Below are 202,500 nucleotides of genomic sequence, written 5' to 3'. Positions count from 1 at the left end.
CATCCTAAGGTAGCGAAATTCCTTGTCGGGTAAGTTCCGACCTGCACGAATGGCGTAACGACTTCTCAGCTGTCTCAACCGTAGACTCGGCGAAATTGCATTACGAGTAAAGATGCTCGTTACGCGCGGCAGGACGAAAAGACCCCGGGACCTTCACTACAGCTTGGTATTGGTGTTCGGTTCGGTTTGTGTAGGATAGGTGGGAGACTGTGAAGCGGTGACGCCAGTTACTGTGGAGTCGCTGTTGAAATACCACTCTGATCGAATTGGACCTCTAACCTCGGACCATGATCTGGTTCAGGGACAGTGCCTGGTGGGTAGTTTAACTGGGGCGGTTGCCTCCCAAAATGTAACGGAGGCGCCCAAAGGTTCCCTCAGCCTGGTTGGCAATCAGGTGTCGAGTGCAAGTGCACAAGGGAGCTTGACTGTGAGACTGACAGGTCGAGCAGGGACGAAAGTCGGGACTAGTGATCCGGCACCGGCAAGTGGAAGCGGTGTCGCTCAACGGATAAAAGGTACCCCGGGGATAACAGGCTGATCTTCCCCAAGAGTCCATATCGACGGGATGGTTTGGCACCTCGATGTCGGCTCGTCGCATCCTGGGGCTGGAGTAGGTCCCAAGGGTTGGGCTGTTCGCCCATTAAAGCGGCACGCGAGCTGGGTTTAGAACGTCGTGAGACAGTTCGGTCTCTATCCGCCGCGCGCGTAAGAAACTTGAGGAAGGCTGTCCCTAGTACGAGAGGACCGGGACGGACGAACCTCTGGTGTGCCAGTTGTTCCGCCAGGAGCACTGCTGGTTAGCTACGTTCGGAAGGGATAACCGCTGAAAGCATCTAAGCGGGAAGCCTGTTCCAAGATGAGGTTTCTCACCCCTTGAAGGGGGTAAGGCCCCCGGCAGACCACCGGGTTGATAGGCCAGAACTGGAAGTCCGGTAACGGATGTAGGTGACTGGTACTAATAGGCCGAGGACTTACCACAAAGAAGCTACGCGTCCACTGTGCGGTATCTGAAACAACACACAGATACCTTGATTTCGATCATCCATCATCGATCAGCCCTTGCGGGTTGGTGGGTGTGTGGAGGATCTGGTTCAGGGTTGGTTACTGTGACAGTTTCATAGAGTTACGGCGGTCATAGCGAAGGGGAAACGCCCGGTCCCATTCCGAACCCGGAAGCTAAGCCCTTCAGCGCCGATGGTACTGCACTCGACAGGGTGTGGGAGAGTAGGACACCGCCGAACACAATTTACGATCAAGCCCCCAACCATTCGTGGTTGGGGGTTTTTTCGTGTTCCGGGAACGGTAGTTTGCCGGGGGCTTGTCGGGTGAACGTATCGCTGCCGGGGTTCGACAGTGGTGGTGATACGTTCACGCGATGCGGCGGGTGGGTGAACGTATCACCCGCTCGATGCCAGGGTGGATATGAAATACCGGCCAGGGAAAGATACCCCGGGATTGTCGGCAATCCATGGCATAGTGGACACCTATGGTTGGCTTCCGTGACTCCGGCGCATCGCATCTGCGACTTGTACCGGAAGAACTGAATGTGCAGGAAGGCAATGCAGCCGATCATGGTGACGGTGCGCCGGAATATCCATTCGGCTGCTCGCTTCGAGCAAAGAGGCGTTCGTTATCGGTGAGTTATCGGATCTCACTCCAGCTTGATGGCATATCCACGCAGGTATCGCGTCGCATTATCGTAAATTCCGATGTCACGCTGGACCATCTCCATTCCCTCGTTCAGCGCACCATGGGTTGGCGCGATATGCACGGACATACATGGAGAAAGGCCGGCACACGTTTCCCCGGAGACTTCGAGGAGTACGTGCCCCTTCACCGAGTTTCCGATCGTCGTGGTGCGGGGCAGATCGCTGTCGCTGAAAACGAAATCCGCTTGGACGAAATTCTGGTCTTGCCCGGAGACAAGATTCAGTATCGCTACGGTCGTTTGGGGAGCTGGCGGCATACTTTGATACTGGATGCGGTCGACGACTGCGATATCGACGTTTCTGCGATCTGCGTCGAGGGAGTCGGTGCGTGTCCGCCGGAAGCATGCGTTGGCCCCGAGGAATACGAGCAATTGCTCGGAGTGCTTGTTTCCGAGGAACTGCGATCGCGTGAGTGGACCTTGGAATGGGCCCAGACCGATTTCGACCCCGAGAATTTTGACCTCGACGAGGTCAATGATCGACTATCGCGTTGTGTTGGAACGGCGAAGACCGAGTCAGTTGTAGCTTCGTTCCCTCGCAACTTCGACATTCGTGACCTTTTTGAATTGCTTGCGCCGGCAAGTGTGCCCGAGTTGCACGATGTCTTCGAAATAGCCTGTATCGACGATACGTCCGAGATCTCGAACGAGGTTCGCGTCGAGGCAGGTGCTCGACTTCAGATGCTGTTGACCTTGATCGGCGCCGAGGGAATCGATGTGGCGACTTTCGACTCGACGGTCGACGCTGTGCTGGATCAGCCGGAACTCGGGCCAGTCAATTTGCCCAAGGCCAGGCGGTTGTTCGTCCTTCTCCGCGGTTGGGGTCTGGCGAGAAAGCTCAAGGGCAAGATCGTATTGACCCGTCGGGGACGCTCGGCGTCGGAGGATGCCGAGGTGCTGTGGGATTGCATCGTCACGCGGGTTCCTGTCGCGCCCCACGGAAGTACGCGGGCAGTCGAGCTTCTGATCCTTCTTTCGGTGGCGGCGGGGTTGGACCCGTCGGATCGCCACCATCTTGTTGCGGGCTCTCTGTCACAGATCCGAGCATCGGTTGTTCTGACGTCGGAAGCGGTGGTACCGGTGAAGCGTGCCCACACCACAGTGGAGGTTCTCGATCTGATCGGAGCGATCGGTCAGGATCTCTTGAGAATCGGCTCGACGCAGGATATGCCGTGGGCAGTCGATCTTGCGCGGGCAGTCCTGCAACGTTAGAAAAAATGGGGCCCGGGCCGACTTCGAACTTCGGCCCGAACCCCATTGCTTCTGGATAGATCAGATATTGACGCCGTAATCGCGGGCGATACCGGCGAGACCGGACGCGTATCCTTGGCCGATTGCCCGGAACTTCCATTCGGCGTTGTGGCGGTACAGCTCACCGAAGATCATCGCGGTTTCCGTGGAGGCATCTTCGGAGAGGTCGTAGCGTGCGAGTTCAGATCCGGTGGAAAGGTCGACGACGCGAATGTAGGCATTGGTGACCTGACCGAATGACTGGAGTCGAGCGTCGGCGTCGTGAATCGATACCGGGAAGAAGATGTTGGTGACGTTGGGAGGCACGGCGGAAAGGTCGACGTTGATTACCTCGTCGTCACCGTCACCATCTCCGGTGAGGTTGTCTCCGGTGTGTTCGATGGAACCGTCCGGAGAGCGGAGGTTGTTGTAGAACACGAAGTGAAGGTCCGAAAGTACCTTGCGTTCGGGGCCGGTGACCAAAGCGCTGGCGTCGAGGTCGAAGTCAGCGCCGCTGGTACTTCTTGCGTCCCATCCGAGGCCGACCGAGATCTTGGTCAGGTTGGGTGCTGCCTTCGACAGAGATACGTTGCCGCCCTTGGCAAGTGTGACGCCCATTCAGGTTCCTCTCGTTCGAGTGTGGTGGTTTTCCACATTCGTGAGTTCTGTATTGTCCGTTCCTGATTCACCATACCGCTACCCACGATTGCGGGGTGCTCGGTGTTGAGGTGTTGTGTTGCTTTTCAGTCGAACAGTGCGCGGATGTCGTCGGCTCCGAGTGTGGAGCTGAGCAACTCGTCGGAGTCCATGACGCTCGAGAACAACGCAGACTTCTTGGCTTTGAGTGTCATGACCTTGTCTTCGATCGTGTCTTTGGCGATGAGTCTGTACACCATGACGTTCCGGGTTTGGCCGATTCGATGGGCGCGGTCCACAGCTTGAGCTTCGGTAGCAGGATTCCACCAGGGGTCGAGAATGAAGCAGTAGTCGGCTTCGGTGAGATTGAGACCGAAGCCACCAGCTTTGAGGCTGATCAAAAATACTGGCGCAGTGCCGGTCTTGAAGTCGTCCAATACTTCTCCGCGATTGCGGGTACTGCCGTCGAGGTAGCAGTAGCGAATGTTCTCGGCGTCGAGTCGTGTGCGAACGGACGAGAGAAATCCGGTGAATTGACTGAAAATCAGAGCTCGGTGCCCGCCGGCGATGACGTCGTCCAATTGCTCGACAAGCGCGTCGACCTTTGCCGACGGGATGGCGGTGTGTTTGTCGTCGATCAGCGAAGCGTCCAGGCTGAGCTGACGTAAGAGTGTGAGGGATGCAAGGATCGTGAATCGATTCTTGTCGACGTCGGTCAGTAGTCCCAATATCTTCTGGCGTTCACGTTGGAGGTGGGTGTCGTAGAGCGTGCGGTGTTTGGGGTGGAGTTCGATCTCGAGCACTTGCTCTTGCTTGGCCGGAAGATCGTGAACTACCTGTTCTTTGGTTCGTCGGATCATCAAGGGCTTGACGCGTCGGCGCAATTGTTCCAAACGCTCTGTGTCACCGTCATTTTCAATGGGCCGACGGTATTGTTCGGTGAATTGCGCCGCATTCGGAAAGAGTCCGGGAGCAGTGATCGAGAGTAGTGACCAGAGTTCCGTCAGGTTGTTTTCCATCGGGGTTCCGGTGATTGCGAGCTTGAACGGTGTTTCGAGGTTTCGGGCGCACTGGTGGACTTTGGATTTATGGTTCTTTGCAAACTGGGCCTCGTCGAGGATGAGGCCGGACCAACTGTTTGCGGAATAGGATTCGGCGTCGAGTCGAAGCAACGTGTACGAGGTGAGCACGATGTCGGCGCCGTCAATGACGTCGGTGAGATCGATATTCCGTCGTTTGAGGGTTCCGGCAATTACAGCGGTTGCGAGTTCCGGTGTGAATCTTGCGATTTCGGATTTCCAGTTGGACACAACGCTGGTCGGTGCAACGATCAGAAATGGCGGTGCCGTCGGATCCTTTTGGCGTGCAGCGGCAATCATCGCCAGTGTTTGCAGTGTTTTGCCGAGTCCCATGTCGTCGGCGAGGATTCCGCCGAGGCCGTGCTTTCGCAAGAAGTTGAGCCAGCGGTACCCGTCGACCTGGTAAGGACGGAGTGTGGCGTGCAGGGTATCGGGGACGTCGACTTGCTCGATGGTGGGGTGAGCGAGAAGTCCGCCCACTTGCTCTTTCCATTGCGCTGCTTGATGTTCGATGATTCCCAATGACGTGAGATCGTCCCAGAGTCCGGCCTGGAACTTGCTGATTTTGAGCGGCCCGTTGGGTCGGTCGAGGAGCGAGCGAGCCTCGGCAATGAGGCGCTGGAGTTCACGGAGTTCGGGTTTGTCGAGGCTGAAGTATGCACCGTCGGCGAGTAGGAGTTCGGTGTCGCCGTGACTGAGTGCGGCGAAGATGTCGGCGAAATGCACTTCCTGGCCGTCGGCGTTGACGGTGACGGCGAGGTCGAACCAGTCGGAACTGACGTTGTCCGACGACGAAGAAGTGGATAGTCCGATAACGAGTGAATCGTCGGTAGCTCGGTAGTTTGCCGGCGACCCGATGACGGAGACCTCGGTGTCCGGGTGATCGAGTAGTAGAGGGAGGACGTCGAGAGCGAATCGCATGGTGTCCAGGCCGGTCAACGGTCCGTCGCTCAATTTCTGTGAACTCGGTGGGTTGCCGGTCGGTGTGAGCAGGGGGAGCACCGTATCGAGGATGCTCTGTTCGTTGTTGTGTGAGCGGCAGTCGACGGTGCTGTGGTGTGCCTCCACGCCTACTGAAAAGTACTCGGTGCCCACGGTGTAATGCCACTCCCACTGCAGGTCGACGAGATGATCATCGCTGAAGCGGGCCTGTAGATGCAGAACGGGTCCGGTGACGGCAGGCGCAACATACGAGTTGTCGGAGGAGACGATATCTGCGAGCTCACTGAGGTTGACGGCGTAGCGCGATGTGAATGTGTCGCGGTGCTCCGCGGGTACGTCAATAGTGTTGCGCGCGTTGAAGAATTCCTGGAGCTCCGGCGTGACGGGATCGCTGAGTGGGGCCAGCCGGATAGTGCCGTCGGGATCTGCAGTGAACACCCCGTGCGCAGTGGGACCGATGAGTCCCCAGGTCGATGGCGTCGAATTCGGTGTCTCGGCATCAGTGGCGATGTGGACGCTTGGCGCGATGCTCAGTCCGTCGTCGGGGCCGGTTGTCACGTCGATGGATAGTTGCGCACTGCGCTCGAGCGTGACGAGCCCGAGTCTTGGATCGGAGTGCATCAGGGGAATGCCGGCACTGCGGGCTTCGTCGAGCAATGTCCAGAGTCCGGGGCTGGGGAAGTCTGCCAGATCAAAATCGGTGGCGGTCTGGTGCCGATAGACTGATCCGCCGTTGAACAGCAGGTGGATGTCGTGCAGGATCCGGATTTGTCGAGCCGGATGCTGGTACGCAGTGCCGAGCTTGTTCCAGGCCAGCCCGCCGGATATCCAACCACGGGCTCCGGGCTGGACGGGTTTGATGAGTAGTTGTTGGCGTTCGCCACGTGTTCGAAGTGTGAATTGAAGGCCGAGATCAGTCGCTGCATGTTCGACTGGACCGCTTCGAAGGAGAGCGCGCAGTGAATCTTCCCAGTTCACGGGTGCTGTTGGTTGTGCTGCCTGCGCCGCGCCGGCTACGACGAGTGCGGCCACATGCTTGCAATTCATACGGACCGGACAGGTGCAGACGCCGCGGAGGATGGTGACTACACCCTGCGGTCGGCGCGTGAGAAAGACCGTCGTGACGTAGGTCTTGGTACCCGAAACCTCGCCGACCAGGGTCTCTGATGCTTGGTTCCACTCGAATTCGCGGACCGCGCCTTGCCGGAAATAGGTGAGGCCGCGCTCAAACGTCGTTGTACCGACGACAGCACGGATCTGGTCCAAATCGAGGACTGTCGCTGCTGCCGGTTGCATCGCTCCAGACTAATCCGAGGTGCCGACATCCTCGAGACGTGCGACGTATATCGAAAATTTGAGGCGACTGACCTGTATGTTCCAATGATCGCATTTTACTGTTTGGAGTCCAATTGAAGATCAAGTCGACCACACCCACACGCATCGGCAAGCTGGGGGTGACGGTAATTTCACTGTGCGCGCTGGCTACGCAGGTGGTTGGTGCAACGGCCGCGGGTGCTGAGCCGAGCACCGGGAGCTTGGGGAGCGTTGGGAGCGTCGGAGGGAGCCTGGCGAACTCCGGCAGCCTCGGGAGCGTCGGGGGAAGCCTCGAGACCATGGGGAGCTTTGATTTCGGCTCGGCGATGCCCGAGGTATTCCAGAATGATCCGGGACCGATTCCGACCCTGCGCGACGACATCGTAATCTCCGAGATCAAAGGTGAGAACGTCACTGGCGCGCAATCGCTGCGCCTGACGGTCGCGTCGCCCGCATTGCGACGCGAAGTAGGCGTCGAGATTCTGCTTCCACAAGATGCTTCCGTACCGCGCCCGGCCCTCTACATGCTCGAAGGTGTCGACGCGGGTGAGGATACAAGCGGGTGGATGACAATTGGCGGCGCTCCGGCGTTCTTCGCAGACAAGAACGTGAACGTTGTGATGATCAACGGTGGCGTGGCCGGCCTGTACACGGACTGGGACAACGTGGATCCCAAGGTGGGCCTGCACAAGTGGGAAACCTTCATCACCCAGGAACTGCCGCCGTTGATCAATACGCGATTCAATACCAACGGCATCAATGCCATTGCCGGCAACTCGATGGGCGCACAAGGCGCGATGATGCTTGCACACCGTCACCCGGAGATGTATCGCGGAGTCGCTGTTTTCAGTGGCTGCTATTCGACGATGGACCTGTGGGGCCGGGCGAGTACCCAGGCGACTGTTACTTCGCGCGGTGGGGATCTCAACAATGTATGGGGCGAGCCCGGCGGGCCGGAGTGGAAAGCACACGACTCGCTCCTGAACGCGGAAAACCTGCGCGGCAAAGAGATCTACGTTTCGACGGCCAACGGATTGCCCGGCTTTGCCGAAACGGCGCAGACTCCTGAACTTCTCGAGCGTCTGGTCGTCGGTGGTGGTATCGAAGCGGTGACTAATCAGTGCACGCAGGAGTTCGACCAGCGATTGCAGGATCTCGATATCGCGGCAACTGTCGACTACGAGCCCAACGGCACGCATTCGTGGGCGTACTGGCGTGAGCGTTTCCACAAGGCGTGGCCGACTCTGTCGAAGGCACTCGGCGTCTGAGATCCGGCGAACAACCTTCAAATGTCCCTGCATCGATCAATCGATGCAGGGACATTTTGTGTATCAGGCCCAACGGTTCCGAGTTCCGTCGGGAATCCTGCGATTTCGGATTTACCGCTTGGCCGGTGCCCGAAATGGGTAATTTAACGCGACTGCACGGTATCTTCTAGGGATCGTATTTGACCCTTGGAGTCCAATTGAACGTCACATCGACCGCGCGCGCCCGACTCGGAAACCTTGGCGTAGCGGTGATCGTGTTGTGCGCGCTGTCCGCTCCGGTGGTCGGTGCCACGGCAGCAGGTGCGGCTCCGAGCCCCGGAACCCTCGAGAGTGCCGGCAGTGTCGGAACCATGGAGACCATTGAGTCCCTCGGAGGGCTGGGTTTCGGGACCACTATGCCCGAGGAGTTCCGGGATCCGTCCGAACCGCTACCGGTGCTTCGCGACGATATCGTCACGCCGGAGATCACCGGGGAGAGCGTCACTGGCGCTCAATCGCTGCGACTGACGGTCGCGTCGCCCGCATTGCGACGCGAAGTCGGCGTCGAGATTCTGCTACCACAAGATGCTTCGGTACCGCGCCCGGTCCTGTTCATACTCGACGGCGTCGACGCGGGGGAGAACACCAGTAAGTGGATAACGGATGGCGGCGCACCCGAGTTCTTCACTGACAAGAATGTGTACGTGGTGGTGGTGAACGGCGGCGCGGCTAGCTTGTACACGGACTGGGAGAAGATGGATCCCCAGCTCGGCCTGAACAAGTGGGAAACATACCTCACCCAGGAACTACCACCGCTGATCGATGAGAGGTTCGAGACCACAGGCGTCAAGGCGATTACCGGCCATTCGATGGGTGCGCAGGGCGCGATGATGCTTGCCCACCGGAACCCGACGCTGTACAGCGGAATCGCGGTTTTCAGCGGCTGCTATTCGACGATGGATGTGTGGGGCAGGACGAGTACGCAGATGACGGTCACTTCGCGCAGCGGGGATCTCAACAACATGTGGGGTGAACTCGGTGGACCGGAGTGGAAAGCGCACGACTCATTCTTGAACGCGGAAAGATTGCGCGGCAAAGAGATTTATATTTCGGTGGCCAATGGACTGCCGGGTTCGGACGAAACATTGCAGACTCCGGATCTCGGTGAGCGTCTGCTTGTCGGCGGTGGTCTCGAAGCTGCGGCCGAGGAGTGTACGAAGCAGTTCGACCGACGATTGCAGGATCTCGATATCGCGGCAACGGTCGACTACGAGCCCAACGGCACTCATTCGTGGGCGTACTGGCGTGAGCGTTTCCCCAAGGCGTGGCCGACTCTGTCGAAGGCGCTCGGCCTCTGAGATCTGGCGAACACCCCGAGATGTCCTTCATCCGGGCTATCAAACTGGGCCTCGTCGAGGTTGAGGCGGACCGTGGACACGTCTTGGTGCCCAGAAATCTTGCTGACGAGGGAATCCGATCTTCCGGCCCATTCGAATTCGCGGACCGCGCCTTGACGGAAATAGGTGAGGCCGCGCTGAAACGTTGTTTTTACCGTGCCGACACTCTTGAGCTGCGCGATGCGATATCGAAAAATTTCAGGCGACCGCCCTGTATGTTCTAATGATCGCATTTTACTGTTTGGAGTCCAATTGAAGATCAAGTCGACCGCACCCACCCGAATTGGCAAGCTGGGGGTGACGGTGATTTCACTGTGCGCGCTGGCTACACAGGTGGTCGGTGCAACGGTCGCAGGTGCTGAGCCGAGCACCGGGAGTCTGGGAAGCCTGGGAAGTGTGGAAGGCAGCGTGACGAACACCGGCAGCCTCGGGAGCGTCGGGGGGAGCCTCGAGAGCGTCGGGAGCCTAGGTTTCGGTTCGACAATGCCCAAAGCACTCGAGAATGATCACCCGGTCAGGCCCGTAGTGCGCGACGATATTGTCACGTCAGCCATCACAGCTGAAGCACCGACGCGACCGAACGCCGTGAATCTGACGATTGCTTCACCGGGACTGCGACGCGAAGTCGGTGTCGAGGTCCTGCTTCCTCACGACAATTCGGTACCGCGTCCGACGCTGTACATGCTCGAAGGCGTCGACGGTGGTGACGGCACAAACGGTTGGGTGTCGATGGGTGGCGCGCCCGCGTTCTTTGCCGACAAGAATGTCAACGTCGTCATGATCAACGGGGGCACTTCAAGCTTGTTCTCGGATTGGCAGAACGACGATCCGGTACTTGGATGGCACAAATGGGAAACCTTCATCACTCAGGAACTGCCTCCTCTGCTCCAGGACCGACTGCACTCCAACGGCATCAATGCAATTGCCGGTACGTCGATGGGTGCGCAGGGCGCGATGATGCTTGCCCACCGACATCCGGAGTTGTACAAGGGAGTGGCGGTTTTCAGCGGTTGCTACTCGACGATGGATGTGTGGGGTAGGACGTCCGCACAGATTACGATTTCTTCTCGAGGTGGGGATCCCAAGAACATTTGGGGCGAGCCCGGAGGACCGGAGTGGGAAGCGCACGACTCGCTCCTGAACGCCGAAAACCTGCGCGGCAAAGAGATCTATGTTTCGACGGCCAACGGATTGCCCGGCGGAGCCGAAACGCTGCAGACTCCGGACCTTCTCGAGCGTCTGGTCGTCGGCGGCGGTATCGAAGCGGTGACCAATCAGTGCACGCACGAGTTCGACCAGCGACTGCAGGATCTCGATATCGCGGCAACTGTCGATTACGAGCCCAACGGCACTCATGCGTGGTGGTACTGGCGTGAGCGTTTCCCCAAGGCGTGGCCGACTCTGTCGAAGGCGCTCGGCGTCTGAGATCTGGCGAATAACCTTCAGATGTCCCTGCATTGATCAATCGATGCAGGGACGTTTTGTGTATCAGGACGGGCGCACCGGAGGTTCCTCCAGACCTGGACGATATATTTCACTGGATTTCATTTCACCGTTTGGGAGCCTGATGAAGACGAGCTTGACTTCGCCCACCTCTGTGCGCCGGGCCGGAGTCGTCGCGACAGCCCTGTGTGCTCTGGGGATTCAGGTGTTCAGCACCGCTCTGGCGGGTGCAACGCCGGCTTCCGACAGCGTGGATGGCTTGAAATACGGTTCCAGCGTGCCAGGCTCGATGCAGGGTAACCCGGGGATTCGTCCGGAACTGCGCACCGGGATGGGGTCCGCGACAATCGTCGGTGAAAGTGTCACCGGCCCCCAGGCTGTGCGCCTGACGATTGCTTCACCGGCTCTGCAACGCGAGGTGGGCGTCGAAATCCTGCTTCCGGCGGATAATTCCGCACCTCGGCCTACTCTCTACCTTCTCGACGGTGCGGCAGCAGCCGAGGACTCGAGCGGATGGACGACGATGGGCGGGGCACCGGAATTTTTTGCCGACAAAAACGTCTACGTCGTCATGACCAACGGCGGCAAGGCCGGCATGTACACGGATTGGCAGGATGTCGATCCGAAGCTCGGACTGCACCGGTGGGAAACGTTCATCACGAAGGAATTGCCGCCGCTCATCGACGCACGGTTTGCCACCAACGGAGTCAAGGCGATTGCCGGCACGTCGATGGGCGCGCAGGGCGCGATGATGCTTGCGGGCCGACACCCCGGAATGTACAAGGGAGTTGCGGGTTTCAGCGGTTGCTATTCGACGACAGATTTTTGGGGTCGTGCCAGTATTTTGTCGACCGTGACCTCGCGTGGTGGGAACCCCGGCAATATGTGGGGCGAACTTGGCGGACCGGAGTGGGAAGCCCACGACTCACTCCGCAATGCCGAGCAACTCCGGGGAACGGAAATCTACCTTTCCGCGGCGCCGGGTACGCGTGGTGTGAACGAGACATTGCAGACCCCGGACCTGGCCGATCGTCTGGTCGTCGGCGGGTCTATCGAGGCGGTAGCCAACATGTGTACCCACGCTTTCGACGAACGACTGCGTTCACTCGATATCCCGGCCACCGTGGATTACGAGCCCAACGGCACTCATTCGTGGGGTTACTGGCGTCAGCGTTTCCCCAAGGCGTGGCCGACGCTGTCGAAGGCCCTCGGAATCTGAGCATTAGTCCTGTACACAGCAGCGTCCCCGCACCGAAGCTCAATGGTGCGGGGACGCTGCTGTGTGAAGCAGTGATCAGGCGTCGACAAGCTCCTCGGAGAAGGGATCTCCGTTGCGCGGGGCGTTGAAGCGTGCGGTGTCGAGAATGCCTTCACGCTTGGCGACGATGACCGGGACGAGCGCCTGGCCGGTGACGTTGACTGCGGTACGGCCCATGTCGACGATCGGTTCGACAGCCAGCAGCAGTCCGACGCCGGCGAGCGGGAGGCCCAACGTCGAGAGGGTCAGCGTGAGCATGACCGTTGCACCCGTGGTGCCGGCAGTTGCAGCAGAACCGATGACCGAAACCACGATGATCAGCAGGTAGTCGGTGAAGGAGAGCGGGACGTCGTAGAAACCGGCGACGAAGATCGCTGCGATTGCGGGGTAGATGGCGGCGCAACCGTCCATCTTGGTGGTGGCACCGAGCGGCACGGCGAACGACGCGTATTCGCGGGGAACGCCGAGATTGCGTTCGGTGACGCGTTCGGTCAACGGCAGGGTGCCGATCGACGAGCGGGACACGAAGCCGAGCTGAGTGGCCGGCCACACGCCGGAGAAGAAGTTCCGAACCGAGAGGCCGTGTGCGGCAATGAGGGCCGGGTACACGACGAAGAAGACAATTGCGAGGCCGATGTAGACGGCGGCCGTGAAGACGCCCAGCGAGCCAATGGCGTCCCAGCCGTAGGTTGCGACGGCGTTGGCGATCAGGGCTGCGGTGCCGATCGGTGCCAGGCGGATGATCCACCACAGGATCTTCTGAATGATGGCGAGAAGCGAAGCGTTGAACTCGAGGAACGGTTCGGCCTTCGCGCCGATCTTCAGAGCGGCGATGCCGATAGCCGCGGCAATCACGAGCAACTGCAAAACGTTGAAGCTCAGCGACGTGGTGGCTGCGCCTTCGACAACTGACGTCTTGGCGCCCAGGCCGAGGAAGTTGTTGGGTACCAAACCGGTGACAAACGCCCACCAGGAACCGGAACTCTTCGGTTCCTTGGCCGCTTCGATGGCGACGTCGGTCCGCGATCCCGGATCCGTGATCAAGCCGACGACGATACCGATGATCACAGCGATGAACGCGGTGATCGCGAACCACAGCAAAGTCTGGACTGCCAGGCGGGCGGCATTCGCGACCTCACGGAGGTTGGCGATCGAGCTGACGATGGCGGTGAACACCAGCGGAATCACGGCGACGGTGAGCAGCTTGACATAGCTGTTACCGATGGTCGCCACGGTGCCGATGAGCCAGTTGCTATTGCCGTCTGCTGCGTCGGGCATCGCGCGGGCGACGAGTCCGATGATGACGCCGATGATGAGGCCGGCAACAATCTGTGGTCCGAAAGACGTTGCCCAAGAGGGGAATCGAGTCTTTGAGCTTTCTGGCACGCTGGTTTGGGTGGAGCTGGGCATGACAATGCCTTTCGAAAAATCGAAGAGAGCAAAACACAACTCGCCAGAAAGAGATCAGGCGGGGTTTCGCGAAAAATGTGTCCTGGTACGCGCTAGGTCAGAGCGAGCGCATACAGATGGCGCTCGCCTGCAGGCGAAGGTCGACGTAGCGTCGAGAGGTCAGGAGCAACACTCGGCACACACTACTCGTTGCTTCAACTACCGATTGCCGCGGGCTGCTCGAGGGTGTGCCCGGACAGAACGAAATGGGCGGTGACTAGTGTCGAAGTTCGTAGGTGCACCGGCGCCTGCACGTCGGCTAGCGGAAGCGAGAGACCGATGAGCGTTCGACATGCCGAGTACCCACATCCGAAGCATTTCCTGGTGCACGTGAGTGACACCCACCTCGTTGCCGAAGGGGACCTCTACGGCGCAGTCGATGCAGAAGCACGACTTCGTGAGGTTCTGGCCGGTGTCGAAAATTCCGGGGCGCGCCCGCAGGCATTGATCTTCACCGGTGATCTGACCGATGGCGGGGAACCTGATGCGTACGAGAAACTGAAGGCAATTGTGGAGCCGGTGGCAGCCGGTATCGGTGCCGAGGTCATCTGGGCGATGGGTAACCACGACGATCGTGAACACTTCCGGACGTCGTTGCTCAGCGAGTTGCCGTCACAACAGCCGGTCGATCGTGTGTACGACGTCAACGGACTCCGCATCATCACTCTGGATTCGAGCGTTCCCGGTCATCACTACGGCGAGATCACCGACGCCCAGTTGGATTGGCTCCGAACCGAGTTGGCAAGTCCCGCTCCGGACGGAACGATTCTGGCCCTTCATCATCCGCCGGTTCCGTGTATTCAGGACCTGGCGGTGTCTGTCGAACTGCGAGACCAGTCACGGTTGGCCGATGTGCTTCGCGGTAGTGATGTGAGGTCCATTCTGGCTGGGCACCTGCACTATTCGACTATGGCGACCTTCGCCGGAATTCCGGTATCGGTGGCGTCGTCGACCTGCTATACCCAGGACCTCAATGTCGAAGTGGGTGGCCAGCGTGGTCGAGACGGTGCACAGGGCTGCAATCTGGTTCACGTGTACGCCGACACGATCGTTCATTCGGTGGTTCCGATCGGCGCCTATCCCAGCGTGGGTGAGCCAGTCGACGCTGCCGCAGCGGCGGTCAAACTGGCCGCTGCGGGCATCGTGGTCAGTGAAACATTAAGTACTGCAGGCAGTTAGGTTCAACTGCGCTGCTCCCACGGAGCCGGGATGGGGTAGTAATTCTCGAGGAATTCGGTCACTTTTTGTGTGCGAAGCTCGAGGTCGATCTCCGGTGCACTGCCGTCATTGAGGCAGAAGAAATCCATCGAACGATTCTCGAGTAGTGAATTCATCTGTCGAAGACCGTCTTTGACCGTGGTGTCGACGTACTTGACTGTCGCAGACTTCTGGACGACAGAGCGTCCGCTCATCAGCGTGTAGTAGTGGTAGAGCGAGTTGGTCACCGAAATGTTGGAGCTCGCGCGGAAAGTACTTGCCGCGGTTGCCGCAAAATCAGCCGCGAATTCGACTTCCATTTCCGCCATGACGCTTTTACGCAAGGGCGTTGCAGCGTGTTCGAGATGACGAGTTGTCATCAATCCGAACCGCTCTTGTAGGAGTCGTCGGTTGACCCGAGCCGCATTTTCGAATCCACTGCGGTCGTCATCGTTATGCCCCAGGCCGATTCGGGTGTCAGCTTCGATGAACATACTGATACCGCCGGGGGAGAAGAACATGTCCGGACTGACGGGTCGGCCGAAGAACATGTCGTCATTGGAATAGAGGAAATGCTCGGAAAGGCCCGGTATGTGATGCAATTGGCATTCGACGGCCTGTGAATTGTGCGTCGGCAGCACCGTTGTATCGGCGAAGAATTTTTCACTCGGCATGAATGTGACGCGCGGATCGTCGGCGAGCCAGGCGGGTCGTTCGGAATCGGTAGCAACAAATATCCGTCGGATCCACGGGGCGTACATGTGCACGGATCGCAGTGCATACTTCAATTCGTCGATCTGTCGAAAGCGCGCCGCGGAATCGTCGCCCTCGCCGACAACGTAGTTTTTCATCCGGAGTGCCCGCTGAGCCTGAAACTCCTTGGACGAACCGTCGACCCACGAGAAGACGAGGTCGATGTCGAAATTGATGTCCGACGCGTGGTCGGCGAACATGTTCTCGATCGTCGGCCAGATTCTGCCGAAACGTTCTACCGTGCCGCGGACTGCTTCTTCCGGTCGTACGGTGCGCCGCGTCAGAGAATTCTCCACGGGGAGAACTATTTCTTCTTCGGACATCGACCACAGTTCGATCTGGAGACCGATATTCGCCCCGTAGTTGAGGCCGCTTGTCACATGTACTCGAGGGCGGAACAACCGAAAGATGCGTGCTTTCGGAGTGGTGGAGATACTGCCATCGGCGATCAGGAGTGCCGGACTTTTCTTTGCGTCGAGAGTCTTCGAATAGAACGGTGTGTCCTGGCACCCTTCGATCAAGGCACGCCGCAATTTCTTGCGGTAGATCCAGTCGACAGCGATGACCGCGCGTTCGTCGTTGCCGCGGACGAGAAGGTATTCGATTCCGGCCCCGTCGAGAATGTCGCGGATGAACAGAAGATCCTCGATCATCGCTTCGAGTGGGGTGGTGGTGGTGATCGGGAGTGCGAATCGATTCTTGAATCGCACTGTCTCGGGGCGATCGTTCAATCGGGCGCGCACCGAAGCCGAAACCGGTTTCACGGGTTCGGGGGTGTCCTGCTCCGGGGGTACGAAGTAGATGTCGTGCGGAGCGGGAGATTGCGTGATGACGTGCCTTTCGATTTATCAAGCCGCACATCGGCGGTGAATCTCCAGTCTAGTCTGGGCGTTCCGTCCCAGTTCTCTACCTCGGTTCGGCTCATTTCGAGGGTCAACGGGGAAATTGTCCGACTCGTATGGTGATATATGTTCGTGCAATTTGGGGGGAAGGACACCTGTGTCGTTCGACGCCCCGATGTCGCAAATGTAGCAATGCAGTTCGTATGACCGAAGTATCTCAGTAAGTGCTCTCCGAGTTCTGGTTGCCGTTTCAATTCCCATTGCAAGGAGCGTTCCTTGGTACGTCCGCCTGATCCATTCGACTTCAGCGAATATTCACGTCCGCAGCCGGGAAACAGTGGCGTACCTGACCAGGGAGCCGGCGACTTCACTCGGTCCTCCGGCGGATTTGGCGCTCCGCCGCCGCTGAGCCAGCAGCCGGGCTTTGGGCAACCGCCATCGGGCTTCGGGCAACCGCCGGGCATGGCTGCCGTCGATTCCTTCGGTGCTGTCGGCCCCAGCGCTCCCGTTCAGATGCGTACCGCACCGACGGCATGGTTGACCGCTGCCGGAGCCGCCGCGGTGATCGGGCTGATCGTGGCCGTCGTAGCCTTGGCTGCGCTCGATTCGGGACCACTTGCTGTTGTCGCCTGGGTTCTCAGCGGACCCGTGGCAATCGGATTGCTTGCTGCCTTTACCTACCGAGATACGCAGGCCCGGGCCAGTGCGTTCTATACAGAGCCTCTGTGGGTGCCCTGGGCTACCCGCGTCGTACTCGCTGTTTCATGCATTGCAGTACTGATCAGTGCGTGGAACATTGCTGATTGGATTGGACGGCTGTGAGCAGAATGCGCACCGGCGCGCTTTTCATTTTCGGAATACTGATGCTCAATGCCGTTAGCGGTTTCGGAGTCGTCACGGCGCAAGCAGCCGGAAATACGACTTCGGCGGTCGAGGACTTCGGTTCTTGCCTCGCCTCGCAGCAGACGGGAGACCTACTCCTTCTGGTCGACGAGTCGTCGAGCCTCCAGATATCCGACCCCGACGCGGCGCGAGTATCCGCAGCAAATTTCCTGTTGGACCGCCTTACTGCTTTCGGAGAATCAGCCGCGGTAGACCTCAACGTCGCCATCGCCGGGTTCTCGAGCGATTACACCGTGCACACGGGTTGGACCTCTCTGGATTCCGGAACGTTACCCACGCTCAAGAGTTCGGTCGACGAGTTCCGCAGCCGGACAAACGGAATCGACACCGATTACTGGGGTGCGATGGACGGCGCTCGGAGCGATCTGGGTGATCGCCCACAGAACGCCGACGGATCCCGGAGGTGCCAGGCAATCGCGTGGTTCTCCGACGGCAAACTGGACTTCACCGAACGCGACGGCAGCAAGCCGTATGCGCCGGGAGCAACATTGGGTTCGCCGGACGGAGTCAAGGCAGTAGTTGCAGCAGCAACCGAATCGATCTGTCGACCGGCGGGCATCGCAGACCAGATACGCAGCGCCGGAATCAAGACGTTCGGCATCGGTCTTGCGGCCGGTACTGCCGTCGCCGACGACTTCGATCTGATGCGTGCGATCACCTCCGGAACTTCCGGCGACGGTACCCAGTGCGGCGCTGTGCAATCTCCGCCGCCGGGTGAGTTCTTCCTCGCCCAGAACATCGACGACCTGCTGTTTGCCTTCGACTCCATCAGCACTCCAGGCCAGGCACCATTGGAACGTGAGAGCGGTGTCTGCGTCCGAGACGTGTGCGAGGAAGGCAAGCACAGGTTTGTCCTGGACAGTTCGATCAGCGCCGTCAACGTGCTCGGCTTTGCCGACGCACCAGGCTTGATCCCGACGTTGATTGCTCCGAACGGAGAGCAACTGGCCTTGCCGTTGACCGCTGTGGGAACGGATTCTCGTGGACAACTCGGCGGAGTCGAGATCAACTATCGATGGGAATCGCCGAATTCGGTGTCTTTCTCGATGACCGATGCGGGTTCGCCCCAGTGGCAGGGTGTGTGGGCACTTGCATTCGTCGACCCCACCGGGTCTGCGGCGCAGGCGCGATCCAAGTCCAACATTCATATTTCCGGCAACCTGTTTCCGGCTTGGCTGGGCCAGAAGACGGCCGCAGTTCATACCGGTGAGAAGACCAGTGCCATCGAACTCGGAATCGTCGGTGCCGACCGTGCGCCGATTGATCCGGAGACGTTGCTGGGAACGGCAGAACTGTCGGTCTCGATCGTGGATTCGACGGGCACCGTGCACGACGTGGCAGCGCCGTTGCCGAAGGACCGAATCGGTGAGTCGGTAGAACTCGACCTCACCGACGTCCCACCGGGCGATTCGACGCTACGCCTCACACTCAACGTCACGACGGCGAACGCAACGCGAGCGGACGGTGGCGTCGAGCCGGGAACGGCATTGACGCCTCAGTCGGTCGACATCGCTCTGCCTGTTGCACCGCCGATCGGATTCCCGTCGCTTCCGGCGCGAGTCGACTTCGGCACGCTCGAAGGTAGCGGACGGTTTGATCGAACTCTCGACGTCACCGGCGCAGGATGCGTTCGACTCGACGCGGGAAATCCGGTGTCGATCAAGGGATCACCGGACGGTATCGGATCGGTCGTGCTGACCACCTCGGGTGATGCGCAGTGCCTCGATTCGACTGGCACACTTCCGGTGTCGATCGACATCGAGAACGCCGCCAACGGCACCGTCAGCGGCACGATGTCACTGCTGGTATCGCCGGAGGGGGAGAGTGACCGCGAGGTCTCCGTGCCCGTGGAGTTCACCGCCGACGTCCAGAAGCAGGTCGATACCGGCCGCTTCTGGCTGACGCTGATCGTCGCATTGATCCTCGGTCCGGGTATCCCACTGCTGCTCCTCTACTTGGGCAAGTGGCTGACCGCAAAAATTCCGGCGGGTGGACTCAAAGCGAAGCAGTTCCCGATCGAGATCAGAAACGGTGAAATTCTCCGCGAGGGGCGACCGTTCGAACTGCGTGACCGTGATCTTGTCGAGTCTGTACGTGGAATGCACGAAGCGACTCGCGTGCTCGACGCCGACGGCGTCGAATTGCGTACACACGTCGGTCTGTCACCGGTCGGAGCTGGATATGTCACGGCAAGTCTGCCGGGACTGCTCGGCGCATCGGGTTCGACTCCGGCAACGGACAAGGCCGGCAACGCGCGACTTCCGCTGGCAGTGCACAACTCGTGGGCGGTCTTCCACGATCCGAACGGTCCCGCAGAATTTGCGACGTTGCTGCTGCTGATCAGTGCGGATGCCGACGAGAATCGGGTCGCACGAGTGCTTGACGACGCTCGGAGAAACGCAGCAAATGCGGTGTCCCAGGTGCGTGCAGCATCGGTCGCTACTTCCGGGGCCGGCGGTGTTTCCGGCGGGCCGAATAGTCCGGGCGGACAGCAGGGTTCTTCGGCTGCAGACCCGTTCGGCGGCCCACCGGGTGGAGCCGCATCGGGCGGTTTCCAGCCGGCAAGCGGACATCCGGGCGAGTCGACGTGGGCGCCACCGGCGGCCGGCGGCGGCAACGCGGATCCATTTGCGCCGCCGAGCGGGTTCGATCCGTTCGGACCGCCGGACGGTCGAGGGCGGTAATGACTTTCAGCGCAAGCATCATCATTTCGAGAGGACCGGCATGAGGCGTTTTCTGGTAGTTGGTTGCGGCGGATCGGGCGCGGTCACGTTGTCCTACATGATGGATCAGCTGCGCTCCGATCTGGCAGCTGTCGGCGTCGACAAGATCCCGTCCGGCTGGCAGTTCGTGAGCCTCGATGTTCCGACAGCACCCGAATCGGGACCGGACGGACTCAACAACGTTCGCGATCAGGGTGGTAGTTACTTCGGCAGTGGGCCGCAAGGTGATTCGTATGCTGTGTTGGACAACGCACTCTCCAACCAGTTGACCGCACGTCAGCAGTTGAGCTCGATTGCGACCTGGGCGCCCCGTGATCCGCGGAATGTGCCGGTGCCGATCGGTTCGGGAGCCGGCCAGTTCCGTGCACTCGGTCGCATGATCACGCTGAGTAAGACCACGGGTATCAGTGAAGTGCTGCAACGGGCGTGGGACACCTTGTTCACCGTCTCAACCGAGACCGAGATGCGTTCGCTGAACATTCCCGGTGGCGGTTCCTTCGATCCCGGTGAAGCCCCGATCGTTCTGGTGGTCTCGTCGATGGCCGGCGGTGCCGGTGCGTCGATGGCCCTGGATATCTGCCGATTGCTCACTCTCATACCGCGTTTGGATCCGCGAATGATGGGCGTGTTCATGGTTGCTCCCGACATCTTCGACGGGTTGGGCAAAAGCGCGACTACCGGCGTCAGTGCCAACGCGTTGGCGATGCTCGGCGAGATCGTCGCCAGCCAGATGGGTTCGGCGCGCGACCACGACGTCACTATTCTCAAGGCGCTGGGCCAGCAGAACGGTGAGGGCGCCGAAGTTCCGTTTGCCCGGGTATTCCCAGTCGGGCGTCGCGTCGGAACCGAAGGCGCACCGTTCGGCGACGGTTCCCAGAATGCGATCTACCGCGGTCTCGGACGCGGACTGTCGGGACTGATGATGAGTGGCGCCGCGACTCGCCAGTTCATCCAGTACGACCTCACCAACGGCGGCGGTCTGGCTGGTCTGCGTGAGCACATCGGGTGGGGAGCCGGCGCGTGGGACAGCTTGCCGTGGGGCACTTTCGGATTCTCGAGCCTGAGCATGGGCCGCGACCGGTACGCGGAATACTCGGCTCAACGCCTCGCCCGCAGTAGCGTCGACCGCTTGCTCGACGGGCACCTGCAGCGTGGTAACCCGGCCTCGGACGAGGAGCAGGTCAACGGAATTCTCGACAGTCAATGGCCGTCGATTCTGGCGCGCGTCGGGCTGGCCGATCGAAATTCCGGCGGCGGTGCTTCTCCGGCGAACGTCAGCGGATGGATCACGGGAACTGTTCTGCCGTGGGAAGAGATCGGCCGGATGTCGCGTCAGATCGTCGAGTCGCAACTTCGCCCGTACATTCCGTCCGGCGACGGCATGAATGCCAAGCAGTGGGTTCCGGACGTCCAGATGGCTATCCGTGGGCGTTCGATCGCTTTGCGGGGCGCGTCGGACAATGCCGCACTGCTGCATGCCTTCGGTTGGCAGGATCGCATCGTCTACAACATCGAGTCGATGGTCGGCGAGGCGATTTCCACTCTCGGATTGCCTTACGCGACAGCAATTGTCAATCGTTTGGCGGCGTACCTCCGTGACATCATTCGTCCGGCCGCCGAAGACCTGGCCAAGCTGGCACCGGCAGACATCACCGCACCCACGCCGGGGGTCACCGCAACGTTGGCCAGCCTCAACGGGACGATCCCGATGAGCGCCGCGGTGATCGATTCCGTTGTCGCCGAGTACCAGGGCAACGTCAGTCGTCAGATCTACTCGACGCTGTCGGGCAAGGTTCGAGACATCGCGGCCGCACTGGTTCCGGAGATCATGACGCCGCTATTGGCGGCTCTCAACGAATCTCAGACAGTGCTGCGAATCGCGAGCAAGACGCCGGCTGTCGATGTGGGGCTCGCACGGCTCGAGACCGATCAGTATGCAGCCTGGCCTTCCGATGCGGCCGAGCGTGTTCCGCAGCGCTTCGCCGAGGCCAACAACGAGGTGATGCTGACGCCGTCGGCGGAGTTCCTCTCGCAGTACCGCAGTGACCTGCCGATGGCCGTTGCGGAGGACTCGGCTGTGCCGCCGCCATTCGAGTCGGCCGTGCAGATCGCGTCGCAGCGTGTTGTCACCGGACTGTGGCCCACTACCGACGGTTCGCGTGCTCCGGGTCAGGTTGTGCCACTGATCGAACGGACGGCAACGTGGCGCTCCAAGGCATTCCCGGTAAACCCGTCCACCAATGAAGCGCTCATCCCGTCGGCTGCTCGCTACGACATTCACCTGCGCGGCGCCGAATTGCTGAACCGTGCGCGGGCATACGTCTCGCGGACCGGAGAGTCCTTCGACCGGTTCTGCAAGGTGACCTTGCGTGACTACATCGTGGCTTCGGGAGTCCCGGAATACGAACTGTCGCAGCGTACTTCGCTGTTGCTTTCGAAGTTCGGCGAGGCGCTCTCACTGGCTCGTCCGCTCGCGAGCGTCAACCAGCAGGCCATGGAAGCGCTGCATCCCGGTCAGCAGATTGCGTACCGGTACAAGTTCTCGGCCGTGCCGTTCCTCAACCTTCCGGTGTCGGACCTGTTGGCTCAGGTCATCAGTCACAATCCGAAGATCGACCGTGAAACCGGCGACGGCTTCGGCCGCGTGCTGACGGACGAGGGCGGACTCAAGCGACTCGACATCTTCGGCTCGTATCCCAACTACTCACCGTTGGCTTACGATTCGGTTCTCAAGCCCGCCGCGAAGCAGTGGGCGGATTCGACGCCGTCGCAGCAGGAAGCATTCTGGTCGATGCGTCGGTCGAGGCCGCTGGCCGCGTCGTTGCCCATGCACGAGAACGAGCGCCGCGCGATGACGGCAGGCTGGTTCCTCGGACTTGTGCTGGGGCGCATCCGGATTCCAGCACCGCCGTTCCTGGAGCCGGTGCGGGTCTGGTCGGCAGCGGACAGTGCTTGGCTGGATTTCCCGAACCCGTTGCTCACGCCGCCGGCACGCTTCGGCGCTAATAACGACTGGTTGCCAGCCGTGCTCGAATCGGTACTCCTGGCCATGGCGCAGTCGCATCAGCAACCGGTCATGTCGTCGATGTACCCGTACCGGGCTTTGCGCTCGATTTACGATGCGACGCTGGAAGATCCGGCACGCGGCATCAACGAGATCTCGGCGAAGGCCGCGTTGACGGAATGGCTGCGTACCGGAGAAACCCAAACCGGATGGCCGTCGGCCGTTCCGGAATCGGACGGGGTTTCCACGATCAAGGAGCGCAGTGCGAAGGCCGTCGAGTGGCTCGATCGCCTGAATGCGTTTGCGGGCCATCACTATATGGCTCCCGGTGAAGACGGTGCGGCCGGTGGCGGCACCTTCTCCCTGATCACCTCGAGAGGTCAGGCGTCCAAGACCCCGATCTTCCGTGACCTCGCGCCCGACGTTTTCTGGGCTACTGCCGGGTTGTCGACAATGGTCAAGGAATGTGAGGAAGCTGCGATGCGTCCCGTGCACAGCGGTATCCCCACAATGCCTTCGGCCGGTTTCGGAGACAACGACATCGTGATTCCCGACCTAGGACAGTTCTGACATGAGTGTGTTGACGGTATTCCTCGCGGCCCACGGACCCGCCGACGGTGTTCGTGACGTCCTGACCGACCTTTCGGCCGCCGGGCTGGTCGATCCCTTCCTGTGGATCGACGAGCACGACGCCATGGCGGGTACTGCGGGTGTGACCGCGACCTCCGTCGTCGGGGGAGAATCGTCCACGATTGCCCTCCAGAACGTGTTGGCGTCGACGCGTGTCACGCGGGTTCGGCTCTGTGTTCTGGTTCCGTTCATCGAGGGAGCTCAGGCAGTTCGCGTTGATTCCGAGCGGGCCATCGCGGATATGTTGGTCGCAAATTCCGGTAGCGCACAGTTGGTTCGGCTCCGGATGATCCTGACCCGCGGCGGTGCGAGCGTGCCCGAGTCGGCCGTACCGGCTTTGGCCGGTTGGCACAACCTGTTGATCGCGCCGGAAGATTCCAACGGCCCGGGGATGGGGCACGTGTCTCTCGAGGCAACTACGGATGCGGTCGTGATCGGACGCAACGCCGCTCCGGTTATTGCCGGTATAGCAGGCTTGTGGGCCCACGCGCAGCATGCGCCGTTTGACGATTTGCACGTCGTTCCGGGTGACGCGATTCGGTTGGTGCGGTCGTTCTATCGGCGACTCGAAACGTCCGGGGCAGAGCACGATCTGCGGGAGCAAGTTCTCGACATCGGAGGTCCGCTGCCGTTGCCGCTCGATGCCGGCGGCAGTGTTGTCTACGTCGAAGATGTGCCGCTGGCAACGGGGAGAATGGCCCAGAACCTGTGGACCAAGCATCGCGGAATGCTCGTCGGGTCGCGCGTACCGAAGCCGGTGGACGAAGGTTCGCAGGCGATCGGTCTGTGGCGGGCGCTGGTGATGTTCTTCAGCTTCATCGGTTCCGCTCTGCGAAATGCTCCGATGGCCTTCTACAACCGCGTCTCGCGGGGCGTTTCGGGTGCTGTGGCGGCGACAGTCAATTCGGCCGTCTTCGGATCCGATTCCTCGGCGTACACGATTGTTGTCAACGGGGTAGGACCGGACGGACGCTCGGTGAAGTGGTCCGAGTTCAGCGCCGCGTCACATCAGATGATGACGGCATTGGACCCCGGAACCGAGAATCGACACCACGCAGCATCTGCCGACTTGTCGAGGTTGTGGAGCGACTACGCAGCGGGCGCACTCACTTTGGCCGACGCGGGCGAACGTTCGCAGGGATTGCCGCCAGTTCAGGTCGGCGCCAATCGGGCAGTAATCCGTATTGCCGGGGACATTGTTCCGGGTAAGGCCCAACGGTTCACCGATGTACCGGGAATCATCGCGGCCAGCACCGGCGTATCCGGATTGGATGCGCACGACGTCATGGCGATCTCGGATTTCCGCGCTCAGTTGCGTGAACTCGAACAAGATCAGGTTCTGGGTTTGGAAGCGCGTCGAACCGTCAGTGCGGTGGACGCCTGGGGGCAGAGCATTCGTCGTTCGTACGGCTTCGCTTTCGGCCAGATCCTTGCCGAGGGAATGCATTCGACGAGAACTGAAATCAGCGGTCTCATCATGAAGTTGCGAGCGCACACCGGATTCGAGGATCAATCCGAGGGGATCCGCGGGCGTCAGCGCAGTCTCGCCCGATGGGCTCAGATCATCACGTTCCTGTCCATCGTGATCATGGGTGTAGCGGGATACCTGACGTATCGCGACGTCCTGAAGGGGTGGCACTGCGCGTTGATCGTCGTCGTCGCGATCCTCGTCTGGTTCTCCAGCTTGTTCATCCTGTTCACGCGAAGTCAGCAAGAACTGTTCCAGATGATCAACAGGCAACGAAGGGCCTCCGGCGAATTGGAAGCGGATCAGGCGAATATTCGCACTGCCTTGCGTGATCTGGATCGCCTGACTGCCGCCTACCGCCAGCATGTCTCGTGGAGCGGTGCGCTCGGGGCTTTCCTGGCTGAGCCGCTGGGCAAAGCGCCGAAACGTTCCGGTTCGGCGCGCCAGATCAATTGGGGACTTCCGCGTTCGGCTGCCATCGGATCAGCGCGCCCCGAGGCCGTTCGGATTGTAGAAGTGGCCGAGCGACTGCGCAGTGAGTTGTTCACCGTGGGCTGGATGACGTCGCCTTGGGACGAGTTGGCCCGCGGCGCCGGCGATCACTTGGGAGCGCTGGGGCTGGATGTGCGGCAGAGTCCAGAACTGCTGTACGCCAAGCAAGGTTGGGGTTCGGGTTCTGCGCTCGATGTCTGGTCGGCCAAGTTGGCTGCCGGTGAGATCGAACTCGACGGTGCAGATGTGGTCTGGGAACGCGCTCTGACCGAGCTCGGCGGATCCAAGGCTTCGTTGATCACGGAGTTGGTGTCCTCGGTCGAGGTTCGCGACGAAGGGCAGTCTCGGATACAGACTCTCGACGGTTTCATGGCGGGTGTCGGCGTTCGGGGAGAGTTCGCGGAGAGCGGATTCTTCGATCGGACGTTGCTGACGGACCTCGCGTCAACCAGCGGTCGCGCAGCAGTGCGCGGCGGCCGTGCGGATCAAGCGCGGCTCGGACTGGGCTTGATCGCGGTGACTACCCAGTTCAGTGAAGGGCTCGCGCGGGAGGAACTCCAGTTCGGGAGCGAGGGCAAAGTCGCCGTGGACCAGTACTCCTACGAGATTCCGGTATCGCCGGACTCCGTGGCACTCGGTGGTTTCAGTGGTGCCCCCAGTGCGGCACCCGTCTCCGATCCCTTCCGAGCGCCGTCCATCGACGGCATGAATTTCTGAAAGAGGCTTGAGCGATGAGCGGACAGGTACTCGACGCACTTCTGCAATGGCGATCGGGAGCGATTGCGGCCGATCAACTGCAGATCGGCGTAATCAAGGATGCGCATCTCACGCAGATCGCGCGTTCCAACCGACGGACAAGCACCGAAATTGAATCGATGCTTCCGCGCACAGCCAAGCCCATGGCTGGACACATCGCGAATGTCCTTGCCGGACTCGACAACAACAGCTCCGGCTCTGCCGCACCGAGCAGTGCGCCCACTACCGAACCGGTCACAGTGGCACCAGTCGCGGCGCAGACGCCGGTCGTCGCAAATCTACTCGAACTGAGTTCCGACGATTTCTGTGAATTCGACTACTCCATCGATGTCGACAACGGAATCAAGCTGGCAGCGAAGAAGTCTCAGGGTGGATATCGCTTCGAATGGGAACCGCATCCGGCCGGCAGCGGCCAGGTTGTCATCTACCGGGTTGTCTCCAACGAGGAAAACCGCGCCTACAAGCCGGAAGCCGGTGAACTGCTCGGTGCTACGACGGACGTCTCGCTGACGGATTTGCGTCCGCCGAGTTCGGCAGTGCGGTTCGTTCAGGTGTGGTGCCACGTCGGACGGACAATCGCCGATGCGGCATCGGAACAGCCGACCCTGATCGGCACCGCTCAGATCATCAGTCCCGTCGTGGATCTGGCGATTTCAGAAGACGAAGGTACGGTCATCGGGCGCTGGGACACCTGGCCCGGTGTGAAAGTTGTCCGCGTCATGCGGATGGCACTGGCGGGCGGTCCCGGAACGGGTGGTCAGGTTCGGCTCCATCCCGACGACGACAACCTCGGTGGATTCGTGGACTCGACAGCCGAGCGCGGTCAGCGCTATCTGTATCGAGCTATCTGTGAAGTGCCCGTAGACAGCGGTACCGAACTGTCTCCGCCGGTCGAGGAGGTCGTACAGGTTTCGGTGATTCTTTCGCCGGTACTCGATCTCGCGGTCGAGACCTACGGTGACGCCGAGGAACCTCGCTTCGACTTGCGTTGGAGCAGTCCACCGGTGGGCAAGGTTGTCATCTACCGCACCGAAAGTGGCCCGAAGCCAGGCATCGAAGAATCGGTCTTGGCAGAAGGCGCTCTCGAAGCGTCCGGCGGCCTGCCGACCGATGCGCGTCTGATCCATCCGATCAAGGGTGCTCAGACCGGGAATTGTGTGATGGCCGAAGTGTCCTGGCCACGCGGATGGACGCGCGCCTACTTCACGCCGGTGACAACTCTCGACAACAGTGTTCAGGTCGGGAAGACGGTATCGGCCACGCGACCACTCGGAGCGGTCCGGCATTTGCGTTTGGTGGAGCGCTGCGCCGAGCAACTCTTGACGTTCGCCTGGCCCGAAGGTGCGGCTGCCATCGAGGTGTATGTCAGTACCCGCGATATGGATTCGGAAAGTGCGCTGGCTCAGCCGGCCGGGCACGAGATCTCGCGGAACCGCTACGAGCGGGACGGCGGCCTGCATTTCCCCACGCAGCTGCCCGCGATCGGATGCTCGGTGCATGTGGTTCCCGTGTCGTACACGGCCGGCGCCAAGGTGCTCGGCGCACCGACCGTCGTCGACTATCCCGGACTGTTGCGGGTTCAGTACGACATTGTCGGTCCCAATTCCGGTTCCACCGTCGACATCACGCTCGCTCCGGAACGTGATACGCACGGATCGCCGCCGTTTATGTTGGTGTACAACGCAAATCGATTGCCGTTGAGTTCCATGGACGGTACAGCCGTCGATGTGTGGGCTGCCGGAGCGGACGGCAATGGACGTTCGAAGCAGTTCCAGCCCAACCAGCTCAGTCGTGCTGATCGGGGAGCGACGTGGAGTGCTGACGTGCGCGGCCTCTACGGCTATATCCGGCTGTTCGCAGACCTGCACCCGAGCCATCGGAGTACCTTTGCCCTCATCGACCCGGCCGTCGAGAAGCTCTGGGTCGACGGCAGAGGCGCGTCAGCTGGGCAGGCAGGATGAGTAGTGAAAACCTAGTCGGTGCTGAAGCGTTCGCGCTTGCCGGCACCCCTCGGTACGGGCAGTTGACGTACACATCGTTTGATCGTCCGACAACCGGCCGCGGTCAGGTGCTGGGCGGCTGGCAGGTCAAAGACGTTGCCGGCGAGCTGGACGAGACCGAGCAGGATGCAGTGCGCGCCGGCATCAACACCCGGCTCGAGACAGTTGTTGTGCCCCCGGCCTTTCCGACTCAGGAGCAGATCGAGTCGAGGCCGCGGCGTCTGCATTACGGACCCCTCTACGACGGTGATGTTGCGTACTGGCATTCAGTACCGGCAGGTTCGGACGCATCGGGACGCCCCGGCAACGTGTTCGTCCACGTCCTCGTCGACCGAAATCCGGAACTGCCTCCGCGCCGAAGGCCGATTTCGTTGTGGCACTCCAGTGACTGGTTGATTCCATTCGGTGCCGAACAGGTGCTTCGAGCTGGGCTTGCTGCGGCCGCGGAGTTTCGTTCGGGCACAGTAGTGGATCTACGGGCAGTGGTGGAGTTCATTCTCGACCCTGACGTGTGGCGGATCGGTGTGCTGTGTGTCCTGCTCGATGCAGTGCATCATGCGATGCATAACGGGGGCACAGTCGTTCTCGGGGTTGAGAATCCGGACCGGGGCGCGATGTGGATCGGTGCCCTGAGTGCGCTGATGTCGGCCGCCGCGTCGACGCACTTCTACTTCTCCACCTTCGAGCGGCGGCCGAGTGCCGAAGACCTCGACGAGTTGAACGTGCATGTCGTGTGCGTTCCGGTCGAAGATATCGAAAGCTTGGAACTGCCAGATCGTTTCGTTGTAATCAGCGAAATCGAGAGCTTGTCACCGGGCGAACTGGGCGTCGAGGCGCACCTCACCGCAGCGGGGGTCGCGGTCACAGTCACGGAGTGGTCAGCTTTGGCGCAGGCAGTGCTCCTGGATCCGGACACCGCAGTCGAGGCGTTGGGGGACCTGGATGCGATTGCCGATTCAGACCCGGTGCGTGGTGCCGAAACAGCTTGGCCCTTGGCGACACTCGTGCGGGTCGATGATGATTTCCGTGACGCGCACACCGAAGCGATGAGAGTAATCAATCATGTCCCGCCGCTGTTGCCGGCAGTGCGGTTCCAGGCATCGCCCGCGCCTTTGCCGTCGGCCATACCGGCTCCGCATGCTGCATCGTCATCTACCGCGAAGCCGGTACCGGGTTGGCCGGATGGCTACGCGCCTGCTTCGACGTATGCTCCGGAGTCGGTGCAGCGCCGGGAACCATCCCAGGTAATGCATGACATTCTTGCGCTCCCCAGCGACACTCCCGAGCAGTCCGAAGAACGCTGGCTTCGGTTTCTCGAGTTCGTTCGGCGCGTCCCGGGTTGGTCGAGTGGGCCGTACAACTTTCGTGATGAATTGGGGCGCTTCGAATTTCAGCCATCGCGCGGGCTCTTGGCCATGGTGGAGGCGACGGCAGAGGACTTCTTCAACCGGCTCAGTGTCAAGAATCCGCGTGTGCAGTCTGACAAGCGGTTCCTTATTGAAACGGAAATCCTTCGGTTTGCTGATGTGATCATGTTCGCCGGAGTGACCGATGATGTCATCGTCACTGTCGTGCAGAGTCTGGTCGAGTGGGCAGTGGTGCCCCTGTTGTTCGATGAAGCGGTTGCCTCGTCCTTTATCGAGGGTGTCGGCGCGATCGATGCCCCGCTTCGGGGATTGCTTCGGGGATGCGTCACGGATGGAAAAGGCGCGGGGTACTTCGCAACCCGACCATTGGGCGCTCGCGTACCAGGTGATGTGATCGAGTGGATGCTGCAGTTCGACGATCTGCCCACGGATGGGCGAATCGACGTGCACCCGGAGGTCGTCGCCGAGTCTGCCGTGGCATTGGCGTCGGATTTGGTGCTCCGGAAACTTTCCGGGCCGACTGATCACGGCGCGGACGGTTGGGGAACGTATGTGCCGCAATCCTTGTGGCGCGTTCTGTGGGAGGTCTACAACGGTGGGTTTGTGCCCTCACCGGCGAGCAGATTGCTCAGTTCTCCCCATCTTCTTGCCGAAGATCTCGTGAACTTGGCCGCACAATTTCCCGGAGTGATTGCGCCACGGTTCCTTCAGCGGATCATGGTGTCGCATAATCTGAATCCGAGATCAGGCGAACTCGCGACGGCAGCAGCACATCTGTTGTGTACGGACGTGGAGGCTCAACGACTGGATACGGTCATCACCCCGCCGAATCGGCGGGGCGATGAAACCGCATTGGCCTGGGCGCAGGTGCGATTCATCGATCGATGGGCAGAGCAGGGTTCCGGAGAACTGCAGTATCGGGTAGGGCTGATGCGACCCGCCCTCATCGACTACTGCCACATGAACGCAGCCGAGATTGCCGAACTGTCCAACGATATCCGCGGCAGGCTCGCGGTTCTGCTCTTCACATCCCGATGGGCTCGCGACCGACACGGTGCGCCCTTTGTGCCGTTTGTTGGCGAAGCTCAGATCGCCGGTTTGAGGCCGTCGATTCTGGGTTCGAGCAACTATGTCAGCGACAATATTGCCGAGCTGATTGGGTCACGCATCATCGATCGGGAGTGGCTGCTGGCAACAGTGATGCTCTTGACCGATGGCGCTCCCGAGACGGAACGCCCAACTCCGGATCTCCTGACGAGTCTCGGACTCGGAACCAAGAACGGAAACGGACTCCTGGAGTCCCTGGCACGTGAGTCGCTGGCCGATCTGTATGGATTCGACCGCAACGGACCGTCGCCCATCGTCGATATGTTTCGTGATGAAGCGCGACGTCGGGAGTCTGTCGGCCAGTCGGTGGACGTCGACAGATACCGGCCTCATGCGTGGCAATGGTTCGACTATTTGGTCACGGAGAGGCCGAAACAGGCTCCTTCGCAAGGAATATTTGCTCGTAAGTTCGGAAAGGACCGAGGCTGATGCCCGCATATGTGCTCGATGGATCTGGGAGAGTAGAACTTCCGCGCCGGCCGTTGGCCGTCAGTGCTGATGCGGGTGGAGTGGGCGTCGAACTTTCGGCCACTGCGGAATCCGGCCAATCAACTGGTGCTGTGCATCCTCGACCGGGGCTGATGATTCTTCCTCGCGTGGCCGACGTCATCACAATTTCGGCCCGTCCTGGTAATGGGCTTGTTGCGTTTCCTCAGGGAACTGTCCTGCGGGTGACGATCGGTGTCGACAGCCAGAATGATCACGACCCCGATCGCGCCGAGCTTCGGCCGATGGATGTTTCCGGTTTGCATCGCGCCGATCTGGCCACCGTCACGCTGGGTACTGATTCGCTCGAAATTGCCGCGCGGAGAACTGAAGTCGATGTTGCTCTGGGCGAATTGGCTTCGCTGGCCCGCTCAAGTGCACGCGGAATTCTGCGTACCGACCGGCTGCGCGATGCGGAGCGATATGCGGTGAGTATCGACGTCGACAGTTCCATGTCGATGATGCGTCGTTTCGATGATTCCAGTGTTGCTACCGTCGCAGACCTGCTGGCCGGTGTGTCTACAGTGCTCGGCGATGGGACACCGGTGGTGTCCGTGCTTGGCTCGCAGACGCACCCCATGCCTGAATGCGCCCTGCGCGATCTCCTGCCGGTGCTTCAGGGGCACCTGGATTCGGCGCTGCTCGGTGTCGGCTTCCAGGCCACGCGCGTTCTGCCGCCTGCCGAGCAGTCGCGGCGAATCGTCTACACGATCACCGACGCCGTACCGGCGGACTTTGCTGCGGCAACGGCTGACTCATCGGCGATCCGGCATCTGGTGGTGTTGTCCGATGCGTTACCGGGGACGGTTCCCGCCGGGGCGTACTGCACTGTGATCGCGCCAGGCACGGTTGCGACGCTCATCACTGATCCGGGTGGACTGTCCCGGATCGTTTCCCAGCTATTGTCTCCTGTTATGTCCGATTCGACCACCGGTGGTTTACCGTGAGCAAATGCCCACGCTGCTTCGTCAGCTTGACTGCTGACCATTTTGCCTGGACCCAGGTGTCCGGTACGACAACCGAGGTAGATCCGGTCGCCAGCTCGTATCACGGCGGTCAGGTGCTCTCGCGCAAGATCATCGAGTTGCGTCGGCCGGTAGACGCTCATGCGAGCTGGGCACCGCCGCCGCAATACGCCGAACTCGAGCTCGGCGGACCCGTCCGCGAAGTCTGCCCCACGTGCCACTACGTGCTCGTTGACGGCTGGCGCAACGCACAGGTCACCTGCATCGCCATGGCGGGCGCCCGCGCAACGGGTAAGACCGTCTACATTGCGGTGCTGATCAAGCAGTTGCAATTGCTCGGTGAGAGCTTCAATGCCGTCGTCGAACCATTCGACAGCACTACCGAAGCCACGTATCGCGATCATTACGAGGCGCCGTTGTACGAGGCTCGGGGAATCCTCGAAGCCACCCCGGCCGCGCACACCGGAAATCCGTATCAGCGAGAGCCACTGATTTTCAGTCTCGGCCATTGGAACGCTGTGTCGCAGATTCTCGTGATTCGCGACGTTGCCGGCGAGGACCTCGAGAATCCGGACAACGCACGAGCTCCGTGGCTACAGTTCTTCGCGCACGCGGACGGTGTGCTGTTCATGTTCGATCCGCTGAAGGTCGAATCGGTGACCAACCAACTGCACGATCTGGTGCCCACTCAGGAGCGGGTTGGCGGCGATCCCCGAACCGTATTGCGCACGGTTCTGGGCATCATCGGCTTGGGTACCCCGAACCTGGCCATCATTCTTTCCAAATTTGATGCACTGCAGGCGCTTCAGAGCGTCGAAGGAAGCGACTGGAGCCGGATCATGTCCAATCCGGGAGCGGCGTTCTCGCGGGACTTCAGCTTGCGGTCGGCGCCGTATCATGACGGCGACGGCCAGCTTCTCAATCAAGAAGTGCGCAGCTTGCTCAAGAAGCTGGACGCCACGCCGATGGTGATGTCGGTGGATCAGCCGCACACCGGCCGTCCGTTGACCAACCGCTACTTCGCCGTGTCGGCATTGGGTGAATCTCCCGTCGGAGATCGCTTGCACGCCAGTGGAATCACACCATTCCGTTGCCTCGATCCTGTCCGTTGGGTGCTCGCAACCCGCAGCGTGTGGCACTGGCAGTGACGTCATGACTCAATCGGATCCGAGCCTGAGTGCGGTAACGCGCGCGGAGATCCTCGACTTTCTCCTCGAACCCGGTACGTGGCGAACGGGTGTACTGAGTCTGCTGCTCGACGCGGTCGAGGCGTCGCTGACCGGCGGTCCGGTTGTTGTTCTCGGCGTGCGGGACTTGCCGGTCGGACGGCTGTGGAGTGGCGCCGTATCGATGCTCGGCGCACCCAGTTCCGCGGACGAATTCCGTTGGCAGCACGCCGTGGATCCGGCTCAGGTGGGCACTGACAGACATCTGATCACGGTTCCCGTGTCGAGTCTGGCTCTCTGGGCCGGATCCGGCGCCGTAGTGATCGGGGAGGACGACAACTGCAGCTTGGGTGAGATGTCGGTCGATCCGCATCAAACCGAGCGCGGGACATCCGTGACCGTGACACAGGCTTCACTTCTGGCCGAGGCCGTACTAGTCGATTCGGAGACGGCCCACGCCGCGCTCGACCTTCAGGAATCCATCGACAAGAAATTTGCGAGTGTAAGAGTGCATCGGTTGTGGCCCTTGGCAATGGCCGTAGCGTCATCGCCGGAGATGCATGAGTCGATGGGAAGCGCAGCCGAGGTTATCCGGGCGCACTCACCGTGGGCGTTGGTCGAACAGACCGAGATGCTCAACCTCGCGGTCGGCGCAGTTGCCGGCGGTTTAGGTCGTGACGCAGCGGTTGCGTGGCGGGATCGATTGACCGCCGGGCCTGCTCCCGAGCCGATATTGCACACACCGGAACCATTGATCAGGTTGCCGGAAATGGTTCCAGCACCCCAACCTGCGCCCAATCTGGTTGGGGTGCAACCGGAGCTCCGCACGATTGTCATGGGTGAAGCGGTCGATTTATCGCCGGACTCTCTGCGCTGGGGATGCTCGGTCTCCTGGACACAGCCACCATCGAACTTTTTGGACGTCGACCTCGTTGCTTTTCTCCTCGACGAGAATCGAAAAGTCAACGGCGACCAGGATTTTGTCTTCTACAACACGCCGGTGGGCGGCGGTGGAGCGGTCAAACTTGCCACGCTAGCGCCCGACACTCAACGTGTAGACATCGATTTCGGTGCCCTCGCCCCGCGGTATCACCGCGTGGCACTGGGGGTCGTCATCACCGGTAGCGGTTCGTTCAGTCAATTGAATCCGCTACGAATGGTGCTGACGGACAACGAAGTTCCGATCGTCGACTCGGCGTGCGTGCACGGCACCACGGAACAGGCGATGATCGTCGGTGAGTTCTACATGAGGGCCGGCCGCTGGCGAGTGCGATCGGTGTGGCAGGGCTACGACGGAGGTCTCGCGGAACTCGCGACGTCATATGGCGTTGTCGTGGACGGCCACGGGTGATTGAACTTGCTTCCCGCCGCACCGCCGATCTACGAGGACTGCTGACCGATCCGTACTCTGCGTCGTTGCTGGTGGTGACGATGATGCCTGTGCTCTCGGCGATCGCCCTGGGGTCGATTCTCTGGAGGCCGCTCGGATATGTCGTTGCAGTGATCGCGCCGTTCACTGTGCAAAAACTACACCGCCGGATCCGATCCAGGCTGGGAAGTATCAGTCCGGGTGCGGCACCTGGTCGCCGGTATCAGGTCACTGCGTACGTACTGATAGTCGTTGTTGCAGCACTGCTTTCGGTGCCGGCCGTGCAAGTGTTCTTTCGAGGCGACCTCACGGCGATGGCCGCTCCGTCGGTCATGGCGGAGATGACCGACGGTTGGCAGGGCGCGACAACACCGCAGGCAATTTACGGTTCCACCCCGACGTGGCCGTCATACGGTCCCTGTCAGACCATTCAGTCGTTCACCGGACCGGTAGTCGCCGATTCGTGCTACTCGTTTGTCGGGTACGCGCGGATGTGGCAGATGTCGACGGCCTTGCCGATGTTGTTGTCCCTCACGATGATTTACATTCTTTTTCCCCTCACATTGGCCAGATTCGGTCAGTCGAATACATAGCCCTCGATATCTCTTCTCGTAGACTTGAAATGGATCGATATGAAAAAGTATTTTCTTGCGCGCTTGGCGGGCTCTCGCGTCGACGTCCTGGAGAAACTTCCGGGCTCGGTAGCGAAGCAGACCGCGATGGGTGCGGTGTTGTTGACGACGGCGGGATTTGCCACGATTTCGGCTGCCTATGCGCTGTCGATAACCGGCATTGCGACCGGATGGACTGCTATTGCAGGCGGTTTGGTGTGGGGCCTGGCGATTCTCAACCTCGACAGGTTGTTGGTGATCGGACTCTCCGGCGAAAAGCGTATCGGCCGCAGTCTGATGCTGGCGTTGCCCCGAGTTGTCCTGGCCATCGTCATCGGCTTTGTCATCTCGACGCCGTTGATGCTCAAGGTGTTCGAGAGTGAAATCGAAACTCAGCTCAACCGCAACATCCTTACGTCGCAGGAAGAGTTGCGTACGGGACTCAAGGATTCGACGTTGAGTTCGGATCTGACCGAAGCCGAAGCCGAGCTGGCCCAAATGCGTGCGCTGATCAATGCCGGACCTACCGCGGATCCGGCTGTCAATCCGGAGGTTGGCCTGGTTCAAGCGGAGATCGACAAGCTCGAGGTGACTGCCGCCAAGCAGAAGGCGGATTACGATGCTACGCGCACGCGGGCCCTTCAGGAAGAAGAGGGTTCGGCCGGCACCGGTGTGGCGGGATGTGCAGCGTTGTGTGTCGAAAAGAAGAGGCTTGCAGACGATGCCGAAAAGTTGTGGCAGGGCACTCTCGACCAGATAGCAGTCAAGGAAGGTGAGAAGGCCGCTGTCATCGAGCGCCTCAAGGGAGTACTCCTCGAGGAGAGCAAGAGGGCCGTCGCCGATGCAGAGAACGATCTGCCGATTGTCGAGAAGACCGTCGAGACGCTGCGTTCACAGGTCGACAGTGCGCAGAACGGCTCGTACGCCCTCGAACAGGCCAACACCGGAATCATTGCCAGGCTCAAGGCTCTCAACGATCTGTCGGGTAGCGACGGCACCGCCGGTATGGCACATATGGCGGTCTCGATCCTTTTCATGCTTGTCGAACTTCTGCCCGTTCTGTTCAAGGTGATGTCCAATGCGGGCACGCGAACGGCCTACGACGAATTGGTCGAAGCGTTTGAAGAGGAAGAAAAACGCGACGCGACCGAGGTTATCGATACCCGCAAGCGCGTGAGTGAACTTCGACGAGATGCTGAGTTCGAGGCCGAACAGGATCGGATCAGCAAACAGCAGGAAACAGTCCTCAAGGTCAACGAAACCGTTGTGGCGCATCAGGCCGAAGTTGTCGACGAGGCGCTCGAACAGTGGAGCCGTCACGCCAAGCGGGTGTCTTCGGAGCGTCTTCGTGAATGGGAGCGCGGACTGGTCGGGGCTGGGCAGGTGCGTCCGGCAAGTGACACGCAGCCCGAGCGGTCGAGGCAGCGAGAAGCAGATACGTTTGCTCAGGCGGCGGCGCCGTCGAGCCGTGTGGTGCTCGACAAGCCGGCGGCATCCCCCGAGCGTGAGACGGTAACGGCCGCCTACGTCGGAGGCAGCTACCCGCAGAACCCCGTGGCGGGCACAGCGCATGCAGCCGGGCCGCTGCCGCACTGGATGTCCGAGACGAACTGGGCTGCTGATCAGGCGTCGCATCTGCCGCGGCCGGACACGATGCAGCCGTGACTGCCGGCCTCGAGATTGAACCGATCTTTCGGGTGAGGATCGACATTCGTGTTGCGCTGGGCGGACTCATCAGCCCTTCGGAACTTGAATATATTGTGCCACTGACGAAATGGATGAACGACGAGTTTGCCCGTCGGCCGATTCTGGTGGATCTGCTGGAGGTTGCCGCTACCGGTGGACGGGGCGGCGCTGTGTATTTCGACAGTCGTGCCGACTATCGGCATGGACAGATGTACGACGGAATTCCGGCCACCCGAGTGCTGTCGATTGTGGTCGGTACGGGTGCAGCGATCACGCAGAACCTGGAGAGTCTGGAAGTAGATTCGCAGGCTCCACTGCTGGTGTGGTTGGTGGGGGAGGATGCGCTCGATTCCCTTTTCTCAGTGCACCACAGCCAGGTTTCGCGGACGCGTCGAACAGTGGCCGATCCGTCGTTGTCGCCGGAACTATTTGTCGAGATCTGTCGGGGGCTAGTACGTGCCGCCGTTGGGGGTCCGGCGGAAACGTGTGCGGAATTGATCGAGAGTACAGCCCTGAGTGCGGCAATGAGAGGACTGGGGTATGTGGTCTCCTGAGGTCGTTGAAGGTCTCTGTCGGAAGTTGGCGTCATGAGTATCGAACTGGCCGATCTGTCCATCCTGCGGACCCTTGAAGTGCCGGAGGGCTTCCCGGTTTCCGAGATCAAGGCACCCAAGGGTGTCGGTCGAGGTTTCCGCTGTCTGTACCGCGACTTCGTCCCTGGCCGTTCCGGGTCGGAGGAGAACATCCGGGAGTTGATCAAGTTTCGTCGGCGACTGTCCGACAAGGATCGACGCACCCTCGACTCGATGTTTCTGTGGCCGCTCGAAATTGTTGAATCCCACGGTGCTGCAGTGGGTTACATCACCGGTATTCTCCCCTCGCGATTCGAAGAAAGTCTTCACACTCCACATTCAGGGCAGGCGAAGGTGGCCAGAACTCTGGACTGGCTCAACCGCCCCGCCCACGCGCGCGCCGTCGAGGCTTCGCTTGTTGTCGAACCTGAGGACATCGTCTCGCGAATGACCTACTGTGCTCAGATTGCTCGCGCCGTTCACTTCCTGCATTCTCGTGATGTCGTGTTCGGCGACATCGGCCCACTCCGGGTGGTGTGGAGTAGCGATCCGATTGATGTTGTTCTGCTTGCGTCGGAATGCACGTCGAGCGGCACTTCGAGAAGCAGTGTCCCGGACATTCACGCTCCGGGTATGAGGCCACCCGAATCTGTTCGGGGGCAGTCGGTTCAGGATATCGGCACGGACCGATACAAGTTGGCGGTGATGTTCCGCGATATTCTGGGAGTCGACGGTGACCGGAGCACGGTGCTGGCTGCGCTGTCGGGGCGAATCGATCACGACGGAATTGTGTTGTTCGAGAACGGACTCGGCGGTACCAGTGAACTTCGCCCGAGTGCACTGGACTGGTACGAGTACTTCTACAGCCAGATCATGTCACTGACGACACCACCGTCCATCGGCATGTTCGGCGCAGTTCCCGGACATGGTCTGCGCAATCAGTACATCGAATTCACCTGGCACGCTGCAGGATATCGAGAGCTTGTGCTCGAAACTCCGTGGGGCGAGGTGCACAAGCTCGATATCAGCGAGTCGAAACATCGGCTCATGCTCAAACAGTCGGGACAGTTCCGGTTGACAGCGTCGAATCGCCACGGCACCACCGAGCGGTTGAGTGACGTTGTGTACGCGTTCGATCCGCCGACCGTGCGTTTTGTGGAAGTTCCCGAACTTGGTGGCGTCGAAAAGGCGATGACCGGACTCGATTCGACGATCCTGTCGGACAGAGTTGTGGAGGGCGCGGAATTCAGCTGGCTCGACGGAGGTTTCGACGCTGTAGCGTCGCCGCAGTTGCCACCGTTGCCCGATCTTCCTCAGTTCGCGTCGGCAGGAGTGGCGCTGGAACAGGTGGACTGGCAGGGGTTGACGTCAGTCATCGACGACGTCATGCGTGCCGCGGACACCGAAGTTCGGGGCGGAGTACGCGCCGGGCGCGACCTCCGGACATCCGCGGCGATGCTGGTCAGTCGAGTGCAATCACTGGCGTCAAGAGTCGTAAACGCGCGATCGAGGTGAATAACGCGACTGGCTCCGGGTACTCCGAGAACCTCGGCAAGTGTGGAGGAGCGTCATCATGCGTGTGAAAAGCCTGGTCGGGACAGGAGCGGTGGCAGTAGCGCTGGTTGTCGGCCCCGTAACTCCGGCGTCGGCAGAAGTCTCGGAACCTGAAAATGGGGGAAGCCTACCGAATGCTCTGACCTGCGAAAATGTATTCGACACCCTGGAGGACAACAGCCCGGAGTGGGCTGACGAAGGGATCGATCAGGTCGAAGACTGGTGCGAGATGATCACCGGTGAGGAGGACTGACCGTCAGCCCCGTGCGATGACTCGCTTCGACAGTCGCCAGTGTCCGTCCTCGCGTTCGAACTCGTCGGCGTAACTCCCGACGCCGCTCAGACGAGGTGCAGTAGCGGTATCGATGTAGAACGTCCACACAGCCTCGGCGCGCGCCGTTGTCTCCGAGGTGACATCGACGGCGATAGCGGTGGTGACGTGGCGGGTGAACGTGCCCGGACCCTGAATGCCGGCACTACGACGCTCACGCACGCCGGCGGCTATTTCTTCGCGGCCGCGCCGTACCTGTGTGGGCAATCCGCGGTCCGGGTTGGCGGGCATCGTCCACTCGGCCTGGTGAGTGAACTGTTCGACGTAGTCCTCGACGGTTCCGGTGTCAGCGAGGTGTGCGATCCGCGCGAGGGTGGTTCGGATCTGCTCGGCCGGGCTTTCGGGCTGCATGGTGTCTCCTCGGTATCGACGTCGGGTTTCTCGGACGCTATCGCGATGGTTTGCGGTACCGGCGGTGCTGTCCCGTTGAGCGGTAGGCAGACTCACGAGTTCAGATCACGGTGAGTTCAACTCTGTCCTCGGCATCGGGGGAAATGATTAAGTGTGTCTATCAAGGCAGGTGCCTTGAATCTGACCGGAAGGTTTACCGTGTCCGTCCCTCTGCGATGTCTGCGCTGATTTCTTCAGTGCCACACCGGCTGGTGTAGCCCTCACTTCCCCTTGAGAACCGGGGTGTTCGAGGCCGCCAGGACGATACACATTTCGTTTCGCATGCCCGCACCCTGAGTGCGCTGCTGCGGACCCTCGTACGAAGGACCATAACTGTCGTGAACTCGTCTCTTTCGACGGCCGGCCTCGACCGCCGTGCCTTTTTCCGTGGCAGTGCCATCGCTGCCCTTGCAATCTTCGGTAGTGGTTCACTCGCTGCGTGCTCTTCGGCGGTTGGTGAACAGCGTTCCGGGGCAGGAGAATCCGCGAATCCGGTTCGCGGCGGCACACTGACGCTGGCAATCCCGGACGACATCAGCCCATCGGCATTGCTGACCAGCACCACCGCGGCGGGTGTCACACTTTCAGGCCTCGTGTACGAGACGTTGACTCGGTATCCGCTCGATTCCGTAGTGCCCCAACCTGTTCTGGCCAAGGACTGGAAGCTTTCCGATGACGGTCTTACTCTGACGCTGAATCTACGTGACGACGTCAAGTTCCACAGTGGCCGACCGTTCACCGCGGCCGACGCGGAGTTTTCGCTTCGCACCTACGCCGATCCCAAGTTCTCCGCCCAGCTCAGAAGTACCGCCGCCGCTATCACCGGGTTCGATTCCTCGGACCCACACACCCTGGTGATCACCCTCGCGCATCGAACCGGCAATATCTTCGACTTGCTGGACCTGGCACCCATTTTCGACTCCCAGACGTTTGACAAGGCAATAACCGGTGAATCTTTCATCGGCACAGGACCGTTCGTCTTCGTGTCACGGACTCCGAACAGTGCAATCTCGTTCGAACGCAACCCGAACTACTGGATTGTTGAGCGGCCATACCTCGACCGGGTGGAAGCGCGCATCGTTCCCGATTCGCAAGCGCGTCTGACTTCGCTGAAATCCGGCCAGGTCGCGCTGGTTTCTCCGGCGTCGTTGACCTTCCGGGACTCGCAGACGTTGGCCAAGACCGGTGGCTTCGAAACGACGTCGATCGACGGGGCTGAGTTGCAGATCTATCTCGGTGCCAACGTGACCGCCGACGGGTTGACCGACATCCGGACGCGAAAAGCTTTGGCCTATGCGATCGATCGAGACCGAATCATGACGGAGGTCTATCGCGACACGGGCTACGCCGTAAATCTGCCGTGGCCGAAATCGTCACCGGCGTACGACGCTGCCAAGAACTCGACGTATACCCGTGACGTTGCGAAGGCCCGCGGGTTGGTGAGTGAGGTCGGAGCGCTGCCGACGATTTCATTGACCTATACCGGCGCAAGCCCGGATTTCGAGGCGGCAGCGCAGATCGTTCAGGCCAATCTTGCCGAGGCTGGAATCACCGTCGAGTTGGATCCCGTCGAGGCAACCGTCTTCTTCAAGCAGCTGATCGGTGCCGAGTTCAAGGGTCTGTGGTTGACCAATCACACGTTTGCCCAGTATGTTCCGTCGACATTGACGGTGAGCGCCTATCCTTTCAATGCCGCTCACAATGCGTCCAAGTTCAGTTCGCCGGCGTACTCTGCTGCGGCCGAGGCGGCGTGGCAGGTGCCGGACGGTTCGAGTGACGCAGCAAAGAAGTTGTACGCCGATCTGGGAACGCAACTACTCGACGAGTTGTTCCTGATCGAGATCGGCGTGGTGGTCCCGCAGGTATCAGCGGCGTCCACCGTTCGTGATCTTGCGTGGACAAAGGGCCGTCAGCCGCAGTTCGCCAACACTTTCCTGGCTTAGGGGAGAAGATGATTCGCTATGTTGCCGGCCGAATACCGTCGGCCGTGGTGGTTCTTTTTCTTGCGTCACTTCTGATCTTTTCGGTGATGCGACTCGTTCCTGGTGATCCTGCGCTGGCGCTGGCCGGCCCGGATGCAACGCCCGAAGCAATTACGGCCATTCGTCATTCACTCGGTCTCGACAAGTCGATTCCGGCGCAGTATATTTCGTGGATCGGCGACGTGCTGACCCTCGATCTGGGGCGCTCGTTTGTCCTTGGTGGCCAGATTTCAGATCTGGTGTTGGCAGGTTTGGGCAATACGGCAGTTCTTGCCGGCAGCGCATTGCTGGTGGCTGTGGTGCTCAGTCTGATCCTGAGCGTGGCGGTGGTGGTGTGGCCGAAGAAGTGGCTCACATCGGTGGTGAACGTTCTCAACACTCTGTCGGTGGCATTGCCCAATTTTGTGACCGGTGTTCTGCTGGTCCTCGTCTTTGCCGTAGTGATTCCGGTGCTGCCGTCCGGCGGCGTTCCGCCGGGCGGGTACCTTGCTCATCCCGACATCACGCTCCAATACTTGGTGCTGCCGTCATTGTGCTTGGCACTTCCGGTCGCGGCCGCCCTGACCAGATTTCTCTCGGAAGCCCTGCGTACCGAGATGGCGCAGCAGTACGTGATCACGGCCCAGGCTGCTGGTGTGTCTCGATGGAACCTGGTCACGCGCAGTGCGTTACGTAACGCGCTGCCGACCATGCTTACTGTGCTCGGAATCCAGACCGGCCACCTCCTCGGCGGTGCAGTTCTGGTGGAAGCAATCTTTGCCTGGCCGGGAATCGGTCAGTTGATCGAACAGGGAATTGGCCGACGTGACTACCCGGTTGTGCAGGTGCTTCTCCTGCTGTCGGTCACGATCTTCGTCTTGATTCAGCTTGTGACGGACATCGTCCACGCCTACCTTGACCCACGGATCCGAATCGGAGGCCAATCATGACTGTTGTCGATCATCCCGTCGACCTCGAGGTTCGTCGATCGCGGCCCATTCTTACGGCTCTGACACACGGTCAGGGTTTGGCCGGAGTCTTGATTCTTCTGGTCATCGCGGCGGCGGGAATTGCAGCACCACTGCTGACGCACTACGGGCCCAACGAGCAGATCGAGGGCGCAAATCTGTTGGGCGCCAGTGCCCAGCACTGGTTCGGGACTGATCAGGTGAACCGTGACGTCTTCACTCGTTCGCTCTACGGCATCCGGATCAACCTCGTGATTGTGCTGGTCGCGGTGCCGTTGGGCGCGATTATCGGCTCACTGGCAGGCCTGGTGTCGAGTATCAATCCCGTTGCCGACGTCATCGCCCAGCGCATCTTCGACGTGATTCTTGCTTTCCCCCTGTTGATTCTGGCGATTACGTTGGTCGCGATCACCGGCCCCGGGGTCGGCCCGGTCATTGCCGTGATCGTGGCTGCGGAAATACCGTTGTTCGGGCGTCTGGTGCGCACGACGGTTCTCAAGGTGCGGGAGTTGCCGTTCGTGGAATCCGCCGAGGTTATCGGCGCGGGTCGATGGTGGGTGCTCCGTAAGCATGTGTTGCCCAACGCTATCGAACCTTTGGGTGTACAGATTGCGCTCTCGATGTCCGTCGCTGTATTTGCGGAAAGTGCGATGAGTTTCCTGGGCATCGGGGTTCGTCCGCCGGACCCGTCGTTGGGATCCATCATCGCCGGCGCTATCCCCAATCTTGATGCCAATCCGGCTTACGCAGTCGGACCGCTGGTGATCGTGTCTGCGTTGGTCCTGAGCTTCCTTCTGATTGCCCAGTCTCTCGGCCGGGCCCGCCGGATCTGACTCCACTACTTTGAAAGGACGAGCGATGAAAACAGCAGTGAAACAAGCGGTCCTCTCCATCAAGGACCTGGTGATCACGTTCGGCGCCGATGATTCCCGACGCCCATCGACCACCGTCGTAGATCAGGTGAATCTCGAAGTGAGACAAGGAGAAATCCTCGCATTGGTTGGCGAGACCGGTTCCGGAAAATCGCTGACCGCGCGGGCGGTTCTCGGACTGCTTCCGGACGGTGCGCAGGCGAGTGGGTCGATCGAACTCGATGGTCAGGAGGTACTCGGAGCCGACGAGGCAACGTTGAATCAGGTACGAGGTATCAAGGCTGCGATGGTCTTCCAAGAACCACAGACTGCACTCAATCCGGTTCAGAAGGTGGGGTGGCAGATCGCCCAGGTGCTCCGGGCCCACGGCAAAATTTCAAGGGCTGCAGCACGTTCCCGGGCAATCGAGCTGTTGGCGATGGTCGAGATTCCGGATCCGGAGCGGCGAGTCGACTGGTACCCGCATCAACTTTCGGGTGGCCAGAAGCAACGTGTAGTCATTGCTCTGGCGCTGTCGGGTTCACCGGACCTCCTCATTGCCGACGAGCCCACCACAGCTCTCGACGTGACGGTGCAGGCTGAGATTCTGGAACTGTTGCGAGATTTGCGCGATCGATCCGGAACTGCAATTCTGCTCATCACCCACAACATGGGCGTCGTGGCGGACATCGCGGACCGCGTGCTTGTGTTGAAGTCGGGGCAGGTGGTGGAGGAGCAGTCGGTCTTCGATCTCTTCGAGGCGCCGAGTGAGCCGTATACGAAGGCTCTGTTGGCCGCTGTGCCTCGGTTGCCGGAGGCTGGGCAGGTAAGGCCGTCTGTTGCTCTTGTCGAGAAGTTGGACGGTGCGCTTGCGTCGCCGATCCTGCGGTTCGATGACGTGTCCATCGTTTACCCGTCGAGGCTGGGTAATAAGGAGTTTCGGGCTGTCGACGGTGTGAGTCTGAGTGTGCGCCCGGGTGAGGTCGTCGGTTTGGTCGGCGAATCAGGTTCGGGAAAAACAACTCTCGGTCGATCAGCCCTCGGGGTTATCCGGGCGAGCAGTGGCAGTGTGAGCTTCGACGGCACGGATCTGGGGACGATCTCGGCAACCAATCTGCGAGGTCTGCGTAAGGGCATTGCTCTCATCCACCAGGACCCGGCGGCATCGCTCGATCCGCGACGTTCGGTGGGGCAGAGCCTCGGAGAGCCCCTCGAGGTTCATCGCTTTGCAACCGGTGCTCTGCTCCGGAACAGGGTGGGAGAGTTGCTCGAATCAGTCCGTCTGCCACGGTCTTTTGCTCATCGAGCGCCGGGGGAGCTCTCCGGTGGACAACGCCAGCGGGTTGCACTCGCCCGCGCATTAGCGCTCGGGCCACGACTTTTGGTGGCGGACGAGCCGACCAGCGCGCTGGATGTGTCCGTTCAAGCTGATGTTTTGTCGCTCTTTGCCGATCTACGAGAGGAATACAACTTCGCATGCCTGTTCATCAGCCACGATCTGGCCGTTGTCCATCAGGTAGCCGATCGGGTAGCAGTACTTCGCAGCGGGGAATTGATCGAAGAGGGCCCCGCTGCAGAAGTATTTCGCTCACCGCGTCAGGACTACACCCGGCAATTGGTTGCGGCGGTTCCGATTCCGGATCCGCTGCGTCAGCGCGAAGGACGGGAACGTGCACTTGCGGAGCCCGACCTGACTGTTGCGGTTTGACCCATCTGCACGTTCGACACCAACTTCTTTCACTTTAGATTCCCAGGAGAATTTCATGTCCATCAGTGAACTCGAGCGCGTAACCCTCACCTCCGAAGCGATTTACGCAGCCGGCGGCATCACCGTCCACAAGGTCGGAGAGCTGATCGGAGCCCGGATCGACGGAGTTCACCTCTCCGGTGATCTTTCCGAAGAGACGGCCTACGCAATTCGATATGCTCTGGCGGCGCACAAGGTTGTGTTCTTCCGCGGCCAGCAGCACCTCGACGACGTGTCGCAGTACGAATTTGCCGGAACCATCGGCACCCAGACCACCACGCACCCCACGCTCACGTCCAAGGACAACAAGCTGTTGGTACTCGACGGCGCCGCCAGCAGTTGGCACACCGACGTCACGTTCATCGACCGCATCCCGAAGGCGTCGATCCTGCGTCCCACCACCATTCCCGAGTACGGCGGAGCCACCACCTGGGCGTCCACCACCGCTGCATACAACCAGCTGCCGCACTCACTCAAGGTTCTGGTCGAGAACCTGCGTGCCGTTCATACCAATGCCTACGACTACGGAGAGATCGTGGACAAGGTGCAGCAGGGTAACTCTCAGCGCGTGACCAACTACGGTGAATTCACGCGGGAGATCTACGAGACGGAGCATCCGGTGGTCCGCATTCACCCGGTGACGGGGGAGAAGACTCTGCTTCTGGGTCACTTCGTCAAGGAGTTTGTCGGACTCAAGCCGTCGGAGTCGGTAGCTCTCTACCAGCTGCTGCAGGCTCGAATCATCAAGTTGGAAAACACTGTTCGCTGGTCCTGGGCTCCCGGTGATCTGGCGATCTGGGACAACCAGGCGACCCAGCACTACGGCGTCTCCGACTACGGAAGCCAAGCGCGCAGCGTTCACCGCGTGACGTTGGCGGGCGATGTACCCGTCGACGTCCGTGGAGAGTCCAGTCGCATCATCAAGGGCGACGCGTCCGAGTTCTCGATCATCGAGGACATCGAGCGACTGCCCGGGTTTGCCACCAACTGATCGAGAGTTCTACTGCTTCACCACTTTGCGCCCGAGCAGGGATGCAAGGAGTCCGTTGACGAACCGTGCCTGGCGGCCGTTCACATCTGAATCTTCATCTGCAGTGCTGCCGATGGAGATGGACCGGGTCAATCCCGTTTCACTGATGAGTTCGGCCGCCAGGTGCGCTTCGCGGAAGGTCAGCCCACCTTGATGCTGCATGTCGTCGACGCCCAATACGCGGCCGTCGATGATGTCCATGTCGAAGTGCACGTGCACTCCGTTGACACCTTGACCCGCCGCTGCGATCACGCGCGGCATCAAGGTAGCCATACCGTGGCGGTCGATTTCGTCGATAGTCACCAGTAGCACTCCGTATTCGTCGAGTGCACGCTTGTGGCTGATGGTGGCGTTCTTGACCCCGACCAGCACAGTGTTTTCCAGGCTCGGCCCGTGTCCATCGGCAGCCAGTTGCAGCAGCTGCTCGATGTCACCGTGTGCTGCGAATACGATTGCACCCAAGTCGGTTCCAGCGTCGGTGCCGATCGGAATTCGAGTGTTCTGCCAGGCGTCGGGTGACAACCACAGCGGCAATGTTGTGGATCCAGCTGCGATGGTTGCGCTTTCGGTGCACGTGTAGCCGATCCCGCTCACGTCGTCGCGCAAACCGTGTTCTAGAAGATGTCGGGACAATCCGTCACGTCCGAGGTCGTGTAGGGCCAGAGTTGCGTTTGCAGCAACAGATTCTGTGCCCAGGACATAACGCTTTTCGACGTACGGCGACGTCATCGCCATCAGTAGTGCGCCGTAGTCGATCGTGAAATCCACGCTCCCGCCCAGGCGGTATTCGTCGCCCGTCTCCCCGGCATCGACAAGCAGGTGATCGCTACTGGCGCTGATGACGCTCAGGCGCGGATCGACCGGCGTCAGGCCTTCGGGGGAGATGTCTTCCCGGCCGATGGAAAGGATGAGGCGTCGGCTGGGGGTGTCCTCGTGATCGAAGACCGGCCGTCGGCCGAAAGCGTCTTCACCCGAAACGCCATAGGGCCGAGACGGTTTGATCTTGGCTTCGATGATGTCGGCAGTCAGGGTGAACGCGTCTTTGTTGAGTAGCTCGTACAGCCCGGGGGGAGTGGGAGATTCGGCCAGTACGATGCTGGCCCCCAACCTGAGGTGGTTGATTCCCGCCGGCATTGCGCCGGTTTCCAGGAGTGGCAGTGAGAATGTGTTGCCGCCGGAGACTATGGGCAGCTCGATCTTGAACCGCTTCTTTATCTCCTCGGAGATGTACACAAGATTGGACAGGTTGTCGACGGTGGGCTGAATGCCGCCGACACAGGCCAGGTTCGCGCCGATTCCGATCAGTCGGATTCCGTCGATGGGGAGGATCTGCGAGACGACATCGAAGGCTTCGGCGGGCAGAATCCCTTCGCGGAGGTCGCCGAGGTCGATCATCAGCACGATGTCGTGGACCAGCCCGCGGGCATGAGCTGCGCGACCGAGCGCGTCGATTGTCGCCAGTTCGGAATTGAGACTGATGTCGGCGTAGCGCACGGTGTCGTCGATTTCGCTCAGTGATGGTGCACGGATGAGCATCAAGGGAACTGTGATTCCGTCGCGCCGAATCCGCGCGAGATTGTCCAGGCGCGAGTCTGCGATCTGGGCAACGCCGCCGCGGACCATGGCGCGCGCCACTTTGGGGGACCCGCACGTCGATTTGCTGACACCGGCCACCGATATGCTGTGCTGTCTGGACGCCTCGACCAGTACGCGCGCATTCTGTTCTATACGGCGCAGGTCGATGGTGATCGTCGGTCCGGTCATGAGCTCCCCGGTTTCTCGAATAGTCCGGGCGCAGACCGGACAGTTGGCGTGATCTAGACAACTTTGCTTCTACTGTTGTGTCGCAGGACACTTACGTGCAGTATGAGGATACAACAGTTTCCTACCAGGCACTCTAGAGGAGCGTCGATGGCTACTCTCGTCAAAAACGTACTTCGGCGCAAGCCGGCGACACAGATAGACAAGGAGACCGGAGCCGATACTGAAGGCGGTGAGCTGACCCGCAGTATCGGGTTGGTGCAGCTGTCGATGTTCGGCATCGGCGCCACGATCGGTACGGGCATCTTCTTCGTCCTGTCCCAGGCCGTTCCGGTTGCCGGTCCGGCTGTGATCATCTCCTTCATTGTTGCCGGTGTTGTCGCCGGACTCACGGCAATCTGTTATGCCGAGTTGGCCGGAGCTGTCCCAGCGTCGGGCTCGTCGTACTCCTACGCGTACGCGACGCTCGGAGAGCTACCGGCCATGGCCGTCGGCGCCTGTTTGCTTCTCGAATACGGAGTGTCTGCCGCTGCAGTCTCCGTTGGCTGGTCGCAGTATCTCAATCAGTTGCTCGGCAATCTCTTCGGATTCCGGATCCCCGACGCGCTGTCCCAGGCCCCCGAGCAGGGCGGCATCATCAACCTGCCTGCCGTGATCCTCGTCTGCCTGTGTGGAGTGTTGCTCATTCGCGGTGCGAGTGAATCGGCCAAGGCCAACGCGATCATGGTGTCGATCAAACTCGCGATTCTGCTGCTCTTCATCGTCGTCGGTATCGCCGGGTGGAACAGCAACCACTTCGCTGACTTCGCTCCGTTCGGATTCAGTGGTGTCATGTCCGCTGCCGGCATCATCTTCTTCTCGTACATCGGCCTCGACGCCGTATCGACGGCCGGTGAAGAGGTCAAGAATCCGCGTCGTAACCTGCCTCTAGCCATCCTCATCGCTTTGGTATCGGTCACTGCGATCTACATTGCCGTCGTTGTCGTTGCCATCGGTGCTCAGGACTCCGCATCATTCGAAGGCCAGGAAGCCGGGCTCTCCGCCATCCTCGAGCGAGTCACCGGATCTACTTGGCCGGGAACATTGTTGGCCGCCGGAGCGGTGATCTCGATCTGCAGCGTCACACTCGTCGTCATCTACGGTCAGACCCGAATCTTGTTCGCGATGTCGCGCGACGGCATGATTCCGTCCATCTTCCACAAGGTGAATCCGCGGACTCTCACTCCGGTTCCCAACACCATCATCGTCTGCATTGTCATCAGCATTCTCGCCGGTTTCATCCCCATCAATTTCCTCGCCGAGATGACCAGTATCGGCACATTGGTGGCCTTCCTCGTGGTCTCGGTGGGTGTCATTCTCTTGCGACGCAGTGATCCGGATCTGCCGCGTAGCTTCAAGGTTCCCGGTTATCCCGTCACTCCGATCCTGTCGATTCTGGGTTGCCTGTGGATCATCAAGGACCTTCGGACCGTCACGATCTACGTGTTCCTCGTGTGGGTTTCCATCGCGATCATCTGGTACTTCGCGTACTCCATGAAGCACTCCAAGTTGGGTAGCCAGAAGCGAACCGAGGTTGAGTCATGACTCTCCTCGCCGGCTACGCGCCGGACCATAGCAGCGTCGGGACCATCCATCTCGCAACACTGTTAGCGCGATCATCCGGTGAACCGCTGATCGTGTGTTCTGTAATTCCGTCTCCGCCGCCACCGGGAATGATGCGCGTCGACGGCGAGTATCACCAGCAACTACGCGCCGAAGCTGAAGAGGCACTGGCGAAGGCGCGTGCCGAGGTTCCCGCGGACATTGACGCCCAGTACGTCATTCACGAGGCGAATTCCACCGCCGGTGGCCTACTGGATCTTGTTCACGAGCACGAAGCGAAGATGATCATCCTGGACTCGTCGACGGCCGGAGTTTTCGGTCACGTGGCGCTCGGCAGTGTGACCTCTCGGCTCCTTCATAGCTCCGACGTTCCGGTTGCTCTGGCGCCCCGAGGTTTTCGGGTCAAGAAAGACGAAGTGGTGCGGCGAGTAACCGCAGCCTATTCCGGTACTCCCGATCAGGACGAGCTGGTTCTGGCTGCCGCGACAGTTGCTGCGAGGGTCGGTGCGGGACTTCGTCTGGCTGCCTTCGCCGTTCGTTCCTCGGCTCAGTACACCACCACCCTCGGTACCGAAGGTGATAACCAAGTGGTCATGGAATGGGCTGAGGTTGTCGAACGGGAAACCAACGCCGCATTCGAGAGGGTGCGAGCCCTGCCGGAGACGCCCGACAGCATGGAAGCTGTTGTCGGTCATGGCCGGAACTGGGATGAGGCGCTGGAAGATATCGACTGGGATCGCGGTGACGTGCTGACGGTCGGATCAAGTCAGGCCGGATCCATCGCCCGAGTATTCCTCGGATCGCGGGCCGCGAAAATCGTTCGCTACTCACCGGTTCCGGTGGTGGTGGTTCCGCGGTCGGCGTCGACAAGAATTGTTGATCAAGCCGAAGCTGACGCGAAATAGAAGTCAGGGCCGACGCACACGCGTCGGCCCTGACCCTTATGTCTCAGTACAGTTTTTCTCAGTATGTACGAATGAACAGTGCCGGGTCCGTATCCGGAACCTGCGAAACCTGCTCGCGCGCAACCAGATGGCGCAGATGCGCAGCACCTTCGGACAATGCCATGGTCTTGCCCATCGGTGAAATCTCCGACCACGGCTTGTACCACTTCATCTTTGCCGCAACATCCCACACCGTCAGCTTCTGATCGGCAAAAGCCTCGAGCAGATGGTCGAGGCGTTCCTCGTGATGCTCGATCAGCTCGCCCGCGCGGCCCCCGACACTGTCGATCGGAATGCCATGAGCGCCCAGGCCGCGCGTGATGTCCATGGTCTGAACGCGTCGTAGTGAAGCGAAGAAATCGGCCAGCGCGTCACGTTCTTCGAGGGGATACGTGAAGTTTCCGACGTGCGGGGTCGTCTTCTGCAAGACATGGTCGCCGGTGAACATGACATTCGCGTCGTCCAAGTAGAAGCAGACGTGGCCCGGCGTGTGTCCGGGGGTGTAGACGACCTGGAGTCCGCGGCCGGTCAAAGCGATAATCTCGTTGTCCGAGAGAATGCGGTCGGGAGCAGAGTCGATGCTGGCCGGAGCCTCGCTTCCGGCTGAATGCCGGAAAGCTTCCCGATCAGCTTCGGGGGCCCCAGCCTTGGTCATGTTGTCCAGTTGATAGGTCAACCAATCTTCATCCCGTGTGGTCGCCATCTTGTTGAAGAGGTCGTGATCGTCCTCGTGCATGGCGATCCAAGCGCCCGACGCCTCACGCACGCGACCACACAGTCCTGTGTGATCAGGATGGAAATGCGTCACGACAACGCCCTCGATGTCGGTGACGGAATGGCCGATCTCCGCCAAGCCGGCGTTGAGACCCTGCCAACCGTTGTCATCGCCCCAACCAGCGTCGACGAGGATCAACCCGTTCGGAGATTCCATCGCGTAGACCAGGGTGTTGCCCAGTGGGTTGTTCGTGATGGGGACTGGAATCTGGAATATGCCATCACCGATGGCAGCTGCACCGTTCATCTGTCGTACCTCGTTTACCGATAAGGGAATCTGTTTCTATGTCCTTCATGTTTACCGTGCGCCCGTTTGGTGCGTGACGCTGGTCCTACTTGACGGGAATCCGGCAGGATACGGGCTGGTCGTGTGGATACCCCGGATCGGGGGATGCATCACGGGTTCGGCCTGATCTCGATGTCCGACGGGCTGGCGAGGTAGTCGTGGATTCTCGAGACTCTCCACGACTCGGGTGGCCTCGGAACCGCCTCCCCGTGAGGTTTGTCAGAGGCACCATCGGGTGGGCTAGATCAGAAGCCCCACCGGCTGCACATTTCGCCGGTGATGTAACCGTCGCGGCATCCGAAGTAAGTTTGGATGCAGCCGGACGTCGAGCAGCCTGACTCTGCGATTTCCTGCTGGTTTTGCCGGACTTCGGCTGGGGTTGCGGTCTTCGCTGTGGGCGCCGTGGGTGAGGCGGCTTTCGGATCCGGGTAAGTGACACCTGAATTTGGATTGCGGCACATGGTCCCGTCACAATCAAAGGTGTTGGCACGGCGCTCACTCTCCAAATATTTCGTTCCACCGAGTTGATCGAAGCACCATTGGGAATATGCCATCGTGCCGTCGCTCCACATTGCCGGCCCTGGCGTTCCCTGCAGGCATTCGATTACGACGGGTTCGGCGGCCGTAGTTTCTTCCACTACGGGTTCGATGGCTTCCTCAGTGGTTGTGGATTCGGATTCGATGACCATCGGTGAGGTCGATACAGATGGTGGGAGTGATGTAGTTGTTTCAGGCTGCGCAGTGGACGAGGCCACAGTTGTTGACGGGGACGTAGCCTCAGTTGGGTTCGTGGAGCAAGCTGTCAGTGCAAACGCACTTGCCACCGCGACGAGCGCGCAGATACGTCGCAGCCTCGTGGAAATCGTTGTAGATATATGTGTTTGGCTCATAACGACTTCCTGAATGAGCGTTCGATACGCTCGTTGTAGATCGAGAGGAATTGGCGGCCCCGAAGGATTCCGGAAAGCTTTGAATTGTGACTCTTCTGGACGCCGCATCTCGTGACGATATTGTCTCAATCGCAGTTGGGGCGATCTTAACTCAGTGCCTTCGGTGCTGAAGGTGAAGGCGGCAGGTGTGCCACCGATCCGATGGTCTATCTGGGACTGGGTCTGACCACCGAATTGAACCTAGAGCATCTCGAAATCGGAGATTGATTCGATCCGCTTCGCCGTAGTTTGAGGTGGCGACGATTGAATCGGTCAGCTTCGTAATACGATCTGTCGGACGGTTCAGGAATGATGTCGATGAGAATCGGCCCCGAGTCGATCGCATTCATTGTTGTCTGACGGAGGTATTTCGATGACCAGCGCGCTACGCCAAGCAGAGACCCATCGGCTGCCCGCTGATCACAGCTGGGTTGTTCTCGACGTCGAGACGTCGGGAATGCGTGCCGCCTCGCACCGGGTGCTCAGTATCGCCGCGCTGTTATTGCGTGAAGACGGATCAGTCGAGCGGGAGTTCTCGACGCTGCTCAACCCAGGGTGCGACCCCGGCCCGGTCCATGTCCACGGCCTCACACCCGAGCGTTTGGCGGGAGCCCCTCGATTCGAGGATATTGCCGACGAGTTCGGTGAGTTGATGTCAGGCCGAACAATGGTTGCGCACAATGCCTCATTCGACTACGGATTCCTGGACGCAGAGTTTCAGCGCGCTAGTTTTACCACCCCGATAGAACAGCGTCTCTGCACCCTGGCGCTTTCGCGGCGTCTGGAACTCGATGTGCCCAACCATCGGCTCGGAACGTTGGCAGAGTACTGGAAGGTCGAGCAACTCAATGCGCACGACGCGTATGACGACGCTAGGGTACTCGTAGAGGTCTTTGGGCGAAGCGCATCCCTGGCAGAGTCCCTGCAGCTTCCGCTTCCGGTTGTCGGTTGCAAGGACCGCCGCGTCGCACTTCATCCCGAACAGATCAAGCGGGTGCCGTCGTCGTTCACCAATCCTGGACGCCTGGATACAGCGCACGGTTTGGTACAGGGCATGAAGGTTGTCATAAGCGGCCCAACACGGACTCCTCGAATCCAGTTGGCAGCGCGCCTCACCGCTGCAGGACTTGATGTCATGAACTCGGTGAGCCGCCAGACCAGCGTTGTGGTATGCGACAACGCGGCATCCCAGAGCAGCAAGGTGCGCAAGGCTGGCTCAGACGGCATTCCCGTCATCTCGGAACAGCGTCTCGAAGAATTGTTGGTCCAGGCATTGCCTGGCGAACTGAAGAGCGATGATGTCGCCGTCATCAATCCGGATGTAGTGCCTACAGTCCCAGTGGCACCTGTAGTCGCAGTCGCGCCAGAGATCGTCGAGCCTGAGCGCGAGGTCGCTCTGGTGCCGGAGATCGTGGTACCGGCACAGCCGCGGCTCGTCGAACAGAACCCGGTTGTGCGATCGTCGACGATTGCGACAGCCTCGCCTCTCGCGAATCGGAAGGCGAAGGCCTGGCAGGGGCGCCGCGTGCTGATTCTTGGTGGCAATCACCTCGACGGTGTGATCATGCGGTCGCGCATCCTTCAGCTCGGTGCTCGTCCGTCTCTCAATTTCACAACCGCCGTCACTGAAGTCTTGGTGTTGGAGGGCGGCCAGTCCGACAAACGAATGACAAGGGTTATCGAACGAGGGCTTCCGCAGATCACGGAATCCGATGTTAACGAATCCCTGGTCTCGGGTGTCGTGCCGGCGCACATGAAGCTTGAATCACGTTTGTCTGCACCGATTTTGATGCGCGGCGAGGTCGTCGATCTTCCCACATCTCAGTCGTCGTGGTCGATTAACGTTGCGTGGCGGGCAGAGAACGTAGGAGACGAATTCGACGTCGATGTGGTTGCCTTCCTCTTGGACGGAACCAACAAAGTCGATTCGGATCAGGATTTCGTTTTCTACAACAACACCGTGGATGAGGACGGCGCAGTCGAGCTTTCCGTCGACGGTGACAGCGAGCAGAGTGTCCGCGCAGATCTCGATGCATTGCCTGCGGAATGCCGGCGTGTGGTCATAGCGGCCGCGGTCGACGGTGAGAAGACATTCGGTGACTTGGGAGCCGTCTCGGTCAGCATTGATGGTCCCGACGGAACCTTTGCGACATTCGTTCTCGACCTCGGGACCGTCGAAAAGACCATGGTGCTCTCCGAGATCTACCGCCGCGGAGATGTCTGGCGTCTCCGGGCGGTAGGTCAGGGACATAACCACGAACTCGGCGCGATGGCAGTAGGTTACGGCGTCGAGGTGGAGGACTGACCTCGATCTTTCTCTCGCGGAGGTGGTGTGAGGTCATGTCGCATGGCTGCGGCTGCCTCAGCGTCGACGTTCCGATGCTGGAGTATTTCGATCAGGTCTTCTTGCCAAGGCTGCCCAAAGGCCAGGCGGCAGAGAGCAACTCCGGATTTAGCCTTCTCCAGTCGAGGTCCGTCGATGCTCAACTCGTACGGCATCAGTTCGCGAATCACCTTGTGCGATCCGGGATAGATCCAATCCGGGACCAGTCCGCCGAGATCTTCACCCCTGGATGGCGTACGAGCCAGTCCATGGGTGAAGGTCGTGAGCGCCCAAAATGCTGATGCGATGGCGTTCGATTAGGTTGCGTCGCACATCATGACCACGGAATCGGTCGACGCGGCCTTCAGGCTGTTCGAAGTCGACGGGGTTCGATGGTGTATTCCAATGCACCACATGGTGACATCACGGATGGAAGTCGATACCCTCTGGGGCCGGCGCTAGTCGAGATCACGATGAACGGCCAGAATGGGCTGTTGAATGCACGGCGAATGTGAGCCGGCCGCAACGACTCGTCGCTCTCCGATTTCCCGCCATACGGAATGGCAAGGTGGGTCCGGGAGCGGATGTCATCGGCTTCGTAGACAGGGTCGTGCGATAGGCTCTTTCCGGCTCGAAGTGACATCGCCTCGGCTGCAGATTAGCGATGGCATAGAGCTGACTGACGTCGAGAGGTTCGCTCTGGTAGGTAGGCGTCAGCAGTCGGAGATACTCGTGGACCACTTGGAGATTTCCGTCGGGCGCAGAACGCTAGAACTTGTCGCCAGTACGGCAGATCCGGAGAGAGCTGTTGCAGAAACACTGCGGATTGCCAACGATTGAATGCTAATCGAAGTCCTGATGCAATGGTGGCTGCCGCCCCAGATGCCGCCTTCGACAATATTCGGAGCAATTCGTAATCGACTGCGGCCGCCACGCGCAGTTTGCCGGGGAATGCGCCGCCACGCCGGGAAATTCGGCGGGATCTTCCTGTCATCGTGACAGCACTGTCGCCGGGGATAGGAAACAGAGTTGGTCGGTTCATCGTCTGACTAGCCTCCGGACCATGCTGCGCGGAAAGGATGTTGCTTGACCAGCTCGGACAGTTGAACTGTTTTAGAAAACACCAGGGCTGCGCTCCGGTGAGTCTACCAACTGCCTTGGTGGGTGGTCCCTGGCCCGCAGTGATAATGCTGGTCTACGAATTGGGCCCGCGACGACGGGTAGGCGGCATCGGCCAGACAAAGAAGGTGTGATTATTTGCGGATTGAAGATTACCTGTAAGATAAGGAAGCGCAAAATCTCTTTGAGGCGCCGTGCGTTAGCGGTGATCGCGGTACATGTGCCACGCCAGTGTGATTAATTGTGTCGATTATAAGATTTGCAAGGACGACCCCGAGCTGCAGATCTTGGGGGTATTTCTTAGATTAGCAAGGTGGCATGAACCGGCAATCGAGGAGACTGCATGTGCAACCGTCAATTGTGTTCCATAGCATTTGCGATGGTCTTTCCGATAGCGTGGCCGAGCGGGATAGGTACGGCATTACCGATCTGTCGACCTATGGCCGTCTTTGATCCAACCCACAAGTGATCTTCGGGAAATCCCTGAATTCGAGCTGCTTCATAGTGAGTGATTGCGCGATTCTCGGTTGGATGCAGGTACCGGCCCTTCTCTGGTTTGAAGAACTCTGTCCTGATTGTTACAGACGGCCTGTCCCATCGTAGTCGTCCCATGACGTCGGCGGACCCAGTCTTGTGTTTTCGCCAGCAATCTGCCAATAATTTGTCTGGGATATCGAACCGGTTACCGCCTTCTGGAATATGTTTGAATCGCTGAAGTGAAATATCTTGGTATTTTCGCGTGAGGTGAAGCTCGGAAGTCTTGAAAGCGCCGCGGAATATTTTTCCGTCGAATTCGATCTGAGATTCCGGAAGGTCGGTATCCCTGACCTCTATTGGCACTCCGTGGAGAACTTCGCGAACGGTCACCGGTCGATCCAAATGAGTTGGTGTCGGAATTCCTGGGTTTGGAAGATCTCGATGCCAGCCAAGGATGATCGTTCGCTTTCTTGCCTGCGCAGCTCCATAGTGCACGGAATTTAGGACATAGGCTTTGAAAGTATAATCGGACAGCAGGCCACCGCGTTCGGTGCTCTGTTGCAACAAAATAAACTCAGGTGAACTCAAGAATTGCGGGACATTCTCCATAATGAAGTATCGAGGCTTCGCACGTCGGACGGACTCAGCGTAGTGCGCCCACATCGTATTGCGACGGTCCGCTATGTCTTGGCGCCCGAGTGACGAGAATCCCTGGCATGGCGGTCCACCCGCAACCACGTCGACTTCGGGTACGTCTTCGTCCCGAAGCCAGTCTTCAATTTTTCCTGCATACACGTGCGTGCGGAAGCTCATTGCGTACGTTGCAGCTGCCGCCGGATCCATCTCCACGGCGAGAGTAGGGGAAAATCGGCTGTCAGCAGCCCTCATCCCAGCTGACAGGCCCCCCGCACCCGAAAATAGATCTAGGGTTCGGAAGGCGGTGGCGCGAGACATACCGCAACCCTATCGTGGTGGTACGACACCTGAACAATCTCGTTCTCGTCGGGTGCCAGAGTTTTGGCAGGCGTCCTTCCGGGGAGTAACGCGTCGATGGACTCTTGCAAAGCACTGCGCATGGTCTGCGTGAGTCCGTCCTCCGATTGCGCCTCGAAGGCCACGAATGCTCTCAATCTGAGCAGTCGCTTAAGGAAGTCTCGCAGTACACTGCGTTTCTGGGAGGATGGATCGAGTTCAGACCAAACCTTGAGAATGTTCCTGACGACCAACGGGCTGGCACCGAGTGAAGCCCGACGCTCGTAGATCTGACCGAAAGCCTCGCCTCCGATCTGATCGATTGATGAATATGGATCACTCTTGTTTGATTCGTACACGAGTTGGGCACGCCACCACAGCCGGCCAAACACATGGCGGGTCATGTCCGAGGCCAGCACACGGTCGCCCGGCGGATCCAGAAAACGCCAATAGGACACGTCGGGAAGCACGACGAGTGACAAGAACGCCCAGATATCACCAGCGGCGGCTTCCGCTGGCACCATCTCAAGCTCGCTGTGGAGATATCGTGCGACAGAGAGATCGAATGTATTCTTGGCGTCTGCCGAAGGTTTCTCTGGGAACCCTGCAGTAGTGGCAAGTTTCAGTACGATATTACGGACTTCTAAAAGCTTGTCTGGCGAAACGCGTGCGCCCCCGGTAGCGACAAAGACGGCACTATCATGTTGCGACTTCGCTTGGAGCCCAAGCTCGTCAATGGTCATTTTCTTGTAGTCGGCGTGCAAGACTTTGGCGATATTTGGCATCAGTCGGGGATATAGAAGGCTCATTCAATCTCCTCGAAGATTCTGGCCGATGCTTGAATTATGCTGGAGAATAGGGCTGGAGAATTGTCTCGGTGCTGACGTAGATCCGGAAGCGGTGTATCAGGAAATCGTGTCTGTATGAGAGCCTGCAGCATTGCGCCCAGACTATCTTCGGGGAAATCCGTTTCGTCGTCGAATTCCGCGTTGGTCAATGCATACTCAATCAAAGTCCGTGCGACATCGGTGTACGTGGAAGAAATTATCGCGAGATCAACTTGCGCTGGCCGAGCGGCGTTCTTGAATGCTGCGGATGCGGCCTTGTTTCCTTCATTGACACAGAGCAATAGAGATCCCATTGTCGCTGCGTGGAGATTTGTTCCGATCTGAAGGTACCAAGCTGCCTCAGCAGGGAAACTAGTTGCTGTGAAGTCAAGGATCGCGATCGGGAACTGTGGGGCATCGCCCTGAAGTCGGATTGACACGCTATCTGACCACAACAGTGATCCCCCTTTGTGCGCTGCGAAAGGTGGCGCATCGACCAGGTCATCCGCCAGGGTCAGCATTGTCTCCAGTGAAAGCGTTCCGCCAAGATAGGCGCCTTCCAGCAACAATCGCGCCTCGATGTTTTGGATTCCATTCTGGGAGAAGACTTTCCGAAATCCTTGTCCGCGTTGGTTAGATCCGGACGCAGACCACACGATCGACACTGCGAAATTGGTTCCAGGAGGCAGTCCGGTATCTGAGCAGAGCTGATCCGTGTCGATAGTAATAATTCGCGTCAGGATGAGATCTGTATTGTAATCCCAGTCCGGGATGTGATCGCCGAGATATAATGGCGTGTCATCGATCAGAATATTCCAGTCGAGTGGTGTCACGGTCGTGTCGTTTGGTACGCGATACGGAAACGCTGTAAGTGTCATGCGATAATTGGTTTTCTGTTGACAGACAATTCGATTGAGGTGACTGTGTCGGGAGCGGGCTTAACAATGACTTTCCATATCGCGTCGCCCCCGTCGATCTCCAAGCTTCCAGGACCGTGAAACACAGTGCCGGTATCATCGGACCATCCCAAGGTCGTTGGATGAGGCGCATTGGCCGGCGGATCAGTTTCTTTTCCCGTACTGCCCGGAATAGCGACTCCGACGGCACTTTCGACGATAACTCGGACGCGTTCTGGAATTCGGAAACATTGGGTGACGGCTGGAATGTCATTTATGATTTCGAAGGTTGGTTCGCCAACATATACGACTCGCGGTCGCCCGCTGGATCTGTGGCGTCCCTGAGGAAAGCTTGAAACGTTCGTTTCTGTTTCGCTATCAGAATTTGGTGAATTTTCGTGAATCTTGGGCTTTGAGGAGCGTTTCCCTGGACCCTGATCGAACGAACGATCGCCATTGGGTGATTTCGACTGACGACTTCTTGCATTCTTGAAGGGGACGAATGAGGTTGCACCTCCGAATCCCTGTGCGCCGGACACCAGAGAAGAGAATTGGCGGCTAGCTGCGCCAAGTGGTGCCTTGACTGTTGCGTCGATCATTCCCGATTCCAGGGAGACCTGTTTGTTCGCGTACTCCTTGAGTCTCGTGAATGTCACTTTGACAATTTTTCTGTCATTGCCGTCGAGCGGCTCCCATCGCCAGGCATCGTGTGTAGGGGGCTCAGATTTTGCGTACGACTCATCGACAGATTGATCCGTGCGGAAGACGCCCGCATAGGAGGAGAATCGAGCGCCGGTCGCGGGACCTTTGTAATAGCTAACGACAAGTTCAGCAGTTCGCATGAGGCAGATATGATGAGATGTGGTATCAAATCCACATTCGGTAGCAACCGGGCTTGCGTCGAATGGCTTGAGAAGTGTCTTATTCATGCCAATTTTACCGAGATATATTTTCGGGCTCTTTACCCATATCTGTTCGGCATCAGGTTTTTCGATCGCCCGATAGGCGCGAACGAATAGGTTTAGAGGTGGAGTTTCATTCGGATCCGGTAGTGGTACATTGCGGCCATTGTGGGAAACGGAGAAATTCATATCGGGCGCGGTGCCATCACCCTTATATATCATTTTTGGCCATAGGTTCCAAGCAATTGCATCTGCCATCCACCTGACTGCCTCCTCTGGCGTAAAGTCATCGAGTTCTGGATCAATAATCGTTATTGTTGTTCCGGTTTCTTTTCCTTTGAACGCAGTGAAGCCCAGCTTGTCTGCTAGGTCTTCGGCTTTCTCCCCGACGAACGGTTCGACTAGAGCTTCGTCGGAGGTGTCTCCCCACCAATGACGGCCGGTATAGCGCGTTCCTTGCATTCCCTCTCCGACAGAATAGCTTTTCCATAGACTGCATCCGATCAGCCTCGTTTCGTAGCTATTTCCAATCTTACATCTGGTGTGGATTATCACAGTTCCAGATTTTGATAGTAGATAGAAGATTCCTTTTCCGAATCCGTATGTTCCTCCGCCGTGGGTGGTGTTCCGGGGTTCGCCGATATTTCGTATGAATGAGACGAAGTCGTTATCCTTGGTAACTGCGTTGTCGGCACGTGTTGGCCCGCCAAGTCCTTTAGTTCCGCGGTCGGAGATTGTTAGGACTCTAATCGATTCGCTAAGCGATTTCCGAAGAGGAAGGTGCCGGGCTGCCGGAGCGGTCGGTGTAAGCAAACGGCGCCATGATGGAGCCATACTGGCATTTAGATCATTCAATTCGATTCGAAAGTCAACCGGCTGTGTACGAATCCGTGCATCCCAGCTATTTTGTGCGGCTTCGCGTACAAGAACAGTCAATTGGTTTAATGCGGGTCTGCCCAATTGATTTCGAATACCTTCTGCCGCGGAAGCGCCTCCGGGGGGAACCTTTGCGAACTCCAGCCATGAGTCATCGATTATATTCCTTCATAAGGCTGTCGAGTAGTGTGGACACAGCACTTGGTGGTAACCCTTGTATTACTGGATCGGGGAGGTCAATCGAGTAGCTGACATCGACGGCCGAGGTTAGTATGCCAGCGTCAGAAAGTTGACGTTCGGTCAGTCTTGGAAAATTGACATCGATATGATACCAAATATCTTCAGTAACTTGAAAACGATTATTGCGATACGAATCTGCGTCTGCAAGAAAGTATCCCAAGATCTTGAGGTTCTCGGCGACAGATTGTGCGTCATCGCCTAGATTGAGTATTTCCTCGACCAGAGAGCCGATACTGTGCCCATTTGGATGGGATTGTAATCTAATCCAACGAAGATAGAGGTTCCCTTCGGCTGGTGCATCTAGCTGGCTGAGGCCGTGGATTCGGACTCGACGTCCACTTGTAGCCAGAGATCCCTTGATTTCGAGTGCATTGCAACCGAAGGTGAAATCGTGACGGTGGCCGGAAGGGCCCGTCCACTTAGAAACTGCTGACGAGCTTTTTCTCAATAGTTCACGGAGAACCCAGAGTTCGGCGAAGAGTCCCGTTAGCTGGCTTTCTCGAAGCAGAGAATTTGAGGATGCAAATAGTGAGCGCCAACGGTCTAGCACCTTGTTTGTCGAGGCTAATGCATACTTCGGGTTGGATGCGACACCTAGAATAACGTCTGAGCACATGTCCGTGAAAATCGCATTTAGGTTGTGGTCTAAACACGAGATATCGGCGTACCGAGAGTAAATTCCGCTAGTTTCGAGTGCACGTTCGTCGACTCTCAGGTTTACGCCGTCAAGGTGCCTTTTGACGCGCTGGTTGTTTTCGATTGGTACAAGGATGTGACGCGCCCCATGTGCATCGACCGCGGCCAAGAGTTGGCCTGTGCTGGTGTCGACAGGCAACCGTGAGGTCCGCAAGCGTTCCTCCGATGTCGGGCGTACGGCTTCGAGGGCATTCCAATGATCAGCCAGAATTCCCCGAAATGTTCCAGACATCAACGCTCCTCATATTCAAGGTCGCTAAGTTCGCTAAGGTCAGTTTCCTCAAGCTCAACACCGGACAGATCGGCACTGATGTACTCCCACTCCACTTCGCTGTCGTCGCCGGAAGGCATTGGGAATACGAGGCCGACGCCGATAATATGTTCAGGGGCATTGATCGGGGATCGAGTTTTCGCTGTTCGAGGACCAGGAATTGATTCTTTGTCGATCACGTATAGGGCTAGTAGCGCAGTTTCGGGATGCTGTTTATTGCGGAGGAACTTGATCGCATCTTCCGTTAGTTCTCCCGATGAAGGCGGAATGGTTAGGTCGATAGCGGCATCGCGTCGGCTCATAAGTGTCTTGATGTCGGTTGTTGTACTTTCGGTCAGGCGGGATCGTGTAATTCGTTCAACGCGAATGCCGGGAACAAATTCGATTGATGAATCCAAGTCATTTCCGGCCCTCTTTCCTATGATTGCAATGTTCCATCTCAATAGAGATGAATTTTCGACGCGTTTTTGGATATAGTCTGTCAGAATTTTGGAGTCACATTCCTGCGACTTTTCATGAAATCGATATTTTGGAGGAATGTGATTACCGGATCAAATGGAACGCCTGTCCACAAATAGTTTCCCTCGTCGGCAAATTGAAGGGAGCCTAAGCTGGAAGAAATTGATTCTGTAATGAGGTCCTTGGCGGCGCATTGATTATTGATCAGGGTCCTCTGATCAAGATCGAAATATCGTGTCTGGATTCGCTGTCCACCATACGATGATGCAGCTACTGCATATTTCTTCATCTTTGCGGCGGCCGTTACCCTCAATGAAGGATGTGTACGCATGCGAACTGCGAATGTTAGCGGAGTCTTATCCTCGACCATGTAGACTGCTATGTCTCGCCGGATCTCTGATTCGACTGTAGCGAGATGTCGGAACCAGTCTCGTAGCTCCGCGGTCATCCAGACGCGTGGAAGATCTTCGTATCCGGTGCGGTATCCAAACCATCGACCCATTTGTAGTAGGGTGTCGTATGCAGAGACGGCACGAACGAAGTAGCTGACCGATAGTCCCTCAAGCGTCAAGCCTCGGGAGAGAGTATTACCGCCGACCGCAATAGCAACTACGGGTTCACCTTCATAGTTGAGTCGAACCTTGCTGCTCGCATTGTCGAGAATGACCTCGCAACTAGCAATTACATTTGAGAGTTTCATTAGCAGTTCTTCGAATCCAACCGGGGTGTGGCCGAAATCTTGCGCAGGAACCTTGGCGGTCTCTATCTCCCATAGTGTGCGGAGTTTCTCAAGGAAACTTTGATCGTTGGAGTTGAGTGAGTTTTTGAAATTTTGCTGGAAGGCGATGAGAGGTTCTCGGAAGCTGTTATGAATTTCCGTGTTTACGCTGGTGTGGATTAGCATTGTTGCATGTTTATTTCCAGTATTGCGAACTTTGCGTGCCGCAGTACTAAGCCAAAAGTATTGGATTGCATCGGCGAGCGCACCGTCGATGTCGGGAGTGAATCCGTCCTTGTCCGCGCGGTTACTTGGACGGACTCCCGCTATTTCTGAAACCGCAATCTCCCGGATCATGTCGAACCCGTCATCAACCTCATCCGGATCCTCTCCATCTAGAGAATCTCGACCGAATAGCACCTCGGTTCCGAAATGCCCCTCAGGCTTCGGGAGGCTAATTATGAAATCTCTGGGATATAAGTCCTGGGCCGATGGGTCAATGAGAAGGTTGGCAAAAGGTGTTGCAGTGTAGCCTACATAGGCAGATTTTGGTAGTTTGTTTATCATGTCGAGTATGAGGGGATTTGTCTTCTTGGTTGCTACAGTCGCCTGATCTGCCTCATCGTCGATGATCAAGGCTGGGCAATCTGCGAGGTATTCGGATGCGGAATCCAGCCATTTGTTAAACCGGCGGAGAACGGCAGGATTCTTCTTTATTACGCAGAGAACGTGCTGGCGATTACTTTTTGCGAAATATGCCGCAGCGTTAGCTGGGGCGGTGAAGTCTCTGTCGGGAACTGTCAGCTGCATCCAGTTGCCTTTATTGGGGGTGACAAGATCCTGCACTAGTCGGAGTTGCGTTTGGCGCCGAAGTCCGTTGTGAACTCCTGCGAGGACGATGAATAGCTTGTACTTACGATCGGCGGCCTTTCCCATTACCGCGGTGAAATTAGTTGTCTTTCCGGACTGTACGTGACCGACAACAAGACCCCGAGTAGAAAATTTCCGTTCTTTAGGATGGTTCAGCATTTGCACGACTTGCGTTGAGGAACGATCAAGTGCTTCGATAGAGTTTTTGGACCAATTCTGCTTATGTAGTTGTTTCGTGAGTGCGGGCCAGCATTTATCCGATGGTTGGGGACCGGTATACCATGTCGTGCGGTTGCCGAGGACGACAGACGGTGCATTTCCTTGTTCTCTTACTTTGATGATTTCGTTCTCGTGACGCTCACGGATCTGCTGGATTAGTCCCGGGTCCGTGCCGAACAGTGCCAGCATCTTCACGACGCCCTGCGGCGTCTCGGTGTCGAGCATCTTCACGAAGTGCTCGTACTGATCATCGAACTCGTTGGTCACGGTGTCCCTTACGGTTATTAGCGGCCTTCGGATGTCGTTCCTTGGGGTCGGACAATTTGATGAGTCTATCGTTCATGTGCTTATTGCGCGGCGCGCCACGGCGAAGATGCAGCTACGCTTTCTGCGCGGGTGCTTGGGTCGCAAGGCGTTGAATACATGACCTCAATTTGTCGCAGCGTGCGAGTCCGCCATTGCGTCCGTAGTTGCTAGTACATCCGACGCAGATCGAACTGAGCTGGCCACCAGGTCTGCGCTCGGAGCGTCAACAGCCCTGTCAGGTTCGAATGTGATTCGATGGATATACCTACTGCGGATGTGAGGATGTGTTCGACGTTGATGGGTTGATGCGGGAATGGAGGCCGAGGCGTATCGAATGGATGACAACCGTGGTGAAAGCATGCATAGAGTGGGTGACGATGTGGTACTTGCCTGGAAGAGGAGGGGCGGAGCCCGTCACCCGTGCTTACTTACCAAAGAACGCAATGCAATTCGAGTTTCTTCATCCGTCGAGTAGATGACCGTTCCGATCATGCCTCGGGTGAGCAAAACTTTGTAGATATTGCGGATCAAGCGGTTGAATCTGACGTCGCCGATCTTCTTGGTGTTCTTCAGATCCGGGTCGCGATTGGCGGTGCGCACCGTCGTGAATGCGCCGTTGCGCCACACGAGATCAGGGCCGAGAATGACACCGCTCCAGTCGTATTCGAAGCCTTGTGCGGTGTAAACGCATCCAACCTGCCCGAAGCCGCCGTCTTCGGTGGCCCAGAGCGGAGCGGGAGGTGCATTGCCAATTCGTCGGTCGCTCTTGCTGTTCCACGGCCGAGACCAGTTTTCGATTTCGACATCCGCCACGAGAGTGCCGTCCTTTTCGGCGTTGCTCCACGGCCAGCAGTAGCCTGCTGTCATACGAGCTGAGTATCCGCGCTCCATCTGCTGGGACAGTAGATGCTCCATCTCTTGCGGAGTGTCAGCAATGCGAATGGAAAACTGGGGGTCTCCACTCCAGGGAACAGGCTTACCTTCGGAGAGTCCGAGGAGTTGCTTGACCCAGAGAACGTACTCTTCGCTACCGCCGCAACGGAATTGCTCACCGAGATGAACATGCTGGGTTTCCAGGCCGAGAGATTTTGCATGGCGTTCGATTTGTTCCAGCGATCCCATCTCGCCGGGACGCACTACCTGGAACTCGTCGAGCAGGAAGACGGGGACGCGGGCTGCTGCCATCAATTCATCCAACTGCGGTCGCTCGGTTCGCAGTTCGGCTTTGGTGTAGCGGTCTACCGAGGTCTCGCGGATGCGGTGGGCTTCGTCGAGGATTAAGACGTCGAGGCCGTTCCGATCCGCGACCATGAACTGATTGAAGTATTTGAACATCTTCTGAACCCGCGGTGCGCGGGCTCCGGCCACTTTGCGGAGAGTTTGTGTGAAGGACCGGGAACCAGTGGCGTGCAACACTGTTCGCCCTCGCCTTGCCAGTTCGCCCAGTAGGGATAGAGCAACAACGCTCTTCCCGCTGCCAGGTCCACCGGTCACGATGATCACTCGCTTGTGATCGAGCTGATGCGCCTGCTCGACTGCGTGGAGTACGAGGTCGACAGCGAGTTGCTGGTCACCCAGCAAGTGAAACTGCGGCCGATCCCGGACTTCGGCGGCAGCCACTTTGAGGAGCTGTTGAGACGGCGCAACCGCGGACCGGATCAATGTGTCGCCGGCGGTGTGGCCTGACGACTCGGTCGACAGCCGAGATTTGAGGAAGGTCTGCAGATCGCCGCGATCAGCGCCGGTGAACAACCGCCCGGCGAGGGATATCGGATAGGACCGAAGATCTGCGACAGCCGCGGGATCTGTGGCGTTATGGAGGTAGGCGACACCGGCAACCGCGTCCGGCTGATCCGCAAGAGCTTTCGCGAAGTCCAACAGATAGTCGCAGTAACCCTTGACCTGTGCGACCGGATGTAGCTTGGGACCACCAGGCATTCCCGGTACATCGACAAGGTCAGCACTATCTTCGTATCGTTGCGCGGCCGACCACTGTTTGAGTTCCACGACGACGTAGGACGGTCTACCCGTGGCGGGATGCATGCCCGCAAGAATGACGTCAGCGCGCTGAGAAGTGAGCGGTAGATGATACTCGACCAACATCTCGACGCCACCGAGTCCGGCCTCAATCAAATCATTGGCCAGAACGGGAAGGCTACGGCTCCACGATTTCTGCTCCGATTCACTGGCGCGTCGGCCGGTACGGAACAGCATCTGCTCCAACAACTGTTCCACCAGAGAATCAGGATGCGCCATCGCACCAATCCTGTTGGCAGAAGTACGAAGCAAGGTCACAGTGAGATCCCCCAGGCAGCACGAATCGAGTCGTGCGGGTGGGGGCATGTCCGTGGCTGTGAATCACAGCGGAAGTCCGTCGGGCCGCGCTCAGTACATTAGCGGAAGCGCGGTGCTACGCATCAAGCGACTCGTGCGGCCGCGCCCGACGGTGACTGTATGGGCGGACTCATTGCATCGCGGTGTCTTGCAATCTTAGGTCTGTCGTTGGAGCAACAGGGCTTCGCAGATCCATGGTCAGGGCCTGGGCGATCTGTGGTGCCAGGGGGATTCGGTTCTCTTCTTTGTCGGTAGACACTTCGCTATGGCCGCCGGCACGTCCCATCACGATGTTGAACCATCCGGCGCGATCCTTCACTACCTTGTACATCTTCTCGTCGTGGGTTCCAGCCAGGTAGGGCTCATAGACATCTATCAACTGACCATCGCGTTCGGCGAGAGAGCCAATTCGATCCAGGCGGCCTGTGCGCTGCTCCAATACGCTTGGGTTCCAATCTAAATCGTGGTGAATCACGTCGCGACATTGCTGGTGCAGATCGATGCCTTCGCCCATGACGGAGCTAGCAACCAAGATGTCAGGGGCGAATGGGGTGTTGAATACTCGGGTCAGGCGCTCACGGCTGTCTCGTCTGGTTTCGCCGTGTGCGCGCCGGACCGGCTGCAAACTTGCTCCGCGGCCCGACTTCTCGTTGGTAGCGTCTCTCGCGTCATGCTCGCCGAGTAGCGCCGCAAAGACACTTACCCGTTCGGAGTCCTCCATCTTGGAGGCGCGCAGGGCGAAGTCCGCTAGCTGTTTCAGAAAGTTCAGCCGGTGTTGGTTGCCTCCCCCGAGTCCGCGCCACAGTGTCTCGACGTCCATGTCGAGTGACAGTGTCGTGTAGCGGACGAGGTATGCAGGTGAGCGCAAGGTGCGAACGGTAACCTCAACCAGGTTGTCGGTGAGAATGTCCGCATCGGGGGTGTCTTTGGTGACTGACAGGGCAAATAGGCCGCGCAAGCGGCCACGGATGTCGTCACCGGATTTGGTGGCCAAGCGAAATATCCGATCGGAAATTTGCGCGATCGCGTCATGTACCTGCACGGGATCGTGGGAGTTCAGTCCCAATGCTCCTGCCGCGACAGTGTTGATTTCGGAATCGATCCGGCACTTCAATGCCGATTCGAGAGCCTCGCCAGTGCGGACGTACCAGAAGAAGATCAGGCACTTGCGACCGCGGCACCAGAGGTCGAGTGCGCGATCTACGGTCGCCTGCACCTTCGGATGACTGTCAGGGTGAACTCGGTCGTCATTGAGCAAGTCAACAATTTCCCTTTGATACCAGGAGCTTTCGTCCTCGGTGATCGGCTCGTAGGGGGAAGGTGTTTGCGGCTCGAGCAACTCGAGGTCGCTTTCCTCATTGTTCTGCCGAACATCAGGACTCTCTCGTGAAGCGTTTCCAGTCGCGGACCGAAGGAAGGCGTTGAATGACGATGCGATGCCGTACGCGAAGTAAGGTCTGGCACCGTTCTGCTCGTTGCAGTTGGCGACGAATTGTGCCCGCCCAGCGAGTAAGAACGGCAACATCAGGTCAGGAGGAATGGGAAGCCCTCTGCTCGGATCTGACGCTGCGCCGAGGGCCAGTGCGGCACCCGGAAGGTACCGTCGACGCTGTTCGTGTTCGTGCCGAATGATCCACGGTCGCAGCGTTTGATGCATCACCTCGCGTCGGCATACGGCCTCACACGCAGCTTTCCACGCGGCGGACACGCTTCTGTTCACGCCTCGCGGGGGTGCCGAGTTTGCCTGCCAGGCGTCGAAGGCGGCGATGTCGGAGGGTTCGAGTCGGCCCCAAGCGTCATCCAGAACCAACGCGGAGTTCTGGGCGGAGTCCATTGCGGCGGAGAGTTCGTCGAGGCGGGTATCAAAATCATCAGTGATCTGATCAGCGTATTGCCGAACACTGCGCATCCGGCTGAGAACATTGGTCAATTCTCGATGCCCGAGTTCAAATGGTGTCGCGGTGAGGAAAAGCATCCGCGCGAATATCCCACTCAATCCGCCCCGTTCGATAGGCGCACCCGACCGAGTTTCGCCGGGCACCGCGAATAGTCGGGCGAGGTGAGTTTCTCCATTCTTCAGCCGGTGTGCCTCATCGACGATGAGCAAGGGGAGCTCCATCGAGGTCGAGGCCAATACCGACTTCCATACAGCCTGAGTGGAACGGTCCAACTCGACGCGGGCCAGAGTGAGCCGCTGCGGCAGATTTGACGAGCGGTTGACCGGGAGTTCGCGGATCACCTGCCGAAGCGGATCGAGATCGATACGGTCATGGGTTTCCAGTAGTGCACTAGGAACTGGGTCGTCAGGCAGTTCTTCACCAGTCAGGTTGTTCCACAGTCGGCGCCAGGTCCGCGGATTCTCGTTCAACAGGGCTTCGACACGTTCGCTCGTGAATTGTCGGTGACGTAGCAAGCCGCTCTGCCCATCGCACCACTTTGCTATGACTGGCCGCAACGCAAGTAATTCGGACCTGCGGCGGGTCGCCAAGTGTAGTAGCGCAAGTTGAATGAACTGGTCCTTCATGGTGGTGGTCAAGGCAGTGTGAGTGACGATCAGGAGGTGCGCGGCGGAATCGTCTGGGTCGTCGAGGGCTTTGAGGAATGCCTCACCGCTCCGGATCGGCTCCGCGACACACCGGATACTGTGCGCCGGCTGAAGACACATGGTGCTGAACTTCTTCCATTCGTCGACCCATTTGGTTGCGACCGCAGGTGGCACGAGGACTACGACTTGTCCGCGTGGTTCTGTCGAAAGAATTTCGGTGGCTGCAACGCAGAGAGCGACATACGTTTTACCCATACCGACCCGATCCGCGAGAATCACACCTTCTTGTTGATCTAGGCGACCCAAAATATCTGCTGCGGTACGCAGTTGTCGCTTCCAGGCCGCAGTGAACAGCGGTTCGATCTCAGTGCGAAGTAACGATGTCAATTGCTTAGGCATCGTAGGGCCTCCTGTGTTGCTCTGTGGGCGTAGTCTGTGATGTCGACAGGGCCCGATGCTATGGATTTGATTGCGCTGGAAAGGTGTTGGATCGCGTCGATTACTGCTCGCCTCGCCTGGAGCACGTCGTCTTCGGATAGATCAGCCCACGCGGCTGCCCAATTAGTTCGTCCCACTGCGAGTGCGAGTTCAGCCAGCTTGAACAGTCCTCCAGCGGCGCTGTCATTTTGACCGGATACCGATTCAACTACCTTGTCCGCAAGAGAGATCGGCCCTAGCAGGCCAGCTAGCCTAGCCTGGATTGCGTCGGCAGTGGGTGCACGCCGGGACAGGCGGGACTGCAATTGCAGGTACGCTGCCGCCAACGAGCGGCCTTCTCGTAGCAGGGAACTTGGATCGTCAAATCGTGCGAGCGGGTCCCACGCAAAACCCAATTCCTTGACCTGCACCGCATTCCGTTGGTTCTCCTCTGCTACTGCTGCCACGGATTTGCCTGCAGCCAACGCGGCGAACAAGTCTCGAGCGGAGAGGTCCGCAGTCGACCTGCCGAGTGGTAGAAGGTGCGGGTCGTCGACGACCACAGTCCAAGGGGATATGTTTCCTGACCAAGTCACGTCAACAAAGGAGGGCAACTCGTGTGGAAGCAGGTTCCGGGTGATCTCAGCGATGCGTCCGAGTGCCGTCCAGTCCTCGCCGGTCACCAGCACTGTCCCGTTGGTGGAGCGAACCGCCCAATCATTCAACAGCAGTTCCGGATTGAACTGCATGACAATCTGCCAAGTTTCGGTACCAGCAGCCATACGTAGGCGGCAGATCTCAAAGAACAACGGCAGTGGTGTCGGTGGAGCTTCGTCCTCGTCTTCGAACTTCGGTGGTGTGTCACTCAATTCGATCACGTCACCAAGCACGATCAACGAGGCCAGTGCTCTCCCTTCGGAGCTGCGTATCGGCGCGCCTAGCCACACGTTCAGCTCCCGGTGTGGCTGTGCGGAGAGCCCGAGGCCAGCTGCGGTGTGGTTGGAACTCCCTATTAGCGCCGCAATCCAGGTGTCGCTCGCCAAAAGCAGGCATTTTGCATGTAGCGCTCGCACTTCGGTGTCAAGCGGTGCGAGCAGGTAGGTCCCTGCAAGGTCTCTCAAGTAGGGAGGCAGTGCGAGAGTGCCGTCGTAGCCTGGGACAGTCGCGGCATCGTGGCGTCGGCTGGACTTGGGTAGCCCGGTGAGGATGGAAGCGACGGCCTGGGTTGTGTCTGGCTCACTGTCCCAGAATGGTGAGAGCTGAAGTGCACGTGTCGGATTCGGTCCGTGCCAAACGTCTTTCCACTGGGCGAGTGGAGAGTTGCCAGGACGAGTTGGGGCAAGGCTGACCTCGACGGTGCGGGAACTCCCAGCAGTGTCGCGCTGATGGTTGACGCGTCTTTCGAACTCAGTGAGTATGCGGCGGGCACGGATGATGGGCTTGTAGTCGGGTTGCCCGCCGGGAATCAGATCAAGGTAGGTTGCCAGCTCGTTAGACAGGTCGATCAAAGTATCGGGCGGTAGCAGACAATCGGCGCCGAGGTTGGCGCTGATGCCGATCTCGATCTGCCTGCGGTATCCCGCGGAAGTCAGGTTGGCGGATCCGATCAGGACACGGGTGGCGTTCTCCCACATCAGAATTGCAACCTTCGAGTGTAAGAGTCCGTGATTGACGTTGCAGTGCAGAAGGTCCCAGCGAAGGGATGCCCGGTCTGCTGCGGTGCTGCGGTCGGCGAGGACAGTGATCTGAGGCTCGCTGAGACGATCCTCCCTCTCGAGCTGTGCGATTGTGTCGACAACGCTACCGGACCCCTCATCCTGCGTAGTAAGCGAGAGAAATCGTCCGAGGCAATCGGTTTCGAAGAAGGTTGGTTCCAAGACGAATGTTGTCGCGATCGCAGCCACAGGTTGGCCCGCACCTTGCGGTGGCTGCCAACCGTCGAGTAACGGAGTGGAGGTCACCGGGTCGTGTCCACGAACCGTTGAAGGGTGCTCAAGCGCATCGGGTGTATCCAATTCTCACTGTCGGTGTGCGGTTGATTGCGGTACGCGGATCGTGTGATCCAGCTGCCCTTTATCTGGTCGAGCCACATCAGCTTGTCCTTCGATTCTTGGACTTGGCGGTGCCGCTCAAGGAGCGCGTCGAACATTGATCTGGGACCCATAGGGTTGTGAAAGAGCGCTGTCGATTCCGCGATGTCAGCGGATAGATGCGAGATCACTGCGTATGTGTCGGCTACATGGTTGTCGACTTCGGCGGCGGTGTCTATGGCGCGTTGGGTCAATGCGGGGAGTGACTGCGCGGCCTTGATCAGCATCTGCAGTGAATCGGGGTCCGTCGATCCCGTCTGCGCGGACATATGGCGAACCAGGTCTCGGAAGGCTCGGTCGATGACCGTCGCGCATTCCTCGTAGGCAGTCATTGCATAGAGGAGAACGCGAAGATCGGCAGGGGCACGAGGAAGGAGATGAGCCGCAATCTCGTGCTCCGGAATATCTTGCGGTGGTGGGTCGTTGAAGATCATTCGACTCAGAGTGTTCCGGATCTCGTGACTGCTGTGCATGACGATCCGGTGTAGCTGTGCGCGTTCCGCTGTGCCTGGCGACGAGGGGAGAAGGGTGCGCTGGATGTCGAGGTACAGTCGACTTTGCTTGGGTGCTGAATCGGTCTTCAGGGCATTCAAGCTCTGCTCTTCGATGGTTCTTCGGAAGTTTCCACCACGTGAGGCTCGTGGACCCGAGAAGAAGCCGTCCATCCCGGTGTCCTTCTCCCACGCCAGGACAAGCGACGCGGCCGTATCTAGGGGCAAGCCGCGATTGTCGATAATTCCTGCGTCGACGCTGAACGGGCGGTGTACACCAGTGAATCCGAAGACACGGGGGCCACGCAGGTAGGTTTGTGCATTGAGTCCTTCACCGATGTTGAGCGCTCGGCGCGCTTTTCGGCTACCCGGCAGTGATCGGACTGCCGTTGGATCTTTCGACTGAACCAATGCGGACACCACCAGCCACTCGTACGCGAGATCGGCGGTGGTGGATCCGTCGGAACCGATCTCGTCAACCAACGACTGGACTGCCACCGCTCCTACAGCGGTGAGAGTGACAAATCGAGGCAGGCTCATCCTGGCTCGCAGGCCGGGCACCAGAAGTTCTGCCATCCGTTCGGCGATCGGTGCAAGCCCCATCGGGTCGAGACTGCCCTCACCCGAAGCACCCGGGTCGTAGGGCGACAATCGCGGAAGTTGATCGAGGAGGGTCATGATGGTTGCGAGGCTATGTGGACACCAGCGTGGAGTCCGAGAATCAACCGTTGAAGCGGCCGATGACCATCGACCCACACGCTGTTCAAGGCTTGGCGCATTCGGAACTGATTTGTAACTGGACCTTCACATGCTTTCCAGTGGACGTCGATTGAGGCGGGCGCGGCGTTGCCCTTCCCTGCGTTGCCGTTGGTCATGCTGGAGTGTCTCCTGGGCTGGTCCGATAGATTGCCCCAACTTAGTGCCGAGATGATTCACCGCATGGGAGGTGGGCGTCGGTGTCGGTCGCGTGGATTTGCCAGACCCCGCAGTATTGATGGACCTTAGAACAGCGTGGGCATTGCACGTTCGCCGTGACGAGCTTCCTGAACCCGGGCAGTCCAGCGTTTTACCAGCCACATTTCGATTAGCTCGGGGCGTGTTTGGGCCGTTGTCGCCCAGGCGTTGAGCAACTCGTTGTAGCGGTGGTATCGACGCAGGGTGAAACTGCTGACCGATGGATCTTCCAGCCAACCTTCGTGAATGAGCGTTGACACACCGAACTGGTCGATCAACTGTGCGCGGCTACCCGCCTCGGATACTCCCGCGGCCCACATGAATGCCGCGATGAGGGAAACTCCGACACCAGGTGTCACGGGCCATCCGGACCAGGTATCGCGGTGGATGGCCGGCAATGTGCGGGTCTTCACGCAGTAGTCGAGGATGGACTTGATCGTCTTCAGTGGATCTTCGCCATCGGGGACCTGTGTGTTGAAGACGTCGGGGAATCGACGTTTGAATCGGCGACCCCGATGAGCGCTCTGCCAGGCCGCACACAGGAATAGCAGTCCGAGCCCGTCATGGTCTGCGATGACGAGTTCGCTATTTGGGCGAAGGTCATTGCGCTGCACCGTTGCCATGCCAGCAGTGACGATCTTTCCGTCGTCGTTCCGGCCGTGTAGTCGAATCTCGTGGTTGGCGTCGCGCAGGTGCGAGTTCCACCAGTCCAGATCCACGGTGGCGCCGTCATCGAGGACATGCAGATCGTAATTTCGCACTTGACACCACTGAACGCAGGCTTCGGGCGGTTCGAATCCATCGTCTTCGATCTCCATCTTGAAATAGTGGCACCGTCCACCGACAGGATCCGGTTGCCGCGCTTGCCGAGCGCAAACTCTGCTACGTTGGCGACGCAAACAATGCTGATGCCGGGGGGCTTCATGGGGGATATCGCTAACCGTCGACTCGATTTACTCGACGAGGTCGACGCATTCCGACTCGGCTTCGGCAGAGTTCAGAGTCTGACCGCCGCCGTCCGCGATGCGGTCCTGCTCGTCCCCATGTTCGACGACCGCATCCTCATCACATCTCTGCGCGGGATCGACTGGATCTGCGCATTCACCGACGAACAACAATTCGCTCGCCACCTTGCAGCGCGAGGTGAACTCGTCGACGCCCGCTACCAGTGCGTCCTCGGCAGCAGAATCTTCGACACTCTCATTCCTTCCTTGCCCGAAGCCACCGGACTATTTGTCGACATCGCCGGCGAGACTCCGTTGGGATTCCCGCCAGCATCCAAGGAAGCTTCCCGGTGAGCGAACACCTCGACGTCGACCCGCAAGTTCTCCTCGACGCCGCAGCCGGCATCACTGCGATCACCGGCGCTCTCACCGAACTAGGAATCGGCGAAACTGCTTCAATAGGAAGAGGTTTCGCAAACCTCACACTATCCACCATCGAAGCCGGTCATCACGGGGTCCAGCAAAGTCTCGAAGAATTCGCCGAAAGATGGACCTGGGGAGTGAGGGCACTGGTGAAAGCTGCGAACAGTATCGCCAACACCCTCGACCTCTCGGCCGGACTTTACAATTCAATCGAGCAAGCTAACTCCGGCACTGTGAAAACGGCGTGGACCAACGTCTTCGGAGATCCCCGAATGAATTCCGAAGAGGCCGGATCTCGCAGTTGGGGTGAAACATTCGCCGACAACCCCGCCAACAATGTCCTCAACTCGGACTACAGCGCGCAATCATTCGGTGCCGCTTGGAGCACCATCACGGCCAACGCCGGGGCAATCGGCCGCGACACAGTGGACATCGCAGTAGCGGGAGCGAACTGATGGGCTGGCTCGAAAACGCTGCGGGAATGGTCGACAAGATCGGTGACCGCATCGAGAACAGCGTCGAAGACGGTCTCGAATCTGCCGGTCAAGCAATCGATTCCGGCCTCGACGCTCTCGCTGGAGCGGCCAACAGAATTGGAGCCGACGGTGTTGCGGGAGCACTCACAACCCTCAGCGATTCGGTTGCGAGCATCACCGGCGGCCAGGTAGACGAACTCGAACTCGGACAAACAGATCAACCGAAGGAACTCATCCGCGGAGACACTTCCGCCATCTTCGGCGCTGTCGACACACTCACAGCGCTCACCGCCGGAATCGAATCCACGGCCACCTCGCTACGCCAGATCGATGCAGCCGACTGGACCGGAACCGGCGCCGACGCATTCAACGAGGTCTACGACAAACAACCCGGGCTCTGGTTCGAAGCCGCCGACGCCATGATCGGTGCCGGTAGCACGCTGACATCCTGGTCGTACGCCGTCGAGGGCCTCCAAGCACAAGCCGCCGACGCCATCGCACTGTGGAAAGAGGCCGCGCGGGTAGAACAATCACAGATCGACGCATTCAATGCACTCACCGGCGAGCAGCAGCACGCGAATCCGCTGACAGATACGTGGACCCCGATGAGGGAAGAAGCGCGGCGTATCCTCGCCGATGCCCGGAGCAATCGTGACTACATCGCCGGCCAGGTAGTCGGCGAACTCGAGCAGGCTACCGCCGCTGCCCCGACCGAGCCGCCGTTCACCGAGCGCATGATCGACAACCTCACCGACATCGCTGAGGGCAGTAACCTCGCAGCGGCGAACTTCAGCGCGGGCCTCGTCGGCAGTGTGACCGGGATAGTCGCCTTCGTTCGCCAGGTCAGCATCGTCGACCCCTACAACATCAGCCATCCGGCCGAATATTTTGCGGGAATGAGCGATACTGTCGCCGGGGTTACTGCGGCAGCAGCCAATCCGGGCGCGGCGGTCAGCGCGATGTTCACCGGCATTGCGAAGAACCCGTTCGAATTCGCAGGTTCACTTGCCGGAGACGCAATACTGACTGCGGCGACCGGGGGCGCCGGCGGCGCGGCAGTGTTGGGCCGAAACGGAATTCGGATCGCCGATGAGCTTTCGGAGCTAGGCGCTGCGGGGCGCACACTCGACGACATCCCAACTCGGCCGTCAGCGCACGGGGAACCGCCTTCCGATGGCAGCCACCCCGACACACCTGGCCCGCGAGAACGATCCGAGGGGGATCGCGGTATCGGCGAGGACGCTGCCGACTCCGGACCCAATTGCGATCGGACACAACAAGAAGTGTGTTCCGGCCGGGATCCGGTTGATATCGCAACGGGCGAATTCTTGCTTCCGGAAACGGATCTCGCACTCCCCGCGGTACTCCCGTTCATCCTGACCCGACGGCACCGATCCAACTATCGGAGAGGCCGCTGGTTCGGCAATACCTGGACCTCGACGCTCGACATGCGTGTCGTCGTCGAAGAATCCGGAGTGAGCTTTGTCGCCGAAGATGGTGTGCTCCTGGCCTATCCGCATTCCGAACCCGGGATCCCTGTCATGCCGATATCGGGTCAGCGGTGGCCGTTGACTCGCACCGCTGCCGGCGGCTACCGGATCGAAAATCCGGAACGCGCGATCATCTGGCATTTTGCTCCCGAACGCGCCGCTGCCGGGCTCGACATCGAAGTCGGAAACTTCGCGATCAGTGCCATCACTGATCAGCACAAGAATCGAATTCGATTTCACTACAACACTTCCGGTGAACCTACCGAGATAGTCCATTCGGGTGGCTACCGGATCCTGGTCGACACCACAGCGGGGCGCGTCGCGGCGCTCTCAGTGGCCAGCCGTGACCAGAACACTACGGTTCGCCGATTCTCTTACCGCGACGGGAATCTCGCTGCCGTCACCACTGGCACCGGCGCAACCACCAGCTACACCTACGACGCTGATGGACGGATGACGTCGTGGACCGATTCCAACGGCAACCGGATGCTCAACACCTATGACACCTTCGGGCGCGTCACCGAACAGCACGGAACGGGCGGGGTCCTCGACTCTTCCTTCCACTACGCCGATATGGCCGACAGCGCAGGTTCCGTCACCACCGTCACCGACAGCGTCGGAGCCGTGACGGTCCACGGTTTCGACAGCGATCTGCGCCTCCGTGATCTGGTGACACCAATCGGCGCGCACACTCACACCGACTACAACGCCCGCCGTGATCCTCTCGCAGTCACCGCCCCCGACGGAACTGTCACCCGCTACCGATACACCGCGGATGGGGATATCGCACGCATCACGCGCCCCGACGGACATCCCATCATCGTCGAGTATGTGGCAGCGCGAAAACCGTCGGCGATACGTACGCCGGGCGGGGCGAGTGCCCACCGGACTTGGGACCCCAGCAGTGGCAACCTGATTGCTTTCGCAGACACGACCGGGGCGCGCACCGAATGCACCTACCGTTCCGACGGCGCGCCCGCATCCATTCTGAGTCCGAGCGGTGCGCGCACCGAAATCGAGTGCGACAAAACAGGTTTGCCGATCTCGGTGACCGATCCGCTAGGGCTTGTCACCAGTATCGCCCGCGACGGATTCGGCCGGATCATCTCCGTCACCGACCCCACCGGTGCGACAGTGCACTATCAATGGGGTGTCGACGGAAAACTGCTCGCGCAAGTGGACCCGGACGGATCCACACAACGCTGGAACTACGACGGTGAAGGTAATCTCCTTCGTAGCGTTGATGCACTCGGCGCTGAAACTCACTACACCTACGGCGATTTCGACCTTCTCGTCTCGCAGTGCGATCCGGATGGCTCCGTCACCACCTATACCTGGGATACCGAACGCAGACTCGCCTCGGTGATCAATCCGATGGGCGGGGTATGGACTTACCGGTACGACCCAGCGGGAAGGTTGATCGAAGAATCCGACTTCAACGACGCTACAACCGAATATGCCTACGACTCGATGGACCACATCGTCGAGGTCACTCCGCCGACCGGTGTAGTGCGTCGTCATACGTATGACGTTCTCGGGCAACTTTCCTCGGTGGACACCGATGCCGGCGAATCCCGGGCCTTCGAGCGTGACCTCGCAGGCCGACCCGTCGTCGCAACCACCGCGCAGCACGGCAATCCGATCCACAGACTCGCCTACGAGTACACCCTTGACGGGCTCCCGACCGGTCAGAGTCTCGATAATCATCCCCCGATGACCTTCGACTACGACATCGAACGGCGTCTCACCAGCCGAACCAGCCCCGGCGGCCACTCGACCGGGTGGCAGTGGGATCTGGCGGGACGACCGCGGAGCCTGGTGGCCGACGGTAACCCGATCAGTTTCTCCCACGATGCGCGTGGGCAACTGACTGCGTGGAATGTTCACGAACTCGCTGTGACTCGAATCCATACCGTCGCCGGGCAACTCGCAGCCCAGCAGGTCACCGCGCATCCGGCAACGTTGTTGAACATGGACTTCGGGCCGACATCGCGGCCGGAGCCGACCATCCTGCGGCGCGATGAATACCGCTACCGCGACGACCGTTACCTGACGGGGCACACAATCAATGCTCGTGATGTGGACACTGTCGATCGCGTCTACGCACTCGATCCGGTAGGCCGGATTACTACCGTCGACAGTGCCGAAACCACCGAGCATTTCACCTACGACGCCCTGGGCAACATCAGAGCCGACGAATCAGCACGCCGCGAGTACCGTGGCACGTTGTTGATTCGCGATGGCAGACACCGCTATACCTACGACTCTGCCGGCCGACTGATCCGGACCGTCACCACCCGTTTGTCCCGTAAACCTGATGTGTGGCACTACCGCTACGACGGCTTCGACCAACTCGCCGAGGTCACGACACCTGACGGTTCGATCTGGCGGTACACCTACGACGCTCTCGGTCGCCGAACAACGAAAACCCATCACGACCAGGTGGGTGCCGTTGCCGAGCAAACCTTTTTCACGTGGGATGGCACCACGCTCATTGAGCAATCCTCGACCCGGGAAGCCTTGCGCTGGACCTATCTGCCGGGGACACACACACCGTTGACGCAAGCAACGAACACCGAGTTCTACGCAATTGTGACCGATCTGATCGGCACCCCGACCGACCTCGTCGACCCTGTTACGGGCATCGTTGCCGGATCAGCGAAACAGTCGCTGTGGGGTGTTACCAGTTGGCGCGGCGAAGTCAGTACGCCACTACGTTTTCCAGGTCAGTACGCAGATACGGAAACCGGATTACACTACAACCTGCACCGTTATTACAATCCGCACACTGCCCGGTTCATCACCCCGGACCCGTTGGGACTTGCCCCTGCACCGAACCCTGATGCGTACGTTCATAACCCGACGGGGTGGATTGATCCGTTCGGCTTGACACCCTGCCAACCCGAATCCGTTCAAGGGCCGAATGGAGAGAAACTACCTGTAGTCGCTCCAGGGACGACTGGGTCGCCGACGTGGAATGGAAAGGGGATTGAGTACCCGGTTGCGCCGGGGACGCCAGGACTCGACCACCGTGTAGTTTCTGTTCGTGTAATGGACCCGGTCAGTAATCGAGTTGCGGATTATCCCAACGGTTACGTCGTGTATCAGAACGCAGGCGGCCAGACTGTCAATCCTGTTACGGGTCGCACTACGATCGGGAAGCATGATCCATATGGGCATATCCCACTGCCGCCAGGGTAGGAAAGACCTAGAATAAGTTTAGTGAAATCGGAAAATATCTTTGGATTGGAAGAAGATGGCAACTATTGATGATTTGATGAAGGATCCTACGTCCTACGTCGAATTTGCTGCAGAATCATTTGATCCACTTTCTGTCTCGGACCTACTTCAAGAATGTTCAGTTTTGGATGTAAAAATTTCGACATTGACTTCTAGGGTTGGTGTGATCCTTGACCTCCGAACATCGATTTCGCTCGGAGATGGAAATGCGGCGTTACTCATCGTTGGGGAAACTAGATCGGTTGAATGGATGGAAGAAGTATCGTCAGTCAATCGAACCGGTCGATTTGGTGACGACGGGTTTCGGCAGCGAAAGCACCTGCATACGTCCGTGGGGTCCACGCCTAGGAGGGGAAAAGATCGGTTCGATATCGAAATTCCGTGCAATCCGAGGTCAGTACTAAAATTATCGGGCGATTGGGCAGTTTTCATCGAAGGGAACATTGATTCCATCGGGGAGTCGCAGCCGGATCTCGGTTTGGATACAGATGAGTTGATCGAAACCAGATTTCCGCAATGGAGTTCGGTTCTGAAACCGATCTATGCAACATCCACGATCGGATTTGGATCCAATTGATAGGTCTACCGGGTCTGGTACCAAATCGAGGTGAAGCTGGATGCGGGAATCCCTGGTGTACAGCAACCGGCCCGTGTTAGGCGAGAGGCACGAGGTCCTTTTTGGATCGGTTTGCCGGTGAAGGCCCGGTCCAGGAAGCTGTCACGTGATATTGGGGGCAGGCTGGTGGATTTCACTGAAAGTGGATGTGGCCGAAGTAGCGGCAGAAGCGATGTACCGCGGGCGACTCGTCTAGAGGCCAGGCGATGTCCATGTATCCAAAGTATATTGTCGGTGAATTGCTGAGAGGTTGGATGTGGGAAATCGAAGATTTATCATCAAACTTGCCGAGAAATCAATTCGAGATTATGGAGATAGTTGTATTAGTTTAAGGATTCTTGTTACTGAACTTGAGCGGATTGTCGATCATTCGGAATATTCTGACAATCTGGTTGCAGTTGAACTGCGTAGGTTATGGGGAGAGCTTGAGGTAATTATTTCGTTGAGTGAGGAATCGGATCCGACTTTGAATAGCATTGGGATTGACTCGATTGTGGGCGAATTCTCGAAAATGATTCAGTCGATGTGAGAGTTGGAAGCGGTTACGTCATCGATGGGCAGCTTCCAAACCGCGTGTAGCCGCTCGCGTACATATGGTCAGGGGATTCGCTCTTGCTCGAGTCGTAGGTCTCCAGCGCGTAGCACGGCCAGAGCGGTTTGCTCGGATTCATTGATGAGTGGAAGCTCGTTGTTAGTCGGAGTGGGTTCACCGACCACAAGATCCATCCGACCGTTGAGGGTGGTCGTGAACATGATCTGTCAAACAACCCTATCTGGAAATAGTGTATCTAGGTTGTTTGTCAAAATGGTGAAATGCCATATAGGAAGCGATTGAGTTCACCTCAAGACTGGCATGCAAGGTGCTACAAGCACGCCAGGCGTCCAGTCGTGTGTTCGCAGAGATGCACGCGCGCTGCATAATTCGCAACCCACGTGCATCTCGGAACTGAAGCTCAGTCGCGCTACTTGCTGGCAGTGATGCCGAGCTCGCCGTCGGGAGTTTCGGCGTCGTCGCCACAATCGCAGTCACAGTCGTCGCCACAGCCACCGGTGTTGCATTCGCCGGCGTAGCTGTCGTCAGTCTCGTCGCAATCGAGGGTGCCGCCGAAGGATGTTGCGAAATCATCGTCGAGTTCGTGGGTGAACTCGTGAACCTCGTCGATGAGGTTGATCAGATGCTGCGGGGCGAAGGGATCCGCGTCGAGAATGGTCGAGACCAGGAGGTGGTCGCCACTGAATGCGAAGCGCAGACGCGGCCATTCCTGAGCGAGCTCGATCAGCTGTGTTGCAGCATGGGCCGGGTTGCCGAGGCCTGTGAGGACCGAGGTCCAGACGTTGATCTGCGGGCCGTCGTCAGCAACTGTCACGTAAACGACGAAGCCGTGAACGGGAACCACAATGTCGCCGTCATCGTCGGTAGCGGGCTCGCTGCCGAACATCTCGGCGAGGGACTTAACGCACAGACGGATCAACTCGTCACGCTCGTCCGTTGCGATGGCCATTGCGCCGTCGATGTGAAGGGGCAGGTCAGCGGTGGTGTCGTTCTCGCTCATGGATCCTCAGTTCCGTGCCAGTCCCGAGCATGGGCTGGACACTGTTTTGGTGCGGTGGATGTCATGTCCACGGTAGCCGGAACACACCGGAATCAACCCACTGGATCATGTTGGATGTGGATGAGACCATCAACTACCCGGCCCTGAAGGACCAGGTTTGCTGCTCACCAACCTAACTGGATGCTAGGGCGGTGGCTGCAATAGGCACGGTTGATTGAGCGGCCCAATACTTTTCATGCCCGAGCGCGGCAATGTTGAGGGCAGCATTGTGATCCGCATGCCCAGCCCACCCGCACTCTCGGCACACGAACACAGCTTGGCTACGACGATTCCTCACATCACAGAACCCACACCGCGAACAAGTACGGGACGTGTTGCGCGGGTTGATCACCTGCACCGTCACCCCCGCCATCTCCGCCTTGTAGGTGACGAAGTTCCGCAGTTGGGCGTATGCCCACGAATGCACCTGTGCTCGTTGTTTCTTGGCCAGCCGTACCCGATCACGAATACCGGATAGATCTTCTATCGCGATACCGCGGTCGGTGCGTTGCGCCTGAGCAACAATTGTTTTCGACAGTTGGTGGTTGATGTCGGTGGCGAACCGTTGTTCCTTCCGTCGCCGAGTCTTCAACTTCCGTTTCGCGGATTTCGTTCCAACCTTCTGCAGGGTGGTCCGCATCACCTCGTTCTTTTTCCGGCGCGCGGTGACGGCACCACCGGACCACCGGACCACCGGACATCAAGCACGTTCGGATCGTCGTCGGTGGTGACCGCGAGATTGACGATCCCCAGATCCACTCCCAGCCAACCGGCCGACGGATCTTTCGCCGGTACAACAGGGGTCGGTGCAGGTTGATCGACAGTGGCATACAGATAGAACGAGCCATCCCGCAGCACCAGGTCGGATTCGCCCTTGCGGTCAGCGAGGAGTGTCCGCTGCCAGGGTGCGCACACGAAGGACACACCCCTCATTCGGCCCGAGACTGTCCAAATCGATACCGTCGCGCCGTCGAGCTGCCAGGACAAGCATCGATCGTCGAACGGTTGCGCAGCATTCGACCGGAATTCGATCGTGGTATCAGAAACTGCGGCATACCGTTTCGACCCCGGACGGCCACAATTCCCGTTCACCAGATTCGCAGTTCGGGTGGTGTATGCATCAGCAACTTTCCGCAGAACGTGCAGGGACGGTTGCGCCGACAATCCTCGCGCCTTCACTATCGGGTACATCGCGACCTGCAACGCCCGACGTGACCGCAGCTTCATCAACTGTGCCAACTCTGCAACCTCGTTGGCGACGTCGTTACACAACATCAAGGTCGATTCCAATGCCGCGAACTGTTCGGGCGTGGGTACGAGCTTGACCATGACAATCCGTTTCATCTCGCACCCACCGCTTTTCCGTCACTCACGTTGAAGATGGTCTACGTCACCAAATATTGTCGGGGAGTTTTCACCGACCCGATGCTGACTCGGTGCGAGACGATCATGGCAGAGGTGTGCGACAAGTTCGGGGCTACGCTAACCGAGTCCAACGGCAAATTCGTCGACGTGCACCTGCTGATTCACTATCCGCCGACCGTTCAGCTCTCCACATTGGTCAGCAGTCTCAACGGTGTCTCTGCCCGATACCTGAGGCAGGAGTTTCCGGAACATATCCGCACATATTTGTGGGGCAACCATTTTTGGTCGCCGTCGTATTTTGTTGCGTCTGCTGGCGGTGTGTCGTTGTCGATCATCGCCAAGTGCATCACCAATCAGACACGGCGGGACCCGCTTGGGTCGCTGCGACCTGAAAGGGCCAGCACACGGATCGGGTTCCTCGGCGGCGACGCTGGCGGTGGTGACTGGGATCGGGCCACAATCTGCGCGGCCATCCATACCGAAGCGGTCGCACAGCAGAAACGCGTTTGATCGAAAACACGATTCCGACTGAATCCCGGCAACAAGTCGGCCGGCGGCACCGAAATCTTGCAACTGCTACTCACCCTGCGCACGTGGCGGATTCACGTGAATCGAGCGCGGGGCGTGGGCATTGTATTGACTGCGACCGGATGCTTTCCGCCGGAAGAGGTTGTGTCAGCTCGCGACGAACTCCATTGGGGCGGTGGGTGGATCGATACCACTTCCGGCAGCAGCGCACAGATCTCGGAGTTACTGGAAGTAGCGAAGAGGCTCAAGTTCGTCCGAAAACACAGAGGCACATTGATTCTCACCAGACTCGGGAAGTCGATGATCGCGTACCAGGGTGAGTTGTGGAGGCATATCGTTTCGGTGCTGCCGTTGGGGAAAGGTGGGCTTGCGCAGGAGGCTGGCCGAATCCTGTTACTCACCTTGGCTGCTGGCTTGTCGGAGGCCGAGCGGAGCGAGGTGATGATCGAGGGACTAACTGCATTGGGTTGGCGTACGGAGAGCGGAACCAAACTCGGGGAAGATGATTGGACTTCGGTCGCGAGGGGCACCCTGTTGTATCTGCGAATGACGGGCGCTATCGCCGCGAACCCGCTCGATCGAGACGTTCCGTGCGATCCGGACTGGGGCCGCGGGTTCGCACGAATGGTCCTGTCGATGTAGCCGAAGAATTCGGTGTCAAACAGATCGGATCGTGGAATGATTTCATTCGATATGGATTTGTTATATGCGCTGGAAGAAAGCACTTTTTGGGCGGTGAAATGCTCAAATTACGAGGGATTGGCAAATTTGGATTTTGTGTCGTAAAACTGGGGTCATGCTATGGTCAATTTCCAGTTGCTGAAGTTGGGCGGTTGGGCCAAAAGCCTGAAACCGCCTCAATGTTCGATGCATAGACCTTATGTGTCGGCTCGACTCTCTGGCATTCACTCAATGGAGGTATAGGTTTTCGTTCGACGATTGTGTGTGTTGTTAGTCAATTGAATATGTGACCGGTGTTGGTATGACGGTTACTCCTCGGACGTGCAGCAACAGAGCGTAAAGATTCGAAACTGGGATCTTTACGCATTGTTCTGCCGATTATTAACGAAGGATGTGACGTGACAGGATCCGATATGGTCCAGTTCAGTACGTTGGTAATTGTTTCACTGCTAGTAGCTTTCTACGGTGGAACTTTTCTGATTTCTCTTCGTATTGGTAAGAAGAAGGAAAACGCCGACGAGTTTATGACCGCCGGCAACAAATTGGGATTCGGTGTTTCGGCTGCCAGCATGACGGCCACGTGGATTTGGGCGTCGTCGCTGTACGCTTCCGCTACCTCCGGATATACCTATGGAATCTCAGGTCCGATTCATTACGGACTGTGGGGCGCGTTGATGATTCTCTTCATCTATCCGTTCGGGCAGCGAATTCGTAAAGTCGCGCCGAAGGCCCACACCCTGGCCGAAGTCATGTATGCGCGCCACGGGCGATCTAGCCAGCTCATGCTTGCGGGATCCAACATCGTCGGTAGCGTCATCAGTTTGATGTCGAACTTCCTCGCTGGCGGCCTGCTGATTTCGTTGCTGTCCCCGTTCAACTTCATCCAGGGCGTCTTCATCGTTGCGCTGGGTGTTCTGCTGTACACACTGTGGTCGGGATTCCGCGCTTCGGTGCTGACCGACTTTGTGCAGTTGATCGGAATGCTCGGCGCAGTAGTCGTTTTGGTGCCGTTCATCTTCTTCGCAGCAGGATTCCCCGCAGCCTTCGAGAGCGGCGCCGGAAACCTCACTGCTGAGCAGGGCAACTTCTTCTCGAGTGTCGCCTTCTTCGAACAAGGCGCACCCTACATCGCGGCAGTGCTTGCCTACGCAATCGGAAACCAGACCATCGCGCAACGATTGTTCGCGGTCCGCGAAGACCTGATCAAGCCCACCTTCATCACCGCGACAGTGGGCTACGGCGCAACGGTTATCGGCGTCGGCATGCTCGGTGTCCTCGCGTTGTACCTCGGAGTCGAGCCGATGGGCGGCGACGTCAACAACCTGATTCCGCAGATGGCGGCGTCGTACCTGCCGGGAATCTTGCTGGCTGTCTTCTTTGTCATGATCATCGGAGCGCTGTCCTCAACGGCGGACTCGGATCTGGCTGCACTCTCGTCGATCATGATGACCGATGTGTACGGCCAGACCGTCGCGGGTAAAGCCAATCCGCGACGGATGCTGCTCATTGGCCGCGTGACGATGATCGTCGCGACGGCTGTTGCAATTGCCTTGGCAAGTCTCCAATTGAGCATTCTGGATCTACTGGTATTTGTCGGAGCTCTCTGGGGTGCGCTCGTATTCCCCGTCATCGCGAGCTTCTACTGGGGCAAGGTGACCAACAAAGCCTTCACCGTGTCGGTTCTCGTTGCGCTTGCCGCGTTCTTGCCCGTGCGTTTCAGCTGGGTGCCGATGGACGGTGTGATCGGAATCCTCTTCGACATCGTCTCCGTGATCGGTATCGGAGTGGTGCTGGGGCTCATGGCCTTCGGATTCTTCGGACTGAAGGTCGCGCAGATCGTCGGCGGGCTGGCGATCCTGATCTCCGCACCGTTCGCGATCGGCTTCCTTCACGATTACCCAACGCTCAGTGGATCTTTGGTCGCCTATGCCGTCAGTACCGTTGTGTGCTTCGCAATGTCGGTGAACAAGCGCGAGACGTTCGATTTCGAGTTGATCAAGCAGCGGACAGGTGACTTCGACGAGGAGGATCCCGAGACGGATCCGCGTGACGATGTTTCCGAACTGGGTGTGTCCGGCAGATAGCTGTCGCCTCAAAACTGAAGGAGTACGAATGAGTACAGCCCTACTGACCATCTACGTCCTGATCTGGCCCGTGTTGGTCGCTGTCGTCCTGGCGGTCATCGGTCGGGGATTCATCAAAGACTGGCTGGAAGCTCGCCGCAACGGCGAAGATCTGGTGTAAGCGCTGACCGTCATCACCGAGGCTTTTTGCTGTCGGTGGTGGCGGTCACCTTGCGTTGGGCATGGGGACTGGCGTTATAGTTGCTCAGTGCAACACACAGGAGCGAAGTCGCTCATCGGCCCACCAGCCGTCCATGACGAGCTGGTGCACCTGACGCGTCAGCTGATGACCGGCGATCGCCAATCCGATGATCAGCCGTCCATCGCGCAACATTCCTTCCTCTCGTTTATCGGCCGCAACGACGGCTGCCGAGCTACCGAGATTTCCGACGTCTTCGGCGTCAACCGCTCCACCATCTCGCGGCAAGTACGCGGATGTATCGACGCAGGCTGGGTGTTTGCCGACCCCGGGCCTGTTCGTCAGGGCAACCCGCTGCACCTCACGGACGCGGGCCGCACCTATCTTGATGCCGCCGACGCGCGTCGACTCGACCAAGTCACCAGCAGGCTGCAGGATTGGTCGGAGTCCGAGATCGCAGAATTTGCCCGCGCCCTTCACCGTTTCAGAATCAGCACCGAATCGCAGACCAACGGAGATGAAAACCTGTGAGTGACTACAGCGCTAAAGCCCAGTTCGTCATCTCCGATAACGAGTCCGTGGTGCACACAGTTTTCACACACGCCGAGCAGACCCCGAACCTCACGGTATTCTCCCGGCCCAAGGGCGATACCTGGATCGACGTCTCGGCCAAAGATTTCGCCGAGCAGGTCACGGGCGTCGCGAACGGCCTGATCGCTGCCGGAGTTGGGCCCGGTGATCGCGTTGCATTGCTGTCGGCGACGCGCTACGAGTGGACGCTTTTCGACTTCGCCATTTGGGCGGCCGGCGCGGCGACGGTCCCGATTTACGACTCGTCCTCGCAGGGACAGGTCAGTTGGATCCTCGAAGACTCCGAAGCCGTCATGGCTATCGTCGAGACCGGAACCCACGAGACACTGTTTCAGGATGCGCCCAGCACCCTCAAGGCGGTCATGCAGATCGACGCCGGGGCCGTGGAGACGCTGACCCAGGGTGGCATCGATGTCGACGCCACCGAACTGAAGAAGCGACTCGACGGAATCAAGGCCGACGATCTGGCGTCACTCGTCTACACCTCCGGAACGACGGGACGCCCGAAGGGGTGCGTCCTCACTCACCGCAACTTCTTGTCCGAGGTGCGCGGCATTCTCACCGCCTCGATCGGCAAGGTTGCAGTTCCCGGTAACCGCGTCCTCACCTTCCTGCCCCTCGCGCATGTTCTTGCTCGCGCCGTTTCCTTGGCAACTTTCGAAGCGGGAGCTTCGCAGGCACATTGGTCTGATTTCTCTACCATCACAACCCAATTCGAGCGCTACAAGCCCAATACAATTCTTGGTGTCCCTCGTGTCTTCGAGAAGGTTCGCGACGGTGCGGCTCGCAAGGCAGAGTCGGGCGGCAAGGTGCCCGGCGCGATTTTTGCCTTCGCGGAAGCAACCGCCAAGGAATACAGTCAAGCCCTCGACAAGGGCGGTCCTTCGCTGATCCTGAAGGCAAAGCACGCTGTTGCCGACAAGCTTGTGTACTCGAAGCTGCGCGCAGCTCTCGGCGGCGAATGTTGGTTCGCAATCTCGGGCGGCGGCGCACTCACACCGGAACTCGGTCACTTCTTCCGTGGCCTCGGAGTCCCGATCTACGAAGGCTACGGTCTCACTGAAACCACGGCAGCCCATTGCGTCAACATCCCTGGTGCTCAGAAGATCGGAACCGTCGGACGGCCTATGGGCGGTAACGGAGTTCGTATTGCCGAGGACGGTGAGATCGAACTCAACGGGGGTGTGGTCTTCAAGGGCTATTGGAAGAACGAGAAGGCAACCGCAGATACCTTTGACAACGGTTGGTTGCGAACCGGAGATCTCGGTGAACTCGACAGTGACGGTTACCTTTCCATCACCGGTCGCAAGAAGGATCTCCTGGTGACGGCGGGTGGCAAGAACGTCTCACCCGGTCCGATGGAAGACCGCATCCGCTCACATTCCATCGTGTCGCAGGCCGTCGTCGTTGGTGACGGAAAAACGTACATCACTGCACTTCTCACGGTTGATCCTGAAGTGTTCGAAAAGTGGAAGGTCGATAACGGCAGGCCATCCAGTGCCACCGTCGCTGAACTGCGTGACGACAAAAATCTTCGCGCCGAACTGCAGAAGGCTATCGACGACGCCAATTCGACTGTCTCGCACGCCGAGTCGATCAAGAAGTTTGTCATCCTTGATCGTGATCTCACCGAAGAAGACGGCGAAATGACCGCTACGCTGAAGATCAAACGCAACGTCGTCGTCGACCGTTTCTCCAAAGAGATCGAAGGAATGTACGCCAAGAGCTAGGTACGCTTGGGGAACTGCTCCCGGTAGGCCATCACGTCATCGAGCCGGAACCGGCGGTGGGTTCCGCGTAGCTCGATCGGGAGTTTCCCCGCGTCGGCGAGCTTGCGGATGTATGTGTCGGAGACGCCGAGGATTTCGGCGGCCTGTGATGTAGTGAGTAGTTCGGCGACCGCGCCGAGCGCGACGCTGTCGCCGTTTGCGAGGTAGGTCAGAAGCTGAACTACAGCATCGCCGACGGATGGCGGAACGCCGATCGTGACGCCATCTATCGTCAGAGTTGTTGCAGTGCTCGATGTTTGAGCGATAGCTGCCAGGCCGGCCTTGATCTTGTCTGCGGCGGTGCTGTCGACTGCTGAAACTATGTGGTCAATGCTCATATCGGGTTCCGATCGAAGTTGTGGTCATCTTATCGAGGAGCCTTGGTCTCAGCGATTGTCATCGGTTGAAGGCGCAGTCCCAGTGCGTCGGCGATCTCGACGACTGACGCCAGTTTCACGGAGCCGGTTCCGTATTCGAGTGATTGAACACTGGATCGGGAGACGCCAGCGAGGTCGGCCAGTGTCTGTTGAGTGAGGTGCAGCTGGACTCGGCGTTCAGCGAAGCTCTCGCCTATGCGTGCTATTTCAGGCACAGGGCTGTTGCGGTTCGGTGAACTCCTGCGTGGTTGGCTCATCGGCACTCCTATGCTTTGCTTTCAAGCATAAGTTGGCGCGAAGGTACTCGGCAAGTTTCCCTTAGGTGTGGCACCCACCGATTTCCAACCAGTCTGATTGGAATGCAATTCGCCTGGTGGGGAAGGGTTCTCTGGTCTCGCTAAAACGTAGCTCACCAAATTGGCTGTGACTCGAAGTAGCATCCTGATTGTGGCTAGACGATCGGTAACTGTGAGATTTGACGAAGACGAACTGAGGGCGCTCGAGGCCCTCCAGGAGTTCACCGGCGCGGATATATCCAGCGTCGTACGTGAAGCCGTGATCCAGCATGCTCGAAGGTGTGCTGCGCAGGCCAAGCCTCGTGACATCGCAGCCAAGCGGAAGTCTTTGACCTTGCAAGACGCGTTCGCGAAGTACTCCGCGCTGTGCGTCAGCGAGGAACGGGAAGCGTCGTAAAGGTGGAAGCGGTGAGTGACAGGGGAGCTCACCGCCTCCGTGCCTTCGCTACGAACGGACCAGAATCTTGACGGCAGTGTCGTTGTGTTCGATCAGTGTCGTGAAGCCTTCCGAGATCAAATCTTCGAGCTGGATGCGACCGGTGATGAACGGCGCCAGATCGACAACACCCTCTTGAACCATCTTGATGACGGCCTCGTGATCGCGAACGTAGGCAATGGTTCCGCGGAGATCGATCTCTTTGAGTACGAGCTTTTGCATATCGATGGTTGCAGGCTTGCCCCAAATCGAAACGTTCACAACAACTCCCGCGGGTCTGACGGTGTCGAGAATCGTATCGAGGACAGTATTGACTCCCGCGCATTCGAATCCGACGTCCGCACCGATGCCGTCGGTGATTTCAAGTACGCGTGCTTTGACGTCCTCGGTGCTGGGATCGATAACGTAGTTTGCGACGCCGCTGGTCAGTGCCTTCTCTTTGCGTGCGTCGCTGAGTTCCGTGACGATCGTAGTTACGCCGAGTCCTTTGAGGACTGCCGCAACGAGGAGTCCGATTGGCCCGGCGCCACCGACGATCGCGGTGTCACCACTTTTCGCACCACTCCGAACGACGGCATGGTGGGCAACGCTCAACGGTTCGATCAATGCGGCTTCGTCGAGGGGGATGTTGCCGATCTTGTGGATCCACCGCCGGTCGACGACAACCTTCTCGCTGAGTCCGCCACCGCCGCCGGCCAATCCGATGAAACCCATCTGCGTGCACAGGTGGTAGTTCCCCGCCTTGCAGGGAGCGCACTCATTGCACACGAAATAGGGTTCGACGACGACATTCTCGCCGACCTCGACATCGGTGACACCTTCGCCGACTTCTTCGACGGTGCCCGAGAATTCGTGTCCCATCGTGACTGGCGCATTCTCATGAGACAGAGGATGAGGGTGTCCGGGCGCTGAAATGAAGATCGGACCTTCGAGGTATTCGTGGAGGTCGGTGCCGCAGATCCCGCACCACGCGACTTTCAGTTTGACGGTCCCCGGCCGAACTTCGGGCTCGGGAATGTCTTCGATTCGGATGTCTTTCTGCCCGTGGAACCGTGCTGCCTTCATGTATCCGCACCTCACTTCGTTGTGAATCCGCTGGTAGATCAACGCTAGGGCGGTTGCGACTCGGCGTGAAGAGTTGCAATGGATTGCAACTGGAGGGAACCAGGTGGCGCTTCGTTGCGTCCAATACATTGAGATCAGTTGGCGAGGGGGATTGCGGTGATGTTGTGGGGCGCTTGCCGGGCCGCGGTTGGAGTGGCTGCCGTAGTCGCGCTAGTTGGGGGTTGCTCCTCGACGGTTGAGGGCGAAGCGGTTCGGCCCGCCGGTAACGACGGTCTGTTCGACCCCTGCACGGCCATTCCGGATGACGTGATCTCGAGCCTGGGTGTTGACGTATCGACTGAAGAGAACGGCGTCCTGGGTGTCCGCCAGGCGGAGTTCGAGATCTGTACATGGATGGGAAATTGGTATCAACTCGGTGTGTGGTCGACTTTTCATACTCTTGACGACGTACGGCGCAACCCTGAAGACACCGACATCCAAGACGTACCGGAGATAGGTGATGGGGCGATCACCTTCCGCGAAGGGGCGGATGTTGATGGAGATTTATGCTTTGCAGCACTGCCTGTGAAACAGGGTGCGATCTTCGTTCGAATCGATGCGAAATATCAGGTCCGCCACGAAGAAGATATCTGCGGATTGGCCATCAAGGACATGATTGCGCTCAGGGAATATTTGCCCAAATGATGTAGCTTTCAGATTTTGAGGGGGAGTGAATATGAGTGAAAATTACGGGGAAAGCTTCGTGCTCAACCGCGAGACTGCTGATCAACTTGGCAATGCATGCGATGCCTGGATTGGTGAACTTCAAAGGATCAAGATGAAGGCACGAGAACTGGGATCCCTGAGTGGTTTCGGAACTCTCGATTCGGGCTTAGCGTTGCAGGAAAAATTCGCCAAGAAAGCCTTCGGCTCTACAGACTCGCTCGTGAATGCGCTGGAAAGTCATATCGTTGTCGTGGAGGGTATGAAGGCGTACTTCCAGAAGTGCTTCGATGACGCGGTGGCCCAGGAACAGGCGAATGCTGACTCCCTCAGAAATGCGGGCCCGCCGACCTGAGTCAGTGGATGTGATCCTGCCAATCAGCGGGTACTCGGCCAGCTGGACCCGGAACCGGCTGATCTGCGGGATGTGAAGTGGGCGCCGCCAATTCGGGGCCGTCGTATGCCTCTTGGGTTTCGAAGCTCCAGAACCAGTCCTCGCCGGGCTCGAAACTCTGCATAAATGGATGCTTGGTCGCTGCGGCATGGGCGCTGGCATGTTGCGCAGGGGAGGAGTCGCAGCAACCGATGTGACCGCACTGCGCGCACCGTCGCAAATGGACCCACCAACCTGCCACTGCATCACATTCGACGCACCCAGCCCCGCTCGGCGGGACACTCGGATCGATCCCTACTGGCAGCCCATCGGTCATTGTTCATCCCCTCGTCGAAGTGATGGTGCTCTATTCATGGTGCGCGCCCAGGCCAGCTTGCGCTACTCGGCGTCGTCGAGAGGATTACGCTCCGGCCCAGAGATGGGCAACAGAACTCGGAAGCGGGTATTCCCAGGTTCCGAGGTGACTCGCAGTTCGCCGTGGTGCTTACCGACAACAATTCGCCACGAAATATCAAGGCCCAGGCCAGTTCCCTCGCCAACAGGCTTGGTGGTGAAGAACGGCTGGAAGATCCTGTCGATGACGTCGTCGGGGATTCCCGATCCGGTATCGCAGATTTCGATGCACACTCGATCGCCGTCCCGACTAGTGCGAATGGTGAGTGTTCCGGACCCGTCCATCGCGGAAACAGCGTTGTCGATCAGGTTTGTCCACACTTGATTGAGTTCACCCGCATACGCGTCGATCGGAGGCAGGGTCCGGTCATACTCCTTGACGACGGTGATGTCCCCGATCTTCTGACCCAACATGATCAGGGTGCTGTCGAGCAATTCGTGGACGTCGATGGTCTGGAAAGGGGCCCGGTCCATCTGCGAATACTGTTTGGCGGCACCGACAAGCGTGGAAATTCGCGTAGTGGAATCAGCGATCTCGTTCATGAGAAGCTCGGATTCTATCGTGTAGTTCAGCCAGCGAATTGCACCTTCGAGCACGGATTCATCAACTGCCGCAGCAACATTCTCTAGCCAATCTGTGTCCAAGCCAGCTTGTACGAAGGTCGGCGCAAGATCCCAACCCTCGCGAATGGAATGCTCTTCGAACCATTCGCCCAGGGAGTCTTCGCGATCCGACGCTTCAAGTGGCGTGAGCGTCGGAGCCTTGGCAACTACTTCGGCGACTTCGTCCTGCATATGCATGAGTGTGACTAGCGATTCGCGGTCATAGGCGCCGGTGGCAATCATGCCAAGTTTGCGACGCATTGCAGCGACGCGTTCACGCAGCGACGCAGTTGCCCGAACTGCTGCAGCGGCAGGATTGTTGAGCTCGTGGGTCAGACCCGCAGAGAGAGATCCGAGTGCGAGAAGACGTTCGCGTTGGTCCATGATCTGGCGGGCGTTCTGATTGCCGAAGAACACACCTTCGAGCAGATGAACGGCCATCGGAAACCACTTGCGCACTACCTCGCCGAATTTGTCGGCATCCAGAACGAAGAACGTCGACGGTTTGGTTACGCGCAGCGATGCTGAATAGATCTGCGGCACACGATCACCGAGATACGACGTCCAACCGCCCGAATAGACGCCTCGTTGTGAAGTCCGCACCATCTCGATGTCTTCGCCGCCGGAGAGCTTCGACATGATCAGCTCGCCCTCGATGAGAACGTAAAAGCACGATGCAGGCTCACCTTCGAGGTATACCTGACCGCGCTCGATCTCGACGATATGACCGCTCCGGCACAATGTTTCGAGTTGTTCGTCGGTGAGTTCCTCGAACAAGAACAGTGTGCGAAGAAGCTCGGGACTGCATTCTGGAACAGACATCGAATCTCCCTATTGTTGAGCGAGATAGCGGTGGACGAACATCACGGCCATCGCTCCTTCGCCGACAGCCGACGCGACCCGTTTGGCTGATTCGGCATGGACGTCGCCGGCGACAAAGACTCCGGGGACACTGGTTTCGAGGTGATGGGGTGCGCGGTCGAGCGGCCAACCTTGTGGCGTGACGCCTTCGGAAGCAAGGTCGGGGCCGGCGAGGATGAACCCGAGGCGGTCTCTTACGACTACATCCTCCAGCCAATCCGTCAGTGGGGCAGCGCCGATGAAGATGAACAGCCATTGTGCGTCGACGGTCGATTCTTCGCCAGTTGCTCTATTCAGCAGGGTGATTCGTTCGAGATGATCGTCGCCCTCCGCTCCGATAACTTCGGTGCAGGCGCGAACGGAGATCTTCGGATTCTTCTCGATCTGTTGAATCAGGTAGTAAGACATGGATGCTTCGAGAGATGCGCCTCGAATGAGGATGGTGACCGAGCGTGCACCGCGTGAAAGATAGACGGCTGCTTGACCTGCCGAGTTGGCGCCACCCACGATGTAAACGTCTTGTTCACTGCAGCGAGCAGCTTCGGTGACGGCAGATCCGTAGTAGACGCCTCTACCGGTGAAGGTGTCGAGTCCCGGAGCCGAAAGTTGACGGTAGGAAACACCCGTCGCCAAGATGACGGAATGCGCGTCGACGGACGTACCGTCGTCGAAACGAACCGTGCGGGCAGAGCCGTTGATTTCGAGACCCGTGACATCGCGGGCAGTGATGACTTCGGCGCCGAACTTTGTTGCCTGCCTACGCGCGCGATCAGCCAACTGAGCTCCCGATACGCCGTCGGGGAACCCCAAATAGTTCTCGATACGCGAGCTCTGGCCAGCCTGACCACCCGTTGCTCGTCGTTCGATGAGTACTGTTCGCAGGCCTTCGGAAGCTCCGTACAGTGCGGCACCCAATCCGGCTGGCCCACCGCCGATAACGACCAAATCGTAGAAGTCCTCGGACAGGGTTGTGCTCAGTCCGAGTTTGTCGGCGAGTTCGGCGTCTGTCGGCTCGACGAGAACATCACCATTGGGTGCGATGACGATCGGAAGACTCAGTTCGTCGACGTCGGCAGCGGAGAGAAGGCGTTGCCCTTCGGGCTCGTCCGACATGTACCACCGATATGCAAGTTGATTGCGCGCCAAGAACTCTCGAACATCGGAGGATCGTCCGGACCAGCGATGGCCGACGACTTTCGTTTCCTCCTCAGGATGATGGCTGGAACTCGCCCATGCGTCCAGGAGCGCGTCGATCACCGGATAGAGCTTCTCTTCCGGTGGATCCCATGGCTTGAGGAGGTAGTGGTCGAGATCCACGACGTTGATGGCGTCGATCGCGGCGTCGGTATCGGCATAGGCAGTGAGTAGGACGCGTCGAGCGACGGGATAGAGATCCATTGCCTGTTCGAGGAATTCGATTCCGCTCAAACCGGGCATACGGTAGTCCGCAACGATGACAGCGACCGAGTCTCCGCGCAGCTTCATTTCTCGAAGAGTTTCGAGAGCTTGATCGCCGGATTCAGCACGAATGATCCGGTATTTCTCGCCGTACCGCTTGCGAAGGTCACGGACAACGGCGCGGGAAACCCCAGGATCGTCGTCGACACTGAGGATCGCTGGTTTGGCAGGTGCTTTCGGTGTGCTCACGCGGTGCCCTCCCGAAGTTGTGGTCAACCACTCCAGTATGCGACTGCTGCGAGCGTCGTCAATCGCTGCAGGTGCGCTGGAAGCGAACAGACCCTCGGGACCTGGGATTTTGTCGGTTGCGGAACCGATTGGGGTTTGGGCGCATCAAATATAGTGAGTCCATATCGAAGGGGGAGCGATGCGAGCGTCAACGGGGGTTGTGCGATTGCTCGTGGCGGGGATTTTGGTATGGACTGCGGCAGGATGCGGCTCAGCCATGGAGGGGGTGGCTGAGCTGCGTCCCGCATATGCCACGGGGATGGTGCCTCTGTTTGGTTTCAAACCTGTCGAGGCATTTGTGTCGGTGGACCGTTGTACCTTTCTAATGTCGGGTGATGCCGACTTGACTGACGCTGGGGGAGCCGATGCAGAATATGTCCGTAGGTGTGACGTCCTCTCTGGAGCTGGGAGATCCGCCGTCAAGGTCGGTTACACGAGCGTTCGTCTATGTGCTTGATCCAACCCCAGCTCAGGTCAATGTATTGCGGTCGCATTGCGGGGCACAACGTTTCGCCTACAACTGGGCGCTGTCACACGTTGCAGCGAACCTGGACCAACGCACTGCAGAAAAGTCCTATGACATCCCAGTTACAGCGCTGACGCCGGCGATGTCGTGGTCTGCTTCCGGTCTGCGTAAACACTGGAACACTGTCAAAGATGTGGTGGCGGTCAACCCGGAGTCGGGGCAGGTGTGGTGGCCGGAGAATTCGAAAGAGGCGTACAGTTCCGGGATCGCTAACTGTATTGCGGCATTGTGGAACTGGTGGGACGCGCGTACGGGGAAACGAAAAGGTTCGATGGGGTTTCCCCGTTTCAAGAGTAAACGGGCGGTCCTTTCGTGCCGGTTCACGACAGGAAGTTTCGGGCTGGTGACCGGTGGTGATGATCGCCGTCACGTCCAACTTCCCAGAATCGGGGTCGTCAGGACAGCGGAGTCCACCCGGAAACTGGCGCGCAAAACCGTTTCCGGGTCCGCGCGGATCCGGTCTGCAACGATCTCGTTTCGTCGGGGACGGTGGCAGGTGTCGTTTTCAGTCGAAACCATCATCCCGTCGCGTGCACTTCCGCCCTTACGTTCCGGCGGCGGCGGCAGAGACGCGGGCACCGTAGTCGGGGTAGACGTGGGAGTGAAACACCTCGCGGTTCTCTCCACCGGTGAGATGATCGAGAGGCCGAAACATGCACGCAAGCAGGCGAAGTCGTTGCGTCGGTTGCAACGTCAAGCCTCGCGGCGCACGGGCCCGGACCGGCGTACCGACCAACAACCGTCGAAGCGGTGGCTACGCACCCAGGTCAAGGTTCGGCGGGTGCACGCCCGGATCACGAATGGTCGCCGCGATTATCTTCACAAGCTGACCACCCGACTGGTCGAGGAATTCGACACCGTCGTTGTCGAAGATTTGAATGTCGCCGGGATGACCCGATCCGGTGGCGCCTACAAGAAGGGCCTGAATCGCGCGTTGCATGATGCGGCGCTCGGCGAGATCCGGCGCCAAGTCACCTACAAAACCGATTGGACCGGTACCGGCCTTGTGGTGGCGGATCGGTGGTTTCCGTCGAGTAAGACCTGCTCGAACTGTTCGGTAGTGAAAGCCAAACTGGCTGTTCCGGATCCGGAGTGCATGAACTCGATTTCCGGTGATCCGAGCAGACACAAGATGTAGAGGCATACAGAGGGTCCTGGGATGTGAGGATGAAGGTTCCTACACCGAATCCGAACACACCACAGGACCCATGAACCAGACTACTAACCTCGTCGCCGACACCATCTGCCGAACCGTCGAACTCGGCGTCACCATCACCGGCGCCGCCATCGCCGAACGCTTCACCCACATCGAATGCAGACCCGTCGAACACGACCCGACGTGCCCGTCCTGCGGCAAACCTGGCCGACTCCGCGACCACGTCACCCGCACCCTCGCCGACCTCCCCGTCGTCGGTCATCCCACCCGCCTTCACATCCGGCTACCCCGATTCACCTGCGGCAACGATGCCTGCGAGGTGGCGGTGTTCCGTCAACGCATCGACACGGTGGCCGCCTCGAAAGCCTGCACCACCCGCCGGACCGCCGGCTGGATCCTCGGACGCCTCGCCTGCGACAAGATGCCGGTTTCGGCGGTGGCCACGGCGTTGGGGTTGAGTTGGGACGTGGTGAACTCCCTCGCCCTGTCCACGGTCCGGCACCTGGTCTACGACCAGCCCGGCCACCTCGACAGAGTTCGGGTCCTGGGTGTGGACGAACACAAGTGGAAACATGTACGCGGGCAAGGTGATCCGAGCTTTGTGACGGTGATCGTGGACCTGACTCCGGTCATCGACGGTACCGGCCCGGCCCGGTTGCTCGACATGGTTCCCGGCCGTTCCGCTGCGGCGCTCAAGGACTGGCTGCGTGAGCGTGATCAGGTGTTTCGGGACCGGGTGAAGATCGTGTCGATGGATGGGTTCGCCGGCTACCACTCGGCCGCCAAAGACGTATTGTCGCAGGCCAGGACGGTGATGGATCCCTTCCACGTAGTGCACTTGGCTGCGGAGAAGTTGACCGTGTGTCGGCAGCGGGTCCAGCAGGTCACGCTCGGTCACCGCGGCCGGTCCGGTGACCCGTTGTACGGCATCAAACGGGTGCTGCTGACCCGAGAGACGTTGCGTACCGACAAACAGAATGCGCGACTTGAGGCGGTGTTCGCGGACGAGGAACACATCGATGTCGAGGTCACCGAACGCGTCTACCAGGAACTTGTTGCCGCGTACGCTGATTCGGACAAGCGGGCGGGGAAGTTGGCGATGTACAAGGTCCTCAATCGCATCAAATCCGGTGTCCCGAAGGAACTTGCGGAGTTGGCTCAGCTCGGTCGCAGTCTCTGGAAACGGCGGAAGGAGATCCTGGCCTACTTCGATACCGGTGCATCGAATGGTCCTGTCGAGGCGATCAACGGCCGGCTCGAGTATCTACGAGGTATCGCGCTGGGTTTCCGCAATCTCGATCACTACATCTTGCGGTCACTGATTCACTCGGGTCAGCTCCGGGAATCAATCAATGCACTCTAGAAACGGAAGAGCCGCCAAACTGCCGTTGAAGGTTCGGGTGTTCACCTGCGATGCGTGCGGTTTCCGCAGCGATCGTGATCACAATGCTGCTCTGAACCTCGCTGCCCTTGCAGCGAGTGTTGGGGTTGGCGCGTCTTCGGCGAGTTGCGGACGAGACGGTAAAGAAGCCCGACGGAAACCAAGCGTAAGACCTGCCTCTCGGCAGGCTGAGGGTATTGCCGCGGGAACGCCACATGGTGGTGATCGTGGCCGGGGCAATCCGGTCACTCATGGAGAGTGCACAAAACACTCACTATGAACGGGGGCTGAGCCTTCTTCCCTTCTTCCCTTCTTCCCTTCGTCTTCTTCTTCTTCTTCTTCGGGGTCAGCGGAGGGCCGGTGCGGTGGTAGGTAAAAGCATAAGATTGGAACGTCAGCGCGTGGTATGGCGTGTGTACGACTTGAACGTCGCTTCAGCGAGCTCATGATTTGGGGCGTTCGGAACACTTCTGACTTTGTCGCTAACCCCAGTCGAGGTTGGTTATCCCTCGATAAACACAAAAAATCTCGCCGAGTCGGAGGGGATCCGACTCAGCGAGACGTTGGAACGATTAGCTGGTGGGCAGGGCCTTCAAAGACTTGACCGTGGCGTCTGCAGCGCGAGCAGCTTCGGCGCCCTTCTTCACGAAATGGGTGCTGAAGTAGTCGACATGCTCAGCATGCTCATGGAAGTTATGCGGCGTCAGGACGACAGAGAAGACCGGAACGTCGGTGTCCAACTGCACGCGCATCAAACCGTCGATGACGGCCGTCGCAACAAAATCGTGGCGGTAGATTCCACCGTCAACGACGAGACCTGCAGCAACAATGGCCTGGTAGCGGCCTGTCTGCGCCAAACGGCGAGCATGCAGCGGGATCTCGAATGCTCCGGGAACCTCGAAGAAATCGACAGAATCGCGGGGGTAACCCAAACCTACGATCTCGTCGGTGAATCCATCGCGTGCACGGTCGACGATGTTGCGATGCCACGTCGCCTGAATGAACGCGATGCGCTGTCCCTGAATTTCACTCATAACGACAAAACTACTGCACTACGAAGCGTCGTCGCGACCGCGCGTCTCAGTCCTGCTGCCGCGGGTAGGCCGTGGAGCGACCCCAGCCGGCGTCATTGGTGAGGTGCTCGAGCAACGGCTGAATCCGGTAGGGAAGTGGGTTGGTGAGCGCAATCGTGGTGGTGGAATGCGTGACGCCGGGCAGGCTGACGATCTGCTCCGCCAACTTCTGCAGGGCAGCGTGGGTGGAGGTGGCGACGCGCACCAGGAGATCTTCGCGTCCGGTTGTGGCGTGAATTTCGATCACCTCGGGTAGCTCGGCAAGGCTCTTCGCGATCGCGCTGATCTTGCCCTGTTCCAGTTCGAGGCCCACAAACGCCTGGATGGGAATGCCCACTTCGGGGAGATCGAGATTCGGGCGGAATCCGGTGAGAATCCCGCTGGATTCCATGCGCTTCATTCGGGCTTGCACGGTGTTCCGGGCTACGCCCAAAGAGTTGGCCAACTCGGCCACACTCATCCTCGAGTCCTTGCTGAGCAATCCGAGCAACTGGACGTCGAGCTTGTCGATGCTGAGCATTTTGCGAACCTCTTCTGAGTGATGCCGGTCACTGGATGATCGAATTGATTAGTTCAAGAGTTTTGTATTGACCAAATCGTACCTCGGGAAGAGCATTGGTCTCACGAATTGCTCAGTGGGACCTTCTCTCGACTTCCGATGATGACTGTACCCAGTGGTGATTCGCACTCGATCTCATGTCTGTGCCACGAACGTCCTTCGGAAAGGTCTATCCCACAATGACTCTCACCGCCGAGCCTGTGAACTCTGTTGCTACCCACAATTCTGACGACAGTGCCGGCGTGTTCGACCGCGCAGATTACTTGCGCAACTATCCGCATGAGCAGGTGAGCTTCTTCCAGGATCCGGAGAGCGGACTCAAGGCGATTGTTGCGATTCATTCCACGACGCTGGGTCCGGCGCTCGGCGGAACTCGTTTCTACCCGTACGCAGACGAGTCTGCCGCTGTCACAGATGTTTTGAGGCTCTCGCGGGGCATGACCTACAAGGCCGCAATTGCGGGCGTCGATCTTGGTGGTGGAAAGGCCGTCATCATCGGCGACCCGGCAACGGTGAAGTCCGAAAGATTGCTCGGTGCCTACGCAAAGTTCGTTCAGACTCTGGGCGGTCGCTACATCACGGCCGGCGACGTGGGAACCAACTCGGACGACCTCGACGTGATCGGTCGCGGAACCGACTTTGTGGTGGGCCGCAATGCGAAGGTCGGCGGCTCGGGCGACAGCGCCCCGATGACCGCGCTGGGCGTCTTCCAGTCCATGGTGGCGGCAGCGCAGGCGCACTGGGGTTCGCGGAGTCTCGCAGGCAAGACCGTGGGCGTCGAGGGCACCGGCAAGGTCGGCTACGAGCTCATCAAACTTCTCCTGGCCGACGGCGCGAGCGTACTGGCAACAGATGTGAACGCGGCAGCACTGGACCGCGTGAAGACTGACTTCCCGTCGGTGAAGATCGTGGACAGCGTCATCGACGCTGATCTCGATGTGTACGCACCGTGTGCGATGGGGGCGACGCTCACCGACGCCTCGGCCCGTTCAATCACTGCCGACGTGATCTGCGGCGCAGCCAACAACCAGCTCACAGTGCCTGAGATCGAGTCCATTCTGAGCGAGCGTGGCATCACGTGGGTTCCCGATTATGTGGCAAATGGCGGCGGCCTCATTCAGGTAGCGGGCGAGCTGAAAGACCTTACAGCGCAGCAGGTCAAGGATCAGGTCGAGAAGATCTTCGACACGGTGACGGAGATCTTCGCCAAGGCGAAGGCCGACGGAATCCTTGCCGGCGACGCAGCAGATGCCGTCGCTGAGGCACGTATCGCGAAGGCTGTTCAGTCGCACAAGCAGAACTGATACTGCGCGCGCAACGTCGGAAACTCGGCCGGTCCCAGCTAGTGTGGACACCAGACAAGCAGATGTGCAGAACTGGAACACACGAGCTGGTAGACCGGCCGTAGTGCGTCGAACGCCCTATCCGCTCCATGTCCGACGCCGGAAGGGCTTTGATGACCGAACAGTATGTTGTGTGGACCGAGAACGACACCGAGCACCGTGCGCTCTGGGGTTCCACCAGTGGGGCGCCGGCACCCAAGCGCGTGATGGTCGCCAACGACACTATGAAGGCCGACGACGCCTATCGATTGGCCTGTGAGGGAACAGCTCTCCTGTGGCGCGGCGATTTCCACAACGCGCGCCAACTGTCTCAGGCGATTGCGTCGCGGATCGATCGCAAACCACGTCGCGGATCGGACGATCCGGCGCAAGCTTTTCACCTTCACCGTCAGGCTCAGGGGCGTCGCGCCCAGATTCTCGGCATGCTCCTGATTCCTCTCGACGCGGACCTCACGATTCCGCTTCGTCGTGCGCCCGATGCAAAAGAGGCATTCACGGAGGCATTCGGGGTCACCGATCAGCCGTCGGTGCGGGCACTTCGCGATTTGCTGGGTGCCGTCGGTGCTCACGAGTGGAATCGCAAGGGTGTGCTGATTCCCGCATTGGATGCGCGGATTCATCCCGCATTCGGAGTGTTCTCGCCGGCGCGTGGTGAGTACATCGATCTGGTGGCCGCGGCGCCGCTGCCATCGACTGAGCTGGCCTTCGATATCGGAACCGGCACCGGGGTGCTGGCGGCTGTACTTGCCCGCCGCGGTGTCAAAGCAGTAGTTGCGACGGATCAGGATCCTCGCGCTTTGCAGTGCGCACGCACCAACCTCGACGCGCTGGGGTACAGCGATCAGGTGACGGTAGTGGAAGCTGATCTGTTTCCGGAAGGTGTTGCGCCTCTAGTCGTTTGCAACCCTCCGTGGATTCCGGCCAAGGCAACGTCGCCCATCGAATACGCGATTTACGATCCGGCCGGAGCAATGCTGAACGGCTTCCTGACCGGCGTAGCAGCGCACCTCGAGGACGACGGAGAGGCGTGGCTGATTCTTTCCGATATAGCCGAGCACCTTGGCCTGCGCACCCGATCGGAACTGCACGCGATGATCGCGGCGGGCGGCTTGACGGTGATCGACCGTGTCGACGTCAAACCGACCCACGCGAAAGTGAGCGATCGAACTGACGCACTCCATGCGGCTCGCGCGCGTGAAACGACGTCGCTGTGGCGACTGCGTAAACGCTGAGCCTCAGGTCAGGACGGATCGTCGAACAGCGTTTGCTGGCTGGGATCTGCGAACAGTCCCATCTGCTCAGGCTGCGGTTTTGCCGGCGGATCCGTCTTGACGTTGGGCAGCACAGTCAGGCGAAGTGCGCCGCGTAGGCGGTCGACCATGCGTTCCCACATAGTCACCTGAGCTGAGAATCCCGCGGCTTCTTCGGCGTCGTCACGACTTTGTGCGTCGGCGGCTTGGCCTCGCAACTGAATCTGCCACTCATTGCTGACATGGAGCAACTGCAGGATCAGGTCGCGGTCGCGGCCGCAGACATCGGCGACGGCTTCGAGATCGTCGGCGACATCAAGGTCGAGGTGCAGCAGAGTTTCGAGTTCTGGGGGCAAATCCTCGAAGGTGAGCTCTGGTTGTGGCGCGCCGACCTCACCATTTTTGTTCGCGAAAAACAGTTCTCCGCCGATCCGCGCCGCAAATTCGTCGTCGACGCTCCGTAGGAACGACGTCAACGACGCGCACGTATCGGTGAGGTGTTTGGGAACAAACGGTGAGCCGGCGACTTCGAGGAACACCGACAATCTGTCGTCGATCAAGACGAACTTGATGCGGGACCATTTGCGGTTGAGATCCGCGATGACCTCGGCAGCCCGGGTGCGGTTGCTGATGTCCTGGACGAGGGGTGAAAACAGTTGAACGTCAAGGGAATCCGCGAGCGGACCGATGAACATGACGGTTGATCCGACGCGAATCGGTATATCGCCGTCGCCGTCACGCTCGGGAAGATTTCCGAGCATGGGAATGAGGGCAAGCGTGACCAACTCTTTGAGGTGATCGACATCGTGTGGCGTGTAGGCCGCCGTGGGGTCGAGGATCGGCATAGCGTCGACGGTGGTGATCGACGGATCAAAATCCGGTGTCTGCTGATTGCCGGTGAGATCACTGGACAGGAATGCCGGGTGCTGGACTCCGAAAACCGTGCGGAACGCCGCGACGGTCATCGAGGCCAACTGATCTGCCCAGCTTTGCCGTTTGTCGACGCAGAACGCCGGTGAACTGTTGTCAGCTTCGGGATTATCGGAAGGCGGAGCCCAACCGAGGTCGACGAGAGCTTGGAGGCCGGCGTCGTCGAGTGCAAACTTGGGGTGCAGGAAGTTGTTGGAGGGAACCTCGCACCGCACCATGTTGTTGTCCCAGATCAAGAACTGAACACAGGGAGCGCCGCCCTCAGCGGGGTCGAAGGCAGCGACCGCAGACTCGACAGCGAGGACATCGCCGTCGGCCATGATCGAGATGTGATCGGCAAGGCGAGCCTGAAACTCCGTCCAAGCTCGGTTAACACTGAGATCGAGATCGAATCCGTGCACGGCCATCAGTCACCTCCTTCCACAACGCTGAGACCTATACGGTAACGCGAGGGGCCGACAATGTCGGTGTCCGCAGGTCAGCGGTGTAACGCCGATCACGGCCGGTCAGCTTGTCGCTAGTGCGGCCCGATGAAATTGCCGGTCAGTCTTCGGGTGAGAATTCGATAGTCACGACCGGGATTTTCGAGGTAGTCGTGACGGGTGTGACTTTCGACGTCGTTGTTGTCGGGGCCACGGTGGACTTGGTGGTGGTTCGAGTCGTTGACGCAACGGTGCTGGTCACCGGCGCAACAACGCGGGTAGTCGGCGCAATGGCACTGGTGACAGCAGGTGCTGTCGTGGGCGTCGGGACTGCTGGTGTGGTGGCCGAAACGTCGAGGTCGACGGTCAAGGGTTGGTTGCGTGGTGCGGTGGCCTCCGCTGCAACCGCCCATGTCGGGGTCGGAGGGATCGCGATGGTCGACACGGCGATCGAACTGTAGAACGCTGCCGGTTCGTAGTCTGCGAGTGAATCGGCAGTGACCGTCGAAACCAGCGAGGGTGGCGTGACGACGGGGCCACTGGCGCCAAATGCGCCCGCTGCTCCTCCGAAGACGAGACCTGAAGCTACAGAAACACCGGCCACTGTGAGAGCGCCGATCATGACTGTTCTGTCTTTCATGTTCACCTGACCTTCGGGAGCAGTACGTGAGTACTGTAGGCGAAACCGAACACAGGCGGAACAGCGAAAGCGGCTTATCGGGATACTGATAAGTGTGTCGTGCAACACAAAAATTGCCGGCAAATGCAGAACCCCGAGCACCGACGAACGTCGATACCCGGGGTAACTGTGCAGGTGGGACCTAGGCGGGGATGGTCAAAACCTGACCCGCGTTGATGAGATCCGGGTTGGAGATGCCGTTTGCATCGGCGATGCGCTGGTACTGGTTGCCGTCACCGTAGAAACGCTCGGCGATGGCCCAGAGGGTGTCGCCACCCTCGACCGTGTACGTCTGTGCTGCCGGAGCGGCGGGAGCCGACTCGGGCTCCGGTGCGGGCATCGGAGCGGCCTGGGGCTCGGGCGTCGGCTCGGCAACGGGAGCCGCTACAGCGGTGTCCGTGGACCACAAGACACGGCCGCCGGCCGAGAGAACGACATTGCGGTCGTCCTGGACCGAGAGCGAAGCGCCCTCGTTGCCTGAGGTCTGCGACGCCCAGACTGCATCCGCATCCTTGTAGATGACAAAGTTACCGTCGGCCTGCACGTCCGCGCGATTGCCGCCCGATCCGTTGGTGCCGGCGGCCCAGACGGCCTGGCCGTTCTCGGAGAGAACAAGGTTGCCGTCGTCCTGCAAGGTGAGGGCGTAGGAACCGTTGTCGGACTTGAGTTCCTGGCCGACTCCGAGACTCTGACCTGACTGCAGTGTGCTCACGCTGTCCCTTTCCAAATCTGTTGCGGTTTTGGTACTGCCACGCCGCACTTTACCTACCAGTTACTTTCTGGTGAGTGGCCGCGTAGGCGGTCCACACTACGTTACTGGAGAGTTCGGTGGTGTGCACAACAGGCAATGATTCGCATCTATTTAGCCAATCTTGCTGGAATTTCCTGGTTTTGGCTGAAATAGGGTGAGGTGCCGGTACCTGCCGGTATGAAATGCCTGATGAAGTCCGAGGCTCTCAGTTTATTCTCAGCAATCATTGGAGAAGGTTTGATCGGACAGCGAAGCCAAGGTCTCGCTGTGCAACACCTGGAGGAGTTCGCGTTCGATGGCCGCAAATTCCGGCGAGGTGATCATGTCCAACTCGCGAGGTCGTGGAAGTGGAACATCGACGACGCGCTTGACCGTCGCCGGCCTGGCCGAGAGAACAACAACACGGTCGGAGAGGTAGATCGCCTCACGGATGTCGTGGGTGATCATCAAGACAGTCCACCGATACTGCTGCCATACGCCCTGCAACCAGGACTGCATCTCGGTACGGGTCAAAGAATCGAGAGCCCCGAAAGGTTCGTCCAGCAGTAGCACCGGCTTGCCCTGGACGACGGTGCGCAACATGGCAGCACGCTGACGCATTCCCCCCGACAGTTGTGACGGAGTTGAATTTTCGAAGCCCGACAAGCCGAAGGCGGAGAACAACTCACGAGCCTTGTCCCGAGCAATCTTCTTGGATACGCCCTGCACTTCGAGGCCGAGCGTGGTGTTGTCGAGAACCGTCCGCCAGGGAAAGAGAAGATCCTTCTGTGGCATGTAGGCGGTCAGAACTTCCGAACCGGAATCCGCAGCGCCGACGGTGACAGTTCCCGAGGTCGGTGTTTCGAGACCGGCCAGAACATTGAAGATTGTGCTCTTGCCGCAGCCACTCGGTCCGATGACGGAGACGAATTCGCCGGGAGCAGCATGGAAGGACACGGCGTCGAGAACCTGTCGGGATTCCCCACGAGTGGAGAATTCCTTGCTGAGTGAGGCGACGTCGACAATGCGTTCGGGAATCATGCTCGCACCCTTTCGCTCAACGCCCACGGCGCAACCAGTCGCTCTATCGCGAAGGTCAACAAATACAGAGTGACGCTGATGAGCGCAGTCACCAGTACCGCGGCCAGTACCAGATCCGTACGAAACGAATTCTTCTGTGTACTCATATAGATGCCCAAACCGGAGGTGGCGCCGACGTATTCGGAGAACACCGCACCCACGACGGCATAGGTGATGCCGATGCGCAAAGCCGTGAAGAAGCGAGGAATCGCCGAGGGCAGGCGGACGTACCGAAACTCCTGCCACCGTGATGCGCCCATGCTTCGCAGCAGCGCGCCGGCGTCTCGATCGGCGGCAGCAAAGCCCTCGATAAGCCCGATTGTCATGGGAAAGAACGTTGCCAAGGCGATCACCAGAACCTTCGGCAGCAGACCGAAACCGAACCAGATGATCATCAGAGGAGCGATGGCAATGATCGGCAAGGTCTGCGAGACGACGAACAATGGCACTAGTGCCCGCGAGAGCCACGGCGAAAAGTCCACCACCACAGCCAGAATCCACGCCAGTACCAACGAGACGGTGAATCCGATGAGCGTCACTTGAAGCGTCGACAATGCATGGCCGGATATCACCTCACGGTGGTCCCAGCCCTGTGAGAGCACACGCCACGGCGACGGCAGAACCTGTGGCCGAATATCACTGACGTCGACGTAGATCTGCCATGCCGCGACCAGCAGGATGACAACGGCGAGCGCGGGCAGCGCTCGCCGTGTGACAGATCCCAGGCGGCCGGCCAGATCAGGGCGCGGCGAGATACTCATTGGTGAAATACTCCGACCAATTCGGCTTCTGGGTCAGCTTTTTGCCATCCGGTCCGGCTAGAAGCCCGTTGTCGAAGAGGAAACCCGAGTAACCGGACCAGGTTTCGAGGTTCTGTCGTCCGACAACGCCGTCGGCGTCCTTCATGAAGTCGGCCGCGAGCATCCGCTGACTGTCCCGCACGAGGTCTTCGTCGGTGAAGGCGCCGGGGTTGGCGTCGATCAGATCCTGGGCAGCGCGATCGGGATCGTCGGCGGCCGATTGATATCCACGCTGAACGGCCTGGACGAACTTGGCGGCCTCGTCAGGGTGATCTTTCAGCCACTTCTGATTGCCGTTGATCACAATGGAATACGCGTCGGGAAATCCGTAATCGGTGTACTGGAAGTAGCGCATCGGAGTTCCGTTGCGTTCGGCCTCGAGGCCTTCCCAGGCAAAATACGACACCGTGAAATCGGCTTTTCCGGAGTACACCGCTTCGTAGGCAGACGTTCCCAAGGCGACCGTCGTGAAGTTACCGGTGCCGCCGTCGTTGCGAATGACCTGCTGCAGTGTCTCGACCTCGCCGGGATCGCCGAAACCGGCGTAGATCTTTCCGTCGAGATCACGCGGACGAGTGATGTCCGCGCGATCGGCTTTGACGCCGATTCCGGTGGCGCGGTGCTGAAGTGGTGCGATGACGGCGGTTGTTTCGGCACCGGCCGCGTGTGCGAACGTGGCTTGGCTCTGGGTGCTGATCCCGAACTCGGCATTGCCGGCATCCACCAAGGTATCGGGGGACGTGTTGTTGTACGGGAGAATCGACACGTCGAGGCCGGCGTCCGCAAAGTAGCCTTCCTGCATCGCGACGTACAGTCCGGTGTGATTGGTGTTGGGTGTCCAGTCGAGGGCAAACCGAATGGCGTCGGATGATTCTGTGCCACTGGAACATCCGCTGATCATGGTCAGTGCGGCGGCTATCGCGGCTGTGGTCGCCAGTGCGCGTCGCAACGATCTCATGACGCAGGCCAGTGCTGCTGGTTCAAGGCCGAATCCCAGAACATCAACTCGTACCGGCTCGCGATGCGGAACGCTTCGCTCATCGCGGCGCGGTCGGCTTCGGTAGCGGCTTCAGCGGCTGCGTCCACGAGCGCCCGAGCTCGCGCGACGGACTCGTGGAACTCCGGAGCGTCGTAAGTGGTGACCCACTGCGCGTACGGATGTGACGGATCGGCGTCGAGTACCTCGCGTGCCGACGCAGCCAGCCCGCGCCCGACCTCCGCGTAGATCCAGAAGCAGGGGAGTACCGCTGCAGCGGAGACCGGATAAGGCGCCGTGGCTGCGGTGGCGATCAGATAGGACACGTATCCCAAGCATGCTTGCGAATGCTCAGGCCGACCGGTCGATTCCGGCAGTACGCCACCGGTGAGCATGCCCTCGTGGAGAGCTGCTTCGACGGATACGGCGGTCGAAGCCGAGTTGGCCCAGAATCCAGCGGCCTGACCATCCGGTGCGTGAGCGGAAACCAGGGATAGTGCCTTGGAATATCCGTCGAGGTAGAGCTGGTCTTGCTCGATGTATCGCCGGAAAGCGTCGAGCGGGAGGGTTCCGTCGCCGAGTCGGCGGAGGAACTCGAGTGAGTCGATCGACTCACGCAGTGGCTCGATTTCGGCCCAGAGTCGGTCGGTGAAACGACCCGAATCGTCGAGCGGCGCCGTGTTTACGGCAGAACTGTATGCAGGCTGTGTAGTAGCCATGACATCCCTTCGTCAGCATTACCTGATCAGGTTCCCGGGTGTGTTCTCAGCCCCGCCCATGCGGAGCACCCCGTGTCAGAACAAGGCGACCATAACACCGTCGGAACTGTTGGTCCGTCCCCACCTGCTGGAAATTGGTAGGTTTGGTGCAGTTTGTTCTCAGGTGAGGTCGTGAGGAGACTGCGGCATGGAGACTGATATTCGACCGGAGCAGACAGACGACAACACAGTGGTCGTGCGAACTCCGGACGGTGACGTCCGGGGGTATGCCGATGGTTCGGTTTTTGTATGGAAGGGAATTCCCTACGCTGCCGCTCCGACTGGTGAGCACCGCTTCCGGGCACCGCGCCCACCGCAACCGTGGGATGGCGTACGAGATTGCCGAGAATTCGGTCCGATCGCGCCGCAAGGGCAAAGCCCGGCGGTTCCGATCGACCGCGCCTTTGTCATCGACGAGGATTGCCTGTCGATCAATGTGTGGGCCCCGCGCCCCGACGGCACACCGCGGCCGGTGATGGTGTGGATACACGGTGGTGCCTATTGCCTGGGTTCGGCGGCCCAGACAATTTACGACGGACGGCACCTGGCGGAGACAGGCGACGTTGTCATCGTCTCGTTCAACTATCGCGTCGGCGCGCTCGGATTTCTGGATCTGTCGTCCTTCTCGACGCCTGATGTGGTGTTCGAGTCGAATTGTGGTTTGCGAGACCAGATTGCGGCGCTTCGGTGGGTTCGTGATCACATCGACGCGTTCGGTGGAGATGCGGACGAGGTGACGGTATTCGGCGAGTCGTCGGGCGCGGGTTCGATCACGACGCTGATGACGTGCCCGAGTGCCGAAGGACTGTTCCAGCGGGCGATCGCGCAAAGTCCGCCGGCCACATCGGTTTACGGCCGTAAGCGCGCACAATCGGTGGCGAGTCGTTTTCTCGAGCTGATGTCGACGCCGGTCGACGATGTCGGCGCGCTCATTACGGCAGACCTCGATTTGATCATCAAGGCCGGCGACGAGTTGGTCAACGAAATTCCGACTCGGATGCCGGGAACCCTGGCGATGGCACCGGTGGTGGATCGGGATCTGGTGCCGCACTACCCCGTTGCAGCGTTTCAGAAGGGGTACGCCCATAGGATTCCCTTGATCATCGGCTCCAACAAGGACGAGGCGTCGATCTTCAAGTTCATGAAGTCGCCGCTGATGCCGGTGAGTGCGCAGTCGGTGGAGGCGATGCTCCAAGCGTTGGCCGACGATCATCCGGACATCTCGCCGACGAGACTGGCCGAAATCATGTCGGTCTATCCGGATCACACCAAACCGAGTGGTGCTCTGGCTCTTTCGCGTGACGCGGCATTCCGGATGCCGACGCTGTGGATTGCCGACGCGCACTGCCGGCACTCACCGACGTGGGTGTACCGGTTCGATCATGCAACTCCGATGCTGAAGGCTGCTCGGATCGGTGCGGGGCACGCTACCGAATTACCGTATGTATTCGGCAATTTCGGTACTTTGAATGTCGACCCGACGTTCTGGTTGAGTGGCCGCAAGGCTGCTCTGGAGGTTGCCGGCCGCATCCAGCGTCGGTGGCTCGCATTTGCCAGACATGCCGTCCCGGCAGCACTCGACGGCTCAAAACACTGGGCGCCGTACGAGGAAGAGAAACGATCGACTCTGTTGATCGACACCACCGATTCGCTCGTCCACGATCCGGATCAGGGCTTGCGCACGGCCTGGGGCAATGACGTGATGGGATTCCATTAGCTGTCGAGTTCGCCCAGCACCGGAAGGGCAGTGCACACCACGGCGATGACAACAATCGGAATGGACAGAGCGACAAAGGTTGCCGAGATGCCGAACTGATCGAGAAACGGGCCGACCAGCAGATATCCGAGCGGTCCGGCTGCGTAGGCCGTCGACGTCATCACGCCGACAACACGTCCGCGCATGTGCTCCGGGCTTCGTGTCTGCATGGCGTAGTTCGCGATCGGGCCCACCGGGCCGTACACAAGGCCTTGCAGGCCTGCGAGCACCAGGATCACCCACAGCGGAGGCAGCAGCGCCATCGCCAGCATCGCGATGCCGAGTACCCCGATGGCACAGATCATGATCAAACGCCGGGACATCAGGGGCGCGAGTGGTGCGTAAGCGAGTGCACCCACAATCCCGCCGACAGCCAAGGCCATCAGAACCGAACCGAGTTGCGCGGGTTGATCGAGTTCGGTGAAGTAGACCGGAAAGACGACGCTTTCGACGGGCATGTACAGCGCCACTACCGCCATGTCGACCAGTGCCAGGGTTCGCAGAATCTTGTTGTTCCACACGAACTTCAGGCCGTCGAGCGTGCCGTGCCAGATCGACGCCGGCCGCGCGTCCTGCTCGGGTGTTCCGGCATCGGCCAGGCGGATGAAGGCAACGACGATTATCGAGAACACAAATCCGGCGGCAGTGATCCAGAGTGTCGTGACAGCTCCGATCATCGCGATCAGGACTCCGCCGACTCCGGGTCCGATGAGATAGGCGACGTTGTAGTTGGCTTCGTAGAGGCTGTTGGTCCGATCGAGTTTCCAGCCGGCCGCGCGAGTAGCCGCCGGCAACATCGATTCTCGGGCCGCCATGCCTGCCGGATCGAACGTGGCACCGAGAGCGGCCAGGGCGGCGATCAACGGAATACTCAGGCCGGTGGTAACGGCGAAGAGCGGAATTGCCGACGCCGATACCGCGGACAACGCGTCGGAGACCATCGAGGTGCGTCGTCGGCCGAATTTGTCGACAAAGGTTCCGGAGAACAGGCTCGCGACGAGTAGGGGCACAGCGGCCGCCCCGGCAACGATGGCGGCGTCGGAGGCGCGTCCGGTGCGTTCGAGGACCAGCCACGGGATCACCACGATGGCGATGCCGTTTCCGATCCCGGAGAACAGCGTCGCGAGGTTGATCAAAACCAGCGGAAGGTAGCGAGCGCGGCCCGGTGCGCCCGTGGGCCGTCGACGACGTGTGACGGGCACGGGCGTTCCTTCCGTTTCGGGCAGATGGCTAGCCTGGTTACCTCCGGGACAACCGCCGGCCTACAGGAGTTCCTGAAATTCCGGATTTTGTGAGACGAACTTCTCGACGTAGGAGCAGGACGGGACGATTTTCTTCTGGTCGGCCTGTGTTTGGTGGAGTGCCTCGCGCACGACGACGGCCGCGAGACCGCGACCTCGGAACTGTGGGTAGGTCACGGTGTGATGGAAGTCGCGCACACCGTTCGACTCGCTGTACTCGGCAAATCCTGCGAGTTCGGTATCGGAGTAGATGTCGAAGCGACTTTCTTCGACATTGTGGACGACTTTGTCGGTCATGAGTGACTCCAGTTTTCTCGGGGCAGCCTGTGATCTACCCAGTCTGTGCTCTGCTCGAAACGGTACTCGGAGTCGTACCCGGAACCGGTGCCAGACTCGCGCCGATTTGTCCGATTGCTACAGTCCAATTTGGACGTCTGTTCAAAGGTTCTGCTGTAAGAGTCCGAGGGTAGTGAAAACGGCCTGTACTAGGCTTTTCGTGCCTCATTGGAATCGAAAAATTACGCTGCGCATTGTTTGCTACCGTAATGATCCCAAGATGTGAGAACCGGCAAAAGGTTTTTTTCTGAACGGGCGAGTCGCGTCCGGAGATCATTCGAAAGCCGACATATTGCAGGTCAGGGAACTGGCGTGAGAGTCGAGAATTGTCGTCGATGAGACGGAAAGTTGCCCAGATCGGGATTTCTCGACGAATCGTTTCATCATCGGTAACCCAAACCGCGCTTCTGGGGGTTAGCGTGTCAATCGTCGGGGACATACGAAGCGTTACACGTTCGCCGGAAGAAAGTTTCCGGGTAACAGTTCAGCGGTTCGTGAATACATCGTCGTCGAACACTTCGAGGAAGGACCGCACATGATTTTCGGGCAGCGTGAGTCGAACAGTTACTTTGCCGCAATATTCTCGTACGACTTCCTCGACGAGCACCTCGGGTACGAGACGATTTCGAAGATTCATCGCGGTGACATCGCTGAGTGGATTCGCGATCTCGAAGCCTCGGGCTTGTTCTCGGCTGCCGAGGTGCGTGCTGCCGAACTGGCCTGGCGCACCAGCCCGCGACTCCTCCTCGACGCGCTCCTCGAAGATGCCGACGAGGTCTCGGTGAAGCGCTGGGAAATCGCCTGGGCACGCCTCGAACGTCAGTCGCATACCTCGCACGCGCCTTCTGTCGCCGAGCACGGTTGAAGAGTCACTGACGACTGAACTTCCTCTGCGGGTCACCGGTACCGGTGACCCGCAGAGTGCATTTCACAAGACGTAGGGTTCGCCGCCGTCGACGATGACCACCTGTTGATCAGTGAGTACTCGGTACGGAATGTGCGACGCCGTGAGAATCTCGACGGTTTTTGCCGTTGCTGCCGGATCCTCCAATTCAGAGGCCCCGCCATGGGGAACTATCGCGAAGTCGATCAGTGACAGGCCGGACCAGATCGGTTCGAACCCGCAGGTCGGGAGTACCTCCGACGGATCGTCGGTGACGTCCAATCCGATCAACGTCGGGCCGGCAACCGCGGCACCGGCGCTGTATCCCGCGTAGACGATGTCTCCGCTGCGCGCGAGTTCCGCAAGAATGCGATCCGCTCCCGAACGCGCCAACTGAGCGCGCAGGACAAAAGTGTTTCCCCCGCGAACCCACACACAGTCGAACGCACGCAGGTGCCGGTGGAGTGAATCCGGTGAGTGGAGGTAGTCGCGGAGATCGACCTCCGCGGCGTCGAAACCCGTGCGGCGAAGCGATACCAATTCGCTTGTCACCGCCGAGGATCGCGCCGCCACCGGCCACGCGTCGGCGGCCGCAGCGATGACGGCAATCCGTGCGCCGTGGCCGGTGAGGGTCGCAAACGCATCGGCATGGTCGCCGAACCGGTACGACGAGAGAAAAAGTTTCACCGGACCTTCCGGCTCACATGGTGAAAGCGAGGTTGTCGACGATTCGTTTGCCCACCTCGAGGTCGCCGCTCAGAATGATGTCGTCTCGATGGTCGGCCGCCCGTACACGTCCGCAGGCGACTCGAGTAAAGAGTTCCGAACTCATTCGCACCGTGGTGGTTGCCGGTCCGTCCAACGCCGGGACAAGGGCAGCTCGCCCGTCGACGGAGACATGGAGCTCTCGGGCCAGTGGGCCGTCGAGAACAAAAGTGATGCGGGCACCGTCGGGTGCTTTTCCTCGCTTGCCCACCACAAATCCGAGGGCGCCGGTGATTTCTTCGAACGCGATCTCCGCGCGCGGGCCGTTCTCGACTGTCGGTGCGCCGACGGCGTCGCGGATATCGAGTTCATGCATCCAGCAATCGAAGATCCGAATACGCATGAAGCGTCCGTACGGCGCGGGTCCGACCGGGGTGAGACTTTCTGCATTCCACTCGGATTCGGTCAGGTTGCGCAGAACTTCCGCGCGGCGGGACGTGATCTCCCGGAAGTGCGCGAGAAGCTGCGGCTGCGAGCTTTTACGAAGCCCTTCGACCCAGCGTTCGTTGAATGCGGCGATCTCATTCTGGACATGCGGGAGCGTATGAACGTCGATGGAGGTTGTCGGCGGTTCGATTCCCGACAGCAACGATTCGGTCCCGATGATGTGCGCAACAACGTCGTGCACCGTCCAACCGGGCAGGTTGGTCGGCGAGAACCAGGCGTCGCCTTCGAGTCCGGAGAGGAGAGAGCCGATGACCTCCCACTGCTCGATCAATGAATCGGTCAAGGATTCCTGGGGCCAGCTGCTCATACTGTGATCTCCTAAGGCTTCGGATTCTGCAGTTTGAACCACTGTATGACGTGTGCGCGTGTTCTCGGCGTTGCGAAACCTGTTGGCGGAAACTCGCGGCCAGGCGGCTGATCCTGTGATAGACCAGGGATGTCGAGTGCCGACGCCGAATTATCCGAGGAGTCTGCTGTGTTTCCTGGAAATTTTGTCAAGTCCACCCCGGACAAGCCTGCTGTCATCCGACCGGCGACGGGCGAGTCCATCACGTATCGGCAGCTCGACGAGCGTTCGACGGCTTTGGCACGATACCTTCGCGGGATCGGTCTCGAACCGGGCGATCACGTCGCGCTTGTGTCCAACAATGATCTCCGCGCATTCGAAGTGTATTGGGCTGCACTGAGGTCCGGGCTGTACATCACCGTCGTGAACTCGCACCTGACGGCGCCGGAGGCCGCGTACATTGTCGACGACTGCGGGGCGAAGGTACTGATCGCGTCGGCAACCGTGGCCGACGCGGTACCGGTGGAACCGTTGCTGATACCGCAGGTGCGCCACCGGTTGGCGTACGGCGGCGAGTTGGCAGGATTCGAGGACTACGACGGCGTGGTTGCGGCGCAGTCCACCGAACCGCTGGATTCGCAGCCTCGCGGGGCGGACATGCTCTACTCGTCGGGAACAACAGGTCGACCCAAGGGGATCAAGGGTGATCTCCCGGAAGGTGACGTCGACGTGACGATGGATCCGTACACCGCGATTTTCGCGCCGATGTACGGATTTGATTCCAGCACAGTCTATTTGTGCCCAGCCCCGGTCTATCATGCTGCGCCCCTACGTTTTTGCGGCGTCATCAATTCGGTGGGCGGCACAGTGATCTTGATGGACCACTTCGATGCCGAGACCGCGCTTCGGTTGATCGAGGAGTACGCCGTCACACACAGCCAATGGGTGCCGACGATGTTTGTGCGAATGCTCAAATTGCCCGAGCCTGTGCGCGCCCGATACGACGTGTCGAGCCTGAAGGTCGCCATCCATGCGGCGGCGCCGTGTCCACCGGAAGTGAAGGCGTCAATGATCGATTGGTGGGGGCCGGTGATCAACGAGTACTACGCGTCGACCGAAGGCTCGGGCGCAACCTTCATCAACAGTGTGCAGTCGTTGGCGCATCCCGGTTCCGTCGGTCGTGACGGAGTCATGGGAATTGTGCACATTTGTGACGACGCCGGCAAGGATCTCCCCGTCGGCGAGATCGGCACAGTGTTCTGGGAGCGCGAAACACTCCCGTTCCGCTATCACAACGACCCTGAGAAAACTGCGTCAGCGCAGCATCCCGATCATCCGACGTGGACCACGAGTGGCGATATCGGATACATCGACGACGAACGATTCCTTTATCTGACCGATCGCGCTGCATTCACCATCATTTCCGGTGGCGTAAATATTTATCCTCAAGAGTCCGAGAATGTACTGACTTTGCATCCGAAGGTATTCGATGTCGCAGTGATCGGGATTCCTGACGAAGAGATGGGTGAACAAGTCAAGGCGGTTGTCCAGTTAGCCGACGGAATCGAACCTTCGGCTGACGTCGCCCAGGAATTGCTGGACTACGTAAGAGACCAGGTTGCGCACTTCAAAGCACCTAGATCTATCGACTTTGCCGAAGAATTGCCTCGGACCGCTACAGGAAAACTGGTCAAGCACAAGCTCAGGTCCCAGTATGTGGACTGCTGATGGCGTGAATTGTCGTCACAAGTTCGAGCGAAGGTAGTCGGCAAGAATCCGGGCATGGCTGTGGGGCAGATCCTTGCTGGCAGTCAGAAGCGTGACCGCGCGGGCGTCCGTGCTCGGTGAAATACGTTCGACGTAGTCGTGCACGGGGAATGCATCGAGTTGCGCAACATAACGGCTGCGAAAGACCTCGAAACGATCGACCTGGTGGCCGTACCACTTTCGTAGCTCGGTGGACGGCGCCAGATCTTTCGACCAATCGTCGAGTGCCAACTCTTCGCGTCGTACTCCGCGAGGCCACAACCGATCAACCAACAGCCGGACCGCCTGCGGTTCGGCTGTCGGTTCGTAAACCCTCTCGACGGTGATGATTCGACTCGTCATTGTCGACACCTCGGCTCAGTTCTTGTTTCACATACTGGAACGGGCACCCAATAGGGTGTGACTGACCTCACAAGCATGGTGAGGGAATACCCCAAAGATACTGTTCGGACTCGATTCAGATGATGAAAGTTCCTTTTCGGGTTCACTTTTATCGGAGAAGTCTGGCTAGTATCAGTCACCATTCACCCAAAAGCGGGTCATCTTCCGCTCATCACACGTTGGTTGCCGCTCGTCGCAGTAGGCGAACCACCAACCGCAGAAGGTAATGGAACAAATGGAAACATCGAAGAGCGCACAAGTGCGTCCATCGGTCGGTGTCCCTCGTGAATCGAGTGACGGCGAACGACGGGTAGCCCTCGTGCCCAAAATCGTGTCCACCCTGATCGGCAAAGGCGTCGACGTCATCGTCGAATCCGGCGCCGGCCTCGGCGCCCTGATCCCCGACGAGCTCTACAGCGCCGCCGGCGCCAAGATCGGCGATCCGTGGACCGCCGACGTCGTCGTCAAGGTCGCCCCTCCGTCATCGGAGGAGATCGCCCGCATCAGTTCCGGCGCCAAGTTGATCGGGTTCCTCAATCCCCGCAACGCCGACAACCGCATCGCCGAGCTCAAGGCAGCCGGCATCGAGGGCTACGCCGTCGAAGCGATTCCCCGTATCTCCCGCGCACAGGTGATGGACGCCCTGTCCTCTCAGGCCAACGTCTCCGGCTACAAGGCCGTCCTGTTGGCTGCGTCGGAGTCCACCCGCTTCTTCCCGATGCTCACCACCGCCGCCGGCACCGTCAAGCCCGCGACCGTGTTGGTTCTCGGTGTCGGTGTCGCCGGTCTGCAGGCATTGGCCACGGCCAAGCGTCTCGGTGGCCGCGCCACCGGTTACGACGTCCGACCTGAGGTAGCCGACCAGGTGCGCTCAGTGGGCGCCCAGTGGCTCGATCTCGGTATCGACGCCGCCGGTGAGGGCGGATACGCCCGCGAGCTCACCGACGACGAGCGCGCCAAGCAGCAGCAGGCACTCGAAGACGCCATCAAGGGTTTCGACGTCGTCATCACCACCGCGCTGGTTCCGGGTCGTCCGGCGCCGCGTCTGGTGACCGCCGCCGCCGCCTCGGGCATGAAGCCCGGCAGCGTCATCGTCGACCTCGCCGGTGAGACCGGCGGCAACTGCGAGCTGACCGAACCGGGTCAGACCGTCGTCAAGAACGGCGTCACCATCTGCTCGCCGCTGAACTTGCCGGCGACGATGCCCGAGCATGCCTCCGAGCTGTATTCGAAGAACATTTCCGCACTGATCGAACTGATGTTGGTGGACGGGGCTTTGGCTCCTGATTTCTCCGACGAGGTTATTGCCGGTGCGTGCGTCACCCGTGAAGAGAAGGGCGCCTGATGTACACATCACTGCTGGCGAACATCGCGATCCTGGTGCTGTCCGGGTTCGTCGGTTTCGCTGTGATCTCCAAGGTCCCGAACACCCTGCACACCCCGCTGATGTCGGGCACCAACGCCATCCACGGCATCGTCGTCCTCGGCGCACTTGTCGTGCTCGGTAAGGTGCAGGACCCGTCGATCGGGTTGCAGATCATCTTGTTCGTCGCACTCGTCTTCGGAACGGTCAACGTCGTCGGCGGCTTTGTCGTCACCGACCGCATGCTGGCGATGTTCAAGGCCAAGCCGGCCGCCAAGGCTGTTACGAAGGACGGTGACCAGTAATGGAATACCTGGTCAATAGCTTGTACATTCTCGCGTTCTCGATGTTCATCTACGGTCTGATGGGTCTGACCGGACCCAAGACCGCGGTGCGCGGCAACCAGATCGCCGCAGTCGGCATGATCATCGCCGTCGTCGCGACCCTGATCTCCATTCGTGATGCGCAGCTGGGCAACTGGATCGTCATCATCGCCGGTCTCGTCATCGGTGTCGTTCTCGGTGTTCCGCCGGCATTGCGGACCAAGATGACGGCGATGCCGCAGTTGGTGGCACTGTTCAACGGTGTCGGCGGCGGTACCGTCGCGTTGATCGCTTACGCAGAGTTCCTGGACTCGGACGGCTTCACGGCCTTTCAGCACGGTGAGTCGCCGACGGTGCACATCGTCGTCGCATCCCTCTTTGCTGCAGTGATCGGCTCGATTTCCTTCTGGGGCAGCGTCATCGCGTTCCTGAAGCTGCAGGAAACCCTGCCCGGCCGCCCGATCGGCATCGGCAAGTTGCAGCAGCCGCTCAATGCGCTGCTTCTCATTGCCGCCGTGGCGTTCTCGGTCATCATCGGCATCAAGGCGATCACGCCGGAAGGCCCGACCAGCTCGCTGTGGATCGTCGGTGTCCTGGTCATCTCGGGCATCCTCGGCCTGATGGTGGTGCTGCCCATCGGCGGCGCGGACATGCCCGTCGTGATCTCGCTGCTCAACGCGCTCACCGGACTCTCTGCTGCGGCAGCCGGTTTGGCGCTCGACAACCAGGCCATGATCGTGGCCGGCATGATCGTCGGCGCGTCGGGCACCATCCTGACCAACCTGATGGCCAAGGCCATGAACCGTTCCATCCCGGCGATCGTTGCCGGTGGTTTCGGTGGCGGCGGCGGAGAAGCTGCTTCCTCGGACGGTGTTGTGCGTACGGCGAAGGCAACCTCGGCTGCCGATGCCGCTATTCAGATGGCGTACGCCAACCAGGTCATCATCGTTCCCGGTTACGGCTTGGCTGTGGCGCAGGCTCAGCACGCAGTCAAGGACATGGCGAAGATGCTCGAGGCGAAGGGCGTCGAGGTCAAGTACGCCATTCACCCCGTCGCCGGCCGTATGCCCGGTCATATGAATGTTCTTCTCGCCGAGGCGGATGTCTCGTACGACGCGATGAAGGAAATGGACGACATCAACGACGAGTTCAAGCGCACCGATGTCACGTTGGTGATCGGCGCGAACGATGTCACGAACCCGTCGGCGCGTAATGATCCGTCGTCGCCGATTCACGGGATGCCGATCCTGAACGTGGATCAGTCGAAGTCGGTGATCGTGCTCAAGCGTTCGATGAACTCCGGTTTCGCGGGGATCGAGAATCCGTTGTTCTTCGCGGACGGAACGTCGATGTTGTTCGGTGATGCGAAGAAGTCCGTTGCCGAGGTGACGGAAGAACTCAAGGCACTGTAAGTCTGTACTCTGCCGGAAAGGGCACCTACGCGCGATGCGGGTAGGTGCCCTTTTGCCTTGCTGCGCGCAGACAGTTACGCGGCTAGCAGCTCTTAGACAGCGGGAGGGGTGACGGGAGGAGTGGTGGGCTCTTTGTCAGCCGACAGGCTCGTGATGAGGGGGAGGATCAGTGCGAGGATGGCCTTGAAATCCATGTGTGGAATCCTTTGTTGTTGGACGAGCGTCTGATTCGGACAAAATGAACATACGATAGAAACCTGATCGATGGGGGGAGATTTCGCCAAATGAGCGAATGTTCTTGCCCCGGTTACCGCGTCCGTATTCCGTTGCAGCGCAAGTGGTTGCGCCACTAGGGACCATAGTCCCCTGTTGGGGTTACGAAGGACCTCAGGGCTGGCTGCAGCGCTACAGGTGAATGCTGCGATGTCGCGAAAAGGCCACAACGGCTGTATCGGCACGCAATGCTTCACGTTGCGCCGCGATCGGTGAACGCTCCATCAAAACGGCTGCGGCACAACCCCAGGCAGCGGCGACCAGTAGCCCGGCAATCACTCCGAAAATCCCGCTCATCTCGGCAGCGCTCGCACTGATGCACACCCCGGCAACTCCGGAGATACCAAGCCCGATAACCACTGGTCGCCATCGAGGGGCGGATACCAGTACCGCCGAACCGTAGAGAGCGGCCGCGGCCACTACATGGCCGCTGGGTAGCAACGTCGTCGGCGCATCCGTGATCCAAGACCCCAGCGCAGCAGTGGTCAGGTTGGCACCCACCCCGAGCATCAGGATGGCGCCGATGCCGTAGTGGAGATTTCGGACCATCGACACCACGGCCAGGGCAGTGGTGGCTGCCAGCACTGTTGTCACGTCGACATGGATGATCACCCAATCAGCGACGGATTCGAGCGATTCCGGAACGGTGACCGTCGGCGACGTGGGTCTCAGTAACAACAGGATGCCGAGCGCCACAACACACAGTGAGGCAAGGGCAAGCAGGCGAGGAGTGGTGGATGAGGAGCGAGGGGCGGGGGACGAGACGGTCACGGTACCCAAGCATCCTCGCTTCGCCTGTGCGTGTCGTGAGGATCAGCTGTGACTTCGGTGGGCGGTCGGAGAATCGCGACGAACGACACCGGCGCAACCCGCAGCGACCAGCACACATGCCAAGGGGATCAACATCGCTGTGGTGAGAGGCACAATCTTGGTCACCCATCCGATGGTTGCCGGGCCCGCAAGAAATCCGATGTACCCCATTCCGACAACACGAGACATGTTGGTACCAGCCGAACCGGAACCCAGGTTGCCGGCCGTCGTGAAGATCTGCGGGATGCACCCGGAGAGACCGGCGCCGAACAGTGCCCAGCCGAACAACGTGAGCGGAAGCCAACCCGACAACACGACGGTCAGCATTCCGGCGGCGGAAATGATCGCGCCGTAGCGAACCACGGCGACGGGACCGACGGCCGCGCTGATGCGGTCCGCCGTGAAGCGTCCGACCGTCATCATTGCGGAGAAGGCGCCGAAGGACAGCGCAGCAACGGCATTCGAGACGCCGAGGTCTTCCTTGACCTGCAACGCGCTCCAGTCGTTTGCCACCCCTTCGGCAAGCATCAAGACAAATGCGAGCGAGCCCAACGCAAGCACCTTGGCCGAGAAGTGGCCGTGCGGTTGTTCGGATTCGGTGGCTTCGGAGTGGTGCGGGGTGTGCGGAAGCAAGGGCCGCGAAAAGATCGCGACGGCCACCAAACCGATTGCCGACGCGGCGGTAAGGGTGACGTACGGCGGGAGTTCGATTGCCAGCGTGCCGAATCCGACGATCGAGCCCACAACACCGCCCACCGAGAACATGCCGTGAAAGGCAGCCATGATCGGGCGACGGTAAAGCTGTTCGGCTTCGACGGCCTGAGAGTTCATCGAGACGTCCAGCGCCCCGTTCGCAAATCCGAAGACAACCAGGGCCGCACCCAATTGCCAGGTGTTGGTGGCGTACCCCGGACCCAGCACTGCCGCGCACAATCCGAGGCCCGCGAGAATCACCATGCGTCGGCTGCCGTAGCGATCGGCAAGTGGGCCACTCACTTGCATGCCGGCGATGGCGCCGACCGCGAGGAGCAGCAGCAGCGAACCGAGTGTGGAATGACTGATGCCCACCCGGTGTTCGATCGACGGGATGTGGACCACCCACATGGCAAGGAGGAATCCGTTGATCCCGAAAATGCCGAAGATGCCGGCGCGGGCGCGAATCAGTGCTGGGCTGGGCGTGCTGCTCACCGTGACAGTGTGCCAGGCCCGGATGCTCTCACAGGTGCGCGAGTAACACGGCCGGATCCTCGAGCATCGCCGCCACCAGTGAAAGGAACTCTGCAGCTTGCCTTCCGTCGACACCGCGATGGTCGAAAGTCACAGAAAGTGTGACCACAGATCTGATCTCGATGAGCCCGTCGACCACCCACGGACGCTCGTTGACAGCGCCCAGACAGAGGATGGCAGCCTCACCGGGGTTGAGGAGAGGTACGCCGCCGTCGACACCGAATACTCCGACATTGGTGATCGTGACGGTTCCGCCGGTGAGGTGCGGCGTGTCGGTTCGGCCGGCTCGCGCGGTCGCAGTGAGTTCATTGATCGATCGAGCAAGGTCGAGCAGGCTCAGCGTGTCGGCGTCCTTGATGTTGGGGACCAGCAGCCCGCGATCCGACGCCACCGCAATGCCGAGGTTCACGTGTGGATGCTTGACGCTGCTGCCGGACTGCTCATCCCACGTCGAATTGACCTCGGGGCTCGAAGCGATCGCCGTGACCAATGATTTGGCAGCGAGGGTCAGTGGTGTCACCGAAATGTTTTCGAAGGGTGCGGAGTTGCGGAGCTTGGCGAGCAGGTCCATCGACGCGGTGACATCGACGGTGACAAACACAGTTGCCTGTGGTGCTCTGGCGCTGGAGGTCATTGCCGACGCCATGCGCCGGGTGTGTGTCGGCGCAGTCTCTCCGTCTTGGTGCATTGTCTGGGGGACGTGCCGTCGTCTTCGGCTCGAGTGCGATGCCTGCGGTCCGTAGCCGACAAGAACACTCGGCGGGGCGGGTTCGGCCGACTCCGCAGTCGTGATCCGGATGATCGGCGCACCGACGGGTACGGTGGCGCCGGGTTCGACCAACAGGTCTGTCACCATTCCGGCATAGGGAGAGGGAAGTTCGACCAGGGCTTTGGCTGATTCGACATCGGCAATCACCTGATCGAGAGTTATGGTGTCGCCGACATCAACACGCCACGACACCAATTCGGCGCTGGTGAGACCTTCGCCGAGATCCGGTAGACGGAACTCCGCGGTGTTCATGGCGTCAGTACCCGGTCGAGTGTGTCGAGAATCCGGTCTGCATCCGGCAAGTGAAACTGCTCGAGTTTTGCTGGGGGATAGGGAATATCGAATCCGGTGACACGCAAGACCGGCGCCTTCAGATCGTAGAAACAATGCTGCGCGGCATGTGCTGCAATTTCTGCCCCCAGGCCGAGGAACATCGGTGCCTCGTGAACGACGACGAGTCGACCCGTCCGTCGTACCGAGTTGTCCACGGTGTCGAAATCGATGGGGGAGAGGGACCGGAGGTCGATTACTTCGAGGTGGTGACCCTCGTCGTCGGCGATATCCGCAGCTTCGAGCGCGGTAGCCACCATCGACCCGTACGCGACGACGGTGGCGTCACTTCCTTGGCGGACAACACGCGCACTGTGCAGGGGGAGTGAGGGTTCCGCGTCGAGATCAACCTCGGCCGCATCCCAGTACCGACGCTTGGGCTCGAGAAACACAACGGGATCGTCACACTCGATTGATTGACGGATCATGTGGTAACCGTCGGCAGGGTTGCTGGGGTACACCACTCTCAGTCCGGCAGTGTGTGCAAAATAGGCTTCCGGTGACTCCGAATGATGTTCCACGGCACCGATTCCGCCCCCGCTGGGAATGCGGATCGTGATCGGGGCGCGTACCCGTCCCTCGGTTCGATAGTGAATTTTTGCCACTTGAGAGACGATTTGATCGAAAGCCGGGTAGACAAAACCGTCGAACTGTATTTCACACACCGGTCGGTATCCGCGCAAAGCCAAACCGAAAGCTGTTCCCACGATCCCGGATTCGGCGAGCGGCATGTCCATCACCCGGTTCTCGCCGAAGTCCTTCTGGAGTGCATCGGTGACACGGAAAACTCCGCCGAGACGGCCGACGTCCTCACCCAGGATGACGACGCGGCGATCCCGTTCGAGTGAGCGTCGTAGTCCGGTGTTGAGCGCCGTCACCAGATTGACGACAGTCATGACATGGCCTCCTGATCGTCGAAACTTGCCAGGTACTCCCGATGTTGTTCTCGCTCATGCTCGATCAACGGGTGCGGCCCGGTGTAGACGTGCTCGAACAGAGTCGACGGCGGCGGGTCCGGAGTTTCAAGCGTGGCGTGCCGCAAGCGGGCGGCGACATCCTCGGCCGCGGTCGAAATTTCGGCATCGGCGGTTTCGTCGAGAATTCCGCGCCGCTCCAGAAACGCCCTCATCCGCGTGATCGGATCACGTCGGCGCCACTCGGCCATGTCGGTATCGCTGCGATACCGGGACGGATCGTCGGAGGTGGTGTGCGGACCCATCCGGCAAGTGATTGCTTCGATGAACGTGGGCCCACTTCCTTCCCGCGCATGGGCAAGCGCCGCGCGCGTCACTGCCAGAACAGCGAGTACATCGTTTCCGTCGACGCGGAAGGAAGGTATGCCGTAACCGTCGGCGCGGTGCGAGATCGGGGTGCGGGACTGTAGCGAGACGGGTTCGCTGATGGCCCATTGGTTGTTCTGGCAGAAGAACACGACGCCGGCGCGGAAACTGGCAGCGAATCCCAACGCTTCGGCAATATCGCCCTGGCTGGTGGCGCCGTCGCCGAAATAGGCGATGGTAGCGATCTCAGCTCCGTCGAGGTGGGCGCCGAGTGCGTACCCTGTTGCGTGAAGCCCCTGCGATCCGACGACGATCGCCGGGTTGGTCACGTTGAATTGATTTGGATCCCAAGCAGAATGGGAGCACCCGCGCCACATGTGCGTCAAAACTTCCGGGGGAACGCCGCGGCAGTAGGCGACGGCATGTTCGCGGTAGCTGACGAATGCAAAGTCGTCAGGTTTCAGAGCGCGGGCCGAGCCGACTTGAGCGGCTTCCTGGCCCAAGAGTGGTGCCCACAAACCGATTTCGCCTTGACGTTGGAGTGCTACCGCCGCGGTGTCGATTCTGCGACTGATGACCATGTCCCGGTACAACGAGATGTATTCGGTAGGTCCGAGGTCTGCGATCAGACGGTCGTATTCGGTTCGGCACACACGGGCGCCGTCCGGTTGGAGGAGCTGGACTGGATAGTCGAGGTTGTCGATCATCGCGGTTCACCTCGGTTTCTACTCATGCCCGACGCGCCTTGTGAGCGAGATCGAGCAATCCCGATGTGTTTTTCAGTTGTGGTCTCTCTTCCCAGCATCCCCTTGATTGCAGAATCCGCAAGGGGGTCACCGTCTCGAAAGCATGCCTACCAGTCACGATTTCCGAACTCGTGGGTAACAATGGCGTCGTTACTGCCAACTATTCGATTTCTCCCGCTAGCATCGGTGCGATGAATGCAGTCGGACTGAACGAAGAAGCAGTTTCCGGGTGGATCGCCGAACTGGGGGTTGGCGCCACCACACCACTGACTTTCGAGAGGATCGGCAACGGTCAATCCAACCTCACGTACTCGGTGACGGATGCGGGCGGCGGGCGCTGGGTACTGCGCAGGCCCCCATTGGGGACATTGCTTGCGTCAGCTCATGACGTGGTGCGGGAACACCGAATCCTGTCCTCACTTCAGGGAACTCCGGTTCCGGTGCCCAAGATCATCGGCATCACCGAAGACCCGGCGATCACGGACGCGCCGCTGGTGCTGATGAGCTACGTCGACGGGCTGGTGATCGACGGAGTGTCGGTTGCGCAGAAGTTGACGGTGGAAGAGCGTCGGAAAGTCGGATTGGCACTCCCGAAGGCGCTGGCCACCATCCACGCCGTCGACCTCGAGGAAACGGCACTCCAAGATCTCGCGAGCACCAAACCTTTTGCGCAGCGGCAACTCAAGAGGTGGTCGGCGCAGTGGGACAAGTCGAAAACGCGGGAAGTTCCCGACGTCGAGCGGCTTGCGGAAATCTTGAATCGAAACATTCCCGAGCAAACCGAAGTGACCCTGGTCCACGGCGATTTTCACCTCAACAACATCATCGTCGATCCGGCCGAAGGTCGAGTACTCGCGGTGGTCGACTGGGAACTCTGCACGCTGGGAGACCCGCTCGCGGATCTCGGTGCGCTACTGGCATATTGGCCCGAAGCCGGCGACAAGGTGGCCGGCCCGTTCATGGCGTCGACGCTCGAAGGTTTCCCGAATCGCGACGAACTGGTCGAGGCCTACGTTGCCGCCACCGGCCGCGACGTCTCGGCAGTGGGCTACTGGCATGTGTTGGCGCTGTGGAGGCTGTCGATCATCGCTGAGGGAGTATTGCGTCGAATCCTCGACGACCCACGCAACAAGGCCGAACACGGTGGCCCGACGGTCACCTTGATCGACGGAATTGTCGCTCGGGCAGTGGCGACCGCAGAAAAGCTGGGATTGAATTAAACGAGCGAACCGGCCGCGGCAGCGATCGCGGCCGGTATAGCGACCGGCGTGCGGGTAACAGCGTCGACGTACACGTGGACAAAGCGGCCCGTAGCTGCAGCTTCCCAGATCCCGTGTGCGTTCTCGTGGAAGATCGCGAGTGAGTAGACGATGCTCTTGGTGCCAAGTTTTTCGACCCTGATACCGACTTGGAGTTGTTCGGGGAACGTGAGTTCGCTCAGGTACCGGCAGGACGTTTCGGCCACAACACCAATGGCCGGAAGGTTACGAATGTCGGTACCGGTTGCCGACATGAGCCACGCGTTCACGGCCGTGTCGAAGTACGAGTAGTAGGTGACGTTGTTGACGTGCCCGTAGTGGTCGTTGTCATCCCAACGGGTGGGGACGGGCCAGCGAACCGGGAACTGCTCGATCGAGATAGAGGAATCTGTTGCGGTCACGACTTCGACCTTAACGAGGCGCTGCTACCGATCAACACGGACCTGACGATCAATCCGACGAGCAATGCCCAGAAGGCCGATCCGACTCCTGCGACGACGACACCCGACGCGGCAATAAGGAACGTGACGACGGCACCTTCGCGTTCGGCCGGATCGTTGAGCGCCGCGGTCAGAGAAGCCGCCAGCGTCGCCAAGAGTGCCAGTCCGGCAACAGTTTCCACCACTCCTGCCGGGGCCGCGACAACCAGCGCGGCAACGGCGGCAGAACCTACGGCAAGTACGAGATAGGCCCAACCGGCCGTAGCGGCTGCTATCCATCGGCGCTTCGGATCGGGATGCGCGGTGGGCGCCGCCGCCAGTGCAGCGCTGATTGCGGCGAGGTTGATCGCGTGACCACCGGCTGAGGCGCCGAGAACAGTGCCGATGCCGGTCACGATCATCGACGGCCGCCACGGCACGGCATATCCGAACGAATTCATCACCGCCACACCGGGAATGTTCTGCGAGGCCATGGTCACGATGTACAACGGCAAGGCAATTCCGATCATCGCCTGCCACGTCCACGACGGTGCCGTGAGGTCGATGCGAGGAATCATGGCTGAGACGTCGAGGGTGTTCTCGGATGTCACCAGACTGATACAGATGACGACGGCAGCGGTCAGAAATGCGAGCGGAACTGCCCACCGCTTGGAGAAGCGTTGCGCCGCAAGCCAGACCAGAATCACCGGAGCCACCACCAGTGGTGCGTCTCGTACAGCGCCGATCGGGGCCAGGCACAAGGGCAGGAGAACCCCGGCCAGCATCGCCTGAGCCAGGGGAGTCGGAATAGCCGAGATGAGCTTGCCCAGCGCGGGCCACAGTCCGGTCAGAACTATCGCAACTCCGACCACGATGAAGGCGCCCACTGCGGCGGGCCATCCACCGTGCACCGCGCCGGCACCGGCGAGCAATGCTGCGCCTGGTGTCGACCACGCCAGGGTGATCGGAATTTTGTACCGTCGGGACAACCAAAGCATGCCCAGGGCTTGGGTGACACAGAGGGCGAGGAGTCCCGATGCTGCTTGAGCGGCGTCAGCACCTACGGCTGTGAGACCGGTGAGGACTACCGCGAACGAGCTGGTGAACCCCACCAGTGCAGTCACGATTCCGGCGCTGATGGGCTGCGCGTTGCCGCGGACCATGTCCGGCTCAGTGGTCTGGGGGGAGTCTGACATGGTCAGTAATTCTGCCTGACGGATCTACCGATCCGGACGGATGGGCGCCGTGACGGCTTTGCCGTAGATGAGATGGGTTTGTGCGTGCCACACCTCGGGGTGAGCAGCAAGATGGTCGATCAGCACTCGCTGCAGGTGTGCGCTGTCGCGAACCGCGACATGGAGGAAGAAGTCCTCGGGCCCCGAGACATTGAACAGTGCAAGAGTTTCCGGCAATGCGAGGGCGTCGGCGGTGAAGCGGTCCACCAGGTCGCGTCGGTGCGGACGCAGTTGCACAGCAATGATCGCCTGCATCGACCGACCAACGGCCGACGGATCGACGACGGCATGGATCCCACTGATCGTCCCGTTTGCTCGCAGACGTCGCACACGTTCGTGACATGACGACGTCGCCAGCCCGACTCGGTCGGCCAGTACCTTGTTGGTGATCGACGCATCCTTCTGTAATTCGGCCAGAATCTTCCAGTCCACCGAATCCAAATCTTCATTCTTCGACATCTGCCGAATTCTATCCGGAACGGTTTTGAACTTCCCGGATCCAGTTGCACACTCCTGTCATGAATGCAGGTGTCGGACCTGCTCGAACGTGAGGTATTTCGGATGAGTATCGGTCAGTGGCTAGCTTTCGGCTCACTGCTTTCCATCGTCTTGTTCACACCCGGCCCGGATTTTGTCCTGATTCTGCGGCATTCCCTGGCGGATCGGCGGACGGGTGCCGTCGTGGCAGCCGGTGTGACTGCTGGACTTGTTGTGCACACCGCCGCCGCGTCGCTCGGACTGTCGGCCCTCGTCGCGACTCGCCCACAACTGCTCTCGGCGCTCACCTACGCGGGTGCGGCTTACCTGACCTGGCTGGGTATCTCCGCAATTCGCAGTGCATTCAAAACACGAAGTGGTGGAGACACCCTGACAGCCGTTTCGGAACCGATCCCAGCGGCGCGGGCATTCCGCTACGGGTTCCTCTCCAACCTCCTCAATCCCAAGGCATTGCTGTTCTTCCTCGGTCTGCTTCCGCAGTTTGTCGAACCTGGTAGCGGCGCAGCCTTGCGCACCCTGACGTTGGCCGGCGCCACCGTAATTGCCGCAGCACTGTGGTGGGCAGTCGTTGTTGTTCTGGCGGCGGGCGCCGGACGGAAGTTGAGGCGGCCGGGCGTCGGCAAGCGCATCGACGTGGTGAGCGGCGTCCTGCTGGTTGGTCTCGGCGCGTTCTTCGGTGTTGCCTGATTCGAGTCATGCCAGTATTGGTCCCATGACTCTTCCCGTGCTGATCGACGCTCCCGAACTGGCATCGCTCATCGATGCCGGCACCCCACCGATTCTGCTCGATGTTCGTTGGGCGCTGGGTGATCCGAACGGTGAGGAGCATTTTCGTGAGGCCCACATCCCGGGCGCAGTGTTCGTGAATCTCGAAACCGAACTGGCCGCTCCGCCGTCGAAGGAATCGGGCAGGCATCCACTGCCGTCGATCGAGAACCTGCAGGAAGCGGCACGTAGATGGGGAATCGACGACGGCGCCCCGGTCGTTCTCTACGACGCTGTGGGAAACATGTCAGCAGCGCGGGGTTGGTGGCTACTACGCTGGGCTGGACTCGCAGATGTTCGTCTGCTCGACGGAGGATTGCCGAACTGGGAATCAGCAGGTTTGCCGACGTCTGTGGGAACCGGGGAGGCAGTCCTACCGGGAACCGTCACGCTTCGAGGCGGTCAGATGCCCACGATCGACATCGACGAAGCTGCTCGGTGGAACGGTGTGCTTCTCGATGCGCGAGCCGGGGAGCGCTACCGCGGTGAGGTGGAACCGATTGATCCTGTCGCCGGCCATATTCCGGGTGCGGTGAGCGCACCGACCGCAGCCAATCTTGATGCAAACGGCCAATTTTCGGAGGCGAAGATTTTGCGTGAGCGTTTTGCAGCGCTGGGGGATACGGATCGAATTGCGGTGTACTGCGGGTCGGGAGTGACCGCGGCACATCAGATTGCAGCTCTCGCCATTGCCGGCTACGACGCCACGCTGTTTCCGGGATCTTGGTCGCAGTGGTCAAATGACAGTGCACGACCCGTCGAAACTGGAGCGTAAGTTCAGGTTTCGTTGCGGGTGATCAACTGCGGAACCACGAACCAAAACGTCGTGAACATGACTGCGGCACAGGTGGCGAGGATGATTGCAGTAATTCCGCCCACGGCAATCTCGGTGATCAGCAGCACCGTGCCCGTCATGGATGCGGCCAGAAAACCTATGCCGCACAGAGTGAATCGGTTTGCAATGGTGAGGATCCGCTCGCGATGCCCACCGCGAAACAGGACCCGATGCCACACCGCGGGCGCCATCAGCAATCCGAAGGATATCGCGACCAGGATGACTGTCACGAGGTGAATGGTCCTGATGTACGACGGTCCGTCGGCGTACCGTTCGGTGAATGCCACGGCGAGAAGAAATGCGAACAGGATCTGGACGCCAGAGAGAGCGACTCGCAATTCCTGCAGCAACTCGTTGAAGTTTCGTGCGAGTTGCACGGGAGCGCTCTCTCCGGTGTCCGTCATAGATCCGAGTTTGTCACGCGCGCGAGTATTCGGAGGCGCGTTGGATCTGGTCGGCTGTGGGGCGCACGCCGGTGTAGAGAACAAACTGCTCGGCGGCCTGGAGGGCAATCACGGAACCGCCGGTGATCACCGTCTTGCCGAGTTCGGTGGCCAGTGCGACCAGCGGAGTGTTCACGGGCATCGCAACCACATCGAATACGACCTCGGCGCTGCGAACCGCGACATCCGGGAAGGACAGGGAATCGGATTCGGCGCCGCCCGCCATGCCAATCGGGGTGGCATTGATCAGAACTCGGAAATCCCGCGTCGCTCCGCTCGCCCCGCCGGGACTCATTTCACCGAGATCTGATTTCCAGGTGAATCCGTACTGATCAGCAAGAGTCGAACCAGCGGCCTTGTTACGCGCCACTACTGTGACGTCGGTGAAACCGGTATCGCGAACTGCTGCGACAACTGCCTTCGCCATGCCTCCACTGCCGGCCACCGCAACCGACAGTGAAGTGTCTACATTGTTCTCGCGCAAAAGATTTGCCACCGCTTGGTAGTCGGTGTTGTAGGCATGCAAGACGCCCGCTTCATTGACGATGGTGTTGACCGAGTCGATTGCCGACGCCGAATCGTGCATGACATCGACGTGCGCGATGACCTGTTCCTTGAACGGCATGGACACTCCGCAACCGCGGATGCCGAGTGCGCGGATCCCGGCGATTGCCGCCGGAATGTCATCGGTGGTGAACGCCTTGTAGACGAAGTTGAGACCCAGTTCCTCGTACAGGTAGTTGTGGAATCTGGTGCCGATGTTGCTCGGTCGCCCGGAGAGCGACATGCACAGCAGTGTGTCCTTGTTGAGGTCGACAGTCATGGCCTCAACTCTAATCGACCCATCCTGGCGAGCAGCGGCTCCGAATACCGGGTAAGCAGTGGTATTGGAACCCGAGAAGAACCGAGACGCCCATGGTCACACAGAGCATCGATGAACAACCGGTTGCGGAACCACGTCGCAGATTAGTTGCCCACGCAGTGTCCGGCGTGGTGGCCGTGGCAGTCGTGCTGGGCGTCGGCGAGCTGGTGGCACTGCCGATCAACCCCGACTCATCGCCCTTCTATGCGGTGGGTGCGACCACCGTCGACCGCACGCCCGCGTGGGCCCGTGAATTCGCGATCCACACCTTCGGAACCAACGACAAGCCGGCCTTGTTCATCGGAATGTCGATCCTGATCGTGTTGCTCGGCGCGGTTGCCGGTCTGTTGGAACGTCGACGACGCCCCATCGGCAGTGTCATTCTCGGAGTCCTCGGGTTGGTGGGGGTGTACGCCGCGTTGCAGCGGCCCATCGCCGACGCGATGTACGTGATCCCGACGATCGTGGGCGTCGCCGCCGGAATTGCAACGCTTCGATTGTTGATCGGGCAACTCGAAGTGGAGTTGGCGGCTGGTATCGACGAGTCCTGGCTGCCACGACGCCAATTCCTGATGCTGGCCGGGGTGGCATTGGCCGTCGCTGCGGCAGCGGGAGCGGCCGGCAAGTTCGTGGGCAAACGGATCGCGGGAGCTGTGGCGAACCGGGAAGATTTTGTGGTTCCCACAGTCAAGGACGTGGCTGCTCCGATTCCCGCCGGAGCGAATATCGGCGTCGCCGGGGCGTCGACGTACATCACTCCCAACGAAGATTTTTATCGAATCGACACGGCACTCCTGGTTCCGCAGCTCACGACGGACTCGTGGGAATTGCGTATCCACGGCATGGTCGACCGTGAAATGACTCTGTCCTTTGCCGATCTGGTCGCCCGAACCCCGATCGAGCGCGTAGTCACATTGACCTGCGTCTCCAACGAAGTGGGCGGCGTCTTGGCGGGCAACGCCACGTGGATCGGCTATCCGATGAAGGACCTCCTCGAAGAAGTCGGAGTGCACCCGGATGCGGACATGCTGCTCTCGACCAGCGTCGACGGATTCACCGTCGGCACTCCTGTAGAAGTGTTGATCGACGGGCGCGACGCGATGCTTGCCGTCGCGATGAACGGGGAACCGCTGCCCTTCGAGCACGGATATCCCGTCCGCCAGGTTGTTCCGGGACTGTACGGCTTTGTGTCCGCGACAAAATGGGTCACCGAGTGGGAGTTGACGCGATTCGATCAGGTCGACGCCTATTGGACGCAGCGCGGGTGGGGCGCGCAGGCTCCGATCAAGACGGCGTCGCGAATCGAAGTACCGGCAGCGCTGTCGCCGGTGAATTCCGGTCAAGTGCTGGTGGCAGGAACTGCGTGGGCTCAGCATCGCGGTATCGAGAAGGTGGAGGTGCGCGTCGACAACGGGGAGTGGCAACCAGCGACATTGGCGCAGGAGTACTCGATCGATACGTGGCGTCAGTGGTCGTGGATGTGGGACGCGGCGCCGGGATTGCACACGCTGCAAGTCCGGGCGACCGACCTCGACGGCAATGTTCAGGTGGAGGAGAGGACTCCGCCGATTCCCGGCGGCGCAACGGGTTGGCACACACGGTCGTTCACGGTGAAGTAGGTCAGCAGTTGGCGGCGAGGTCGGTCAGTGTCTGATGATCTGCTCGGCTGATGGGCAACCCGTACGACACTGCGACCGTCAGGTACTTGCCGGCGTAAAAGCAGTGGTAGGCAGGATTTGGCGGTAGCCATTCACTGGGGGTGCTGTCACCTTTTGCCTGATTATCGGGACCGTTGACGGCCAGCAGATTCAACTGGGTGTCGTTGGCAAATCTTTTGCGGAGGGGGAGCGGCCAGCTGTGTGCCCCGAAGTCCCACGCTGCCGCAAGAGGGTAGACGTGGTCGATCTGGACCGACCTGGCTTGCTGCCGATCAAACGAAGTGGCCTCGCCTGAATACGGATCGGTCATGGTGCCGGACAACACCACACAGTTGTGGGTATCAGGTTTGTAGATCACACTCGAAAGGTCTTGGGCCAGAACATTGTTGCGGGTATCGCAACCGTCGTGACCGCCCGGCGCATCTTGATCGTCGGACCAGGACTGCCCGAACACGCACGCCTCTCCACTGCCGCACCCGCGTTGGTATCCGCCGGGGTGCGGACGCGTGTCGACGACGGAAACGTGAGTGAGCAGTTGTTCGAGATCAGAGCGAATGGGGCTGCCCGGTGCGGAATTGCTATCGCCGATCCATCCGCACGAAGTTGTGATGCACAGGAGTATCAGTGCGAGCGTTGCAGTCGAACCTCGTGTGCGCACAGATCTGATTCAACCACCGGCGTCCGACAACGCTGATTGTGAAGGATTTCGTTCGCTAGGCGAGCGAAATCCTTCACAATCAGGTGGTGATCCACCTGTCGGTGGCACCTGATTGGATGGTCGGATGCTGCATGGACTCTGGTCACCGGGATCGGGGCTCAAACTCTGGGTAGACGGACACGATGGTTCCGGGGTCGATGATCCCCGTGACCCGGTCAGTGCTGTGCTGCACCGAAAGTTTCGGCATCGGGTGAGTGTTGCCATGCCGCCGGTTCCGGGCGGGCCATTGCAGAGTGAGTATGCCGCGGTCGCGTTAGCGCCGCCGGACGCAGTTGACCTGCTGCTTCGTTTCAAGCCGGGCGACAGCAGAATTGCCGGGGATCTGCACTATCTGATTCACGTCGTTCGCGGTATCGACCGGTGGGTGCGCGCCGGCCGCGTTGTCCCGGAGTTGAGCCGGGCCGAGGGCAGTTGGTGGCCACGCTGGCGGTTGCTGATCGGTGAACGCCAACGCGCGTGGCTGGGTGAGTTGGTTGTCGCGATGCCTCCCGTGCAGCGGGCGGTGACTTCGCCTCGATCCATCCTCGACGACATCACCCGGGAACTCACGGATGCCGTCGTGCGTCGGGCAATCGACGGTTCCGGTGAAACCGTCACCACAGAACTGTGGACCGCGTTGCTGCAAGGCGATGCGTTCGACAGTGCGCCGCCGAGAGTTGCTCAGGGATTGACGGAGTGGAGCGAAACCCTCACGGCGGACGAGCCCGAGTTGGTTCTGCGCCTCATCGAGCCAGAGCTCAGTGACGACATCGATCTCGACACCGAAGCGCTCTGGCGATTGCAGGTATGTCTACGTCCGGAAGGTGAAGCACCCGAACGTATTCGGTTGCACCGGACCGATGCCGCCAGATTGCAATTGGGCAGCCGAAAGCTCGAAGAAGCTGTCGCGGCTTATCCGCGGTTTCGCGATGTGCCTCGCGACGATGACAGTTTGGACTTACTGCTGCCGACGCCGGTCGTGATGGATCTGGTCGGTCACGGCGCTATTGCCTTGCAGGAGAAAGGGATCACGCTGCTGCTTCCGCGGGCGTGGAGTGTGGTGTCGCCGTCATTGCGGGTTCGGGTCACCTCGGCGGCGTCGCCGATCGTCGCGGAGAATCGCACGGTCGGGCTGGATCAGTTGGTGGAATACGACTGGGAGTTGGCGCTCGGAGACAAGGTGCTCACGCCTGACGAAATGAGCCGGCTGGTTGATGCCAAGTCTGATCTGGTGCGTTTGCGAGGCGAGTGGGTGCAAGCCGACAAAGAGGTACTCGCGCGTGCTGCTCGTTTTGTCAGCAGCCGGCATTCGAGTGGGGATCGGGCGATTGTCGAGTTGCTCAAGGACCTCATCGCGGACGATCTGAAAGACCTTCCCGTCGAGGAAGTAACGGCCACGGGGTGGGCGTCGGCGTTGCTGGATCATTCGGTGAAGCCGACAGAAGTTCCCGTTCCGGCCACAGTCAATGCGGTCCTGCGTCCGTACCAGCGCCGGGGACTCGACTGGCTGGTCTACATGAGTGCTCTCGGTTTGGGCGCGGTGTTGGCAGACGATATGGGCTTGGGTAAGACGCTGCAGCTTCTTGCATTGCTTGCACACGAGAAGTCAACAACACCAACGCTATTGGTTTGCCCGATGTCCGTGGTTGGCAACTGGCAACGCGAAGCGGCGCGCTTTGTTCCGAGCCTACGTGTGTACGTTCATCACGGCAGCGACCGGGCAACCGGGACGTTGCTGGAGGATGCTGTCAAGAAGAGCGATCTGGTCATCACGACGTACGCACTGATGACGCGCGACGTCGCCGCGCTCAAGGAGCTTCAATGGCGTCGTGTGGTCCTTGATGAGGCGCAGCACATCAAGAACGCCAAGACTTCTCAAGCGAGGGCCGCTCGAAGCATCCCGGCAGCGCACCGAGTGGCACTGACGGGAACACCGGTGGAAAACCGATTGGACGAACTCCGATCCATCCTCGATTTTGCCAACCGCGGGGTTCTGGGTTCGGAACAGATGTTCCGCAAACGATTTGTCGTGCCCATCGAACGGGAGAAGGACGAACTCGCAGTGTCACGGCTACGGGCCGTCACCTCGCCGTTTGTGCTTCGCCGTGTGAAAACCGATCCGAGCGTCATCACCGATCTTCCCGAGAAGTTCGAGATGACCGTCCGCGCAAACCTCAGTGAAGAGCAGGCTGCGCTGTATCGCGCTGTCGTCGACGAGATGATGGCTCAGATCAAGGGCACGGAGGGTATGAAGCGTAAGGGGGCGGTGCTTTCGGCTCTGACCAAACTCAAGCAGGTCTGTAATCATCCGGCGCACTTCCTGCGTGACGGATCTGCGGTGATGCGACGCGGTCAACATCGTTCGGGCAAACTCGGATTGATCGAAGACATCGTCGAGTCGGTGACGGCTGACAACGAGAAAGTGTTGCTGTTCACGCAGTTTCGGGAGTTCGGGGAGTTGGTTGTGCCGTACCTGGCGGAACGTTTCAGTACGGAAGTCCCGTTCCTGCACGGCGGGGTGTCCAAAGCCGGCCGTGACAACATGGTCGAGGCATTCCAGAGCGGCGGGGGACCGCCGATCATGGTGCTCTCCCTCAAAGCCGGGGGCACGGGCCTCAATCTGACCGCGGCCAACCACGTCGTACATATGGATCGATGGTGGAACCCAGCGGTGGAGAATCAAGCCACCGACCGGGTGTTCCGTATCGGCCAGAATAAAAATGTTCAGGTCCGCAAGATGGTGTGTGTCGGAACGTTGGAAGAGCGAATCGATTCGATGATCGCCAGCAAGAGTGAACTGGCCGAATTGGCGGTTGGTACCGGGGAGAACTGGGTGACGGAGATGAGCGTCGAACAACTCGGTGAACTGCTGCGACTCGGTGACGACGCGGTGGGCGAATGAGTCCACGACCGAAGGGACCCGATTTCAGCGAGTACACCGGGCCGCGCAAGCGGGCAGCGCCCATAAAAGCTCGTCCGGCGTTCGGTCGAACATTCTGGGGCAAGGCGTTTGTCAGAGTTGTCGAGGAGATCGGCGACAAACCCCGTGTGTCCCGGGGGCGTACTTACGCACGTTCCGGTCAAGTGCTGGCGCTCGACATCAAGCCGGGAATTGCCACGGCGGAAGTGCAGGGCAGTCAACTCCAGCCATTTGTGTCAACACTTCGGATCGATACCCTCGATCAGTCCGATATCGACGACATCATCACCAAGATCCGCCGCGTCCCGGGCTCGCTGGCAGCGCTGGTGTCCGGGGCAATTCCGGACATGCTGGCAGCACAACTCGTACCGGAGGGGCCGAGCGCCTTCCGATTCGACTGCACGTGCCCGGATGACGGATGGCCGTGCAAACATGCTGCCGCCGTTGCCTATCTGACTGCGGAGCGGATCGACACCGATCCGATGCAACTTCTGGTCCTACGTGGGGTCGATCTCGACGATCTGATCGGGGAGTGGAAAACGAGAGCACCATAGCCGTCGATATCGAAAGTTGGTTCGGTGACGCATCTGCGTTGCCGACGCTTCCGAGGGGCGAATTTCGGGCTGCGATAGACGATTTGGATCCCAACCGGCTGCGAGCCTCCATTGCAGCGCTCGGATTGGATCTGGCTCAGCAGAACCTTGCGATTGCTGAACTGCGGGCAATCTACCGCTATTTGGATGATTGAGGACGGTAGATTGCCCGTTTTGGGATAGTTGCTAGGGATGCTGCGGCAAGTCACGTATTGTTATTGGACCGGACCGGTTGGGACCGGCCTGGTTGGTGCGAACAGGGATCGTGTCCCGTGACGAAATTCGAAGTCGGAGGAGCAGCCGCCGTGATGCCCGTTCATCTGCGTGACAGCGCAATACCCAAGCACGAGCAGTTACGGGCAATCTTGTTGCACAAGTGCACTCGGGAGTTGCAACCTGGTGATTTGATGACCAGCGAACGAAACTTGATGCAGGACTACGGCGTCAGTCGCATCACCGTCCGCGAGGCGATTGGCCAGTTGGTCAACGACGGACATCTGGTCCGGGTTCGTGGCAAGGGCACATTTGTCGCCCACCGGGCGGTGCAATCGACACTGCATTTGGCGTCGTTCACCGAGGAAATGCGCGCGCAAGGTCATGTGCCGACCACCGTCGTGTTGGTCAGCGAAGAAGCCGTTTTACCGGACGCCACCGCGAGAGCGTTGGGGATGGCGCCGGAATCTCTTGCCTACCACGTGAAAAGGCTGCGTCTGGCCGACGGCGAGCCGGTCAGCGTCGACGACGGTTGGTTCAATCCGGTGCTGCTGCCGGGGTTGCTGGAACTGGACCTGACGGCCTCGATCTATCGCGCAACTGCTGAGCGCTTCGAGATGCCGATCGATCGCGCCGAGCAGACGGTCAGTGCGGACGGTGCCAGCACCGAGATCGCGACGTTGTTGGGAACCAAGAAGGGTGCGCCGGTGCTGTACTTCGACCGGGTGTCTTTCAGCGGGACCGCGCCGGTCGAGCACACCCGCAGTTGGTACCGTTCGGATCGGTACAAGCTGCACATGGAAGTGCAGGGAGCGCCGCGAGCGCAACTGCGGACAGATCAATAGCCTTACGGTTTCAAAGAAAAGTGGGCACACCCCGAAGAAGAAAGGGTGTGCCCACTTTTTGCTTGACTTCTACTTCGACCAGTCGAAAAGTGTTGCACCGACTGTGATGTCGGACCCGAGTGCCTCGGAGGTGACGGTGTCGGGCTTGGAGTCCATGACCACGACCGGGCACACCGCGGAGTATCCGGTGCTGTCGATGAATGCGGGATCGAAGCTCACGACTGCGTCGCCGGCGGCAACCTGATCGCCTTCGGCGGCGATAAGGGTGAACCCTTCACCGTCGAGTTTGACCGTGTCGATTCCGATGTGGACGAGTACGCCGGTTCCCTGTGCACCCAGGATGACAAATGCGTGCGGGTGCAGTTTGAGGATCTTGCCGGCGATGGGGGCGACGACGGTCAGGGGTCCTTGATCGCGAGCCGGTTCGATAGCTACGCCCGCGCCGACCATCTGCTGCGCGAATACGGGGTCGGGAACGTCGGCTAGTGCCAGGACGCGTCCGGGCAGGGGAGCGAGGACGGAGACGCTCACAGAATGTCCTCGATGTCCTCGGCGAGGGTATCCGCCTCGGGGCCGACGATGACCTGCACGACAGTGCCGGCCTTGAGTACACCGTGAGCGCCGGCGGCCTTGAGGGCTGCCTCGTCGACCTTGCTGCCGTCCTTGACCTCGGTGCGCAGTCGTGTGATGCACGCTTCGATTTCGACGATGTTCTCGGCGCCGCCGAGGCCCTTGACGATTGCTTCTGCCTTGGACATTGATTCTCCTGGTTTGTGCGGGTCGGTTGGCTGGTGAGTGCTTTTCCAGTTGCCTAGGTCACATTCTCCTGTTGACATCTTGCGTTCACCTGGTCAAACTAGCAACTGGTTATGACCGGACAGTACCCCTTGCGGATACTGGTTCACAATACTTTCCGCCCCATCGGTTCACCCCGCGCCACCCCTGACGACAAGAGAAGGTCTTTATGACTGCCGACGACAGCCCCAAGAAGGAATCGACGTTGTTTGCCGGGGTTCAACGCCTCGGCCGCAGCCTGATGTTGCCCATTGCGGTGCTGCCCGCGGCCGGACTTCTGCTTCGAGCTGGTCAGGACGATCTGCTCGGGCGTTTCAGTGCGCTGGAAAGCACGGCGGGTGTCATCTCGGCTGCCGGACAGTCGATCTTCACCTGGCTGCCGCTGATCTTCGCAGTCGGTATCGCCATCGGGTGGGCCAAGAAGTCGGACGGTTCCACAGCCTTGGCTGCAGTCGTCGGATACATGGTCATCAACGGCGTCTTCGAGGCCATGTCGCCCATCGTTCTCGAGGGCAAGACCGACCCCAACGGTGACCCGTCGATGATCAATTACGGGGTGCTGGCCGGCATCGTGATGGGCCTGCTGTCCGCGATCCTGTGGCAGAAGTTCTATCGAACCAAGCTTCCCGACTACCTCGGATTCTTCAACGGCCGACGCTTGGTTCCCATCCTCACCGCTCTCACGGGTCTTGTTGTCGGTGTACTGATGGCATTCATCTACCCGCTCTTCAATTCCGGTCTGACCTGGGTGGGCGAGACCGTGGCCGCGAATACCGTGATCGGCGGCGGCATCTACGGCACCGCGAACCGGTTGCTGATTCCGACCGGCCTGCACCACATCCTCAACTCTGCAGTGTGGTTCCTGATCGGCGACTACCAGGACGCGTCGGGACAGCTTGTTCGCGGCGATCTCAACCGCTTCTTTGCCGGTGACCCCAGTGCCGGCACCTTCATGACGGGCTTCTTCCCGATCATGATGTTCGCGCTTCCCGCAGCAGCTTTCGCGATCTGGCGTAACGCCAAGCCTTCTCAGAAGAAGCTGATCGGCGGCATCATGCTCTCCACCGGTCTGACCGCGTTCCTCACCGGTATCACCGAGCCGCTCGAGTTCTCGTTCATGTTCGTCGCCTGGCCGCTGTATGTCATCCACTCGATCTTGACGGGTACGTCGATGGCGTTGGTCAATGCCCTCGGAATCCATGACGGCTTCACGTTCTCCGCCGGCTTCATCGACTACGTCCTCAACTTCGGCAAGGCCACCAATGCATGGATGCTGATCCCGATCGGCCTGATCTACGCACTGATCTACTACTTCCTCTTCAGCTTCGTCATCAAGAAGTGGAACCTGCGCACCCCCGGCCGCGAAGAAGAGCTCGACGGCGAAGACAACACTCCCGGCGAGGCAGTTATCGAAGCAGAAGTTGCCGTCGCAGCTGTGGCCGACACCCGCGTCGACGCACCTTCGGTCGCGGAACAAGAACACAAAATCGTCAAGGAACTGGAAGGCCGCTGACATCATGGCAACCGTAACCGCCATCATCGGATCAACCGTGGGCCTGCACGCCCGCCCCGCTGCCAAGTTCACTCGGGCAGCAGCCACCGCCCCCGTCGACGTCACCATTGCACTCGGTGACGGCGAGCCGGTCGACGCCGCCAGCATGCTGTCGGTCATGACGCTCGGTGTCCAGTTCGGGGCCGAGGTGACGTTGCGGGCAGAAGGCGAAGGCGCAGAAGATGCCCTTCGTAGCCTGGCCGAACTGCTCGCGACCGACCTCGACGAGGCCTGATGTCCACCGATATCCACGGTCTCGGTGTGAGTTCCGGTGTGGTCTGCGCGCCGTGGATCGGTTTCGGCACCGTCATCGAGACGTCGGCGGGCGACCCGGTGACCGGTACACCGGCCGACGAACTGGTGCGGGTCCGTAGCGCATTGGACACCGTGGCGAGTGATCTCGAGAGCCGCGCCGACGGCGTCGACGGCGTTGCCGCGGAGATCCTGGTGACGTCCGCCGCGCTGGCCCGCGATCCCGGAATCGTGAAGGAAACGTCCAAGAATCTCGAGGCCGGTCTACCGACTGCGTACTCGGTGACCGTGGCTTTCGAAGGGTTCTGCGACAAGCTCGCAGCCTTGGGGGGTTACATGGCCGAGCGAGTTACGGATCTGCGCGATCTGGGTCGACGGACTGTCGCAGTACTGCTCGATCAGCCTTTGCCGGGCATTCCGGCACCGGGTCATCCGTACATTCTGGTGGCCCGGGATCTGGCTCCCGCGGACACTGCGACGCTCGCGGGCAGTGACGTGATCGGGCTGCTCACCTTGGAAGGCGGGCCGACCAGTCACACCGCAATCTTGGCGAAGTCGCTGGGTATCGCGGCAGTGGTGAGCTGCCCCGAAGCACTCGCTCTGCCCGACGGCGTGCTGCTGATTCTCGACGGCAGTACCGGTGAAGTTGTGGTCGATCCGACTGCCGAGCAGCAGGAACGGGCGGCGCTCGAGATTGCTGCGGCCGCAGCGCGAACGGCGTCGGGCAGCGGACCGGGTCGCACGCTCGACGGCACGGGCGTGGGTTTGCTCGCCAACATCGGAACGCTTGACGACGCATCCCGAGCGGGTGTCGTCGACTGCGAGGGCGTCGGACTGTTCCGCACCGAGTTCTCCTTCCTCGGCCGCACCGAGGAGCCTTCGTTGGCCGAGCAGACGGAGATGTACACGGCTGTCCTGCAGCACTTTTCCGGACGCAAGGTAGTAGTGCGGACCCTCGATTCGGGTTCGGACAAGCCGTTGCCGTTCCTGGATCTGGCGGAGGAAGCCAACCCGGCGTTGGGAATTCGTGGGCTGCGCATCGCCGACGTGTACCCGCAGACGCTGATCACACAATTGGACGCGCTGGCTGCCGCCGGCCTCGCCACGGGTGCAGACCTGTGGGTGATGGCGCCGATGGTGTCGACGGCCGACGAGGCGATCGGTTTTGCCGAACTGGCACGCTCCCGCGGCATCACCACGGTGGGCGCGATGATCGAGGTGCCGGCTGCAGCATTGCGGGCCAAGGACATTTTCGAGCATCTCGACTTTGTCAGTATCGGTACCAACGATTTGAGTCAGTACACGTGTGCGGTTGATCGTATGGCCGGCGGTCTGGCACATCTGCTGGACCCGTGGCAGCCTGCAGTTCTCGACTTGATCGCTCTGGTGGGTGCCGCCGGCGCTGCGGCCGGAAAGCCCGTCGGAGTGTGCGGCGAGGCGGCGTCGGATCCGTTGTTGGCTCCGGTTCTGGTGGGCCTCGGTGTCACCAGTCTGTCGATGTCGACACCCGCGTTGGGTGAGGTGCGCGCCCGGTTGGCCGCCGTCGACATGGACGGGTGCCGGGCAATGGCCGCCGCCGCGCGGGCTGCGCGTAACCCGGTCGGTGGACGGGCTGCTGTGCTGGAGATTCGGGAGTCGCTGTGAGCAGCGCAGTTGTCCTGCGGGGCAACGTCATCGGCTCGGAATCCGGATCGATTGCCGACGGAGTCGTTGTTGCCGAAGGTGCGTTGATCACCTGGGTCGGACCGGCCGCGGACTACCCCGGCGCCCTGCCGGTAGCCACGGATCAGTTGATCCTGCCCGGACTGATCGATGTCCACAGTCACGGGGCCGCTGGAGCAGGGTTTCCCAACGCCGACTCCGGTGGTGCCTCGCGGGCCGCAGCGCATCACCGTGAGCACGGTACGACGGGACTGCTCGGCAGCCTCGTCTCCGCGCAACCTGCGGATTTGCTGCGGCAAGCGAAGATTCTGGCCGAACTGGTTGAAGACGGCCAACTTCTGGGTATTCACCTGGAAGGCCCGTTCATCAACTGCGCCCGCTGCGGTGCACAAGATCCGGCATCCATCGTGCCCGGTAACCCGGACCTGTTGGAGGAGATTTGTGATGCCGCCCGCGGCACGGTCCGTTCGATGACGCTGGCACCGGAAACGGCGCACTTCACCGAACTTCTGACGATCATGCGCCGGCGTGGCATCGTGCCGAGTCTGGGCCACACCGACTGCGATGCGTCGACCATGAGGGGTCGCATCGCGACGGCGTCGACCGGACCGTTGGCCGGACCACTCAGTGCCACACACCTGTTCAACGGGATGCCGCCGATGCATCACCGGGCACCCGGCCCGGTGGCTGCCTGCCTGGCCGGGGCAGCCCGCGGTGAAATGGTGGTGGAGTTGATTGCCGACGGCGTACACCTGGCACCGGAGACCGTCTCGATGGTGTTCGACACCGTTGGTGCGGATCAGATTGCGTTGGTGAGTGATTCGATGGCCGCCGCCGGAATGAGTGACGGCGACTACCGACTCGGACCGCTGGCTGTCCGCGTGGAGGGTGGCGTCGCCAGGCTTGCCACCGCCGACGGGTCCGAAGGGGCGATCGCCGGCGGGACAGCACGATTGCTGGATGTGGTGCGTAGCACCGTATTCGAGGCAAACGTGCCCCTTGCCGACGCGGTCACCGCCGCTACCCGTACGCCGGCGAGGCTTCTCGGCCTGGACGCTGAACGCGGCACTCTCGCCGTGGGCTCGAGGGCCGACATTCTTGTGACAGATCGCAGCTTGCATAACCCGCACGTGCTGCTCGGCGGCAGCAGTGTCGCCCGAAAGGAATAGATATGGAAATCGTTATTCGCCCCACCGCCGCCGAGGTTCACACCACGGTGGCAGACATTGTCGAGGGCTACGTCCGCGGCGGCCACGTCACGCTGGGCCTGGCCACGGGATCGTCGCCGCTCGGCAGTTACCAGGAACTGGCGCGTCGGCACCGCGAAGAGGGTCTCGATTTCTCGGGCGCCCGAGCCTTCTTGCTCGACGAGTACGTCGGTATTCCGAAAGACCATGAGCAGTCTTATTTTTCGGTGATCCGCTCCGAATTCGTGGATCACGTTAATTTGGATCCGGCATTGGTGTCGAGCCCCAACGGTGAAGCGTCGAGCATCGACGCCGAAGCTCGACGCTACGACGCCGTCATCGCCGCAGCTGGTGGCGTCGACGTGCAGTTGCTCGGTATCGGTACGGACGGTCACATCGGGTTCAACGAGCCGGGATCCTCGCTGACCTCGCGTACACGAGTGAAGACGTTGACCGAGCAGACGCGTATCGACAATGCGCGCTTCTTCGACAGCGTCGACGACGTCCCCCATCACGTACTGACGCAGGGGTTGGGCACCATCAGCGAGGCCCGCCACCTGGTGATGATCGCACTCGGCGAGGGCAAGGCCGACGCGATTGCCGCGGCAGTAGAAGGCCCTCTCGCAGCATTCTGCCCGGCGTCGGTCATGCAGTTGCACCGCCACGTCACCGTCGTGATCGACGAAGCGGCAGCCACGAGTTTGAAGCTCGCCGATTACTACCGTTACGCAGTCGAGCACAAGCCCGCTTCGCAGCGATTCTGATGGCGGTACTGGAACTGGCGGTGCAGGACGCAGCGGGTGCGCGTATCGCTGCGGCCGTCGGTGCTTCGCGCGTGGAATTGTGTTCCGCCCTCGGAGCCACTGGCGGGCTGACTCCCAGTATTGCGATGATCGAGGCCGTCGTGGCGACCGGCATCGCAGTTCATCCGCTCATTCGCAGTCGACCCGGCGGATTTGTCTACAGCAGTGAAGAATTGGATGTTATGGCCCGCGACGCCGCTGCTGCGGTTGCGGCCGGCGCCTCCGGTGTGGTGGTGGGCGCGCTCACCGAAGATGGCCGCATCGATACGGTTGCGCTGCAACACCTTTTGCGCGCCGTCGACCCGACTGCTGTGCAGGTGACCTTCCATCGTGCCATGGATGTGGTGGCGGACAGGTTGGCTGCACTCGACGTCCTCGCTGAACTGGGAGTGCGCCGAGTGCTCACGTCCGGCGGCGCCCCGCGGTGCATCGACGGACTCGACGAGTTGGCCGAGATGACTGCATACGCTCATGGCCGCGTTGAGATCATGGCCGGCGGGGGAGTGCGTGTACCGGACATCGCGAAGATCGCGGCCACGGGAGTCGACGCGATCCATTTGTCGGCGCGCAAGGTGATCGACGGTTCCGGTGGACCCGGTGGCGGCAGCGATGGATATGAAGTAACCGACCAGGATATTGCTGCTGCGGCGGCATCTGCTGTGCGCCTTTCTTAACCCCCAAGGTTAAGAAGGGCGCACGACTGTAGACATACATGGACATCCAACTATAGGATGGTAGACATAACTAGCGCTGCCTCCTCGGCGGTCCACAACGAGCAAGGAACGGGTTAGCACAATGGTTGAAAAAGTGGCGGTTCAAGAGTTGACGCACTTCGTCGGTGGCAAGCGCGTTCCCGGCACTTCCGAGCGATTTGCCGACGTATTCGATCCCAACACCGGTCAGGTGCAGGCGCGAGTGCCGCTCGCAAGCAAGGCTGAGACCGAAGCGATCATCGCGAATGCCGAAGAAGCGCAGAAGGTCTGGGCGGCTTTCAATCCGCAGAAGCGTGCCCGCGTCCTGATGAAGTTCCTCCAGCTCGCGCAGGACGAGATGGAGTCGCTCGCGCAGCTGCTCTCGTCCGAGCATGGCAAGACCGTCGCCGACGCCAAGGGCGACATCCAGCGTGGCCTCGAGGTTATCGAATTTGCTGTCGGCGCTCCGCACCTGCTCAAGGGCGAATTCACTGAGAGCGCCGGGGCCGGCATCGACGTGTACTCCATGCGTCAGCCGCTCGGCGTGGTCGCTGGAATCACGCCATTCAACTTCCCCGCGATGATCCCGCTGTGGAAGGCCGGCCCGGCTCTCGCCGCCGGTAACTCCTTCATTCTCAAGCCGTCCGAGCGTGACCCCTCGGTGCCGCTGCGTCTGGCCGAACTGTTCCTCGAAGCCGGACTGCCTGCCGGTGTGTTCAACGTGGTCAACGGTGACAAGGAAGTTGTCGACGTCCTGCTGACCGACGAGCGCGTCAAGGCAATCGGCTTTGTGGGTTCCACGCCCATCGCGCAGTACATCTACGAGACGGCCGCAGCTCACGGCAAGCGCGCTCAGTGCTTCGGCGGCGCCAAGAACCACGCGGTTGTCATGCCCGACGCCGACCTCGACGAGGTTGCCGACGCACTCATCGGCGCCGGTTACGGCAGTGCCGGTGAGCGTTGCATGGCTATCTCGGTGGCCGTTCCCGTCGGCGAAGAGACCGCAGACGCTCTGGTTGCCAAGCTGAAGGAACGCGTCGCCAAGCTCAAGATCGGTCGCAGTGACGATGCGGCGGTGGATTTTGGACCCCTCGTCAGTGCGGACGCTCTGGATCGCGTCAACAACTACGTGCAGATCGGAATCGACGAGGGTGCAACAGCAGTCGTCGACGGCCGCGGCTTCACGCTCGAAGGGCACGAAGACGGCTTCTTCGCCGGCGCCACCCTCTTCGACAATGTCACCCCCGAGATGCGGATCTACACCGAGGAAATCTTCGGGCCTGTCCTGATGGTCGTGCGTGCAGCGGATTACGAAGAGGCACTGCGCCTTCCGTCCGAGCATGAATACGGCAACGGGGTCTCCATCTTCACCCGTGACGGTGATACCGCTCGTGACTTCACGGCTCGCGTCAATGTCGGAATGGTCGGCGTCAACGTGCCGATCCCGGTCCCGATCGCGTACCACACCTTCGGTGGCTGGAAGCGCTCCGGATTCGGTGACCTCAACCAGCACGGTCCCGATTCTTTCCGCTTCTACACCAAGACCAAGACCGTGACGCAGCGTTGGCCTTCCGGCAAGAAGGAAGAGACCAACCACTTCGTCATCCCCACGATGAACTGATCGGAACAACTTTCCATGTTTACTCTGACCGATGACGAGCGGGCGATTCGCGACACCGCCCGCGACTTCGCGGCCGAGCATCTGGCGCCCAACGCAGTGGAGTGGGACCAGACCAAGCATTTCCCGGTGGACGTTCTCCGCAAGGCGGCGTCCCTGGGGATGGGCGGCATCTATATCCGTGAGGATGTAGGTGGCAGTGACCTGACCCGCGTCGATGCTGCCCGGATCTTCGAGGAGCTCGCGAAGGGTGATCCGTCGATCGCCGCGTATATCTCCATTCACAACATGGTGACGTGGATGATCGACCAGTTCGGCAACGACGAACAGCGACACAAGTGGGTTCCGGGTCTGTGCTCGATGGACCAGCTGGGCAGCTACTGCCTCACCGAACCCGGTGCCGGATCCGACGCAGCGGGTTTGAGTACCAAGGCCGTTCGCGACGGAGACGACTACATCCTCAACGGAGTGAAGCAGTTCATTTCCGGCGCAGGCACTTCCGACGTGTATGTCGTCATGGCTCGCACCGGAGCTGCTGGTGCCAAGGGGATCTCGGCGTTTATCGTGCCGAAGGATTCGCCGGGTCTGTCGTTCGGTGCCAACGAGATCAAGATGGGTTGGAACGCGCAGCCCACTCGTCAGGTCATCATGGAGGACGTGCGAGTCCCCGCGGCAAACCTGCTCGGCGAAGAGGGCAGTGGGTTCCGAATCGCCATGAAGGGCCTCAACGGCGGTCGCCTGAACATCGCGGCCTGCTCGGTGGGCGGCGCGCAGGCAGCGCTCGAGAAAGCTGTCGGATACCTGACCGACCGCAAGGCTTTCGGCGCGCAATTGATCGAATCGCAGGCGCTGCAGTTCCAGCTTGCCGATATGCGTACCGAACTCGAGGCTGCCCGCACTCTGCTGTGGCGTGCTGCCGAGGCACTCGAAACAGACGCACCCGATGTTGTCGAACTATGCGCGATGGCCAAGCGCTTTGCCACCGACACCGGTTTCGACGTAGCCAACCGCGCGCTCCAGCTGCACGGTGGGTACGGCTATCTTGCTGAGTACGGGATCGAGAAGATCGTGCGAGATCTTCGGGTTCATCAGATCCTCGAAGGAAGCAACGAGATCATGCGGGTGGTCATCGCCCGGAGCGTGGTCGGAGCGCAAGGAAAGCAGGGAGCAGCATGAGCGAAGTACTCATCGAAAAGCGTGACGGACTGGGGCGCATTACGCTCAACCGTCCCAAGGCTATCAACGCGCTCAACCACAACATGGTGACGCAGATGGCCCAGGCGCTCGAGGAATGGAAGAGCGACGACGACGTCAAAGCTGTTGTCCTTACCGGCGCCGGCGAGCGCGGCCTCTGTGCCGGCGGCGACATTGTCTCGATCTATCACGACGCCAAAGACGGCAAGACCGGTTCACTCGACTTCTGGCGCGACGAGTACATCCTCAATGCCGATATCGCGAACTACCCCAAGCCGTACATCGCGATCATGGACGGCATAGTCATGGGCGGCGGCGTCGGAGTGTCCGCACACGGTGACATCCGTATCGTCACCGAACGCTCGATGATCGGAATGCCCGAGACCGGAATCGGATTCATCCCCGACGTCGGCGGCACGTACCTACTTTCACGTGCTCCCGGTGAGCTGGGAACCCACATTGCGCTCACCACGGCGCGTCTGAGTGCCGGCGACGCCATCGCGTGTGGGTTCGCAGATCATTTCATTCCGTCGGAGAACGTCGAGACGTTTATCGAGGCTCTTGCTTCGTCGACGGTGGAACAGGCCGTCGCTCAGTTTGCCGAGCCCGCACCGGTATCCGAGCTTCTTGCCCAGCAGAGCTGGATCGACGCAGCGTACTCGGCGGACAACGTCGAGACGATTGTCGAACGGCTGCGAGCCAGTGGCATCCCCGAAGCCGAGAAGGCTGCCGAGGCAATTCTGGGTAAGTCTCCGATCGCACTGTCCGTGACATTGCGTTCACTGCGTCATGCCAAGGACGCCGGCAGTCTCGAGGAGGTTCTGAACGAAGAATTCCGGGTATCCACCGCAGCACTGCGTTCACACGATCTGGTCGAGGGAATCCGAGCGCAAGTTGTCGAGAAGGACCGAAACCCGCAGTGGTCACCGGCCACTCTCTCCGACGTCACCGAAGAAGCAGTGGACGCATACTTTGCGCCGCTCGGCGAGCGCGAGCTCGGCCTTACATCTCACTGACCAACGCCGAAGGAGCGCGAGCTATGAGCACGACTGTTGGATTTATCGGACTCGGTCACATGGGTGGCCCGATGGCAGCCAATCTGGTCAAGGCCGGACACAAAGTTGTCGGCTTCGACCTGGCGCCGGCGGCGCTCGAGCAGGCTGTCAAAGACGGTGCATCTGTAGCTGATTCAGCCGCAGATGCAGTGCGCGGCGCGGACGTCGTCATCACGATGCTGCCCAGCGGCAAGCATGTCCTGGGGCTGTACGACGAGTTGCTGCCGATCGCTACACCAGGCACCCTGTTCATCGACTGCTCCACGATCGATGTCGCAGATGCCAAGGTGGCCCACGACAAGGCCGAGGCTGCAGGCCATCGCAGCGTCGACGCACCTGTCTCGGGCGGTGTTGTCGGTGCAACCGCCGGCACCCTCGCCTTCATGGTGGGCGGCTCCGAAGCGGACTTCCAGGCTGCATCCCCGTTGCTGGAGGTGATGGGCCGCAAGGTAGTTCACTGCGGCGACGCCGGAGTCGGTCAGGCCGCGAAGATCTGCAACAACATGATCCTCGGCGTATCGATGATCGCCATCAGTGAAGCGTTTGTTCTCGGCGAGAAGCTGGGCCTGAGCAACCAGGCGCTGTTCGACGTTGCGTCGAACGCATCGGGGCAGTGCTGGGCATTGACCTCCAACTGCCCGGTCCCCGGACCGGTACCCACCACCCCGGCCAACAACGACTACCAGCCAGGCTTCGCTGTCGCACTGATGGACAAGGACCTCGGTTTGGCGGCAAACGCTTTGCGCACCAATGGTGTTGACGGCGAACTCGGACTCAGGGCTGCAGAGCTCTACAGCCGTTTCCATGCCGCGGGCGGTGGCGGCCTGGACTTCTCTGCCATCATCAACGACATCCGTGATCGTTCGACCGAAGGACAGCAGTGACCGACTTCAACACCATCATCCTCGAGCGTAAGGGCCGCGTCGGCGTCATCACGCTCAACCGCCCCAAGGCTCTCAACGCCCTGAACTCCGAGCTGATGAACGAGGTGGTTGCAGCAGTAACCGATCTCGAAGCAGACAACGGCATCGGCGCCATCCTGATCACCGGTTCCGAGCGCGCATTCGCCGCCGGCGCCGATATCAAGGAAATGCAGTCCAAGACCTACATGGACGCCTACACCGAGGACTTCTTCACTCCGTGGGATCGCGTCGCTGCGTCTCGGAAGCCGCTGATCGCTGCTGTCGCCGGATACGCGCTCGGTGGTGGTTGCGAGCTCGCGATGCTCTGCGACTTCATCATTGCCGCCGACACCGCAAAGTTCGGTCAGCCCGAGATCAAGCTCGGTGTCATCCCCGGTATCGGCGGCTCACAGCGTCTTACCCGCGCAGTGGGCAAGGCCAAGGCCATGGAAATGTGCCTGACCGGACGCAATATGGATGCCGAAGAAGCTGAACGTGCAGGCCTCGTGTCGCGGATCGTTCCGGCCGCGGACCTGCTCGACGACGCTCTGAAGACGGCAACGACTATTGCCGAGATGTCCTTGCCGATCGCGATGATGGCCAAGGAAGCAGTCAACCGCTCCTTCGAGTCCTCCCTCGCTGAGGGAGTCCGCTTCGAACGTCGCATCTTCCACTCGACGTTTGCCACGGAAGATCAGAAGGAAGGCATGGCCGCATTCGTGGAGAAGCGGTCAGCTGAGTTCAAACACCGCTAGTCGTGCCCTGATCCTGAAGGATTTCACTCGCTGAGCGAGCGAAATCCTTCAGGATCGTTCACGTTCCGGCCTCGAAATCGCCGGCATCTTTCCGCAATTCAGTGAGGATCGTCACCAACTGGTCGAGCTTGTCCGGTGCCAGACCCGGGTGTGCGAAGACTTTGGCATTGAGCAACTCGGTCGCCTCGAGCGCGAGCGTCCGACCGGCGTCGGTGATTTCGATGAGCGTCGTACGTCGGTCGCTGGGATGCGGTACGCGTCGTACGAGCTTGGCCTTCTCCAACCGGTCGACGGCGTTGGTGACGCTGGTGGGATGAACCTGAAGGCGGGCACTGGCCTTGGTCATCGGAAGTGCGCCCGACCTGGTGAAGGTGAGCAGGGTCAGCAGTTCGTATCGGGCGAATGTCAGTCCGAGGGGTTTGAGTACCTCTTCGACCCGGGCCATCATGATCTGTTGGGCCCGCATCACCGAGGTGACGGCCGCCATACCGTCGGCGACGTCACTCCAACCGTGCTCGGTCCATTGCCGATGCGCCTCTTCGATGGGGTCGAGGGGGAGCGGCGAGGCGGGAGGCATAGGTTCGATCATCCCATGCTTGCCAGGCGCCGACCGCCTTGTCTGATTGTGTGTCGCCGGCGGTTACGTCTGTAGAGTCCACCGAGTGATTTCAATCCTCGTCGCGGGTGGCGTCTCGTTATTCGTCGCTCTGTTCCTGACGCCTTTCCTCATCAAAGTGCTGTCCAAACAGGGGCTCGGACACGAGATCCGCACCGAGGGGCCGCAAAGTCATCAGGGCAAGCGCGGCACCCCGTCGATGGGCGGAATCGCGATCATCGCGGGTATGTGGGCGGGCTATCTGGCAGCTCACGTGATCGGCTTCGGTTCGGTACTGCCGAGGTTCACCGCTTCGGGTTGGCTGGTCCTCGCGTTGGCAACGTCCTTGGGAATCGTCGGATTCCTGGACGATTTCATCAAGATTCGTAAGAAACGCAACCTCGGCTTGAACAAGACCGCGAAGACGGTTGGTCAGCTCGCGAGCGCGATCATTTTCGGTGTGCTGTTTTGCAGTTCTCCAACAACAAGGGCGTCACACCGGGGAGCCAGTACCTTTCGCATGTTCGCGATATCTCGGTGTTCTCGATGGGAACGATCGGGTTCCTGGTCTTCTTCTGCGTGCTTGTCTTCGCCTGGTCCAATGCCGTCAACTTCACCGACGGCCTTGACGGTCTGGCAGCCGGTTCGATGGGCATGATCCTCGGCACCTACGTCGTCATTGCCGGGTGGCAGTACCGGAACTCGTGTGTGCTCGACCCCGTCGCGGGTTGTTACGACGTGCGCGACCCGCTCGATATTGCGATAGTCGCGGCCGCTGCGGGTGGAGCGTGCCTGGGTTTCCTCTGGTGGAATGCCGCGCCCGCGCAGATCTTCATGGGCGATACGGGTTCACTGGCTCTCGGTGGTCTTGTGGTCGGACTATCCGTCACGACCCACACCGAACTACTGATGGTCATCATCGGCGCCCTGTTCGTCGCTGAGATCCTGTCGGTGATCATTCAGGTGTTGGTGTTCCGATCGTCCGGCCGACGCGTATTCAAGATGGCCCCGATACATCATCACTTCGAGTTACTCGGTTGGCCCGAGACAGTGGTGATCGCCAGATTCTGGATCTTTGTCGCCATCTCCTGTGTTCTCGGTTTGGCGACTTTCTACAGCGAATGGTTCGCGGCCGCAGGCTGAGCGGAGTTCAGCGGGAGCCGACGACGAATCAGGTCACCTGCTCCAACGACAAGCGGGGCCGACAGTGTCGGCCCCGCTTGTTTCCGCCTGTATGTCGGCGATTGTTGCTGGCGATCAGCTGCCGGCCGTGAGCTTCTGGAGAAGCTTTACGATCTGCGAAACGATGTCGATGGTTGCGCTGATGGTGTCAAATGAACCCACGATGGTCCTCCGTTTGTGTGATGCCCGACCGTGTGCCGTGCAGGTGCACGCTAGCAAACTGGACAGTCGTTCTGGTGGATATTAACGATTTGGGGTTTTTCGGCGTGGCGAAATCCGAGCAGCGATACAAAACGGGCCGGACTCCGAAGTCCGGCCCGTTTTGTGGTGCGTAGAGATCAGCTGAAGGCGGAGACCGCGGCAATGAGGCTGACGGCAGCCACTCCGAGCTTGAGGACCTTCAAGATGTCGCCGAGTTCGACACCCTCGGGCAATACGTCTTCGACAGACTGCATGTCGCCATTCCTTACGTGTTGGGAATTCGTGGTCCAGTGCCACTGCAAGCAAGATACCTAACAGTCCTCGCTGGCGCGTGCCCGGTGTTCCGGATCACAATTGCGCACAATCGGCAGTTTGTCCAGTGGTTGCGCTGGTCGTGGCCGTAAGTGGATGCCCCATTGACTTCTCCGGGAGGCTATCTATAACGTTCAGTTACACGTAGATGAGGCGAGGAGTCAGGCAGTGTCAGGTTTCGACATCGTGGTCGACAACGGTCTGTGGTTTGACGGAACCGGTGTGCCCGGCCTGCGTCGCAATCTGGGAATCCGGGACGGAGTTGTTGCAGAAGTGTCGACTGACCCGCTTCCTGTTGGGCCCGATACCGAAGTGATCGACGCTGCCGGCAAGTGGGTGCTCCCCGGCTTCGTGGACGTCCACACGCACTACGACGCCGAAGCTCTCGTCAGCCCCGGGTTACCCGAATCTGTCCGACACGGCGTCACGACGGTTGTACTGGGTAACTGCTCGCTGTCCACCGTGTACTCGACTCCGCAGGAATGCGCGGACCTGTTCAGTCGCGTTGAAGCCGTCCCCCACGACGCGGTCCTTCGAATCCTCCAGGAGAAGAAGACGTGGAACGGGCCCGCAGCCTATGCGGCGGCGCTCGACGCGCTTCCCCTCGGACCGAATGTTGCTGTGTTTATCGGTCATTCGGATATTCGCACGCACGTATTGGGTTTGGGGCGAGGCACCGACAAGTCGGTCAAGCCGACCCGCTCGGAACTTGCTCGCATGGGCACCATGCTGGGCGACGCCATCGACGCCGGGATGCTCGGACTCTCCTCGATGACCAATGCGCTCGACAAGATCGACGGCGACGAATACCGTTCCCGCTCATTGCCGTCGACGTACGCAAGGTGGCGGGAATTCCGTTTCCTGAACCGCATCTTGCGTGAGCGCGGCAAGATTCTGCAGAGCGCGCCGACCATCAATCTGCATCCCAATGTTGCGGCGTTCTTTGTGGAAAGCTCGTCCTTCGGACGCAAGAAGCCGCTCAAGACGTCGTTGCTCTCCGGTGCAGACTCCAAGGCATATCCGGTGATCGTCTACTTCATGCTGGCCGCCGCGCCCCTGCTGAACCGTTTTGCCGGAACAGATTTCAGATGGCAGCACCTCCCCGTTCCGTTCACTGTGTATGCCGACGGTATCGATCTGGTGGTGTTCGAGGAGTTCGGTGCCGGAGCGGCAGCGCTACACCTCCAGGATCAGGTGCAGCGAAATGAGTTGCTGCAGGATGAGTCCTACCGTCGAGCGTTCCGCAAGGACTACGACAACAAGTTTTCGCCGCGCATCTGGCACCGAAACTTCTACGACGCCGTCATCGTCGGTTGTCCCGACGAGAGCTTGATCGGCAAGAACTTCGGGGAGGCCGGCGATATTCGTGGCGTGCATCCGGTGGACGCCTATCTCGACCTCGTCGTGAAATACGGTAAGAAGCTTCGTTGGCGCACCACGATCGCCAATCACCGCCCGAAGTATGCCGAGAAACTTGCGGCCAGTTCCGGAGTTCAGATGGGCTTCGGTGACGCCGGCGCGCATTTGCGAAACATGGCGTTCTACAACTACCCCGTGCGACTTCTCAAGCGAGTCAACGATTCTCAGGGAGATCGGAAGCCGTTCCTGACCGTCGAGCGCGCGATCCATCGCCTCACCGGCGAACTCGCGGAGTGGTACGGACTTGATGCCGGGCACCTGCGCAAGGGTGATCGCGCCGACCTCGTTGTCATCGACCCGGCCGGGCTCGACGAGTCGGTGGACGGACTGTTCGAGGCAATAGTTCCCGAATATAACGGCGTCTCACGAATGGTGAATCGTAGCGACGGTGCCGCGGTGGCTACCGTGATCAGTGGCCGGTTGGTGTATCGCGACGGCGCATTCGCCGCAGGATTCGGGATCGAGAAGACCGGCAGGTTTCTGCGGGCCGGTGAGAATGCGCCCGTGATGGAGTCGGTGCGCGCTAGCGTGGCATCATGACCGCAGAAGTTTCGAGGCTCACCACCTACACGCGTTCCGGGCTGACTTTCGACGTTCGGGACGAAGGTCCGATCGACGGCCCGGTTGTTGTTCTGCTCCATGGTTTTCCGCAGGATTCGTCGTCTTGGGATCGTTTGGTGCCGTACCTGCACGCGCGCGGTTATCGCACCGTTGCGCCGGATCAGCGTGGATACTCGCCCGGGGCCCGTCCGAAATCGCGGTGGTCGTATCGAGGATCCGAACTGGCTGCAGACACTGTTGCTTTGATCGATGCCGTGGGCGTCGGAAAAGTGCATCTGGTGGGCCACGATTGGGGCGCCGGAGTTGCTTGGGAGGTCGCGGCGCTGCGACCGGACTTGCTGCGTACGCTGACCGCACTGTCCGTTCCGCATCCATTGGCATTTGTCAGAGCAATGGTGACCAGCACTCAGGGCTTGAAGTCCTGGTACATGGCGGCATTTCAATTGCCGATTCTCCCGGAATGGATCATTTCCAAAACTGTTGTCGGACAGAAAGTCCTGGTAGCCAGTGGGCAAGCATCCGAGCTGGCCCGACGTGATCTGGACGCACTGCGATCGCCCGGGCGGCTACGCGGTGGCCTGAACTGGTATCGCGCCATGTGGATGAGAAATCCGAAACCACGTGCCGTTCGCATCAGCGTTCCGACGCTCCACATCTGGAGCGACAACGACACCGCAATCGGTCCCAAAGGTAGTGAGCTCACGCCGCGATTCGTGGACGGTCCTTACCGTTTCGAAGTTCTTCGCGGCGTGAGCCATTGGATACCCGACGAGGTACCGCAGCAATTGGACCGGTTACTCGCCGAGCATCTGTCGGGCTGACTCGGCGATCAGTACGGCGCCGTCCTCCGGGAGAATGAAACCGCCCGCCACGGCGCGGTTGGTGGCTTCGGTGAACGCCGTCACGTACGCCTCGTGGGTCGGGTACAGGGCAGCCAACGTCGCGGCATCGAACGGAAGGGTTGCGCCGTTGGTGGGGACGTGAACCTTTTCCCCCGTCAGCACGGCCAGTGGTACGTCGAGGTGAGGCGTTCGGACGCCGCCTAGAGCGTTTCCGTGGCGGTCCCGGACTATCGCGTCGTCAGCCGTCGTGATGGGAGGTGCCGATGCCGGGGCAGCGCCGCCCGCTGCCCACTCACGCAGGCCGCGCAGAGCCGCGCAGGAGACGTATCGCTGTGGTCCGTCGTTGACGATGTCGAACAATGCTGCGAGGTTCTTGATGTCGACAAACTGGCGAACATACTGCGGATGAAGGATTTTCAGTGAGTATGCGTCCGAGTGCGCGGTGCCCGCGATTTCCCACGTGCGGATCATGTCGGTGTCGGGCTGACGGGCCGCAACAAAACTGGTGGGGCCGGGTCCGCCGCACAGTTCGAATAGTTCTGTCTCGGTGATCAACTGGAATACAGGAACATCAAGATCGGTGCGTACTCGGGCCGGCGCGGGATCCAGGAGCATCATGCCCTCGCCCAGCGGAGCTCCGATGCCGCCGCGGGCATGGACGATCAAGCCGTCGAAGACTCGGGCGTGAGGCGCAACAGCGTTTGCGTACGTCAGCATTCGGAATCCCGATTGTGACTGTCCGGCCGCAAGGATCTGCGTCGGCACCAGACCGCCCAGCGGATCGACGTCGCCGGGTGAACGTAAGGCTGCGCCGACCTGAGAAAAGATGTCGTAGGAATACCGGTCTCCCGGGTGATCGAGATTCCCGTATCGCTCGGGGTCCCACGTCAGTAGACCGACAACACCGTCGCCGAGAGCACTACCGCCGGTGCTGGTGATCCCGGCAGCTTGCGCGGAAACACCCACCCAGGCATAGCCTCTCGTGATTTCCTCGTTCATGTGCCCGAAGTCGACATCGATGTCGGTGTCGCCGCTGACATTGAGCCACTCGACGAGGACGGTTCCGTTGAACGTGGCGGGGTCCGTCGGCGTGCGCACGATGATTCGTGTTGTGTACGGCGCGTACGACTCTTCCTCGACGTCCCACCGGCCATCGGAAGTCCACGAGTTCGTAGCGATGTACGACGCCGCGTTACCGCTGACGAAGTACTCGTGTTCGACGTAGTCGGCGGCTGAAATATCCAGCGACGTGGATGTGCCGGGGAAGCCGTGGGAACCCCCGACTATCGGCCCTGCGACAGAGATTGATCGGTTGAGGTGCAACGTCATAGTGAGCAGGTCTCCGGGTGTCGGCGTCTGTGTTCGGTTGCCGCCGATCCTGTACCGGCACCCGGGGCCTTGGTGTGGTTTTCCCGCTGTGCGGGACCGAATTACCGCGCTCCGAAGCGCTCCTCGACCTGCTCAGCGGTGAGACCGAACTCCTCGAGCGTGTACTTGTGAGCGGGTTTGCGTGAGCCGGAGCGAGATTCCTCGTGCATCGACTCCATCGACGTTTGTGCTGCGGTAGTCAACGGAATGTCGAAATGCGTGTAGATGTTCTCGACGGTGCCGAGTGGGTCGGTGACAAAATCCTGGTAGTCGACATCGATGAACTGGTCCGGATTGTGATGTGCACGTGCGGCATCGAATTGTTCGAGGCCGCGCGCCCAGAGTTCGAGTTGACTCTCACCGATGACCTTGCCGGTGAAGGTGTTGGACCAGCCGTCGGTGGCCTGTGCTGACAAACTGCACACCGACGGGATGATCGTCGTGGGGGAGCGATGTGTTTGGACGATCAACGCATCAGGGTAGGCGGCCATCAGTTCGTCGAGTGCAAACAGGTGGCTGGGGTTTTTGAGCACCCACCGGCGATCTTGATCGGGGAGACCGATCAGCTGCAGGTTCTTCTTGTGGCGCGCATAGGCATTGGACCATTCCTGCTTCTTCAGCCAATTCGAATACGTGGGCAGGTTGGCCAGGCACTCGTACGACACCGACTTGAAGGTCTGGCGTAGCAGTTGCCAGCATTCCTCGACTTCGCTCGCCGACATGTAGTGCACGCCCATGAACTCGGGATGCTCCACATGGTGCTGGCCGAACGTTTCCTCGATCTTCGAGTACACGGGATTCGTTTCCCACGTATCGCGCGGCGGACGAGGCTGGGGAAACTCGGTCAACCACATCTCGAGACCCTGGTGCGCCGGATCGACCGTCAAGAGGCGGTGCAGTGCAGTGGTTCCGGTGCGAGGCAACCCGGTGACGAAGATCGGCCGTTCGATCTTCACGTCCGCATGCTCGGGATGTTGTTTCCAGGCAGATTCGCTGAGCAACCGTGCAACGAGTGCGCCGCGCAGGAACACACGAGAGATCTTGCTGCCGAAGGGCGTCAGGTCTTCGTCGCGGTCGTACGATTCGAGGAGAACCGACAGCGCCTCGGTGTAATCGTCGACGCCGAAATCGGTGAGCCCGGTCATCTTGGTCGCGGACGCGTGCAGATCTTCGACGGTTCCGACGTGTGTGCGTTCAGACATGGTGCTCCTAGTGGTGGAATTCGCCGCAGTTGACATCAAGGCACTGCCCGGTGACAGCACTGGCCAGAGGTGACGCCAGGAAGATTGCCGCATCGGACACTTCGTCCATCGTCGGGAGGCGTTTGAGGTCGGTGTTCGAAGCGGTGTGCTCGTAGATTTGATCAACGGTCATGCCGAATTTTTCGGCCTGATGCGCGAAGTAGCCCTTGAGTGTGTCGCCCCAAATGTAGCCCGGAGCAACCGAATTGACGCGGATTCCCTGGGGGCCGAGTTCTGTGGCCAGTGACTGCGACATCGCAAGCAGAGCCGACTTCGCCATCTTGTAGCTGCCGTACCGCTCCTGAGAGTGCCGGAGCACCATCGAATTGATGTTCACAACCGAGCCTTTCGACTCGGCCAGTGCCGGTGTGAAGAGTTGGGTCAGCCGAAGTGCCCCGAGCACGGTGAGTTCGATGCTGTCGCGGATGTGCTGGTAGTCGGTGCGTGCCAACGGTTTCATCGACGGCACCGAGAAGGCGTTGTTGACGAGGGTGTCGACCTTGCCGTAGGCGGCGATCGATTCTGCGACCAGATTCTCCACGGATTCCTGATCGGTGATGTCGGTGGCCACGGTTACGGCGCGTCCGCCGGCATCGACGATTTCCTTTGCCACGTCGTCCAATCGCGACTGTGTGCGTGCAGCGAGAACCAGGCTTGCACCGGATTCCGCGCAGCGTAGAGCCAGCGAACGGCCGAGCGCGGGCCCTACCCCGGAAATGACAACTACCTGGTCCTTGAGCAGTTCGGTCATGATTACCCCAGCATTCGGTTGTCGATGGCGGACTGGCGCAGCGCAATTCGCGCTGCCCATTCTTCGGGCGTGATTTTGTTGGTGGCGAAATGCGGCAAGTGCTTCTCGACGTCGGCGATGTCCACGATCTCGACGCTGGGACCGTCTTGAGGAGTGAGTTCGCGCGATACCCGCTGCCAGCGGAACTGCAGGATTCCGCGCGGATGGCCGACGGTTTCGATCCAGTTGGTAATGCCGGGATTCTTCTCGCTCACCACCATTCGGACCATCCCGTCCGGATCTACCTGGGCCTGACCATTGTTGAGGGAGGTCTGGTGGTTGATGTAGTCGAGTGAGATGTACCAGACGCTTCCGAGTTGGAAACCGAGGTACGGCGCATCGGATGCGGGGACGGTGATGATCATCGCCTGGTCGTCGGTCAGTTCGTAGTGCCCCACCGAGGAGTACTGCGTCGCGAGGCCTCCGGGCGTCAGGCGTGGTTCGGTCATCGTGTTGACCGGAAGCTTCATGTAGAACCACTCGGGGAACTGGAGCCAGGTCTTGACCCGGGTGACCAGGGCCTTGCCGGCGCGGGCAAAGCGCTTCTCGGTTTCTTCCGGGGTCAAGGGCGCCGGCGCTGTTCCGATGGCATCGGTGCGTTCGATACGGATGATTCCGCGTTGCTGGCTCCAGTCGCTGTAGACCTCACGAACGACGAGTTGCGAGGACCCGGGGGCCAGCGTGAAGTAATTTGAGCGGCCGTCGGCAGGGCCGGGTCCGAACCAGGCAACAAACGTGCCGTCGTCTTTGATCTCCAGTTTGCGATCGTCGAAAGCGATCTCGCTGCCGGGAACATTGGAATTGGTGTAGTTGCCGCTGAGCACCTGGAAACTCAGATCGGCTGTGGTGCCGCGCGTTCCGGTGACCTTGTATTCCTTGTCATCGTTGATTCGGGCGCCGAAGTACAGCGTATCCGGGTTGTCGAGGCCCATTTTCGTGAACGGGCCGGTGCCCTGGATGAAGCTCGGATGGGTCTTCTCGGAAGCCCAGGCTGCGTGCATGGTGGCAAGAATTCCGCCGGCCAGGTACTCGTAGCCTTCCAAGAGATCCTGTTCGGATCTGATGTGCGGCGCAGTCTCGATCAGTTTTTCGGCCTCGGCGATCGCCTGGGCAAACGGGTCCGTCAGCACGCTGGCTCCTCACAGTTCCGGCAGTGTTGCCGGCCCAGAGCGTCATGGTACAAATATGTACCTATGGGGTAGATGTTTATGAACCGACAATAGAACGCGTTCTAGGGAGTGGTCAATGGGTGAACCCGAGAAGGTCCGTTCTGCGGGACGTCAGTCCCCGCCGACCGAACGCGTCGTGCAGGTTCTCGACTATCTCGTCGCCCGCACTGAGCAGCGTTTCGGATTGTCGGAACTGGCCCGAGCGCTCGAGATCAGCAAGCCGACCTGTCTGGGCATCCTGACGGTCCTGACGGATCGTGGTTACCTCGCGCGGGATGAAGCGCTCAAGACCTACGGGTTGGGTCCGGCGCTGATCGCAGCCGGCCGCGCCGCTCAGCGCGGGTTTGCCGTGGGTCCGATCGCCCGCGCTCACCTGCAGAAGTTGAGTGCCGAATTCGGGACTACGTGTACGGCGTCGGCGGTGGTCGGAGACCGGATCAGGGTTCTCGAGGTCACCGGCCCCGAGCGGATACGCGTTGCGGCCCGGGTTGGCCAGGTTTATCCCTTCGCCCCACCGGTCGGGTTGATGTACGTGCTGTGGGGTTCCGACGACGACCTCGAGAACTGGCTCGGCAAGGAACCCAGCCTTCCGGTTCGACTCGATCGTGAGCGCCTGTGGAGCGTGGTCCGGGAATGTCGCGGCGCGGGATACCTTGTCGAGAGTCTCGATCCGATCGGGCAGCGTCTGCATACATTGATGGCAGGCGTTGCGACGCACGATCTTCCGCCGGAAGTGCGGGAGTTGCTCGGTGAAATGGTGTCGAGTTTGGGGGAGCGGGTGTACCTCGGCCGGGACATCAGTTCGGACGACGAGCATCCGGTTTCCCTGATCGCGGCTCCGACCTACGACGCCGAGGGGCATCAGGCGTTGGTGTTGACGCTGTACGTCGGTGGAGCGATCTCGGGCGCCGAAATTGTACGACGAGCGACAGCGCTGGTGGAGGCCGCCGATGCGGTGACCGCAGAAGTGGGTGGAAGAAGTCCGGCTCGCAACCATTGACCTCGAGTAGAACGCGTTCTATTCTGTGAATGCGTTCAATTTAGAACCAGTGCGGTACAAAAATGTACCGAAGCGGAATTGGTGATCCGCGCAGGGGTTCTCGATGCTCAGGAGCTGAAGAGATGGCAACACTCCAATCCCCGCCCGCGTACGAGTTATCGCATCTGCGGGCGCTCGAGGCCGAGGCAGTCCACATTTTTCGTGAGGTCGCGGCAACGTTCGAGAAGCCCGTACTCCTGTTCTCCGGCGGCAAGGATTCCGTTGTCATGCTGGCTGTCGCGGCCAAGGCATTCTGGCCCGCGCCCTTGCCGTTTGCCGTCATGCATGTCGATACCGGTCACAATTTCGACGAAGTCATCGAATTCCGTGATCGCACCGTAGACCGGTTCGGTCTACGGATGGTCGTCTCCAGCGTGCAGGACGATATCGACGCCGGCCGGGTTGCCGAAGACACCGGGGTTGGCGCCAGCCGAAATCGCCTGCAAACACACGCACTGTTGCGCGGAATTCGTGACGGGAAGTTTGACGCCGTGTTCGGCGGAGCTCGACGCGACGAAGAAAAAGCGCGCGCAAAAGAACGCGTTTTCAGCTTCCGAGACGAGTTCGGTCAATGGGACCCCAAGGTGCAACGGCCCGAACTGTGGAACCTGTACAACGGCAAACACCGTAAGGGCGAGCACATTCGGATATTCCCGCTCTCCAACTGGACCGAACTCGACATCTGGCAGTACATCGAGAGCGAGATGATCGACCTCCCGAACATCTACTACGCCCATCGGAGGGAAGTGGTACCGCGCGACGGAATGCTGTTGGCGCGCACACGCTTTCTCGAGTTGCGTGAGGGCGAAGAATCCTACGAAGCACTGGTGCGTTTTCGGACCGTCGGCGACGCCACGTGTACCGGCTGTGTGGAATCGTCCGCCGAAACAGCGGCAGCAGTTGTCGAAGAAGTAGCAGCCAGTCGAATCACCGAACGCGGAGCAACGCGCGCTGACGACCGAATCTCCGAAGCCGGTATGGAAGATCGTAAGAAAGAGGGGTACTTCTGATGCCGCAACTCCTCCGAGTCGCCACGGCCGGCAGCGTCGACGACGGTAAGTCGACGCTCATCGGCCGGCTGCTCTACGACTCCAAGTCGATCTTCGAAGATCAACTCGAAGCAGTCGAACGGACAAGTCGTGAACGCGGCGACGAGTACGCCAACCTGGCACTGCTCACCGACGGTTTGCGTGCCGAGCGCGAACAGGGCATCACTATCGATGTGGCACACCGTTACTTCGCGACCCCGCACCGCAAATTCATCATTGCGGATACTCCGGGGCATGAGCAGTACACCCGCAACATGGTGACCGGTGCGTCGACGGCCGACCTGGCACTCATCCTGGTGGACGCTCGCAAAGGTGTCCTGGAACAAACGCGTCGACATGCGTTCTTGTCAACGCTTCTCGGGATCCCGCACCTTGTGCTGTGTGTGAACAAGATGGATCTGGTCGGCTGGTCGCAGGAACGATTCGAGGAGATCAAGGAAGAGTTCCGTCAGTTCGCGATCAAGCTCGACGTGCACGATCTGTCCTTCATTCCGGTGTCGGCACTGTTGGGGGACAACATCGTTGCGCGTACCGAGAACATGGACTGGTACGACGGCCCGTCACTGCTGCACCACCTCGAGCAGGTGCACATCGCGTCGGATCGCAACCTCATCGACGCACGTTTTCCGGTGCAATACGTCATCCGTCCGCAGAATCAGACCGATGCCGACCTCCACGATTTTCGTGGATACGCGGGAACCGTCGCCAGTGGCGTTTTCAAGCCCGGTGACGAAGTAGTTGTTCTCCCTTCCGGTTTCACATCGACGGTGAAGGCAGTGCACGGTCCCGGTGGAACGGTGATCGAGGAGGCTTTTGCGCCGTCGGCGGTCTGTATCGAACTGGCCGACAATCTCGACGTCAGTCGCGGCGATCAGCTCTGCCGACTCAACAATCGGCCGCAGGTCGGCCAGGAGATCGATGCGATGATCTGCTGGCTCACCGAGCAGACCACGCTGTCCGAGAACAATCGATACTCGTTGCTGCACACCACTCGTTCCACCAAAGCGCAGATCGTTCGGCTGGACTACCGCCTCGACGTCAACACCCTGCACCGCGACGAGAGCGCGGAATCGCTGTCTCTCAACGAGATCGGTCGTATCTCGATCAAAACGCAGCAGCCGTTGATGTTCGACCCCTACCGTCGAAATCGAGTCACCGGCAGTTTCATTCTCGTCGACGAGACCACCGGCAACACCGTCGCGGCCGGCATGATCAACGGACCGACGCTCAAGGAATCGCGCGTCGTCTGGCACAGTTCCGAAGTCTCTCGCGACGAACGCGCAACTCAGGGTGCAACTGTGTGGCTGACGGGGTTGTCTGCGTCCGGCAAGTCCACCATTGCCGTCGAACTCGAGCGTCGACTGGTCGCGGCCGGTATCCCGGCCTACCGACTCGACGGTGACAACCTTCGACACGGACTCAACGCAGATTTGGGATTCGGCGCCGCCGATCGCGCCGAAAACGTTCGCCGAGTCGGCTCGGTGGCGCAGATGTTCGCCGATTCCGGAGCCGTAGCGGTGGCCTGCCTGATCAGCCCGTACCGCGAGGACCGTGATCGAGTGCGTGCCGCTCACGAAGCGGCCGGGCTGAGGTTTATCGAGGTGTACGTCGATACTCCGATCGAACAGTGCGAGGCCCGCGATCCCAAGGGCATGTATGCCAAGGCTCGGGCCGGTGAGATCACCGGATTCACCGGCGTCGACGATCCCTACGAGGTTCCGGAGCGGGCCGAACTGATTGTTCGTCCGGAGAACGGAACGCCTACCGAAATTGCCCTGCGGATTATGGAAGTGTTGGACCGGTGAGCGAAACAACCCCCAGCGGATCCACTGACGCCGAGTTGGCGGCGCAATTGGCCGAGGTCGCGGGCGCGATCCTCCTCGAGATTCGAGCCGAAGGCCTCGGAATCGTCGACGGTCGGGAACTGGGCCGGCGCGGAGACAAAGCTGCCGACGCCTACATCCTGGACAGGCTCGCTGAACTTCGCCCCGATGATGCTGTCCTGTCCGAAGAATCTGCCGACGATCGCACCAGACTGGAAGCGTCCCGAGTCTGGATCATCGACCCGCTCGACGGATCCAAAGAGTACGGACTACCTGGTCATACGGATTGGGCTGTGCACGTGGCACTCTGGGAGCGCGGTCAGGAAATTACCGCGGCAGCTGTCTCTCAACCGACGCTCGGAGAGGTGTATTCCAGCGGCGACAGCTTCGCTGACGTTCCCCCCAACTCACCGCTCCGAATCGTGGTCAGTGGCTCGAGGCCGCCGGCATTTACCGACGACGTGGCAGCAGAACTCGGTGCAGAAGTCATCCCGATGGGCTCGGCCGGAGCAAAGGCGATGGCCGTCGTTCGCGGCGACGTCGACGCCTATCTGCACGCCGGCGGGCAGTGGGAATGGGACTCGGCGGCGCCGGTCGGCGTCGCTGCGGCAGCGGGCCTGCATTGCAGTCGCATCGACGGTTCGCCCCTGCGCTACAACGAATCCCACCCCTACCTACCGGATCTCGTGATCTGCCGACCGGAGTTGGCCGAGACGATTCTGAGCGCGATTGCCAAGCACTCCAACGAATCGGCAGTCAGTGGGCGCGTCGCGATGGCACGCGAATACGTCAACGCACTTCTCACTCACGACGCAACCAAAGTTCGCTTTGCGCCCGACGCGTGGCGCGTCGAAAACGGGGAGCGCACCGGAGACACCGGCGCATTCATCAGTGACGAACTCGAAAACGGTCAGCAGTACCGCGGAATCATCGCGATACGTGAACTCACACTGCGTGAGTGGGGCGAAAGCGTCGTAGCGCGGTATCTGCTCGATCTCGGGACTCCCGGACAGCCGCCTGCCGTCACGGTGTTCGTCACCGAGTATTTCGGTATTCCGGCCGGCGAGATTCAATCCATCTTGGCCATCATCGAACCCCACCCGAACGACGAGGAAACACAATGACATCCGAGCTCGTAACACCCGAGAACTTGATCACAGAATTCTGTGCACTCTGGACCGACGCGGACGTCGCCAAAATTATCGAGTACTTCACTGAAGATGCTGTCTACCATAATATTCCGATGGAACCGGTGTCCGGAAAGGAAGCGATCAAGGCCTTTATCGAAGGATTTATCTTGGCCTTCGGTGGTATCGACTTCCAGGTCAAGCGACAGGTCGCCAGCGGCGATGTCGTGATGAACGAGCGTGTCGACGTCTTCACCATCAACGGCGCCGAGGTGGCGTTGCCGGTGATGGGTGTCTTCGAAGTTCGAGACCGAAAGATCAGCGCCTGGCGCGACTACTTCGACATGGCGCCGATCACGGCGGCAGCCGGCCAGGGCTGATTTACTCACCTATTCCGCGACAATGCGGTGTGGGTAGTCCTCCGAGCGATGCTGGAATCGCGTGATAGCCGGGTTCACGATGACACCATCCCGGATTTCGATTGCCTTCTCGATGGTTTCGTCCTCTTTCCAGCCCGTCGGCCCGGCCATGACGCCCGGCAGGTAGGGCAGAAGCGATTCGCTGATCTCCCACGATGAGGAGTTCCACAGGTACGACGGGCTGTGGTCGACGCCGTAGTAGGTGATGTTGTCGCCGACGATGAAGGTCGGTTCCGCGAACGAAGTGGGACGGGCCCAGCTGAACCCCATCCCTTCGTCGCAGGACACATCCACGATCAAGCTGCCCGGCTGGAAGTCCATCAAGTCTTCTTCGGTCAGGAACGTCAGCGGTGAATCCGTGTTCTGCAGTACGCAGTTGACGACGATGTCGTGTTCGGCCAGAAATCCGGGGACCGGCACGCTGTGATTGTCGAGCATCACGTGGCTACCTCGAACGTCACCGGTCTCGTTGTCGAAGGACACCATTCGAGCCGAGTGGATGGGGGAGCCGACGGCAGTGACGCCGCGCTGCGTCAATACGTCGACCTCGTGGATTCCGTGGGCCTTGAGCGCAGTCACGGCGCCTCGTGCGGTGGCCCCGAAGCCGATGACGGCGGCCGTGAGTCGCCGTCCGTAGTCTCCGGTGGAGCCGATCAACTGCAGTGCGTGGAGAACCGAGCAGTAGCCCGCCAGTTCGTTGTTCTTATGGAAAACATGCAGATTGAACGAGCCGTCGCTGTGCCAGTGATTCATCGCCTCGAAAGCGATGAGGGTCAGCTTCTTGTCGATCGCGATCTGCGTCAACTCGGTGTCCTGAACGCAATGCGGCCAGCCCCACAGCACCTGCTCGGAACGGAGGTCGGTGAGGTCGCGCACCACTGGCTTCGGGAGGAGAACGATATCGGTTTCAGCCAAAATCTGTTTCCGCGTGCGGATTCCGGCAACAAGACGCGACAAGTAGTCGTCGGAGTATCCGAAGCGATGGCCGTAGCCCTCTTCGAGGTAGATCCGCGAGCGAAGTTCAGCGTCGATGCGATCGAAATGCGCAGGGTGAATCGGCAACCGGCGTTCTGCCGGTTTGCTTGATTGCCCGATGACTCCAAGGGTACGTACGTTGTTCAATTGTAAATCTCTCGATAGGTGCAGGTAGAGATCTCAGACCGGAGCCTGAATGAACTGCAGAATGCAGAAGCGCTGGCAGAATGCCGGGACCAGGACTGTCAACTGAGTGCTGGGTGCGCTGCTGTCGAACACCGGCGGCATCAGAAAGCGCGCCGGTACGCCCTGAGCCTAGTCCCGTTCAGCGTTTACCCTGGCGGCCGGGCGAAGGTTCTGTGAAAAAAGGTTCAGCCGCGCCGGAGAAATCCGGCGCGGCTGAACGTCAGTGGAGAGGCTAACGGGTGGCGGACCCGAGAGCCTTGTCGAAATCTTCGCTGTTTGCCCGCGAACCGAGGATCATGGCCAGGCGCACCAGCAGGCCTTCTCGGTCGGCCGGTTCCGCAGTGTCGAGAGCGTCGGAGAGAGACAACCACACATGCTCTCGGCGGGCCTCGTCGCCAACTGCCTCGGACGTCACGGAGGCGGTCGCTTCGAGCTGCGTCGGAGCAGTTCCGGCGGTGAGATGCTTGGCAACGTCGATCAACTGCGCGGGATCGCTGATCCGGCACAGCACCAGGCCGTCGGGCCGGATCACGAAGATTTCGCCATCCCCGGCACCGAGCGATGAGGCGAGATCGCCACGAGTGTCAGGGATCGCCCCGTGAGTTCCGCCCACGGTCGTCACCTGCACCGTTTCCGGTGCAAGAGCGTGAGCGAACTCAGCAGCGTGTCTGTCGAGTTCGGATGCTTGCTCGGCGGACATACCGAAGGCCAACACTCCGAATCCCGAGCCGCGCAGGCGATTCAGCGACGTTTTCGACAGTCCATCCGTAGTGCGGACTTCGACGATTCGATCCTCGAGCGGATCGCCGGGGAGTACGCCCTGCGTGCCCGGGGCCGTGGGCCACGTCAGCGGTGAGAGGTGCGCATGGGTGGCACTCGACTGCCGAGGATTGATCAGATGCGCGAATTCGCCTCGGGTAGTCGCAAGTTCGAGTACGGCATCGCGGGTGGTCCGGTATCCGTGGCTGCCGGGAGACATGATGAGTGTCGACTTGCCGGCGTTGTCGACGTTCTGCTGCCAGGCGCTCCGACGCTCCGTCGAATATGCCTGCAGGAGAGTGGTATCAGCTTGTCCGTTGATGACAGCGGCCAGTTGCCACGCCAGGGTCTCGGCGTCTTCCATTCCGGAGTTGAGTCCGCGAACTCCGAAGATCGGAACCAGATGCGCTGCATCCCCGGCGAACAGTACGGGGCCGTGGGTGAAATCTTCCAGTGCCAGCGCGTGGGCGCGGTAGAAGCCGAACCACTCCAGGGTCCACGGAATATCGCTCTGGAGCCATTCGAGGTGGCGGGTGATGCGATCGCGAATGCGCTCTTCCGCTGTCTCGTCCGCGGGATCGTCGGACGCGTCGAGTTGGTAGTCGATCCGCCAGATGTCACGAGGTTGCCGATGCATGATGATGGTCGAGCCAGGGTTGCTGGGAGCGTCGAACCAGACCAGGCGCTCGGCGGGAAGTTCCGACTCCCAATGGATATCTGCGATGACGTAATTACCTTCGTAACTGTTGCCCTGCAAGCGGATTCCGCTCAGTTCGCGCATCGTGCTGCGGCCGCCGTCGGCAGCGACAACCCAGGCGGCGCGCAGTTCGCGAGCGCCGAAGGCCGTGTCGACCGTCAAGGTCACCTCGTCGTCACTACGTGAGATACCGGCGATCGACGACGACCAGTGGAACGTGACCAGAGGATGCGCGAGCAATGTGTCGGTCATGATCTGTTCGAACTCGGACTGCGACACGTTGACCATGGGGCCACGGGCGTCGTGCTCACCACTGGCCATACGGAAGTGCAGCACTTCCTGATCGCGGTAGTAGCTTCGGCCTCCCACCCACGGCAAAACGATGTCTTCGAGTTCTGCACCGAACCCGAGGCGCTCGGCAACTTCGAGGCTGTGTCGGGAGACGCAGATCGCGCGGCTACCGAACGACACCTGATCTGCTGCTTCGAGAATCGTGACCGGTATGCCGCGCGCGGCCAGGCCCAGGGCAACGCCCATACCCACGGGGCCTGCGCCGACGATGACAACCGGGAGGGCATCCGCCGACGGGGACAGGGAGCTGAAGTCCTCGGGAGCGTACTTCTTCGGATGAAAGTAGGTCGACATGATCACGAGGCTTTCTGTGCGGCGGAAGGTTCGGGGAGCAGCAGAATCGACACCAGGCTGATCACTGCAATCACGACGAAGTAGACGGTGATGGCAAACGATGTGTCGAATGCGGCGAAGAGGGCGGTGGCGATCATCGGTGCGAGGCCGCCGCCGAGGATCGCGCCGATCTGGTAGCCGAGGGACGCGCCGCTGTACCGGATGTGGGCGGGAAACAGTTCGGCGAACAGAGCGGCCTGTGGGCCGGCGCAACAGCCGAGCGTGAATCCGAGGGCAATCATCGAGATCAGCATCACCGGGATGACAGCGGTGTCTATGAGCGGGAAGAACACCGCTGCGGCAACTACCAGCGCGATGGAGCTACGGATATAGACGGTTCGCCGTCCGAGGGTGTCGGACTTGTGGGCGCTGAATGCCATGCCCGCCATCCAGAACGGGCACGAAGCGATGAGCAGGAACAGCATGGTGGTCTTGCTGAATCCGAGTTCCTTCTCGCCGTACTTGAGGACGTAGACCATGTACGCGTACGCAATTCCGTTGGTGGCGATGAAGGTTCCACCGGCCAACAGGACGGTCTTCCAATGTTTCGTCAGCACCTCGAGAATCGGCATCGAGTCGGCGGGAGCATCGGTCTTGGACGCCGTGAACTCCTCGCTCTCTTCGAGGCCGAGGCGGATCCACATGGCGACGCCGACCAGAACAGCGCTGAGTAGGAACGGGATTCGCCAGCCCCAGGAGTTGAACGTCGCGTCGTCCATGAAAGCGGCAAGGGGAAGGTAAACGAGGTTTGCCACCAGAACACCGGCAGGAACGCCGATCTGCGGAGCGCTGCCGTAGAGCCCCTTCTTTCCCTCCGGTGCGTTCTCGGTTGCGACCAGCACCGCCCCACCCCACTCGCCGCCCACACCAAGCCCCTGGATGAAGCGAAGCGTCACCAGCAAGATCGGCGCGAACACTCCGATCGAGGCGTAGTTGGGGAGCAAGCCGATAGCGACGGTTGCGCAACCCATCAACATGAGGGAGGTGACAAGCATGGACTTGCGTCCGATGCGATCGCCGAAATGACCCATCACGATTCCGCCGATGGGGCGCGCGATGAAACCGACTGCGAGTGTCGCGAATGCTGCCAAGGTTCCGGCGAGATCGGACGTGCCGGGGAAGAACTGCTTGCCCAGAACCAAGGCGGCAGCAGTGCCGTAGATGAAGAAGTCGTACCACTCGATGGCGGTGCCGACAAAGCTGCCGAGGGCAGCCTTGCGCGCCTTGGCTGTCGCGGCGGCGGTGCGCGAGCTAGGCGGCGAGGCGATGGAGGTCATGAAATGCCTTTCGAGATGAATGTGGCTTGAAGACACAATGACCTGCACCACAACACTTGAAAAGCGGAAGAATCGATGGTTATTCCACGGAAATTCTGCATTAGTTAGAAAGTGCCTGATAAGAGGGGTTAGTCCATTCTCCCGGATTGTGAAACGAATTCTATAAATGCTCGAGCGACGCGGCTCAGTCGTGCGTCCTGATGCCACGCGAGCACGACGTTCACCGACGGGACCACCGGGGATCCGATTGTTTTGACAACCACTTCGAGGCCCTCGTAGGTGACGTCGAGGCTGGGGCGCTGTAGTAGCAGCGTCCATCCGAGTCCTCGGCCGACAAACGCCCGAGCTGTCTCGAAGTTCGCAGTTCGGTAGGCAACGTCCGGGACGAAACCGCCGGCACGGCAGACATCGAGCGCGTGTTTTGTACTCGGGGGTGCGTCGAGCAGCACCATCGGGAACTCGGCAAGCTCAGGTAGGTGAATCTGCCGATCGGATGCCGCCAGGGGGTGTTCGGCGCCCAGGACGATCAGCGGTTCGCGGGTCGACAACGGAAGCATACGGAGTTCCGTAGACAGGTCCAGGTCGTAGACGATCGCGAGATCCAGTTCGCCGTTTTCCAGCTGTGCCTGCAGGCGATTCTGGGTGTCTTCGCGGAACTCCACTGCGGTGGCGGGATATTCACGAGTGAACCCAGCGATCATCGACGGCAGCACTGTCGGCCCCAAAGCCGGGTAGCAGCCGATAGCGATGGGTCCTGAAATTGTTCCGCTTGTGCCGAGTGCATCGGACTCGAGCTCACCGGCTTGTTTCAGCAATGCTCGAGCCCGTAGGAGGACGAATTCCCCTGTGGGCGTGAGTTGTACACCGAATGCCCGGCGGCGGACGCAGAGTTGAACCTTGAGTGCACGTTCGAGTTCCGTGATGGACGCAGACATCGCCGAGGGCGACAGGTGCATGCGTTCGGCGGCAGCGCTGATGGTTCCGGTCTCGGCTACCGCGACAAACGCAGCAAGCTGACGGATCGTGTACGTGGGGGCTGGGTCAACTCGCGGCATGACAGTAGACGTTAGTCGTCATTGTGTGGCACCGGGACTGCACTGCAGGTCGAGCTAGTGCTCTGACCTGCGCTGTCGTGGTGCCCCCGGCAGGATTCGAACCTGCGACCTTTCGCTCCGGAGGCGAACGCTCTATCCCCTGAGCTACGGGGGCGCACCGAAATTTCGGTGTGCCGATTGGGCTGGGTTAGCGTAGCGCATCACACCCGTGCAAGACCAAACCGGGGCATCGAACAAGGACATTCGCACTGACTCGGGCGCGATTTCCGCATAGGCTCGGCGGCGGACACAGGTTCGGGCGGACTGCTCGAGCACCATTGTGAGCTACGGGAGTCGTTGATGACCGATCGCTGTTATTCCGAAGATCAACTCGCACTCGACCTCAGGTGGTGGGCGGCCGCGAATTATCTGACCGTCGCGCAGATCTATCTCCAAGACAACACCTTGCTGCGAGAGCCCTTGCAAGCGAAGCACATCAAGCCGCGACTGCTCGGCCACTGGGGAACCAGCCCGGGCCTGTCGATGATCTACGCGTTGCTCAACCGGCACATAGCCACCACCAGCTCGGACTGGTTGTACGTGACCGGGCCCGGTCACGGTGGACCCGCATTGATCGCGTCGACGTACCTCGAAGGGACGTATTCGGAGATCTATCCCGAAGTGTCCGCCGACGCCGACGGTATCCACCGCATGTGCCGACGATTCTCGGCGCCGGGCGGAGTTCCCAGCCACGTCAGCGTGCAGACTCCGGGAAGTATCCACGAGGGCGGCGAGTTGGGGTACGCACTGGCACATGCGGCCGGGGCGGCATTCGACCACCCGGACCTGCTGGTGGCCTGCGTTATCGGTGACGGTGAAGCCGAGACCGGTCCACTGTCGGGATCATGGAAGCTTCCGGCATTTCTCAATCCCCGACGCGATGGTGCGGTGCTGCCCATCCTGCACGTGAACGGTGCCAAGATCGCCGGGCCGACGGTGTACGGACGCAGTAGCGACGAAGACATCAAGGCATATCTGAGCGGCCAGGGCTGGGATCCCGTCGTCGTATCCGGAGACGACCCGGCGAAGGTCTTCCCGGAGATGTACGACGCGATAACCAAGGCACACGACAAGATTCGTGAGATGCAGCTATCGGCGCGCGCCGGCGAAGAGTGGCACGGCGCTTGGCCTGCAATCGTATTACGCACTCCCAAAGGGTGGAGCGGCCCGCACGCCGTCGACGGGAAGTTGGTGGAGGGCACCCACTGGGCGCATCAGGTTCCGTTGTCCGGAGTGCGAACCGATGAGGCGCATCTGCGGCAACTCGAGGAGTGGATGCGCTCCTACCGTCCCGACGAGTTGTTCGACGCGAACGGATCGTTGATTCCCGAACTTGCCGCGCTGGCGCCGGTCGGAGACAAGCGGATGGGCAGTACGCCCTACGCCAACGGTGGACGACTACGCGTCGAATTGCCGATGCCGGCACTCGAGAAGTACGCGCTACCCATCGAATCGCCGGGTTCGACGTTCTACGAGACCACGAGGGTGCTCGGCGAACTATTGCGGGACATCTACGCCGCCACCGAAACCGACGACGGCGGCGGAATCTTCCGGTTGTTCTGTCCAGACGAAACTGCGAGCAACAGGCTTGGTGCGGTATTCGAGACAACCGAGCGGTGCTGGCAGTTGCCGATCACCGAGTACGACGACGGGCTCTCTGCCGACGGCCGGGTCATGGAAATTCTCAGTGAGCATCTCTGTGAGGGCTGGCTCGAGGGATATCTGCTGTCGGGGCGGCACGGAATGTTCGCCAGTTACGAGGCCTTCGCGATGGTGAGCGTCTCGATGCTGATCCAGCACGCCAAGTGGCTCCAGCATGCCGTCGACCTGCCGTGGCGCGCGCCGGTGGCTTCGCTCAACGTACTGCTCACCAGTACGTGCTGGCGCAACGATCACAACGGTTTCAGTCACCAAGGCCCCGGGATGATCGACGCCGTGATTCCCTTGGCGCCCAGCGTGATCCGGGTATGGCTGCCGCCGGACTCCAATACGCTGCTCTCGATTTCGGATCACGCTCTGCGCAGCACGAACCACGTGAATGTGATCGTCGTGGACAAACAGCCGCATCTGCAGTACCTGACGCTCGAGCAGGCGCACGCGCATTGTGCCGCGGGCGCGTCGGTCTGGGATTGGGCCGGAACGGAAGTTGCCGGGCAGGAACCCGATGTGGTGTTGGCAGCAGCGGGAGACGTTCCGACACAAGAGATTCTGGCCGCCGCCCAGCTGCTTCGCGAAGGAACGCCGGACCTGTCGGTGCGGGTTGTCAACGTGGTTGATCTCATGGGTTTACTGACGCCGACCGAACATCCGCACGGATTCGGTGAGCAGTCGTTCCGGGACTTGTTCACGGCCGAGACGGACGTGGTGTTCGCCTTCCACGGCTACGCCCGGGCAGTCCATCAACTCCTCCACGGACGACCTTCTCCGGAGCGGTTCCATGTCCGCGGATTCAGTGAACAGGGAACCACGACAACGCCGTTCGACATGGTAGTTCTCAACAAGATGAGCCGTTACCACCTGGTCATCGAGGCGCTGAGACGATCCAAGCGTCGGACCGCCGGGGCGTCGGAGTTGGTCGAGTTTTGCCGGGCTCAACTGGACAAGCATTCGCGCTACATCGTGGAGCATCTCGAGGACATGCCGGAGATAGAAAACTGGACCTGGTCCTGACCACAGTCAGGGCCAGGCCCAGTTCGATTCGAATTGTTGCCGGTTAGTTCATCGGCAGGGGAGCGGCTCCGCGAGCAGCCAGCATGCTGGTCAGCAAAGTGGACTCGCTTTCCTGTGTATTCACCATCGTCGTGGACAAGGCCTTCACCGGATCGGTGGTGGCGTTAGCTGCGGCGTACTCCATCATCGGAAGCCCGCCTTGGTGATGACGCAACATCAACTGGAGAAACAGTGTGTCCAACTCGGGGCCGGATGCAGCATTCAACGCCGCCAGATCCGCGGAAGACGCCATGCCGGGCATCGTGGTCGCCGGGCCGGAAGGATCCATCGTCATCGTCGTAGACGCTCCGTGCGAATCGTGTCCGGAGGACGAATCGGAGGTCATCCACTCCATATACGGGCCGACTGTGGAAATCGGTTCGTCCCACATCGTCAACCACGCCTGCATTTGGCCGATCTGGTTCTGCTGAGTGGTCAAGATGTCGTACGCCACCGTGCGCACTTCGTTGTCTGTGGACTTCGTCAACGCGGTGGACGCCATTTCGACGGCCTGGCCGTGATGGACGAGCATGTCCTGAGCAAAGCCGACATCCACCGAGTCCGATGCCGGAACGGTGAGTGAGGACTTCGCGTCGGGACCCAACAGGTTGGTGAACGCGCCCAGAGCGAAACCGATGGCGATGGCGCCGATGAGACCGATGATCAGTAGCGCGGTGCGCTGACTCGGCTTCGACGAGCGGTCGGTGTCAGGCTGACTATCCACCTGCGGGAACCTGCTCGTCGGTGGCCGGTGTGGTGCCGGTGCCGTCCATCGGAACCGCGTCGGGGCCCGGAGGTGTGGGGTCGAACGGCGACGTTTCCGCGGTGAACAGCGGGTTCGTGCAGCTTGCACCGACCTCGGGGTAGACGTTCGGGTTCAGCTTCAGAGCGGTGATGAACTGGTCTATGCGCTTGTCGTCAGCATCGTCGATTTCGAGGCGGTGACCCCAGGACTGCAGCGAAATGGGGCTGCTCTGGCCGGGGTACGGCGACATCAGCATGTAGCCCTTGCTGTTCTCGACCCGCTTGGCGAGGCTGTCGATCTGGCTCTGGTCGACGCTGTCCGGGTTGTACGAGATCCAGATCGCACCGTGCTCGAGCGAGTGAACAGCGTTTTCGGTACGGATCGCCGACGCGTAAACAGTGCCCGTGCAGTTTGCCCAGGTGGCGTCGTGCGGGCCACCGAACGGCGGGCTCTGGTCGTACGCGACGCGCTGCGTGGCTTCGACGTGCTGGCCGGCGGGGTACTCGATCTTGAGAACACCGTCGATGTTGTCGGACGGATCCTTGTTCTCGGAGCTGTACTTGTACGGCTCGAGGGCTTGCTTGTCTTCGACCTTCGGCCACAGGTTGATGCCGAGCACGGCAATCAGCCCGACAACGGCCACACCGGCACCGATCGACAGCCACGGAACCTGGCGAGGCGCGGGAACGCCGCCCTTGCCCTTCTTGGCCGGGCTTCCGCCTCGTTTGGCAGCCTTGATCGCTTTGGCTGATTTGGCCCCGGAATTGTTCTTGGGACCGTGACTATCGGAACCGCTTGGCATCGATTGGGCTCTTTCGGTGTGTGGGCAAATGTGCAGCATGCCCTCCCACCGGATGTACTCGGCGGTAGCTCGGGCATTACCACTGTACTTTCCGAGTCTGAGGGCAATCTGGGAGAGTGGCGTGCGACACGCCCAAATCGGTCGTCAGCCTACTCTCAGGCGGCCGCGCGTGAGGCGAGTCTCCACCTCGAGTGTGCAGGCAATAGGATGGATACCTGTGACTCCAGCTGACCTTGCCGAACTGCTCCGCGGAACCGCTGCGAGCGTCCTTGCCGAACGCGGCCTCGACGTCTCGGTGCTCCCACAAACCTTGACTGTCGAGCGTCCTCGCAACCCTGAGCATGGCGATTACGCCACCAACGTTGCGATGCAGGTAGCCAAGAAGGTCGGCGCCAACCCGCGCGAATTGGCCGGCTGGCTCGCCGAGGCACTCACGGCTGCCGACGGTATCGACTCCGCCGAAATTGCCGGCCCGGGCTTCCTCAACATCCGCCTCGCTGCCGACGCCCAGGGCGCCGTCGTCGTCGGAGTTCTCGAAGCCGGTCCGTCGTACGGCAGTGGCGACTCGCTTGCCGGTACGAAGATCAACCTCGAATTCGTCTCGGCCAACCCCACCGGACCCATCCACCTTGGTGGAACCCGTTGGGCTGCAGTCGGAGACGCGCTCGGGCGCATCCTGTCCGCACAGGGCGGTCTGGTCACCCGTGAGTACTACTTCAACGATCACGGTGCTCAGATCGACCGCTTCTCGCGTTCGTTGATCGCCGCAGCAAAGGGCGAGCCTGCCCCCGAAGACGGTTACGCCGGCGCTTACATCGCCGACATCGCTGCAACCGTCCTCGCTCAGCGCCCCGACGTCATGGACCTGCCCGCCGACGAGCAGCAGGAAACGTTCCGGTCCATCGGCGTCGACTTGATGTTCACCCACATCCGTCAGACCCTCCACGATTTCGGCGTCGACTTCGACGTCTACTTCCACGAGAACTCGCTCTTCGAATCCGGCGCAGTCGAAAAGGCCGTCGAATCGCTCAAGAGTTCCGGCAACCTCTTCAACGAGGACGGTGCCTGGTGGCTCAAGAGCACCGACTACGGCGACGACAAAGACCGCGTCGTCATCAAGAGTGACGGCAACGCCGCCTACATTGCCGGTGACATCGCCTACTTCCAGGACAAGCGCGCTCGCGGCTTCGACCTCTGCATCTACATGCTCGGCGCCGATCACCACGGCTACATCGGCCGTCTCAAGGCTGCTGCCGCTGCCTTCGGCGACGACCCGGACACCGTCGAGGTTCTCATCGGCCAGATGGTCAACCTCGTCAAGGACGGCGTCGCCGTCAAGATGAGCAAGCGCGCCGGAACCGTCATCACCCTCGACGACCTGGTCGAGGCAATCGGCGTCGACGCATCGCGTTACGTCATGATCCGTTCGTCGGTCGACTCCAGCATCGACATCGACCTCGATCTGTGGACCAAGACCAGCAGCGAAAACCCGGTCTACTACGTCCAGTACGCACACGCACGCCTCTCCGCGATCGCCCGCAACGCTGCCGACCTCGGTCTGTCCGCCGACTCGAGCCACCTCGCACTGCTCACGGCCGAGCAGGAAGGCGACCTGATTCGCACGATCGGCGAATACCCGCGCGTCGTCTCCAGCGCCGCCAATCTGCGTGAGCCTCACCGGATCGCCCGTTACCTCGAAGAACTCGCGGGTGCGTACCACCGCTTCTACGGCGCGTGCCGCATCCTTCCGCAAGGCGACGAAGACGCAACCGACGTGCACCGCGCACGCCTGGCTCTCTGCGCCGCCACCCGTCAGGTCCTGGCCAACGGCCTCGAACTGCTCGGAGTTACCGCACCGGAGCAGATGTGAACGCACACCCCGCCGGACCCAAGCATGCCGAGCAGTTGCACACTGCCGGTCTGCCCGACCGTCCCGTCAGCCCCGAAGCCTTTGGCGAACTCGACCCACAGGTGTGGCCGCGCAATGCACGCCGCGGCGACGACGGTGAAGTGACTCTCGCCGGTGTCAAGGTCAGCGAACTTGCCGAAAAGTACGGCACCCCGCTTTTTGTCATCGACGAGGAAGACTTCCGCTCGCGCTGCCGCGACATGGCCCGCGCCTTCGGCCCGGATGCCAAGGTGCACTACGCCTCCAAGGCGTTCCTGTGCGGTGAGATCGCACGCTGGGTTGCCGACGAGGGACTTTCCCTCGACGTCTGCTCCGGCGGGGAACTCGCAATCGCTCTGCATGCCGACTTCCCGGCCGAGCGAATTGCTATGCACGGCAACAACAAATCCATCGCCGAACTGGCTGCCGGTGTTGCTGCCGGTGTCGGACACGTCGTACTCGACTCGGCCATCGAGATCGAACGACTGAACCGTGTCGCCGGTGAAGCGGGCGTCGTTCAGGACGTTCTGATCCGACTCACCGTTGGTGTCGAAGCGCACACCCACGAATTTATTTCCACCGCCCACGAGGATCAGAAGTTCGGATTCTCGTTGGCCGGGGGAGCGGCAATCGACGCCGTCCGTCGCGTCTTCGCCGCTGAAAACCTGCGTCTCGTCGGACTGCACAGCCACATCGGTTCGCAGATCTTCGACGTCGACGGCTTCGAGGTAGCAGCCCACCGAGTCATCGGATTGCTTCGTGACGTCGTCGCAGAGTTCGGCGTCGACAAGACCAAGCAGATTTCGATCATCGATCTCGGCGGCGGCATGGGAATCTCTTACGTTCCGTCCGACGACCCGCCGCCCGTCGACGAACTTGCAGCCAAACTCGGCCACATCGTGCGAAACGAATCCGCGCTGGCCGGCCTGCCTGAACCGACGCTGGCCGTCGAACCCGGCCGCGCCATTGCCGGACCTGGCACCGTCACGCTGTACGAAGTCGGCACCATCAAGGACGTCACAGTCGGCAACGCCCTGACCCGCCGCTACATCAGCGTCGACGGCGGTATGAGCGACAACATCCGAACTTCGCTCTACGGTGCCGAGTACGAAGCCAAGCTGGTTTCGCGCACTTCGACGGCCGATACCGTCGTAGCGCGCGTCGTCGGAAAGCACTGCGAGTCCGGTGACGTAGTCATTCGGGACACCTGGATGCCCGAGGATGTCGGACCCGGTGATTTACTTGCGGTAGCAGCGACCGGTGCATACTGCTATTCGATGTCGAGCAGGTACAACCTGCTCACCCGCCCAGCCGTAGTGGCGGTGCGTGACGGAATTTCACGCGTGATTCTGCGGAGGGAAACAGTGGAAGATCTGCTTAGCTTGGAGGTATCGCAGTGACGAGCGAATCGGCGCATCGCGCTATCGGTGTGGCCGTTCTCGGCCTCGGTAACGTCGGTAGTGAAGTAGTTCGGATTATCCGTGAGCAGGCCGAGGAACTCGAGGCCCGCATCGGGGCTCCCTTGGAACTGCGGGGAGTTGCCGTTCGTCGTATCGGTTCCGACCGCGGAATCCCGGAGGACATGCAGACGACGGACGCGGAATCGTTGGTCGCCCGCGACGACGTCGACATCGTCGTCGAGTTGATCGGCGGCATCGAGTTGCCGCGCAAGCTCGTTCTGTCCTCGCTCAACGCCGCGAAGTCCGTGGTCACCGCCAACAAGGCGTTGCTCGCAGACCACACGGGAGAGTTGGCCGAGGCCGCCGAGGCCAACGCGGTGGATCTGTACTTCGAGGCAGCTGTCGCGGGCGCAATCCCCGTGATTCGCCCGCTGACGCAGTCCCTCGCCGGTGACCGCGTCAACAAGGTCGCCGGAATCGTGAACGGAACCACCAACTTCATCCTCTCCGCGATGGCTGAAACCGGTGCCGATTACGACGAGACTCTCGCCGAAGCCGGACGACTGGGCTACGCCGAAGCCGACCCCACTGCGGATGTCGAAGGTTACGACGCCGCAGCGAAGGCAGCGATTCTTGCGTCCATCGCTTTCCACACCCGCGTCACCGCGGCGGACGTGTACCGCGAGGGCATCTCCTCGATCACCTCGGCAGACCTCGCGTCAGCCAAGGCACTCGACTGCACGATCAAGCTGCTCTCGATCTGCGAACGCATCACCACGCCCAAGGGCAAGGAGCGGATCTCTGCTCGTGTCTACCCGGCTCTGGTTCCGCTCAGCCACCCGCTCGCCACTGTCAACGGCGCATTCAATGCCGTTGTCGTCGAAGCCGAGAACGCAGGACGCCTGATGTTCTACGGCCAGGGCGCGGGCGGCGCACCCACCGCTTCCGCGGTCATGGGTGACTTGGTCATGGCAGCACGCAACAAGGTTCACGGTGGCCGTGGTCCCCGCGAGTCCAAGTACGCCAAGCTCAAGATTGCCCCCATGGGCGACATCCTCACGCGCTACTACGTGAACATGGAAGTAGCGGACAAGGCCGGCGTGCTGTCCGCAGTCGCCGCTGAGTTCGCCAAGCACGACGTCAGTATTTCCGTGGTCCGTCAGGAAGGTGCCGGCGCCGGCGCCCGCCTGGTGGTCGTCACTCATGTAGCAACCGACGCGGCTCTCTCCGACACCGTGGCGGCCCTCAACGAACTCGAATTCGTCACCGCTGTGACCAGCGTGCTGCGACTGGAAGGCACTGAACAATGACCGGCATCGTCAACCCCGTCCACAAGGCTTGGCCGGGACTCATCGAGGCATACCGGGATCGTCTGCCGATCGGCGACAACTGGAAGACCATCACCCTGCGTGAGGGCGGCACGCCGCTCCTGCCTGCCGGCCATCTCTCCGAAATCACCGGTTGCGACGTCTACCTCAAGGTCGAGGGCCTCAACCCCACCGGTTCGTTCAAGGACCGTGGCATGACGATGGCCGTCACGGACGCCTACGCACGTGGACAGCGCGCAGTGCTGTGCGCATCCACCGGCAACACCTCGGCATCGGCTGCGGCATACGCATCCAAGGCCGGGATGACCTGTGCCGTCCTGATTCCGCAGGGCAAGATCGCGATGGGCAAGCTCGCTCAGGCAGTCATGCACGGCGCCAAGATCATTCAGGTCCAGGGCAACTTCGACGACTGCCTCGAACTGGCACGCAAGACCACTGCGGAGTTCCCGACCATCGGACTGGTCAACTCGGTCAACCCGGTGCGCATCGAAGGCCAGAAGACCGCAGCATTCGAGATCATGGACGTTCTCGGTAAAGCTCCCGACGTCCATGCTCTCCCGGTCGGAAACGCCGGAAACATCACCGCCTACTGGCGCGGTTACTCCGAGTACTACGCAGACGGTCTGACCTCGGTCAAGCCCCGCATGCTCGGTGTTCAGGCAGCCGGCGCTGCTCCGCTGGTCCTCGGCCACCCCGTCAAGGACCCGGAAACCATCGCCACCGCCATCCGCATCGGCTCGCCCGCATCCTGGGACGGTGCTGTCGCGGCCAAGGAGCAGTCGGGTGGAGCATTCCGTTCCGCCACCGACGAGGAAATCCTCGCGGCTTACCGCCTGATCGCCGCTACCGAAGGCGTCTTCGTGGAGCCGGCGTCCGCAGCCAGCGTTGCGGGCCTCCTCGCAGCCCGCGCTGAAGGATGGCTCGAGCCCGGACTGACTGTCGTGTGCACCGTGACCGGAAACGGACTCAAGGACCCCGACACAGCTCTGATGGGCATGCCGAACGTCGAGCCCATCGGCGTTGATCCCGTTGCCGTTGCGGCTGCCCTCGAGCTTGCATAGTGTCCGCGGATTCGTCGACTGCTCCACGGAACCCTGCCTCTGACATGACGAGAACGCTGCCAGTCGGAATCTCGGTGACCGCTCGTGTCCCGGCCTCGAGTGCAAACTTGGGGCCGGGGTTCGACACCCTTGGCTTGGCGCTGGGGTTGTACGACGAGATCGTCGTAACCACAACGGATTCCGGGCTGAGCATTCGCGTCGAAGGTGAAGGCGCAGCGGATGTGCCTTGGGGTCCTTCGCATCTGGTTGTTCGAGCCATCGAGCGTGGACTCGAAGCCGCCGGTGTGTGGGCTAGCGGCTTGGATGTGTTGTGCCGCAATGCGATTCCGCATTCGCGCGGTTTGGGTTCATCTGCTTCTGCAGCGGTCGGTGGCCTGGCCGCCGCCAACGGTTTGGCTCGCGCACTCGACGAGGAGCTCGGTCTCACGGACGAGCAGTTGGTGCAACTTTCCTCCGAGTTCGAAGGGCACCCCGACAATGCATCGGCGAGTGTCCTGGGCGGAGCAGTGGTTTCGTGGAGTTGCCCGTCGTCCGTCGAGGGTGACGAGCCGGTTTACTCGGCCGCCAAACTTGATGTTCACCCCGATATCCGTGCAGTGGCACTCGTTCCCGAGGAGCGATCCTCGACGGCACACACCCGTGGACTCCTTCCGGAGATGGTTCCGCACCAGGATGCATCGTTCAATGCGAGCCGAAGTGCACTGGCCGTCGTCGCTCTGACGATGCGGCCCGACCTGCTGATGGCCGCCACCGAGGATCGCTTGCATCAAACTCAGCGCGCTCCCGCTCTTCCGTTGACAACCAGGTGGATCGGGATCCTGCGCGACGCCGGAATCGCGGCCACCGTCAGCGGCGCCGGCCCCACCGTGTTGGCTCTGAGTACGAGTCCGTTCCCGGCAGATCTCGCCGAAGCGGCGCGTGCCGACGGCCTTCGGGTGCTCGAACTCGGTATTGCGGCAGGCGTCGAGGTTCAGGCGACGCGAGTCTGATCCTCGTCTCGGTGTTTTTCTGTAGTCGGGTGTAGAAGTTCGGGATAGTGCCCGGTAGTGAATTGACACACGCGAGTTTCCGATATTCTTGCCGGACTCGGGTATGGGCGCTATCCTGGCAATGTCCGTACATCGTGCGCGTCTGTCGCCGGTGCATCACCAGGGGGCCAAACTCCATCCCAATTGGGTTACTGGGGTCCACATTCCTTGGCATGATCCTCGCACTTGTACCTTCTGGCGAAGGTGTGAATCTTCAGTGGCGAATCCTCAATGGCCTCGTCCACACGATCGATTCACTTCGCGTAGCAGGTGCTGTGCAGGTTTGCGAGAGCATGGTTTGTTTGAAGCAGGAGCACTTCTCGCACCGGTTTCCGATAGTCATGTGATGGCGGGCGAGCCGGCAGTTCTTGACATGCAACTCTCGACATGCAACTAAGTACGGCACCTCCGAGTTCGGTAATCAACTGAAACTTCGGGACGAACCCTCGACTCTGCGCAGCGCGAGTGAGGGAAGGAAAGGACCTCCGTGACCGATACGGACCTCATCGCCACCACTGCACCCTCCGCTGGGGCGCACACTGGCGACAATTCTCAGGCGTCATCTTCAGCACCCGACGGTGCGGTGGCGACCTCCACGAAGCGTGCCGACGCACGTCGTGGCGCCGGACTCTCCGGCATGGTGCTCACCGAACTGCGCAGTCTTGCCGGTGAACTGGGCATCAAGGGCACTTCCGGGATGCGCAAGGGCGATCTGATCGCAGCCATCAAGGAACGCCAGGGCGGCAGCAGTAAAGCGGCGCCGGCCCAGAGCGAACTGACGCTCGACGAAGCTCCCGTGGCTCGCACTCGTGCCAAGAGCACGCGTGCTCCGCGCAACGAAACCGCTGAAGCGCCGGCGGCCGAGCCTGCCGAAGCGCCCGCAGTGCGAGAAGCACCGGCGCCGCGAACCGAAACTTCCGAGGACACAGACGCCGGCACTCCCCGTCGCGGACGCCAGCGTCGCGGTGCTTCGCGCCGTAGTGGTTCGCCGGATCAGCCGGAACTGAGCATCGAGCCGGAGTCGGCACCGGTCGCTCGTGAAGCCGATGCAAAGTCGGCCGAAGCTCCCGCAGTAGAGCGCAAGCAGAATGATCGCGTCGAAGCCAAGACCGATTCCGATCAGGCCGCTTCTGCAGAGCAGACCAACGAGCGCCCCCGTCGCGAGCGCAACAACCGTGACAATCAGGGCCAGCGCGACGGTCAGAGCCAGCGCGGCAACCAGGATCGCCCGGACCGCGGAAACCAGAACAACGCTGCTCAGGGCAATGCTGGTCAGAGCAGTGCAGGCCCGCGGAACGACAACCGCAACAACGGGCCGGACGACGACGACGAGAACGGTCGTGGACGTCGTGGACGCCGCTTCCGTGAGCGTCGTGGACGCGGTCGCGAGCGCGGCGAGGGCACCACGCCCAACGACGCGCGCGAGACCGAGATTCGCGAAGACGATGTTCTGCAGCCGGTAGCCGGCATTCTCGACGTGCTCGACAACTACGCGTTCGTGCGTACGTCCGGGTATCTCGCTGGTCCCAACGACGTCTACGTCTCCATGAACCTCATCCGGAAGAACGGTCTTCGTCGCGGCGACGCCATCACCGGTGCCGTTCGTGTTTCCAGCAGCAGCGGCGGCGGAGATCAGAGCAGCCAGCGTCAGAAGTTCAACCCGTTGGTTCGCATCGACACGGTCAACGGCGGCGACGTCGAGGCCGCAAAGAAGCGCCCCGAGTTCAACAAGCTCACGCCTCTGTACCCGAACCAGCGTCTGCGCCTCGAAACCGAGCAGAACATTCTGACGACGCGTGTCATCGACCTCGTGATGCCCATCGGTAAGGGCCAGCGCGCCCTCATCGTGAGCCCGCCCAAGGCCGGTAAGACCAGCGTTTTGCAGGCAATTGCCAACGCGATCGCCACCAACAACCCGGAGTGCTACCTCATGGTCGTCCTCGTGGACGAGCGTCCCGAGGAAGTGACGGACATGCAGCGCAGCGTGAAGGGCGAGGTTATTTCCTCGACCTTCGACCGCCCGCCGGGCGATCACACCTCCGTCGCCGAGCTCGCTATCGAGCGTGCGAAGCGCCTCGTGGAAATGGGCAAGGACGTCGTTGTTCTGCTCGACTCGATCACCCGATTGGGTCGCGCCTACAACAACTCGTCGCCCGCGTCGGGACGCATCCTCTCGGGTGGTGTCGATTCCACGGCTCTGTACCCGCCGAAGCGTTTCCTCGGTGCTGCCCGCAACATCGAGCACGGTGGCTCGCTCACCATCATCGCGACTGCGATGGTCGAGACCGGGTCCACCGGCGACACCGTGATCTTCGAAGAGTTCAAGGGCACCGGCAACGCCGAGCTCAAGCTCGATCGCAAGATCGCCGAACGTCGTGTGTTCCCCGCTGTGGACGTCAACCCGTCCGGTACGCGTAAGGACGAGCTGCTCCTGAGCCCCGACGAAGCTGCCGTCTTGCACAAGCTGCGTCGTGTGCTGTCCGGGCTCGACTCGCATCAGGCCATCGATCTGCTGATCGATCGTCTGAAGAAGAGCAAGAACAACCTCGAGTTCCTGATGCAGGTTTCGAAGACTGCACCGGGCGCGATCGACGACTGATCGTCTGTGAGTAGAAGGGCCCCACAATCATTTGGTTGTGGGGCCTTTCTCGTACCTGGAACAAAATCGTGGGGGAGTGCGTTGTGCAGTTCGTAAAGCCACCCGGAGGTGTGCAAGACGTGGAATTTCTGGTGAAGTACCGCATCTGGCATACTGAACGGCTGAGTCCGGTTCCGGTTCACGACTTCGATTGGCGAAGGCGACCCGGCGACCATTGAAAGGGACACCATGAAGGCAGGAATCCACCCCACGTACGTTGCAACCACCATCGTGTGCGGTTGCGGCAACTCGTTCGAGACCCACAGCACCAAGGAGTCCGGACGCATCAACGTTGAGGTTTGCTCGCAGTGCCACCCGTTCTACACGGGCAAGCAGAAGATCCTTGACACCGGTGGACGTGTTGCACGCTTCGAGGCTCGCTACGGCAAGCGCGCTGACAGCAAGGTTCAGCTCGAAGACTAGCTGTTCCGCCGACGCCCGATCTGTAACTGCAGATCGGGCGTCGGCTTTTTTGTGCCTGCACCCGGTTTTGTGCGCTTCCCGGGTAGTAGCGTCGTTGTAGCGAAAGCGCGCACCGTACGAACGAACTAGAGCGGAGCGAACCATGGCAGGCGCAACCAAGCCCTCGGCCATCGACGACATCCTGGCAGAACACGCCGGCCTCGAAGCGCAGATGTCGGATCCCGCGCTGCACAACGACCCGAAGGCAGCCAAGCGGGTCGGTAAGCGGTTCGCCGAGCTCTCACCCATCATGTCGACGTACAACAAATTGACTGCGGCACAGGATGATCTGGAGGCCGCGCGCGAGCTGGCCGCCGACGATTCCAGCTTTGCCGCCGAGATCCCTGATCTCGAAGCTGAGGTCGCGCAACTGGAGCAGATTCTGACTGACCAGTTGGCGCCGCGCGACCCGCACGACGGAGATGACGTCGTCCTCGAAGTGAAATCCGGTGAAGGTGGCGAGGAATCCGCGCTCTTCGCAGCCGACTTGGCACGCATGTACGTCCGCTACGCCGAACGGCACGGCTGGCGCGTCGAGATCCTCGACGCCGCCGTGTCCGACCTCGGTGGGTACAAAGAAGCCACCATCTCGATCAAGAGCAAGTCCGACACCCCGGACGGTGTCTGGGCGCGACTCAAGTTCGAAGGCGGAGTGCACCGCGTCCAGCGTGTGCCGGTCACCGAATCGCAAGGCCGCGTGCATACGTCTGCAGCCGGCGTCCTGGTCTATCCCGAGCCCGACGAGGTCGAACAGGTTCAGATCGACGAGGGTGACCTGCGTGTCGACGTCTACCGTTCATCCGGCAAGGGCGGTCAGGGCGTCAACACCACGGACTCTGCCGTTCGCCTCACGCACCTTCCCACCGGAATCGTCGTGACGTGTCAGAACGAGCGCTCACAGCTCCAGAACAAGGCCCGTGCGATGCAGGTGCTGGCAGCGCGACTGCAGGTCGTCGCCGAAGAAGCGGCAAATGCAGAAGCGTCGGCCGGACGCCAGAGTCAGGTTCGAACTGTCGACCGCTCGGAACGCATTCGTACCTACAATTTTCCCGAGAACCGAATCGCCGATCACCGCATCGGATTCAAGTCGCACAACCTCGATGCGGTTCTCGACGGTGAGCTGGATCCACTTCTCGACGCATTGGGCAAGGCGGACCGCGAGGCCCGCCTTGCGGCCGAATAGGTTTCTCGCGTGAGCAGACTTCCACTCCGTTTGGCGCTGATCGAGGCTGCAAAAAAGCTTGATGCGGCCGGCGTACCCAGTCCACGTACCGATGTCGAATTGTTGGCCTCTCATCTGCTGGGGGTAGAGCGGACCAGGCTCGGTCTGGTGCCACTGGTGGATCCTGAGGTCATCGAGGCTTTCAACGAAATGGTGGCGCAGCGAGCGCAGCGAATTCCTTTGCAGCACATCATCGGAAGCGCCTCGATGGGCAATATCGACGTCGCGGTCGGGCCGGGAGTTTTCATCCCACGTCCCGAAACCGAGTTGCTGATGGGTTGGGCGCTTTCCTTCCTCGAAGGATGCGGTAGTCGGCCGCCGGTCGTTCTGGATTTGTGTACCGGATCCGGAGTGCTCGCGTTGTCGATTGCCGAGGCTCGGCCGGACGCTGTTGTGCACGCTGTGGAGAAGGAGCCGGCGGCATTGGCGTGGGCTCGCAGAAATGCGGCCGACCGTGAAGCGATGGGGGATACCCCGATTCATCTTCACCTGGGCGACGTCACGGATCGAGATCTGTTGCAGGTGCTCGAGGGCAAGGTCGACCTCGTGGTCTCGAACCCGCCGTACATCCCCGAAGGTGCGCAGTTGCAGCCCGAGGTCATGGATTACGACCCGCACACCGCACTGTTCGGTGGCCCCGACGGCTTGTCCGTCATCAAACCGATGATCAGTAACATCGCGCGATGGCTTCGAATCGGTGGCGCGGCGGGCATCGAGCACGACGACACCAACGGCGACGGCGTCGCAGCGCTGTTCTCCGCTCGACGCGTATTCGGTGAGGTACAGCAGCATCCGGACCTCGCGGGTCGCCCCCGCTTTGTCGTGGCAAGGCGGGTCGCCACCAACCTCGAAGCGCAGCGCACTCGAGTGCCCGCAGCGCAGAGTGAAAGGATGATCGAGTGAGCACCGTTTACGACTGCAGTCAGACCGATTCGCGTACGGCAGGATTGGCCGCCGCCAAAAATGCACTCAAAGCCGGCCGTCTGGTCGTCCTTCCGACAGACACTCTGTACGGATTGGGCGTCGACGCCTTCGACAGTGAGGCCGTATCGAGCCTCCTTCGGGCGAAAGGCCGTGGTCGGGACATGCCGGTTCCGGTTCTTGTCGGTTCTTGGAACACCATCGACGGACTGGTCTACAGCGTCCGTCCGCAGGCCCGCGATCTGATTCGCGCGTTCTGGCCGGGCGGATTGAGTTTGGTTGTCGAGCAAGCACCTTCGCTGGCGTGGGATCTGGGCGACGCTCGCGGAACGGTCATGCTGCGCATGCCTTTGCATCCGGTGGCATTGGAACTGTTGCGCGACGTCGGACCGCTCGCGGTCTCGAGTGCGAACATCTCCGGTAGGCCGCCGGCCACGACGGTTGACGAGGCTCGTGATCAGCTCGGCGGCTTGGCCAGCGTCTATCTCGACGGCGGGCCCGCTGCGCACGCGGTCGCGTCGACGATCGTCGATCTGACGGGCGACTCGCCCCGTATCCTGCGGGTGGGCGCCGTTTCCGCCGAAGATATTGCCGACGTTTTGGGCACTACCCCGGAAAGCCTTGTAGAGGGAGTTTCGTAACGATGGTCGGTGCCCGCCAGAACGGTGACCGGCCGCGGTGACGGCGACGTACTCGGCCACGGCGATCCTCGCGCAGTCCAGTGGGGGAGCGGGTGTGCCCATCCGCGAACTCCTCCTGGTTCTTTGCACCGCAGCAGTGGTCACGTACCTTGCAACGGGTGCGGTTCGGCTCCTGGCACTGCGATTCGGTGCCGTGGCGATCCCGCGTGACCGCGACGTCCACGTCGAACCCACACCTCGCCTCGGTGGCGTCGGTATGTACATCGGAATGGCTGTCGGTCTGCTGTTCGCGCAGCAATTGCCTGCGCTGACAAGGGGTTTCGAATTCGGCAACCCGGACGTCCATGCTGCACTCGTGGCCGGGGCGGTCATTGTCCTGGTCGGCGTGATCGACGACAAATGGGGGCTCGACGCCCTCACGAAGTTTGTCGGTCAAGTGACTGCCGCCGGAATCCTCGTTGTCATGGGTGTCAGTTGGTTCATCATCTACAACCCGTTCGGTGAGGGTTCCACGATCATTCTGGATCAGATCCAGTCGGGTCTGTTTACCGTTGCCATCGCGGTTGCCACCATCAACGCCATGAACTTTGTCGACGGCCTCGACGGGTTGGCGGCCGGACTCGGTCTCATCGCGGCAGTCGCGATTCTCATCTTCTCGATCGGTCTGTTGCACGATCAGGGCGGCGACGTCAGTGCCTATCCGCCGGCAATGATCGCTGCGGCATTGGCCGGCGCGTGTCTCGGTTTCCTTCCACACAACTTCAACCCTGCCCGGATCTTCATGGGTGATTCCGGGTCCATGCTGATCGGTCTCATGCTGGCCGCGATTTCGACCAGTGCGTCGGGTCGTATCCCACTGACTGCGTACGGCACGCGTGACCTGGTGGGACTTCTGGCGCCGTTGTTGCTGGTAAGTGCTGTGATGTTCATCCCCATGCTGGACATGCTGTTGGCTGTCATCCGGCGTACTCGCGCGGGAGTCAGTCCGTTCAGTCCGGACAAGATGCATCTGCACCATCGTCTATTGCAGATCGGGCATACCCATCGCCGAGTTGTGCTGGTCATCTACTCGTGGGTGGGTGTTCTGGCGTTCGGCGCGGTCGGATCCGCGTTGCTCAATCGACAGTTGGTCGTGGTCCTCGTGGCAGCAGGATTGCTCGCGGCATTTCTCTTCACCGCTATTCCGTCACTGCGGGATCGTCAGCAGGAGCGACGGTAGTCGAGTTTTCCGATCCATTACCCTTGGACATCGTGACGAACACCCCGCAATCCGTGCCCGCATCGCAACCCATTCCCGATTCCAGCGCAGCCATGAGGTCTGCCGTGAAGTGGGGCGTGATCGGACTGGTAGCGCTTACTGTGGTCGGCTCACTGCTCGGATGGCTCATCGGTGGCAAACCGGGCCTCTACGGCGCTCTGCTCGGTGCGGCGGTCGGTGGCGGCTTCATCCTCTTCACCGCCCTGGGCGTTCTTCTCACATCGAAGTTGCCGGCGCTGACAGCAGGCGCTGTTCTGCTCGGTACCTGGCTGCTCAAGATGATCTTGGCGATTGTGGTGCTGGCAGTTCTGAAGCCGCTCGACTTCTATGACAAGACGGCATTGGTGCTCGTCATGGTGATGGCGCTGGTTATCGTCCTCGGAGCGGAAACGTACGGCGTCCTGGCAACCAAGACGCCCTATGTAGACCCCACCCCGAGCACTCCCGTCAACGACGACGAGTAGTACTACAAAACGTAGCAAATCGCCCTTTCGGGTACCCCATCTACACAATGTCGTAGATGGCTTGGTAGGGTCAGCGTCAAGCGAGAGTAATGGTAGGCGAGGTAACCCTCAGCCGACGATGCCATGTGCTCGCAGGTGGCCGATTTCCTGGGCCACCGAGTCGACGAGAGTCGCCGACACCGACAGACGCCAGGCCCGCAAGGGTTCTCCAGCTGCTGACGAATGCGCGAGTCGAACTTGTCGACTTGTAGATCGTCAATGTCCGATCGAACCGCAGTCAATGATGGCTGCGGACCGACTACGGGAGAGAACGCTGAGCGTCACCACCCTGGCCGCGGATGAATTCCATGCGCCGTCACTAGACGATTTTTTCCCGCCCTCCGTGTTGATTCACGCGGGCCCCTTCGAGCTCGACCGATTGATGCTCATCCGCATCCTGATGTCGGTGTTGGTCGCAGCGTTCTTCGCAATTGCGATGCGTAGTCCGCGGTTGATTCCGCGCGGCGTGCAGAACGTGGCCGAGATCGCTCTGGACTTCGTTCGCATTCAGATCGCGGAAGATGTCCTCGGCAAGGAGCAGGGCAAGCGTTTCCTGCCGGTCATCACGACGATCTTCTTCCTCGTGATCGCCAGCAACGTGTCCGCGATCATCCCCTTCTTGAACATCTCGCCCAACGCCCGTATCGGCATGCCGCTGGTACTCGCGGCGCTTGCCTACATCGTGTTCAACTACGTGGGCATCAAGAAGTACGGCTTCTTCAAGTACGTCAAGAGCACCATCGTCGTTCCCGGCGTCCCGCCGGCACTGCACGTCTTGCTGATTCCGATCGAGTTCATCTCGACCTTCGTACTGCGCCCGTTCACGCTGATGGTTCGTCTCATGGCCAATATGTTGGCCGGCCACATTCTGCTGGTGCTGTTCTTCAGCGCGACGAATTACTTCTTCTTCGTGTCCGGCGGCTTCCAGGCAATCTTCGGCGTCCCGTCGATCATTGCCGGCCTTGCATTCACGTTCTTCGAGCTGCTGGTCATCTTCCTGCAGGCTTACGTCTTCGCGCTGCTGGCCGCGGTCTACATCGACATCGCGCTGCACGCAGACGAGCACTGACCACACCACATATCAGCTACACCACGATCTGAGCCTTCCGTCGATACCGGCGGAGGTCAACTGAAAGGGAATGGAACACCATGAGCGTCGCTTACCTGGCACAGGAAGTTGCCGAGCAGACCATCACCAACAAGGGTTATGGCGCCATCGGCTACGGCCTCGCGGCAATCGGCCCCGGCATCGGCATCGGCATCGTCGTCGGTAAGGCAATCGAGGGCATGGTTCGCCAGCCCGAGATGGCCGGACAGGTTCGTACCACGATGTTCCTCGGTATTGCATTCACCGAGGCCCTCGCGCTGATCGGCCTCGTCGCCGGCTTCATTTTCTAAGAGACCGACATGGCAGCCACCATTACATTGCTCGCGGCATCCGAGGGTGAAGTACCTAATCCCCTCCTGCCCGCGACGTACGACATCGTATGGTCCATCGTCTGCCTCGTGATTGTCGGTTTTGTCTTCTGGAAGTTCGTTCTTCCGATGTTCCAGAAGGTCCTCGCCGATCGCACCGAGCAGATCGAGGGCGGCATCCAGCGTGCTGAAGATGCCCAGGCAGAAGCGAAGATTGCGCTCGAGCAGTACCGTGCGCAGCTCGCTGAAGCTCGTACCGAGGCCGCGCAGATCCGTGAGGAAGCGCGTACCCAGGGTCAGCAGATCATTGCTGACATGAAGGTTCAGGCGCAGGACGAGAGCGACCGCATCGTGGCCGCAGGCCACAGCCAGCTCGTCGCCCAGCGTCAGCAGATTGTTGCTGAGCTCCGTTCGGATCTCGGCAAGACCGCTGTAGACCTGGCCGAGAAGGTCATCGGAGAGTCTCTCGCCGACGACGTGAAGCGCGCCGGAACGGTTGATCGATTCCTCAACGAGCTCGACGCCGTCAGCGCTGATTCAGCCAGGAAGTGAGCAACATGTACGCAGCGAGCCGTGAAGCCTTGGCGCAGACGCGTTCTGTGCTGAGCAGCGCCCTGGATGCAGCCTCTGCAGGAGCCGCAACTGCGGCCGCTGCGCAGGCTGGGTCCGAGCTCTTCTCGGTGGTCGAGGTACTTGACGGCCAGCGCGCTCTTCGTAGCGCGCTGGCTGATGCTTCGACGCCGGCCGCTGGTCGCCAGGCTCTGGTAGAGCAGCTGTTCTCCGGAAAGGTCGGCGCCGAGGCGCTGGCAACCGTGAAGGCAGCTGCAGGCCAGGACTGGTCGGCGACCCGCGACTTGGTCAACTCGCTCGAACTGCTGGGACGCGAAGCTCTGCTCCGCGCCGCAGCCGATCAGGGCCAGTTGGACACCGTCGAGGACGAGCTGTTCCGTCTCGGCCGCATTGTGGCAGGGGATCCCAGCCTTGAGCAGGCGCTCTCGGATCTGTCGGTTCCCACCGCCCGCAAGCGTGAGTTTCTCTCGCGCCTGCTCTACGGCAAGGTCACCGCGGTCACCGAGGCAATTGCCGGACAGGCCGTCGGCCGGTTGAAGTCTGCACCCGCAGACGCTTTCGACCAGCTGTCGAATCTTGCCGCAGCGCAGCGCGATACCACTGTTGCTCATGTGCGCAGCGCTTCGGCGTTGAGTGCAGAGCAGTCGGATCGTTTGGCGAGCACACTGACCCGCACCTACGGGAAGCCGGTCACCGTGCACGTCGAGATCGATCCAGAGCTTCTCAGCGGCTTGGTCGTCCGGGTGGGCGACGAGGTTATCGACGGTAGTGCAGCGGGACGACTCGCAGTACTGCGGAAGAACCTCAAATAGTCCTTCAGCCGAACACACACTCCAGATCTTTTCGAAGACCAGATACCGAGAGCAGGAAAAACATGGCGGAGCTGACGATCTCCTCCGACGAGATCCGTAGCGCGATCGACAACTACACCGCGAGCTACTCCCCGGAGGCCTCCCGTGAGGAGGTCGGCACAGTGACCGACACCAGTGACGGCATTGCGCACGTCTCTGGCCTGCCTTCGGCTATGTCCAACGAACTGTTGGAGTTCCCCGGTGGAATCGTCGGCGTCGCGCTCAACTTGGATGCCACCGAAATCGGTGCAGTTATCCTTGGCGATTACCAGAACATCCAAGAAGGCCAGGAAGTAAAGCGTACGGGCGACGTTCTGTCGGTTCCCGTCGGCGATGCTTTCCTCGGCCGCGTTATCAACCCGCTGGGTGCCCCCATCGACGGCTTGGGCGAGATCGAGAGCACCGAAAACCGTGCCCTCGAACTTCAGGCCGCTTCGGTGCTCGAGCGCCAGCCGGTTGAAGAGCCGCTCCAGACCGGTATCAAGGCTATCGACGCCATGACCCCGATCGGCCGCGGCCAGCGCCAGCTCATCATCGGCGACCGCAAGACCGGCAAGACCGCGGTCTGCATCGACGCGATCCTGAACCAGAAGGCCAACTGGGATTCGGGCGACGTAAACAAGCAGGTTCGCTGCATCTACGTCGCAATCGGCCAGAAGGGCTCCACCATCGCGGGCGTCAAGGCTGCCCTCGAGGAGAAGGGCGCGATGGAGTACACCACCATCGTCGCTGCTCCGGCTTCTGATTCCGCCGGCTTCAAGTGGCTCGCTCCGTACACCGGTTCGGCCATCGGCCAGCACTGGATGTACCAGGGCAAGCACGTTCTGGTTGTGTTCGACGACCTGACCAAGCAGGCAGAGGCGTACCGCGCCATCTCGCTGCTGCTGCGTCGTCCGCCGGGCCGCGAGGCATACCCCGGTGACGTCTTCTACTTGCACTCCCGTCTCCTGGAGCGTTCGGCGAAGCTGTCCGACGCACTCGGCGGTGGATCGCTGACGGCTCTGCCGATCATCGAGACCAAGGCAAACGACGTCTCGGCGTACATCCCGACCAACGTCATCTCCATCACCGACGGTCAGGTATTCCTCGAGTCCGACCTGTTCAACAAGGGCGTTCGTCCCGCGATCAACGTCGGTATCTCGGTTTCCCGAGTCGGTGGCGCTGCTCAGACCAAGGGAATGAAGAAGGTTTCCGGTTCGCTGCGTCTGGAACTGGCTCAGTTCCGTGAGCTCGAAGCGTTCTCCGCCTTCGCATCCGACCTCGACGCTGCCTCCAAGGCTCAGCTCGAGCGCGGTGCCCGTCTGGTCGAGCTGCTCAAGCAGGATCAGTACAGCCCGATCCCCGTCGAGGATCAGATCGTTTCGATCTACCTCGCCGGTGAAGGCATCTTCGACAGCGTTCCGATCGGCGACGTCCGTCGCTTCGAGAAGGAACTGCTCGAAGACCTGAAGCGCTCGGCTGCCGGCGTCTACGCCAGCATCGACGGCGGCAAGGCACTCGATGCCGACAACGCTGCTGCGCTGATCGCTGCGACCAACAAGTTCAAGGAAGGCTTCATCGCATCCGACGGAAGCCGGGTCGTGAACGAAGCCGAGGCTGACGCATTGGGAGCCGACGAGGTCGCCAATGAGCAGATCAACGTCAAGCGCAAGACCGTCAGCAAGTGACGGGACTGCCCATGACACTGCGAATCTCGAAGGGAGAGTGATTGATCGATGGCAAGCATTCTCGAATTGCGGTCTCGTATCAAGTCGGTCAACTCGACCAAGAAGATCACCAAGGCACAGGAACTGATCGCGACTTCGCGCATCACGAAGGCTCAGGGTCGCGTCGCCGCGTCCAAGCCGTATGCCGAGGAGATCACGAAGGTACTCACCGAATTGGCGAGTGCGTCTGCTTCGCTCGATCACCCGCTGCTCAACGAGCGTCCGGAGCCCAAGCGGGCTGCGGTGCTCGTTGTCACCAGTGACCGCGGCATGTGCGGTGGCTACAACTCCAACGTCCTCAAGCAGGCAGAAGAGCTTATGGCTCTGCTGCGCAGCGAGGGCAAGGATCCGATCGTGTACGTGCTCGGTTCCAAGGGGCTCGGCTACTTCAGTTTCCGTGGCCGCACTATCGGTGGTTCCTGGACGGGCTTCTCACAGGATCCGGGCTACTCGGATGCTGCGAAGGCCAGCCGCCATCTGGTGGAACTGTTCATGGCTGGTTCGGGTAACCAGGTCGAGGCTCCGAACGGCGAAGGCACCATCGAGGGCGTCGACGAACTCCATATCGTCTACACCCGCTTCGTGTCGATGCTGACCCAGACCCCCGAGGTGCGCCGTATGGCTCCTCTCGAGGTGTCCGTGTCCGAAGAGCACATCGAACTTGGCGACGACATGCTGACCAACGGTCACGACGACGACCATTCCAATGGTCCTGTCGCTGACTTCAGCTTCGAGCCGGAGCCGGAAAAGCTGCTCGGTGCACTTCTGCCGAAGTACGTGAGCACTCGTATCTTCTCGTCGCTTCTCGATGCTGCGGCATCGGAGTCGGCAGCCCGTCGTACGGCCATGAAGGCCGCGACGGACAATGCAAACGAACTGGTGAACACGTTGAGCCGTCAGGCCAACCAGGCTCGCCAGGCCCAGATCACCCAGGAAATCAGCGAGATCGTCGGCGGCGCCAACGCGCTCGCCTCGAGCGCAGGAAGTGACTAGCACATGACCGCAGCAGTAACCGAAAACAACGGGGCAGGTTCGGCTTCGGCCGTAGCCGGCCGCGTCGTGCGGGTCATCGGTCCCGTCGTGGACGTTGAATTCCCGCGTGGCGCTGTTCCTGAACTGTTCAACGCACTGAAGGCCGAGATCACGCTTCCCTCGGTCGCCAAGACGCTGACGCTCGAGGTTGCACAGCACCTCGGTGACAACCTGGTCCGCACCGTTTCCATGCAGCCCACCGACGGACTCGTCCGCGGCACTGCAGTAGTCGACTCGGGCAAGCCGATCTCGGTTCCCGTCGGTGACATCGTCAAGGGCCACGTGTTCAACGCACTGGGCGATTGCCTCGACACACCGGGCCTCGGCCGCGACGGCGAGCAGTGGGGCATCCACCGCAAGCCACCAGCCTTCGATCAGCTCGAAGGTAAGACGGAGATCCTCGAGACCGGCATCAAGGTCATCGACCTCCTCACCCCGTACGTCAAGGGCGGCAAGATTGGTCTGTTCGGTGGTGCCGGTGTCGGCAAGACCGTTCTGATCCAGGAAATGATCACCCGTATCGCCCGCGAATTCTCCGGCACCTCGGTGTTCGCAGGCGTTGGCGAGCGTACCCGTGAGGGCACCGACCTCCACCTGGAAATGGAAGAGATGGGCGTCCTCCAGGACACCGCCCTAGTCTTCGGCCAGATGGATGAGCCGCCGGGAACGCGTATGCGCGTCGCCCTGTCCGCACTGACGATGGCGGAGTACTTCCGCGACGTTCAGGGCCAGGACGTTCTGCTGTTCATCGACAACATCTTCCGCTTCACGCAGGCAGGTTCCGAGGTTTCCACTCTCCTCGGTCGTATGCCTTCGGCCGTGGGCTACCAGCCCACACTGGCGGACGAGATGGGTGAGCTCCAAGAGCGCATTACCTCGACCCGTGGTCGCTCGATCACCTCGCTGCAGGCTATTTACGTGCCCGCCGACGACTACACCGACCCCGCGCCGGCTACGACGTTCGCGCACCTCGATGCCACCACCGAGCTTTCGCGCCCGATCTCGCAGATGGGTATTTACCCCGCTGTGGATCCGCTGAGCTCGACCTCGCGCATCCTCGAGCCGAGCATCGTTGGTGCGGAGCACTTCCGCGTCGCCAACGAGGTCAAGCGCATCCTGCAGAAGTACAAGGAACTGCAGGACATCATCGCCATCCTCGGTATGGATGAGCTTCAGGAAGAGGACAAGGTTCTCGTCGGGCGCGCCCGTCGTATCCAGAAGTTCCTCGGCCAGAACTTCATCGTTGCCGAGAAGTTCACCGGCGAGAAGGGTTCGGTTGTCCCGCTGCGCGAGACAATCGAAGCTTTCGACCGCGTGTGCAAGGGCGAGTTCGATCACCTGCCCGAGCAGGCCTTCAACAGCTGTGGCGGACTCGACGACGTCGAGGCTGCAGCCAAGAAGATGGCCGGGAAGTAGAGCGCGATGGCTGAGATGACCGTAGAACTCGTTGCTGTCGAGCAGCGTTTGTGGTCTGGTTCGGCGACGTTGGTCAGCGCTCAGACCACCGAGGGCGAAATCGGAATCATGCCTGGGCATGAGCCGGTTCTCGGCCAGCTCATCGAGGGCGGCACCGTGTCGATCACGTCCGTCAACGGCGAGCGCGTGGTTGCCGCAGTCCATGGTGGTTTCCTGTCGGTGACGGCTACGACCGTCACGATCCTTGCCGAGTCCGCGGACATGGCGCAGGATATCGATGTGAACGCAGCCAAGGCCGTACTTGCTGATACCAGAGCAGACGACGAGGCGATTGCGGTCGCCAAGGGTCAGCTTCGGGCAGTCGAGCGCGCGTAAGTTAACTAGAGCAAAGCCGCGACGGGAGCCGACGAACAGTGACATTCGGGATGATTGTGTTGATCATTCTGGGTGTGCTGCTCGCGGTTCTCGTCGCGGCTTTTCTGTATCGAGTCGTGAAATTGCGTCACGGCGGTACGCCTGCGCTATTGCGTGGTTTACCCGCGGTGGGGGACAGCGGTTGGCGCCACGGGATCATTCGCTACGGCGAAAGCGCGTTTGTCTTCTTCAAACTTTCGAGTCTGCGGCCTGGCCCGGACTCACGTATCGACCGTCAAGGTATCGAGGTTGAGAGCCGTCGCTCTCGCTCAGGTACCGAATTCGACATCATGAGCGACGACATCGTTGTCCTGCGAGTGCGAGACGGTGCGTCCCGGTATGAGATCGCTCTCGACAGCGGTGCGCTGACAGCGTTCCTGTCGTGGGTTGAATCCCGGCCAGACGGGCGTGCGCGTCGGCGACGCACCGCCTGACCGATCGTTGGGTCAGGCGCCGGCGCCGGGCTTCCAGAGAACATCGCCGTCCGGGTTTGCGACTCGTCCCATGATGAAAAGCAGATCGGACAATCTGTTGAGGTACTTCGCGGGCAGTGCGCTCGTCTCCTCCGGGTTTGATTCGATTGCCGACCAAGCCGCTCGCTCCGCTCGACGAGATACCGTCCGGGCTACGTGGAGTAGTGCGCCGAGTGCGGTTCCTCCCGGCAGAATGAACGAATTCAGCGGTGCCAGTTGATCATTGAGCTCATCGCACCACAATTCCAGTCGATCGATGTATGCCTGGGTGACGCGTAGCGGCGCGTACTTGGGATTTTCGACGACGGGGGTCGAAAGATCCGCACCCGCGTCGAAGAGGTCATTCTGTATCTGACGCAGGATCGTGATCAGATTCTCGGGGGATTGCCCAGCGCCAGGGCCACGCCGATGGCGGCATTGGTTTCGTCGCAGTCTGCGTAGGCGATCAGTCGCGGGTCGTTCTTGGACACGCGCGAAAAGTCGCTCAACCCCGTCGTGCCGTCGTCGCCGGTGCGGGTATAGATCTTCGTCAGGTGAACAGCCATAGGGCCACGGTACCGCCGCGGAGTTTCGGCGCTGATGGCTCTAGGCTGTGAACCGTGAGTGAGCACTTTCTAGTTACCGGGGGTAATCGCCTCGAAGGTGAAGTTGTGGTTGGGGGAGCCAAGAACAGTGTGCTGAAGCTGATGGCTGCAGCACTGCTGGCTGAGGGAACCACAGTAGTCACGAACTGCCCGGACATCCTCGATGTTCCGCTGATGGCGGAGGTCTTGCGCGGGCTGGGCTGCGAGGTCGAACTCGAAGGCTCGGAAGTTCGGATCACGACTCCGGCTGAACCGAAATATCACGCTGACTTTGATGCGGTGAAGCAGTTTCGCGCATCGGTTTGTGTCCTCGGGCCTCTCGTTGCACGCTGCCGACGGGCTGTTGTTGCACTTCCTGGCGGTGACGCGATCGGCTCGCGCCCGCTCGACATGCATCAGTCCGGGCTGCGACTTCTCGGCGCTCGAAGCGAAATCGAGCACGGATGTGTAGTGGCTGAGGCCGACGATCTGCACGGCGCGAACATCCGACTCGTGTTCCCGTCGGTTGGCGCCACCGAAAACATCCTCATGGCAGCCGTTCTGGCACGTGGCGAAACGGTCATCGACAACGCTGCCCGTGAACCGGAGATCGTCGATCTGTGCAACATGCTCAACCAGATGGGCGCAAAGGTCAGCGGTGGGGGTTCCACGACGCTCACCATTCAGGGTGTTCGCAAACTGGAACCAATCACGCACCGGGTAATCGGTGATCGCATCGTCGCAGCTACTTGGGGCGTTGCAGCCTCCATGACCAGGGGAGACGTGCGAGTGCGTGGGGTCAACCACAAGCATCTCGGACTTGTCCTCGACAAACTGCGCCTTGCCGGTGCCGAAGTGACACCCGAAGTCGACGGTTTCCGAGTCATCCAGCGTGAGCGGCCCAAGGCCATCAATTTTGCGACGCTTCCGTATCCGGGCTTTCCGACGGATTTGCAGCCGATGGCAATCGGCTTGGCTGCGGTTGCGGACGGGACGTCGATGATTACCGAGAACGTCTTCGAGTCACGATTCCGCTTTGTCGAAGAGATGATCCGATTGGGCGCCGACGCTCGGACGGATGGACACCATGCAGTAATTCGGGGAGTGCCGGTGTTGTCGAGCGCCCCGGTGTGGTCGTCCGACATACGCGCTGGAGCCGGCTTGGTTCTCGCAGGACTGGTCGCCGACGGTGTGACCGAAGTGCATGACATCTTCCATATCGATCGCGGATACCCGCGTTTTGTCGAGAACCTGCGCGGACTCGGCGGCGTAATCGAGCGTGTAAGTACCGAATAGGGCAGGTGCCCGGGGTCACATCGGGTAAGTGTGCGGGTTTTTCGGAATTCGCCGGCACATAAACGTGCGTGACCTCGGGAATGTGCTTCAAGCGAGTGTCGTGACCAGGCGATTTGTTATTTCGGTGAACACTCGCGTAACTTATTCCAAGTCAGAGCGACACGGACACCGACTCCCGCCTCACAGCGAGTGACACGAGGTTGTACGAAGTGCCTGACAAAATCTACAAAATCCGAAGTACTTTCCATCCTGTATGGTTGTGCTTCACCTCCAGTTCACGACGACGATCAGCCCGGTTTGCGCCGGCGCAGAGAATCCGATAAGCTGGAAAAGTTGCCCCAGAGCAGCCGGCCAGAGGGTCGGCGGTGACGGTGTGCGCGTGTTCTTTGAGAACTCAACAGTGTGTCGATGAATGTCAGTGCCAAATTTTTGGTACTTCACATTTTCGGATGATGTTCCGGGCCTTACGGTTTCGGAGCTGATGTTCGGGGTGTGAGTATTTTTTCGTCGATGATTCGTTCATTCTTCCGTCTGAACGGTTGTCGACACATTTTTTGCTAGTTGAGTTTTTTTGCTAGTGATTTGACTCTTATTTGTCTATGACTGATTAGTGGGCTTGCCCACGAAATCTAGAGTCTTCAACGGAGAGTTTGATCCTGGCTCAGGACGAACGCTGGCGGCGTGCTTAACACATGCAAGTCGAGCGGTAAGGCCCTTCGGGGTACACGAGCGGCGAACGGGTGAGTAACACGTGGGTGATCTGCCCTGCACTTCGGGATAAGCCTGGGAAACTGGGTCTAATACCGGATATGACCTCCGATCGCATGGTTGGTGGTGGAAAGATTTATCGGTGCAGGATGG

The 202,500-nt window shown here is 60.3% G+C and carries 169 protein-coding genes, 1 tRNA gene, 3 rRNA genes, 2 pseudogenes and 1 riboswitch (2 of these 176 running past the window's edge); of the genes and pseudogenes, 105 read left to right on the top strand and 70 right to left on the bottom strand.

Annotated elements, in window-relative coordinates:
• The 3 genes from BDB13_RS25060 to BDB13_RS25050 form a co-directional block, all read left to right on the top strand.
• Nucleotides 1–979: ribosomal RNA gene (locus tag BDB13_RS25060) — 23S ribosomal RNA — on the top strand (it extends 2,155 nt beyond the left edge of the window).
• A gap of 145 nt (nucleotides 980–1,124) precedes the next feature.
• Nucleotides 1,125–1,241 (top strand): 5S ribosomal RNA (gene rrf, locus BDB13_RS25055).
• 305 nt (nucleotides 1,242–1,546) lie between these two features.
• Entirely contained in the window at nucleotides 1,547–2,920 is a 1,374-nt protein-coding gene (locus BDB13_RS25050) for a plasmid pRiA4b ORF-3 family protein (protein WP_254923062.1), read from the top strand.
• A 60-nt stretch (nucleotides 2,921–2,980) separates the two neighbouring features.
• On the opposite strand, the gene BDB13_RS25045 is transcribed toward BDB13_RS25050, so the two are convergent.
• Nucleotides 2,981–3,556 carry a TerD family protein gene (locus tag BDB13_RS25045; protein WP_094274183.1) on the bottom strand — a complete coding sequence of 192 codons (576 nt, stop codon included), beginning with the start codon at nucleotides 3,554–3,556 and terminating at the stop codon, nucleotides 2,981–2,983.
• Nucleotides 3,557–3,681: 125 nt separating this feature from the next.
• Nucleotides 3,682–6,891, bottom strand: a complete 3,210-nt coding sequence (locus BDB13_RS25040) for a DEAD/DEAH box helicase (protein ID WP_094274182.1) — start codon at nucleotides 6,889–6,891, stop codon at nucleotides 3,682–3,684.
• Between the two features lie 113 nt (nucleotides 6,892–7,004).
• Here BDB13_RS25040 and BDB13_RS25035 point away from each other — a divergent pair, with 113 nt between their 5' ends.
• From BDB13_RS25035 to BDB13_RS25020, 4 genes are all read left to right on the top strand, one after another.
• Nucleotides 7,005–8,177 carry an alpha/beta hydrolase gene (locus BDB13_RS25035; RefSeq protein WP_094274181.1) on the top strand — a complete coding sequence of 391 codons (1,173 nt, stop codon included), beginning with the start codon at nucleotides 7,005–7,007 and terminating at the stop codon, nucleotides 8,175–8,177.
• 197 nt (nucleotides 8,178–8,374) lie between these two features.
• The gene (locus tag BDB13_RS25030) at nucleotides 8,375–9,514 is read left to right on the top strand and encodes an alpha/beta hydrolase (RefSeq protein ID WP_094274180.1); all 1,140 of its coding nucleotides are present in this window, start codon (nucleotides 8,375–8,377) and stop codon (nucleotides 9,512–9,514) included.
• 291 nt (nucleotides 9,515–9,805) lie between these two features.
• Complete coding sequence (locus BDB13_RS25025) at nucleotides 9,806–10,978, top strand: alpha/beta hydrolase (protein ID WP_254922947.1); 1,173 nt, start codon at nucleotides 9,806–9,808, stop codon at nucleotides 10,976–10,978.
• A gap of 142 nt (nucleotides 10,979–11,120) precedes the next feature.
• Nucleotides 11,121–12,215 carry an alpha/beta hydrolase gene (locus tag BDB13_RS25020; RefSeq protein WP_094274178.1) on the top strand — a complete coding sequence of 365 codons (1,095 nt, stop codon included), beginning with the start codon at nucleotides 11,121–11,123 and terminating at the stop codon, nucleotides 12,213–12,215.
• Nucleotides 12,216–12,290: 75 nt separating this feature from the next.
• On the opposite strand, the gene BDB13_RS25015 is transcribed toward BDB13_RS25020, so the two are convergent.
• Nucleotides 12,291–13,664, bottom strand: coding sequence for a dicarboxylate/amino acid:cation symporter (locus BDB13_RS25015; RefSeq protein WP_094274177.1), 1,374 nt, complete (start codon nucleotides 13,662–13,664; stop codon nucleotides 12,291–12,293).
• Between the two features lie 318 nt (nucleotides 13,665–13,982).
• On the opposite strand from BDB13_RS25015, the gene BDB13_RS25010 reads away from it, so the two are divergent.
• Nucleotides 13,983–14,882 (top strand): phosphodiesterase, encoded by a 900-nt coding sequence (locus BDB13_RS25010; protein ID WP_094274176.1) that lies wholly within the window; start codon nucleotides 13,983–13,985, stop codon nucleotides 14,880–14,882.
• A gap of 2 nt (nucleotides 14,883–14,884) precedes the next feature.
• Here BDB13_RS25010 and BDB13_RS25005 read toward each other — a convergent pair whose 3' ends face one another.
• Nucleotides 14,885–16,417, bottom strand: a complete 1,533-nt coding sequence (locus BDB13_RS25005; RefSeq protein ID WP_094274175.1) for a stealth family protein — start codon at nucleotides 16,415–16,417, stop codon at nucleotides 14,885–14,887.
• Nucleotides 16,418–16,771: 354 nt separating this feature from the next.
• Between BDB13_RS25005 and BDB13_RS25000 the strand changes: the two genes are divergently transcribed.
• Genes BDB13_RS25000 through BDB13_RS24935 form a run of 14 tightly spaced genes read left to right on the top strand, consistent with a single transcriptional unit; the run spans nucleotide 16,772 to nucleotide 39,607 of the window.
• The gene (locus BDB13_RS25000; protein ID WP_141210691.1) at nucleotides 16,772–17,317 is read left to right on the top strand and encodes a hypothetical protein; all 546 of its coding nucleotides are present in this window, start codon (nucleotides 16,772–16,774) and stop codon (nucleotides 17,315–17,317) included.
• Nucleotides 17,318–17,322: 5 nt separating this feature from the next.
• A complete protein-coding gene (locus BDB13_RS24995) occupies nucleotides 17,323–20,082 on the top strand; it encodes a vWA domain-containing protein (protein ID WP_094274173.1) in 2,760 nt (919 codons plus the stop codon).
• 40 nt (nucleotides 20,083–20,122) lie between these two features.
• On the top strand, nucleotides 20,123–23,695 hold the full coding sequence (locus tag BDB13_RS24990) for a tubulin-like doman-containing protein (protein ID WP_094275180.1): 3,573 nt from the start codon (nucleotides 20,123–20,125) through the stop codon (nucleotides 23,693–23,695).
• A 1-nt stretch (nucleotide 23,696) separates the two neighbouring features.
• Complete coding sequence (locus BDB13_RS24985) at nucleotides 23,697–26,432, top strand: hypothetical protein (RefSeq protein WP_094274172.1); 2,736 nt, start codon at nucleotides 23,697–23,699, stop codon at nucleotides 26,430–26,432.
• Nucleotides 26,433–26,446: 14 nt separating this feature from the next.
• The gene (locus tag BDB13_RS24980; protein WP_094274171.1) at nucleotides 26,447–28,432 is read left to right on the top strand and encodes a hypothetical protein; all 1,986 of its coding nucleotides are present in this window, start codon (nucleotides 26,447–26,449) and stop codon (nucleotides 28,430–28,432) included.
• On the top strand, nucleotides 28,429–31,374 hold the full coding sequence (locus BDB13_RS24975) for a GAP1-N2 domain-containing protein (RefSeq protein ID WP_094274170.1): 2,946 nt from the start codon (nucleotides 28,429–28,431) through the stop codon (nucleotides 31,372–31,374). Before BDB13_RS24980 ends, BDB13_RS24975 begins: the two co-directional genes overlap by 4 nt.
• The gene (locus BDB13_RS24970; RefSeq protein WP_094274169.1) at nucleotides 31,374–32,378 is read left to right on the top strand and encodes a hypothetical protein; all 1,005 of its coding nucleotides are present in this window, start codon (nucleotides 31,374–31,376) and stop codon (nucleotides 32,376–32,378) included. Before BDB13_RS24975 ends, BDB13_RS24970 begins: the two co-directional genes overlap by 1 nt.
• Nucleotides 32,375–33,544, top strand: coding sequence for a TRAFAC clade GTPase domain-containing protein (locus BDB13_RS24965; protein ID WP_094274168.1), 1,170 nt, complete (start codon nucleotides 32,375–32,377; stop codon nucleotides 33,542–33,544). The genes BDB13_RS24970 and BDB13_RS24965 overlap by 4 nt, the downstream gene beginning before the upstream one ends.
• 4 nt (nucleotides 33,545–33,548) lie before the next feature.
• The gene (locus BDB13_RS24960) at nucleotides 33,549–34,913 is read left to right on the top strand and encodes a TerD family protein (protein ID WP_094274167.1); all 1,365 of its coding nucleotides are present in this window, start codon (nucleotides 33,549–33,551) and stop codon (nucleotides 34,911–34,913) included.
• On the top strand, nucleotides 34,910–35,524 hold the full coding sequence (locus BDB13_RS24955) for a hypothetical protein (protein WP_094274166.1): 615 nt from the start codon (nucleotides 34,910–34,912) through the stop codon (nucleotides 35,522–35,524). Before BDB13_RS24960 ends, BDB13_RS24955 begins: the two co-directional genes overlap by 4 nt.
• 39 nt (nucleotides 35,525–35,563) lie before the next feature.
• The gene (locus BDB13_RS24950; RefSeq protein WP_094274165.1) at nucleotides 35,564–37,207 is read left to right on the top strand and encodes a DUF4407 domain-containing protein; all 1,644 of its coding nucleotides are present in this window, start codon (nucleotides 35,564–35,566) and stop codon (nucleotides 37,205–37,207) included.
• A complete protein-coding gene (locus tag BDB13_RS24945; protein WP_094274164.1) occupies nucleotides 37,204–37,782 on the top strand; it encodes a hypothetical protein in 579 nt (192 codons plus the stop codon). The genes BDB13_RS24950 and BDB13_RS24945 overlap by 4 nt, the downstream gene beginning before the upstream one ends.
• A 33-nt stretch (nucleotides 37,783–37,815) precedes the next feature.
• Nucleotides 37,816–39,315, top strand: a complete 1,500-nt coding sequence (locus BDB13_RS24940; RefSeq protein WP_094274163.1) for a hypothetical protein — start codon at nucleotides 37,816–37,818, stop codon at nucleotides 39,313–39,315.
• 58 nt (nucleotides 39,316–39,373) lie between these two features.
• The gene (locus tag BDB13_RS24935; RefSeq protein WP_094274162.1) at nucleotides 39,374–39,607 is read left to right on the top strand and encodes a hypothetical protein; all 234 of its coding nucleotides are present in this window, start codon (nucleotides 39,374–39,376) and stop codon (nucleotides 39,605–39,607) included.
• A 3-nt stretch (nucleotides 39,608–39,610) separates the two neighbouring features.
• Here the strand turns inward: BDB13_RS24935 and BDB13_RS24930 are convergent, their stop codons facing one another.
• Nucleotides 39,611–40,036 carry a nuclear transport factor 2 family protein gene (locus BDB13_RS24930; protein WP_094274161.1) on the bottom strand — a complete coding sequence of 142 codons (426 nt, stop codon included), beginning with the start codon at nucleotides 40,034–40,036 and terminating at the stop codon, nucleotides 39,611–39,613.
• Between the two features lie 377 nt (nucleotides 40,037–40,413).
• On the opposite strand from BDB13_RS24930, the gene BDB13_RS24925 reads away from it, so the two are divergent.
• From BDB13_RS24925 to BDB13_RS24905, 5 genes are read left to right on the top strand one after another with little or no spacing between them, the layout of a single operon-like run.
• Nucleotides 40,414–42,018: an ABC transporter substrate-binding protein gene (locus BDB13_RS24925; RefSeq protein WP_094274160.1), complete on the top strand. Its 1,605-nt coding sequence runs from the start codon at nucleotides 40,414–40,416 to the stop codon at nucleotides 42,016–42,018.
• Nucleotides 42,019–42,026: 8 nt separating this feature from the next.
• Nucleotides 42,027–42,986, top strand: coding sequence for an ABC transporter permease (locus BDB13_RS24920; protein WP_094274159.1), 960 nt, complete (start codon nucleotides 42,027–42,029; stop codon nucleotides 42,984–42,986).
• Nucleotides 42,983–43,837: an ABC transporter permease gene (locus BDB13_RS24915; RefSeq protein WP_094274158.1), complete on the top strand. Its 855-nt coding sequence runs from the start codon at nucleotides 42,983–42,985 to the stop codon at nucleotides 43,835–43,837. Before BDB13_RS24920 ends, BDB13_RS24915 begins: the two co-directional genes overlap by 4 nt.
• A 25-nt stretch (nucleotides 43,838–43,862) precedes the next feature.
• Complete coding sequence (locus BDB13_RS24910; RefSeq protein ID WP_094274157.1) at nucleotides 43,863–45,563, top strand: dipeptide ABC transporter ATP-binding protein; 1,701 nt, start codon at nucleotides 43,863–43,865, stop codon at nucleotides 45,561–45,563.
• A gap of 55 nt (nucleotides 45,564–45,618) precedes the next feature.
• Nucleotides 45,619–46,593: a TauD/TfdA dioxygenase family protein gene (locus BDB13_RS24905; protein ID WP_094274156.1), complete on the top strand. Its 975-nt coding sequence runs from the start codon at nucleotides 45,619–45,621 to the stop codon at nucleotides 46,591–46,593.
• A gap of 9 nt (nucleotides 46,594–46,602) precedes the next feature.
• Here BDB13_RS24905 and BDB13_RS24900 read toward each other — a convergent pair whose 3' ends face one another.
• Nucleotides 46,603–48,396 carry an alanine racemase gene (locus tag BDB13_RS24900; RefSeq protein ID WP_094274155.1) on the bottom strand — a complete coding sequence of 598 codons (1,794 nt, stop codon included), beginning with the start codon at nucleotides 48,394–48,396 and terminating at the stop codon, nucleotides 46,603–46,605.
• Between the two features lie 147 nt (nucleotides 48,397–48,543).
• Between BDB13_RS24900 and BDB13_RS24895 the strand changes: the two genes are divergently transcribed.
• Both BDB13_RS24895 and BDB13_RS24890 read left to right on the top strand, forming a co-directional pair.
• Nucleotides 48,544–49,977, top strand: a complete 1,434-nt coding sequence (locus BDB13_RS24895; RefSeq protein WP_094274154.1) for an amino acid permease — start codon at nucleotides 48,544–48,546, stop codon at nucleotides 49,975–49,977.
• Nucleotides 49,974–50,900, top strand: coding sequence for a universal stress protein (locus tag BDB13_RS24890; RefSeq protein ID WP_094274153.1), 927 nt, complete (start codon nucleotides 49,974–49,976; stop codon nucleotides 50,898–50,900). Before BDB13_RS24895 ends, BDB13_RS24890 begins: the two co-directional genes overlap by 4 nt.
• Nucleotides 50,901–50,958: 58 nt before the next feature.
• Here the strand turns inward: BDB13_RS24890 and BDB13_RS24885 are convergent, their stop codons facing one another.
• Nucleotides 50,959–51,960: an MBL fold metallo-hydrolase gene (locus BDB13_RS24885; protein WP_094274152.1), complete on the bottom strand. Its 1,002-nt coding sequence runs from the start codon at nucleotides 51,958–51,960 to the stop codon at nucleotides 50,959–50,961.
• A 284-nt stretch (nucleotides 51,961–52,244) separates the two neighbouring features.
• Nucleotides 52,245–52,688 (bottom strand): hypothetical protein, encoded by a 444-nt coding sequence (locus tag BDB13_RS24880; RefSeq protein ID WP_254922946.1) that lies wholly within the window; start codon nucleotides 52,686–52,688, stop codon nucleotides 52,245–52,247.
• Between the two features lie 613 nt (nucleotides 52,689–53,301).
• Between BDB13_RS24880 and BDB13_RS24875 the strand changes: the two genes are divergently transcribed.
• Entirely contained in the window at nucleotides 53,302–55,233 is a 1,932-nt protein-coding gene (locus BDB13_RS24875) for a TerD family protein (RefSeq protein WP_094274150.1), read from the top strand.
• Nucleotides 55,234–56,724: 1,491 nt separating this feature from the next.
• Here BDB13_RS24875 and BDB13_RS24860 read toward each other — a convergent pair.
• The 12 genes from BDB13_RS24860 to BDB13_RS24810 all read right to left on the bottom strand — a co-directional run bounded on the left by BDB13_RS24860 (nucleotide 56,725) and on the right by BDB13_RS24810 (nucleotide 74,748).
• The gene (locus BDB13_RS24860) at nucleotides 56,725–57,735 is read right to left on the bottom strand and encodes a DNA cytosine methyltransferase (protein WP_254923060.1); all 1,011 of its coding nucleotides are present in this window, start codon (nucleotides 57,733–57,735) and stop codon (nucleotides 56,725–56,727) included.
• Between the two features lie 35 nt (nucleotides 57,736–57,770).
• Complete coding sequence (locus BDB13_RS24855; RefSeq protein WP_141210689.1) at nucleotides 57,771–58,628, bottom strand: DUF6339 family protein; 858 nt, start codon at nucleotides 58,626–58,628, stop codon at nucleotides 57,771–57,773.
• Nucleotides 58,625–59,524, bottom strand: a complete 900-nt coding sequence (locus tag BDB13_RS24850) for a hypothetical protein (protein ID WP_094274145.1) — start codon at nucleotides 59,522–59,524, stop codon at nucleotides 58,625–58,627. Before BDB13_RS24850 ends, BDB13_RS24855 begins: the two co-directional genes overlap by 4 nt.
• Nucleotides 59,521–61,404: a hypothetical protein gene (locus BDB13_RS31775; protein WP_141210688.1), complete on the bottom strand. Its 1,884-nt coding sequence runs from the start codon at nucleotides 61,402–61,404 to the stop codon at nucleotides 59,521–59,523. The genes BDB13_RS24850 and BDB13_RS31775 overlap by 4 nt, the downstream gene beginning before the upstream one ends.
• 67 nt (nucleotides 61,405–61,471) lie before the next feature.
• Nucleotides 61,472–62,488 (bottom strand): PD-(D/E)XK motif protein, encoded by a 1,017-nt coding sequence (locus tag BDB13_RS24840; RefSeq protein WP_094274143.1) that lies wholly within the window; start codon nucleotides 62,486–62,488, stop codon nucleotides 61,472–61,474.
• Entirely contained in the window at nucleotides 62,488–62,925 is a 438-nt protein-coding gene (locus BDB13_RS32615) for a hypothetical protein (RefSeq protein WP_217902151.1), read from the bottom strand. The genes BDB13_RS24840 and BDB13_RS32615 overlap by 1 nt, the downstream gene beginning before the upstream one ends.
• A gap of 83 nt (nucleotides 62,926–63,008) precedes the next feature.
• Nucleotides 63,009–65,060, bottom strand: coding sequence for a Z1 domain-containing protein (locus BDB13_RS24835; RefSeq protein WP_217902150.1), 2,052 nt, complete (start codon nucleotides 65,058–65,060; stop codon nucleotides 63,009–63,011).
• A gap of 453 nt (nucleotides 65,061–65,513) precedes the next feature.
• Nucleotides 65,514–67,394: a DUF2075 domain-containing protein gene (locus BDB13_RS24830; protein WP_369597464.1), complete on the bottom strand. Its 1,881-nt coding sequence runs from the start codon at nucleotides 67,392–67,394 to the stop codon at nucleotides 65,514–65,516.
• A gap of 169 nt (nucleotides 67,395–67,563) precedes the next feature.
• Nucleotides 67,564–70,377, bottom strand: coding sequence for a helicase-related protein (locus BDB13_RS24825; RefSeq protein WP_176459665.1), 2,814 nt, complete (start codon nucleotides 70,375–70,377; stop codon nucleotides 67,564–67,566).
• A complete protein-coding gene (locus BDB13_RS24820; RefSeq protein WP_141210687.1) occupies nucleotides 70,362–72,356 on the bottom strand; it encodes a hypothetical protein in 1,995 nt (664 codons plus the stop codon). Before BDB13_RS24820 ends, BDB13_RS24825 begins: the two co-directional genes overlap by 16 nt.
• Entirely contained in the window at nucleotides 72,353–73,654 is a 1,302-nt protein-coding gene (locus BDB13_RS24815; RefSeq protein WP_094274140.1) for a hypothetical protein, read from the bottom strand. Before BDB13_RS24815 ends, BDB13_RS24820 begins: the two co-directional genes overlap by 4 nt.
• A gap of 323 nt (nucleotides 73,655–73,977) precedes the next feature.
• Nucleotides 73,978–74,748: an 8-oxoguanine DNA glycosylase OGG fold protein gene (locus tag BDB13_RS24810; RefSeq protein ID WP_094274139.1), complete on the bottom strand. Its 771-nt coding sequence runs from the start codon at nucleotides 74,746–74,748 to the stop codon at nucleotides 73,978–73,980.
• Here BDB13_RS24810 and BDB13_RS24805 point away from each other — a divergent pair.
• From BDB13_RS24805 to BDB13_RS24790, 4 genes are read left to right on the top strand one after another with little or no spacing between them, the layout of a single operon-like run.
• On the top strand, nucleotides 74,692–75,228 hold the full coding sequence (locus tag BDB13_RS24805; protein ID WP_176459486.1) for a hypothetical protein: 537 nt from the start codon (nucleotides 74,692–74,694) through the stop codon (nucleotides 75,226–75,228). The two genes, BDB13_RS24810 and BDB13_RS24805, sit on opposite strands and share 57 nt — an antisense overlap.
• Nucleotides 75,225–75,752 (top strand): hypothetical protein, encoded by a 528-nt coding sequence (locus BDB13_RS24800; RefSeq protein ID WP_094274137.1) that lies wholly within the window; start codon nucleotides 75,225–75,227, stop codon nucleotides 75,750–75,752. The genes BDB13_RS24805 and BDB13_RS24800 overlap by 4 nt, the downstream gene beginning before the upstream one ends.
• Nucleotides 75,752–80,464, top strand: a complete 4,713-nt coding sequence (locus BDB13_RS24795) for a putative T7SS-secreted protein (RefSeq protein WP_094274136.1) — start codon at nucleotides 75,752–75,754, stop codon at nucleotides 80,462–80,464. The genes BDB13_RS24800 and BDB13_RS24795 overlap by 1 nt, the downstream gene beginning before the upstream one ends.
• Before the next feature lie 55 nt (nucleotides 80,465–80,519).
• A complete protein-coding gene (locus BDB13_RS24790; protein ID WP_141210686.1) occupies nucleotides 80,520–81,080 on the top strand; it encodes a hypothetical protein in 561 nt (186 codons plus the stop codon).
• 636 nt (nucleotides 81,081–81,716) lie between these two features.
• Here BDB13_RS24790 and BDB13_RS32265 read toward each other — a convergent pair.
• From BDB13_RS32265 to BDB13_RS33130, 4 genes are all read right to left on the bottom strand, one after another.
• Nucleotides 81,717–81,872: a hypothetical protein gene (locus tag BDB13_RS32265; RefSeq protein WP_176459664.1), complete on the bottom strand. Its 156-nt coding sequence runs from the start codon at nucleotides 81,870–81,872 to the stop codon at nucleotides 81,717–81,719.
• Nucleotides 81,873–82,081: 209 nt separating this feature from the next.
• Nucleotides 82,082–82,672: a T3SS (YopN, CesT) and YbjN peptide-binding chaperone 1 gene (locus tag BDB13_RS24785; protein ID WP_094274134.1), complete on the bottom strand. Its 591-nt coding sequence runs from the start codon at nucleotides 82,670–82,672 to the stop codon at nucleotides 82,082–82,084.
• Nucleotides 82,673–82,844: 172 nt separating this feature from the next.
• Nucleotides 82,845–83,351, bottom strand: coding sequence for an RNA-guided endonuclease InsQ/TnpB family protein (locus BDB13_RS33135; protein ID WP_254922945.1), 507 nt, complete (start codon nucleotides 83,349–83,351; stop codon nucleotides 82,845–82,847).
• Nucleotides 83,351–84,055: a transposase gene (locus BDB13_RS33130; protein ID WP_254922944.1), complete on the bottom strand. Its 705-nt coding sequence runs from the start codon at nucleotides 84,053–84,055 to the stop codon at nucleotides 83,351–83,353. The genes BDB13_RS33135 and BDB13_RS33130 overlap by 1 nt, the downstream gene beginning before the upstream one ends.
• Nucleotides 84,056–84,085: 30 nt before the next feature.
• Between BDB13_RS33130 and tnpA the strand changes: the two genes are divergently transcribed.
• The 6 genes from tnpA (at nucleotide 84,086) to BDB13_RS24755 (ending at nucleotide 89,868) form a co-directional block, all read left to right on the top strand.
• Nucleotides 84,086–84,586 (top strand): IS200/IS605 family transposase, encoded by a 501-nt coding sequence (gene tnpA, locus BDB13_RS24775; RefSeq protein WP_441347212.1) that lies wholly within the window; start codon nucleotides 84,086–84,088, stop codon nucleotides 84,584–84,586.
• A gap of 114 nt (nucleotides 84,587–84,700) precedes the next feature.
• The gene (locus tag BDB13_RS24770) at nucleotides 84,701–85,246 is read left to right on the top strand and encodes a hypothetical protein (RefSeq protein ID WP_176459663.1); all 546 of its coding nucleotides are present in this window, start codon (nucleotides 84,701–84,703) and stop codon (nucleotides 85,244–85,246) included.
• 452 nt (nucleotides 85,247–85,698) lie between these two features.
• The gene (locus BDB13_RS24765; protein WP_176459746.1) at nucleotides 85,699–87,369 is read left to right on the top strand and encodes a sodium:solute symporter family protein; all 1,671 of its coding nucleotides are present in this window, start codon (nucleotides 85,699–85,701) and stop codon (nucleotides 87,367–87,369) included.
• A gap of 28 nt (nucleotides 87,370–87,397) precedes the next feature.
• On the top strand, nucleotides 87,398–87,529 hold the full coding sequence (locus BDB13_RS32610; RefSeq protein WP_217902149.1) for a putative transporter small subunit: 132 nt from the start codon (nucleotides 87,398–87,400) through the stop codon (nucleotides 87,527–87,529).
• An 87-nt stretch (nucleotides 87,530–87,616) separates the two neighbouring features.
• Nucleotides 87,617–88,078, top strand: coding sequence for a MarR family winged helix-turn-helix transcriptional regulator (locus BDB13_RS24760; protein WP_094274132.1), 462 nt, complete (start codon nucleotides 87,617–87,619; stop codon nucleotides 88,076–88,078).
• Nucleotides 88,075–89,868: an AMP-dependent synthetase/ligase gene (locus tag BDB13_RS24755; RefSeq protein WP_094274131.1), complete on the top strand. Its 1,794-nt coding sequence runs from the start codon at nucleotides 88,075–88,077 to the stop codon at nucleotides 89,866–89,868. Before BDB13_RS24760 ends, BDB13_RS24755 begins: the two co-directional genes overlap by 4 nt.
• Here the strand turns inward: BDB13_RS24755 and BDB13_RS24750 are convergent.
• Both BDB13_RS24750 and BDB13_RS24745 read right to left on the bottom strand, forming a co-directional pair.
• Nucleotides 89,865–90,245: a helix-turn-helix domain-containing protein gene (locus BDB13_RS24750; RefSeq protein WP_094274130.1), complete on the bottom strand. Its 381-nt coding sequence runs from the start codon at nucleotides 90,243–90,245 to the stop codon at nucleotides 89,865–89,867. The genes BDB13_RS24755 and BDB13_RS24750 overlap by 4 nt on opposite strands.
• Nucleotides 90,246–90,274: 29 nt before the next feature.
• On the bottom strand, nucleotides 90,275–90,541 hold the full coding sequence (locus tag BDB13_RS24745) for a helix-turn-helix domain-containing protein (RefSeq protein ID WP_094274129.1): 267 nt from the start codon (nucleotides 90,539–90,541) through the stop codon (nucleotides 90,275–90,277).
• A 211-nt stretch (nucleotides 90,542–90,752) separates the two neighbouring features.
• Between BDB13_RS24745 and BDB13_RS24740 the strand changes: the two genes are divergently transcribed.
• Nucleotides 90,753–90,977: a hypothetical protein gene (locus BDB13_RS24740; protein WP_094274128.1), complete on the top strand. Its 225-nt coding sequence runs from the start codon at nucleotides 90,753–90,755 to the stop codon at nucleotides 90,975–90,977.
• A 48-nt stretch (nucleotides 90,978–91,025) separates the two neighbouring features.
• On the opposite strand, the gene BDB13_RS24735 is transcribed toward BDB13_RS24740, so the two are convergent.
• Complete coding sequence (locus tag BDB13_RS24735; protein WP_094274127.1) at nucleotides 91,026–92,081, bottom strand: 2,3-butanediol dehydrogenase; 1,056 nt, start codon at nucleotides 92,079–92,081, stop codon at nucleotides 91,026–91,028.
• Between the two features lie 159 nt (nucleotides 92,082–92,240).
• Between BDB13_RS24735 and BDB13_RS24730 the strand changes: the two genes are divergently transcribed.
• Together BDB13_RS24730 and BDB13_RS24725 are read left to right on the top strand one after the other, a co-directional pair.
• A complete protein-coding gene (locus BDB13_RS24730) occupies nucleotides 92,241–92,765 on the top strand; it encodes a DUF3558 domain-containing protein (protein ID WP_094274126.1) in 525 nt (174 codons plus the stop codon).
• A gap of 31 nt (nucleotides 92,766–92,796) precedes the next feature.
• Nucleotides 92,797–93,138 (top strand): hypothetical protein, encoded by a 342-nt coding sequence (locus tag BDB13_RS24725; protein WP_094274125.1) that lies wholly within the window; start codon nucleotides 92,797–92,799, stop codon nucleotides 93,136–93,138.
• Nucleotide 93,139: 1 nt separating this feature from the next.
• Here the strand turns inward: BDB13_RS24725 and BDB13_RS24720 are convergent, their stop codons facing one another.
• From BDB13_RS24720 to BDB13_RS24710, 3 genes are all read right to left on the bottom strand, one after another.
• Nucleotides 93,140–93,493, bottom strand: a complete 354-nt coding sequence (locus BDB13_RS24720) for a UBP-type zinc finger domain-containing protein (protein WP_094274124.1) — start codon at nucleotides 93,491–93,493, stop codon at nucleotides 93,140–93,142.
• Nucleotides 93,494–93,555: 62 nt separating this feature from the next.
• Nucleotides 93,556–94,995, bottom strand: a complete 1,440-nt coding sequence (locus tag BDB13_RS33500) for an ATP-binding protein (RefSeq protein ID WP_094274123.1) — start codon at nucleotides 94,993–94,995, stop codon at nucleotides 93,556–93,558.
• A 9-nt stretch (nucleotides 94,996–95,004) separates the two neighbouring features.
• Nucleotides 95,005–96,681, bottom strand: coding sequence for an FAD-dependent oxidoreductase (locus BDB13_RS24710; protein WP_094274122.1), 1,677 nt, complete (start codon nucleotides 96,679–96,681; stop codon nucleotides 95,005–95,007).
• Nucleotides 96,682–97,085: 404 nt separating this feature from the next.
• Between BDB13_RS24710 and tnpB the strand changes: the two genes are divergently transcribed.
• The 3 genes from tnpB to BDB13_RS24695 all read left to right on the top strand — a co-directional run bounded on the left by tnpB (nucleotide 97,086) and on the right by BDB13_RS24695 (nucleotide 100,063).
• Nucleotides 97,086–98,384, top strand: coding sequence for an IS607 family element RNA-guided endonuclease TnpB (gene tnpB / locus BDB13_RS24705; protein WP_369597463.1), 1,299 nt, complete (start codon nucleotides 97,086–97,088; stop codon nucleotides 98,382–98,384).
• Nucleotides 98,385–98,454: 70 nt separating this feature from the next.
• Complete coding sequence (locus BDB13_RS24700) at nucleotides 98,455–99,765, top strand: ISL3 family transposase (protein WP_094274121.1); 1,311 nt, start codon at nucleotides 98,455–98,457, stop codon at nucleotides 99,763–99,765.
• Nucleotides 99,755–100,063 carry a zinc ribbon domain-containing protein gene (locus BDB13_RS24695; protein WP_254922941.1) on the top strand — a complete coding sequence of 103 codons (309 nt, stop codon included), beginning with the start codon at nucleotides 99,755–99,757 and terminating at the stop codon, nucleotides 100,061–100,063. The genes BDB13_RS24700 and BDB13_RS24695 overlap by 11 nt, the downstream gene beginning before the upstream one ends.
• A gap of 292 nt (nucleotides 100,064–100,355) precedes the next feature.
• Here the strand turns inward: BDB13_RS24695 and BDB13_RS24690 are convergent, their stop codons facing one another.
• Both BDB13_RS24690 and BDB13_RS24685 read right to left on the bottom strand, forming a co-directional pair.
• Nucleotides 100,356–100,817: a 6,7-dimethyl-8-ribityllumazine synthase gene (locus BDB13_RS24690; protein WP_094274120.1), complete on the bottom strand. Its 462-nt coding sequence runs from the start codon at nucleotides 100,815–100,817 to the stop codon at nucleotides 100,356–100,358.
• 46 nt (nucleotides 100,818–100,863) lie between these two features.
• Complete coding sequence (locus tag BDB13_RS24685) at nucleotides 100,864–101,376, bottom strand: Lrp/AsnC family transcriptional regulator (RefSeq protein ID WP_094274119.1); 513 nt, start codon at nucleotides 101,374–101,376, stop codon at nucleotides 100,864–100,866.
• 218 nt (nucleotides 101,377–101,594) lie between these two features.
• On the opposite strand from BDB13_RS24685, the gene BDB13_RS24680 reads away from it, so the two are divergent.
• Entirely contained in the window at nucleotides 101,595–102,719 is a 1,125-nt protein-coding gene (locus BDB13_RS24680; RefSeq protein WP_094275178.1) for a Glu/Leu/Phe/Val family dehydrogenase, read from the top strand.
• A 152-nt stretch (nucleotides 102,720–102,871) separates the two neighbouring features.
• Nucleotides 102,872–103,990, top strand: a complete 1,119-nt coding sequence (locus BDB13_RS24675) for a methyltransferase (protein WP_094275177.1) — start codon at nucleotides 102,872–102,874, stop codon at nucleotides 103,988–103,990.
• 8 nt (nucleotides 103,991–103,998) lie between these two features.
• Here BDB13_RS24675 and BDB13_RS24670 read toward each other — a convergent pair whose 3' ends face one another.
• The 7 genes from BDB13_RS24670 to BDB13_RS24640 form a co-directional block, all read right to left on the bottom strand.
• Complete coding sequence (locus BDB13_RS24670) at nucleotides 103,999–105,345, bottom strand: T3SS (YopN, CesT) and YbjN peptide-binding chaperone 1 (protein ID WP_094274118.1); 1,347 nt, start codon at nucleotides 105,343–105,345, stop codon at nucleotides 103,999–104,001.
• A gap of 136 nt (nucleotides 105,346–105,481) precedes the next feature.
• Nucleotides 105,482–106,000, bottom strand: a complete 519-nt coding sequence (locus BDB13_RS32260; protein ID WP_176459662.1) for a hypothetical protein — start codon at nucleotides 105,998–106,000, stop codon at nucleotides 105,482–105,484.
• Between the two features lie 181 nt (nucleotides 106,001–106,181).
• Complete coding sequence (locus BDB13_RS24660) at nucleotides 106,182–106,751, bottom strand: LysM peptidoglycan-binding domain-containing protein (protein ID WP_094274116.1); 570 nt, start codon at nucleotides 106,749–106,751, stop codon at nucleotides 106,182–106,184.
• A 255-nt stretch (nucleotides 106,752–107,006) separates the two neighbouring features.
• Complete coding sequence (locus BDB13_RS24655) at nucleotides 107,007–107,810, bottom strand: ABC transporter ATP-binding protein (RefSeq protein WP_094274115.1); 804 nt, start codon at nucleotides 107,808–107,810, stop codon at nucleotides 107,007–107,009.
• Nucleotides 107,807–108,610 (bottom strand): ABC transporter permease, encoded by an 804-nt coding sequence (locus BDB13_RS24650; protein ID WP_094274114.1) that lies wholly within the window; start codon nucleotides 108,608–108,610, stop codon nucleotides 107,807–107,809. The genes BDB13_RS24655 and BDB13_RS24650 overlap by 4 nt, the downstream gene beginning before the upstream one ends.
• On the bottom strand, nucleotides 108,588–109,550 hold the full coding sequence (locus BDB13_RS24645) for an ABC transporter substrate-binding protein (protein WP_441347247.1): 963 nt from the start codon (nucleotides 109,548–109,550) through the stop codon (nucleotides 108,588–108,590). The genes BDB13_RS24650 and BDB13_RS24645 overlap by 23 nt, the downstream gene beginning before the upstream one ends.
• 53 nt (nucleotides 109,551–109,603) lie before the next feature.
• Nucleotides 109,604–110,344, bottom strand: coding sequence for a TenA family protein (locus BDB13_RS24640; RefSeq protein ID WP_094274112.1), 741 nt, complete (start codon nucleotides 110,342–110,344; stop codon nucleotides 109,604–109,606).
• Nucleotides 110,332–110,427: riboswitch (TPP riboswitch) on the bottom strand. Its footprint overlaps the gene before it by 13 nt.
• A 104-nt stretch (nucleotides 110,428–110,531) precedes the next feature.
• Here BDB13_RS24640 and BDB13_RS24635 point away from each other — a divergent pair.
• Entirely contained in the window at nucleotides 110,532–112,100 is a 1,569-nt protein-coding gene (locus BDB13_RS24635) for a carboxylesterase/lipase family protein (protein WP_094274111.1), read from the top strand.
• Here BDB13_RS24635 and BDB13_RS24630 read toward each other — a convergent pair.
• Nucleotides 112,097–113,341, bottom strand: coding sequence for an MFS transporter (locus BDB13_RS24630; RefSeq protein WP_094274110.1), 1,245 nt, complete (start codon nucleotides 113,339–113,341; stop codon nucleotides 112,097–112,099). The genes BDB13_RS24635 and BDB13_RS24630 overlap by 4 nt on opposite strands.
• A gap of 60 nt (nucleotides 113,342–113,401) precedes the next feature.
• The gene (locus tag BDB13_RS24625) at nucleotides 113,402–113,677 is read right to left on the bottom strand and encodes a GNAT family N-acetyltransferase (protein WP_094274109.1); all 276 of its coding nucleotides are present in this window, start codon (nucleotides 113,675–113,677) and stop codon (nucleotides 113,402–113,404) included.
• A 574-nt stretch (nucleotides 113,678–114,251) separates the two neighbouring features.
• Here BDB13_RS24625 and BDB13_RS24620 point away from each other — a divergent pair.
• Nucleotides 114,252–114,581 (top strand): hypothetical protein, encoded by a 330-nt coding sequence (locus BDB13_RS24620; protein ID WP_094274108.1) that lies wholly within the window; start codon nucleotides 114,252–114,254, stop codon nucleotides 114,579–114,581.
• Between the two features lie 63 nt (nucleotides 114,582–114,644).
• On the opposite strand, the gene BDB13_RS24615 is transcribed toward BDB13_RS24620, so the two are convergent.
• Together BDB13_RS24615 and BDB13_RS24610 are read right to left on the bottom strand one after the other, a co-directional pair.
• Nucleotides 114,645–115,286, bottom strand: a complete 642-nt coding sequence (locus BDB13_RS24615; protein ID WP_094274107.1) for a Type 1 glutamine amidotransferase-like domain-containing protein — start codon at nucleotides 115,284–115,286, stop codon at nucleotides 114,645–114,647.
• A 13-nt stretch (nucleotides 115,287–115,299) separates the two neighbouring features.
• A complete protein-coding gene (locus tag BDB13_RS24610) occupies nucleotides 115,300–116,118 on the bottom strand; it encodes a maleylpyruvate isomerase family mycothiol-dependent enzyme (protein ID WP_094274106.1) in 819 nt (272 codons plus the stop codon).
• A 168-nt stretch (nucleotides 116,119–116,286) separates the two neighbouring features.
• On the opposite strand from BDB13_RS24610, the gene BDB13_RS24605 reads away from it, so the two are divergent.
• Nucleotides 116,287–117,825: an AMP-binding protein gene (locus tag BDB13_RS24605; RefSeq protein ID WP_094275176.1), complete on the top strand. Its 1,539-nt coding sequence runs from the start codon at nucleotides 116,287–116,289 to the stop codon at nucleotides 117,823–117,825.
• 15 nt (nucleotides 117,826–117,840) lie between these two features.
• On the opposite strand, the gene BDB13_RS24600 is transcribed toward BDB13_RS24605, so the two are convergent.
• The gene (locus tag BDB13_RS24600) at nucleotides 117,841–118,206 is read right to left on the bottom strand and encodes a DUF488 domain-containing protein (protein WP_094274105.1); all 366 of its coding nucleotides are present in this window, start codon (nucleotides 118,204–118,206) and stop codon (nucleotides 117,841–117,843) included.
• Between the two features lie 274 nt (nucleotides 118,207–118,480).
• Here BDB13_RS24600 and BDB13_RS24595 point away from each other — a divergent pair, with 274 nt between their 5' ends.
• The 3 genes from BDB13_RS24595 to BDB13_RS24585 are packed head-to-tail and all read left to right on the top strand — an operon-like array spanning nucleotide 118,481 to nucleotide 121,343.
• Complete coding sequence (locus BDB13_RS24595; protein WP_094275175.1) at nucleotides 118,481–119,590, top strand: Re/Si-specific NAD(P)(+) transhydrogenase subunit alpha; 1,110 nt, start codon at nucleotides 118,481–118,483, stop codon at nucleotides 119,588–119,590.
• Nucleotides 119,590–119,913: an NAD(P) transhydrogenase subunit alpha gene (locus BDB13_RS24590; protein WP_094274104.1), complete on the top strand. Its 324-nt coding sequence runs from the start codon at nucleotides 119,590–119,592 to the stop codon at nucleotides 119,911–119,913. The genes BDB13_RS24595 and BDB13_RS24590 overlap by 1 nt, the downstream gene beginning before the upstream one ends.
• Nucleotides 119,913–121,343, top strand: coding sequence for an NAD(P)(+) transhydrogenase (Re/Si-specific) subunit beta (locus BDB13_RS24585; RefSeq protein ID WP_094274103.1), 1,431 nt, complete (start codon nucleotides 119,913–119,915; stop codon nucleotides 121,341–121,343). The genes BDB13_RS24590 and BDB13_RS24585 overlap by 1 nt, the downstream gene beginning before the upstream one ends.
• 405 nt (nucleotides 121,344–121,748) lie before the next feature.
• Here BDB13_RS24585 and BDB13_RS24580 read toward each other — a convergent pair whose 3' ends face one another.
• The 5 genes from BDB13_RS24580 to pdhA all read right to left on the bottom strand — a co-directional run bounded on the left by BDB13_RS24580 (nucleotide 121,749) and on the right by pdhA (nucleotide 126,739).
• Nucleotides 121,749–122,387 (bottom strand): hypothetical protein, encoded by a 639-nt coding sequence (locus BDB13_RS24580; RefSeq protein WP_094274102.1) that lies wholly within the window; start codon nucleotides 122,385–122,387, stop codon nucleotides 121,749–121,751.
• A 42-nt stretch (nucleotides 122,388–122,429) separates the two neighbouring features.
• Nucleotides 122,430–123,530, bottom strand: a complete 1,101-nt coding sequence (locus BDB13_RS24575; protein ID WP_441347246.1) for an MFS transporter — start codon at nucleotides 123,528–123,530, stop codon at nucleotides 122,430–122,432.
• A gap of 112 nt (nucleotides 123,531–123,642) precedes the next feature.
• Nucleotides 123,643–124,674, bottom strand: coding sequence for a dihydrolipoamide acetyltransferase family protein (locus BDB13_RS24570; RefSeq protein ID WP_094274101.1), 1,032 nt, complete (start codon nucleotides 124,672–124,674; stop codon nucleotides 123,643–123,645).
• The gene (locus BDB13_RS24565) at nucleotides 124,671–125,648 is read right to left on the bottom strand and encodes an alpha-ketoacid dehydrogenase subunit beta (RefSeq protein ID WP_094274100.1); all 978 of its coding nucleotides are present in this window, start codon (nucleotides 125,646–125,648) and stop codon (nucleotides 124,671–124,673) included. The genes BDB13_RS24570 and BDB13_RS24565 overlap by 4 nt, the downstream gene beginning before the upstream one ends.
• The gene (gene pdhA / locus BDB13_RS24560) at nucleotides 125,645–126,739 is read right to left on the bottom strand and encodes a pyruvate dehydrogenase (acetyl-transferring) E1 component subunit alpha (RefSeq protein ID WP_094274099.1); all 1,095 of its coding nucleotides are present in this window, start codon (nucleotides 126,737–126,739) and stop codon (nucleotides 125,645–125,647) included. Before pdhA ends, BDB13_RS24565 begins: the two co-directional genes overlap by 4 nt.
• Nucleotides 126,740–126,969: 230 nt before the next feature.
• Between pdhA and BDB13_RS24555 the strand changes: the two genes are divergently transcribed.
• A complete protein-coding gene (locus BDB13_RS24555) occupies nucleotides 126,970–127,998 on the top strand; it encodes a phosphotransferase family protein (RefSeq protein WP_094275173.1) in 1,029 nt (342 codons plus the stop codon).
• Here the strand turns inward: BDB13_RS24555 and BDB13_RS24550 are convergent.
• From BDB13_RS24550 to BDB13_RS24540, 3 genes are read right to left on the bottom strand one after another with little or no spacing between them, the layout of a single operon-like run.
• Nucleotides 127,995–128,438, bottom strand: coding sequence for an acyl-CoA thioesterase (locus BDB13_RS24550; RefSeq protein WP_094274098.1), 444 nt, complete (start codon nucleotides 128,436–128,438; stop codon nucleotides 127,995–127,997). The two genes, BDB13_RS24555 and BDB13_RS24550, sit on opposite strands and share 4 nt — an antisense overlap.
• Nucleotides 128,435–129,652 carry a benzoate/H(+) symporter BenE family transporter gene (locus BDB13_RS24545; protein ID WP_094274097.1) on the bottom strand — a complete coding sequence of 406 codons (1,218 nt, stop codon included), beginning with the start codon at nucleotides 129,650–129,652 and terminating at the stop codon, nucleotides 128,435–128,437. Before BDB13_RS24545 ends, BDB13_RS24550 begins: the two co-directional genes overlap by 4 nt.
• A gap of 24 nt (nucleotides 129,653–129,676) precedes the next feature.
• Nucleotides 129,677–130,150 carry an Lrp/AsnC family transcriptional regulator gene (locus BDB13_RS24540; RefSeq protein ID WP_094274096.1) on the bottom strand — a complete coding sequence of 158 codons (474 nt, stop codon included), beginning with the start codon at nucleotides 130,148–130,150 and terminating at the stop codon, nucleotides 129,677–129,679.
• Nucleotides 130,151–130,213: 63 nt separating this feature from the next.
• Here BDB13_RS24540 and BDB13_RS24535 point away from each other — a divergent pair, with 63 nt between their 5' ends.
• The gene (locus tag BDB13_RS24535; RefSeq protein ID WP_254922940.1) at nucleotides 130,214–130,876 is read left to right on the top strand and encodes a LysE family translocator; all 663 of its coding nucleotides are present in this window, start codon (nucleotides 130,214–130,216) and stop codon (nucleotides 130,874–130,876) included.
• Between the two features lie 25 nt (nucleotides 130,877–130,901).
• Nucleotides 130,902–131,729: a sulfurtransferase gene (locus BDB13_RS24530; RefSeq protein WP_094274095.1), complete on the top strand. Its 828-nt coding sequence runs from the start codon at nucleotides 130,902–130,904 to the stop codon at nucleotides 131,727–131,729.
• A gap of 2 nt (nucleotides 131,730–131,731) precedes the next feature.
• On the opposite strand, the gene BDB13_RS24525 is transcribed toward BDB13_RS24530, so the two are convergent.
• On the bottom strand, nucleotides 131,732–132,193 hold the full coding sequence (locus tag BDB13_RS24525; RefSeq protein WP_094274094.1) for a DUF6328 family protein: 462 nt from the start codon (nucleotides 132,191–132,193) through the stop codon (nucleotides 131,732–131,734).
• A 13-nt stretch (nucleotides 132,194–132,206) separates the two neighbouring features.
• Entirely contained in the window at nucleotides 132,207–133,055 is an 849-nt protein-coding gene (locus BDB13_RS24520; protein WP_094274093.1) for a shikimate 5-dehydrogenase, read from the bottom strand.
• Nucleotides 133,056–133,147: 92 nt separating this feature from the next.
• On the opposite strand from BDB13_RS24520, the gene BDB13_RS24515 reads away from it, so the two are divergent.
• Nucleotides 133,148–134,713, top strand: a complete 1,566-nt coding sequence (locus BDB13_RS24515; protein WP_094274092.1) for a molybdopterin-dependent oxidoreductase — start codon at nucleotides 133,148–133,150, stop codon at nucleotides 134,711–134,713.
• A gap of 1 nt (nucleotide 134,714) precedes the next feature.
• On the opposite strand, the gene BDB13_RS24510 is transcribed toward BDB13_RS24515, so the two are convergent.
• Nucleotides 134,715–135,410 (bottom strand): HNH endonuclease family protein, encoded by a 696-nt coding sequence (locus tag BDB13_RS24510; protein WP_094274091.1) that lies wholly within the window; start codon nucleotides 135,408–135,410, stop codon nucleotides 134,715–134,717.
• 124 nt (nucleotides 135,411–135,534) lie between these two features.
• Between BDB13_RS24510 and BDB13_RS24505 the strand changes: the two genes are divergently transcribed.
• From BDB13_RS24505 to BDB13_RS24495, 4 genes are all read left to right on the top strand, one after another.
• On the top strand, nucleotides 135,535–138,351 hold the full coding sequence (locus BDB13_RS24505) for a DEAD/DEAH box helicase (protein WP_094274090.1): 2,817 nt from the start codon (nucleotides 135,535–135,537) through the stop codon (nucleotides 138,349–138,351).
• Nucleotides 138,348–138,923: an SWIM zinc finger family protein gene (locus BDB13_RS24500; protein WP_254922939.1), complete on the top strand. Its 576-nt coding sequence runs from the start codon at nucleotides 138,348–138,350 to the stop codon at nucleotides 138,921–138,923. Before BDB13_RS24505 ends, BDB13_RS24500 begins: the two co-directional genes overlap by 4 nt.
• Complete coding sequence (locus BDB13_RS33120) at nucleotides 138,902–139,117, top strand: hypothetical protein (protein WP_254922938.1); 216 nt, start codon at nucleotides 138,902–138,904, stop codon at nucleotides 139,115–139,117. Before BDB13_RS24500 ends, BDB13_RS33120 begins: the two co-directional genes overlap by 22 nt.
• Nucleotides 139,118–139,267: 150 nt before the next feature.
• Nucleotides 139,268–140,020 carry a GntR family transcriptional regulator gene (locus BDB13_RS24495; protein ID WP_094275171.1) on the top strand — a complete coding sequence of 251 codons (753 nt, stop codon included), beginning with the start codon at nucleotides 139,268–139,270 and terminating at the stop codon, nucleotides 140,018–140,020.
• A 69-nt stretch (nucleotides 140,021–140,089) separates the two neighbouring features.
• Here BDB13_RS24495 and BDB13_RS24490 read toward each other — a convergent pair whose 3' ends face one another.
• A complete protein-coding gene (locus BDB13_RS24490; RefSeq protein WP_094274089.1) occupies nucleotides 140,090–140,551 on the bottom strand; it encodes a PTS sugar transporter subunit IIA in 462 nt (153 codons plus the stop codon).
• Nucleotides 140,548–140,856 (bottom strand): glucose PTS transporter subunit EIIB, encoded by a 309-nt coding sequence (locus tag BDB13_RS24485; RefSeq protein ID WP_094274088.1) that lies wholly within the window; start codon nucleotides 140,854–140,856, stop codon nucleotides 140,548–140,550. The genes BDB13_RS24490 and BDB13_RS24485 overlap by 4 nt, the downstream gene beginning before the upstream one ends.
• A gap of 128 nt (nucleotides 140,857–140,984) precedes the next feature.
• Here BDB13_RS24485 and BDB13_RS24480 point away from each other — a divergent pair, with 128 nt between their 5' ends.
• From BDB13_RS24480 to BDB13_RS24430, 11 genes are all read left to right on the top strand, one after another.
• Nucleotides 140,985–142,328, top strand: a complete 1,344-nt coding sequence (locus tag BDB13_RS24480) for a PTS transporter subunit EIIC (RefSeq protein WP_094274087.1) — start codon at nucleotides 140,985–140,987, stop codon at nucleotides 142,326–142,328.
• A gap of 4 nt (nucleotides 142,329–142,332) precedes the next feature.
• A complete protein-coding gene (locus tag BDB13_RS24475) occupies nucleotides 142,333–142,602 on the top strand; it encodes an HPr family phosphocarrier protein (RefSeq protein WP_094274086.1) in 270 nt (89 codons plus the stop codon).
• The gene (gene ptsP, locus BDB13_RS24470) at nucleotides 142,602–144,263 is read left to right on the top strand and encodes a phosphoenolpyruvate--protein phosphotransferase (RefSeq protein WP_094274085.1); all 1,662 of its coding nucleotides are present in this window, start codon (nucleotides 142,602–142,604) and stop codon (nucleotides 144,261–144,263) included. The genes BDB13_RS24475 and ptsP overlap by 1 nt, the downstream gene beginning before the upstream one ends.
• The gene (locus BDB13_RS24465; RefSeq protein ID WP_094274084.1) at nucleotides 144,260–145,450 is read left to right on the top strand and encodes an N-acetylglucosamine-6-phosphate deacetylase; all 1,191 of its coding nucleotides are present in this window, start codon (nucleotides 144,260–144,262) and stop codon (nucleotides 145,448–145,450) included. Before ptsP ends, BDB13_RS24465 begins: the two co-directional genes overlap by 4 nt.
• A 2-nt stretch (nucleotides 145,451–145,452) precedes the next feature.
• A complete protein-coding gene (gene nagB, locus BDB13_RS24460; RefSeq protein WP_094274083.1) occupies nucleotides 145,453–146,232 on the top strand; it encodes a glucosamine-6-phosphate deaminase in 780 nt (259 codons plus the stop codon).
• The gene (locus BDB13_RS24455) at nucleotides 146,232–146,945 is read left to right on the top strand and encodes a copper homeostasis protein CutC (protein WP_441347211.1); all 714 of its coding nucleotides are present in this window, start codon (nucleotides 146,232–146,234) and stop codon (nucleotides 146,943–146,945) included. Before nagB ends, BDB13_RS24455 begins: the two co-directional genes overlap by 1 nt.
• 121 nt (nucleotides 146,946–147,066) lie before the next feature.
• Nucleotides 147,067–148,584 carry a CoA-acylating methylmalonate-semialdehyde dehydrogenase gene (locus BDB13_RS24450; protein WP_094274081.1) on the top strand — a complete coding sequence of 506 codons (1,518 nt, stop codon included), beginning with the start codon at nucleotides 147,067–147,069 and terminating at the stop codon, nucleotides 148,582–148,584.
• Nucleotides 148,585–148,599: 15 nt separating this feature from the next.
• Nucleotides 148,600–149,757: an isobutyryl-CoA dehydrogenase gene (locus BDB13_RS24445; protein WP_094274080.1), complete on the top strand. Its 1,158-nt coding sequence runs from the start codon at nucleotides 148,600–148,602 to the stop codon at nucleotides 149,755–149,757.
• Nucleotides 149,754–150,791 (top strand): enoyl-CoA hydratase/isomerase family protein, encoded by a 1,038-nt coding sequence (locus BDB13_RS24440; RefSeq protein ID WP_094274079.1) that lies wholly within the window; start codon nucleotides 149,754–149,756, stop codon nucleotides 150,789–150,791. The genes BDB13_RS24445 and BDB13_RS24440 overlap by 4 nt, the downstream gene beginning before the upstream one ends.
• A 23-nt stretch (nucleotides 150,792–150,814) precedes the next feature.
• A complete protein-coding gene (gene mmsB / locus BDB13_RS24435) occupies nucleotides 150,815–151,714 on the top strand; it encodes a 3-hydroxyisobutyrate dehydrogenase (protein WP_094274078.1) in 900 nt (299 codons plus the stop codon).
• Complete coding sequence (locus BDB13_RS24430; protein ID WP_094274077.1) at nucleotides 151,711–152,487, top strand: enoyl-CoA hydratase; 777 nt, start codon at nucleotides 151,711–151,713, stop codon at nucleotides 152,485–152,487. The genes mmsB and BDB13_RS24430 overlap by 4 nt, the downstream gene beginning before the upstream one ends.
• 58 nt (nucleotides 152,488–152,545) lie before the next feature.
• Here the strand turns inward: BDB13_RS24430 and BDB13_RS24425 are convergent, their stop codons facing one another.
• Nucleotides 152,546–153,064 (bottom strand): MarR family winged helix-turn-helix transcriptional regulator, encoded by a 519-nt coding sequence (locus BDB13_RS24425; protein WP_094274076.1) that lies wholly within the window; start codon nucleotides 153,062–153,064, stop codon nucleotides 152,546–152,548.
• Between the two features lie 85 nt (nucleotides 153,065–153,149).
• Here BDB13_RS24425 and mraY point away from each other — a divergent pair.
• The 3 genes and pseudogenes from mraY to BDB13_RS24410 all read left to right on the top strand — a co-directional run bounded on the left by mraY (nucleotide 153,150) and on the right by BDB13_RS24410 (nucleotide 157,578).
• A pseudogene (mraY, locus tag BDB13_RS24420) lies at nucleotides 153,150–154,225 on the top strand (phospho-N-acetylmuramoyl-pentapeptide-transferase).
• A gap of 720 nt (nucleotides 154,226–154,945) precedes the next feature.
• On the top strand, nucleotides 154,946–156,736 hold the full coding sequence (locus BDB13_RS24415; RefSeq protein ID WP_094274075.1) for an N-acyl-D-amino-acid deacylase family protein: 1,791 nt from the start codon (nucleotides 154,946–154,948) through the stop codon (nucleotides 156,734–156,736).
• Nucleotides 156,733–157,578, top strand: a complete 846-nt coding sequence (locus BDB13_RS24410) for an alpha/beta fold hydrolase (RefSeq protein ID WP_094274074.1) — start codon at nucleotides 156,733–156,735, stop codon at nucleotides 157,576–157,578. The genes BDB13_RS24415 and BDB13_RS24410 overlap by 4 nt, the downstream gene beginning before the upstream one ends.
• Here the strand turns inward: BDB13_RS24410 and BDB13_RS24405 are convergent.
• The 4 genes from BDB13_RS24405 to BDB13_RS24390 form a co-directional block, all read right to left on the bottom strand.
• Nucleotides 157,552–158,928, bottom strand: coding sequence for an alpha/beta hydrolase domain-containing protein (locus BDB13_RS24405; RefSeq protein ID WP_094274073.1), 1,377 nt, complete (start codon nucleotides 158,926–158,928; stop codon nucleotides 157,552–157,554). The two genes, BDB13_RS24410 and BDB13_RS24405, sit on opposite strands and share 27 nt — an antisense overlap.
• A gap of 101 nt (nucleotides 158,929–159,029) precedes the next feature.
• On the bottom strand, nucleotides 159,030–160,169 hold the full coding sequence (locus tag BDB13_RS24400) for a sulfotransferase family protein (protein ID WP_094274072.1): 1,140 nt from the start codon (nucleotides 160,167–160,169) through the stop codon (nucleotides 159,030–159,032).
• A gap of 7 nt (nucleotides 160,170–160,176) precedes the next feature.
• The gene (locus BDB13_RS24395) at nucleotides 160,177–160,959 is read right to left on the bottom strand and encodes an SDR family oxidoreductase (protein WP_094274071.1); all 783 of its coding nucleotides are present in this window, start codon (nucleotides 160,957–160,959) and stop codon (nucleotides 160,177–160,179) included.
• A 2-nt stretch (nucleotides 160,960–160,961) separates the two neighbouring features.
• Nucleotides 160,962–162,128, bottom strand: a complete 1,167-nt coding sequence (locus tag BDB13_RS24390; RefSeq protein WP_094274070.1) for a hypothetical protein — start codon at nucleotides 162,126–162,128, stop codon at nucleotides 160,962–160,964.
• A gap of 115 nt (nucleotides 162,129–162,243) precedes the next feature.
• Here BDB13_RS24390 and BDB13_RS24385 point away from each other — a divergent pair, with 115 nt between their 5' ends.
• From BDB13_RS24385 to BDB13_RS24365, 5 genes are all read left to right on the top strand, one after another.
• Nucleotides 162,244–163,167, top strand: a complete 924-nt coding sequence (locus tag BDB13_RS24385) for an IclR family transcriptional regulator (protein ID WP_094274069.1) — start codon at nucleotides 162,244–162,246, stop codon at nucleotides 163,165–163,167.
• Nucleotides 163,168–163,289: 122 nt separating this feature from the next.
• Nucleotides 163,290–164,216 carry a sulfate adenylyltransferase subunit CysD gene (gene cysD, locus BDB13_RS24380; protein WP_094274068.1) on the top strand — a complete coding sequence of 309 codons (927 nt, stop codon included), beginning with the start codon at nucleotides 163,290–163,292 and terminating at the stop codon, nucleotides 164,214–164,216.
• Nucleotides 164,216–166,060, top strand: coding sequence for an adenylyl-sulfate kinase (gene cysC / locus BDB13_RS24375; protein ID WP_094274067.1), 1,845 nt, complete (start codon nucleotides 164,216–164,218; stop codon nucleotides 166,058–166,060). Before cysD ends, cysC begins: the two co-directional genes overlap by 1 nt.
• Nucleotides 166,057–167,202, top strand: coding sequence for a 3'(2'),5'-bisphosphate nucleotidase CysQ (locus BDB13_RS24370; protein ID WP_094274066.1), 1,146 nt, complete (start codon nucleotides 166,057–166,059; stop codon nucleotides 167,200–167,202). The genes cysC and BDB13_RS24370 overlap by 4 nt, the downstream gene beginning before the upstream one ends.
• Nucleotides 167,199–167,585, top strand: a complete 387-nt coding sequence (locus BDB13_RS24365; RefSeq protein WP_094274065.1) for a nuclear transport factor 2 family protein — start codon at nucleotides 167,199–167,201, stop codon at nucleotides 167,583–167,585. Before BDB13_RS24370 ends, BDB13_RS24365 begins: the two co-directional genes overlap by 4 nt.
• A gap of 9 nt (nucleotides 167,586–167,594) precedes the next feature.
• Here the strand turns inward: BDB13_RS24365 and BDB13_RS24360 are convergent, their stop codons facing one another.
• The 5 genes from BDB13_RS24360 to BDB13_RS24340 form a co-directional block, all read right to left on the bottom strand.
• A complete protein-coding gene (locus BDB13_RS24360; RefSeq protein WP_094274064.1) occupies nucleotides 167,595–168,746 on the bottom strand; it encodes a N(5)-(carboxyethyl)ornithine synthase in 1,152 nt (383 codons plus the stop codon).
• Nucleotides 168,747–169,017: 271 nt separating this feature from the next.
• Nucleotides 169,018–170,886, bottom strand: coding sequence for an FAD-dependent monooxygenase (locus BDB13_RS24355; protein ID WP_094275169.1), 1,869 nt, complete (start codon nucleotides 170,884–170,886; stop codon nucleotides 169,018–169,020).
• Nucleotides 170,887–170,888: 2 nt separating this feature from the next.
• Entirely contained in the window at nucleotides 170,889–172,202 is a 1,314-nt protein-coding gene (locus tag BDB13_RS24350) for an MFS transporter (protein ID WP_094275170.1), read from the bottom strand.
• 128 nt (nucleotides 172,203–172,330) lie between these two features.
• Complete coding sequence (locus BDB13_RS24345) at nucleotides 172,331–173,257, bottom strand: LysR substrate-binding domain-containing protein (protein ID WP_094274063.1); 927 nt, start codon at nucleotides 173,255–173,257, stop codon at nucleotides 172,331–172,333.
• A 78-nt stretch (nucleotides 173,258–173,335) separates the two neighbouring features.
• Nucleotides 173,336–173,411, bottom strand: a tRNA-Arg gene (locus BDB13_RS24340).
• 185 nt (nucleotides 173,412–173,596) lie between these two features.
• On the opposite strand from BDB13_RS24340, the gene BDB13_RS24335 reads away from it, so the two are divergent.
• Nucleotides 173,597–175,966 carry a phosphoketolase family protein gene (locus BDB13_RS24335; RefSeq protein ID WP_094274062.1) on the top strand — a complete coding sequence of 790 codons (2,370 nt, stop codon included), beginning with the start codon at nucleotides 173,597–173,599 and terminating at the stop codon, nucleotides 175,964–175,966.
• Nucleotides 175,967–176,009: 43 nt separating this feature from the next.
• Here BDB13_RS24335 and BDB13_RS24330 read toward each other — a convergent pair whose 3' ends face one another.
• Both BDB13_RS24330 and BDB13_RS24325 read right to left on the bottom strand, forming a co-directional pair.
• Complete coding sequence (locus BDB13_RS24330) at nucleotides 176,010–176,729, bottom strand: DUF305 domain-containing protein (RefSeq protein WP_094274061.1); 720 nt, start codon at nucleotides 176,727–176,729, stop codon at nucleotides 176,010–176,012.
• Nucleotides 176,722–177,552, bottom strand: coding sequence for a DUF3105 domain-containing protein (locus tag BDB13_RS24325; protein WP_094274060.1), 831 nt, complete (start codon nucleotides 177,550–177,552; stop codon nucleotides 176,722–176,724). The genes BDB13_RS24330 and BDB13_RS24325 overlap by 8 nt, the downstream gene beginning before the upstream one ends.
• 217 nt (nucleotides 177,553–177,769) lie before the next feature.
• On the opposite strand from BDB13_RS24325, the gene argS reads away from it, so the two are divergent.
• From argS to BDB13_RS24220, 21 genes are all read left to right on the top strand, one after another.
• Complete coding sequence (gene argS / locus BDB13_RS24320; protein WP_094274059.1) at nucleotides 177,770–179,422, top strand: arginine--tRNA ligase; 1,653 nt, start codon at nucleotides 177,770–177,772, stop codon at nucleotides 179,420–179,422.
• The gene (gene lysA, locus BDB13_RS24315) at nucleotides 179,419–180,840 is read left to right on the top strand and encodes a diaminopimelate decarboxylase (protein WP_094274058.1); all 1,422 of its coding nucleotides are present in this window, start codon (nucleotides 179,419–179,421) and stop codon (nucleotides 180,838–180,840) included. Before argS ends, lysA begins: the two co-directional genes overlap by 4 nt.
• Nucleotides 180,837–182,150, top strand: coding sequence for a homoserine dehydrogenase (locus tag BDB13_RS24310; RefSeq protein WP_094274057.1), 1,314 nt, complete (start codon nucleotides 180,837–180,839; stop codon nucleotides 182,148–182,150). Before lysA ends, BDB13_RS24310 begins: the two co-directional genes overlap by 4 nt.
• Nucleotides 182,147–183,229, top strand: a complete 1,083-nt coding sequence (gene thrC / locus BDB13_RS24305) for a threonine synthase (protein WP_094274056.1) — start codon at nucleotides 182,147–182,149, stop codon at nucleotides 183,227–183,229. The genes BDB13_RS24310 and thrC overlap by 4 nt, the downstream gene beginning before the upstream one ends.
• Nucleotides 183,230–183,273: 44 nt before the next feature.
• Complete coding sequence (thrB, locus tag BDB13_RS24300) at nucleotides 183,274–184,218, top strand: homoserine kinase (protein ID WP_094274055.1); 945 nt, start codon at nucleotides 183,274–183,276, stop codon at nucleotides 184,216–184,218.
• A 526-nt stretch (nucleotides 184,219–184,744) separates the two neighbouring features.
• Nucleotides 184,745–186,856, top strand: a complete 2,112-nt coding sequence (gene rho / locus BDB13_RS24295; RefSeq protein WP_094274054.1) for a transcription termination factor Rho — start codon at nucleotides 184,745–184,747, stop codon at nucleotides 186,854–186,856.
• 228 nt (nucleotides 186,857–187,084) lie between these two features.
• Entirely contained in the window at nucleotides 187,085–187,318 is a 234-nt protein-coding gene (rpmE, locus tag BDB13_RS24290) for a 50S ribosomal protein L31 (protein WP_094274053.1), read from the top strand.
• 142 nt (nucleotides 187,319–187,460) lie between these two features.
• On the top strand, nucleotides 187,461–188,540 hold the full coding sequence (gene prfA, locus BDB13_RS24285) for a peptide chain release factor 1 (protein WP_094274052.1): 1,080 nt from the start codon (nucleotides 187,461–187,463) through the stop codon (nucleotides 188,538–188,540).
• A gap of 9 nt (nucleotides 188,541–188,549) precedes the next feature.
• A complete protein-coding gene (prmC, locus tag BDB13_RS24280; RefSeq protein WP_094274051.1) occupies nucleotides 188,550–189,482 on the top strand; it encodes a peptide chain release factor N(5)-glutamine methyltransferase in 933 nt (310 codons plus the stop codon).
• Nucleotides 189,479–190,141 carry an L-threonylcarbamoyladenylate synthase gene (locus BDB13_RS24275; protein WP_094274050.1) on the top strand — a complete coding sequence of 221 codons (663 nt, stop codon included), beginning with the start codon at nucleotides 189,479–189,481 and terminating at the stop codon, nucleotides 190,139–190,141. Before prmC ends, BDB13_RS24275 begins: the two co-directional genes overlap by 4 nt.
• 37 nt (nucleotides 190,142–190,178) lie before the next feature.
• Nucleotides 190,179–191,360, top strand: a complete 1,182-nt coding sequence (locus BDB13_RS24270; protein ID WP_094274049.1) for a glycosyltransferase family 4 protein — start codon at nucleotides 190,179–190,181, stop codon at nucleotides 191,358–191,360.
• Between the two features lie 23 nt (nucleotides 191,361–191,383).
• A complete protein-coding gene (locus tag BDB13_RS24265) occupies nucleotides 191,384–191,863 on the top strand; it encodes a hypothetical protein (RefSeq protein ID WP_441347210.1) in 480 nt (159 codons plus the stop codon).
• Between the two features lie 280 nt (nucleotides 191,864–192,143).
• The gene (atpB, locus tag BDB13_RS24260) at nucleotides 192,144–192,971 is read left to right on the top strand and encodes a F0F1 ATP synthase subunit A (protein WP_094274047.1); all 828 of its coding nucleotides are present in this window, start codon (nucleotides 192,144–192,146) and stop codon (nucleotides 192,969–192,971) included.
• Nucleotides 192,972–193,051: 80 nt separating this feature from the next.
• A complete protein-coding gene (locus BDB13_RS24255; RefSeq protein WP_033236102.1) occupies nucleotides 193,052–193,300 on the top strand; it encodes an ATP synthase F0 subunit C in 249 nt (82 codons plus the stop codon).
• A gap of 9 nt (nucleotides 193,301–193,309) precedes the next feature.
• Complete coding sequence (locus tag BDB13_RS24250) at nucleotides 193,310–193,870, top strand: F0F1 ATP synthase subunit B (protein WP_094274046.1); 561 nt, start codon at nucleotides 193,310–193,312, stop codon at nucleotides 193,868–193,870.
• A 5-nt stretch (nucleotides 193,871–193,875) separates the two neighbouring features.
• Nucleotides 193,876–194,700 carry a F0F1 ATP synthase subunit delta gene (locus tag BDB13_RS24245; protein ID WP_094275168.1) on the top strand — a complete coding sequence of 275 codons (825 nt, stop codon included), beginning with the start codon at nucleotides 193,876–193,878 and terminating at the stop codon, nucleotides 194,698–194,700.
• Nucleotides 194,701–194,762: 62 nt separating this feature from the next.
• A complete protein-coding gene (gene atpA, locus BDB13_RS24240) occupies nucleotides 194,763–196,406 on the top strand; it encodes a F0F1 ATP synthase subunit alpha (protein WP_094274045.1) in 1,644 nt (547 codons plus the stop codon).
• Nucleotides 196,407–196,454: 48 nt separating this feature from the next.
• Nucleotides 196,455–197,438 (top strand): F0F1 ATP synthase subunit gamma, encoded by a 984-nt coding sequence (locus BDB13_RS24235; RefSeq protein WP_094274044.1) that lies wholly within the window; start codon nucleotides 196,455–196,457, stop codon nucleotides 197,436–197,438.
• A gap of 3 nt (nucleotides 197,439–197,441) precedes the next feature.
• Nucleotides 197,442–198,893 (top strand): F0F1 ATP synthase subunit beta, encoded by a 1,452-nt coding sequence (gene atpD / locus BDB13_RS24230; RefSeq protein ID WP_094274043.1) that lies wholly within the window; start codon nucleotides 197,442–197,444, stop codon nucleotides 198,891–198,893.
• Nucleotides 198,894–198,899: 6 nt separating this feature from the next.
• Nucleotides 198,900–199,268: a F0F1 ATP synthase subunit epsilon gene (locus tag BDB13_RS24225; protein WP_094274042.1), complete on the top strand. Its 369-nt coding sequence runs from the start codon at nucleotides 198,900–198,902 to the stop codon at nucleotides 199,266–199,268.
• Between the two features lie 50 nt (nucleotides 199,269–199,318).
• Complete coding sequence (locus tag BDB13_RS24220; protein ID WP_169633857.1) at nucleotides 199,319–199,741, top strand: DUF2550 domain-containing protein; 423 nt, start codon at nucleotides 199,319–199,321, stop codon at nucleotides 199,739–199,741.
• 12 nt (nucleotides 199,742–199,753) lie between these two features.
• Here the strand turns inward: BDB13_RS24220 and BDB13_RS24215 are convergent.
• A pseudogene (locus BDB13_RS24215) lies at nucleotides 199,754–200,325 on the bottom strand (cob(I)yrinic acid a,c-diamide adenosyltransferase).
• A 54-nt stretch (nucleotides 200,326–200,379) separates the two neighbouring features.
• Between BDB13_RS24215 and murA the strand changes: the two are divergent.
• Nucleotides 200,380–201,639 (top strand): UDP-N-acetylglucosamine 1-carboxyvinyltransferase, encoded by a 1,260-nt coding sequence (gene murA, locus BDB13_RS24210; RefSeq protein WP_094274040.1) that lies wholly within the window; start codon nucleotides 200,380–200,382, stop codon nucleotides 201,637–201,639.
• Nucleotides 201,640–202,277: 638 nt separating this feature from the next.
• A 16S ribosomal RNA gene (locus BDB13_RS24205) occupies nucleotides 202,278–202,500 on the top strand (it continues 1,295 nt past the right edge of the window).

The sequence above is a fragment of the Rhodococcus sp. OK302 genome (assembly GCF_002245895.1).
In the GTDB taxonomy this organism is placed as follows: domain Bacteria; phylum Actinomycetota; class Actinomycetes; order Mycobacteriales; family Mycobacteriaceae; genus Rhodococcus_F.
Note: the sequence above shows the minus strand (reverse complement) of the source record. Positions and strands in the feature narration are given on the sequence as shown.

What these genes read in the sequence shown, in the direction of transcription:
- BDB13_RS25045 (WP_094274183.1), bottom strand. Translation starts at nt 3,556, where the DNA reads ATGGGCGTCACACTTGCCAAGGGCGGCAACGTATCTCTGTCGAAGGCA.
- BDB13_RS25040 (WP_094274182.1), bottom strand. Translation starts at nt 6,891, where the DNA reads ATGCAACCGGCAGCAGCGACAGTCCTCGATTTGGACCAGATCCGTGCT.
- BDB13_RS25020 (WP_094274178.1), top strand. Translation starts at nt 11,121, where the DNA reads ATGAAGACGAGCTTGACTTCGCCCACCTCTGTGCGCCGGGCCGGAGTC.
- BDB13_RS25015 (WP_094274177.1), bottom strand. Translation starts at nt 13,664, where the DNA reads ATGCCCAGCTCCACCCAAACCAGCGTGCCAGAAAGCTCAAAGACTCGA.
- BDB13_RS25010 (WP_094274176.1), top strand. Translation starts at nt 13,983, where the DNA reads ATGAGCGTTCGACATGCCGAGTACCCACATCCGAAGCATTTCCTGGTG.
- BDB13_RS24995 (WP_094274173.1), top strand. Translation starts at nt 17,323, where the DNA reads ATGCGCACCGGCGCGCTTTTCATTTTCGGAATACTGATGCTCAATGCC.
- BDB13_RS24990 (WP_094275180.1), top strand. Translation starts at nt 20,123, where the DNA reads ATGAGGCGTTTTCTGGTAGTTGGTTGCGGCGGATCGGGCGCGGTCACG.
- BDB13_RS24985 (WP_094274172.1), top strand. Translation starts at nt 23,697, where the DNA reads ATGAGTGTGTTGACGGTATTCCTCGCGGCCCACGGACCCGCCGACGGT.
- BDB13_RS24980 (WP_094274171.1), top strand. Translation starts at nt 26,447, where the DNA reads ATGAGCGGACAGGTACTCGACGCACTTCTGCAATGGCGATCGGGAGCG.
- BDB13_RS24975 (WP_094274170.1), top strand. Translation starts at nt 28,429, where the DNA reads ATGAGTAGTGAAAACCTAGTCGGTGCTGAAGCGTTCGCGCTTGCCGGC.
- BDB13_RS24970 (WP_094274169.1), top strand. Translation starts at nt 31,374, where the DNA reads ATGCCCGCATATGTGCTCGATGGATCTGGGAGAGTAGAACTTCCGCGC.
- BDB13_RS24960 (WP_094274167.1), top strand. Translation starts at nt 33,549, where the DNA reads ATGACTCAATCGGATCCGAGCCTGAGTGCGGTAACGCGCGCGGAGATC.
- BDB13_RS24950 (WP_094274165.1), top strand. Translation starts at nt 35,564, where the DNA reads ATGAAAAAGTATTTTCTTGCGCGCTTGGCGGGCTCTCGCGTCGACGTC.
- BDB13_RS24940 (WP_094274163.1), top strand. Translation starts at nt 37,816, where the DNA reads ATGAGTATCGAACTGGCCGATCTGTCCATCCTGCGGACCCTTGAAGTG.
- BDB13_RS24935 (WP_094274162.1), top strand. Translation starts at nt 39,374, where the DNA reads ATGCGTGTGAAAAGCCTGGTCGGGACAGGAGCGGTGGCAGTAGCGCTG.
- BDB13_RS24930 (WP_094274161.1), bottom strand. Translation starts at nt 40,036, where the DNA reads ATGCAGCCCGAAAGCCCGGCCGAGCAGATCCGAACCACCCTCGCGCGG.
- BDB13_RS24920 (WP_094274159.1), top strand. Translation starts at nt 42,027, where the DNA reads ATGATTCGCTATGTTGCCGGCCGAATACCGTCGGCCGTGGTGGTTCTT.
- BDB13_RS24915 (WP_094274158.1), top strand. Translation starts at nt 42,983, where the DNA reads ATGACTGTTGTCGATCATCCCGTCGACCTCGAGGTTCGTCGATCGCGG.
- BDB13_RS24910 (WP_094274157.1), top strand. Translation starts at nt 43,863, where the DNA reads ATGAAAACAGCAGTGAAACAAGCGGTCCTCTCCATCAAGGACCTGGTG.
- BDB13_RS24905 (WP_094274156.1), top strand. Translation starts at nt 45,619, where the DNA reads ATGTCCATCAGTGAACTCGAGCGCGTAACCCTCACCTCCGAAGCGATT.
- BDB13_RS24900 (WP_094274155.1), bottom strand. Translation starts at nt 48,396, where the DNA reads ATGACCGGACCGACGATCACCATCGACCTGCGCCGTATAGAACAGAAT.
- BDB13_RS24895 (WP_094274154.1), top strand. Translation starts at nt 48,544, where the DNA reads ATGGCTACTCTCGTCAAAAACGTACTTCGGCGCAAGCCGGCGACACAG.
- BDB13_RS24890 (WP_094274153.1), top strand. Translation starts at nt 49,974, where the DNA reads ATGACTCTCCTCGCCGGCTACGCGCCGGACCATAGCAGCGTCGGGACC.
- BDB13_RS24885 (WP_094274152.1), bottom strand. Translation starts at nt 51,960, where the DNA reads ATGAACGGTGCAGCTGCCATCGGTGATGGCATATTCCAGATTCCAGTC.
- BDB13_RS24880 (WP_254922946.1), bottom strand. Translation starts at nt 52,688, where the DNA reads ATGGTCATCGAATCCGAATCCACAACCACTGAGGAAGCCATCGAACCC.
- BDB13_RS24875 (WP_094274150.1), top strand. Translation starts at nt 53,302, where the DNA reads ATGACCAGCGCGCTACGCCAAGCAGAGACCCATCGGCTGCCCGCTGAT.
- BDB13_RS24860 (WP_254923060.1), bottom strand. Translation starts at nt 57,735, where the DNA reads ATGAGGGCTGCTGACAGCCGATTTTCCCCTACTCTCGCCGTGGAGATG.
- BDB13_RS24855 (WP_141210689.1), bottom strand. Translation starts at nt 58,628, where the DNA reads ATGAGCCTTCTATATCCCCGACTGATGCCAAATATCGCCAAAGTCTTG.
- BDB13_RS24850 (WP_094274145.1), bottom strand. Translation starts at nt 59,524, where the DNA reads ATGACACTTACAGCGTTTCCGTATCGCGTACCAAACGACACGACCGTG.
- BDB13_RS24840 (WP_094274143.1), bottom strand. Translation starts at nt 62,488, where the DNA reads ATGTCTGGAACATTTCGGGGAATTCTGGCTGATCATTGGAATGCCCTC.
- BDB13_RS24825 (WP_176459665.1), bottom strand. Translation starts at nt 70,377, where the DNA reads ATGCCTAAGCAATTGACATCGTTACTTCGCACTGAGATCGAACCGCTG.
- BDB13_RS24815 (WP_094274140.1), bottom strand. Translation starts at nt 73,654, where the DNA reads ATGACCCTCCTCGATCAACTTCCGCGATTGTCGCCCTACGACCCGGGT.
- BDB13_RS24810 (WP_094274139.1), bottom strand. Translation starts at nt 74,748, where the DNA reads ATGGAGATCGAAGACGATGGATTCGAACCGCCCGAAGCCTGCGTTCAG.
- BDB13_RS24795 (WP_094274136.1), top strand. Translation starts at nt 75,752, where the DNA reads ATGGGCTGGCTCGAAAACGCTGCGGGAATGGTCGACAAGATCGGTGAC.
- BDB13_RS24790 (WP_141210686.1), top strand. Translation starts at nt 80,520, where the DNA reads ATGGCAACTATTGATGATTTGATGAAGGATCCTACGTCCTACGTCGAA.
- BDB13_RS32265 (WP_176459664.1), bottom strand. Translation starts at nt 81,872, where the DNA reads ATGTTCACGACCACCCTCAACGGTCGGATGGATCTTGTGGTCGGTGAA.
- BDB13_RS24785 (WP_094274134.1), bottom strand. Translation starts at nt 82,672, where the DNA reads ATGAGCGAGAACGACACCACCGCTGACCTGCCCCTTCACATCGACGGC.
- BDB13_RS33135 (WP_254922945.1), bottom strand. Translation starts at nt 83,351, where the DNA reads ATGCGGACCACCCTGCAGAAGGTTGGAACGAAATCCGCGAAACGGAAG.
- BDB13_RS33130 (WP_254922944.1), bottom strand. Translation starts at nt 84,055, where the DNA reads ATGAAACGGATTGTCATGGTCAAGCTCGTACCCACGCCCGAACAGTTC.
- BDB13_RS24765 (WP_176459746.1), top strand. Translation starts at nt 85,699, where the DNA reads ATGGTCCAGTTCAGTACGTTGGTAATTGTTTCACTGCTAGTAGCTTTC.
- BDB13_RS32610 (WP_217902149.1), top strand. Translation starts at nt 87,398, where the DNA reads ATGAGTACAGCCCTACTGACCATCTACGTCCTGATCTGGCCCGTGTTG.
- BDB13_RS24750 (WP_094274130.1), bottom strand. Translation starts at nt 90,245, where the DNA reads ATGAGCATTGACCACATAGTTTCAGCAGTCGACAGCACCGCCGCAGAC.
- BDB13_RS24745 (WP_094274129.1), bottom strand. Translation starts at nt 90,541, where the DNA reads ATGAGCCAACCACGCAGGAGTTCACCGAACCGCAACAGCCCTGTGCCT.
- BDB13_RS24735 (WP_094274127.1), bottom strand. Translation starts at nt 92,081, where the DNA reads ATGAAGGCAGCACGGTTCCACGGGCAGAAAGACATCCGAATCGAAGAC.
- BDB13_RS24730 (WP_094274126.1), top strand. Translation starts at nt 92,241, where the DNA reads ATGTTGTGGGGCGCTTGCCGGGCCGCGGTTGGAGTGGCTGCCGTAGTC.
- BDB13_RS24725 (WP_094274125.1), top strand. Translation starts at nt 92,797, where the DNA reads ATGAGTGAAAATTACGGGGAAAGCTTCGTGCTCAACCGCGAGACTGCT.
- BDB13_RS24720 (WP_094274124.1), bottom strand. Translation starts at nt 93,493, where the DNA reads ATGACCGATGGGCTGCCAGTAGGGATCGATCCGAGTGTCCCGCCGAGC.
- BDB13_RS33500 (WP_094274123.1), bottom strand. Translation starts at nt 94,995, where the DNA reads ATGTCTGTTCCAGAATGCAGTCCCGAGCTTCTTCGCACACTGTTCTTG.
- tnpB (WP_369597463.1), top strand. Translation starts at nt 97,086, where the DNA reads ATGCAGAATATGTCCGTAGGTGTGACGTCCTCTCTGGAGCTGGGAGAT.
- BDB13_RS24700 (WP_094274121.1), top strand. Translation starts at nt 98,455, where the DNA reads ATGAACCAGACTACTAACCTCGTCGCCGACACCATCTGCCGAACCGTC.
- BDB13_RS24695 (WP_254922941.1), top strand. Translation starts at nt 99,755, where the DNA reads ATGCACTCTAGAAACGGAAGAGCCGCCAAACTGCCGTTGAAGGTTCGG.
- BDB13_RS24690 (WP_094274120.1), bottom strand. Translation starts at nt 100,817, where the DNA reads ATGAGTGAAATTCAGGGACAGCGCATCGCGTTCATTCAGGCGACGTGG.
- BDB13_RS24685 (WP_094274119.1), bottom strand. Translation starts at nt 101,376, where the DNA reads ATGCTCAGCATCGACAAGCTCGACGTCCAGTTGCTCGGATTGCTCAGC.
- BDB13_RS24680 (WP_094275178.1), top strand. Translation starts at nt 101,595, where the DNA reads ATGACTCTCACCGCCGAGCCTGTGAACTCTGTTGCTACCCACAATTCT.
- BDB13_RS24675 (WP_094275177.1), top strand. Translation starts at nt 102,872, where the DNA reads ATGACCGAACAGTATGTTGTGTGGACCGAGAACGACACCGAGCACCGT.
- BDB13_RS24670 (WP_094274118.1), bottom strand. Translation starts at nt 105,345, where the DNA reads ATGGCCGTGCACGGATTCGATCTCGATCTCAGTGTTAACCGAGCTTGG.
- BDB13_RS32260 (WP_176459662.1), bottom strand. Translation starts at nt 106,000, where the DNA reads ATGAAAGACAGAACAGTCATGATCGGCGCTCTCACAGTGGCCGGTGTT.
- BDB13_RS24655 (WP_094274115.1), bottom strand. Translation starts at nt 107,810, where the DNA reads ATGATTCCCGAACGCATTGTCGACGTCGCCTCACTCAGCAAGGAATTC.
- BDB13_RS24650 (WP_094274114.1), bottom strand. Translation starts at nt 108,610, where the DNA reads ATGAGTATCTCGCCGCGCCCTGATCTGGCCGGCCGCCTGGGATCTGTC.
- BDB13_RS24645 (WP_441347247.1), bottom strand. Translation starts at nt 109,550, where the DNA reads ATGATCAGCGGATGTTCCAGTGGCACAGAATCATCCGACGCCATTCGG.
- BDB13_RS24640 (WP_094274112.1), bottom strand. Translation starts at nt 110,344, where the DNA reads ATGGCTACTACACAGCCTGCATACAGTTCTGCCGTAAACACGGCGCCG.
- BDB13_RS24635 (WP_094274111.1), top strand. Translation starts at nt 110,532, where the DNA reads ATGGAGACTGATATTCGACCGGAGCAGACAGACGACAACACAGTGGTC.
- BDB13_RS24625 (WP_094274109.1), bottom strand. Translation starts at nt 113,677, where the DNA reads ATGACCGACAAAGTCGTCCACAATGTCGAAGAAAGTCGCTTCGACATC.
- BDB13_RS24620 (WP_094274108.1), top strand. Translation starts at nt 114,252, where the DNA reads ATGATTTTCGGGCAGCGTGAGTCGAACAGTTACTTTGCCGCAATATTC.
- BDB13_RS24610 (WP_094274106.1), bottom strand. Translation starts at nt 116,118, where the DNA reads ATGAGCAGCTGGCCCCAGGAATCCTTGACCGATTCATTGATCGAGCAG.
- BDB13_RS24600 (WP_094274105.1), bottom strand. Translation starts at nt 118,206, where the DNA reads ATGACGAGTCGAATCATCACCGTCGAGAGGGTTTACGAACCGACAGCC.
- BDB13_RS24595 (WP_094275175.1), top strand. Translation starts at nt 118,481, where the DNA reads ATGGAAACATCGAAGAGCGCACAAGTGCGTCCATCGGTCGGTGTCCCT.
- BDB13_RS24590 (WP_094274104.1), top strand. Translation starts at nt 119,590, where the DNA reads ATGTACACATCACTGCTGGCGAACATCGCGATCCTGGTGCTGTCCGGG.
- BDB13_RS24585 (WP_094274103.1), top strand. Translation starts at nt 119,913, where the DNA reads ATGGAATACCTGGTCAATAGCTTGTACATTCTCGCGTTCTCGATGTTC.
- BDB13_RS24575 (WP_441347246.1), bottom strand. Translation starts at nt 123,530, where the DNA reads ATGTGGGTGGTCCACATCCCGTCGATCGAACACCGGGTGGGCATCAGT.
- BDB13_RS24570 (WP_094274101.1), bottom strand. Translation starts at nt 124,674, where the DNA reads ATGAACACCGCGGAGTTCCGTCTACCGGATCTCGGCGAAGGTCTCACC.
- BDB13_RS24565 (WP_094274100.1), bottom strand. Translation starts at nt 125,648, where the DNA reads ATGACTGTCGTCAATCTGGTGACGGCGCTCAACACCGGACTACGACGC.
- pdhA (WP_094274099.1), bottom strand. Translation starts at nt 126,739, where the DNA reads ATGATCGACAACCTCGACTATCCAGTCCAGCTCCTCCAACCGGACGGC.
- BDB13_RS24555 (WP_094275173.1), top strand. Translation starts at nt 126,970, where the DNA reads ATGAATGCAGTCGGACTGAACGAAGAAGCAGTTTCCGGGTGGATCGCC.
- BDB13_RS24545 (WP_094274097.1), bottom strand. Translation starts at nt 129,652, where the DNA reads ATGTCAGACTCCCCCCAGACCACTGAGCCGGACATGGTCCGCGGCAAC.
- BDB13_RS24540 (WP_094274096.1), bottom strand. Translation starts at nt 130,150, where the DNA reads ATGTCGAAGAATGAAGATTTGGATTCGGTGGACTGGAAGATTCTGGCC.
- BDB13_RS24535 (WP_254922940.1), top strand. Translation starts at nt 130,214, where the DNA reads ATGCAGGTGTCGGACCTGCTCGAACGTGAGGTATTTCGGATGAGTATC.
- BDB13_RS24530 (WP_094274095.1), top strand. Translation starts at nt 130,902, where the DNA reads ATGACTCTTCCCGTGCTGATCGACGCTCCCGAACTGGCATCGCTCATC.
- BDB13_RS24525 (WP_094274094.1), bottom strand. Translation starts at nt 132,193, where the DNA reads ATGACGGACACCGGAGAGAGCGCTCCCGTGCAACTCGCACGAAACTTC.
- BDB13_RS24520 (WP_094274093.1), bottom strand. Translation starts at nt 133,055, where the DNA reads ATGACTGTCGACCTCAACAAGGACACACTGCTGTGCATGTCGCTCTCC.
- BDB13_RS24515 (WP_094274092.1), top strand. Translation starts at nt 133,148, where the DNA reads ATGGTCACACAGAGCATCGATGAACAACCGGTTGCGGAACCACGTCGC.
- BDB13_RS24505 (WP_094274090.1), top strand. Translation starts at nt 135,535, where the DNA reads ATGCTGCATGGACTCTGGTCACCGGGATCGGGGCTCAAACTCTGGGTA.
- BDB13_RS24500 (WP_254922939.1), top strand. Translation starts at nt 138,348, where the DNA reads ATGAGTCCACGACCGAAGGGACCCGATTTCAGCGAGTACACCGGGCCG.
- BDB13_RS24485 (WP_094274088.1), bottom strand. Translation starts at nt 140,856, where the DNA reads ATGTCAACAGGAGAATGTGACCTAGGCAACTGGAAAAGCACTCACCAG.
- BDB13_RS24480 (WP_094274087.1), top strand. Translation starts at nt 140,985, where the DNA reads ATGACTGCCGACGACAGCCCCAAGAAGGAATCGACGTTGTTTGCCGGG.
- BDB13_RS24475 (WP_094274086.1), top strand. Translation starts at nt 142,333, where the DNA reads ATGGCAACCGTAACCGCCATCATCGGATCAACCGTGGGCCTGCACGCC.
- ptsP (WP_094274085.1), top strand. Translation starts at nt 142,602, where the DNA reads ATGTCCACCGATATCCACGGTCTCGGTGTGAGTTCCGGTGTGGTCTGC.
- nagB (WP_094274083.1), top strand. Translation starts at nt 145,453, where the DNA reads ATGGAAATCGTTATTCGCCCCACCGCCGCCGAGGTTCACACCACGGTG.
- BDB13_RS24455 (WP_441347211.1), top strand. Translation starts at nt 146,232, where the DNA reads ATGGCGGTACTGGAACTGGCGGTGCAGGACGCAGCGGGTGCGCGTATC.
- BDB13_RS24450 (WP_094274081.1), top strand. Translation starts at nt 147,067, where the DNA reads ATGGTTGAAAAAGTGGCGGTTCAAGAGTTGACGCACTTCGTCGGTGGC.
- BDB13_RS24445 (WP_094274080.1), top strand. Translation starts at nt 148,600, where the DNA reads ATGTTTACTCTGACCGATGACGAGCGGGCGATTCGCGACACCGCCCGC.
- BDB13_RS24440 (WP_094274079.1), top strand. Translation starts at nt 149,754, where the DNA reads ATGAGCGAAGTACTCATCGAAAAGCGTGACGGACTGGGGCGCATTACG.
- mmsB (WP_094274078.1), top strand. Translation starts at nt 150,815, where the DNA reads ATGAGCACGACTGTTGGATTTATCGGACTCGGTCACATGGGTGGCCCG.
- BDB13_RS24425 (WP_094274076.1), bottom strand. Translation starts at nt 153,064, where the DNA reads ATGCCTCCCGCCTCGCCGCTCCCCCTCGACCCCATCGAAGAGGCGCAT.
- BDB13_RS24410 (WP_094274074.1), top strand. Translation starts at nt 156,733, where the DNA reads ATGACCGCAGAAGTTTCGAGGCTCACCACCTACACGCGTTCCGGGCTG.
- BDB13_RS24405 (WP_094274073.1), bottom strand. Translation starts at nt 158,928, where the DNA reads ATGACGTTGCACCTCAACCGATCAATCTCTGTCGCAGGGCCGATAGTC.
- BDB13_RS24400 (WP_094274072.1), bottom strand. Translation starts at nt 160,169, where the DNA reads ATGTCTGAACGCACACACGTCGGAACCGTCGAAGATCTGCACGCGTCC.
- BDB13_RS24395 (WP_094274071.1), bottom strand. Translation starts at nt 160,959, where the DNA reads ATGACCGAACTGCTCAAGGACCAGGTAGTTGTCATTTCCGGGGTAGGG.
- BDB13_RS24385 (WP_094274069.1), top strand. Translation starts at nt 162,244, where the DNA reads ATGGGTGAACCCGAGAAGGTCCGTTCTGCGGGACGTCAGTCCCCGCCG.
- cysD (WP_094274068.1), top strand. Translation starts at nt 163,290, where the DNA reads ATGGCAACACTCCAATCCCCGCCCGCGTACGAGTTATCGCATCTGCGG.
- cysC (WP_094274067.1), top strand. Translation starts at nt 164,216, where the DNA reads ATGCCGCAACTCCTCCGAGTCGCCACGGCCGGCAGCGTCGACGACGGT.
- BDB13_RS24365 (WP_094274065.1), top strand. Translation starts at nt 167,199, where the DNA reads ATGACATCCGAGCTCGTAACACCCGAGAACTTGATCACAGAATTCTGT.
- BDB13_RS24355 (WP_094275169.1), bottom strand. Translation starts at nt 170,886, where the DNA reads ATGTCGACCTACTTTCATCCGAAGAAGTACGCTCCCGAGGACTTCAGC.
- BDB13_RS24350 (WP_094275170.1), bottom strand. Translation starts at nt 172,202, where the DNA reads ATGACCTCCATCGCCTCGCCGCCTAGCTCGCGCACCGCCGCCGCGACA.
- BDB13_RS24345 (WP_094274063.1), bottom strand. Translation starts at nt 173,257, where the DNA reads ATGCCGCGAGTTGACCCAGCCCCCACGTACACGATCCGTCAGCTTGCT.
- BDB13_RS24335 (WP_094274062.1), top strand. Translation starts at nt 173,597, where the DNA reads ATGACCGATCGCTGTTATTCCGAAGATCAACTCGCACTCGACCTCAGG.
- BDB13_RS24325 (WP_094274060.1), bottom strand. Translation starts at nt 177,552, where the DNA reads ATGCCAAGCGGTTCCGATAGTCACGGTCCCAAGAACAATTCCGGGGCC.
- thrC (WP_094274056.1), top strand. Translation starts at nt 182,147, where the DNA reads ATGACCGGCATCGTCAACCCCGTCCACAAGGCTTGGCCGGGACTCATC.
- thrB (WP_094274055.1), top strand. Translation starts at nt 183,274, where the DNA reads ATGACGAGAACGCTGCCAGTCGGAATCTCGGTGACCGCTCGTGTCCCG.
- rpmE (WP_094274053.1), top strand. Translation starts at nt 187,085, where the DNA reads ATGAAGGCAGGAATCCACCCCACGTACGTTGCAACCACCATCGTGTGC.
- prfA (WP_094274052.1), top strand. Translation starts at nt 187,461, where the DNA reads ATGGCAGGCGCAACCAAGCCCTCGGCCATCGACGACATCCTGGCAGAA.
- atpB (WP_094274047.1), top strand. Translation starts at nt 192,144, where the DNA reads ATGATGGCTGCGGACCGACTACGGGAGAGAACGCTGAGCGTCACCACC.
- BDB13_RS24255 (WP_033236102.1), top strand. Translation starts at nt 193,052, where the DNA reads ATGAGCGTCGCTTACCTGGCACAGGAAGTTGCCGAGCAGACCATCACC.
- BDB13_RS24250 (WP_094274046.1), top strand. Translation starts at nt 193,310, where the DNA reads ATGGCAGCCACCATTACATTGCTCGCGGCATCCGAGGGTGAAGTACCT.
- BDB13_RS24245 (WP_094275168.1), top strand. Translation starts at nt 193,876, where the DNA reads ATGTACGCAGCGAGCCGTGAAGCCTTGGCGCAGACGCGTTCTGTGCTG.
- atpA (WP_094274045.1), top strand. Translation starts at nt 194,763, where the DNA reads ATGGCGGAGCTGACGATCTCCTCCGACGAGATCCGTAGCGCGATCGAC.
- BDB13_RS24235 (WP_094274044.1), top strand. Translation starts at nt 196,455, where the DNA reads ATGGCAAGCATTCTCGAATTGCGGTCTCGTATCAAGTCGGTCAACTCG.
- atpD (WP_094274043.1), top strand. Translation starts at nt 197,442, where the DNA reads ATGACCGCAGCAGTAACCGAAAACAACGGGGCAGGTTCGGCTTCGGCC.
- BDB13_RS24225 (WP_094274042.1), top strand. Translation starts at nt 198,900, where the DNA reads ATGGCTGAGATGACCGTAGAACTCGTTGCTGTCGAGCAGCGTTTGTGG.
- BDB13_RS24220 (WP_169633857.1), top strand. Translation starts at nt 199,319, where the DNA reads ATGATTGTGTTGATCATTCTGGGTGTGCTGCTCGCGGTTCTCGTCGCG.